This is a genomic window from Paenibacillus sp. FSL R7-0313, from assembly GCF_037969885.1.
Taxonomy (GTDB): Bacteria; Bacillota; Bacilli; order Paenibacillales; family Paenibacillaceae; genus Paenibacillus.
Genome location: NZ_CP150219.1, coordinates 5,880,525 through 6,111,210, shown reverse-complemented (window position 1 = coordinate 6,111,210; position 230,686 = coordinate 5,880,525). Strand labels below are relative to the sequence as shown.

Below are 230,686 nucleotides of genomic sequence, written 5' to 3'. Positions count from 1 at the left end.
GCGAAGCGGCATGTGGGTGTCGTTACCTTTAATCTGGGGGATGTTCATCCGCATGATGTGGCAACCGTTCTGGATGCGAGTGGCGTAGCCATTCGTGCCGGACACCATTGCTGTCAACCGCTAATGCGCTGGCTTGAAGTTAGCTCAACAGCTCGTGCCAGCTTCTATCTATACAATAACGAACAAGATGTAGATCGGCTTGTCAGCGCCTTAATCCAGACAAAGGAGTATTTTGGCGATGCAACTTGATGATCTGTACAGACGTGTTATAATGGACCACTACAAAAATCCGCGTAACCGCGGAACATTTGATAATGACGCTGTCACGGTGAATTTGAACAATCCAACGTGCGGCGACCGGATTTCACTGCAAATTTTGCTGAAAGACGGAATCGTTCAGGAAGCCAAATATACGGGTGAAGGCTGCTCCATCAGCATGTCCTCTGCATCAATGATGACGGAGGCTGTCAAAGGCAAAACGATGGAACAGGCACTCGATATCGCTAACCGTTTTTCCTCACTGATGAAAGGTGAAGAAGTCGATTTCGACGATTATGAAGATCTCGAAGCCCTATCCGGTGTGAACAAGTTCCCTGCACGCATCAAATGTGCCACTCTGGCCTGGAATGCATTACGCAAAGGGATTGACGAAGAGAACAAAGTACAATAACGATAGGGAGGTAGAGCAAGATGGCTAAAAAAGCACCAGAAATGGAAGAGTACAAATATGGTTTTCGCGACGAGCACAAATCCATCTTTCAAACCGGTAAAGGTCTGACTGCAGAAGTGGTTACCGAGATTTCCAAGATTAAGAATGAACCGGATTGGATGTTGGAATTCCGTTTGAAATCCTTGAAACAATTCGAAAAGATGCCGATGCCGAAATGGGGCGGAGATCTCGACGGATTGGATTTCAATGAAATTCAGTACTACGTTCGTGCTTCTGAAAAACAAGGTAAAACATGGGAGGAAGTTCCTTCCGAAATCAAGGAAACCTTTGATAAATTGGGTATTCCTGAAGCAGAGCAAAAGTTCCTTGCAGGTGTATCGGCTCAGTATGAATCCGAGGTTGTATACCACAACATGCAAAAGGAATTGGAAGACCAAGGTGTAATCTTCATGGATACGGACACGGCTCTCAGAGAGCATCCGGAAATCTTGCGTGAATATTTTGCAACAGTTATTCCACCAGCAGATAACAAATTTGCTGCTTTGAATAGTGCGGTATGGTCCGGAGGAAGCTTCATCTACGTGCCTAAGGGCGTTAAATGTGAAGTGCCTCTGCAAGCCTACTTCCGAATTAACTCCGAGAATATGGGACAATTCGAGCGTACACTCATCATTGCCGACGAAGACAGCTTCGTTCACTATGTAGAGGGATGTACAGCTCCAATCTACAGCACGAACTCACTGCACAGTGCGGTTGTTGAGATCATCTGTAAGAAAAATGCCCGTGTTCGTTACACAACGATTCAAAACTGGGCACCAAACATCTACAACCTCGTTACAAAACGTGCGGTTGCAGAAGAAAATGCAACAATGGAATGGGTCGATGGTAACATCGGTTCCAAACTGACAATGAAATATCCAGCGGTTGTACTGAAAGGCCGTGGAGCTAAAGGTTCCGTACTTTCCATCGCTGTTGCTGGTAAAAACCAGCACCAAGATGCAGGTGCGAAAATGATCCACTTGGCTCCGGATACAACATCTACGATCGTATCCAAGTCCATCAGTAAACATGGTGGTAAAGTAACGTACCGTGGTTTGGCTTCCTTTGGACGTCAAGCTGAGGGCGCGAAATCCAACATCAAGTGTGATACACTCATTCTCGATAATGAGTCCACATCGGATACCATTCCTTACAATGAAATCATGAATGATAACATCATGCTGGAGCATGAAGCTACAGTGTCCAAAGTGTCTGAGGATCAACTCTTCTACCTGATGAGCCGTGGTCTGACTGATGCAGAAGCAACACAGATGATCATCATGGGCTTCATTGAGCCATTCACGAAGGAATTGCCAATGGAATACGCCGTTGAGATGAATAGATTGATCAAGTTCGAAATGGAAGGCTCCATTGGTTAATCCAATGCAGCGCCATTCGAAGCCGTGAAGCTGAAGCTAGCTGCTGATGTTAAGCGGTAGATATAATTTCATGTGATCGAATACCCTCTAGAGCAGACTCTTTAAAAAGTCTTTCTAGGGGGTATTTTTATTCAAAAAATCTCGTGATAACAGCGTTCAGAAGGTTGTTCTGTCATTGGAGTGGCAAGTGAAAATGTTCTTTAGTTCAATTTGTATATTTACAAATGAATAGACCAGCGTTATTCTTCCATTAACGAATATTACATATATTTGAATAGATTCTAATATGAGGAGGTATATAATGCGAAGAAGTATGGTTAAAAAAGGAGCAGCATTGGTATTGTCTGCTGTTGTTGCCTTTACGAGCTGGCTTTTATTTTTATCAACGGCGAGTGCAGCAGAAGGTGGAACGATATCGGGTTCATTCAAGGTACTTAGTTACAATGTAGGTGGTCTTCCGGATCTGGTATCCAGTTCCAACCCCAAGGAGTACACCGTTCAGATTTCCCCCAAATTAAATGACTATGACATTATTAATGTGCAAGAGGATTTTAATTATCATAATGAGCTGATATCTCAGGTCACTCTGCCGTATCTGACGACAACAAGCGGAATTGCGGGTTTTGGTAGTGGGTTGAACAGTCTGTCCAAATATCCATTCCGTGACTTGAAACGTATTACCTGGGATAAGCGATCTGGTCTTTTTGACAATGGAAGTGATGAATTGACTCCAAAAGGATTTACAGCAGCTACATATGAGATCACACCTCAGGTGAAAGTGGACGTCTACAACTTGCATGCGGACGCAGGTAGCGATGATAAATCGCTTGAGGCCAGACGAGATAATATCAGACAACTCTCCAATTACATCAAGGAGCACTCGGACGGGAACGCGGTTATCGTATTTGGGGATACCAATACACGGTACACTCGTGCGGCTGACAATATAGAGCTACTCATGTCTGAGAATGGTTTAAGAGATCCGTGGATCGATTTGATTCGAGGTGGAAGTATTCCCCCTGATGGGGATGCTCTTATGGATGCAACCAATATACATGGCCCGAACTATGAAATTGTCGACAAAATTTTGTATCGCGGAAGTAAAGCGTTGTCCCTTAATGCACAGAGTTATCGTTTGGAAAATCAAACGTTTGTTGATCCGAGTGGGAAGCAACTCTCCGATCATTATCCGATTACAGCGGAATTCGTGTTCAACACATCTTCTCAGTACCAACTAAGTTCAACAATCGGAGGATCCGGAGGAACCGGGTTTAATGATCTGGATCATATTCCGGAGTCCAGACCTAGCTCAGTGGTGCTTAACTCAGGCAATCGTGTAGACGGCATTTCAACGTTGTACAGGGATGGAACGAACCTGGCACATGGTGGTCAATCAAACATTTCCACATTGAACTTGGCAGACGGAGAGTACTTAACCCAGGCAACCATTGGTCAGGGGACACGAAATGGAGATAAACGGATCTTTTACGTGGAGTTGTTGACCAATCTTGGAAATAAGATTGAAGGCGGACAAAAGACATCGGATCAAATTAAACTTGAAGCACCAGCAGGGTGGTATATAGCCGGATTTTATGGAAGAGCAGGACAGGAATTGGATCAGCTAGGGGTCATATACAGACCTCTGAATTAGGAGTGTATAGTGGTTGGAATGAAAACTTAGTATATGTAACTGATAGAGTAATCATAGTAGCATAGCGCCGCTTGGAATATACGTTGGAGAGAGACCATAAGGTTTCCCAAATGTATTCTGAGCGGTATTTTTGTGGAATAAAATAAGACCAATAGCACAAGCCATTTCATAGATTTAAGCATTTAATGATAGAAAAGGATGTGAGTGTATGAGCGTAAACCCTTTCGAGGGCTATCGGATTACAAGTTCATTCGGCTATCGAATTCATCCCATTCATGGTGGACAGACATTTCACCGCGGAATTGATCTCGTGACAGAGCCCTGGAATGGCCCCGTCTACGCCTTTATGGAAGGTAGGGTACGTTTTGCTTCCGAAGGAGTTACAGGCTCCGGATTCGGCGGTTACGGGCTTACCGTTGCTCTTCAAGATCATCGTGGCTACTTGCATTGTTATGCTCACCTTTCGCGAATTGCCGTAACCGTTGGGCAGCGGGTGAAGCGAGGCCAGCTTATCGGTAATCAGGGAAGCACGGGTCAGAGTACTGGCCCGCATGTACATTATGAGATTCGTAAAACAAGTGCACCATCTTACGGGTATACACCCAGCGATGATGGTGTGACGGAACCGGGTGCATATCTACAGGCCGAATACGGAACTGCATCTCAGGAAGAGGAGGCTCCGCCGATGACCACTGAGCAGAAGAAAATATTTGAAGCCATGCAGAAAACGCTGGAGATTCAAGGGGGATGGATTCAGCAACAGGAGCAACTTTCCAATATGGATTGTCCCGCATGGGCGCAGCAAGCATTTGATTATTATCGACCGTTTATTATGAACGACAAAGGCAGTTATGAATTCTGGAGATTACTTGTTATCATGTACCGCAAGGAAAAGGGCATCCAGGTTCATTCGGATTCCGACATATAGATCCCTGCAAAGAACAGGAATAGCAAAAGGATAATCCACTCAGGTAGATGCAGACAGACAACCATTTATCGAATGTTGCCTGTTCGCCCGGTTCATTCCACCGGAAACGTCATATGTTAGGGTATACCTGATGAAGAGGAGGCAATCACATGAGCGAAGTAGGATATGGCTGTGGTGGCAACGTAGGCGGAGTAGGCGGCGTTGGCGGATACAATATGTTCACAAACACTGGTGCAATCTTGGTACTGTTCATTCTGTTGGTTATCATCACAAAAGCATTCTGCGTGTAATCCAACATGATCGAATCGGAATAGACAAAAGGGAAGCCGATTACGGCTTCCCTTTGTCATATGCCAACCTCAGAGTTGGTTATTCAAGCTACTTCCTGTTTGTTGCTTCGTATGCATACTGTGTGCTGTGTAAAATGAACAGATAGGCTTGTTACATAATTACTGTACATAAATTTCAACGATAGCAATATCTCTTTCCTTCGCTAAATCGATAAAGGCCGTAGAGGTCTGAACGAGTGGTCGGAAATAATCCGCAGGATTATTCATGACAATGAGCCCCGTCTGACCCGTGGTGAGCAGAACCCTTTTACCGATAAAATTAGGCAGCATGTGTTTGATCAGTTCTTGCGTTGCTTCAGCATTTAACTGACCGAAGCTGAGGCTGTACAGTTCACACAGAACAGAGATCAGTTCCTGTTTGGTCTGGTACACCCGATTCGTCGTCATGGCGCTGTAAACGTCCGCTACAGCAGTTATACGGGCATATGGGTGGATCTCGTCTCCTCGCAGTCCATGAGGATAACCACTTCCATCCTCGCGCTCATGATGCTGAAGTGCAACCATTGCCAGAATTTCATCCTGCGTGGATTCTTTAATGATATCGTACCCATAGAATGTGTGTTTCTTCATTTCGTCAAATTCTTCCGTGGTCAATTTACCAGGTTTATGTAACATTTCAGAAGGAATCTTGGACTTGCCGATATCATGAAGATATCCTGCTTTGGCTACCGTTAGACATTCCTCGGGGTTGTAACCCATCCAGCCGGCGATATAAAAAGCGAGCATTCCGACTTGCAAGGAATGGTTGTACGTATAATCGCTATCCCCGTCCAGCATAAGCAACAAGGAGACAACATCTTTTTGTTTTTCCAACTGTTCTGTTAGGGTGAACAAAATCTCATCGACCTGTGTCTCATCAATAAAACCCTTCTCCATCGCTTGTTGAAATAGAGATTCAGTACCTTTGATCGTATCGTTAAACAAGTTAGTTAACAGACGGGTTTGATCGGAAGGTAAGGTTTGTGCATCAGAGTGTAGGTCGGATGTTGTGTGTTCTACATCTGCGTACTCGATTCCATGTTGCAACAGTTTGGATAGGTCATCTTCACTGAGGGTGGAACCTTTCATCAGCATGTGGAGACCCGAACTGTTGTATACATCATTTTTTAACAGGTCACCCGGTTTAAGATCAGTAACATGCACTCTCACGTATAAACCACCTTTTCTCGACTAATATCGACACATATGATTATAATAACAAGAAAAAAATGGGTTGACAACGACTTATTTACTATTAACCCACTCTGTCTAAAAGGTGTAAAGGCTCATTATTTAGTTCTTCATGGGGTTCCATGGTCCTAATTGATGTCCTTTCCATTCAGATCCATCTTCCCAAATTTCCTTTTTCCAGATCGGAACGGTCTGTTTGAGTCTCTCTATGGCGTAACGGCTTGCATCATAACAGTCGTTGCGATGAGGCGAGGAAACGGCAATGACTACACTAATCTCTGCCACATCCACTTTGCCGATTCGGTGACTGATTGCACATAACACACCAGGCCAGCGGTCGGAGATTTCCACACCAATGGCCGCCATCTGGGAAAGAGCCATCGGCACATAGGCCTCGTATTCAAGATGCACGGTGCGCTGTTCACCGGTCATTTCACGAGTCGTACCTACAAAAGTAAGAGCTGCCCCGTGATTCGGGGTAATCACTAGCGCCGTTGTTGCTTCCACGGACAAGGTGGACTCTGTAATCAGAAATAAGCCATCTTCAGTCCGATGCTCTAGGGAGGTAGAGGGATGCTTCTCATCGGAAATATCCGTACCATCGCCTCCAGAGACGGGAGGAATCAACGCAAGTTCATCGTCTGAGCTAAGTATAGTATCGGCAGGAGCGTACTGCTGGTTAACTGCCAAAAAGGATGACTTTATCTGAGAAGCTGCTTCGGGGTAGGCCAGACTCAGTTTTTCTTTTACATCGGCAGCGGTTGGAATGTTTCCAATGTACTCAAACTCCAGAAGGGATGTATTTAAACGTTCTGCAATGCCTGCAAATAGTTGAATTGTCAATTTCATAGATATGACTCACCTCTTTTTGATCTCTAAACCCTTTAAATATATCATAACGACGCGGAAAATGTTATGCTTATCCATTAGAAGAATGAACGTTTATTGAAGAGCAGGGGAGGCGGTGTGATGAGCACCAGGGAGAAGCAAACATTAACGATTCTGCACACCAATGACATCCATAGCCACTTCGGCTCCATGAGCACCATCGCCGCTATGATCAATGAGGAACGTGACCAAGGTGGCAACATCCTTGTATTGGATATCGGCGATCATATGGACCGGATGGCCGTTGAAACAGAGGGAACACTGGGTACGGCTAATGTTGATGTTATTAACCTGACGGGCTACGATGCCATTACAATCGGTAACAATGAAGGACTAACCTTTACGCCAGATCAGCTCTCACAGTCCTACGCTGGACTTCTGTGTCCTGTGGTATGCGGCAATGTTGTGGAGCAAGATACTGGCCTTGCGCCAGTGTGGATGAAACCTTCTCTGATTGTGGAGAAAGGTCCATTTCGCGTTGGCCTGCTGGGGGCAACGGCCCCTTTTACCACGTTTTACGAACTGCTCGGGTGGGATGTTCTGGACCCTGTGGAGTCACTAAGAGTTCAAGTGGAAGCATTACGTGATGAAGTGGATGTGGTAGTTATTCTTTCACATCTGGGGCTTTCGACAGATCGGAGACTGGCGGAGCAGATTACTGGGATTGATGTTATTCTCGGTGGACATACCCATCATGTTCTCGAAGAACCATTAGTCATTGGTCAGACCGTGCTGGGCGCAGCTGGCAAATTTGGCCAATGGCTTGGGAAAGTGGTTCTGGAACGAACAAGTGTGGGAGAACCTCTTCAACTGGTAAGTAGCGGTTGTATGGCTGCCAAGAGTATAATGCTGGATGATCAGGTCGCGCTGGCAATCGCTACGAATCGTACGGAAGCCGAAAGGACACTCAATCAGACGGCAGTGATAACCGATCGGGTGCTGCCCATCGCGTATGACCGGGAATCCCCGTTTGCAACATTGCTTGCACAAGCTGTTCGTCATTTCACGGGGGCACAGCTGTCTCTGGTGAATGCAGGTCAGCTTCTCGGAGAGCTTCCACAAGGTAATATTACAAAAGGAATGTTGCATTCCCTATGTCCATCTCCTATAAATGCTTGTACAATATGCTTGAGTGGAAGTCATATTCGTGAAGCACTTGAGCAGTCCTTGTTGGACGATTTTTCAGGTAAGCCCATTGTGGGATTTGGTTTTCGTGGTCATATTCTAGGCACGTTATGTATGGACGGAATGGAAGTTCAATACAATCCAGATGCGCCAGCCTATGAGAAGATCCAGACCATATCCATTAATGGGGAGCCTATGGACGAACAATGTGAGTATATCGTTGGAACACTGGACATGTTTACGTTCAATGTGGGGTATCCTCCTCTGGCTCATGGAACCCGTACGCTCTATCATCTTCCGGAATTCATACGCGATTTGCTGGAAACGGAAATAAAACGACCAGGGGCTCTGGACGACAGCCTGCGAGCCCGCTGGCATCAAAGCTAATTTAAAGTACTTGCCTTCTGCTGAAGCGGCGGCTAGTGGTAATTACATCTACGGAGCGGGAGAGGATAGGCTGTGCGTTTAGTACATATAAACTTATTGCAGCCTGGCATGAAGCTGGGGAAACGTATTTATAGTGAAGAAGGCCTTGTATTACTTAGTGAGGATGTAGAGCTAACCAGTCGATTGATTGGACGCCTTAAGGATCTCGGGGTCGGTTATGTGTATATTAAAGATGCTGCGACAGAGGACATCATCGTTCCTGAAATGTTGCAGGAAGAGACCAGGAGGAAGGCACTGGTCGAGATCAAACAGCAATTTCAAAGTATGTCAGGGATGAAAACCAAAAATCAGATTCCTCATTTCGGTAAAGCGCTTAGTGGTGTGATGAATGCCATTCTGGAAGACATCGGCAGTCAGAAGGAAGCCATGATTATGCTGATGGACATGAACTCCAGTGATTTTGACCTGTATAACCATTCTCTGAATGTATGTGTGTACACGCTGGTTCTTGGTGTCGCTTCGGGTTACACACGCCAGCAATTAATGGAGATTGGTCTGGGCGCTTTGTTACATGATATCGGCAAAACACAGATTGCACCAGAAATCTTGCATAAACCCTCCAGATTGAGTGACGAGGAATTCAAAATCATTCAGCAGCACACTACATATGGACACCGTATTCTCAAAGATGAACCAGGCATACCGCTTCTATCTGCGCATTGTGCACTGCAGCACCATGAACGAATTGATGGCAGTGGATATCCCTTTGGTTTGAAAGACAAGGAAATTCATGAATATGCCAAATGGATTGCGCTTGCTGATTCGTATGATGCCATGACAACGAATCGGGTGTACAAGCAAGCCTTGCTGCCCCATCAGGCAGTAGAGGTGTTGTATACAGGTTCAGGAACCCTCTATGAACAACGGATGCTGGAGAAGTTCAGGGATTGTGTCGCGATATACCCAGTAGGTATTTCAGTCAAGCTCAGTACGGGAGAAGTTGGGGTAGTTGCATCAATTCATTCACGTGTTCCTCAACGTCCGCTTATCCGTGTTCTAAAAGATGCGGACGGCCAGACTTTATCTTCGCCTTATGAAATTAACCTGCTGACTGCTCTGTCTGTGATGATCACAGGTGTAGAGGGTGTGGAGGATACACCTACAGCGGCTCAAAGTGAACAGGTGGAAAGCTGAACTACTTGAAAGATGATTAGCGCTCATGTCGTAATATCCGGGCCGTTTCGTAATGCGGTCCAGAGTTGCCTGAGCGTTTTTTGTCATGTAATGGACAGGGTCTACGTATGCCGGAGCATTCAAAATTGTGCTATGATAAAAGATAACTCCAAAAAGAGAAACACAAGGTATGATGTAAATAAAACTTTTTAGGTTAATAAAAGGAATAAGGTGAAGAACAATGACCATGCTAAACTCAGGATCGGTACAACCGATGCCTTTATCGCCAACGAATGATCCGTGGGATCCGATCGGCTCTCTGCGTACATATGGACGCCATGTGCTGACCAGTGTAGAAATGACCGTGACACATCTGTGCAATATGAGGTGTGAGCATTGTGCCGTGGGAGATATGCTTACGATTCGTGAAGCGCCGGCTCTTCCGCTCCCTCTGATGCTGAAACGATTGGATGAAGTAGAGCATCTGCAGACGATTAGTCTGACGGGTGGCGAGCCAAGCTTTAGCCAGAAAACAGTGGATGAGATGATTATCCCACTGCTCAAATATGCCAAGGAACGTGGAATACGTTCCCAGATCAATTCGAATTTAACGCTGGATATCAGCCGGTATGAGCAACTTTTACCTTATCTGGACGTTATGCATATCTCGTTCAACTATCTGAATGCTGACGATTTCCATCAAGTTGGATTTGCCAATAGTGGCAGACCTGTAAAACGTGAAGTAGCGGTGAAGATGTATGAGAAAATGATTGAAAATTCACGCAAACTGAGTGAAGCAGGCATGTTTATCTCTGCGGAGTCGATGATTAACTTCCGTACGCACGACAAGCTGGATGGTATTCATCAATTGATTCGTGAGATGGGCTGTGTTCGTCATGAAGTGCATCCGATGTATAACTCGAACTTTGCTTCGTCGTTGCCAGTGTTATCACTGGACCATATGAGAGCAGCGATTCATCGTTTGCTTGATGTGCGTGACAAGGATATGTGGATGCTCTTCGGTACCTTGCCATTCTTCGCGTGCAGTGCAGCAGAGCAGGATCGGGAACTGATCAATCGTTTATACAGCGAACCAAATGTGACGGTACGTAACGATCCGGACGGACGCAACCGCGTTAACGTCAACATGTTCACGGGTAATGTGTATGTGACGGATTTTGCGGATATCCCGGCGTTTGGCAACATTCGTGATCGTAAACTGGATGATGTGTTCCATGAATGGTCAGCTGAACATCCGTTGAATCAAACAGTCAATTGCCATTGCGATATTGCATCCTGTTGCGGACCAAACCTGCTAGTGGCAGATATGTATTACAAGGGTGTGGATTTCAAATCAAGAAAGGCAATCACACGTTGATATTCCAGGTGTATTCCTGAAATAGATAGAAAAGGGGAGTTTCAACTTGGATATTCATACCGAATTTCATCTTGGGCAGCTGGTATTTAATCTGGTCTGTGTCTTTTTGCTCGTATTTTTGAATGGCGTATTTGTCGCAGCGGAATTTTCCCTTGTGAAAGTAAGGCAGACACGCTTAACTCAATTGCAGAGTGAAGGAAATCGTATGGCTGGTTACGCTCTGAAGGTGAATAGTAAACTGGATTCCTATCTATCGGCAACTCAGTTCGGGATTACGCTGACATCGCTTGGACTCGGGTGGCTGGGAGAACCGGCCATCTCCGAATTGCTCGTTGAGCCACTCATGTTTAAACTTGGTGTAGGAGATACAGGGCTTATTTCGACCGTGTCGGTCATTATCGGTTTTTGTATCATTACGTTTCTGCATATTGTGCTGGGTGAGCTTGCACCTAAATCGTTAGCTATTCAAAAAACAGACGGAGTGGCATTGTTTTTATCTGCACCTTTGCTGTTGTTCTACAAAATCTTCTTCCCGTTCATCTGGGTACTGAATGTATCGGCCAATGCATTGCTGCGTCTGGCAGGTATCGAACCTGCCAGTGAAGGAGAAGCTCACTCGGAAGATGAACTTCGAATTCTGATGAAGCAGAGTGCCAAAAGTGGTGTCATCGATAAAGATGAGATCAAACTGATGGATAACATCTTTGATTTCTCCGATATGCTGGCACGTGAAGTGATGCTGCCACGTACAGACATGGATTGTCTGTACACGCATATGTCTTTGGAAGAGAACTTGGAGATCATCAACGCAACCAAACATTCCCGGTATCCCGTAGCAGTAGAAGACAAGGATGAGATCATTGGATTTATACACATCACCGATCTGTTGCTGGCTAAACCGGAGCAACAACATGATCTGGCTTCACTCGTCCGTCCAATCTTAAACGTTCCTGAATCCATGGAAATCAGCCATGTGCTGCGTCTAATGCAGAAGAAACATTCACAGATGACGCTGGTTGTGGATGAATATGGCGGCACAGCTGGATTGCTGACTGCGGAAGAAATTCTGGAAGAGATCGTTGGAGACTTGTATGACGAGTTTGAGGATGAGCGTCCGCATATGGAACGCAGTGGAGATTCATTTTCCATTGATGGTCGTTCGCTTATTGAAGAAGTTCATAAGTGGACCGGAGCCATCATTGAGGATGAAGAAGTGGATACCATCGGCGGATGGTTGTTTAAAGAGCTTGGGGGCAATCCAACCAAGGGAAAAACGCAAGAGCTAAATGGTTACGTTTTTGAAGTGGAAGAATCCACTCGCTTGCGAATTACCCGGGTTCGAGTGTACAAGCAATCTGTCCCTCAAGACATGAATTCGGAAGAAAAACCAGTAGAATAGAACTCGTTGCAGGAGCAAGATAAGACGAGCAAAAGTATGAAATGACGTAGATTACAAAAATCTGCCAGGATATAAGACCTTTGGAAGTTACCTGAAAGGGGAACGAACCGAAGGTCTTTTTTTATTTTAAATAAGAATTTGGAGAAATTCTGCACATAGTTGAAACGAATTTCGGATTAACTTGGGGGACAGCGTCATATGGTTATAGAGACGGGAAACTGGAAGGACCTCAGTAATATTAAGTTGCACCAACGATGTATTATAGGAGGCGTTGTTTTGTGAAAGATCCGCAACTTCGTGCTTACGCCCCTTTTGTGGGGCCGTTTGATCCTTGTCCACCAGTAGAGATTCGGACGTATCTGGTACCTCCGCAATTATTTATTCCATTTCAGCCTATGGGTTGGCCACAGTACAGTCCGGCAGAAGCATTAAGAGTGGGGACGTTATGGCCTGCATTATACAGCCCTTATACACCAGCGAGATCGAAGGGAAGGAAGGTGGATGTGGATGGAACCTGAAGGAGCAAAAGCGTGCGATACTCAATACTATGAGCTGCTGGAGGAGCTTCAGGCTCTGGATTTTGTATTAGTGGAGCTGAATCTGTACCTGGACACCCATCCTGGGGATTATCAGAGCATAGAGCAATATAACAAATTCACGCAAGAACGTACGCGGGTGGCGCAGGAGTTTCAACAATTGTATGGACCCCTGATGAACTTTGGTCATGCCTTCTCCAAATATCCGTGGGAATGGTCTCAGACGCCCTGGCCATGGCAAGTGTGACACATCAGCCTCAGGCTTCCTTGCATGACTTTAGGGACAGGAAGCCCGAGGGTTAGAAGAATGGCTGTATTTTGATAACGTAGAGGGAGGCGTCTTACATGTGGGTGTATGAGAAAAAACTGCAATATCCCGTAAGGGTTAGTAAATGTGATCCTCGCATGGCGAAATTGCTGATGGAACAATATGGCGGTGCCGATGGGGAGTTGGCCGCTGCCCTTCGATATCTGAATCAGCGTTATACGATTCCAGACAAGATTATCGGTCTGTTGACGGATATTGCTACAGAGGAATTTTCTCATCTGGAGATGATTGCCACCATGATCTACAAGTTGACCAAGGACGCGTCGGTGGATCAACTGGAAGAAGCGGGACTTGGGCCGAACTATGCTCAACGCGATTCTGCCTTGTTTTATACCAATTCCTCCGGTGTACCCTTTACGGCTGCCTACATTGCTGCAAAGGGTGATCCGATTGCGGATCTGTACGAGGACATTGCAGCAGAAGAGAAAGCTCGGGCTACATATCAATGGTTGATCGACCTGACCGATGACGTGGATCTGCAGGATAGTCTGAAGTTTCTAAGGGAACGCGAGATCGTGCATTCCTTGCGTTTCCGCGAAGCTGTAGAGATCCTGAAAGATGATCGGGAGACAAAGAAGATTTTCTGAACGTTTGGTATAAAAGCAGAAGTCTGGCAGTCCGATAGGGCTGCTTTTTTGCTTTGAAAAGATAGTATTATTAAATAATTAATTTTAAAGTAAATTACACATAATTATATATTTTACAAATATTGTTGTTAAATCCACTTACATATTATACAATGAAATTGTAGTTAAAAACTCTATTTAGGAGATGATCATTTTGAGACTTAGTAAAGTTCTTATTTTGACTGCATGTTCCTTTATTCTGACCACATCCATTTCAAGTGCAGGCGTGTCTGCGGCAAATATTCAACCAAATACTAGTACAAGTGTATCAGACGTAGTAACTCCTATGCTTGAAAGTAAAACTTTTTCTGTAGTGCATTATTACCCTGTAGGTTTTGGAGTACCAAAATATCTTACGGACTATAAAACGCCAGACGGCTATGTAGGAACCTTGGTGTTGGTTAGTTATCATACTGTGGATGGAATTGTTGCTGCAAGATACGAAGGGACCGTTTATAGATAATCAGAAATAGTAGATTAAAACTTTTAGTGTTTAGATTCTCATAACAACGAATTTATGATAAATCTTAAAATAGCAGTTTCAAGATTAAATAATCTTGGAACTGCTACTTTCACTTTTAAATAATATTTTTTTGTAATAACATGTAAGTGGCTATTTTCACAATCGTAGATGTTAATCTTCAATGATAGGGGGAGAAAAAGGAGAAAATAAAACCATCCCCGGTATACTACTGGGGATGGTTTTATTGATTTTGAAGTGTATACCTAATATTCAACCACCATGGCAACATTTTGCCACCCGGCTCCAACGGTCCAGAACAGAACTTTGTCACCACGCTGAATCTGACCGGTTGTAACCGCTCGATGTAATGCGATGAATGGACTGCTGGTTGAGGTGTATCCGAACTCATCTCCGATATAGACGGCAATATCATCACCAATGCCGACGTTCTCGGATACAGCCCGAATGTTACTGATGGATAGCTGGGAGAAGCAGGCGGCTCTGATCTCATCTGGTCCAATCTCGTTACGTGTCAGCAACGTACGAATGGACTCCGAAGCGGCATCCACACAGATCGAATCATCAAATGGGATGAATTTCACATGAAAGGCACCCGCATCTACACCCGTTTTGCCCAGCTTCGCCAAGCCTTCAGCAGGAAAGAGTGAATTACCATACACACAGGTATCGGTCTGATAGATGGAATCAATGAAACCGACAACATGTTCATCCCGCTCTACAATAACCGCCGCTGCTGCATCACCGAAATTGGCGAAGTATACGGGATCATCGGGACTGGCGTGAGGAGCCACGTAATCGGAGCCGATGATTAATGCCCGGCGAATTCGAGGATTGCCCAGCATCTGCCGGCTAACCTGTTCGAATGCAGCGGTCATGCCTGCGCAGTTGGCGTTACTGTCAATACAAATCGTGTGGGAAGCTCCGTTAATCAGGCGATGAATCATCAAGGAATTCGTAGGAAAGATGTATTCTGGCGTTTGGCTTGCATAAGCAATCAGATCAATATCTGCACCGGTGAGTCCGGTTTTCTCCAGTAGGTTACTGGCTGCCTCAAAGGCCATGCTTAGTGAATTTTCGTCATCGTTATCAATTTTATAACGTGTATCACGACCAAGTGCCTTTAACAATCCACGAATATCTACACCTCTTGCATCAAAATGTTCAATATAAAAATCATTGTGCACCTTGGTTGCAGGATGATAGATATCGATATCTACAATACGAATTCCGGCCATCTTCATTCTCCTCTTGAGCGGAAGGGTGAATTCACAGCTTGTCCGCCTGGTTTATTAAGTGGTAACGGTAGATATGATTTCGAGATTGTCCAGGCCAACAGACCGACCAAGTCGGGACAATTGCATTTTTAGAATCGCGTTGTTCTCGAGGGTCAACACGACTTTTTTATATTCATCTTTTTTGAACATTTGAAGGCAGCCTTCCAGAAGAGGAACAATCTCCGGCGCAGTAACATTCAACTTTTTGCAATCGATGTTCAGGTCATACTCCTTGGTGTTAAGAGGAGCGATCGTATCCTGATATGCCGAGATGGAACGCAAACCGTCTTCTTGAGAGAAAGAACCCTCTAGTTCAATGTTTAACACCTTGTTCGGAACGTCAGTCTTCAGAATGAAATTTCCCATGCTTGATCTCTCTCCTTTAAATGAGTTAAGGCTATCCTGCTAATGGATACACAGCCCCATAGGACCTCTGCTGAAAGCTTCTAAGATGAGAGCTGGTTCGAAGGATAATTTAACCATATTATAAAGGTAGGAATGTAAAAAGATCAATAAAAAAGTCGAATCATGTATAAAAATGTAGAAAAGTGAATTACTGTATTTCATCCAAGGTAGCAAGCAAAATATTAAATGCGCTAATAATGCGTGGAGCACCCACACAGGGTGCCAGATGTAGCAATATTCCCTTGAGCTGATCCACCGTTACTCCCACGCTCAGAGCCATTGTGTAATGCACTCCTAGTTGTTCATACTGTCCTTGGGTGATCAACGAAGAGATGATAGCAACTTCCTTCCATTGATCCGTAATCGTGGTGCGCTGAAAAATATCCCCGTATGCCGTCCCCATAATAAATTCCGACAATTCGGGAAAATGTTCTTTGATGGGTGCAAGGGCTCTTGCGCCGTACTCACCAGAAAGTTTTGCGAAACGGTCTAGTCCCTGAGCTACATGTTCACTCATGATCTGCTCCTCCTAATTCAAAGTTACGGTGCGGTGAGCCGTGGGTGGAATTTCATCTCGATCGGTCAGAAGCTCAATAACAGTTACCTGATTCAACGTCTGGGCTGTGTTCAGCGCAGATGAGAATTCAGCAAGGGTTTCTGCTCGAAATGCAACCGCACCGAGAGATTCGGCGAATTTGGCTGCATCCATAGGAACTTCATATAATGTGCCATCAATTCTGCCTGTTGTTTTTTCCATTCCTTTGAGTGCCATGTCCAATTGTTTGTTGTTAACGACAATGAAAATGACATTCAGGTTGTTGCATACCGCAGTATTGATCTCCGTCCCCAGCATCATGAAACATCCATCCCCGGTGATACATACAATGGTCTCTTCAGGTGAAGCGGCCTTTGCACCTATCGCCATACCAATGGCGTTCCCCATGCAGGCAAAGTACGCGTCAAACACAAAGCTGCCTGGTTTCTTGACTTTATATCGCTGAACCGCATGGAATCCATGGCTGCCATCATCAACAAACAGCTTATGATCGTAAGGAAGAAGTTCACTCATCCCGTCCAGCACAGAAGCCAGAGACAGGCGGGGCAGATCTGGTAATGGGACAGTGTAATCCATGGGTGTCGTGGTTCTCACAGGAGTAGGGAGGTCTTCTAATGTGCCCAGCAAATATTGCAGGTTGTCCTTCAAATCACCGGTGATATGTAAGGTTTGAGCGCTCAGAATCTTGCCTACGAATGTAGGATCAGCGTCAAATTGAATGAGGTGTACCGGATGATGTTCAGGCTTCAGATTGCAGAGGGTCATGTCACTCAGACGTGAACCGAGTACGATATAAAGGTCACTTTGGTTCAGCATGTCGTCTGCATGCGGGAAACCTCCAACACCACAAGGTCCATGGTATAGGGGATGGTCCCACGCAATCGCTCCTTTTCCACCAGGAGTAGTAATGACGGGAATGTTGAACGATTCGGCCAAATGAAGCAATTCATCATGGGCTCTGGCGCGACTTACACCTTTACCAGCAATAATTAAAGGGCGGTTGGATTGTTGAATGAGAGGAAGAATGCGATTCAGGTTAGATACGCTAAGCAGAGGTTCCGGTTCGGGAATGACAATCCGGCATTGGGATAACAATTCAGTCTGTACGTCAAAAGGAATACAGAGGTGAACAGGGCCTTTATTAGGGCCGAGTGCAATGGAAAGTGCATGATTCAGCAGTGTACCGAAGTGATCTCCACGCTCAACCAGTTTGCTGAATAGCGTAGCAGGCCTGAACATTTCGGCCAGATCAGCCAGATAGGAAGAAGAATCTTGACACTGGGGGAGTCCCAGTTCCTGAATGGATTGATGACCCGTAATAAACAGTACAGGCAGATTGTTGGCCTTTGCATGGGCTGCTGCAGTAAGAAGATTGGTTCCGCCTGGACCGGATGTGGCAAAGGCAACGCCGAGCTTACCTGTCTGTAATGCATAACCGGATGCGGCAAAACCTGAGCTGGATTCATGACGGCCTGGAATGAACTCTAATCCGTAATCCACCATTTTCAGTACAGCAGGACAGATGGATTTACCAATAATACCAAAGACATGAGTAACGCCTAGATTACGCAGAGTTTCTGCCAAATAGTCCGCAACTGTTCTCATGCGGGACACCTCGCTTCATGAAATAGGTTATTAGAACCATACGCATATTCCATTTGTTGAATGCAAGTTACTGTCTAAGGTTGTAAGAGGAAATATTCATTGTTATTAGGAAGAGTATCTTTTTTTGTGGTTTTTTGTCAACCTGTTTTTGTGAGTCTAAATTCCTGATTCTTAAGTTGGTAACGCTTTAAGTGTTGCTGGATAAAGTAAAAATAATTGGTTATATATACCTGAAACGAATTACCCAATCGCAACGAAGTTACAAATAATGTAAAATAATGACTGTAAATGATGAATTTCAGCCACAAATAGCGACTTGAAAGCTTGAGATTTATCTTTTTTCGTATCAACGCATCATCGCATTCGCATTTCTTTGCTTTCTGCTATACTGGAAAGGAATTGGGAGGGGATGGAATGACAATCATCAAGATGGCTCTGATTGGGCTGGGTAAAATGGGACTACATATGGTTCATCTAATCGAGAATACAAAGATGGATACAAAGATTGAGATTGTAGCGGTGTGTGATGCGAATGAGGACGGTTTGGCGTCTTTTGCAGCTTCTCATCGGGGAGTTAGGACGTATACGGATTACAAGCAATTGATGAATGAACATCAGATTGATCTGTTGTATATTGCAGTTCCGCCGAAATTTCATTATCCGGTTGTCATGGAAGCGCTGGAGCGCAAAATTCATGTGTTCTGCGAGAAACCGCTTGCCAATAGTGTAGAAGAAGCCAAAGAGATGCTGGATGCAGCGGAGCAGGCGTGCGTTGTTCATGCCATCCATTTCTCGATGCCGCATGAACCTTCCGTGCTGAAGTTGCAAGAGATGATTAAGCAGGGGACTGTGGGGGCCGTTCGCAAAATAGATCTGATTCTGCAATTCCCGCAGTGGCCACGATCATGGCAACAGAATGCTTGGATTACGAGCCGGGAACAGGGTGGATTTATTCTTGAAGTAGGTATTCACTGGATTCATATGATTCAAAAGGTGTTTGGTGCCATCCGGGTAGTGAGCACTCAGGTTCAATATCCTGAGAATGGAGACTGTGAACTAGAAGTACAGGCTGCAATGGAACTGGAAGACGGGACTCGAATTCAGCTAAATGGCATCTCTCAATTTGCGGGGGAAGAACGTGTATCCATGGTGGTGTACGGTACAAAAGGCACAATTGCTCTGGAAAATTGGGAGGAATTGAAAACGGGTATGGTGGGACAGCCACTGTCTCGAGTAGAAGTGCTTGAATCCGCCAGTGAATTGCCGGTTCTTAAACATGTCATTGCCCGTATACAAGGCAAACCAGCTAAGATATATGATTTTAACGATGGGCATCAGGCACAATTGATACTTGAAGCGTTGCGGAACACGGAACAATCGAGATAAGAAAAGGAGTGCTTAGGTTTTTTCATATGAGGTGCCCGGTGCACCTTTTCCTGATTCAGCTCTCCTTAACACAAAGAAGCATCGCAGAGGCTCGGGTGAGTCTGTCTGCGATGCTTCTTTCCTTTGATATATGCTCATGATAGAGCTATATAGACATTCTATCGGTATGTTGATTCAGTTCAAGCCAGCTTGAATTGCTTAACCAGCTGATCAAGTGCATCGGACATTTGATTCAACTGCTTGGACGTGTCAGACATTTCCTGCAGAGAAGCAAGTTGTTCCTCCGTCATCGCAGATACTTCTTCCGTGGCTGATGCAGTATCTTCCACAACAGCCGATACTTCATTGATGGACTTCATCACAGCCTCACTACCGGAAGTTAACTCTTCGACAACAGCAGATACCTCCAGAATTTCACCACTGAGGTTATGAATATGCTGAGTAATGGTTGAAAAAGCATTACCTGCATCCTCAATGGTCCGCAATCCTTCATTCACATGTAGAGTGCTCTCATCAACCACCTGCACCGTACTTTGAACACCTGTTACCACGGTTTCCAATATACTTGTAATCTCTTTGGCTGATGTTGCACTTTGGTCTGCAAGATTACGGATTTCCGCGGCAACGACAGCGAAGCCGCGTCCATTTTCCCCAGCGCGGGCAGCTTCAATTCCGGCGTTAAGTGCAAGCAGATTGGTTTGTCTTGCAATACCCGACATTGAATCTGCAATGTTGATCACTTGATCAGACATCTTCGAAATTTCATTAATGGCTCCCTGTACAGAGAGGAAGGATTGCTCAATGGAACTCATTTTACCTACAGCATTATCAATGCGCTGTTGCCCATCCACGGCAATGGATTCGGTACGAACTGCACGGCCTGCCACGTCACTTGCCGAGGAGGCGACACGATTAAGCCCGTTGAGGGATTGTTGCATCGCAGCTACCATGGTTTGCGTAAGAGCAACCTGTTCATCAGCACCTTCAGCCACGCGTTCCATGGCAGTGGCAACTTCTTTTCCTGCAAGATGGCTATCGGCAACCCCTTTATCCAATCGATCCGAAGCTGTGCTCAGAATCATGGCATTACTCTGAACGTCCAGCATCATTTGCTGCAAACCAGTGAGCATTGTATTGGCTGCCTCCGCGAGTTCACGAGTTTCGTCTTTCATTGGCGTAGCGATTCTCAGTGTCAGGTCGCCATTGGAAGAACCGATGTCATTTAATGCCTGCTTCACGGTACGAATGTTTCTAACAATGGCACGTGACAGGACCAATGCAGTGATGAACGAGATGATGGCCACAACGATAAGTGCCCCATACAGTTCCAAGTTCAGTAGTGTGTTTTTTTGCTTCAGCGCTTCTGTACGGTTATCGGTTAACGTATGCTCGTTGGTTCGAAACGTATCGAGAGCAGTGCGAATCTGGTCCATGTCTCTTTTACCTGGATCATCTGCGAAAAAATCTCGAATGGCCTGCGTATTATTTGCTTGGCGAAGGGCGACCACAGGTTCACCAGCGACCTGGACCCAGTTCTCCATAGTAGTATGTATGTCTTCCAAAAGTGCAAGTTGAGCCGGATTATCCGAAATTAAAGCCGCAAGTTCATCTCTGAGTGTAATAAGTTGCTCTTTTCCCTGGGTGTAAGGATCGAGGTAATTGTCCTGACCCGTGATGATGTAACCGCGTTGACCTGTTTCCATATCTACCATGTTTCTTTCGAGTTCATAGGTGAGGGCATGTACCCTCATATCGTGATCGACCAGAAAATCCAGTTCCCGTTGGAGCTGACTTGTGCTGTTCTGAATCAGCAGGATGCAACCAGCCAGTACAGCCAGTACAAGTAAATATCCTAATCCGATCTTATAAAAAATCTTAAAGGTCTTTCGCTTTTTCATGTTTGTTATTCCTCTCTATGGGGTATATGTAGTTGTCGAAAAAACCGGAAATGTGATAATTGTAGGTCTTTAGATTAGGTGTCTAAAGCACTATTTTTTAGTATTATACGTAAAGAAACTTCTTTTGTATATAGTTTGTTGAACTACAATATAACGTTTGGTTGATGTTGTATAAGGTTGGGGTTGATGATCTTTTACATTCGTTGGTTTACACGTTCAAACGTTATGTTTATCATGGGAAGGGAACGATTCCAATTACATATACAATATCCCAATCCGAAAGGAACATTGGACATGAATAAAGAGAAGGTTTTGCTCAAACCGGAAGCGATGATTTTTGACATGGATGGTACGCTGTTCCAGACAGAGACCCTGTTGTTGCCAGCTTACCAGCAACTATTTGATACATTGCGTGCCGAAGGGCACTTTGAAGGAGAAACTCCACCCGAGGAACGGATGCTGGGAAGTTTGGGTATGTTGCTCGAAGATATATGGAAAGTGGTTATGCCTGAGGCATCGGAAGCGGCACATCGCCGGGCAGACGAACTGTTGCTTCAACTGGAGATTGAAGGGCTTGATCAAGGAGGTTCCCAATTGTATCCGGGTGTGAAAGAAACGCTGCAAGCCTTGAAACAACAAGGAGTGCGTCTTTTTGTCGCAAGTAACGGGCTGGAGGACTACGTAAAGGGTGTAGCGTTTGCACACGAAATCATGCCTTTCTTTGAAGGGGTATATAGTGCAGGCCAGTACAAGACTCCTTCCAAAATTAATCTGGTGCAGATCCTGCTTGAGAAACATCGTATTCAGGACGCATGGATGGTAGGGGATCGCTCTTCTGACGTGGAAGCTGGTAAAATGAACGGTCAGGCGGTCATCGGCTGTGCTTATGCCGGGTTCGGTCGTGATGAGGAGCTTGCGGGCTCAGATGTGCTCATCTCTGATTTTACAGAACTACTGCGTCTGTATGATGAAGCAGAGTAGCCTCTACGCTGCATACGTATACTGAGGTTTAAGATTACGAACCACATGATATGAACCTGTAGACTCAACGGAAATTCGTTGAATTCAGGTTTTTTTGTTTGGTCATGCAGTCACATTCTCCCCTGTAGAAAGTTGATTTCCCTATCCCGCTTTCCTCCATATTCCCTCTATACTTCATTCAAAAGCTATAGGGGGTCCGATTCTGGTGAAACCATCCAAAATACATGCCTATATGTTCATCTTTCCAAGTCTTTTTCTAACTCTTGTATTCGGGATCTATCCGCTGTTATGGGCGCTGCGTTACATGTTCTATGATTATCAAGGCATCGGAACGCCTGTCTTCATCGGGCTTGATAATTTTGGACGCATTTTGCGTGACGGGCAATTCTGGGATTCTGTAGGCAACACGGGTGTGTATGCCCTGGGCAAACTCGTCGTTACAATTCCACTGTCGTTAACTCTGGCGATTATTCTGAATCGTAAATGGAGAGGAAAATCCCTGTTTAGGGCGATCTATTATCTTCCCACTATCTTTAGCGCTTCGGTCATGGCGATTGTATTCTTTATTATTTTCAACTCCTATAACGGAATATTGAACCAATTGCTGCTTAAGTATCATGTGATCTCCGAATCCATTAGCTGGCTTGGGGCTGAACATGCCATGTTAACAACCATCATCATCGCCATCTGGGGGGCTGTGGGCAACTATATGTTGTTGTTCATTGCGGGTCTTCAGAGCATTCCTGAAGAGCTTTATGAGGCGGCATCGCTGGATGGAGCGAGTGAGTTTCAGAAACTGCGGAATGTAACGATTCCGTTGCTGGGTCCTGTCTTGCAGATGATCATCATGCTGGCAATTACCACGGCGCTGAAAGGTTACGAGAGTATTATGGTACTTACCGAAGGGGGGCCGTATGGCAAAACAGAGGTGATGTATCTGTATTTGTTCAAACTGTTGTTTCCCGTGTCGGCTGACACCCAATCACTCCAGCAGCTCGGTTATGGCAGTGCAGTCGGTTTCACAACGGCTCTCATCGTAGGGGCTGTGACGCTCATTTACTTCCAAATATCCAAAAAGCTCAACGATGTCTATTAAACTGAAAAACAGACTTTTTGAACACGTATAAATTATCAGGAGGAAACGATGATGACTCAAAACGTGCTTGCGCCCTCAGGGTCTCCCCAACTCATTCGCTGGACCAAACGAACGGTACTTTGGCTGTTTTTGATCGCAATCGCTCTGCTGTCGCTGTTCCCCATCATACTTGTATTGCTCGGTTCCTTCAAAACGAACCAGGAATTGACCGGAGGAGCCACCATCTGGCCGAAGATTTGGCAGTTCTCCAATTATGCTCAGGCTTGGCAAACCGCCAATTTTTCGGGTTTTACGATTAACAGCGTGTTTGTTAGCATCAGTACAACAGTTGGCACGCTGCTGGTAGCTTCGATGTCAGCCTATGCTGTGGATCGAGTGAATTTCAAAGGTAAAAAGGGATACACCCTGCTCATGGCATCTACTCTGTTTATTTCCATAGGCGCGGTTGTACTGCGTCCGCAATTTGACCTCATGGTCAAGCTGGGACTGAATACCACGTTATGGGGCGTTATTATTATACTGATCAGCGCACATGCTGCCACATACTTTATTCTCATTGGTTTCTTCAAGAGCATCCCGCGCGAACTGGATGAAGCGGCGATGATTGATGGCTGTAATTTCTTCACCACATACTGGCGAATTATTCTTCCACTCCTGCGGCCCGGACTCGCCGTTGCAGGTCTGGGTGTATTCCAGAGTTCATGGAATGAATATATTCTTCCTTTTGTGTTCACCATGAGCAATCCGGACTTACAGACTTTGCCCGTTGGGCTGGCTAATCTGCGATATGGCATCGGAGCTGCGGCTGAGGTCCAACTGATGATGGCCGGAGCCTGTCTGTCCATTTTGCCGCTGCTCATCGTTTATATTTTTGCTAACAAATCATTCATGCAGGTGACCTTGGGAGCTGTGAAAGGATAGGCGTGAGCACAATCATGGAAACGGTTTTACGGGTAATTCCACTGTGCTATACTCATTTTAATTCACAGCGGACGGGCCAAACCGTGTTCAAGGAGCGAGCGCCGATGATATTCGACTTTTATAAAATGTCCCTGAAAAAAAGAATACAGCTGCTGTACATTTTTCTCGTTGTCTTGTGCATCAGTGTGACCGGGATATGCTCTTATCTCTTTGCTGCACGAAGCATTGAGCAGAATGCACTTGAACTGAAACAAAGCATTCTGAACAAATCAGTGCAGGTTATGGATGAACATCTGAGGCACATTGTTGTATCCTCTTTTTCTTTTATGCTCAATGAAACGTTCACCCAGGTCATGAAGGACGTGGGGAAAAATAACACATCTCATTATTATCAGAATCTCTCGCTGCTGCAAACATCGTTTGCTCAATTGAAGCTCGTAGAGCCACTGATTGATACCGCATATCTGAAAACACCTATCGGTGATTTTTTCTCGACCAAAGATTTTCCGAATCGCAATCACTCGTTCGACAGGGAATACGGACGCTACGTGAAGCTGCAAGGCTGGAATACGATGTGGTTTGGTTCACATCAGAGTCAGTTATTTCAATCCCGAGGAAATGTGTTATCTCTGTTGCTCAAACCCATTGTGATCGATAATCATACCTATTCGAATGTATATATGGTCGTCAATATGAAGGAAGAGGCGATGCGGGACATTCTGACGCAGGATCTCATGAATAACCAGATTCAACTGTTTTTGCTGCACAAAAACGGAAATGAAGTCATTCGGCCCAGGTCCCGAAATTACGATTTCATTATGGAGCCTGACTTTACACAACAGTTTAGCCGTGACGATGCTGGGGATTTCACCTACAGGAACGATCAGGGGGAGGACATGCTTGTTAACTATTCGGCATTGTCGATGAACGAGGATTGGGTCATGGTAAGTGTACAGTCCAAGGCTGACTTGTTGTCCCCCCTCCAAAAGATACGCTGGCTGATCATCCTGATCATGTTGTTTTGCATTTTGCTTGCACTCGGGTTGTCCAAGCTGCTGGCCTCCGCTCTGCTGAAGCCACTGAACAAACTGCGACGCTTGATGGTTGAGGTGGAGTCTAATGATCTGGATGTACGGTTTCGCAGCAAGTATGACGATGAAGTCAGCGCTGTAGGGCATCGTTTCAATCGGATGTTGGACCAGATTCAGATTCTGTTTGAAGAAGTACGGACAACGGAGCAAGACAAACGGCGGTTTGAAGTCAAGGCGCTTCAGGCGCAGGTTGATCCTCATTTCCTCTACAATACGCTTAATACGATGTTCTGGAAAAGTGAGAGCGGAGAGAAGAAGGATGTAAGTGAGATGATCGTCTCCTTATCCTTATTATTCCGTCTGGGCCTGAATGATGGTAAAGACATCACCAGTGTGGAGCAGGAGATCAAACATGTCGAACAATACATGCAGCTTCAGCAAAAATGTTACGAGGATCTGTTCGTTTATCGGATTGAGGTGGGGGACCCCTCTTGTTACGCTGTTGATATTTTAAAAATATTACTTCAGCCCTTGGTCGAGAATTCCATCCTGCATGGATTCAATGACAAAGAAGATTTGGGCGTTATCCTGATCCGCATTGATCGTCAGGGTGACACACTACGGCTGGAGGTGGCTGACAATGGATGTGGTATGGATGTAGCCAGTATCTATGCTGAGGATGTTCCTGACGGGGGACGCAAGGGTTATGCCCTATCCAATCTCCATGGCAGATTAAGCCTGCACTATGGGGATGTGGCCACGATTGTGTTTCATAGCAGTACAGATGTGGGAACAACGGTTGTTATCACGATTCCGATCACCTGAGGAGGGGCAGTATGGGCCAATTGACGATGTGTGTTATGGATGATATCCAGGCAGTTGTAAAGGGCATATCTTCAACTATTCCGTGGGAAGATCATCAGGTTCGGATTGTAGGCACGGCGAGCAATGGAGAGCGCGGTTGGTCCTTGTTGCTGGAGCAACTACCCGACATCGTGATCAGTGATATCAGGATGCCCAAGCTGAGCGGGCTGGAGCTAATGAAGCGGGCATTGGATGCCGGACTGCGAGCCAAATTTATTTTTATCAGTGGTTATTCGGATTTTCATTATGCACAGGAGGCCATCAAGCTGGGTGCATCCGATTATTTACTCAAACCGTTTACCCCTGAAGAAATACTCGGTGCGGTGTTGAAGGTAAGACAGGTGATTCAGGAAGAACAGGCACAGTGCAAACAGTTGGAACAGCTGGAGCAGAAGGTGGAGAGTAGCAGCCAGTACGAGCGTCACAGCTATCTACTGGGCTTGTTGCGTCATGAAATCGAGGGATTCCTGAATGAAAGTCGCTGGAACGAGCTGCATATTGATCTCGATTCCTCCAATCTTCTCGTCATGGTCATCGAGGTGGATGGTTATACGCGATATGGATACACGATGCATCTGGATGCCGAAATCGTTCCTTTTGCGGTCCAAAATATTGTGGGAGAAACCTTAAACCGCTATACCAAGGGCGTTGTTTTACGGGAAAACCGATACCGGCTTGCAGCCATATTTAACACACCAAGCCAGATCGACGTCTCTGAGCTACTGGAGCAATGCCGCCAAAATGTGGAGCGATTCAGCAAAAAAACAGTCTCAATTGGTGTTGGTACGATTGCCCGCAGACCACAGGAAATCTGGACGTCCTACGCACATGCAGATCAGGCGATATCCTATCGTTTTTACAGTGAAGGAAATTGCATCCTCCAGTATGCTGAACTGGAGAATCAGGCCTGTGTGGCTCCGGTATATCCTTTGGAGAAGGAGAAAGAGCTTTTTTACGCACTGAAATGTGGTAATGAGAGCATCTGTCACCGCATCATTGATGAAATTCTCGAAGAATGGCAGGTTTCCGAAGGTTTTCCCGAGCCGCTCACGATGATTCGTTTGCTGTCAGGACTGACTTTTGCCATCTACCGTGCCTTTTGTGATGAGATTACAGCAGAGGAACGATTGCGTCTTGAGGCCGACTTGACAGTGCTTGAGGCGATGCGTTCCTTGACGTTTGAGGGATGGAGGGGATATATCAAACATTTTAGCAGTATGGGTTGCGAGATTATGGACAAAAAACGACTCACTGATGTCAAACAGGCGATTAGCAAAGCACAGGAATATATCAGTCTGAATCTTGCAGAAAATCTGACGCTGCATGCCTGTGCCCAATCCGTGCATTTAAGTCCGAGTTACTTTGCCAATGCCTTCAAAAAGGAAACGGGCATAACGCCGATTCAATATATTACTAAGATGAGGATGGAAAAGGCAAAAGAGTTGCTGGTTGCAGGTGTACAGGTGCAAGAGATCTGCCAGAGGCTGGGTTATGAGGACAGGCCGTATTTCAGCGGTTTGTTCAAGAAATATTGCGGCATGACACCAACCTGCTTCCGGCAAATGTATGAGAATTGAAACCGATACGGATCGTCATTTTTCCCACCATTCAAAGTCAGAATGTCCCTCACCTCCATGAAAGCGTAGCGATTATCATTACGTTAACGGATAACCAAACGGGTTGTCCAGACAAGCATAAGGGGGCATATCAATGGTTAAAAAGTGGATGGTGACTACGCTGAGTGCATTGCTGGCGCTAAGTTTGGCAGGTTGTTCTGCTGACAGTGGTACTTCGGCAAATAGCGAATCGGGGGCCAGCGGGGAGAATGCCGGAGGGAAAACCAAAATCATATATTGGACACCGGACCGCCATGATGCTGATTTTATGAAATCCAAGATCGATGAGTTCAACCAGACGAACAAGGACAACATTGAAGTGGAGATGACCGTGATGGGGGACAACTATCCACAGGCGGTCGATATTGCTTTTGCCAGCAAGCAGGCACCCGATGTGCTGCAAGTTAACGATTTTCAGACCTATTATCAGAAGGGGTATCTCGCCCCGATCGATGGATACATGAGTGATGAGATGAAGGCCGTGTTTAAAGACAGCTTGATTGAAAATAAAAACACGATTGATGGAAAAATATATTCCCTCCCCAATACAGGGCAGGTCTGGCGGCTTGTGTATAACAAGGATATTTTCAAAAAGGCAGGGATCGAGAGTCCGCCAAAAACGTTGGCTGAGATGGTTGCGGATGCCAAAAAAATTACCGAAGTTGGTAAAAGTGAAGGCATCTATGGTTTTGCCAGCCCGTTCAAGAGCAGCAGCGGTTTCTGGAGAGCAGCCAATACGATTGCAGGTGCAAGCAATAGTGTTGGTATTGATGGTTACAACTACAAGACTGGCCAATTTGATTTTGGGATGTACAAGGATATCGCAATGGCACTTCGTCAGATGAATCAGGATGGCAGCATGCTGCCAGGTGTTGAAAGTCTGGACATCGATCCGCTCAGAGCCCAGTTTGCTCAAGGTAAAATCGGAATGTACATTAACCACTCTGGTGAACCAGGTGTATATAAAGACCAGTTTCCTACCAAAGAAAATTGGGCAGCGGCTCCTGTGCCAACAAATGATGGAACGATCAAGGGCGCTTCGCAAGTCATCGGGGGCTCTTACATCGGCATCAATGCAGATTCTGCCAACAAGGAAGCGGCATGGAAGTTTATGGAGTATGTGTACAGCACAGATCTTCAGAGTGAGTATTATGAAAAGGGATACGGAATCTCACTGATTCCTGCTGTACTAAGCTCTGACAAAAAACCAAGCATTCCGGGCATTGAAGGTTTCCTGCCCAAACGTTATGATGCCATTTTCCCGGCAAATCCGAGTGTGGTGACTGAGAGTTCACTGGAAGGCACCAAATGGAGTGAGGCTTTTTCAATCTTTGTATTCACGGGTGGCGATCTCGATGCTGTGATCAAGGATCTGGATACAAGATACAATGCAGCTTTGGAGAAAACCAAAGCTGCAGGTCTGACCAATATAACTGCTGATCCATCGTTTGATTCTTCCAAACTTCAGGGTAAATTGTCCACAGAAGACTAATAAACGTTCATAGCGGCCGTGGTTTAACCACTTCGGTCGCTTATTCACAAGGAAAGGGGAAAAGCAAAATGATTATTAATCATGCGTCGATCGATGCACATATCGTGAACGAAACGAGTTCCCGGAAGATCTTGGGTATGGGCGGTACATTAATGATGGTGGAGGTTACCTTTGCTAAAGGTGGTATTGGAGAAGTTCACTCCCATGATGCGCACGAGCAGGTCAGCTATATCGTCAAAGGCAGCTTTGAGGTACAGGTCGGTGAAGAAATTCGCATCTTAAAAGCAGGGGACAGCTTTTATGCCGGTTTTAACGTCCCGCATGGGGTCAAGGCACTGGAGGACTCCGTCATTCTGGATGTGTTTACCCCGTTCCGTCAGGATTTTCTTGAGGCGTCCCAATGAGCGATTTTTACCTTTCGGCAACGGATCTGCAACGGGCTGCCCAATATTATGAAAAACATTTTCCGGAAGAAGCCCGAAATTCGCTCACGATTGCCAATCGTGCCATCCTGAATGAATTTATCGTTCCTTATACCAACGATCTGAATCGCTGGATTCCGATGGGGACACCCGTGGACTGGCTTCACAATCCGACCGATGATCTGGAGTTCACATGGGGCATCAATCGACACTGGCATATGCTCGATCTGGGAAAGGCATATCTGATGAAGGGCAATCCGCTATATGTAACAGCATTCATTGACCATTTTCGCAGTTGGAGGCAACAGAACCCTGTACCTGTAAATGTGGTTTACGACGAGGCCGTGTTCTTTCAAAAACCCGGTCCATGGCGCCTGCTGGAGACGGGACTACGCGTGCAGTCCTGGATATCGGCATATAAATATATGGAAGCGAGTCCGCTGCTGGACGAAGGTTTTCAGGCGGAGTTTCGTCAAGGTCTGGACGAGCACGCCGAGTTTTTGACCCGTTATCTCGGCAGCACGGAAATCAATCATGCCATTATGCACATGCAAGGCTTGTTCATGATTGCTACGTTCTACCACCAGCACCCGCGAAGTGCATACTGGCGTCAAGTGGCGATGGAACGTCTTGAGCTTTGTTTGCTGCATCAGTTGGGTGAAGAAGGGATACAGGTTGAACTGACAACACATTATCACAATGCCAGCATCGAAATGTTTGGCACGCCTTATCGGTTGGGCGAGATTTCAGGGCATCCTTTCTCGGCATGGTATGCCCGCTGTCTGCGCCATATGGCTGCATTTACTGAGGCGCTGATTCGACCAGATCATCAGTCTACCGGTATTGGTGATTCGGATTGGGTTGGTGATGGACGACAACGACTGACCTTGCTTGGAGCGATCCTGGACGATGATGATTTGATGGCTCGCGGAACAGATAGCTCAGAGTGTCTCTGGTTGCTGGGTGTGGAGAAATATGAGCGATGCCTCCGACTACAGGCTGCTTCTTCTCCGGCGTTGTCGAGCCGAGCCTTTCCGCAGACAGGATATTATGTCATGAGGGACAAGTATCAATATCTTTTTTTTGATGCAGCTTCCATGGGCGGAGCACACGGACATGCGGATGCGCTGAATGTGGAGTGGATGTGGAAGAACCAGCTTTTCTTCACGGACACCGGACGTTACACGTATGAAGAAGGGGAATGGCGGAGGTATTTCAAAAGTACACGGGCGCACAATACCGTCACGGTGGATGGTCTGGATCAGACACCTTATCTCTCCACACAGCAATGGGGTGAGCCGGAGGCTCAGGCCACAACGCTACGTTGGGAGAGCAATGACAGCTATCACTTCATTGATGCTTCACAGGATGGATATACGCATTTGCCAGATCCAGTTACACATCGTCGGTGGATGCTGGCAGGGGCCGAAATTCCTATATTATTAATTGTAGATTGGCTGGAGGCAGATGCAGAGCATACGCTGGAGCAACGTTTTCACCTTCATCCGCAAGCGGATATTACACTGGGAATGAATAAAGCTGGAGAAATGACGGCGGATATGAGCTATGAGGCATCTTCCATAACGCTTACGATGCAATGGGTTACGGCAGGCATTGGGAAGGGAGCCTTCGAGTTGACGGAGCAGCCCGGCTGGGTATCTGAGGTGTATGGTTCCAAGTCGGAAACATCGGTCATCCAAGGCAAGGCTGATTTCTCAGGTAAAGTGGGAATTCTGACGTTGTGCCTGCCCGCGGATCACACAGACCAGGTTACACGTATTACCACATGCCAACTAGAACCTGACCTGATGAGATTGACATTATCTTATGTGCAAGGTGAGGAAAAAGGGTATATTGTGATTGACAACGACACGCTGCAATGGACGAAAGAACAGAAATAAAAAAACAGTGAAGCAGGAGTCTATGCTCGCACTTGGCGAACATAGACTCCTGCTTTTTCTAATCCATTCACTTGACTTTCCTTTTTCTTTTTACTCTGGCGGATTTTTGCGAAACGGGCTTGGGAATGGCTGACTTTTTGGACATTCCGGGAGGTTTGTTGCGATATACCCATAAGGCGTACTCCAGCGGTTGAGTGATGGCTTTATAATAGATATCCCGCTCCCCGATGCGAGCGAATACTTCACGCGCAGGTTTGGGATTAACTTCAAGCAGGTAGATACGTCCGCTTCTGTCAATCGCCAAATCCAGTGCCAGCTCACACAGGTCACCATACGTATCTTCCAGAAACGAAGCAACATCAATACCAAACGTCTCTGCAGTTGTGTTAATTTCTGCCCGGAGGTCGTCATCTTCGATCCATTGCTTCATGAGTCGGTTCATCGCTATTGCCTGACCGCCGCCATGCAGATTGGAGGTCACGCTTTTTTCTGCACCCATGCGTCCAGCACATCCAGTAAGCTCCCATTGTCCTTCACCGTTTTTCTGAACGAGCATGCGATAATCATGCACACGTCCATTCGGAAGCTGAAGTTGAATGCCCTTTTGTACAAGATACTTGTCTTTCATGTTCCAGTGCTGGAGCAAAGCGCCAAGTCGTGATAAATGAACTTTACGGGGAGTGATGATACGACGCTTCTGATCCCGCCCCTGAACAAGCACCGTATTCGCTTCGCTACTGCTGCGTTCAATGCGCAGTATACCACGTCCGCCTGTTCCATTAATGGGTTTGAGGTAGACCAGAGAAGAAACTTTGAGCATCCGGTTTACATCGGACATATCCTGAAATAGAGCGGTTTCCGGCAGGTGTTCACGAAAATTGGCTTTTTGTAAAAGGGTCTGGTGGATGGTCCATTTATTGCGCAGTGGCCTGTTCAGAAAGAGCAGATGCCCATATTTCTCACGAAAGGCAAGCAATTGCTGGAACCTTCGGTTACGCTGAATCCGGCAACGATCAAAGATCAGGTCCGGGAATGATCGCCACTCCCTGGACCAGCCTTTTCCCTCATGAAAAACCATGGCTTCAATTTGTTTGCCGCCGGGGTGTACGTCGGCTGGTGTGAATACATAGATATCGAGTCCCCGCTTGCGCCCTTCAAGAATCATTCTGCGATAAACGCTTCGTTCTTCAAGAGCGCGATGTTCATTTAAGTACAACGTCATAATGCCCAGAACAGGTGAGGACACAAACAATCACCTTCTTTTTGCAGTATTCCTGTCTATCATCGTTTGGACTGACGGGCAAGATAAGCGCTGTAGTGAAATATACGTTCCAATGACCGCCGTCTGATCTGTGGTTCATCAAACTTCATGGGCTTTGCATTGGCTTCGAAGAACCAGAGTTCCCCCAGGTCATCAATGCCCAGATCCATGGACATTTCTCCGAGCGTGTAACCTGATCCCCGTTCTACCTGTCTTGCGATCATTAATGAAGTGGATTTCACACGTTTCATAAGGGTTGTAGACATTTCTTCGCCAAAAAGATCGGTCAGAAGCTTCTCAGGGTCTTCTACGCTCCCGCCGCGTGGCACATGAGTTGTAATGCTGCGGGAGCCAGCAAGTCTCGCTCCTACACCCGTTACGCTCCATTGGCCCTTGGTGTTCTTTTGTACAAGAACACGCAAATCGAAGGGGCGTTTACGAGAGGATGCCAGTTCAATGCCTTGTTGCATGATATAGGGCGTATGTCCGGTTTCTTTGCGAATTCGTGCCCATAACTTGGCAAGTGTAGCTGCTTTATAGGTCGTGCTTCTACGTGTGGTTTGTATTTTGAGTCGATAAGGAAGCCGTTCTTTTTCCTGGAATTTAAGCATCATGATTCCTTTGCCAGCTTTGCCGCTCTCGGGCTTAAGGTACAGATAGGGATACGCCCGTAGAACGGCACCCAGAGAAGAAGCACTTCGCATCCGCCGAGTGTAAGGGATCAGTTGCTGAGTCGATTTGGACTTCTTAAGCCATTCGAACAGATCCCATTTGTTAAAAAAGAATGGGTTATACAGTTCGATTCCTGATTGCATGCATTCGTCAATTTTGCGCTGAACGGAAGGTTTTCCTTCGTCTTCCCGGTTGGGAATACGATTGTACAGAACATGGGGAAGGGGGAAAGGTTGTGAAACCCACTTTCCACTCCCCTTGTTGTACGTATATCCTTTCACGGTGGGACCACTCACGTTCAGATCCCGTACAGTTACAATGTACACCACGTATCCCATGCTCTCGCCTGTCTGTAAGATATCCTGAAAATTTTGATGATTTCCCCTGAACATGCGCTGTTTATCATGCATGGTCAAAACAGCAATGACAGGTTTAAAATCATCATGGAGGGTCATCAAATCTCTTCCTTCTTCCGGAACTTGCTCAAATACAGGCAGTGTTCCAAGATGTGCTCCACCGACGATTTGCCCTCCACCCGGAGTGAAGGGTGACGGAAAATGGAGCGCCCGGGTTTGGCGTTCGCTTCGAACATCCATACATGTTCCTCCTGATCAATGCCCAGATCAAAGCCAATCTCACCAATCAGATGCTGGTGCTGGGTTTCAATCGCCTGGGCCAGTGTAATAGCGACGGATTTGGCCTGCTGAAGAACTTCTCCCGCACGATCGCCGAAGTTGCGACTGAGCGCCTGCTCAGGAGTCATTAGGGAGCCGCCATTTTTGATGTGTGTTGTGACGCTGCCACGTCCTGCCTTTTTGGCTCCAATCCCGACAACAACCCATTGATTGTTACCGTTTTTGTGCATGTGAAAACGGAAATCAATTGGACATTCATCAATCTCAATTAAACGTATTCCCTGCTGAACTACATATCCTCGTAGCTGTTTGCCATGTCTACCCTGAAGCATGCGCATCAGACTGTTGAAGGAACCAAAACGCAGGAGTGCATTACCGCCTTTTTTGCGATAACGTGCGAAATATCCGCGTTTCGGCGAATAAGTCAGGCGGTAGATCCCGTTCCCCAGACTTCCTGCAGTAGGCTTATAGTAAACGAACTGATGGCGTTCCAACATTTCCTTCATCTGTTCAACGGACGGATTGGTAATGGATTCCGGGATATACCGTCCTGCTGCCGGCTCGTTCTCCAGCAACGTATAGATATCCGATTTGTTGAAGAAGCTCCAGTTGAAGAACGGAATTTTTCTGCGAACAAATCGTTCCCGCAGTTGGTTGATGGCTGGTGAGAAATCTGAACGACGGCTGGGTAACCGGTTGTAGACGACATCGGGCAGAGGTACCGTTCTACGGGTGAAGCTTCCGTTTTCATTCAGAAAAAAACCGGATACCGTCTCATTCTGCCAATTGATATCCCGGGGAGTAAAGGCATAAATATAAGATTTTCGGCTGCCTTCACGGAGTAACTGTTTGATGAAACCAGTACGGGAACCGAATGGATTCGTGCTCGTCGCAGGCCCATCAGAGAGTACGCCGATCAGTGGACCTAACTGGACCTCATCATTTTGCAAATTCCGGAGATAAATACTGCCCCGTTTGGGAACGTTCATCATATTACGGATACCTGAAGCGAGATACAGATGTTTACCTGCTTTTTTGATTGGTTTGATCGTTGCAGGTACCCGGTCACGCCCGAAGCGAAGGTGCACCGTTTTTTTGCCGGACAGGTTGAGGCTCTTCATTAAAGCGTTGGATACATAAACCACTTTATCCGGTTGCTTGGTGAAATGCAGATTGCAAAAGGTCAAACTCATGATTTATCCTCCTATCCTGAAAAGATCCTTGGGCTCCATGGCAAGCGGGCGCTGCGGCCCTCAGCCGCCGTGAATCGGGATGGGTTTCAGGCCAGCTTTGCTGGATGTATTCGGCAATTTCATTGGACGAAAGACGTCCGTGAGAACATGTTGTTGCAACAGATAACGGGCATAGGCAAGCGGCCGGGTATAAGTCAGGGTATGCATGCGTCGGTCGCCCGCTTCTGCGAATGAGGTGCGGCCTGGTTTGGAGTTGACTTCAATTAGCCAGAGTTGGCCCTCTGCATCTGCTCCGAAATCAAGCCCCAATTCGGCTAACCTGCCGAAACGGCTCTCCAGCAGGGTGGGGATAAGAGTAGCAGTCTGCCGGATGCTCTTCAGCAGAGTTTCTGTGCGTGTCGTTCCATATCGCTGGAGCAGATATGCGTGGGCAGGATAAGCTTTACCCCCACCGTGAAGATTGGACGTGAGTGAACCTTCGGGTCCTTCCCGTACCATACATCCGGTAAGCGTCCAGCGACCTTGCCCATTCTTTTGCATTAGAGCCCGTATGTCGAATGCTCTTCCATGATGGCTAAGCTCCAGATATGGCTGCACGATCATCTTACGCTCAGCCTGATGTAATGCTAGCCAGGAAGATACAGCCTGGGTATGGTTGAATGTAAGAAAAAAGGGTTCATTGTCCTCGTTACGCCCCTCCACGATCCATGTTGATGGAGTCGCTCCCCGAGACAGGCGAAAGGTATTTTTGCCATGAGTCCCGGATACCGGTTTGAAGAACAGTCCTTTGGGCCAACGGTCCAGCCATGTTTGCCAAGGAATATGCGATCCTATCCGGGTTGTGGGAGCAAGTTGAGATCTCAATTCAGGATTTCGGGACAACACACGATGTACCTCCCATTTTCCTGGAAGGGAAGCAGACCAATAACGGTGTTGATCTGTGCCGTTGGTTGGTATCCATTCCTTAAGCTGTTGTCTGACGTACCTGGAGATAGGGCGAAGACAACGATCCATAATGAGGTCGACTGCAGGAACAGGTACCGAATTCCATTTCCCTTGATGATAGACATATCCCCGTTGAAGAGGGAGATGGACTGCATCATTCGATATCGGGATCACAATAATCTGAAGGGCGTATCGCATGCTCCCCAAACTGAGACGACGGCAGAAAAGTTCATCTGTAAAGGGAGGTGAGCCTTCGGTTGCACGTACCAGAATGGCCAGTGTCTTGGTCTGAGATGATGGAAACATTACGCTGCACCTCTCCTCTATCAGATTTGTTTCCAATAGGGAATAACTTTTCAAAAACCCGCCAGGTACGTAGAGTATTCAAGCATGGCTTTGACGGAAGGGCGGATCTTGCTCTCACTCAGTGGTGTATTATCATTCTTGGAAGGTTTGGAGTTGACTTCGAGCAGCCATACGCGCCCAGTGGTGTCCAGAGCCAGATCAATACCAAGTTCACCAAAATGAGCAGGGATGGCACTCTCGATCCCTTTTGCGATATCCAGTGCTGCGGTGTGCAATCCTGCATACGCGGAAGCTTTGGCTGATCCAGACAACTGAGTTTTGGCAACAGCATCCTTGACGGTGCTGAGACTTCCACCCCGTGCCAGATTGGATACGTAGTGACTCCCGCCCGCTATCCGGGCGACGATGGAGGTTACACTCCATTTACCTGTACGGTTCTTTTGCACGAGCGCACGGAAATCCACGGGTCTGCCACTGTTGTCAATGAGAGTCAGCCCTTGTTGGATCTGATAACGCGTTGTTTTCATTTTCCCCGACATACTGGCATACAGTTTATCCAGAGAAGTATACGTTTGTTTCCGGGTACCCCCGACACCAGTCGCCAGAGTCAGGAAGCTTCCGTCAGTCTGACGTGAGACCCGGATGATCCCTTTGCCCAAAGAACCGCGTACGGGCTTCAGAAATACAACCGGATGTCGGTTGCACATCGTCTTGAGCATGGCGGACGTCTTGAGCAAATGAGACTCGGGAAGAACTCGTTTAAGCGTTGAAATGGACTTGAGTGCGTCAAACACTTCGTTTTTGTCCAGAAACTTTTCATTGAAGGTTTGCGTGCCGTAGAGCGATTTTACTTCTTTCATAAAATGCTGTACGCTAGGTTTGTTCTCAAGCTTGCGGGACGTTAGCCGGTTATTGACGACGTCTGCTACAGGCAGAACAGTCTTTTTCCAGCCGTCATCATACACCCAGCCTTTCATATAACCCGTTACCGCTCCAATATCCTCCGGTGTGAAAAAGGATACATAGGCGCCTTGCTTACGGCAGGCGTTCACCAGTTCTTGACAGAACATCGTGATGGAGCCAAAGGGCCGATCGGGCTGATCGGGATAATCCTGGCTAACCAGTACACTGATGTAGGGTCCAAGGCGAAGCGTACGGCTGGCTGAACGATAGGATACCCTCAGGACCGAACGTGGAACGAGACCGGTCTTGCTGGCAACTGTCTGATTGATGCGCAGCCCGTCATACCTTGGTACCGGAATAACAGTGACTTCGCGGCGGAAAGAGCCAAATTGCAGCTGAAGCGGCCTTCCTGAAGGGATTTTAAGCGCCTTAAGCACCCCTTCGCCCAGCATGATGACGTCGTCCTGCAGGATGCCCGAGCCGGTAACCTGAATCGTTACTTTTTTAGTGGACATCACGGATCTCCTTCCGGGCGGCAACTTGATGTCTGATCTCGAAGTTGAACGGCATCTGAACATGGCATGTGCTTCATCATATGAGGACATATAACCCTTGGTGATTGACCCATATGGATTAAATGCATTTGATTTCAAGGCAGGTTATTGATGGCCTGTTTCAGATCGCCCTTGTTTGGCAGGAGAGAAAAGCGTGTATTAACACGGATGAACAAACCAATCTGAGGAGGAATAATAGTGAACATTTATGACAAAGCCAATGATTTGGCCAAAGCACTGAGAGAAAGCAGCGAGGTGGAAGAGATTACTTCCGCGATGAAGCTGATTGAAGCTGATCCGGATGCAAAAGCAATGCTGGATAACTTCCGTGATCAACAAATGGAATTGCAACAACGTATGATGAGCGGGGATATGCCAGCTCCGGATGAGATGGAGAAAATGGAGAAACTGTTTGAAGTACTGAGTTTGAATCTGAACATCCGTCGTTTGTTTGATGCGGAGCGTCGCCTCAGTGTTATCATTGAAGACGTGAATAAAATTATTGCTGATAGCCTGGGTCATCTGTACGGTGGCGCTGAAGCGTAAAAAGGTAGTTCAAAAAGTCCACTTTTGATTACGAAGGATGCCTAGCGGCATCATCAGCATCGAATATGAAATTCAGCCGAAATGTCCGTTGCTCACGTAGTTGTCCTACGCTCCGCTACTCCATTTCTAGCTTCATTCCATTTTCTCGGTACTGAAAACTGATCTTTTTGAACACGTACTAAAAGGTTGTCTTGTTTTTTTACCTGAACCTTTCATATTAGCTCCTTATCGTTCATAGACTAGACATATAGAGTCGATCAAGAACGAAGGAGCTGTGAATGGTGAAGAGGTTGAAAAAAGCAAAACATGTGATCTATCTGCTTATTGCGTTGTCGATGCTGGTCATTGCACTGCCGCGGATTTCCTTTGCTGGAGGAATGGACTGGGTTAATATTTTTGGCATCGTATGGGTGCTGTTCTCCTTATTAATCGTTGGTGCACATCTGCATTTTATTCTCGGTGTGGATGAAGAGAAGAAGCGTGCACTGGAAGCCGTTCGCCGGGCGAAGCTGCGGCAGTGGGAGATGAAACTTCTGGACAAGCAGGAGCGGAGCGAATCTGTATAAGGTACAGTATGAGATCCAACATGGAAGACCGGAATCCCTTGACACAAGGGGCCCGGTCTTTTTTGGTTCATACCGAATTAGAGGTTAATCGGATAATTAAATTCAGATGGCGAACTTGCCAATGAGAATGGGGTAGGGGTGGGGTTATTTTCCTAAAGCCGTGTTATAATAGATACAGTATAGTACAGATGCATCTTCGGGGGTGGTACAGTTGGACGGACAGGAAGAGAACGTAACGAAGCATGAACAGTTACTTCAACATATTGAACAACTGAAGGTTGGCAGCAAAATATCAGTACGTGGACTTGCGCGGGAGCTGGGTGTAAGTGAAGGGACAGCGTATCGTGCGGTGAAAGAGGCGGAGAACTTCGGGCTGGTCGTGACCAAGGAACGAATTGGAACGGTGCGGATCGAGAAGAGACCTCGGGGCATGTCGGAACAGTTGACCTTTGCTGATGTTGTGACCATTGTGGAGGGTCATGTGCTGGGGGGTAACGAAGGTCTTGCCAAACCGCTGCATAAGTATGTGATTGGCGCGATGAAAGAACAGGCAATGGCCCGTTATATTGACGCTGGGAGTCTGCTGATTGTGGGTAACCGTGAAGATGCTCACTCGCTTGCCCTCGAACAGGGAGCGGGCGTGTTGATTACGGGTGGTTTTGGGACAAGTCGTGAAGTAAGAATTATGGCTGACGAGCTTGGGCTACCGATTATTTCATCCAGACATGATACATTCACGGTGGCTTCGATGATTAACCGTGCGATCTTCGACCGGCTGATTAAGAAAAAAATTATGCTTGTTGAGGATATCATTGGTCAGAAACCTCGTTTGCAGGTGTTGAAAGTCACCAGTTCAGCTGCAGATTTTCATATGTTGGTATCGGAGACGGGCGAACATCGCTTCCCGGTGGTGGATGAATGGAACCGGGTCATCGGGATTGTGAGTCTGAAGGATGTCAGTGAGCTGAAAGAAGATCAAAGTATTGAGAAATGCGTGATACGCCGCCCGATTACGGCCTCATTGCAGACATCTCTTGCTTCTGCTGCCCAGATTATGACCTGGGAAGGCATCGATTTTCTGCCCATTGTGGATCGGAATCGCAAACTGATTGCGTCCGTCACACGCAAGGAAGTGCTTCAGGCGATGCGGGATGCACAGAAGCAGCCACAACTGGGAGAGACGTTTGATCATCTGATCTGGAACGGGTTTGCCGAGGAGCGTGGTGAACAGAACGAATTGTTATTTCACGGATTCATCATACCCCAGATGGCAACGGATCTGGGTACGATTTCCGAAGGTGTTCTGTTGAATGTGATGACCCAGGCTGGCCGGCGGGCAGCGTGGGATGTTACAGGGAACGACCATGTGCTGGATAATGTAACGACTTATTTTGTTCGACCGGTACAGATTGAGGATCAGATCCTGGTTCGACCGTTAATTCTGGAAACCAGCCGTCGAACGTGCAAAATGGACATTGTGGTTACCCGTGAAGGCAGTGTGGTATGCAAAGCGGTAATGACATTGCAGTCGATTGACCATGCCTAATAGGGTACGTTGCCTCGGGCATATACAAAGAGAGTACTCCCTGATCGAGAAGCTCTGCCGGGTTGCGCTGTCGCGCGGTTCTGGCTTCGCTTAATGAAGGGAAGTACTCTCTTTTTGCAGACACAACAATAACACTTCAACGAATTATGCAGATTGTCCAGAGGTTTTACCTGATCCATTATTGGACCGTTGTTGAAGCCGTGCATAATAACTGCGATTACGTATTCCGGCAAATACATTATACGCACCCATAATTAGAAATAGCGCTTCCACAATTACAGATAAAGTGGAACCCGTGAATACAAACATCAGGATCAGGGCAAGAACAACAAGCATGCCACCCATCCAGATATTTGTCCACGAACGGTACAGACCGGCGCTGGCAGCATCCGAGCTTCTGTGTGAACGAATACTGTTCAACGCTGCAAAAACCATGGCAACAGCAAAGATGGCGATTAGAGCATATTTGAGTACATCAATGAACACAAAGACGCAGCTCCTTTTCTGGAAAGCATTTACTGCCCTTATTGTACCATGCAGAGATGCAGACAAGGGCAGTTTTTTGCTATTATCCTTGTGTTACGCAGGAACGTGCATGCGAATCTGTACCCAAACTTGCAGTACGCCTTCCATAACCAGCATCGTTTTGACCTGAACGGTGTACTCCTTTTCCCTGACCGAGTACACTTTCTGATTCAGCATGATTCGCGTCATTTTGCTATACTCATCGATGTTGAATACATCTCTGCCCCGAAGTACCTCAAGTTCGTCTCCGAGCTTCTGTAACATCACTTTCAGAGAAGCCTCGTCTGGCCCCTTATCCGATTCTTCTGCACGGACCTTGATTTCCTTGATAACGGTTTGGCGTTTACTGTATTTTTTCAGCGTTTTGATATCCTCCTCATTCTGATGCAGCTGAAGCTGCAGCTCCTGATTGTTCAGCCACAACGCATTGTAACTCAGGTGAAATACGCCGTTGTAGACGACACATCCAGCGATCATTCCCAGAACAAACACAGCGGTCATTCGCATCAGCGGGCGGTAACGAGAAAATGGCGGAACTCTCATGAACGCTGTTCCTGTCTCATATTAGCTCCGGCCTCCGCCGCACACCCATTTCACCAGCTCGGTTCCCATATGCGCGCCCATAAAAGCAGAGATCAAATACAGGATTTGTTTGACCGCCGGAGACAAGTTACCATCTAAGAAATTGCTCTCGATGACACGCATGGGGTCTATTGTGCCGCCGACAGCGGCTGCGAGTGCCCATATCTTTATTTTCCCAGAAATATCGAGCATCGTCTGTGTCGGAGGCTGAAGAGAGATCACGGCTCCAATACCTCCGATCATCGCGCCGCCCAGCACGATTCCAAACGCAATAAAGAAATCAAGAATGGCTTTGGACAAAAATGTGCTCACTGGCAACACCCCTTTCAGACCTAGCAGCACACCTCCTGTCTTCGGTCTGTCACAGGGGGAGCGGCTTGTACTTCTATTGTATGGGCGTGCCCCCGAACGTTATGATAAAATAGAATAATAAAGTCTCCTTTTAAGAGGTTGTTACAAATTCTAATATGGGGATTCCATTTTTTATTTATTTAATTCATATATATGAGATAGATAGGGTAGCAGTGGGATCAGAAGATCGATGCTGCGACTATCTGCGGCGAAAGGAAGAAAAAAACATGAGTTCTTTTGTGCATTTGCACGTTCACAGCGAATACAGTTTGCTGGACGGCGCTGCGCGTATTCCGGATCTCGTGAATAAGGCTGCAGATCTCGGAATGACGACACTTGCGCTGACCGACCATGGCGTGATGTATGGTGCAATTCCTTTTTATAAAGCATGTATGGAGCGAGGCATCAAGCCGATTATAGGTTGCGAGGCATACATGACAGCAGGGTCCCGCAAAGAGCGGGGAAGCCGCAAGGATCAACCGATTCATCATTTGATTTTGCTGGCCAAAAACATGACGGGTTACCGTAATCTGATGAAATTGTGCTCGATTGGACATCTCGAGGGCTTTCATTACAAACCCCGTGTAGATATGGAAAGTCTGGCTGCCCATCACGAAGGCATTATCTGTCTAAGTGCGTGTCTGGGTGGTGAAGTACCACAGCATCTGCTGCATGGGAGAGAAGAAGAGGCAAGACGTGCGGCGTTACGCTACAAACACATCTTTGGTGCCGACTTCTATCTGGAACTTCAGGATCATGGGCTTTCCGAGCAAAAAAGGGTGAATCCGCAGTTGATCAAACTGGCGGCTGAGCTTGAGATTCCACTTGTAGCGACCAATGATGCGCATTACCTGTCGGAAGAGGACGCGGAGCTTCAGGACGTATTGATCTGTATTGGAACCGGCAAGACCGTGGATGATGAGAATCGGCTCCGAATTGGAACGAATCAGCTCTATCTGAAAAGTGAAGAAGAGATGGCTCGTTTGTTTCCGCATGTACCGGAAGCTCTGGCGAACACCGTCCGCATTGCGGATTCCTGTGAGTTGAAGCTGGAATTCGGCAAATCGATTTTGCCGGAATACAGACCGCTTCCCGATGGACTCAGTCCTTCGGCGTATCTGCGTCAGCTGTGCGAAGAAGGAATGGAGGAGCGTTACAAGCAGTCCACACGTTGGACAGACGCGGAGCTTCGATCTGAACTCGAACAACGATTGGCGTATGAGCTGGGTATAATCGACAGCATGGGATTCTCGGATTATTTCCTGATTGTTTGGGATTTTATCGCCTATGCGCATAAACAAGGCATTGTTACTGGACCGGGCCGGGGCTCCTCGGCAGGTAGTCTGGTAGCGTACACGTTGCATATTACCGATGTTGACCCGATGAAATATAATCTGCTCTTCGAACGATTCCTGAATCCCGAGCGGATATCCATGCCGGATATAGATATTGACTTCAGCGATGAGCGGCGGGATGAGGTCATTGATTATGTCGCGCATAAATATGGCAAAGCCCATGTTGCCCAGATTATTACGTTTGGAACGATGGCTGCCCGTGCAGCCGTACGTGATGTTGGACGGGCACTGAATGTGCCTTATGGCGAAGTGGACAAGGCTGCAAAGCTGATTCCAGCACAGCTCGGCATTAACATCGAGCGAGCCATGGAAGCTACACCTGAGCTGAAGGCGCTGTATGAAACCAAACCCAAAACGCGTGAACTGCTGGATATGGCAATGAAGGTCGAAGGTATGCCACGTCATGCTTCAACACATGCGGCGGGAGTGGTCATCTCCCGTGACCCGCTGACCGATGCGGTGCCACTTCAGGAGGGCAGTGAAGGAACAGCGTTAACCCAGTATTCCATGGAAAACCTGGAGTCTATTGGGCTGCTTAAGATGGACTTTCTTGGTTTGCGTACCCTCTCAATTATTGAGCGGTGTGTACGCTGGATTGGGGAACATGGAGAAATTCCGGATTTCCGTCTTATTCCCGATGATGATGCGTTAACGTACGAGATGCTTGGGCGAGGGGACACGATGGGCATATTCCAACTGGAATCTGCCGGAGTACGTCGTGTGCTGAAAGAGATGAAGCCAAGTAGTTTTGAAGATGTAATCTCTGTACTTGCTTTGTACCGTCCGGGTCCGATGGAGTTCATATCCAAATACATTCAGGGCAAGCATGGACAGATTGAAGTGGATTACCCTCATGTGGATCTGGAGCCTATCCTGAAAGATACGTACGGGATCATCGTGTATCAGGAACAAATCATGCAGATTGCCTCCCGGATGGCGGGTTTCTCGCTGGGTGAGGCAGATTTGCTCCGCAGAGCGGTCTCCAAGAAGAAACGGGAAGTGCTGGATCTGGAGCGTGGACACTTTGTACAAGGCAGTCTGAAACAAGGGTATAGCGAGGAAGAGGCAGACCTGGTCTACGATATGATCGTCAAGTTTGCCAACTATGGCTTCCCGCGTGCTCATGCCGCGGCATACGGTGTGCTTGCATTCCAGACGGCGTATCTGAAGGCGCATTATCCGGTTCATTTTATGGCATCCATGTTAACAGCCGTTATGGGCAGTCATCGGAAAGTGGCTGAGTACGTGGTGGAATGTCGGCGTATGGATATGGAGGTGCTTCCTCCGGATGTGAATGAGAGCGGTATTCTGTTTACACCTGTATTTGTGCCGTCCGGCCGCGCAGGAACTGGGGATCAGAGCAAGGTATCGCAGCAGAATGCGGGAGCAGATGCAGAGAGTGACGCCGGAAGCCCGGCCGAAGAACATGCCGCGAACGGTAACGGGAGTTCCTTCAGGGAAGATCGCGTTCATGAGCAAGATGGGGATTCGGGACAAGCTGAATATGGTGAAGCACCTCTGCCGGATGATCCTGGTCCTGAACCGGAAGAGGACAATGGCCGATATGAGTGGCAAGCAGCGACATCGATGCCTGAGGCATCCGACAACCGGAAGGAACCGGGATTGGTGACGGCTGCTTCAACGGAAAATGGTAATGACCAGGGGAAAGAAGCGTCTTCTTCGCACACGGAGCAAGGTGAACTGTCCTCTGTGGAGAAAAACGATGCAGTGTCTAATGCAAATGCGGATGAAGATAAGGAAAAATTAACGGGTGCAATACGATTTGGTCTGGCCGCTGTGAAAAATGTCGGTACCCAAGCAATGGAAAGCATTATGATCGTAAGACAGGAGAGACCGTTCGACAGTTTGCTCGATTTTTGTCGTCGTGTGGATCTGCGTGTATGCAACAAACGTGTGATTGAATCGCTGATCCAGGCTGGAGCTTTTGACACATTACCTGGACATCGGGCCCAATTGCTGGCGATGCTGGATGAGACTGTTGAGGCGGCGTTGAAATGGCGCAAGGAACGCGAGGATCTACAGATTCAATTGTTCGACTTTGTTGAGACGCCAAACTGGGAGATTGAATACCCGGAAATTCCTCCTTATTCCTCAGGGCAGCAACTGGAGCTGGAGCGTGAGTTGTTAGGCTTGTATCTCTCCGGGCATCCGCTGGATGACTATGAAGATGTGCTGGAATCGAGTGGGGCTGACCGGATCATGGAGCTGACCGAGGCGGCTGATGACACGATGACCGTCGCCGCGGGTATGGTTGTGTCTGTGAAGTCGATTACGACGAAACAGGGCAAGGCTATGGCGTTCATGGAGCTGGAAGACCAGATTGAACGCTGTGAAGTGGTTCTCTTTCCCGAGGTATGGCGGCGTAGCCAGCAACATGTCGGGAAAGGTGAACTGCTCGTCGTGCGTGCCAAAGTGCAGCAGCAGGACGAAGGGTTTAAGCTGCTGGCTGAGGAAGTGGTGCCGTTGTCACCGGCGGCACTGGAGCAGCAGCTGCGCAGCCGTGACCGGCGCGGCAAGCCCGGCAGCGGCAGCTCTTCGCGCCCGGCGCAGGCGGCTTCGCCGCGGCGGCCAGCGGGCGCAGGAGCTGAAGCGCAGCGCAGCAGCGCAGGCGGGGATGCTTCCGGTGCGCGTAGCAGCGGGAGCCAAGGCTCGGCAGCGACGCGCAGCGATGCGGCGGGTACGGGCGCAGCCACGGCGGCGGCTTCCCGGCCTGGCGGTGCCGCTGAGGCGGCTGGCAGCCCGGCGCAGAGCCGCGAACCGCGGGCCGTGGAGCAGCGGGTGTTCGTGAAGATTGCCCCGCATGCGGAGAAACCTGAGCTTCTGGCACGTTTGAAGCAGCTGCTTCAGGAGCATCCCGGACCTGTGGCGACAGTGCTCTTCTATGAGCAGCAGCAGAAGTTGCTTGCGCTGAGTGATGCCTACCGGATTAAGCCATCACCAACCTTGTTCTCCGATATGGAGAAAATGCTGGGTGAAGGCACGGTCAAAATTAAATAAGAGGCTGTCCCGTAAGTGATAGCACTTATCCATATTATGAAACCTGTTTGGCTAAATGCTGAACAGGTTTTTTTGTGATTATTTTAGCGCGGTTCCCTGACGACAGGGTTTAAACAAACGAATTCAGACTTGTTAGGGCCGGAGCATGAATGTACAATCCAGCAACATGTCCATGGTGTAATTGGTCTCAACCATCCGCACATTTTATGAACATTTTAACAGGTTGCTGCATACACTTGAGAACACCGAAGGACCTAGCGGTCCTCGGGGGATTGATGCGGGAGGTCGAGATATGTCATATGAAATCGTAGAAGCCATGCTGGCCCGGCGGGGTGTACGGATTGATGCAATCGCAGCAATCGTATACCGTCTGCAAAAAGGGTACCACCCCGAACTGACCTTGGACGACTGTGTAACCAGCGTGAAATCCGTTCTACAGAAACGAGAGGTGCAATATACGCTCTATACCGGTATTGCTCTCGACGAACTTGCGGAGAAAAAACTCTTGCCCCAACCGTTACAGGCTATTATGGAAGCGGATGAATCCCTGTATGGAGTGGACGAGACTCTGGCCCTCGGCATTACTCATGTGTATGGTATGATCGGTTTAACCAGCTTTGGTTATCTGGATAAAGAAAAAATAGGTGTAATTCATGATTTGAACGAACACACAACAGCCATTCATGTCTTTTTGGATGATCTGGTCGCAGGGGTGGCGGCTGCCGCATCTGCCCGGATTGCACACAAAAATATTAAAGCCAAAAAATACCCCTCAGACCTGTAACCCCCTGTATTTCCATGCTTATATGCTGTTGTCACTCCAATGGCCCGTATGAAGTCATCAAGGGCGGCCAAGGCTGCCCTGATAGGCTTGATGCTGCTTATCGATGGGTATCAACAAGAAGATTTCGTCAACCATATGAGTTATTCGTGGGGGACAAACGTCCCTCATGATCCCGAATTCTCCCCAAAGGTCCCGAACCCTTTCTTGCAGAAAAAAAGTGAGGTATGTTATCATTAGTCCAATATACGGGCTCTGAACATTAGCTTAGGGGGCGGACAAGGCATGTGGACGGTGATTTACATTGCGCCGACAGCAAAGGTTGCGGACAAGATCAAGACCAAGCTTTCGGAAGAAGGTTTTCTGGTACAGACCCGTCCCATCAGTTTATCCAAGCAGCAATTTGAGATTCGCGTCCCTTCTGGGGAATTGGAAGAGGTTCAGGAAGTGCTGAATTCCATTCTGCATTCCTGATTCGTTCGACATCGACGTGCCTTGGCAGATGAAGAAGTACCATCGGTACATAAGGGACTAATCGCGTAAGCGGAGAGAGGAATCGACTTGCATGTATTGTATGCTGCTGTCCTTCCTTCTTTTTTTGTTAGGACAAGGACCGATCTGGTTGCTCCCGGAGACCCTACCAAGATAGATTCAAACATCGGCGCAACAATCTTTCGGTTTTGCAGGTAACATCAATCGTGCTGACAGAAGCCGCTGATCCTTGCCCTGTACCGGCGGATTTTTTTGTTGTGAATGCTGGACAAGGCCCATGGCAGCGTGTGGGTCGTAAGCGGTTTACCGTAGCACGCGGATGAAGCTGCCACAAGCAGCGCTCTGCAGGTTGCGGCCATCAAATCAACGGCTGGAGAGGTGTAGTTGTGTTCAAAGATATATTCCAGAAGAAACGGAAGTACGCTACCATACCTTCCGAGCGTGCACTTCCCGGCGAAGGCCAGGAAGTCCTAGAACGCCCAAAACGTGAAATACCTGAAGGGCTTATGAACAAGTGCAGCAAATGCGGCACCATTCAATATAGCAAGGAATTGGAGAAAAATCTGAAAGTATGTCCTGCCTGCGGTTACCATATGCGTCTTAACGCTATGGAACGCATTGCTATGGTACTTGATGATCAAGGATTTGTTGAGTTTGACGCTGATATGATATCGGTTGATCCACTTGGCTTTCCTGGATATAGCAACAAATTGGAGCAACAACGTCTGAAATCGGGCCTTAAGGAAGCGGTAATTACAGGGGAAGGAACCATTGAGGGCCTGCCTGTAGTTGTGGCTGTCATGAGCTTTGATTTCTTCACAGGCAGCATGGGTTCTGTTGTAGGGGAGAAAATTACCCGTGCCATTGAGCATGCAACAGAGAAGCGCTTGCCAATGATTATTTTCTCCACATCAGGTGGTGCCCGGATGCAGGAGAGTATTCTCAGCCTCATGCAAATGGCCAAAACAAGCGCAGCTTTATCCCGTTTGGATGAACAGGGCGGGCTGTACATTTCGGTCATTACGGACCCAACGACAGGTGGAGTCTCGGCAAGTTTTGCGAGTCTGGGCGATATTAATATTGCCGAACCTGGCGCTGTATTTGGTTTTGCCGGCAGAATCGTTATCGAACAGACGATCCGTCAGAAGTTACCTGATGATTTCCAGACGGCTGAATTTAATATGCAGCATGGTCAGTTGGACATGGTTGTGCACCGGAAAGAACTTCGGGCCACTCTTGGCAAGCTTTTGGATATGCATAGTGAAAAAGGAGGGGTCTAAATGGCGGGTGAGTTGCCATATGAAGCGCCTCTGGTTGAGATGCGCAAAAAGATTGATGAACTCGTACAGTTTGGACAGGAAAAAGGCATCGACTTCACGGACGAGATTGCCCGCCTGGAAGAACGTTACCATAGACTTGAAGAAGAGATCTACACTGGCATAACAGCAGCTCAGAAGATGCATCTGGCGCGTCATCAGCAGCGCCCAACAGCGCTGGACCTGATCCAGCTGATCTTTACAGACTTCATTGAGCTGCATGGTGACCGCATGTTCGGAGACGATCTTGCGGTTGTTGGGGGACTTGCCAAGTTGAATGGAAAGACAGTAACGGTAATCGGACAACAGCGGGGGAAAGACACGAAGGATAATATCGCCCGCTTTTTCGGCAGCGCTCATCCAGAAGGTTTCCGAAAAGGACTTCGTCTGATGAAACAAGCGAACAAATTTGGCCGTCCTATTATTACGTTTATTGATACTAAAGGGGCGTATCCGGGTAATACTGCAGAAGAGAGAGGTCAATCGGAAGCGATTGCTCGCAACCTGATGGAAATGGCGAAGCTATCGGTTCCTGTTATTGTTGTGGTCATCGGCGAAGGTGGAAGCGGCGGTGCCCTCGCTATGGCTGTGGGTAATCGTGTGTTGATGCTGGAACATGCGATCTATTCGGCAATCTCTCCGAACGGCGCTGCTTCGATTCTCTGGAAGGATGCATCCAAGGCAGATCAGGCGGCTGAAGCGATGAAAATAACAGCCAAAGATCTGCTGGAGATGGAAGTCATTGAAGAGATCGTCCCTGAGCCACGCGGCGGTGCTCATCGGGATTATGAAGCGTCTGCTGCTTTCATCAGTGAAGCTTTGGTCCGTCATCTCGACGAGATGAAGGGTTGGAGCGGGGATCAGCTGAAGCAAGATCGTTATGAGAAATTCCGTAAAATTGGATCGGTCACGTTTGAACCTCAAGCATCCATTGAAGCTCCTCAAGAGCTTGTAGAAGTCGATGTAGCGAGTAATTTGTCGGGAAATGCTGAATAATGTGACGAATTTCCTATACAAATGAGTAAAAGTATAGTAAATTTAATAGTTGGAAAAAGAAAAATAGATAAAGAGTAATACCTTTAAAATCGGAGGAAACCCAAAATGCGCAAAACGAAAATTGTATGTACCATTGGTCCATCCAGTGAATCTCTGGAGAACACCAAAAAATTGATTATGGCCGGTATGAATGTGGCCCGTCTGAACTTCTCCCACGGTGATTTCGATGAGCACGGCGGACGGATCATTGCGATTCGCCAAGCATGCGAAGAGTTGAACAAAACAGTAGCGATCCTGCTGGACACCAAAGGACCGGAAATTCGGACAGGTAAACTCGAAGTTGAACCGATCGAATTGGTTCAAGACGAGTACATCACTTTGACAACAGAAGAAATTCTGGGCACCAAAGAACGTCTTTCCATTACGTATACAGATCTTCCGAATGATGTTGAACCGGGATCTACAATTCTGATCGACGACGGTCTGATCGGACTGACTGTGGTGGAAGTGCAAGGCACCGAGATCAAATGCCGTATCGTTAACGGCGGATCGATCAAAAGCAAAAAAGGTGTTAACGTTCCGGGCGTTGCCATTTCTCTGCCGGGTATCACCGAAAAAGACGCTAACGATATCGTATTTGGTATCGAACAAGGTGTCGATTTCATCGCGGCTTCTTTTGTACGTAAAGCAAGTGACGTACTTGAGATTCGTGAATTGCTTGAAAAACACAATGCTGGACATATTCAAATCATCTCCAAAATCGAAAACCAACAAGGTGTCGATAACCTCGACGAAATCCTTGAAGTGTCTGACGGCCTGATGGTTGCTCGTGGAGACCTGGGTGTTGAGATTCCTGCGGAAGAAGTACCATTGGTACAAAAACGCATGATCCAAAAATGTAACGTTGCAGGTAAACCGGTTATCACAGCTACACAAATGCTGGATTCCATGCAGCGTAACCCGCGTCCAACACGTGCGGAAGCAAGTGACGTGGCGAATGCGATCTTCGACGGTACGGACGCAATCATGTTGTCCGGTGAGACAGCTGCGGGTAAATACCCAGTTGAATCTGTTCTGACCATGTCCCGTATTGCTGAAAAAGCAGAATCTGCTCTGCCTTACCAAGAGTTGTACCTGAAACAACGTGTTGCTCAACAAACAACAGTTACAGAAGCAATCAGCCAATCGGTTGCTCTTCAAGCTCAAGATTTGAACGCAAAAGCGATCATTACTTCGACTGAATCAGGACATACTGCACGCATGATTTCCAAGTATCGTCCAGAATCTCCAATCATCGCTGTGACAACGGAAGACAGAACTTCCCGTCGTTTGGCTCTGGCTTGGGGTGTAACTCCTGTCAAAGGAAGACTGGTTGATTCCACGGATGCTTTGTTCGAAAATGCAATTGAAGGCGGCGTAAAATCCGGACTTGTTAAAGAAGGAGACCTGGTTGTGATCACAGCAGGTGTACCTTTGGGTCGTTCCGGTTCTACCAACCTGATTAAAGTAAGCCAAATTCCAAACAACGCTTAATAGCGTCTTGGATGGAGAAGCAACAGGAAAGAAGCAATGGGCGTTCTTGTCCCGTTGCTTTTTTTCCATCTTAATGACACTTTACAACGATGTAACACGTATGAATGATAGAACGAAGGAGGCCGATAACGTGCGAGAACAGAGCAATGGTAACTGGTATGCGGCACGTCTTCGTGTACGCTATCAAGAAAGTGACCAGATGGGCGTGGTCTACCACGCGAACTATTTGAATTGGTTTGAAATCGGTCGAACTGAGATGATTCGCCAAATGGGGTATACATATCGTAAAATGGAGGAACAGGGGTTACTGCTTCCCGTAACCGGACTGGATGTGAAGTATCACAAGCCTGCCCGATATGATGATGAGATTATCATTTTCACCCGTATTGCTGCATTTAGTGGTCTGCGACTGAACTATGAGTATGACGTAAGACGCATGTCTGAAGAACCTGATGAGCACATGGCGATTGGAGAACGGGTATGGTCCACTGATGAATCACTCCCCGGTGAACGGCTAGTTACAGGTTCTACCCAGCATGTATGGGTGAATGGGGACTGGAAACCAGTTCGGCTGGATAAGGCAGCCTCTGAGTTATACAGCGCGCTTGAAAAGGTGTGGCTTTCGGGAAAGGGGTAATACGTCAATGCGAAAATGGATGTGGGCTTTACTCTTAATCATTCCGGTGATTGAATTATTTGGTTTTATTCTGATGAGTGACTGGATCGGAGCCGGAAAGACATTGCTTCTCATGATTCTCACGTCCTTGATTGGTATAGCAATGTTGCAGTTTGAAGGGCGAAAAGTACTTGTGGATGCCAAATCCGAGATGGAGCGTGGCAAGGTACCTGGAAGAAAAATGGTCGATGGTCTTTTTATTTTTGTCGGTGGTTTCTTGCTTTTGATCCCAGGCTTTGTAACAGATCTGATCGGGTTTACACTGGTATTTCCATTAACACGTCCGGTGTACCGTCTGTTCTTCCTGGGGTGGCTGGAGAAAAAAATGAAAAGTGGCAAAATTACGTTTTATCGTCGTCCGAAATGAAACACCAGTTGTTATGCATAATGGAAAAGGCTCCGCTCAGCAGATGATTTCTGTTGAACGAAGCCTTTTTCTATTTTACCTGTGTGCTCATAAGATGATGCCTCATCGGACACGTCCGTTAATGATATACGTTCTAAGGTCGCGTAATACGTTAGCCCGATTGAACGCATCGAGAATCACGAGACTTACAGGGCCAATAATTAAGCCCAGCACACCGAACAACTTCAATCCCACGAACATGCCAACCAGCGTGGCGAGTGGGTCGAGCCCTACACTGCTTGCGAGCACCTTCGGTTCAATAATCTGACGGGCGATCAGCAAAATAAGATAAATAACACTAATCCCAATTCCCAAATACAGATCCCCATTCATAAAGAGGTATGCTGCCCAAGGCACCATGACCAGACCCACACCCAGATAAGGAAGCAGATCGACCAAACCAATCATCAGAGCGATGGTGAAGGCTGAATTGACTTGCAATATAAGCAGTCCAATCATGACGAATAGTGCTGTAATCGAGATCATGATCAATTGTGCTCTTGCGTATCCAAACAGTGCCTTCTTAAGGTCGGTCCATATGTCGGAGATCGGCTTGCGAATGGAAGAGGGTACCCATCCCGATACGGTGATGTTGTGCCTGGTCCAGCTTTTGCTAATGAAGAATGTAGACAACAGAACAACGATTAATACCGCGCCCATGTTCGGCAGGGAAGTCAGCAGACTCAGAATCATGTTGAAAAATCCGGTGACCAGATCGGTCACGGCTGTACCTACCGTTTCAGTTGTTTTACTAATATTGCTGTTGATGGTTTCCTGGTAGTTGGGATTTTCCTTGTAAAATTCATTGATCTGCGCAGTCAAACTTTGAATGGTGTCATTCTGGGTCCAGCGCACAAAAGTGTCCTTGATCTCATCAACATGAAGATCAAAACTTGTCGTCAGTGAAATGACCTCTTTTACCATGCGGGTAATCGCCGCAGACAACACCACTGCAATGGCTCCAAAATAAAGGATCAATGAAAGAGTCACAGCCAGCCAGCGGGGGAATCGTGCTCGATGCTGAAGCAGTTTCACTAATGGATTCATGGCATAGGCGATAATCCAGGCAATCGCAAAAGGGTACAAAAGCGGGAACAGCAAGTATATGGCAACGGCGATCAGAACGGCCGCAATGATAACCCATAAGCCACGGAGCAGGCGTTTCATTATTATTCTATCCAAGCATCAACTCTCCTTAGTTCAATTAAGCCGACCTATGTATGATCCATGAAGCAGTATTAGAAATAGATGGCTATCTTAATTAATATAGAGCATTTACAAGGTTTTGAAACGCCGGGATGTTACCAGATCTTGTTCAAGAGCGGACTTTTGAACAAGATCTACGGGGATTCTTTCTTTTGCCTAGAGTATGCCTTAGTATTACAGAATATAGCAATAGAAAGTTCTCCATACGACAGGGTTGGTTAAAAAACATTAAATGTCAACCTTGTTTTTGTAAAGGCTTTCAAAAATGCTTTATCGGTCCGATAAAGAAGTTTGATGTGCGAATGAACTCTCATCATGTTCACATAAACGACAAAATCCAGTATGATGTTATAAGTAAATACCGATTGACAGATAGGAAAACCGTAGTTTGAAATATTTGTTAATTTTAAAATGAAAATGTTTACAAAAAGAGAATAGGTGCATTTTGGCACTTATATGACACTCTGGAATGGTTCCTGATTTCGCTTATTAAAGGAGAGATGTAATATGACAGCTACCAAAGGTCTGGAAGGCATCGTTGCGACAACCTCTTCGATCAGTTCTATTGTAGACGGTGTGCTCACATACCGTGGTTACGATATCGACGATTTGGCTGAACATGCCAGCTTTGAAGAAGTTGCCTATTTGTTGTGGTTTGGTAAATTGCCAACAACGGATGAACTGAAATCCCTTCGTAAAAGCCTGAGCGATTACGCGCCGATTCCGAGCGAGTTGATTGCACAAATCCAATTGTATCCGAAAAACGTCAGTACCATGGCAGCACTTCGTTCCGCTGTCTCTGCACTTGCACTGTACGACGAGCAAGCAGATGAGATGACAACGGAAGCGAATGAGAACAAAGCGGTTAAGTTGCAAGCACAGTTGCCAACGATTGTGGCAGCCATCGCCCGTATCCGTCAGGGCAAAGAACCTGTGGCTCCAAAAGAAGGCGCTTCCATCGCAGAGAACTTTTTATATATGATGACTGGTGAAGAACCATCCGAGACCGCAGTGAAAGCATTGGATCAAGCTCTTGTCCTGCATGCGGATCATGAGTTAAACGCGTCGACATTTGCAGCCCGTGTAACGGTTGCTACGCTGTCAGATATCTATTCCGGTGTAACTTCCGCCATTGGCGCACTGAAGGGACCACTGCATGGCGGTGCTAATGAAGCCGTTATGAAAATGTTGAATGAGATCGGTACGCCTGATCGTCTTGAAGCGGCAATTCAGGAAAAACTGAATAATCGTGAAAAGATCATGGGCTTTGGACATCGGGTGTACAAAAACGGTGATCCACGTGCCAAACATCTACAGAAGATGTCCAAGGAACTTGGCGAGATGAACAATGATACGCGTTTGTATGATATGTCTGTGAAGATCGAGGAACTGGTAACAGGACAAAAAGGACTGAAGCCTAACGTAGACTTCTATTCTGCTTCTGTATATACCCAACTGGAGATCGAACAGGAATTGTTCACTCCGATCTTTGCCATCAGCCGGGTGTCTGGATGGACAGCGCATATTTTGGAACAGCTTGCGGACAATCGCATCATTCGTCCACGTGCGGAGTACACTGGCCCTACAGAACAGAAATACGTTTCTATTGAACTTCGCTAATAGCCGCAAAAACAGTATAATAATATGGACGAGGTGAAGGGTTGGAAAGCAGAGGCTTTACTGGCTTAAGCTCTCAGGACCCTTCTCTCAACAAGACTAGTGGTATGATGAATACTGCATATACGAAACCTAGGAGGAATTTTAACTATGAAATTAGAAAAATTTGCTCACCCAACTGAAGGCGAAAAAATCCAAATTGATAACGGTACACTTCAAGTACCTAGTAATCCGATCATTCCATTTATCGAAGGTGACGGTACAGGCCGTGATATCTGGAAAGCTTCCAAACGTGTATTGGATGCAGCTGTTGAAAAAGCTTATGATGGCAACAAAAAAATCGCATGGTATGAAGTGTTTGCTGGACAAAAAGCATTCGATACATACGGTGAGTGGTTGCCGAATGATACACTGGAAGCCATTCGTGAGTATATCGTAGCGATCAAAGGACCATTGACTACGCCAATCGGTGGCGGTATCCGTTCCCTGAACGTTGCCCTGCGTCAAGAGCTTGACCTGTACACTTGCTTGCGTCCTGTTCGTTATTTCGACGGTGTACCTTCTCCGGTTAAACGTCCTGAGTTGGTAGACATGGTCATTTTCCGTGAGAATACGGAAGATATCTATGCAGGAATCGAGTATGCTGAAGGTTCTGAAGAAGTGAAAAAAGTGATCCAGTTCCTGCAACAGGAGATGGGTGCTAACAAAATCCGTTTCCCTGAGACTTCCGGTATTGGTATCAAACCAGTATCTTCTGAAGGTTCGAAACGTTTGGTACGTGCAGCAATTCAATACGCAATTGATCATAACCGTAAGAGTGTTACATTGGTACACAAAGGTAATATCATGAAATTTACCGAAGGTGCCTTCAAAAACTGGGGATACGAAGTGGCTGAAGAAGAGTTCGCTGACAAAGTATTCACTTGGGCACAATATGACATCATCAAAGATAACGAAGGTACAGATGCAGCGAATGCAGCACAAAAAGCCGCTGAAGATGCTGGTAAAATCATCGTAAAAGATGCAATTGCCGATATCGCTCTGCAACAAGTATTGACTCGCCCAGGCGAATTTGATGTTATCGCAACATTGAACCTGAACGGTGACTATCTGTCCGATGCACTTGCAGCGCAAGTGGGCGGAATTGGTATCGCTCCTGGAGCAAACATCAACTATGTAACAGGACATGCCATCTTCGAAGCAACTCACGGTACTGCACCTAAATACGCGGACAAAGATGTCGTGAACCCTGGTTCCGTTATTCTGTCCGGAGTAATGTTGCTTGAGCACTTGGGATGGCAAGAAGCAGCTAACCTGATCTACAAAGGTATGGAAACATCCATTAACAATAAAACAGTAACGTATGACTTTGCACGTCTGATGGACGGCGCTACTGAAGTGAAATGTTCTGAATTCGCGGATCAAATCATTAAAAACCTGTAAGGGGAGATGTGAATCTTGACTATTCAGCGCAAAAAAATCACAGTAGTCGGCGCCGGTTTTACCGGTGCTACGACCGCATTAATGCTTGCCCAAAAAGAACTCGGGGATGTTGTGCTGGTTGATATTCCTCAACTGGAGAACCCTACGAAGGGGAAAGCACTCGATATGATGGAAGCAAGTCCTGTACAAGGATTTGACAGTCATATCGTCGGTACTTCCAACTACGAAGATACTGCAGGTTCTGAGATTGTAATTATCACCGCTGGTATCGCCCGTAAACCGGGTATGAGCCGCGACGATCTGGTCAATACGAATGCGGGTATTGTGAAGTCCGTTTGTGAAAATGTGAAAAAATATTGCCCTGATTCCATCGTCATTATTCTAAGCAACCCGGTGGATGCGATGACTTATGCAGCTTATCAGACCCTTGGTTTTCCTAAAAACCGTGTTATCGGTCAGTCAGGTGTTCTGGATACAGCACGTTATTGTACCTTCATTGCGCAAGAGTTGAACGTATCTGTTGAAGATGTTCGTGGATTCGTTCTTGGTGGTCACGGAGACGATATGGTGCCCCTCGTTCGTTATTCGAGCGTGGGAGGCATTCCGATCGATACGCTGATTCCAGCTGACCGGATCGAATCCATCGTTCAGCGTACACGTGTTGGCGGTGGTGAGATTGTGAATCTGCTTGGTAACGGCAGTGCATATTACGCACCGGCGGCTTCACTTGTTCAGATGACCGAAGCGATTTTGAAGGACAAGAAACGTATCATTCCAGTGATCGCTTATCTTGAAGGTGAATATGGCTATAATGATCTGTTCCTCGGTGTACCAACCATTTTGGGTGGTAACGGCATTGAGAAAATATTCGAACTTGACCTGACTGCGGAAGAAAAAGCAGGATTGGACAAATCTGCTGATTCGGTTCGCAACGTCATTTCGGTAGTAAACCTGTAAGTTTGAAAACTTTTTGAACAGAAGCTAAAAGAAAACCTCCGGTAAACCCGGAGGTTTTCTTTTCTTTGGATAAGTTCCCCAGTATAATGGGATGTGATGTATAGCACACCGAAAATGTTGAGGAGGATGAAAATTTTGACAATGATTATGTATCTGCTCCATATTGTTGGAGCACTGGCGATGGGATTCTATTTGATTCTGCCATTTGTGGTCGGTAAAATCCGTACCTTAAATGCTGCAGCACAAGAGGGTGCATTTGCGTCGCTTCGTTCTTTGAACAAAGTTGCGCAGTATGGACTTGTAATCCAACTTCTTACTGGTGGTTACCTGATGACCAAAGGCGAGTATTCTCATGTCTGGATGGCTGTCGTTGTTGTTCTGCTCTTGGCTATTGCGGCTATTGGAGGAATTATGGGTAAACCGCTGCGACTCGCTGCAGAAGGTGTGAAAAACAAACGTGATGTGGGTCCTGAGCAAAGCAAGATCCGTATGTTCAGTACACTTCTGGCTGTATTCTTGCTAATCATGGTGTACCTGATGGTGAATAATCAGGTGATCTAAGTGCGTTGTGGACGCTTAACCCACCCTACGAAGATGTATTGTTAGTCGTTGGTTAAGCGTTTGCAGACGGAATTGGGACAAGCCGGATGATATGTAAGATGGTGTTTCGTTGAAACAAATGAAAAATAGACAGCCTCATTGGCTGTCTATTTTTGTTATTGCCGAGATGAAATCAACAGTCCTCGGTTTATTTGAGCTGGAACTATAGGAGCACTACCATACATAACAGCATGCATATTCCATCAGACACGGTCTACACTGATTAGGTTGTACTCACAGTATATGCACGCACTGCATTTCGACCATTGCGCTTGGAATCGTACAAGGCAGTATCAGCGTCGCGTAACAAGGACTCCAGTGAATCCGACCCTCCATTGTACTGGGCGATACCAAAGCTCGAGGTCAGCGTAATAGGTACTCCCTTAACATCCAGGGGGTCATTCAACAAGGCAACTCTCAGTTGTTCGGCAAGTTTCTCTGCTTCTTGAAGCGAGGTATTCGGAAGAGCGATGACAAACTCTTCTCCTCCATAACGGGCGAACAACATCTCAGGGCTTAAATATCGATTACAAACAGAGACCACATGAATGATGGCCTGATCGCCAACATCATGCCCGTAGGTATCGTTGATGCGTTTAAAGTGATCAATATCAAATAAAATAAATGATACAGGTTGCATTTTAAGCTGAGCTTCACTCAAAATCTCCCGTCCTCTATGCAAAAATTGAGTGCGATTATAGATTTTGGTCAGACCATCGAAATAAGCCAGTTGTTTCAGCTGTTCTTGCAAGAAGCGTTGTTCCGTTATATCGATTAACATAATTAGACTGCCCACAGTCTGTGCATCCTTGTTATACACGTAAGATGTCCTGACCTGATAACAGACGGTCTCTCCATTTAACTGCCAGTACAGATCGGTTTGCAATCCTTCTCTTCCGTATTCAACGGGAAACGTCTTTCCAGCAAGATTAAGCCAGATATCATCCAAGGATTGGCCAATCATGGTTGTATTAAGCTCTGGCAACATGTCACGCAGAGATCTGTTGTAATCGACCAGTCGATTGAAACTATCCAGTACAATAACACCTTCACGCATGCTCTCGAAAATACTGTCTTTGGCGATGGGTACGATGGTCAGTAGACGTGAGGATAGAATCGCCCAGATATACATGGCAGATGTGATACACATGAGTACGGGTACGGGGTCCATCCCGCCGGGGGTCAAACCAAGCAAATACAGAAAAGCTGCGACCATAGGAATAATCTGTGAAGTAATGAGAGTAAGTAATTGACGACGATACATCTTCTTGGTATGTCTCCATTGTCCGATCAGAATGAGGCAGGCACATAACAGACAGGAAAAGGTGAATGCACCGTGTACAACATACCATTGACCCACTGCGATATCCATCAGAGGAACGGGACTATCTTCTCTCAGCCATACTTTTTTATAAAATAGATGATGAAAGTCATTGGTTGCAACCATGCCTAGTGTAATGGAAGGGATTACAAACAAAGAGGCAGTTACCTTTTTGGATAACGTTTTTCCTGTGTACTTTATCATCAACATGAGGCCAAGAGATGCGGAGAAGGGCATGCCTATATACTCCACGGTGGTCCAAAACTTCATCTGTTCCAGCGTGTTGCTGGCCAGCTCAATCGCATAACCAAAAGTGTATATGGAGAGTGCAGCTGTGTAGAAAATGAATATTTTGGAACTGGGGATCTCGGATCTTCTGAAATAGGTATATAAACACAAAAAGACATTCAGCACGGCTGAAGTAGCTACGAGTGTTATATATGTATTAATATGCGATTCCATTGTCAGGTCTCCATGTTAGGTTAGAATGATTAAACCAATAAAAATGAGAGTTAAAGCACATCAGTATACTGTACATTGTACATCAGCCCAAGCAGCATAGGAATACACTTTGTATCATGAAACAGTCTAATTTCGAATAAATTTCGAATTTTGGCAAACCAGGCATTGAAGCAAATCGATTGTTTGATATCCAAAGAGAGTGGTAAATAACGATTAGAGACAGCGCGCTGAGGCTTAAGTTGCTGTTCATCGCAGAGAATAATCTGAACTGTTCATGCCATCCTACAGAATGAGACTTTTTCAGAGAACGAAAGACAAGGAAGATTGCAGTTAGAGTCCATGTCTTCTGTAATCCAAACATGTTCACATTTTGAGAGGAGAATGTTAGATGTCAACCAATACACAACAAAATCAAAAAACAATGCCAGCACAGCATCAGGATCAACGCCCCGGTATTGAATCGGAGATGCATCCCAGACCGGAATTTGAGAAGCCTGAATACAAGGCAGCAGGTAAACTGACGGGTAAGGTGGCGCTTATTACAGGGGGTGACAGCGGAATTGGACGTGCTGTTGCTGTTACGTATGCCAAGGAAGGCGCGGATGTCGCGATTGTATACCTGAGTGAGCACGAAGATGCCAAGGAAACGAAGCGTCAGGTCGAACAAGAAGGACGCAAGTGCATCTTGATTGCAGGTGACATTGGTGATGATGCCTTTGCGAAGAAATCGGTTCAGCAGACAGTAGATGAACTGGGCAAACTGGACATTGTCGTGAATAACGCAGCAGAACAGCATCCGCAGCAGAATCTGGAGGATATTACGCCAGAACAACTGGAGCGTACATTCCGTACCAATATCTTTGGCATGTTCTATGTGACGCAGGCAGCCCTGCCACATCTGAAGAAGGGCAGTACGATTATTAATACAACCTCCATCACAGCCTATCGCGGAAGCCCAACCCTGCTTGACTATTCATCTACCAAAGGAGCAATCACTTCGTTCACTCGTTCGTTATCGATGAATGTGATTGAGAAGGGAATTCGTGTCAATGCCGTTGCACCAGGGCCGATCTGGACACCACTCATTCCATCCACATTTGATGAGAAAAAAGTAAGTGAGTTCGGCGCAACGCAGCCAATGAAGCGGCCAGGACAACCGGATGAACTGGCTCCCGCCTATGTATATTTAGCTTCCGATGATTCTTCGTATGTAAGTGGACAGGTGATACATGTGAATGGCGGCGAAGTGGTGAACGGATAATACGTTAAGAACGTTTAAACTCAGGATAGAATTGATTATATAGAGAGGCGTATCGCTTTCAGCATAGCTGAGCGGTGCGTCTTTTTTTATCAGATGAATATGTAAGTCAAAGTTGCCGTTTAGCACCTATTTACAAAAGTCGGCATCTCTGTTAATACAACTATGATATTTTATTATTAGCCTTGTCTGACTGGAAACTCTTTAATCTGTGATATGATAGATCGAGCAATTATACTCGGAGGGACAAGTCATATGAAAATGAGCAAACAGAATGCAGCACATTATATATGGGGTGCACAGTGCGATGGTTGGCATCTCGTTCAAAATGAAACACTCAGCATTATTCATGAACGAATGCCCGCAGGAACGGCTGAAATACGACATTATCATTCGGTAAGCCGTCAGTTTTTTTTCATCCTCAGCGGTGAAGCATGTATGGAACTTAATGGAGAGACGTTTGTGCTGGAAACTCATGAAGGAATAGAGATTGCACCCGGAATGCCGCATCAGATGATGAATCGGAGCGACGAAGAAGTGGAGTTTCTCGTAATCTCCAATCCGGGTACCCGTGGGGACCGAATTGAACTGGATTCAAAGTAGAGCAATTCATTAAATATTAATCTGATCATAAAGGAAGAGATAGATGAGACCGTTCCGAATTCGCCTTGCCATCATTATGATGGTGCTGATCGGCGTATCCGTCATTGTGGCTGGATATACGATGGGCAGAGTGTTTAAGACTACGCATATAGCCGCATTGGAGCAAACCATGGTGCGCGAGATTAATTTGCTCAAAGCAACTTTTCCATTCCATGATGCAAGTGATCCAACTTCGGAAGCCACACGAAAGTATTATTCCGATCGGGCGCTCGAACTGGATCGTCTGACGGATTCCCGGGTAACCTTCATCAATAAAGACGGCATGGTCATTGGAGATTCCGAGAGTGATCCGGCATCGATGGATAATCACTTGAACCGTGAGGAGATTAAGGGTGCCGTCGGAGATGGATACGGGCAATCCATACGTTACAGTGAAACATTGGGACAGGACATGCTGTATGTAGCACTACCTGTGAATTCGGATCAAAGTGACATGATTGAGATACCTAGCGGCAAATTTGATGGCTACATCCGCCTTTCCATGAGTCTGCATGCGGTTGATCAGGGTCTTCAGCGTGGTTGGATGATTATGTTTGCTGCACTTGGGCTATTGTTCTTAATTGTCGCATTTGTCAGTTATCGGGTTGCACGCGGATTAACCTCCCCCATTGAGCATATTACAAAAGTGGCCCATCGGATCACCAAGCTGGAATACGATGCGAGAGTTGATGTAACGCGAAGAGATGAGATCGGACAGCTGGGGCTTGCGATAAACGGAATGGCAGACAGCTTGCAGTCCCAACTGAAGACGATTCGTGACAATGAAGCGTTGCTACAGAGTGTCCTCGCGAACATGACCGGAGGAATTGTCATGATCGACGCAGGGCAATCCATTGCACTGGTCAATCGCGAAGCGGAGCGTATGCTTGGTATTCAGGCAGGAAAGGTTACGGGTAAGCCTTATACTGAATTGAAAAGACACTACGAATTAACACGTACCATTGAAGAGAGTGTTGCACTGAAAGAACGGATGCATGAAGAAGTGAGTGTGTTTAACCCGGAGGAAAAACTGATCCGTCTTGATGGAGTACCGATGTCCGAAGATGATGGCGGGTATCGAGGCATGTTGTTCCTGTTGCAGGACGTGACGGCGATTCGCCGATTGGAGTCAATGCGCAGTGAGTTTGTTGCAAATGTCTCTCATGAGCTCAAGACACCAGTTGCTGCGGTCAAAGGGTTTGCCGAAACGTTGCTCAGTGGCGGGGTACAGGATAAGGAGACAGAGCGATCATTCCTGAAAATCATCTATGATGAAGGAGATCGACTGAACCGATTAATTGGGGATATTCTGGAGTTATCCAAAATTGAATCTAAACGCGCGCCGCTGCAATGCTCACCTGTTCATGTACACTCTTTCTTCGAAATGGTGCTGGGCACCTTGTCCAAGGTGGCGGAGAAAAAGCAGATTCGTCTGGAAATGCATGTTCCGGAGGAACTGTACATTGAAGCAGATGAGGACAAGATGAAGCAGATATTCATCAATCTGTTATCCAATGGTATCAACTATACCCCGGATGGTGGACGAGTGAAGTTACAGGTGACGATGGATAACGATGATGAAGTGGTCTTTGCGGTGTCAGATACAGGCATTGGCATACCGAAAAAAGATTTGCCGCGAATCTTCGAACGGTTCTATCGTGTTGATAAAGGCAGATCCCGTAATTCAGGGGGCACAGGCCTTGGACTTTCCATCGTTAAACATCTGGTGGAATTGCATCATGGCAAATTGTCTGTAGAGAGTGAACTGGGCATGGGGACAACGTTCCGTGTGATCCTTCCATTCATTCAGGAAGAAGAGATGTAGGCGTCTGGTTAGGGCATGTCTCAAAATTCGCTGAAGTGCATCTTTTACCGCCTTTTCGCCCCCTGCTGCGTCACTTTCCCTTGACGTGCCCCGGCACGCCTGCGGAAAACTTCCTGGCTTGGAACGAAAATTCGGAGAAATCTGCTTCCTTCAGAATTTTCAGACACGCCCTATCAAAATGTAAAAAGTGTGTATTGTTTTACACCGCGTTAACAAATTAGTGCTATGATAGAAAAAGTGTTGTGGCAACAGACAACCTATGAAGAGAGAAGGGGTATCATGGCACAGCGTTTACTAGTTATTGAAGATGAACCTACATTATCAAGATTACTCACGTATAACCTGACACAGGAAGGTTACGACGTTACGGCAGAGGATCATGGATCTGCAGGATATGATCGGGCCTTGTCCCAGGAATTTGATCTCATTTTGCTGGATTTGATGCTTCCGGGCATGAATGGTCTGGACATTCTGAACAAATTAAGAATACAGGGTGTCAGTACACCTGTTATCATTCTGACGGCCAAGAACGGTGAAGCCGAGGTTGTACAGGGACTGAAATCGGGTGCCGATGATTATATTACCAAACCATTTGGTGTATCTGAGTTATTAGCCCGAGTGGATGCGGTATTAAGACGTTATTCCAATGGCGAAGATTTACCACAGCTTGAGGACAAAGATGGCTCACGAATTATTCTGGGAGAGCTGGAGATCTATCCTTTGAAATATGAAGTGACACTGGGTGGGCAATCCATCAGCCTTCGTCCCAAAGAGTTCGAAGTACTTCTATATTTGGCCAAAAAGCCGGGTGTGGTTCTAACAAGGGATGATCTGATGAACGCTGTGTGGGGCTTCGATTATATCGGAGGTCAACGAACGGTGGATGTTCACGTCAGTTCATTACGTAAAAAGCTGGAATTGGACCCGGAATCGGTTCACATTGATTCCATTCGTGGTGTAGGTTATAAATTGGTTGTCAAAAGAAAAACTCCCCATCATTCAAGTTAGCAATGATCGGGGAGTTTTATTTTACGTTCGTTTAACATAAAGGAGGATTTTACTTTACGTAGAGGGAGTAGCATGGACTTATCTGGGTGATACTTTATACCTACATAATCTATCTCAAGACGGAGCTAATACGTAAAGGAGATTGCGCATTTATGCCCATGTTGCTCGAAGTGAAACCTGACCAGCCTCATGTTGTTTTACATAGTGAAGAATTAATAACATCCGAAATGAAGCATAGTGAAGTAACGGTTGTTGCTGAAGAACCAGTAATCCATTTGCAAGACTATTATCGTCAGGTACCTGTCGCGGGGGTCCATACGACCTGTGGAGAAGCTGCGACGATGATGAATCAAGATCAGGAGCACCCATGTATTGTACTGTGTGATGAGCAGATGAAACCTACTGGATTGTTAATGCGAGAGACGTTATATCGCATGTTAAATGGCCGTTTTGCCGCAGATCTATTCTACCGTAAGCCAGTCATACAAGTAGTGAATACATCTCCCGTTATAGCAGATATTCATATGGAAGCCTCAACGATTATTGATATCGCACTTGGACGGAATGAACAGCATTTTTACGATTGTCTGCTCGTTACCGAACAAGATCGACTACTCGGTGTGCTGACGATGCGTGATGTGATGTCCCTCTCCCGCAGATTGCAACAGGCTTCTTCAGCAGAACGGGTTCGTACGGTATCCGAGAGCAGACAGGAGATATCAAGAATCAATGATGCAGTCACCAAGCTGGTACATGCAGCAAATCAGACCGTTCATGAGGCCCGTGAGATCATGGCATTGTCCAAGCAGGGTGAAGAGAGTTTGAAACACGTTGATGCTTCCTATAACCGGGTACATCTGCATATGGGGAGTCAAGGACAACATGCGGATCACATGCTGAATTCGATCAAAACAGGTTCAGGCATGGCACATTCCATTCGCTCCCTGGCAGATCAAAGTGGTCTCCTCGCCCTGAATGCTTCCATCGAAGCAGCTCATGCCGGTGAATATGGACGAGGTTTTCAGATTGTTGCAGGCGAGATTCGAGCGCTCGCAAAACAGACCCGTGAGGTTGCAGGTAACATGTCTTCATTGCTAGAGAATATTGGTGAATTGACCCTTCAGACTGTTGAACTGGTTAAGGCAAGCGGAGCGGAGATTGACGACAGTTCAATACATGTCACCGCAGGGGGAGCAACGTTCCGACAACTGAACAGTGCGGTGAGAGATTTGTCTCGTATAGCAGAGGAGATCGCCATGGAAGGCGGGAAAGCTGGAGAAGTGGCAGAGCACATTCGTACGAAGCTGGATGAGATGGTTTCGAATAGTGAGTAATATAAAGTAGTCAATAAGGCAGACATCAGGAATCAGATTGATCCATTAAGCAGATCATGAAGGTTAAGGATGTCTTTTTTACATTCCGTTAACATGAAAGTGATACTGTTTTTACAATGAAAGGGTAGGATATTAAAGATGGCCGAGCAGCGATAACAGATTATCAGTATCGGTCTCAACGTAAAGGGAGTTTCCGTGTCCCTGCAGCGAAGGAGAAGTGAACATCCATGAAGGACCTCATTCACATTGAAAATCTTAATTTATACTATGATACGCATCACGCGCTTAAAAATATATCGATGGATCTGCCGGAAAAAACCGTTACTGCGTTCATCGGGCCGTCAGGTTGTGGTAAATCGACATTGCTTCGAACGTTAAACCGGATGAATGACATGATTCCGGGTGTTCGTGTGGAAGGACAGGTTATGCTGAATGGCTCTGACATTTACAGTAATGAGATTGAAGTGGAGACACTGCGCAAACGAGTGGGCATGGTGTTCCAACAACCGAATCCTTTTCCTAAATCCATATACGATAACGTCGCTTATGGACCGCGCTTGCACGGGGTAACCCAAAAGGCTGAACTGGACCAGTTGGTGGAACAAAGTCTTGTCCATGCTGCCCTGTGGGATGAAGTGAAGGATGTATTGAAAAAGTCGGCACTTAGTTTGTCCGGCGGACAACAACAGCGTCTCTGTATTGCACGGGCGCTGGCTGTACAGCCTGACGTTCTGCTGATGGATGAAGCAACATCCGCACTCGACCCGATCTCCACATTGAAGATTGAGGAACTGGTGAAAGAATTGCATCACAAGTACACGATCGTTATGGTTACCCACAATATGCATCAGGCGGCACGGGTATCCGGACGCACGGTATTTTTCCTGAATGGTGAAGTGGTGGAGGCAGCTGATACGGAGACGTTATTCTCCACACCGCAAGATTCCCGAACCGAGGATTATATCTCCGGAAGGTTCGGTTAAGCGAGCTGAATTGGAATGATCCCGGGATAACCGGAGATGATGGATAAGGAGGACATGAAATCTATGATTCGCAGAAAAGAATTTGATCAGGAGCTTGAAGAGCTGCGTACCTTGCTCAAACAAATGGGTGAACATGTAGGAGCAGCACTGGATGGTGCTATTGAAAGTTTACAAACGATGAACGCCGAGAAAGCTCAGGTCATCATCAAGAATGATGCGAATCTGAATGCCCTTGAAGACAAAATTATGGAACTTGGCTCCAAACTGATCATCACACAACAGCCGGTGGCGAAGGATCTCAGACGTATTATCGTGGCATTCAAAATTTCCAGTGATCTGGAGCGTATGGGAGATCTTGCGCTCGACGTGGCGAAGGTGACACTCCGGATGGATGGACAGAAGCTGATTAAACCTCTGGTGGATATCCCGCAAATGGCAGAAATCGTGAAATCCATGATTGATGAATCCATTGAATCTTTCCTGAAAGAAAACACAGATCTCGCCTATAAAATGGCTCAGACGGACGATCAGGTTGATCAACTGTACAGCCACATGATCAGTGATCTCTACACGTTAATGACAGAGCATCCTAATCAGGCTTCACAGGCTATGCTGCTGATGATGGTTGGACGTTACATTGAACGTATTGGCGACCATGCAACCAACATTGGTGAGAGCACGGTGTACCTGGTGACAGGTAAACGCCCGGATCTGAATCAGTAGAAGAGTATTGATTTGGAATTGGGGAATCAGTACTGATTAAGTAATGCAATCATATGAATGGAAAAGGACTTTCTCTCAGGTAGGCTGTGTACAGCTGTCTGCGGAGAAGGTTCTTTTTTGCGATTAAATGTGAAGTGAAAGAGGCTATTCTTTTTGATGTGACAGGTGGGTATGGTATCATGAGAGTAGATGTAATTTGAAGAGGTTGACCATATAATACGCGAGGTGCTGGAATGGACAAGTTTATTCTCATAGATGGAAATAGCATTATTTACAGGGCGTTTTTTGCAATGCCGCCCCTGACCAACTCGAAAGGTCTGCATACCAATGCGGTATATGGCTTCACTACGATGCTGCTGAGACTGCTTGAAGAGCATAAGCCTACACATGTCATGGTTGCATTTGATGCAGGCAAAATCACGTTCCGCCACGAAGGGTACCAGGAATACAAGGGCGGACGGGAGAAAACACCACCAGAGTTGTCAGAGCAATTCCCTTTGCTCAAAGAATTGCTGAAAGGACTTGGCATCGCTCAGTTTGAGCTGGCTGGGTTCGAAGCGGATGACATCATCGGAACATTAACCAAACGTGCAGATGAGGCGGGCAGACAGGTACTCGTTGTATCGGGTGACAAAGATATGCTGCAGCTTGCTTCCGAAAATGTACATATCGGGCTGACGCGTAAAGGTGTAACCGATATTGAGCTGTATGATCCTGCTCAGATTAAAGAGCGTTATGGTTTGACGCCGCTGCAAATCATTGATCTCAAGGGTCTGATGGGCGATGCGTCCGATAACATTCCAGGGATTCCCGGGGTTGGAGAGAAAACAGCGTTGAAGCTGCTGCACCAGTTCGGATCGGTAGAGGATGTGCTGAACGGCACAAGTGAGCTGAAAGGCAAGATGAAGGAAAAGATTGAGGCCCATGCCGAAGATGCCCGGATGAGCAAACAACTCGCGACGATTCACCGGGAAGTTCCGCTGGAGCAGACGTGGGAGGATATGCAATTCGCTGGATTAAAAGAAGAACATGCTGGCCCTGCATTGGCGAAGCTGGAATTCAAATCCTTGCTCGAACGTCTATCGTTCAGTGGCAGCATCGGTTCTGAACAGGAAGCGGTCCCTGCTGCCGAGGTGGAGTCTTCCATTGCAACAGAAGACAACATCAGTGAGCTGTTCAGTTCACTGGATTCCATTGATGTCCTCCACGTGGAGACACATGGGGATAACCCGCACCAAGCGAAATTGATTGGACTAGCTCTAGGTTCCGCTGGAACGTATACGTTCATATCTCCCGAATTGCTTCATTCCGAGGCAGCGGCTCCAGTGCGGACATGGCTTGGTAATTCAGAGCAGCCGAAGCGGGGGTATGATCTTCATCGTGTGGACCTGGCCCTGCATGCGCATGGCATTGAATTTGCTGGTGCGTCATTTGATGTACAGCTGGCGGCGTATTTGCTTGATCCAACGGAATCCAACCAGACGATTAGTGGACTCACGACCAAGTATGGTCTGCCATCGCTTGTTGAGGATGACACGGTTATGGGCAAAGGGGCCAAGTACAAGGTGCCGGAAGTAGAAATCTTGGGCGATTTCCTGTGCCGCAAAGCTGCTGCAGTCGCAGCCATTATTCCACTTCAGGAGCAGGTGCTGGAAACGGATGAGATGAATTCGCTGTTCCATGAACTAGAGATGCCGTTGTCACGCATATTGGCGGACATGGAGAAACAGGGCATTAAGGCCAATACAGCCGATCTACAGGCTTTGGGCAGTGAGTTTGAAGAACAGATCAGCAGATTGATGGCTGAAATCTACAAGCTGTCAGGAACGGAATTTAATCTGAATTCACCGAAGCAATTGGGTGAGATTTTATTTGATAGACTGGGCTTGCCAGTGGTTAAGAAAACAAAAACAGGCTATTCGACAGATGCAGAAGTGTTGGAGAAACTGGCTCCTTATAATGATGTGGTCAAGCATATTCTGCAATATCGTCAACTTGCCAAGCTGCAATCCACTTATGTGGAAGGATTACTCAAAGAGATTTCGGATCGGGATGGCAAGGTGCATACGTATTATCGTCAGACCATTGCTGCAACGGGACGACTTAGCAGTCAATTCCCGAACTTGCAGAACATTCCGATTCGGATGGAAGAAGGTCGCAAAATCCGGAAGGTATTTGTTCCTTCGGAACCCGGATGGTCCATATTGGCAGCAGATTATTCCCAGATTGAACTGCGCGTACTGGCACACATTTCGGATGATGAGCGCTTGAAGGAAGCATTTGTCAATGATATGGATATTCATACAAAGACCGCTTCGGATGTATTTGGCGTGAAGCCTGAGGATGTGGATGGGGATATGCGTCGTTCCGCCAAGGCAGTTAACTTTGGTATCGTGTATGGAATAAGTGATTATGGCTTATCACAGAACCTGCATATTACACGTAAAGAGGCTGCGCAGTTTATAGATCAGTACTTTGAAGTCTTCCAGGGTGTCCGCCGATATATGGATGACATTGTGAAGGAAGCTCGTCAGGATGGTTACGTCAAAACGCTGTTGGAGCGACGTCGCTACCTGCCAGAGATTAATGCCAGTAACTTCAATCTGCGTTCCTTCGCAGAGCGTACGGCGATGAATACACCGATTCAGGGAACTGCGGCAGATATCATCAAGCTGGCCATGGTACAGATGGATGAAGCGTTGCGGGAACGCCAGCTGAAGAGCCGTATGTTGCTTCAGGTGCACGATGAACTTGTATTCGAAGTGCCTGCCGATGAACTGGAACTGATGAAAGAGTTAGTCCCTTCTGTTATGGAAAAAGCATTGGAACTGTCGGTTCCACTGAAAGCCGAAGTCAGCTTTGGTGATAACTGGTACGAAGCGAAATAAATCAAGTGCTGCGCGGTTCTTCCGGTATTTTACAAAAGGCCTTTCCATGTTTGAGATATAAGAAAAGGGTCCCGCTGAGCGCCATCTTCCGTTATAATATAGGGGAGGTGAGAACATCATGCCGGAATTACCGGAAGTCGAAACAGTCAGAAGAACATTGAATCAACTTATTGTGGGCAAAACGATTGATCATGTTACCGTTAGCTTGCCGCGGATTATTCAGCGGCCGGACGACATAGATGCATTTGCAATGGAACTCGCGGGACATACCGTCATTGGGGTGGAGCGTCGAGGCAAGTTTTTGCGTATTTTGCTGGACGGGCTGGTGCTTGTCTCCCATCTGCGGATGGAAGGAAGGTACGGTGTGTACGAGCAGCATGAAGATGTGGAGAAACATACACATGTGATCTTCCATTTTAATGATGGTACGGAATTGCGTTATAAGGATGTGCGTCAGTTCGGTACGATGCATCTGTTCAATGCAGGTGAGGAACTGGTGTCCAAACCTTTGCTGAAGCTGGGACTGGAGCCGCTTGATCCAGCCTTTACGGTAACTGCATTCCGCGAGGCGGTTGGCAAGCGTACAACCAAAATCAAGGCTGTACTTTTAAATCAGGCATATGTGGTTGGTATCGGGAATATTTATGTGGACGAGGCTCTATTTCGCGCAGGTATCCATCCCGAGACCATCGCCAAGACACTGACCGAAGCTCAGTTAACGGTGCTTCATGAAGCGATTGTGGCTACGTTGCAAGATGCAGTGAATGCAGGTGGATCTTCCATCAAGTCCTATGTGAATGGACAGGGTGAGATGGGGATGTTCCAGCATCAACTGAAAATCTATGGACGCAAATCAGAACCTTGTACAACTTGTGGTACGTTAATTGAAAAAACGGTGGTTGGTGGCCGTGGCACGCATTTTTGTCCGAACTGTCAGCTGCTGTAACATGAACTGAATGAACGAAATGATGAAATCATAGCACCCTTGGATTCCTCCCTCCATATACTGATATGGCAGAAATAAGCGGGCGTATACCCATACTGGCATCTTCAGTTGGCACGAGTACCGCACAGAGGAGGAGTCCGGGGTGCTGCATCATTTTATTTCATTGCTGGCGCTTGCTTTGGCGCTTAGTTTAGATGGTTTTGGAGTCGGGATTACATATGGGTTACGGAGGACTAAGATTCCCCTGTTATCTATCGCTGTTATTTCGATCTGTTCAGGATTGGTTATTGCCTTGTCGATGCAAGTAGGTGTGTTGTTGTCCCATGTGGTGTCACCGGATATCGCTTCGATCGTGGGAGCCGTTATATTGATAGGTATTGGTGCATGGTCACTGTTGCAACTAATTCGAAAGCAAGGCAAAGAACAACTGGAAACAGACACTGGAATGGGTGAGGCAGCAGAAGCAACGGTAACTGGAGTGGGAGAAGCACAAGAGAGACTGTCGGATTTAAAGGGCAGAAATCAGGTGCTTGCACTGGATCTGGAACAGTCGGCTTCAAATGGATCACTGGAACGAATGGTATTTACACTGGAGCTGCGCAAGCTGGGCGTTGTCATTCAGATCCTTCGCAGTCCCTCCAAGGCGGATATGGATAACTCGGGGAGTATATCTGCCCAGGAAGCGATGTGGCTGGGTATTGCCCTGTCTCTGGATGCGTTTGGAGCAGGTTTGGGAGCAGCACTTCTGGGATTCCCTACACTATGGACAGCACTCATTATTGCACTGTTTAGTGGGGCTTTTCTGTCACTCGGCATGAAGGTTGGCCTACGATTCTCAGCTCTGCGCTGGATGCGAAGACTGTCTGTATTGCCAGCGCTATTGTTAATGATTATGGGAATAATGAAGTTGTTATGAGGTGAAACGATGAATATAGGCTTAACCGGCGGGATCGCGACAGGCAAAAGCAGTGTTTCCGCCTATCTCGCCAGTAAGGGAGCGTTGCTCATCGATGCAGACGTTATTGCCCGGGAAGTTATGATGCCCGGGCATCCCGTGTTGGCCGCCGCTGTTAAGCGGTTTGGACAAGCCATACTGAACGAAGATGGAACACTGGATCGAAAAAAGCTCGGAAGCATTGTTTTTCAACAACCTGAGGAACGAAAGGCATTGGAGGCTATTACACATCCGGCGATCCGAAGAGAGATGCGCGAACGGGCTGCTGCATACGAATTGCAACATCCGGATAAACTTGTGGTGTCTGACATTCCTTTGCTCTACGAATCAGGTCTGGAGGACGGTTTCGAGGAAGTTATGGTCGTATATGTCCCGAGATCGGTGCAACGAGATCGCTTGATGAGTCGGGATGGAATGACTGCAGCACAGGCTGAGGCTCGAATGGATGTACAGATGGATATTGAGCGCAAAAAACAGCTGGCAGACATTGTCATCAATAACAGCGGCTTATGGTCTGCGACGGAGCAGCAAATTGACTCATATCTACAGCGTAAGGGTTTGTTATGAGAATATTGCGCAAGAAACGTGTACTGCTGTTGATGTTTGTGTCCTTTGTACTGGTGTTATTTCTGAATACAAACTGGATGGCATGGTTCTATCCCATTCATTATAAGGAAGAGATTCGTGCCCAATCTCAGAGTTATGAGGTTGATCCGTTTCTGATTGCTTCCATTATCAAGGTGGAGACCAATTTCAAGACAAGCAAGGAATCCAAACGAGGTGCCATTGGGCTCATGCAACTGATGCCGGATACGGCCAACTGGATACTGGAACAAGCCAAAATTCCCGACACTTCGCTGGAGGAATTGAAGCACGAGCCTGAACGAAATATTCAATTAGGCACATGGTATCTGCGGAATCTGTCCGATCAATTCGATGGCAATGAAGCGGTTATGATCGCTGCCTATAATGCGGGACCAGGCAAAGTAAACAGTTGGCTTAGAGATGGTGTATGGGATGGCTCGTTCGATACAGTGAAAGATATTCCGTTTGGTGAGACGCGTCACTATGTACAAAGAGTCATTTACTATTATAATCAGTATGTAAAGATCTATAATACGTTCTAAGTATATAAGTAGAAGCACAGAGCAGGCCGGTTGTTCACCGGCCGCTCCATGCTCCTCTGTGTAGCGTATTACGATGCAGATATTATTGGTATTGACCTGCCAATTGCTGTTCTGCAATTGTTACCAGACGCTTCGTGATGTATCCACCGATCGAACCGTTCTCGTAAGAAGTCATGTTACCTTGGTATCCGTCTTGTGGGATGCTGATTCCGAGTTCTTGAGCAACTTCATATTTCATTTGCTCGAGTGCTGCGGAAGCTTTAGTTACCACCAAGTTGTTGGAGTTACCATTGCTTTGTGCCATTGCTGTTCACCTCCTCGCGGGTTGGTAAAAGTATTATGTGTCGGCAATGCGTTTTTCATTACAAAATCAGTACAGGCAATATGTGGTAAAAAGTAAAACGTGGGAAGTGATCTGATTTGAAGTGTCCTTATTGCGGTTATATGGGTACCAAAGTGCTTGATTCGCGTCCGGCCAACGAAGCAAAATCCATTCGTCGTCGCCGTGAGTGTGAGCAGTGTGCCCGAAGATTTACAACGTTTGAGATGATTGAAGAGACTCCATTGATTGTTATTAAGAAAGATGGCAGTCGTGAAGAGTTCAGCCGGGACAAAATTCTCCGCGGGCTTATTCGTGCCTGTGAGAAACGCCCAGTCTCCGTAGAGACCCTGGAGATGATGGTATCTGAAGTAGAGAAATCTCTGCGTAATACAGCTGATGCTGAAGTGGAGAGTCGCCAGATTGGTGAGTTATTGATGGAACAGTTGTTTCCAGTTGATGAAGTGGCGTATGTCCGTTTTGCGTCGGTATACCGCCAGTTCAAAGATATCAATATGTTCATGAAAGAACTGAAATCCCTGTTGTCCAAAGACAATCTGGAGGATTAGTGAAGTGGGGAAAGGGAGAAGAGCAGTCTGGAGTTCCAGTCCGTGTGTACCAGAGAAATCGGTTGTTCTTCTCCAATCACTTTGGATCTTAAAAAGTGATTGACAGCGAAAGCTGGATTTTATATGATATAGGAGTCGCCTGTGGAACGTAGCAGCGCTGGACAACTTATCTATTTCATATCCTGGGGCCTTAGCTCAGCTGGGAGAGCGCATCGCTGGCAGCGATGAGGTCAGGGGTTCGATCCCCCTAGGCTCCATAATCAAGAACGCCATCACATTATTGTGATGGCGTTTTTTCGTATTATCAGGTTAGCCAGTAATTATTGGTTGGCCTTTTTTTGTGATCGTTTTACGATGGGGGAAGCCGGGAGAACGTGGCGGTTTTTGGGGCTAGGACCTCGTAACAAAAACAGTTCTCCCACGACCTCCAAAAGACCATGTTTGGGCTGGTAGGGGCAGTTGACCCCGTATAACAAGCGAAGCTATGGGTTTGGAACCATCGTGGAAAGGACCGGCGAAACAAAAGATAAGTAGTGAGAATATGGAAACTGTTGTTGGTGTAGATGTCGCTAAAGGTTCAAGTGTGATACATGCGTTTCAAAAATGAAATGAGCCCGTTGGCAAAGCTATCTCATTGAGCACGTTGCGAGTGAATTCGAACAATTCACGGAGATGTTAGGCGCCCTTCAAGCCGAAACGGGTGTTGCTCCAGTGGTTGTTTTGGAGGCGACTGGGTATTACCATCGTGCCTTGGTGTCCTGTCTGAATCGGAGTGACTACACCTACTACATTGTGAATCCCTTGCAATCCAAGGGAACGCAGTTACGCAAAGGAAAACAGATGCTGCAGATGCTTGGCATCTGGCAGAGATGTACAATCGCGGCGACGTGAAGCCGCATCGAAATTGGGATGAGACGTTTACGGAGCTACAGCATTTGACTCGGCAGCATGAGTTTGTTATGGGTATCTTTGTGCAGGCCAAGCTGAACAGCAGAGCCTTGCTGGAGCAAGTGTTTCCGGCGTATGAGCAGATATTTTACAATGTGTTTTCAACAACATCATTTACGGTGCTGTCTTATTGTTTGGAAGGAATTTTGACGAATTGGAATGAAGTCATTCGGGGTAATTCGGGACGATCCCATTCCAAGCGATGGGCCAATGAAAAAGCGAGAAAACTGGAGGAACTCGAAAAACAAATGGAGGAACTCACAGAAAATCTGCCTGAAGTGGAGCTGGTAAGAAGTATCCCGGGAATTGGAACGAAACTGGCCGCAGCCATTGTAGCTGAACTAGGTAATGTGAAACAGTAGTGCAATTTTGAAACCAACGAGACCCTTCCGGCTGGATATAGTCCAACCGGAAGGGTCTCCTGTTTTCTGTATACGCTTTCAGCTAGCCAGATATTCGACGAGCCTTACAAAGATCGTGGCTACTTCGGCGCGGGTGGCGGTGGCTTTGGGAGCAAAAAAGTTGTCCGGCTTGCCTAATACAATGCCGGTGCCCCGCAGCGCCTGAATGGCCTCCAACGCCCAGGAGCTGATCTCACTCTCATCCGTGAAGGACTTAGAGTGGCTTTCAGGTAACTCATAGCCTTTGTACTTCATGTAGTTGTAAAGTATCACCAGCATCTGCTCGCGCGTCATCGGTGAATTGGGGTCAAACAGGTCTGCGTTTGTACCGTTGACTATGCCTTTTTCGGCTGCCCACTCGGCTGCCGCCGTGTACCACTGTCCGTCCGTCACGTCGCTAAAGCGGGAACTCGTGTAGCTGGAGAGGTTTACGTTCTCAAGATTGGCCAGTACCTGCACGAACATTGCACGCGTCATTGCGTTGCCCGGTGAGAACGTTGTGGACGTCGTGCCGTTGAAAAGATCGTATGTGTAGGCGAAATTTATATCGTTGTAGAACCAGTCGTCCATATTGGCATCCCTGAAAGGATTGCCCGATATCACAAGGAAGCCCAGTGGGGTGGCGTCATCAAACGCCAGCTCCGTAGCCTCACGGATGTTCAGCGACATGCCGTTGTCTAAGCCAACTCTTGCGCCGCTTGATCCTACCACAACCGTTCCGCCGCTCCGTATCTTCGATCCGCCGTGGATATGCACCTGGTTGCCGTTTGGCAGGTTCACATGCGCGTCTTTGCCGCCTACTGTGATCGTACCGTCGCTCGCGATGGTCGAGCCGCCCGGAATGGTCACTGTGCTGTTGCTGCTAGGGAGGCTCACTTCGGCGCTCTTATCTGCCGGAATGGTTACCTTACCGTTTGAGTCTATCGTTGTGCCTTCGGGCACCTTAATCTTTGTCCCGCCTTTGGTCGTAATCTCACCGCCACTGGGGAGGGTGGTGTTGCCGTTTTTGTCTGTGACCGCGGGCTTATCCTTCGGTGTATTCACTGTGTAGGTCGACTTTGGCGTTCCAGCGTCTGTCCCGGTGTTCGTATTGTTGGTGTTGTGTGTATTACCACTGTTGCTTGTATTACCGTTGTTGCCCGTAGTACCACCAGAACCAGGTACGGTAGGAGTCGTCGTCTTCGTCGGCATCGCCGGTGCACTGATCTCCGCGCCGTCTCCCTTCGCGTTCACCGCAACGATTTTGAAGCTGTAATTTTGGCCGTTTGTCAGGTTCTTGAAGGTATACTTGGTCTCCGACGCATCGATTACGACCGGCGTTACGTTGCCATACCATACCTTGTAGCCCAATATCGGACTGCCACCGTCGTCAGCAGGAGCAGTCCAGCTCAATGTGACCTGTCCGTCACCCGCTGTCGCCTTGAAGTTGCTCGGCGTATCAGGTACGACCGGTTTTCTCTGCGCGAACATCCAATCGAATACATCTGTGTAGTCATTGTTCCAAGCTGGCAAGTTAGAGGATTGCGCCGTAGGTGCTATACTCCAAGTTCCCATAGTGATCTGGTTATAAAGAACCGCCGCTTCAACTTCATGCGCTATATAATCAGCCAGAACAGGTGTATTTGCAGGATTAGGCCTCAGATTCGGCTGATCAAATTGATTGTAGGGCCACGTAAGAGCCTCATTACTCTCAAAGCGTGAAGCCCTTGCGTTGATCATTTTCGGCATATTGTTATTAATGAAGTTATTGAGGTTAGTCTGGTAGCCTCCAACATTATGAGCATTTAAAAACATCCAATAGGCCAGGTTGTTGTGAGCGTCATTGTCCTTTGCGTTCGGTGAACCGCTTACTGGGGCCATAGGTGCGGCGGCAGCGAAGAAGCCAGGATGGCTGTTAACTAAGTTGTTTGTATACTGGCCGCCCCAGGAGAAGCCCGCCGCGTAAACACGGTTAGGGTCTACTTCACCGCTGGCAATCAGGGCGTCTATGACCTTCTTAACATTTTCTGTTGAGGGAACAGATACGCCATTATAAGAAATATTCAGTACATGGCTGGCGTACTTATCGGGATTTTGCTCCATCTTTTTAATTAGAGCGACTGAGCCGTTGGCTGATTTCATGGCCGCTTTTTGGTCTGTCGCAGCGTTTGTGCCGCCGCGTGACATGCCGTGAGTATAAACATAGAGCGGCAATCCTTTCATCACGTTACCGTCTTCACCCTTGTGAAGGTAGAGCGAGCGATTGACCGAATTGTCCGTGAAAGTTGTGAACTTATCGAGGATTGGATTAACAACCTTTTCCTGTTCAAAAACCACGTTGTGAAGCGGATTTCCTTCTGTCAGTATGATTTCGCCTTTTTGGACAATGGTGTAAACCTGCTTTGTCGAGTTACTGCTGCCATCCAGCGTTGTGTTGCCGCCGCTCTCTGAATAAAACTCGGACTCAACAACGATGTAACGACCGCTCGCCAGTCCGTCCTGATAATCTGGTGAATTGCTAACCTGCCCCACATAGCCGCGTACCTTTGGCTCGTCATTAGCGTATACCCTTGTGATTTTGCGTGCTCCTTCAAAGGTCACTGCTTCGCCGTTCAGGGTCGTGTTCCTAGCCGATAAGGCAAACAAGTCCGGATTAAGCGCGGAGCCTAACGCCGACTTCCCCTCGCCTAAATCAATGATAACAGCCGTTGTGTACTCGCCACTGGCGAAGTTGTCATTCCACACGATAAAGGGAAGTATCCCCGCGTCCGGATCATTTTTGAATGTCACATGAATGGTATGGTTAGCCTCAATATTCGAAAAGGTATACGTGCCAGCAGATAGAGTCACGGTCTCGCCGTCTACCGTTACAGTATCTACAATTTTTCCGTAATCAGGGGTAAACGTAATGTCTTTGTTAGAGCCCCGATCAACTCTGAGAACATCGCCGGGTGGGTTGGACATGATAGAGCCGCCCGGTCCCGCAGTGGCGGTGATTGAAAATCTGGTGTCGACTTCATTGGCTGAAATGAGCTGCAGGCTGTCTGTAAATGAATCAGAGCTGGTATAAGCCGCGTCCGGAACTCCAAAACTGGAAACGACTTCATAGCGGTCAGCACCGTTTTCTGTCGAGTTATTGATATAGACCTCAAAGTTAAGCTTGCCCTCCTCCAAGGTCAAGGTTCTTTTGGGTATTCTCATCTCCACAATATATCCGGTTTCCGTGATCTGGGTCCACGCAGCTCTACCTGGAGCGGCCTGCCCTGAAAACACACCCGTCGAGCTGACGCGCCATTGATTCGAGCCGCCGGTTCCGGTGCCAACATAAAACTCCAGACTGTCATACCGGTGATCTGCGCCAGCTCCCTGATATAGATTACTGTCATTCACAACTACGCGGGCATACAGGTAGTCATGATCCCAAAGGATTCTGGCTGTGCCCGTGGCATGGGGTCTGGGGTCGCTGGGTACCGTGCTTTTGTTGATGTGATGCTCCATGGTTTGGTCCCAGAGGGGATCGTTTGACCCGAGTTCGGGAGTTCCAAAAATGGCGGTCGATGTTTCATTCGCTTCTGCTGAGCTCTCGATGTTGTCATTGTCGGCAGCGTAGCTCGTAGGCATTAGTGAGGCCACCATGACCAAGCAGCAAAGGAACGCGAGCATTTTTATAAATCGTTTTGGCATAGATTGCAATCCTCCTTATTTTTTGATCCGGTGCGCTCATGGCTTCACCTGCACCATATTTGGAAGCGTTTTACAAGCGCCCAACTATATATATTATGTTTATCAGGGCTTCAATCCTTTAATTTAAACCTAGCGTATATTTACAAAGTTACTTCGAAGTATGGAGATAGTGTTGCAGTCTGCATCAATTTCAAATTGCAATAAAAAAATCCACATTATTAACAAGATAGTACATTGAATTGAAAGTCTTGAATACGTAATATGAGAAGAAATGTAAGCGCATTCTTTTTAAGGCGCTTCTCTATTTCCTTGAGCGAGGTGGTCTAGTTTTAAAGGTGAGAAGGGGTTGTATGCTTCTGAATATTAACCGAAGGGGAGAATGCAATGCGGAAGCGAATTTCAATCATAATGTTAGCTTTTCTTTTGACCTTTAGTAGCTGTTTTAGTCTTGTCCTGCCATTTAGCAATCAAGCTTCAGCGGACACAATAACACCAACGATGTTGGCACATTATCCATTGCTTGAGGATGTACAGGATATATCAGGTAATGAAGAGCATGGAACGGCCGTAGGAAACATTACGTACACCGAAGGTCTCACTCTACCCGGGGGAACAGATAGTAATACGAACTACGTTCAGCTTCCTACTGGTTTGTTTGATAATCAAGAAAATACAACGATTTCTGTATGGATCAAGAGCAACACGGGGAGTGGGAACTACTCAGCATTATTCTATGGTACGCCAGCAGCTGGCAATAACTTGCCAAAAAATTACTGGATGTTTAATCCATCGAATCCAAGTGGTGATTTTAAGTCCGTATTTACGAATAACAATAATGTTGACCAGCCTTGGACGACTGAGGTAGGGGTATCAGGCACTTCTACGTCACAGTACAAAGGTCAATGGGTTCACTATACAACGGTTATTACAGAAAGCTCTATTACAGGTTACATTAACGGTGTAAGTATAGGCACGACCGCCAAAGAGAAAACAACAGCAAGCTTTGGTACGGATTTGCATGCTTACATCGGACGCTCCAATTATTTGGGGGATGCTACTTTTGCGGGTAGCTTTCAAGATTTAAGAATTTACGGAGAGGCACTAAATAATGAAGATATCGCTGTAGTATATGAACAATCGTTTAATGAAAAGCAAGTACAACAAGGCAAAATAGAGCTAACGTTAGGTGATATATCGGCAGTTACTGAATCTCTTGTACTGCCTACTCAAGATAAGAATGGTGCAATGATATCATGGACTTCTAGTGATGAGAGTGCGGTTAGTCCAACTGGTGAAGTGTTCTTACGAGAAATGGAGCAACAAGTGACGTTAACTGCAACCATTTCATTAGGTGGAAGCCAGGCAACGAAGGAGTTCATTGTTACCTTACTACCTAAGGATGACTCTGTTGAGCAGATTACCGTTCAAGAAAAGATGCTAAAAGATGATCTTATTCTTCATTACAACATGAAAACGACCGAAGAAGTAGACGGTCAACTCGTACTGAAGGATGTTGCCAATAAGGCAGTTACATTTGACGGAATATTTAGAAATCCAAACAATGGACAATTCATTTCAAACAGTGAGGTTGGTTTTGTTTCCTTCAATGGTGGAAGCTCTACATCGAATAGTGGACATATTGAGATTCCTAAGGGCTCCAATGGACTAGATCTACTACACGGTCTGAATGAGATTACAGTATCTTCAATCGTGAACTGGACGAATGATGGTACGAATCGTTGGATCTTCGGTTTGGGTACGGTATTAACACCGGAAACGAACAAATATTTCTTCGTAACACCACGGCACGGTAGCGGATCAGGTAATATGATTGCGACAGGTATCTCCAAAAATGGCTGGCCAAACGAAGCATTAGTTACAGGTAGCGCAAACTCAAACCTGATCGGTGGGCAGTGGAAGCATGTAACGGTGTCCTTGTCCGAAGCTAGCAATAGGATAACGTTATTCGTAGATGGAGTTAAGGTTGCTTCAGGTAATGCGAAGGGACTAAAGCTGTCAGAAATTATTAATTCGGATGCTCCATTCTCTGGTTTTATCGGTAAGTCAATCTTCTCAAACGATCCGTATCTTCAAGGTAGCGTAGCTGATTTTCGAGTATATGATCGCGCGTTGACGGAGCAAGAAGTAGGCGAGTTATATCAACAAGAGGGAGCAACTCACATCTCAAAAATACGTCAGCTCACTGTTGATGATGCCGCGAATCAACTTGACATCAGTCGTTACTTAGGCGAAGGCGATAAGAGCACCGATAAGATAACGAGAAACGTTACATTACCGACAAGTGGTAAAAACGGCGTGAGCATTACTTGGAGTTCTAGTCATCCTGATGTCATTTCTAACAGTGGCACTGTACAACGTCCAGCTGTTCAGGAAGGTAATGTTCAAGCAAAGCTTACGGCCACTTTAACGTATCAAGGAGTATCAACTACAGCTGTATTCCCTGTCACGATCTTGAAGCAATTCGATGATCAGCAGAAGGTTGATTTAGATGCTGAACAGATAGAGATCTACAATGCTGACAACGTTAAAGGCAACTTACGTCTTGTCACTACAGGTGAACAAGGCTCCACAATTACATGGGTATCTAGCAGACCGGCAGTTGTTAAAGGAACGGCTGAAGCGGCTGGTAACGCTACACAGCTAGGCTGGGTAAGCCGTCAAGCTACGGATACGCCCGTTACGCTAATAGCTACAATTACGAATGGTGCAGCTTCTAAAGAGCTTACGTTTAACGTTACGATTAAACAAGCAATTGCGCCAGTTCAGCCTGATGCTTACTTCTTTGCATACTTTACAGGTGAATATGAGGGTGGTGAAGAGATATCCTTCGCTACAGCTGAAGATCCATTGTTCTGGAAAGCGCTGAATAATGGTAAGTCGATCCTTCAATCCGATATGGGTGAAAAAGGACTTCGTGATCCATTCGTTATTCGGTCACCAGAAGGTGATAAATTCTATATGCTGGCAACAGATTTGAAAATGGGCGAAAGTACAAATTTTGACCAAGCTCAAATTACGGGTAGTCATTACATGATGATTTGGGAGTCGGAGGATCTCGTTCATTGGAGCGAGCAGCGTATGATCGAGGTTGCGCCCAAGACTGGAGGAAATACGTGGGCACCAGAAGCTATCTATGATCCAGTAACTGGAGAGTATATCGTATTTTGGGCATCATCGATGAAAAACACAGAGACATACGGTGATTATAACGGAAAACCGGAAGGTCAGTACAATGTGATGTACTACGCAACAACACGAGACTTTTACAACTTCTCAGAGCCAAAGGTCATGATTGATGAGTCACTTCCAACCATTGATACAACGTTTATTGAGCATAATCAGATGTTGTATCGATTCACCAAGTCAGAAGTGAATACTAAAGTGTATGTGGAGAAAGCACCAACGTTCTACGATGACAAGGACGGTATTGCAGAAAACGGCCTTCAATACGACGCTGTTCCTGGTACACGTGACAATAAACTTGGCTTGATCGGAAATAATGGAAACAACGAAGGGCAAACGATTTTTAAGGATAATAATAAAGACAAATGGTATCTGTTCCTTGATTCATGGCCATATCATGTCCGATATACAACAGATCTGGATAGCAGCACGCAATATATTAATAATGTATTAAGTAGTGATCAATATGCACTTCCGCCAGGACCACGACACGGAACGGTAATTCCAATCTCACGTGCAGAGTATGATGCTTTGCAAGAGAAGTATGCATGGAAAGGTCCAGCACCAGCAACAGACCCGGTTGTACATTACTCATTCGATGCAAATACAGTGAAGGGTACAACGTTGAATGACATTTCTGGTAATGGTCATCACGCAACACTAGTAGGTGGAGCAACGATTAATGAAGAGGATCGTATCGGTAAAACGGGTGGTGCACTAGAACTTAATGGATCAACAGGATATGTGAAGCTACCAGATAACTTGATTCAATCCTTGAATCTTGAGAAGGCTACGTTCTCTACATGGGTTCAAATGGACAGAAATCAAGCAAATCAAAGAATATTTGATTTTGCTTCCGAAACAGGCAGACAGATTAACCGCAACACCATGTACTTGAGCACACAAGGTGATACAGGTAGTCTGGAGTTTGCTGTCGTAACACCTTTTACAGAGAAATTTAGTAGTGACAGCACGAAACTCGGATCAGATTATAAATATGCGGTTAGAAATGCTGGACTATTACCAACGAAGACTTGGCAGCATGTTGCCATTACAATGGATGAATTTGATGCAGTATTGTATGTGAATGGTCAAGAGGTTAAACGTAGCTCGACATTTAACGTTGAGCCGAGAATGTTACTGGAAACAACGATGAATTATATTGGTAAATCGAGAAACAGCTCTCATAGTTTATTTGATGGTAAATTGGATGATTTCCGTATTTATAATCGTGCATTATCCATTGAAGAGATTGCAACATTGGCTGCTGAAGACGTTACTCCTCCAGTAGAGCAGCCATCCGGGGCAGAGCTCATTCTTCACTACGATATGAATGATATCGATGGTGCGACGGTTATTGACCAAACAGGAAACTTCAACGGAAAATGGATGAACCCGTCTAAGGCAGAATGGATTCGTACACAAGATGCTGGTGTACTAAGCTTTACTGGTGGCACAACTAACTCTTATGTAGAACTGCCACAAGGAGTTCTCGATGGATTAACGAATATGACCGTTTCATCCATTGTGAACTGGAGCGGTAAAAACGCTGCCGAGTGGTTATATGCATTAGGAAGACCAAACAATAATACACACTATACGTACTTCACACCACGTTATAACGCTAACGGTCTAGCTCGTTTAGGTATCGCGACGAATGCTTGGAATAATGAGTCTTCAACTTCCACCACGGGCTTAAAGAATAATGAATGGAAAGTAGTTACGACTGTTGTTTCAGGCACGGAGGGTACACTTACGCTTTATATTGATGGTGTTGCAGTTGCATCAGGCTCAACGAATGGAATGACACTAGAACAAATAAAAAATACTTCAGGCAGTAGTGGATACATCGGTAAGTCATTTTATCCAGCTGATCCATACTTCGGTGGTATGATTGCAGACTTCCAAATCTATGATGGTGCTATGACTGCGGCAGATATTACATCACTTAAGGCCCATTCAGATCAGAAGATTGCTTTAATGGAGGGTATGCTTGTATCGGCTGCGACGGAGAAATTAACGATTCATGATCTTCTTGCTGCTAATGCATCAAAAGATACGATTATAAGCAATGTCACATTGCCAACATCAGGCGCTTATAGCACAACAATAAGCTGGACTTCAGATAAGGAGAATGTCATCTCAACTACAGGTGCCGTAACTAGACCAGCTAATGCAAAAGGTGATCAAGTTGTAACGTTAACAGCAGTATTTACAGATGGTACAGAGACAGTTAACAAAACTTTTCAGTTGACGGTTAAGGCATTGCCAAACGATGTCACTTCTGTAGATGAAGCAAAAGCAGCACTAGTCGTTCATAACATTAATGATGTAAGAGGTCATATAACAATACCAGCATCTGGACTATACGGAACAACAATTACTTGGGCTTCTGCACAACCGAACGTCGTTTCAGTTACTGGAGAAGTAAAACGTCCGGCACACGGTAGTGGAAATGTAGACGTGAAGCTTACAGCTACGATTACATTAAATTCAGCATCCACTACGAAGGAATTCATTGCAAAGGTGAAGGAACTGCCTGCTGATGAAAAATATGCGGGATACTTTTTCACATATTTCACTGGAGAAGGTACTTCAACAGGCGAGCAAGTTTACTTTGCACTAAGTAACGGCAATGATCCGTTGAACTGGCGAGAATTGAATGATGGTAAACCCGTATTGACCTCTACCTTAGGGGAGAAAGGGGTACGTGATCCGTTCATTATTCGTTCGCCTGAAGGTGACAAGTTCTACATGATCGCTACCGATCTGAAAATTAACGGCAATGGTAACTGGGGCAGAGCACAGACATGGGGCAGTCGTTCCATTATGGTTTGGGAATCGAATGATCTAGTCAACTGGACAGATCAACGCATGGTAGAGGTTGCACCGGAAGAAGCGGGTAATACATGGGCACCAGAAATTATGTACGACAAGACAACGGGTGAATATATCGTATTTTGGGCATCAAGAATGTTTGATGATGCATCCCATACAGGCAGTGCATATCAAAAAATGATGTATAGCAAGACAAGAGATTTCTATACGTTTACGGAACCGCAAGTATATTTGGATTATGGATATTCCATCATTGATACAACGATGATTGAGCATGATGGAAAAGTGTATCGTTTTACAAAGGATGAGCAAGACAACGGAGTTTCTGCTCCATTTGGCAAGATGATCTTCCAAGAGGTGGGTGACTCGATCTTAGATCCAACCTTCAAGATGATTAATCAAGGCGTTGGTAACATCAAATGGGTTGAGGGTCCAACGATCTTCAAATCGAATACAGATGAAAAATGGTATTTGTTCGTAGATGAGTTTGGTGGAAGAGGTTATGTTCCATTCGAGACAACCAATCTTGCATCAGGTGTCTGGACATTAGCTTCTAACTACAACTTACCAGCGAGTCCGCGTCACGGAACGATAATTCCAATTACACAAAGTGAGTATGATGCACTCAATGGGAAGAACGTACCGGTTAGCGGAATTAGCTTGGACAAAACGACGTTGTCCATCGTAGAAGGTCAATCAGGGCAATTGACAGCTACGGTTGCACCAGCTAATGCAACGAAAAAAGCAGTAACATGGAGCTCAAGCAATACAGCTGTAGCGACTGTAAGTGCGACAGGTCAAGTAACAGCGGTGGCACCAGGAACAGCAAGGATTACAGTAACTACAGTGGATGGTGGTTTATCATCCAGCGCTACGGTAACGGTAACACCATTGGTTGATGGAACACCACAAGCACCAGGCAGTGGTAATGGAAATGGTGGCGGTGACGGTAACATCCCTGCACCTACAGTACCAACAGCTTCAGGTGGAAGTGAGCCAGTGGTCATGGACAACGGCCAAATAAACATTAAACCAGTTGTAAATGAGAGCGGTACTTCTGAAGTGAAGTTAAGTGCGGATACAGTGAAACGTGCGCTTGATCAAACGACAGGCGGTAAGCTACACATGCGAGTTGAAGCTGATGCAAGCTTGAACGGGCTAACGATTGAGCTAGCCGTAGATCCGCGCTTAACAAGTGGATCTTCTACGGTAGATCGCATCGAGATCAACACAGGCTCTGCAGTTGTAACCGTGGCAACCGAACTGCTTGGAACAGGAACAAGTGCGGGGAAAACGTTAGGATTGTCGATTAAGAAAATCGCAGCTAATCAACTGCCAGCTGGCGCACAAGCTCAGCTGAACGGTGAAGTCGTATACGATTTCGAGCTAACGATGGATGGTAAGAAACTTACAGAGTTTGATGGCATAGATGATCTCGTGATTGAATTGCCATACACACTAAGGGCTGGCGAAAATCCAAACAACGTCGTTGTATACGATGTGAAGGACAACGGAGCGCTAAGAGTGGTGACAAATGGTAAATACAATGCAGCGACAGGAAAAGTAGAGTTCAAGCCAACGTATCTGAGCAAGTATACGGTAGCGTATGTTGCAACGAGCTTTAAGGATGTGACCCAAGACTGGGCGAAGGATGCAATCTCAGCATTGGGAGCAAGAGGCATTGTGAAGGGTGTAGGCGACGGCGAGTTTAATCCGAATGGTCAAGTGACAAGAGCAGAATTCATCACCATGCTGATGAATATGTTTGAGCTATCGGGTGAGAGCGCAACGACAAGTTTTAATGATGTGAAGCAAGGAGAATGGTACCATGGACATATCGCAACCGCGCAGAAGCTGGGGATTGTGAACGGGAAACCAGATGGACGATTCGGAGTTCATGAGAACATTACGCGAGAAGATATGGCGGTTATGGTATACAAGGCGATCCAAATGAAGCAACTGGCGTTAGCAAGTGGTGAAGCTACAGCCTTCAAGGATGAAGCAAACATCGCAAGTTATGCAAAGCAAGCGGTAGAGGCAATACAGGGAGCAGGCATCATAAACGGTGTAGGTAACGATGAGTTTGCACCGAAGAAGAATGCCAGCCGTGCAGAAGCAGCAGTGATGATCTTTAATTTGTTGGGCTTGATGTAGACACGTTAAGTATGAGGCAGTTGCTATTGATTCACTCTGATAATAAAGTAGGGCGGAAGAACTTTTTCCGTCCACTTTATTGTCTGTTTAATCAGCGAGTAGGAAAAGCCGTTAGATCCTGGCTTAATGAAGTAGTTGTTAACTTTTCCTTAATACGGGCTCAATTCTTCCCCTAAGATTATCGCTATAGGCCAGATTTCCATCCGTAGTAATTACGGCAGCTTCGATATCCTTCATATTATTTACTTTATGAATAATGGAGACAGCGTCGCACCCAAACAATTCTGTCGTATATATATCACAGTCGAGCGATCGCTCCGCAATAATCGTTAACGAAGCGATATTACTTTCGATTGGATAGCCTGTTCTGCTGTTAAATATATGATGGTAATGACTCCCTTCCTTTTCTAAAACTCTCTCGTATATTCCTGATGTAACAACGGATTGCTCCCGTATACTAACGAGTGCTGCTGCATTTCCTCTAGGTAAAAAGGGATTTTGAATTCCAACCTTCCAGTGACTGGACCCGGTGGGAGAATCGCCATGAACCAATACATTGCCGCCCATATCGACCATAGCTGATGCAGCTCCGTTTTTTTTGAAAAATGACATAACTTGATCGGCAAAATAACCTTTAGCAATCGCTCCAAGGTCGATTTCCATGCCCTTTTTGAATAAATGAACCGTTTGCTGCTCATCGTCAAGCTGTATATGCTCCGGATTCAAGAGCTCCAGCGCCGCTTTAATCTCTGTATCCTCCGGCACATGTGCCTCGCGGAAACCAATTCTCCACAATTTGATCAAAGGCCCTATCGCAATATTTAAAAACGAATCTTTATTCAGGCTGTGTTCTTTGCCTATCTTTATAAGATCATACAATTCCTTGTCTACTCTAAGCGGATGTGATGCGGCTTCTTTTTTTAACATGGCAAGCTGCGAGTACTCACTGTTGGCACTAAATACTTGTTCATAACGGATGAGCATATTCACTGCTTCCTCGGCAAGCTCTTCAGCATCTGTCCCCTCGATATAGAGAGATATGTTCGTTCCCATGAGCGGTATCGTTCTCGTAAAAGTTTTCATGATAGCCTCCTATATTGCACATTGTTGTCCGTGATTGAGAAAAGTATGGATGAGGTCATGATCCACGCTATTCAGCTTTTTTTCTCCATGATGGGCTATAAAATAATCCAGACTCATCTTCTCTACAGGGATTGGATAGATGTTGTATTCCGAAGGGCACTCCTTGATATGGATACTTTCAGGCACAAAGGTCAGACCTAAATTATGCTTTGCCAGCTTTAGTACCGTGTAAATTTCTTTGCTCTCCATCACGATATTAGGCTGTATCTTGTAGACACTGAGCAATTGATCAATCTGTTTTCGGATTGCCGAACCCTTGGACGTTAGAATAAGCTGTTGATTCAAAATGGTGCTAATCTCAAACGTGCCCTCCGGGATAATTGCAACATTCTCTTGATATAATTCACAGCAACGCGGAATGATGGCCTGGTAACTGTGCCTGCCCCAGTTAAACGAGTTCAAGTTAGGGGAGATACTGCTTGAATTTTGCCCAATCCAGAAGTCCAACTCATTATTTTGGAGACGTTTCTCATTTTTTTCAGGTAAATCCTCGACAAGATTAATTTTATAAGCAGGATGAAGCTCCAGAAAAGCTGGTAAAAAAAGAGGCGTTAAGTACGCACCGAGGCTCGGAAGAATGCCGATCCGTAACACTTTATTGTCGAGATCCGATACATATGAGATTTCCCTCATAAGCTTGGCGTAGCTATGTTCGAGTGACGTTAGGTATTGATAATATATTTTCCCCTGCTCGGTTAATCGGTACGGAAGTTTGTTGCGAGTGATTAGCTCACAGCCCAACTCACTTTCGATTTTCTTGATAACCTTAGTGAGGTAGGGCTGAGATATGTAAAGGGATTGGGCAGCTCTGCTATAGTTACTGTATTTCAATAGGCTGTCAATGTAACACAAGATATCTTGAGATTCTAACTTAGACATGTTTCTCACCCCTTGTGAAAAAAGTAACAAACTTTGAATTTGAGGTGATTATAACAAATTAGTTATCAAACTGCAATGAATAACTATTAGATCATTTGAGCTTTGAATGTTAGAGTTATGCCGAAAGAACGAGTCTGACATTTACGAACATCATCTCGAATGACAGAGAGGGGATTATGATGAACTATTTAGCTATCGTAGGCACAAATTCGGATGTGTCAACCAACCGGACGTTACTTCAATTTATGCAAAAGCATTTTGCTAGTGAAGCCCAGATTGACTTGTTTGAAATTAAGGATTTGCCTGCTTTTATTGAAAAAGATGAATTAGAAGATGCTGAAGTTGATATTCCTGTGAAGGTACAAGACTTATTAGATCAAATCTCTAAAGCGGAAGGTGTCATTATCGCTACTCCTGAGTATGACCATGCGATTCCTGCCGTTCTGAAAAGTGCGCTGGAATGGATCAGTTATACCACTCAAACCTTGAAAGACAAGCCGGTTCTGATTGTGGGTGCTTCACATGGTGCACTCGGTTCTTCCAGGGCACAAGCACATCTTAGACAAATCCTGGATTCGCCTGAGCTTGGTGCGAGATTGATGCCTAGCAGCGAGTTTCTTTTGGGAAAATCACAGAGTGCATTTGATAACAGTGGCAATCTTATTGACGCTGACAAAGTAGCGGAGCTTGACGAAATCTTCAATGAGTTTGTTTTGTTTACGGAGATCACTGCGGAACTGCTGTCAAAACGAACGTTGAAGAAAAAAACGAAAAAATTTTCCTGGCAAGAGTAGGGGGCTAATCACAATGAAAATCATAGCGATCGTTGGCACAAATGCAAAGAAATCGTATAATCGCAAGCTGCTTCAATTCATACAAAAGCATTTTGAGTCCAGAGCAGCCATTGAAATCCTCGATATTACAGATGTTCCGATGTTTAATCAGTCCGATAACCAAACAAACAGTGCAATTATACAATCGTTTAATGAAAAAATTATGGCAAGTGATGGTGTCATTATTGCGACTCCAGAATATAACCATTCCATCCCTTCATCCCTTAAAAGCCTGCTGGAATGGTTGAGCTTTGAAATCCATCCGCTAGCTGGAAAACCCGTGATGATCATTGGTGCGTCACAGGGAACACAAGGTTCCTCGCGTGCACAGTTGCATCTTCGTCAAATCCTGGATGCACCGGGTGTCGAAGCTAATGTGATGCCAGGATATGAGTTTTTGCTTGGAACTGCACATAAAGCATTTGACGAATCAGGTAACCTGAACAATGAAGGAACGATCGATTTCCTGGAAACATGTTTCCTGCGGTTCCTTCGGTTTGCCAAAATTTCAAATCAGTTGAACGAAGAAGAAGAATTCACTTATCATCCCGGTGTGTATGAGGTCAATGCCATAGGTCATAGTGGCAATCTGCCGATGAAGGTATCCTTTAGTGAAAATCGGATCGAAAGCATCGATATTGATTCCACGGGAGAAACCGAAGGTATCGCGGATGTTGTTTTTGTAAGAATCCCGAATAAAATTATCGAGGGACAGACGCTGAATGTAGATGCCCTCTCCGGTGCTTCTGAAACCAGTAATGCTGTCATCAATGGTGTAGCCAAAGCGGTTAAGCTTGCCGGAGTGAATCCTGACATTCTGAAAAGACGTCCAAAACCTGCTAGCAGCCAGATGAAAGATGACGAAGAATACACTTGCGATGTGGTCGTTGTAGGTGGAGGTGGCGCAGGACTCAGTGCTGCTGCTACAGCTTTACAACAAGGAGCAAGTGCGATTGTACTTGAGAAATATCCTGCTGTTGGGGGAAACACGATCCGCTCAGGTGGTCCTGTTAATGCTGCAGATCCTGTATGGCAACAACAGTTCACTGAGAATCCAGGGGAAAGACAGACGATTGAGAATTTATTAAGTACCGATGAGAGCTTGATCCATCCGGAATATATCGATGATTTTCATGCACTCAAAGAAGAGTTTACTGCGTATCAGGAACAGTTCGGTACAGAAAAGGCTTATTTATTTGATTCCCCGCTGCTTCACAGAATGCAAACGTATTTCGGGGGCAAACGAACGGACCTGAATGGAAACACGATCTATGGACAGTACGATCTGGTTAAAGTACTTACAGACCATGCCTTGGAAAGTGTGCAATGGCTTGAGGATATCGGTGTTGAATACGATAAGAGCATCGTGTTTGCTCCAGTGGGTGCCCTTTGGCGCCGTGGTCATAAACCTGTCAAAAGTTATGGCTCTGCCTTTATCATTGCACTTAGCAAATATGTAGAAGAGCATTCAGGAAAAATTATTACAGATAGCCCGGTCAAACAACTGATCATCGAAGATGGAAAAATAACAGGTGTCATCGCAACCGGAGTTAACGGACAGAAAATTACCATTCATGCAAAAGCGGTTGTTCTTGCTAGTGGTGGTTTTGGTGCAAATACACAGATGCTCAAGGAATATAACACGTACTGGAGCCATATTGACGATGATATCAAAACAACAAATTCCTATGCGATGACTGGTGATGGAATATCGCTTGGTAAGAGTGCAGGAGCAGCACTGACAGGCATGGGCTTCACTCAAATGATGCCGGTAGCCGATCCGGAAACGGGCGAACTCTTCAGTGGACTGCAAGTACCGCCTGAAAACTTTGTCATTGTGAACAAAAAGGGAGAACGATTTGTTAATGAATTCTCTGGACGAGATGTCTTAACAAAAGCGGCTATCGAGCAGGGAAGTTTATTTTACCTGATTGCGGATGACGAGATTAAGAAAACCGCAGCGAATACAAGCCAGGAAAAGATAGACCGTCAGGTCGAAGCAGGTACCTTGTTCAGAGCCGATACCATAGAAGAACTGGCAGTGAAAATCAATATGGAACCTGAAGTTCTTAGAAATACGATTGATAAGTATAACTCATATGTGGATGCGGGCTTTGATCCGGAGTTCCATAAGGATACGTTTAGCTTAAAAGTCGAGAAGTCTCCATTCTATGCTACGCCTAGAAAACCGGCGGTTCATCATACAATGGGTGGTATCCGGATCGACACCCAAACTCGCGTATTGGATGAAAACGGTCAGCCGATTGCACATCTGTATGCCGCTGGGGAAGTTGCAGGAGGTATACATGCAGGCAACCGTTTAGGCGGTAATGCCTTGACGGATATCTTTACTTTTGGGCGAATCGCTGGTAAGACTGCTGTTGATGAGATGAACTAAATGCCTCCCACTAAACACAAGGATTCTCGAGTGTTTAGTGGTTTTTTTATGATTCATAGCAGTGATACTTATTTATTTGAAAACGCTTTAAATTTACTGTGGACAACAGCCATTTCGGATGATATATTGTTTCTGTAAGAAACAATATTATTTTTGATTGAAATAATAATAAGCGTGTCCATGGTAGGGCGGAGGATATGATCTCTCGGTGCTTAAGCTTGGACATCACAAAAAGGACGGGGAAACGATGACTAAAATTGAGAAAAGCATTCAATCCTTTGACGGTACACAGCTTTATTTCAGCAAGGATACAGTAGAAAATGCAAAAGCCGCTGTTGTTATTGTACACGGACTAGCTGAGCATGCAGGGCGCTACGATTATGTGACAGAGAAGCTGAGCCAGCGCGGGTTTAACGTATATCGCTTTGACCATCGCGGTCATGCCAGATCGGAAGGACAGCGAACGTTCTATAAAGAATTTGATCATCTTATTGAAGATGTTCATGTCATTGTTGAGGCGGCATTGCAAGAGAGCGGTGATCTTCCACTGTTTGTGATCGGGCATAGTATGGGTGGTTTTGCAACCTCATCCTTTGGAACGAAATATCCTGGCAAGGTTAAAGGCATCGTGCTATCCGGAGCGCTCACTCGTTACAATACAAAAGTTGCCGGAGAACTGCCGATGGATCTTCCTACAGGCACGTATTTCCCGAATGAACTGGGCAGCGGTGTATGCAGCGATCCTGAAGTTGTATCCGCTTACGCAAATGACCCACTGGTGGAAAAGCAGATCTCTGTAGATTTATTTAACAGTCTGGGAAATGGCATAACATGGCTCAAGGAGAACGCCAGACAGTTTACAGATCCCGTGCTTGTACTGCATGGAGCCAATGATGGACTGGTCAGCGAAAAGGATTCTCGTGACTTTTACGGGGATATCGCTTCAACGGATAAAACACTCAAAATATATGCTCATCTGATGCATGAGATATTTAATGAACCGACTCGTGATGATGTGATTGAAGAAGCCATTACATGGATTGAAAAACGGATCTGATTTCAGTAGAGTAAGAGAGAGAATCTGAATATGAAAGGGATTACGCATGAAATTAGATTGGATGGGCGACCATCGGGCACTGATTGAGAAAATTATCAAATACGGTAATGCGTACTCAAACACCTATAAGCTGCAGCGAAGTTATGGTACAGATATGATGTTCTCGGCTTCACAGATTCAGACCCTGGAATACATTCTGGAAGCCGAGGACAAGGAAGAGAAGATGTCGGAAATGGCCGCACGCCTGGGCGTAAGCCGGAGTACATTTTCCAAAAATGTGAAGAATCTAACGGAAAAAGGTCTGCTCGAAAAATTTCATTTAAGCGGCAACCGCAAAGACATATACGTCAAACCTTCGGCAAAAGGTCGAGAGGTATATGCGAAGTACACCGAATTTGTAAGGGAGCTTTGCTTTGATGAGATTTTCAAGTATGCAGATCAGATTTCGGATGTGGACAAGCAGAATTTTATTCGCATCATGGATTTGTTTGCCGATGTGCTCGTCTGGTATGGTGAAAAAGAACAGGAAGCGCGCAAGTTAATCAGAATTGATTCCTCTGAAACATGAACCTTGAAATTAAGGCACCAGCCCATTCCCTCCGCGAATGTCCGTCATACAGTATAAAGTGCTTGATGCAGCAGAGGCTGTAGGACAATTATTCAGCAGGGAGTGGGATGTGTGAAATCATCAACCAAGCTTACCGGACGGGTTATTTACAAAGGTGATCCAGGATATGAAGCGGCGCGGAAGAACTGGGACCCCCATACGGACAGATTTCCCAAAGTTTTTGTTTTTGCCCAACGGACGAAGGATGTATCCAACGCGATCCGATGGGCTCGTGAGAATAATGTTCCGATTCGTCCGCGGAGTGGCAGACACGCGCTGGAAGTGAATCTTTCCCAAGTGAATGGCGGTATCGTGATTGATGTGAGTGATCTGAATTCCATCAAACTTGATAAAAAAAATGGAACGGTTGTTGTTGGAACAGGAAACCGAGTGGGAAGAATTGCAAACACCCTTGCGAAACAAGGATTCATAGCTCCTTTTGGTGACAGCCCTACTGTCGGGATCGGTGGAATTACATTAGGTGGGGGAATTGGGCCTCTCCAGCGTACCATCGGTCTTATCAGTGATAACCTGCTTGAGGTAGAGATGGTGGACGCCAAAGGAAAAGTGATTCGGGCCAATAAAAATCGTAATTCAGATCTCTTTTGGGCCTCGCGGGGAGGAGGCGGTGGTAACTTCGGAGTATACACTCGTTACAAATTCAAAGTGCGCCGTGCTCCAGCGAAGGCTACTGTATTTAAAATCACCTGGCCATGGTCTCAATTCGAAGAGGTACTTAAAGTATGGCAGAGGTGGGCTCCCTCAGTTGATACGAGACTGGGCAGCGAGTTGTCCATCGGACCGAAAAAGGGTGGCAACGTCCTTATGGAAGGGCTGTTCTTAGGCTCTAAAACAGAGGCTCTCCGTTTATTACAGCCAATTACGAGTGTTGGCAAACCGACGAGCTCCGTTGTTCGTTTGTTACCTTACACGGAAGTTGTGAAGTTCTTATTACAACCTGATCCGACCGAGACTCAACGGTATAGCAACCAGTTCTCGTCCGGTTTTGGACAGAAACCATTCCCTGACAAAGCCATCAAATCGATGCGCGCATTTTTGGAGAACTTGGAAGAGGGGCCAGGCGGCTTCTATTTCCTCAACTGGGGCGGAGCAGTAAGTCGCAAATCACCTAGATCAACCGCCTTCTTCTGGCGTAAAGAGAAGTTCTATGTGGAATGGACCAGTACGTGGCTCAAACCATCCCATGCCGCCAAAAATATCGCACTCGCTCGTAATACTCGCAAGAAATTGCAACCATACATTGTGGGTTCCTATATCAACGTTCCAGACCAAGGGATCAAGAATTCCGGTCCAGTGTACTATGGAGCCAACTATGCCAGACTGCGGAGAGTCAAAGCCAAGTATGATCCAAAAAATGTGTTTAACAATCCGCAAAGCATCACGCCGGCTCGGATCGTGTAGTCCAACACTAAGTAATTAAGGATCTGAAGTGAACTTATTTTCAAAAGAAAACTAAAAAGCCGCCCTCGGTCATAGGACCAAGAGCGGCTTCTTCACATGTTAAATACGCATGGAAGTTAATGAACTATTAAGCTTTAACTTGTTCTCCAGCAAATACTTCAACGTTCATAGGAGCGGCCATGAATGCTGCTGCTTGTTGTACAAAAGCTTGGAAATGCGCGCTTGTGTTATGGGATGCTGTAGCAGCTTCATCTTTCCACAGCTCGATCATCGTGTATTGTTGTTCGCGTTCTGTGCTTTTTGCCAAATCGTAGCTGATGTTACCTTCTTCTTGACGTGTAGCAGCAATCAGTTCTTTCGCAGCTGCGATGAATGCTTGCTCTTGATCCGGTTTAACTTGCAAATGAGCGTGAATGATAATCATAATGTAAAACCTCCATATTGTGTTTGTTTGGAATGTGTTAAGAATGTATGCTTATTGACCAGTATAATCGTGACTTACAGGGAAACCGTCCCTGATATTATGCCCAAGTTGTGATTGTTTCTACAGGCAGACGGTAAGAAGGGTGACCTTCTTTGGCGGATTTACCGATCGAGATCAACATAACTGGTTGATAACGCTCTTTGTCCATGCCAAATGCCTCTGCGATTTGATCTTTTTCATAACCACCAATCGGGTTGGTGTCATAACCATGAGCACGTGCAGCAAGCATCAATTGCATGGAAGCAAGGCCAGCATCGATCAGGTTAACGTCGCGAAGATCAGAAGTAGCCATTTTTTCGTAATAAGGCATTACGGTTTTTAGTTGCATATCCTTAATGTCTTGTGGCATGTAACCAAGTTCTACAGCTTTACCAAAAATCTCGTCCATGTATTCAACGTTGTTCATGTCAATGAATACGCCAATGACTGCGGAGGAAGTCAACACTTGGTTTTGATTAAATCTTGCAAGTGGAGCAAGCTTTTCTTTACCTTCAGCCGTATCAACAACCAGAAAACGCCAAGGCTGCAAATTGATCGAAGATGGTGCACGGGAAGCTTCTGACAGAATTTCAGTCATTTCTTCACGGCTGATTTTCACTTCAGGATCGTAAAGTTTAACAGAACGGCGACCGTAGGTAATTTCGTTAAAATCATTGGTTTTTTGGAATTTGCTTTGAATTGTACTCATGCATGGATCTCTCCTCTATATATGGGTTTAGAAATTGTTCTGCATACGTTCCAGAAAATCGGCGAGTGACTGAACTTCGTCTTCACTGAAATCCTGTAAAATCTGGTTGATAAAATTGGTCTTCTCAGCTTTGTAGCCTTCAATCTGCTTCCGACCGTGGTCCGTCAAACGAACAAAAGTTACCCGATTATCATCGGGGTTCTTACGTCTTGTAACCATCAGGTCCGCCTCAAGCTGTTTCAAGTGGCGTGTAATCGCAGCACTATCAATGTTAATGATTTTCTGCAGCATGGATTGGTTAATCTCATCTACCTGATCCAGCTCATGCAGAATTTCAAAGCGAGAGGAACTGATACCTGTACAGCGTTCGAACTTGGGACTGATTTTGTTACCCAACACGTTCAACAGATTGATGATTTGTTCTTCTTTGGAAACAATACGTGTCATGACTAGACCTCCCGGGTGAATCTGAATCATGAACAACGGCGTATGTTAACCAATGATTAATGTTGCAGTATACAATGCCATTGCCTAATGATTATTTGGATGCTCTCGATCATTGATGTATCAATATTTGATGCGTCAATCATTGATGGCTCAATTAATATATCATGCCTTTTATGATTTTGCAACAAGTTAGAAAATGTTGCTGATGCTGGCGTTATTATCCCGCTACGTATACATTGCAGTCCGTATATGTTGTCCAAATGAATAAGTTAATATTGATTGTGCATGTTATTGAGAATTGTTATCAATTAATTTATAATGAAATGAAACATACATAATGAGCGAAAATTACAGGCAGTTCATAAGAGCAGCAAGAAGGTATGTCGATGTAATATGGCGGGAGGGAAAGTACAGCGGATATGAATTTGAATGATCACATCAGATTGTGGAATCATGTTTTTGTCAAAATACTGGATGTACGCCAAAACGCTTTGCATCCTGGGGAGAAGTTGAAGAATTATCAACTACCAGCAAGTACCTATCTATATATCACCGACGGAAGTGCACGGATACGAATGGATCAACACAGATACATCGTGGAGGGATTCCACATCATTCATGGAGGCAAGCAGGCGTATTTAAACATGGAGACGGATTCGGGCGTGGCGTATTATATGATTTTGTACAAAGCCATTCTAGCCTTGCCCTGTGGGATGGAAATTCAGTATCTGATGGACCATGAACGTCCGTTTCAGGACCAATATGCACTTGTACCAACCCGTCCGCTACACATGTATCAGTGTATGGAGGAATTGAAGCAGGAGTGGGAGCAGTCTACTAAGCTTGCAAAGTTACATGCCAAAACCTTATTTCATCAATGGGTTTATCTTTTATTGACAGACTTACACGAACAATCCATTCAGCCACATAAACCGGATACGGTCACACAGGCTATTGAATATATGAATGCTCATCTCCATGAGCCCATAGCTCTTGATGTAATGGCAGAAGTAATGGAATGCAGTGTGGGGCACTTGTCGAGGCTGTTCAAACAAAAGTTAAACATCAGTCCCATCCAGTATCTTGGACAGATTCGAATGGAGAGGGCCGCACATCTTCTGGTGCATACCAGTGCTACGCTGCAACAGATTGCAGAACAGATCGGCTATCCGGATGCACATTCACTGAGCCGCAGTTTCAAAAAAATAAAAGGTCTTTCTCCAATTCGCTACAAAAAAGGAGTAAGCCAACGGTTAAACAACTCGAAACAGCCATTGGTATTGAACAACAAGCAAGATTTGCCCAGTGTAATGCAAGAAAATGCCCTTCAATCGCTACATTCCCATCTATATAATGATATTGATTATCAATATCAAAAGAATGTTGGAGGGGAATTAATAATGCAAGGAAAATTCAAAATGACAGCACTAAGCATGATGTTGTGTCTCACGCTATTCCTCACGGCCTGTTCCAGTCCAGCACCGTCTGCAAGTGGTACGCAAACAGAGACCAATGCAGCTACTACACAATCGGGTAACCAGGCAACGGAGGCAGGGAAATCGACTGCACAGCCGGAGACGCGGACCGTCTCTACAATGAGGGGAGATGTGGTAATCCCGGCCAATCCGCAGCGTGTTGCTTCAGATCAATATATGGGGTACCTGCTGAAACTGGGCATTGTACCGGTTGGTGTAAGAACATTTATGCTGAACGAAGGATGGATTGAAAAGTCTGGCATTGCTGCTGATGTTATAGCTGGTATTGAGGATTTGGGAGGAGAGTTCCCAATGAATCTGGAGAAGTTAGTGTCACTTGAGCCGGATCTCATCATCGGTTCCATTGATAAAAATATTGAGGATTACGAAAAAATTGCAACGACCGTCTTTTTACCTTATTGGGAAGGCGATAAAACTTCCGGCCCACTGGAAAAGCTGCGCCGGATTGCTGGTGTTTTTGGAAAAGAGAAGGAAGCAGAGCAATGGATCACGACATATGAAGAGAATATCGAAGAGACTAAGAAGCAGATTGATGGTGTAATTAAAGAAGGCGAGACCGTATCCATCATACAAATAGGGTACAAAGCGTTGTATGTACTTGGTGCAGAAGGCGGGAACTATGGTAGTTCCACGATCTATGAGATGCTGAAACTGCCTCCAACGCAGCAAGCACTCGAAATGAAGGATGGATTCGAGACGATCTCCCTTGAAGTACTGCCTGAGTATATGGGAGATCATATCTTCTTATATGGTTCGGGTAGTGAGGACGCCAAAGAGATCCTGAACAGCGAGGTTTGGAAACGTCTGCCTGCTGTGCAGAAAGGACAAGTCTACGCCTACGGTTCCTTGGATGGTACAGAGGATGAGTTCGTTATGGAAGATCCCTATTCACTGGAGTTGCAGTTGGATAGTATAAAGAATTTACTATTGGGAGCTGAAAAATAGAGTGTAATCAGTTCACATGGAAACGGATCAGAACAGGGAGGGAACGTGAGCATGGAGGAAAATGATTGGATCAAACAACTGGAGCGACTACATCTCTCTTCTGTCCACGTCTGCCATTACTCTAGCAATCCGGGGGCTGTACAGCGTCGGATCTGGAAAAGGTTCGCCATTTGCAGGGTCATCGCGGGCAAGGGATCTTTGTCTATGGATAACATTGTACATACGGTATCTCAAGACGAGTGGTTTTTATTGAAGCCAGGAATGCATGTGGAGTTTCAGACGGATATGGAAGCACCTGTCCGATATCAGATCATTTTATTTTCCTGTGTTACACTTACCCGGCGTAAGTATGCTTGGCATACCGAGGCATTTGATCTCCCTGTGACGGGCAAACTTAATGTTCCTTCCAATACACGTGATATTCAGGAGATGATGGATACCCTGATGAGTGGAAAACACTCGATTACGAGTCTGAAAAAGACGCGCAGGAAACATCTTTTGCATCAGTTGTTGATTCAGTTAATGATGCACGTGAAAGAAGCAACACCCCCTGTAGCGGGGATGGATTTGGCACTTGATTATATGACGCATCAGTATATGGAAGACATTCGAATTGATCAGATGGCCCGCATGGCAGGGCTTAGTGTGAATCATTTTATAAGAACATTCAAACGGCAATTCAATATGACTCCGATCGAATATATCCTGAAACAACGTATGGGAAAAGCCAAGCAGCTCTTATTTTCTGCAGACAAAATCAAGGATATTGCGGAGCAAGTGGGTTATAAGGACGAGCACTATTTCAGCAGAGTTTTCAAGAAAAACGAAGGAATCGCTCCAACATTGTATATGAAAAATAAAGTGAATCGCATTGCCACCTTGTATTACGGGTTGGACGATTATGTGATAACGCTCGGTTTGAGGCCAGTATCCGCTTTATCCTATGGTCAGAGGGTGGCTCGTCATGTTGCCATACCTGCGCTTCAAGCACACAGTCATCAGGGACTTATCCTGGATAGCTTCAATCAGAACTATGATGATTTGAGGCGAGTCCAACCGGACCTGATTATTACAAGTGATCGTTTGGAGACAAATGATTCCCTGCATCGTATAGCGCCAACCGCCATGCTGGAGCATACTAACCATTTTGGCGAGAGGCTTCTGTACATGGCGGACATTATGGGTCGTAAGGAAAAGGCGGTACAGTGGATAGAACAGCATGCTGAACTGAGCCGGGTTCTTCGAGGGCGCATTCAATCGAGGTGGGGGAAGCAGAGTGCCATGTTTATCCGGGTGACCTCTCATTTCTACCGAATGTATGGATTGAATAACCAGACAGGAGCCCTATTGTATGATGATCTGGGATTTTATTTGCCTCGTGATTTTCCGGAACAACAGTGGGCTTTAGAGAGTAAAGTTGGCGATTTACAGTTATACGACGCGGATCATGTGTTTGTAATGGTCGATCCCACAGAAGAGGCACGTGCTCAACTGAGGCAATTACAGCAATCCAGTGCATGGTTGGCATTAAAGGCTGTTCAAGAAGGCCATGTCTATAATGCAGGAGATATTTTTTTCAAAACGCTGGGTCCCACCGGACGCATGTGGGCCATGCGATATGTGGCAGAGCAACTTGGAGTTACCTTACGGTGATATTGTGCAAGAGAAGAGAGTGGAATAATCCATGGTAAGCCTGTATGCTTTTCCCTACTATAGTGATAATGATTATTATTATTAAATAGTAGAGGGGATTCACTACAAATGGTAAGACAGAGAGCATCAAATATGATACTGTTGGCCCTGCTTGTGCTCGTACTGGCGGCATGTGGCAAGACAGCGGAAGTAAATGAAGCAGCACCTCAGCAACAGGATACAACTGTGGAAGAGAGTGGTACACAAACGATCAAACATCTTAAAGGAACAGCGGTTGTACCGCAAAAGATAGAGCGTATGGTGGTATTATCTGCTGCTTACATCGATCACATGTTGACGATTGGTGAGAAACCAGCAGGCGTTAATGTAGAAGTTCGTTACGGAGGAGATTATTTGCCTTACTTTGCAGATCAGCTTTTCGGCATTCCAACGGTAGGGTCTGCAGACAGTCCTAACCTGGAGGCTATCCTTCAGATTGATCCGGATGTCATCGTTATTGAGAGTCGAACTGCGGAGAGTACGTATGATCAGTTGGAGAAAATCGCTCCGACGATTGTACTGGGTACTGAATGGCTGGATTTTGTTGATGATTCAACATATTGGACACAGGATCTGTTGACTATTGCCGGGATGTACAACAAAGTGGATCTGGCAAAAGAAAAGATAGCCGAGGTAGAACAGCAGGCGAAGCAACTAAAAGCGAAGATCGAACAACTGGATCAAAAAAAGTTGGCTTATCTGCGTGTAAGAGAGAAGACCTTGCAAATATACGCGGCAAAAGGACATCCAACCAACACACTTTTGTATCATGATCTTGGATTTGTGCCAACGACTGTGACACCTGCCGAACAACGTGAGGACCTGTCCATGGAGAAAATTGCAGATGTTGATGCTGATTTTGTAGTTCTGGAGATTGACCCAAATGCCGATGAGTATTTAAACAATATCAATGCAAGCTCACTCTGGAAGGGAGTACCGGCTGTTGGTGCAGATCAGGTCTATACGACAGACTCGTTCTGGTTGTTTAAGGGCTGGGGAGCAATTGGGCGCAGCGAGATTATCAACGAAGTTGAAGATATGATTCAATAGATGGGACGTTATCCAAGACAGGATTATTCAGAAATGTCGGAAGCATTACAGCATTTTTTTGTGACGACGATCCGGGTGGACTGCGATGATTCCAAGTATCCTTTCCGCGTGAAGGATCTGCTGAATGATGAGAAACGAAACTCGATATTGCATGAACAGGCTGTGCAGCAAGGGCTTCAACTGGGTGGCAAAGGAAGTGTGGCCGTTGGTACACTTTTTGCTAAGCGTTATTCAGTGTTCGTTATGTCCGTAATCTCAGCATTCAGTCTATATGATACTATACTTAGCATTGCAGACGATGATGTGCGGTTTGAATTGAATGGAGCAGGTGGCATGCGGTATGAGACTCTGCTGGAGAGAACCTTTCTGGAGGGTGGAGATCCTGTTCAGCGCAGATCAGAGAGCGGCTTGCTCAAAAAGAGAGTGTTGCTACATCTGGAACCTGTCCTGCGAGCGGTAGCCGTTGCTACAGGCGCGAGCGATAAGGTCATGTGGTCTCTGGTTGCCCATAATGTGCAACAATTGTATGCACGTATGATCAATGATCAGAGCATATGGAAGACAGATGAACGGCTTGCAAAGATTCAAGCAGATCAAAGCCTCTGGCTGGATCGACAAAACGATAATGCATGTACATTTGCCAATGAGTTGCAGCGCTTCGAACATTCCGGGTGGCAGGGATCGCCGTTCCTGATACGCCGATATTGTTGTTTGGCATATCAGGTTGGGAGCGGCAGTCACGCACATGAATATTGTAATAGTTGTCCGAAGCTGGATTCGGAATCCCGATTGCGCAAACTTCTCCAGCAGTGAACAGACACTTTTTTACCGCACGGTATGAATCTGTTTCAGACAATCCATGTTCTCTTCGGTTTCCAGTGGATAGAATCTATGATTGACAAGTTACACAACCTGCAGCGGCTTGAGTCAGCGTCTGCGGGTTTGTTGGCTTTGCACAGGGTCACAATACCTTTGCATTGAGGTATCGTATTCGTTATACTTCAAGCTATTGATCAATTAATCACTAACTATTGGAGGACGGATTATCATGGCTAAGGAAACAGCAGCGTCAGTTAACCGGCGAAATGATATTATCTCTGCAGCAATTGACGTATTCGCGGAAATTGGCTATTATCGTGCGACTACAGCCCAGGTGGCTGAACGGGCACAGATCTCACAGCCGTATATATTTCGTTTTTTCAAAACAAAGGAAGCTTTATTATTAACTGCAATTGAGGTCTCCTGGACACGGGTGATTGATTCGTTTCGAATTGTGGTGGAGACGGCGACGCCAGATCAGTTGGAGAATGATCTAATTGAAGCCTATGATACGATTCTGGAATCGCACAAGAGCGAAATATTGCTTCAGATGCAGGCGCAAACGATCCGGGAAGAAGTCATTCGTCAGGCGATGCAAAAAGGCATTAGTGATGTACGAAGTATGGTACTGGAAGCATTCACCGTTGCAGGAATTGCTGAACCGCTGAAAAGAACCATGATTTTTCTGGCAATCGGGATGTTGTGTAATGTATCTAATGCATTGGATATGCCGGAGCTGAAGGAACGATAGAGAGGGAGGTAAAGTCCCTTCTTGAATTTTAGTTATTGATCAATCACTAATTGTAATTTATATTGTTTTCAGGTAAGTAATTGATCAATAACTAAATGGGTGAAAGAGGTCGGTATATGATGATAAGAGTGGTGGTAATAGATGGAATCTACCCCTATGGCAGAAGACAAATGAACGAGGTAACAGAAGAACATCCAAAGCAGCCGCATACCCGCAAAGGCAAGACACGACTTGCATATGAACAAATGTTATTCAGCACAAGATGGAGCAGAGCTCAGGTGATGATCGTTCGCTTGCCAGATTATTATGGCCCAACGGCTAATCAGGCCTCTTATCTGGGTTCGACCCTTGAAGCGATAGCGAAAGGTAAGATGGCTTTTTTTATCGGAAATATGAAGGTGCCGAGAGAGTACATCTATTTACCGGATGCTGCAGTCATGGTAGTGGAGCTGGCAAGCAGAGAGACGACGTATGGACAGAACTGGAACATTCCTGGATCGGGGATCATCTCGGGTCATGACATCGTGCGATTGGCACAGAAGGCTGCGGGAAGAAGCAAACCTGTGCTGGCGATAGGAAAAGTAGGATTGTCGGTGATTGGACTAGGTGTACCCGTTATGAAAGAAATTGTAGAAATGTTATATCTGACCGAGGAACCCCTGATCTTGAGTAGACAGAAGTATGAGGAACGGATTGGCCCGGTTGTGGCAACATCTTTTGAAGAAGGAATTGCTTTGACGATTAAGGAGTTGAGTTGCAGGGGGGGGATAGGGAATATATTTTTTAGATAATAGTAATTGATTGATCACTAACTACCCATGAAGGTTTCATAGGTGTATTGAATAGGGGGCGCACAAAGCTAGTCCCGGGCATAGAGTGTACTATTGTAAAATGCGGAGATTGACGTGGTGTACAAGGAGGGGGGATTTTCTTGTGAGCGGTATGTCCAAAAGGAAACGCAAAATTTCCTCAAACAGTACAGGTAAAAGGAAAGCCAAAAAATTAAAAAAGCACTCTATCCCAAAGAAGAAGAGTAAGTCTTGTAAGAAAAGCAGACGTAAATGCAAAAAAAAGAAAAGCCACAGGATTCCTTTCCTTCGCGGCCCACGTGGTTATCGGGGAATGAGAGGATTCACTGGAGCAACAGGTGCGACTGGGTTAACCGGAGACCCTGGGTATCCCGGCATATGGGGAGCAACCTATTTAACAGGACGGACCGGAGTAACTGGAACCACGGGAAGTACCGGAGTTACTGGAGTCACAGGTGCAACAGGAGCTACCGGACTGATGGGCACCACAGGTGTAACTGGAAATACAGGATTTACAGGTCCGACCGGTCCAACGGGTGAGGCGGGAGCAACTGGATCTACAGGAAGCACAGGAGCTACAGGAACAACTGGCGCAACTGGAATTACCGGATTTGGTGTTACAGGCGTGACCGGTGCTACAGGAAATACCGGTATAACCGGCTTTACAGGTCCAACTGGAGTTGCAGGATTAGCTGGGGCTACCGGATTCACTGGAGCAACTGGTTCAACTGGAATTGGTGTGATGGGACTAACAGGATCTACTGGTGAAACAGGATTTACTGGAGCAACGGGCTCAACAGGACCGACTGGTGTAACGGGACCGACAGGGACTACAGGAGAAACTGGGATTACAGGTACGACCGGCTCAACCGGTGAGACAGGTTTGACTGGAACTACTGGTGAGACAGGTATCACCGGAGAGACAGGTTTGACTGGAACTACTGGTGAGACAGGTATCACCGGAGTTACAGGCGCTACAGGATTTACTGGGGAAATAGGAGCAACGGGAAGTACGGGTCCAACTGGAAATACTGGCATAACCGGCACGACAGGGATAACAGGTGCGATCGGCGCAACTGGTGCCACTGGGGAAACGGGACTTACTGGTACGACAGGCCCCACTGGGGGGATCGGGTCTACGGGAGTTACTGGCGTTACGGGTACAGCAGGTACGACTGGACTAACTGGCGCAACTGGTACTAGTGGAGAAACAGGCAACACAGGAACGACAGGAAGTACTGGTACGACCGGAGCGACTGGCGTCACTGGAGAGATGGGTCTAACAGGTATTACGGGTGAGACTGGAGTTACAGGAAGCACTGGTACTTCTGGAACAACAGGAACTACGGGGGCAACTGGATTAACTGGTGTGACGGGGGCAACCGGCACGACTGGTTTGACAGGATTCACCGGAGCGACAGGAAGTACTGGTGAGGCGGGGCTAACAGGAGTTACAGGCACGACTGGTCTAACGGGGCCCACCGGAGTCACTGGCGAAACAGGAATAACCGGAACTACAGGAAGTACTGGAATAACAGGTAATACTGGTGAAACAGGAGTTACAGGTACGACCGGATTACCTGGCGTTACGGGTACCACAGGTGTAACCGGTTCTAGTGGAATTACAGGCCTCACGGGAATTACTGGTGCTACTGGCACTACCGGTATCACAGGTACGACTGGTGTGACAGGACTCACTGGGGCCACTGGTATAAGTGGTGTCACTGGTGAAACAGGACCAACAGGTACAACCGGATTAACTGGCGTTACTGGAATTGCGGGCACAACAGGAACGACTGGAGTAACCGGTGCAACAGGTATTACTGGATTTACAGGCATTACAGGTGCGATCGGAGCAACTGGAGTCACAGGTACGACTGGTGTGTCAGGACCCACCGGGGATACAGGAGTAACGGGAACTACCGGTACCACAGGAGTAACTGGTGTTACCGGAGCAACTGGTGCCACTGGAGAGACGGGTCTAACTGGGAACACCGGCACGACAGGTGTGACAGGACCGACCGGGGCTACTGGAGAAACGGGTACCACCGGAGTTACAGGTGCTACAGGATCTACTGGGGCGATAGGGGCAACGGGAAGTACAGGTACAACCGGCGTTACTGGCATAACAGGTACGACCGGTACTACGGGAGTTACAGGCATAACCGGCAATACTGGTGTAACAGGAGCCACAGGAATTACTGGAGATACAGGTCAAACAGGGGTCACAGGAACGACAGGTGTGACGGGATCAACTGGCGCAACTGGAGAAACGGGGATTTCAGGTGCAACCGGAGTTAGTGGCACAACAGGAATTACCGGAGCTACCGGAATTACGGGTGCTACAGGAAACACGGGGACGACAGGTGTAACTGGAGAAACAGGGTTAACCGGAATCACCGGTGAGACCGGAGCTACCGGACTGACTGGTGTCACTGGGGAAACGGGACTAACAGGATTCACAGGCACGACAGGAGCGACGGGACCGACTGGGGCGAATGGAGCAACCGGAATTACAGGTATCTCGGGAGTGACTGGCGTAACTGGAACGACGGGAATTACGGGAGCCAATGGTGCGACTGGGATCACAGGAACCACGGGTACAGCTGGTGTAACTGGCCCAACAGGTGCGACTGGAGAAACAGGAAGTACAGGTTCCACTGGAGTAACCGGCGCAACCGGAACAACTGGTGCAACTGGAGAGACGGGGCTAACAGGAGTCACAGGTGTCACCGGGGAAACGGGTCTAACTGGAGCTACTGGAAGTACGGGTGCGACGGGAACAACTGGTGTTACAGGTGCAACCGGCACGACTGGCTTAACTGGCGTTACGGGTACAATTGGTGCAACCGGAGCAACAGGCGTCACTGGAGAGACGGGTCTAACTGGGAGCACAGGTACGACTGGAATAACCGGTCCGACAGGCACTACTGGTGTAACAGGAATTACTGGATTTACCGGCACTACGGGTGCCACTGGAGATACAGGTCCAACAGGGGTAACAGGTACGACTGGTGTGACGGGACCCACCGGGGCTACTGGAGCAACAGGAACGACGGGAGTTACTGGTGTAACCGGCGCGACTGGTGCCACTGGCATAACTGGCACAACTGGTGTTACGGGTACAACAGGACCAACCGGAGCCACTGGTGCGACTGGCATAACCGGAGCCACTGGTGCGACTGGCATAACCGGAGTTACAGGTACGACTGGTGCTACTGGAATTACTGGGGCAACCGGTCCAACGGGTATTACTGGTGAAACAGGAATAACCGGCACGACCGGGGTAACTGGCATTACGGGTGTGACTGGAATTACAGGAGCCACCGGCACAACTGGCCAAACTGGAGAGACGGGTGTAACAGGGGTCACAGGTACGACAGGTGTGACGGGACCCACCGGGGCTACTGGAGCAACGGGAACGACGGGAGTTACTGGCGTAACCGGCGCGACTGGTGCCACTGGCATAACCGGCACAACTGGCGTTACGGGTACAACCGGTACGACTGGAGCAACAGGAACCACGGGTATTACTGGCGCGACCGGAGCAGCTGGGGCTACAGGGCTCACAGGTGTAACAGGAGCCACCGGAAGTACTGGTTCAGCAGGAGTTACAGGTATAACTGGCGCGACTGGAGCAACTGGAGAAACAGGAATAACGGGAGCTACAGGACTAACTGGTGTAACTGGGACAACAGGAACTACAGGTGCAACTGGGGTCACTGGGGTTACCGGAGCTACTGGAACTACTGGGGCAACCGGTGTAACGAGTGCAACCGGAGCTACGGGAGCCACTGGAGCAACAGGAATCACAGGAACAACAGGTGCAACCGGGGCCACGGGCTTGACCGGAGCCACTGGACCAACCGGCCCCAATTTTGCAACACAAGGGTTCTCGGCATTCCTGGCTACACTTTCGACAGCAACCAGCACACAGCTAACCAACTGGACGACCACGGCTCCTTATTACGGTAATGCCAACTTCAATGCAACCACAGGAAACTATACCGTCCCGGTAACTGGAAGATATTCGATTGTGGCCACAATCAATTATGCAACGACCGCAGCGATCGCCCTATCACTGGGTGCTGGAGTGAACCCTGCTTTTCTTGTCCAGAGGACATCACCTACGGTTACAACACTGGTTAGTGGTTTATTGCCCGTACTGAATATAGCCGTTACACTACTAACACTACGGGCAGTGCTGGGAAGCGGTGCAGTAACTTTGGCGGTAGAAGTGGCATTGAATGCGGGAGATGTAATTGGACTGTTTTATGCCGCAAACGGGCTGACGATTACGTTGAATCTGGGCAGTGGTGCTACGAATGGCATCGTGTGGTCTGTGCACGAGATCACCTAAAAACTTCTTAACGGATTGCGCGCCTATGGACAAATTCGTGAAGTTGTAATAAGTTAGTTTGAAGATATTCGAAATATCTTTTGGAAAGTGGACTAACAAGTGAGGTGGATTTCATGATTCCTATTTTGGGACGCATTAACGAATTAAGTCGAAAGCAACGCAGCAGCGTTGGTTTGACAAAAGCAGAAAAAAGCGAGCAGCAGGAGCTTAGAAAACAATATTTGCAGGCTATTCGAGGTCAGGTGCTGACTACCATGCTGGCAGTATCCGTTGTAGACCCACTGGGTCATGATGTGACCCCTGAGAAATTAACTAATGAAAAATTGCAGCGCCGTGAACAAACCGGCCAATAGCATTCCCTTTTTGAAGACAGACCAAGGTTACATCTTGGTCTGTCTTTTTTTATTTTCTGCAAATCATCCGTTCAGCAGGAACTGCATCAATAATCCAGTTAGGATTTCGTACGAATTAACAAGCATGTCAGATATTTTTAGTGTTGATGACAATAAAGCTACCGCGAACTTCAAAACATCCCCAATAACTCATATAATAACGCTAATATATTTCAGAAACACAAAGAAAAAGTAAATTATTCTCAATATAACTGACAAAAAACTCACATCAAATAATCAAAGAAAGACTAGTTCATATATGTATCTCGAAAGGGTTGATGAATCATGAGCCTGGAAGCTTTGAATGAACGTGTGAAAAATGATCTGGATTATTTGTCATTTGGAGGCACCAATTGGGTACGTCCAAGAGAACATGCAGATGGTCATGTCTATGATGTAGTCATTGTGGGCGGGGGACAAAGTGGATTAGGGGCAGCATTTGGACTTCTTCGTGAACGGATCTCCAATATTGTTGTCATTGACGAGAATACATCAGGGCTGGAAGGACCTTGGGAGACTTATGCGCGTATGGTTACTCTGCGTACACCCAAGCATCTGACTTCCATCGATCTGGGTATCCCCTCGTTAACCTTTCGCTCATGGTGGGAAGCACAGGTTGGGCCCGAAGGTTGGGAAGAGGTAGATAAAATCCCGCGTGGGGATTGGATGAATTATTTACGCTGGTATCGGGAAGTGCTGAATCTGCCTGTGCTTAATGAGGTGAAATTGACACTGGTTGAGCCAATAGAGGACGGTATACATCGACTTCATGTGAATAAGGCAGGAGCTCAGATGAATGTGATACTTGCTCGCAAAGTAGTGTTTGCTACGGGAATTCAAGGGGGCGGACAGTGGCATGTACCTTCCATGATTGCCGATAGATTACCTCGGGAGCTGTATGCCCATACGTCTGAAGCGATTGATTTTGATCAATTAAAAGGTAAACGGGTTGCAGTGCTTGGCGGCGGCGCTTCGGCTTTTGATAATGCCAGTTATGCGCTTGCCACTGGTGTGGCGGAAGCTCATGTATTTGTACGGCGGGAACAGCTGCCTAGTGTTAATCCTATTCGTCAGATGGAACAATCCGGTATGATCGAGCGATACCACGCTCTTCCGGTTGCTGATAAATATGAAGTGATCTCTCATTTCTTCAAATTCAATCAACCACCAACCAACGATACGTTTAATCGTGCGGCAGCCTGGCCTGGATTCGAACTGCATTTGAACTCGCCTTGGCTGAGTGTAGAAGCGACGGACCAAGGCGCGATTGTGCACACGGCAAAGGGAGCATTTACGTTTGATTTTCTAATTATTAGCACAGGTCTGCTTAGTGATCCGGCACTCCGTCCTGAACTGAAGCTTGTAGAGCCATACATCGCGCGCTGGGAGGACTGTTATCAGGCACCGCCAGAGCATCGCAATGCATTGCTGGATGCACATCCGTATCTGAGTTCGGGGTTTGCAATGACCAGCAGAAGTGAACAGGGTGAGAAACCGTTGCACGGACTGTTTGTATTTAACTACTCTGCACTTGCCAGCTGCGGTCTGTCGGCATCGGCCATATCTGGGACCAAGAGTGCGGTGCCCAAACTGGTCACTGCCATAGCGGATGAATTGTTCCTCGATGATCGGGAGGTTATTTTGCAACAATTCTATGCGTATGAAGAACAGGAATTTACGGCTTCGTGGGTGAAAAGTGGTGCGCTCGCTGAGTAACCGCACTCTATAATATTGTGAACGTGTGGCATCTGATGCTGCACGTTTTTTTGTTTTTCACATGATGAAGGTTACACTTGCCTTTAATTTGTTGTAAAATGTCGGTTGGAACATGTTAAAGGCAGGGATAATAGATGAATGAAATGAACTATGAACAATTTAGAGCCCATTTGAAGAAAGCGTCGCGTAAACGAAATGTACCTTTGATTAAGATCGTTGCATTTCAAGAGAAATACATGAAGATTGAAGAAGTTCAATTTTACGATGTGGAACAAAATCATATGAGTGTTCAGGCTTGCAATACGTTGTGGATGCATCTGGAGAATAAATCTTTCCGTAATATGGTGTCCCAACATTTGCAGTTTTATAGAGACATGGAGAACCTGGGTCGTCATTCCTTTGAGAATCTGATCAAAGAACTATATGATACGTCTGTTCCTGTGCTGCTCGATTACAATCCCGCTCATTATTACACCTCTGGGCAGCTCGCTGAGATTCTGGTCATGGACGAGGAGAGGCTGATTGAACAATTGGAGATGGGCCGCTTCAAGGGGGCATTTATTAATGAGGATGGCAAATGGCTTAAACCTAAACCGGATGTAATGCTTGTAGAGTCATAAACGTCATGAGATTCCCATGAAAAGCAAAATCCTGCAACGCCGCGCATCAAGCGCTGGAGGCTGCAAGATTTTTAATGGAGATTCGAAAGGTTGCGCGTTCAGGAGTCAGAGAAAGGGACGATTGGACAAGGAAATAAGTCGAAAGATGCGGGTTTTTGAATGTTTTTAAATTATTTTGAATGAAAGTGGTTGTTTTTTGAGGAGTTTATGATACTATAGAAGCAGTTGGAGGAATGAAGATGCTGACTGAAGAACGATATGCTGCAATTATAGAGCGCTTACATTTACAGGGAATTGTGAAATTGCAAGAGCTTGTTGATGTGTTAGGTGCTTCTGAATCAACGATTAGACGTGACTTGATCGATCTGGAGAGTCGTCAGATGCTCAAACGCATCCATGGCGGTGCCGCCCTGGTGAATGAAAAAACGCTGGAACCGGGTATGGAAGAAAAAACGTTCAAAAACATTCAACAGAAAACAACGATTGCCCGTTTGGCTGCACAGGAGATCGAAAATGGCGAATGCATATATCTGGATGCAGGAACGACAACGTTAGCCATGATTCCTTTCATTGAAGCTAAGGACGTAACGGTGGTTACCAACGGACTTTCACATGTTGAGGCATTGGTAAGCAAACGTATTCGCAGTTACTTGCTCGGAGGTATGATGAAAATTCATACGAAAGCAGTCATTGGCAGTATCGCATTACAGAACATGGATAACTTCCGTTTTGATAAATGTTTTCTTGGAAGCAACGGAGTTGACCCCGAAATGGGGTATACAACACCTGATCCGGAGGAAGCCTTGATTAAAAGGCGTGCACATCAATTGTCGGGAAAATCTTATGTGCTGGCTGATTCCAGCAAAATAGGGGAAATTACTTTTGCCAAATTGTTTGATTTGGAGGAGGCCGATTTGATTACCGAGCAGATGCCAGAACATTGGCGGCCTGGAATCGCCCAGAAAACTAAAATAATTGAGGGATAACGATGATATATACGATAACACTTAACCCGTCCATTGATTACATCGTGGAAGTGGATGAGCTGAAGCTTGGCGGATTGAATCGAATGAATCGGGATTTGAAGCTCCCTGGAGGCAAGGGCATTAATGTCTCTCGCATACTGAATCAACTTGGAGCAGATAACACGGCCATTGGTTTCCTTGGTGGATTCACAGGACGTTTCATTAATGACAAGTTGCAAGAAGATAACATCCGGACAGACTTTGTCACAATTGCAGACGATACTCGCATTAACATCAAGCTGAAGCATGGAGAAGAGACAGAGATTAATGGTCTTGGACCTGCAATAAGTGCAGAAGAGGCAGAACAGCTGCTTCACAAATTGTCTTCATTGCACAAAGGAGATATTGTCATTCTCTCCGGAAGCGTACCGCCTTCACTTGGAACGGATTTTTATGATCGTCTCATTAAAGTCTGCAAGCATACGGGTGCCGAATTTGTAATTGATACAACGGGCCCTGCGTTAATGGAAGCTCTTGAACATGCACCATTGCTGGTGAAGCCAAATCATCATGAACTGGCTGAACTGTTCGGTGTAACGATTGATACTCGCGAGGAACTGGTGTTATACGGGCGTAAGTTGCTGGAAGCCGGTGCTAAACATGTGTTAATCTCCATGGCAGGAGAGGGTGCACTATTCATTACCAAAGCGGAAGTTCATCATGCAAATGTGCCAAAAGGCACTGTGAAAAACTCGGTTGGTGCCGGTGACTCCATGATTGGCGGATTCGTAGGTACCTATGTACAGAGCGGAGATTTGCTGGAAGCTTTCCGCACAGGGGTTGCATCTGGAAGCGCGACTGCGTTCTCGGATGACCTGGCAACACGTGAACTGATTGACGAATTGCGCAATCAAGTAACCATTACGACGATCTAGTCTAACGGTCATATAAAAGGTTTTCATTGTAATTGTATTGTAGTGAGGCCTGCCTATGCAGGCCGACTGAACTTAAGGGAGTGTACCAAGATGAGAATAACAGACTTGATGATCCAGGAAACGATGATCATGGACCTGCAAGCCACAACCAAAGATGAGGCTATTGATGAACTAATTGCAAGCCTGAACCGAAGCGGACGAATTAATGATCCGGTCCTGTTCAAGGAAATGATCTATAAAAGAGAAGCTGAATCCAGCACGGGGATTGGTGGCGGAATTGCGATGCCACATGCCAAGACAACAGCAGTGAACGAACCAACGGTTGTATTTGCCAAGAGTAGAAAAGGGCTTGATTTTGAAGCGTTGGATGATCAGCCAGCTCATGTGTTCTTCATGATTGCGGCTCCAGAAGGCGCAGGTAATACCCATCTGCGTACGCTTGCAGCTCTTTCCAGGTTGTTGATTGATAGCGATTTCATCTCACAATTGATGAGTACAGATACACCTGCGGAAGTTAGTGCATTGTTTGATGCCAAACAGGCTGAAGCAGCTGAGAAGGAAGCAGCGAAAGAAAAAGCAAAAGCTGAAAAAGCAGCAAATGCCGCATCCACTTCTACTAGTGGTCAGCAACAAAACACTTCTGGTGTGATTGTAGGTAATGCCAATTCGGAAGATTTTGTTGTTGCGGTTACAGCCTGTCCAACAGGGATAGCGCATACGTTTATGGCTGAAGATGCACTTAAAAAGAAAGCTCAGGAAATGGGCATCAATATTCGCGTAGAGACGAACGGTTCCGAAGGAGCACAGAATGTCCTTACGGCTGATGAGATCGCTCGTGCTAAAGGGGTTATCGTTGCCGCAGACAAAAATGTAGAGATGGCACGTTTCGATGGCAAACCGGTATTGCAAAGACCGGTGAGTGATGGAATCCGTAAACCCGAAGAGCTGATTCGCAAAGCTGTTAACGGCGATGCACCGATCTATCGCAGCCAAGGCGGAAATGCCAAGGAAGAGGGAGCAAGCGCTGGTAAGATCAGTGTAGGTAGCAAAATCTATAAAGATCTGATGAATGGTATCTCGCATATGCTGCCATTTGTTGTAGGTGGCGGTATCCTGCTTGCAATCTCCTTCTTGTTTGAACAGATTGCTAGTCCTGAAAATCCGATTGTGCAGCTGCTTCAAACGATTGGTGGCGGAACAGGTGCATTCCACTTCCTGATTCCCGTACTTGCCGGATTTATCGCGATGAGTATTGGTGATCGCCCAGCCCTGATGCCTGGTATGGTCGGTGGATTGATGGCGGTTAACTCAAACGCCGGTTTCCTTGGTGGTTTGGCTGCCGGTTTCCTTGCGGGTTATGTAGTTATTGGTCTTCGTAAGTTGTTCAAAGGGTTGCCAAAAGCGATTGATGGTTTGAAACCAATCTTGCTGTATCCGGTATTTGGTTTGCTGATCGTGGGTGCCATCAGTTTCTATGTCTTTGATCCAATCTTTGGTTCCCTGAACACATGGCTTGTAGATGCGCTTGGTAATCTGGGAACAGGTAATGCGGTATTGCTGGGCTTGCTGCTTGGCGGTATGATGTCCATCGATATGGGTGGACCGTTCAACAAAGCGGCTTACACGTTCGCTATCGGCGTATTCACATCCAGTGGTAACACAGACGGTGCATGGATGGCAGCGGTTATGGCAGGCGGTATGGTGCCTCCTCTGGCGATTGCACTTGCAACAACGTTCTTCAAATCCAAATTTACAGAGCAAGAACGCAAATCAGGCCTGACTAACTATGTACTTGGATTCTCGTTCATTACAGAAGGTGCAATTCCATTTGCTGCGGCTGATCCATTGCGTGTATTAACTTCTTGTATTCTGGGTTCCGCTGTTGCTGGCGGATTGACACAACTGTGGCACATTAATGTACCAGCTCCGCATGGCGGGATCTTTGTTGCAGCACTGGCGAACCACGCAGTATTGTTCCTGCTCGCTGTTGCGATTGGTTCTGTGATCTCCGGTCTGATTCTGGGACTGTGGAAGAAGTCACCAACGCTCGTGAAGTAACAAATATAAGTAACATCTCCTGGGTGAAATTCACTTGGGGGATGTTTTTTTATTTGAGTTTTTTCGTCGCGTAGTGGAAAGTTGCTTCTGAATTTGTGTAAAATGCTTATTTAGCTTTTACATTCATATGTGGTAAAATAAATATAATTATATTTTGAAACTATGTTTCGTCTAATGAAACTTGTGCAGGAGGAATTGGAATGTCTGATGTAATCAAAAGTCAGGTGCAGAAGCAGTTTGCGGAAAATGCAGGAAAATACGTGACGAGTGCGGGGCATGCCAAAGGTGAGGATCTCGCGTTGCTCGTGGCTTCATCTCAAGCCACTCCGGATATGAACGTGCTGGATATCGCCACTGGGGGAGGGCATGTTGCGAATGCTTTGGCTCCACTTGTTCAGCGGGTGACAGCTCTCGATCTAACGGAGGAAATGCTTCAGGCAGCTGAAGCATTTATCCAGGGGAATGGTTACGGTAATGTAGATTTTGTAGCCGGAGATGCAAGAAGCTGCCATTCGATGATGATGTCTTTGACCTGGTGACCTGCCGAATCGCTGCTCACCATTTTCCGGACGTTTCTTCGTTTGTTCATGAGGCATTACGAGTAATGAAGCCCGGTGGAAGGTTGTTATTTATTGACAACGTGGCACCTGAACGTGATGAGAATGACCAGTTTTACAATGAAGTGGAGAAGTGCCGGGATGCAAGCCATGTTCGAGCATGGCGCAAGACGGAATGGATTCATATGCTGGAGTATGCGGGCTTCCGAATGGAAATGATGGTTTCCTTCCAGAAGCGTTTTAAATTTGAAGAATGGTGTAATCGTGCAGCACTGCCGGAACGGGAGAGAGGGGAACTTGAAGCAAGCATGTTGAGTGCACCGTCCATCATCCGGAAATTTTTTAATTTTGAAGTGACAACGAACGGGAAGCTCGACAGCTTCGAAGGAGAAAGTGTGTATATCCAAGCGATTAAACCCACTTATGCCTGATTAGGTGTCGATAAAATAAAACACGCAGAGTACCTTGAACAGGTAGATCTGCTTGTTTTATTTTGCATATTTATATTCAGAGCGACAGTTCAGGGTTTTAGTATAACTTTGGTACATTCGTCTTCATGATCATTGAAAATGCGATACGCATCGCTTGCATTCTCCAGTGAAATCCGATGGGAGATGATCTCCGTTGGATCAAATTCACCAGCAGTGATTTTGCGGAATAATTCAGGCATGTAATGTATAACAGGAGCTTGTCCCATTTTAAGATTGATATTGCGTTCAAACAGATTACCTAACGGGAACATGTTGTAGGAAGAGCCATATACACCCGTAAGTTGAAGAGTACCGAATTTGCGAATGGCCTTCATGCCGATTTCGATCGCGCTCAGTGAACCGCCATGAAGTTTCAGTTTCTGTCCGATTTCTTCCAGCATGTTCTTTTTACCATCCATACCTACACAGTCGATAACAACGTCGGTCCCGCCTTGTGTAATCTCACGAATGTGCTCACCCATATCATCGTAATCTTCGAAATTAAAGATCTCTGCATCATTCAAACGTTTGGCTTTTTCCAGTCGATAGGGCAGGCGATCCACAGCAATAACACGTTTGGCACCTTTCATCCAAGCGAACTTCTGCGTCATCAGCCCAATGGGTCCACTACCGAGTACAGTGACCGTATCTCCCGGTTTAACTCCGGCATTCTCCACGCTCCAATATGCGGTTGGAAGAACATCGGACAGGAACAACAAGGCTTCATCTTCCAGTTCACAGGATTCCGGAATCACAAACGGAGTAAAGTTCCCGTAGGGAACACGCAATAATTCTGCCTGACCTCCGGGGTGATTTCCGTAGCGTTCGGTGAACCCAAAATAACCACCTGTATGAATATCTGGATTGCCATTGGAATTATCGCACTGGCTCTCCATGTCATGATTGCAATAGAAGCATTCACCACAAGCGATGTTAAAAGGCAGGACCACGCGGTCCCCCTTCTTCACACGTGTCACTTCCGGACCTACTTCTTCTACAATGCCCATCGGTTCATGACCGATAACGTAATCTTTGGCAGCTGGCAGAGCTCCCTGATAAATATGCAAATCTGATCCACATATAGCCGTGGAAGTAATACGAACGATAATGTCATCCTTCTGTTGCAGTTTGGGGTCTTCAACCTCTTTGACTTGAATATCCTTGATTCCCTGAAACGTAACAGCTCTCATCTTCATATTCCTCCTTATATAGTGGGATTCTCTGACAATTACCCCATTTCAGCACAAATGATAGAGGTGCATACTAAATTAAACAACAGGCCATTTCACTTTACGCAAGGCATCGAGCAACTCAGGCGGTGCATTTAGATTGTCACGGACCAAATCCCGAGGGGTTAATGCCATCCACTGATTCAGCGAGACATCCTCAAAGCGATCGCTTCGGAATATCTCCAAAAACCATAAAGTGTCTGTACCGGTATTCTGTATATAGTGTCCCATTGCGACAGGAACATATCCGACATCTCCAGCCCGATAATCAAATGTGCGAGCAATGCCATTGCCTCCAAAGACGGTCATTCTTCCTTGTCCTGTCAGATAGTATTGCCATTCATCTGCATTAGGATGCCAGTGCAGTTCACGCATGGCGCCAGGTTGGATCTCAACGAGGGCGGCTGCAACGGTAGTTGAGATGGGGAAGTTGGTGGAGTCGACAATCCGTACACTTCCGCCAGGTGTAATGAGCGGTTCTTGGGCCAGCAATCGGTGTTTGAATGTGGGAGGAACGGTACCGTATGGGGATTGAACTTCCTGGCTCTCGATGGAACTCGGGACAGTATCTTGGAAAATGTACACCTGTTCTTTCGGCATTGACTGAAAAGCGGATTCGGGTACGCCGAAATTTACAGACAATACCTCTGGTGGCGTATGAGCAAACCAATCGGATATGGATAACGTATTCAGATCGGAGAAGGACCCGTCATCAAACACAAGCAGAAATTCACAACCATCCTCCAGCCCCTGAATGGAATGGGGTAGACCTTTGGGGAAAAACCAGAGATCGCCAGGCCCGACATCCGCAATAAAATTACGTCCTTTCTGATCTACCGAAGTGATTCTTGCCGTTCCCCAGATCATATAGGCCCACTCGGATTGTTGATGCCAGTGTAATTCCCGTACACCTCCGGGTGTCAGGCTCATGTTCACACCAGCCAGTGTAGTGGCAATAGGGAGATCCCGTACGGTGATTTCACGTGACCAACCGCCATGGTTCAATTGCATATGTGTATCGGAAAAAGACATTCTCAGATTGGGCAATAACCCATTATCGGTTGCTGGAGGTACCAGCATATCGGGGTTTTGTCTATCTCTCATGACGTCTCTGGGTCCCAGGTCAGGTCCTCCAGCGCCATCACTACGAATGGGTTGCGGGATAAGCATTGGTTTCTCGTTTGGTTGTTGTCCTTTGGTCATTGAGTGATCCCTCCAGATTCAATAACATGTCACACGCGACATTGTATCGTTATGTTTACACCTATGAATCAGGGCCTGGATAATATGAGGGACAAACGACAAAAAAGACGTGACCGCATGCGGTCACGTCTTTATACGTATGTGAGAAAGTCGAACAATCCATGAATCCGGTTATCGAATCAAATGAAGGCAGAATTCCAGATCGGATTGCAGGTGTTCTTTCATCAGCCGTTCGGCAGTCTGCCCGTCATGTGCTTTGATCGCTTCGCAAATCTGATGATGCTCTTCAATGAGGAAGGGGCGCTGATAATATACAACCGTCTGCCGGAATAGATAAATGACGGATTGCATTTTATCGAACAGATCAATCATCAATGCATTATTACTCGCGCGCATGATGATTTCGTGAAACTCTTTATTGGCTTCCATAATCTCTTCTTTGCTTCCGGTATGTCCCACGTGCACGCAATGCTCAAGAGCCGTCACTTCCTGTGCAGATAAGAAGGCAGCAGCGCATTGTGCCGCATGTCCCTCCAGTAACTTTCGTAATTCAAACGTATTTCTCAGATCGGTCTCGGTTAGCTTGACGACCCGTTTGTTCACGACTAATCCTTCCTGTTCCAGGCGGCGGATGGATTCTCGGATCGGAGTCCGGCTGACATTAAGATCGGTCGCCAGCTTCTCTTCCACAAGTTTGGTTCCCGGAGAAAGGGTACCTTGCAAAATCATGTCCCGCAGCACTTCATAGGCCTGCTGATAGGCTGGGCGGGACTTGTCCGTACTTGGTTGCATTGTATTTCACCTCTACCTTTACTTTAGCGAAAATGAAGGCAATAAACAACAAGATAAAAAACCGAATTTTAAATTTCGGATACATAAATAATAAAATTGTATACAAAAATTAAAATGTTGTGTACAATAACGAATGTGAACAGCAATGATAGCGATTACAAGAGTGAAAAGCGAAGAATTTAGGCTGGAGGGATTGCAAGATGAAGAAACGAATTGGATTTATTGGACTTGGTATTATGGGACGTCCTATGTCATTGAACCTGATCCGGGCGGGCTATGATGTAAGCGTATACGATATTAATCAGACGGCTGTGATGTCATTGGCTGATGCGGGAGCGCGAGGCGCAGCATCTCCAAAAGAGGTAGCTGAACATAGTGATGTCATCTTCACAATGCTGCCCAATTCAGAGCATGTTCGCAGCGTAATCACAAGTGAACAAGGTGTGCTTGCAGGAGCCAATAAGGGAAGCATCATTATCGATATGAGCTCCATCTCACCGGTCGTTTCCAAAGAGCTGGCTCAGCTTGTATCCCAATCGGGATTATATATGTTGGATGCACCTGTAAGTGGTGGGGAACCCAAAGCTATAGATGGCACACTCGCCATCATGGTGGGTGGCAATGAAATGATTTTTGAATCTGTGAAAGAAGTTCTGCAAGTGGTCGGACAGGATGTAACACGAGTGGGGGATAATGGCTCCGGTGCAACCGCCAAGCTGGCGAATCAGATTATCGTGAACCTGAATATTGCCGCCATGTCCGAAGCGCTTGTATTTGCAGCGAAGGCTGGTATCGATGTGGAGAAGATGTATCAGGCGATCCGCAGCGGGCTTGCTGGAAGTGCGGTACTGGATGCAAAAGTACCACTCATTCTGGATCGTAACTTTGTCGCTGGAGGACGGATTGATATTAACCTCAAAGACATGACCAATGTGATGGAAACGGCACATGATATCGGGGTTCCTTTACCACTCAGCAGTCAGTTGCTGGAGATCTTCCATGCACTGAAGATTGATGGTAAAGCCGCGGATGACCATGGCGGAATCGTTCAATATTTTGAGAAACTCGCAGGTGTAGAAGTGAGTCGCACCCAATAAAAAATTTAAAAAAGAAAAATAATTTTAATAGATATAGATATGAGGTGGAGAGACATGACCTATCAAACGTTATCGGATATCCCCGCAGCTCTTCGGACGGACAACTCTTCTGAAGGATTGCGAGGACAGATTAAACAATTGCAGGATGCGAGGGCACGCAAAATTATCGTGCTGGATGATGACCCAACTGGTGTACAGACGGTTCATGATATTGATGTGTTGACGCAGTGGGACAAGCCACTGTTGCAGGAGGCATTTCGATCCTCTGAATCGTTATTCTATATTTTGACCAATACACGAGGGCTGGATGCAGATTCAGCGGAACGTATTAATCGGGAGATTGCCCGCAATGTGCAAGAGGTTGCAGCAGAGGAAGGAACGAGCTTCACCTTTGTCAGTCGTAGTGACTCCATGCTGCGTGGGTATTATCCGCTGGAGACGGATGTACTGGCCGAAGAAGTGGCGCGTGTCAGCGGACGTGCATATGACGGACAACTGATTATTCCAGCATTCTTTGAGGCAGGACGGGTTACGATAGGCAACACGCATTATATGGTCGAAGGTGAACAGTTGATTCCAGTTCATGAGACGGAATTTGCCAAGGATAAAGTATTCGGGTATGAGCATGGAGATCTGCCATCATGGGTCGAGGAGAAGACTTCAGGCCGTATTCAGGCTAGTCGCTGCCTTACCATTTCACTGGAGGAGATTCGTCAAGGTGTCGATATGGTCAAAGCAATTTTGCTGAAAGCCGAGGGCAATGTACCGATCATTGTGAATGCGCTCTCTTATGCAGACATGGATGTACTTTCTCTGGCTTTGCTGCAAGCGGAGGATGAGGGTAAAGCTTTTATTTTCCGGACGGCGGCTTCCTTTGTCAAATCGTATGCAGGCATCTCGGATCAGGCATTTCTGCCAAAAGAACAGCTGATCGCAAGCGGACAGGAACAGCATGGAGGTATTGTTGTTGTTGGTTCCTATGTACAGAAGACGACACGTCAACTGGAACAACTGCTTACGTTTCCAGGCATCATAAGTCTGGAGATCGATGTGGAGCGTGTATTAACGCCGGATGGATATACCGAGGAGATTGGACGAGTTATTGGGGAAGCGAACAGGCAGCTTGCGGAGGGGAACAATGTTGTTGTATACAGCAGCCGTAAGCTCATCACCGTCGAAGGACATGAGGGTAATTTCAAGATCAGTCAGACGGTATCGTCAGCTTTGGTCGAGATTGTGCAATCCCTTGAAGTCGTGCCAAAGTTCATTATTGCCAAAGGTGGCATTACATCCAGTGATGTGGCAACAAAAGGTCTGGCCATACGTAAAGCAAGGGTACTTGGTCAGGTGGCTGCGGGTATTCCGGTATGGTTGACAGGGGAAGAAGCCAAATTCAATGGTATCCCATATATCGTGTTTCCGGGAAATGTTGGCGGGGAAAAAGCCCTTCTGGAAACGGTTGAGAAGATCGAAGCTTAAGCTTATTACGAAGGCGCGCAGTGTAAAGGTCTTTTGACCAGTGTAATACCGCGTGCTGACACAACATAACAACTTGGGGGAGGCTATTCGGATGTATTCCGTATTCGGTCTTAGTCATGATGCAAGTCTGCTGCTCTACGCACTGATATCCATTCTTGGTTTGATCTTGTTGATTGCCAAATTTAAAATGAATCCGTTTGTTGCCCTGATTGTGGGCGCTGTCTTTATGGGATTGATCTCGGGTATGCCGTTCACGGATATCGTGAAGTCTTATCAGGAAGGTGTTGCAAGCGTTCTCGGATTTATCGCAATAGTTCTGGGACTTGGAACGATGCTCGGTAAACTTATGGCCGAGTCGGGTGGTGCCGAACGAATAGCCCAGACACTCGTACGTGTCTTCGGGGAGAAGAATGTACACTGGGCGATGATGGTTGTTGCGCTGATCTGTGGTATTCCGGTATTTATCCAGGTCGGGATCGTGTTACTCTTCCCGCTGGTATTTGTTATTGCGAAGCATACAGGAACATCACTTATCAAAATCGGACTTTCACTTGTCGCGGGTCTTGCCGTAGTACACAGTCTGATTCCGCCTCATCCGGCGGCGATGCTTGCTGTAGGAATCTTCAATGCGGATGTTGGTAAAACGATATTCCTGGCTCTGATTGTATCCCTTCCAGCCGCAGCGATTGCAGGTCCACTCTATGGAACATGGATTTCCAAGCGGATCAAAGTTGAGACCTCAAGTGAGCTGATGGAACAGTTCACCGAGACCAAAGATCGGGAACTGCCTGGTTTCGGTATCACCCTCTTTACGATTTTGCTTCCGGTTATCCTGATGTTGCTCGCTACGATTGTGGATCTGATTTTGCCAGAGACGAACGCGTTCCGTCAGGTCGTTGATTTCATCGGTAGTCCAATTATTGCACTGCTGCTGGCTTTGCTCTTTGCCTTCTATTCCTTTGGATATGCACGTGGTTTCAGCAAACAGCAGATATTGAAATATACAAATGATTGCCTCGGTCCAGTGGCTTCGATCATCTTGCTGATTGGTGCAGGGGGCGGATTCAACCGCATCCTGACAGCCAGTGGTGTAGGTGATGCGATAGCGGGATTTGCCCAAAGTGCGCATCTGTCGCCACTCGTACTGGCCTTTGTCATTGCCGGATTGATTCGTGCAGCGGTAGGCTCAGCTACGGTGGCGATGACAACAGCAGCGGGTATTGTGGCTCCAATCGCCATGACGATGCCGGGGGTAAGCCCTGAATTGCTGGTACTCGCAACGGGTGCGGGTTCGATTATTTTGTCCCATGTCAATGATTCGGGCTTCTGGATTGTCAAAGAGTATCTGAACCTGTCTGTGCCTCAGACGCTCAAGACATGGACGGTTATGGAGACCATTCTCGGATTTGCCGCCTTTGGCATGGTGTTATTATTGAGTGTATTTATCTAACTGGAAAAAACGTCATGTGGGCTTTACGAAAATGAAGTAAAGCCCACATGACCTATAAAGTCCACAATACCGATAAAGCCCATAAACCTAAAAACACGCCGCTTTGGCGTGTTTTTGTTATCTTTACTACTCACGATCCGTCATGATTAAGATAGGTTGGTTGCAGGCTTCCCGACTGCGTTGTACGAAAACGCTTCTCATAAATCTCGTTTACCCGCTTTAAAACGGCAGGGCCTTGCTCTGTAAAACGAAGTACTGCCGCTTTATTTTTCACCAGAAATGTACCGGATTCATGTCTGGTGGGTGATAAAGCCGCACTGTAGAGCAATGAAGCACCGTGACTTGGATGAGGGAAGAACCATTTCATAATGGGTTTGATATAGAAGGGCAGGCCGGATGTTTTGTTGCCCCTTAGCGTATTATTTCCACCGGGATCTACGCTTAGCAGTTGTATGCCATCCGCACTGGCAGATTTGGCAACCTCGCGTGTCCATAGAGATAAGCCGAGCTTCGAGGTGGCATAAGGACCAAACAGTTTTTTGAATTCGGCTGGACGTTCCAGGATGTTCATATCAAATTGTCTGACCATATTGAACGAGGTGGTGGAAGTATTAATAACTGTTTTCATCTGTCCTTTGAGTAATAGCTCAACTAATTCCATGTAGATGATGTAAGGGACTACCGTCTGAAGTTCAAAGTGTAGTTCATGCCCCTGATCAGAGAAATGAAGTTCGGCAGCGCTGCCTCCGGCATTGTTAAACAAGACATCGATCGAATCGGTATCGGATTTAATCTGATCTAGTGCAGTTCTCAGACTGTCGTAGTTGGTCAGGTTAGCTTGAACCCAACGGAGTTGACCCGAACGTAATGCGTTCTGAATATCGGTATCCTCGGATGGGAAAGAAGAGCGGTTGAGACCGATTACCTGCCATCCTTCAGCCAGTAACTTGCGTGTTAGTTCAAGACCAATGCCTGACGTTGAACCTGTGATGAGAGCGGTGCGAAGCTGATTTTGTATATTCATATATACCTCCAGATAGAGTGGGATTACAGAACGAATCTGTATGCTGCGCTCATTCTATAACTTGGAGTCGACTCCAAGTCAAGAGGTGTTGGGATGGAATGGATCATGCTTGACTTGGAGTCAGCTCCAAGTTGTAATATGTAGAGAAATGAATGTGGAGGAGGCCCATATGATGAGCGAGAAAGAAGTATTCTCCATTAAAGAAACGTCAGAACAGGCCGGATTATCAGAAGATACAATTCGTTATTATGAGAAGATTGGGCTGCTTCCTCGAGCGGAACGCAAAGCCAATCGCCATCGGGTATATCGCTCGGAGGATATCCATACGATGAAGTTGATCACTTGCCTGAAAAAAACAGGAATGTCTCTGGAGGAAATGAAGCCTTATTTACAAATGTCCATGGATTCCGATCTCGCAGATTTCCCGGATGAACGGGAGATGCTGGTGAATCACCGAAAGAAAGTTGAAGCACAGATTGCTTCGCTACAGCAAGTCGTTGATTTTATCGATGAGAAGTTGGAGAAACGAAGTATGTATCCTGATGAATGTCCTATTACCGGGGAGAACCAGTTGTCTGTTTTTGAAAAACAGAACATATTCTCTTGATGGCGCTGCTGCCTATTTAAATCTGAAAACCCACGTCATGATGACGCGGGTCTTTTTGTTGTTTCTAGTTTTTAATATCGAGTGTATGACGAAGTCGTTTGATATCGCTTTTGGGAGGTAGACCATACATGCGGGCATACTCCCGGCTGAATTGAGACGGACTTTCATAGCCAACCTGGAACGCAGCGTCGGCGGCATCGGTTGAACCTGCAAGCAGCATTCGCCGGGCTTCATGCAATCGAATTTGTTTCTGGAATTGCAAAGGGCTCATGGCGGTAATGGCTTTGAAATGATGATGTAATGAGGAAGAACTCATGTTAATCATGGCAGCAAGTTGCTCAATCCGAAGTGGCTTGGCGTAATCGGATTGGATGACTTCGATCACCTCGGCGATGTGCTGTGCATGACTGTCCTGAATCGCAAACTGCTTGATGGAATGTCCATGTTCATCCTGAATAATACGATATAGAATCTCGCGGATAAACATAGGGGCAAGGACGGGAATGTCTTCAGGTGTATCCAGCAGCCGAACCAATCGGATCACAGCTTCAAGAAGGGAAGGTTTGGTTGAGCTAACAAACAGCCCTCTTCGTGTTGAATGGTCAGGTTTGGGTTGTGCAGAAGGCGTATCCTGAATCAGATCGAATATCTGTCCTGAATCAAAATCCAGTCGAACACATAGATAGGGATGTTTGGTTGTAGCCTTTACAACCTGCCCTGAAATAGGCAAGTTTACGGAAGCTACCAAGTACTGTGACAAGTCGTAGGTGTAGCTCTCGCGGCCGAGTATAACTAATTTGGAACCTTGGGCGACAATGCAGAGGGCAGGCTGATGAACGGAATATATGGGGTGTGAGATTTCGGAGGCACGGATTAAGGCAAGGGATGGAATTTCTGTTGTATGTATCCCATCATTTGGGGTGAAATGCTCAATGAGTTGAGCCAATTGTTGCTGCTGCTCCGTGATGCTCGTATCCGTTTCATTTGTTTTGATAAGCATGAATGGTAGCCCCCCTTGTAAACCACTATTACTATTATTTTAAAATGCTCTGGAGGAATAGGCAAGAATACTGTGGGATTTTTCTATCGTACAACGACTGATCCTCTACATAATGGAGATAAGCAACGGAATCTTTTGAAGCAGAGAGGAGTGAGAAACGATGGGACGCAATTCAATGGGTGACCAACAAGAACCAAAACACCCGTATGTGGGGATGTGGGTCACGAAGGATGGATATATCAGACACGAACTTCTTCCTTGCGGTAGATATGATGAAGCGAGAGGGGATCGGCAAAGTGCATATCAGGGTCACTATGTTGTTCATGGGAAACATATAGAATACGTGGATGATACGGGATTTACAGCGGATGGAGACTTCAGGGGCGGCGTTTTGTATCATGCAGGCATGGTTTTGTATAGAGAAAACGTACAATAACAACCAAATAAGGAGCGATTTAATATGTCCAATGTAAAAGGGAAAGTTGTTGTCATTACCGGTGCGAGTAGTGGAATTGGTGAGTCAACAGCTCGATTGCTTGCACAGCATGGAGCACATGTAGTTATTGGAGCTAGACGTATCGAACGTTTGGAGGCATTGGCCTCCTCGATTCGTATGGAAGGCGGATCGGTGGAGTATCATTCGCTGGATGTTACCAGATTGGAAGAGATGCAAACGATCGTTGACCTCGCTCAAACTCGCTATGGACGTATCGATGTTATTTTAAATAACGCTGGAGTCATGCCGCTATCTCCCCTTGATTCGTTAAGAGTAGATGAGTGGAATCGCATGATCGATGTTAACATTCGTGGTGTTCTGCATGGCATTGCGGCTGGACTGCCCGTCATGAAAAAGCAGGGTTTCGGCCAGTTTATTAATATCGCCTCTATTGGAGCCTATGCCGTGTCACCAACGGCAGCGGTGTATTGTGCAACCAAATACGCGGTCCGCGCCATCTCGGAGGGGTTGCGACAGGAAGTAGGCGGAGATATCCGTGTAACTCTTGTATCACCGGGCGTGACGGAATCAGAACTCGCGGATACGATCTCTGATGAAGAAGCACGTGATCTCATGAAAGAGTATCGACGCATATCCATTCCCGCCTCGGCGATTGCGCAAAGTATCTTGTTCGCCATTAGCCAGCCGGCTGAGGTGGACGTAAATGAGATTGTAGTGAGACCGACAGCAAGCATGGCTTAAGTTCGGATCCTCTTTTGGTATATAATAGGTTCAATTGATACGAAAAGAGGAATAGTGCAGTGACATTACAACAACTAAAATATGTGATCGAAGTTGCCACGCGCGGTTCCATGAATGAAGCAGCCAAAAGGTTGTTTATCTCGCAACCCAGCCTTTCGAATGCCATTCGGGATCTGGAGCAGGAGTTGCGAATTACCATTTTTGAACGTACCAATAAGGGAATATCGCTGTCTAAAGAAGGCGTTGAGTTTCTGAGTTATGCACGTCAGGTGGTGGAGCAAGCTGAACTGCTGGAGAATCGTTATCTGAACGCGAAGCCATCCCCGCAGCACTTCTCCGTATCGACGCAGCATTATGCGTTTGCGGTGAATGCTTTTGTTCGTCTGGTACAGCAGTATGGTCAGGATGAATACGAGTTGGCGCTTCGGGAGACAAAGACCTACGAGATTATTCAGGACGTGAAAAGCCTGCGCAGTGAAATTGGCATCCTGTATCTGAATGAGTTCAATGCCAAGGTAATTAACAAATTGTTAAAAGATGCAGGTTTGGTTTTCACGAGTTTGTTCATAGCCAAGCCCCATATCTTTATCAGTGTGAAGAACCCGCTGGCGAAGCAGGAGTCGGTTGCAATCGAGCAACTGCAGGATTATCCGTACTTGTCATTTGACCAGGGAGAGTACAATTCCTTTCATTTTTCCGAAGAGATCCTGAGTACGTTATCTCACCCCAAAAGCATACAGGTCAATGACCGTGCAACATTGTTTAACCTGTTGATTGGTCTGAATGGTTATACGATCTCTACGGGCGTACTTAGCGCTGATCTGAACGGAAACGAGATTATTCCTGTACCGCTGGAATGTGAGGAAACCATTAATGTGGGCTGGATAAGCCACAAGAGTACATCTCTCTCCAATCTGGGCGTAGCATATGTCCAGGCTCTGCATGAGGCCATAGGGTCTTAGTGGTGTTGTATGGTTCATCAAAAGGCCGTTTCCGAATGTGAAGTGCCCCCCTTAGAATAGACATTGGAAAAACCCCTGGGTTTAGCCGATGAAATTCTAGGGGGTGTATTTTTTATGGCGATTAAGGGACAAAAGTTTAAAACGTATTCGGAGAAGATAAAAAATGAGGCTATTCGTCTGCATACGGTTGAGGGGTGGACTTATCGAAAGATTAATGAGCATCTGGGGATTCATGATCCAGGACGAATGAAGCGCTGGATGCGAAAATATCGGGAACAAGGTGAGTTTGGACTGATGGATCAGCGAGGTCGACGTAAAGAATACTTGGATCAAGACCGCTATGTACAAAAACTGAAACGGGAGAATGAGTTGCTAAAAAAGTGCTTGGTAATCTGGAAGGAGGAAGCAAACAAGAAAGATTTCAGATCATAGAAAAAGTAGCGGCATACGGTGATATCCAGAAACTTTGTGATGTGTTTGGCGTGTCACGGAGTGGATTTTATGCCTATGTAAAACGTAAACGATTCGATCGCGATGCAAAGGCAAAGAACCAGGTGCTTCAAACATATCAACGATATGAAGGCAAATATGGTTATCGACAACTCCAGTTGTTCCTTTGGCAAGATCAAGGGATTTGGATGAACCACAAAAAGGTGCTCCGCCTGATGCAAATGCTTGGTATCCAATCTCGAATCCGTCGTAAGCGACGCTCCAGCAGCTCGTATGCACCTGCGCAACGAGTAGCAGAAAACCGCTTGAAGCGAGACTTCAGTGCAGAAAAACCGAATCAGAAGTGGGTAACGGACATTACCCAGTATCGTGTGGGAGAGCGCTGGATATATCTTTCGGCCATAAAGGATCTGTTTAATAACGAGATTGTGGCTCACGAAATGGGCGAACGCAACGACAATGAACTCGTGCTCCGCACATTCAGCAAAGCGTTTGCGAAGCAAAAAGACGTAACCGGACTAGTCGTTCACAGCGACCAGGGATTCCAGTACACGTCTCATGCTTACCACGACATGCTGCCAAAGGTTGGCGCCCAAATCAGCATGTCTCGCCGAGGGAATTGTTATGACAATGCCTCGATGGAGAGTTTCTTCTCGCATCTCAAAACGGAAGGGCTCTATCCTTATCATATCCGAACGATTACCGAAGCACAAAGTAAAATCGAAAAATATATCCGTTTTTACAACCGAAAACGGCCACAACGGAAACTGAAAAAACTGACGCCGGTAGAGTACCGACGCCAGTTTGCAGCCTAGGGTCTTTTTATAATGTCTACTAAATGGGGTCTTGACCAAATGATCGGAACGGTTTTTTTGTTGTACTGCGATCTTTCAAGTATAGGGTGGTATGTTGTCATCCCGTGTAATAGAATGAAGGTATATGTCGAATAGGTGTGAAAGCACGAAGGGAGAACGGTTAGTGAGAGTTCTGTATCGAAATAAAAGTGAACAGCATGAGCTGACGGTATATGATACCAAAAAGCTTTATGGAGAGAAGGGGCGATTTCGTGTATTAGAGTTCTCCAACGCAGCTGTGCAGGGCGCAATGGATCTGGATGAGCCTGCCCGGATGGTGTTGGAGTATCCAAGAGCGATGGTACATCTAATGGAACAGAATGATCCTGCATTTGATAAGGTATTTGTGGTAGGACATGGTATTGGCACATTGCCCACCTACTTGTCTGATCGCCAGGTAAAGGTGGCTGAGCTTGACGCAGAGGTCGTGGACTTGAGCCAAACCTTTTTTGGATATGAGGGAAGTCCTGTACTCATTGGGGATGGTCGTGAATTATTAGGGCAGGAACCTGCAGGGAGATATGATTATATTATTATTGATGCCTTTACGGCAACGGGTACACCCGAGCAGTTTATATCCAGTGATTTTTTTGCCATGGTCAAGGACAAGCTGGACTCGGATGGAGCTGTGCTCCTTAATGTGTTCGGGAGTGCTGGCAACGACCGGCTTGTAAGTGCCATTTACACAACACTTCAGACACAGTTTGCTTATACACGAGCATTCGCATTACCTACAGAAACAGCGGATGAAGTTCAAAATCGCATTTTAATGGGCAGTCATCACCCAATCCAATTTCAGGTTCGTCAGATGGCAGGGTTTGTTGAACAAGAGCCAGAAGAAGGATATATCATTGTCGATTAGGGCGATCCTGAACAGTGATTCTTCCAGGAAAGTAAAATGTCATTAAATCGTCAATCTTACGATGTAATTGTTAAGATTTCTCAAACTCTTTATTTGATCTTAACAACTTTCGTATAAGATAGAAGGAATATGCCTTTTCATGAAAATCCGGGGGAAGTAAACGATGATTGCACAGATCAAGAGATCTAGATTACGAAGAAAAATAAAAAACATCAAGAAGATCAGCCTCACGGCTTTACTCGGCGGGTTGGTCACTATTTCAGTTATAATGACATTGACCCTCATGGTCATCTCATCTTATACATCTCAGAAACAGTCACTCATTGATAACACCCTTTCGCTAAACTATGCAAGCGCTGTGCAAATGAGCCAAACGCTGGATTCGCTTTTTTATTCCATGCAGGAGAGCTTGAAATATGCAGCCAAATATTTCCCTGATATGGATCACTCCAATACAAAAGAGTTGAATTCCACATTGGATTTGGTTCGCAATAGCAGTAATTTTTTTAATTCCGTTTCTTTGGTAGATAAAGCGGGAGTAATCAGGTCTACCTCACCTTACTCACAGGCTAGTGTAGGTCACCATGTTAGTTCCAATGCAGCAAAAGAAGCGGTTAAATTGAGGACTTCGTATATCTCCGAAGCGTACCAGACACCCAGAACCAAACGCAGAATTGTATTTGTCAGTGAACCGATCTTTGATTCGGCAGGGGAGTACCAAGGAACAATCGGTGGAAATATCTTTTTGCAGGAAAATAATATATTGAGTCTGTCTTTTGGCAGTCAGCTCAAGACAAGTAATGGTTCCTACTTTTTTATTGTGGATAAGAAGGGCACTTTGTTATTTCACCCAAACACCAACCGAATTGGTGAAAATGTCAGTAAAAATGAAGTGGTGCAAAAGCTGCTAATAAACGAGAACGGTAAAGAACAATACAAAAACCTGGCAGGTGTGGATTCACTTGCAGGTTATTACAAAGTTCCATCAACAGATTGGGGCATCGTAATCGTGTCTCCAACCCAAACGGTGTACGATCAGTTGAATCATCATATCCGTATGTTGTTGCTGTACACCTCAGTGCCTTTCCTGATCCTGACCCTTATTGTAGTTCGGGTTGCACGCAAGCTGGCCAGTCCTTTTGCTATGTTGGCTGATTTGGTGAATCAGGTCGATAAGGGTCAAGTGGATCTGCCGGTGATGAAGCCTCACTGGAATAGAGAGGCAGACCTTCTCACAAGAGCGGTTGTTGGCGCATTGGCGAACTTTAGGAAACAGACAAACCAGCTTGTCTATGATGCCAGAACAGATGTTTTAACAGGCATGAACAATCGCAGAACCTTCGAAGAAGTCATCCAGGAATGGATTCAGGATGAGGTGCCATTCTCCATTATTGTTCTGGATATTGACCGCTTCAAATCCATTAATGATACATTCGGGCATCATGCTGGGGATGAAGTACTGAAACACATTGCCAATATCATTCAATTGTCTGTTCGACCAGAAGATGTCTGTGCCCGGTTTGGTGGAGAGGAATTTGTAGTCTTGTTAAGAAATTCCGAGTCTAACGTAGCTTTTGAGATTGCTGAACGTATCCGAATAACGGTCGAAGAAAGTATATTGCCTATAGAACGTTCCGTCACCATCTCGGCTGGAATTGCTGAATATCCGAAGCACTCCACATCATCCACAGAACTGTTTCACTTGGCGGATAATGCATTGTATCAAGCGAAAGAAGAGGGGCGTAACCGTACGGTTACGATCCAGACGGTTATTAAATAAGCAGCAAAGAAGCTGTTCCCTAAAAACAGGGGACAGCTTCTTTTGTGTTTTATACCTCTTGTGAGGATCTGGCCAGAACCTCATTTGTATACGTTTCTCCCCAATCTCGCATGCTGAAGATGATCGGCCGTAATGTTTCACCAAAAGGTGTGAGGGAATACTCCACTTTAGGTGGGATCTGGGGGTATATTTCACGATGAACAATTCCACTGCCTTCCAACTCTCGAAGTTGCAGTGTGAGCATACGCTGGGTGATGTCAGGAAACAATTTTCGGAGCTCGTTAAATCTCAAAGGACCAGAGAATAAATGATACAAAATGGCACCTTTCCATTTGCCTCCGATTACACTAAGGGTAACTTCCACGGAACAGCCGTATGGCGTGGGACATGGCTTGGTTGCGTCCTTTTTCATTATAAGTGCACCTCCACTTTACGGTGATTTCTATAGTATCCATTTGGGTGGTTACATTACATAAAGTACGTATAGTTCATGAAAGAGCATATCACTTATTATGCAGATTATAAACCCTAATTCTAGGCTCAGGCAGATGCGATGATGTCTATAAGAAAAAAAAGAGCCCCGGTTTCGTCTTGCGAAACATTGAGGCTCCATGTGATGAATTTTGTACATTATATCAGGGCTTCGAGGGAATATGCACCAGCTCCAGCGAGAGCAACACCAAGTAATGATCCGATCATCACAAGGTTATATTCGAATCCTCCGTTCAGATTCCATAGACCTTTATCGGCATGCACCTTGGCTATGGCTACAATCATCGGAAGAATGAGCAGAACGGCACCAACGATAATCCATAGACCGACTCCAAACAGGAACCCACCGATCAGTTCAGCAAGTCCGGCACACATTGCCAAGGCTCTAGCCGGTTTCAGGCCAATCGCTCCGAAGAATTCAGCCGTCCCTGATATACCCTCGCCTCCAAACCAGCCAAACAGTTTCTTACATGCATGTCCAATCATAATGAAACCAATCACGAGACGAATGATAAGTAGACCTGTGTCCAACATGAGTTTAGTTCCTCTTCTCTGGATGTATAAAATATGATGATGAACGTATATACGCTACTTCAATGACGATAGAATGGAGTCACATAGAGCCATCGTTGCAATATTATCCTTGGCGCTGGAATATGGGACGGTCTGATTCTGGCAACACTTGATGAAGTGCAACATTTCACCAACAAACCCGCGTAGATAAAGGTCGCGATAAGCTCCTGACATGGGAGACCCGGAAGGTGTATATACGGTATCTTGTTCCTCGAGAGATTTCCAGGGAAGGCTGGTCGAGCTTCGGGATTGATGAACAGTAAGTGTGTTGATCTCTTCAGCTGACGCAAATCCGTTGTCAAAGGTGACGAGTACACTTTCACTCTCCCGTGACCAAGCACTCATGCCGGTAAAATAAGCACTACCTACTACGTTATTCTCAAATACAAGGGAAATGCTTTGATTAATGTGTTCCCCATCTTTCACGGCTGTGCCTGTAACTCGTATTGCTTCTCCGAATAAGTAACGCATCAGATCGACCATATGAATGGCAGCGAGCTTCATGAATTGTTCCTCATCCTTGCAAAATGGGGTACTGTCTACAGCGAATTTCATCTGGAATGAACGTACTTTACCTAGCGAACCACTATTAATGAGCTCCTTGAGCTTCATATATACCGGAGCATAACGTTTCATAAAACCGACCATGACAACGACGCCAGCCTGCTCGGCAGCTTCTGCTACAGTGGCGGCTTCGGCTGCGTTCCATCCGAGCGGCTTATCCACGTATACATTCTTGCCAGCCCGAATACATTCGAGAACAAGAGCGGTCTGATCTATAGGCTGGGCGACCACAACGACTCCGTCACAAGTTTCCTGCTGTAACATAAGTCCAGCGTTATCATACGCTTGTCCGTTGCTGCCAAATCGCAGCAGAGCTGCTTCAGAGCGTTTCAGACTGCGAGTAGCAATGGCCTGGATCTGCGCTCCGGCTTCAATAACAGAAGGGTAAATATTCGTGGATGCATGAAACCCGGCACCGATAAAGCACAGATTGGTTGTTTTCAAAGTGGATCTCTCCTTCATTTTTGCATTCGTTTCGATGGTACATTTGTTTAATACTACGATAGGGTGTTTGAAGTTGAGAAAAAAGGACATATGTCCTATTCTTAAATGAATAAAAAGAAGTTGCATTTTTATTTTGGAGCATGTATACTCTGAATTACGGTAAAACAAGGAATTGCTTCACCGGAGCGCTTTTCATCGATGGATGAGGAGATACATATTATGCGGTCGTGGCGGAATTGGCAGACGCGCACGGTTCAGGTCCGTGTGGGCTAACCCCCCGTGGAGGTTCGAGTCCTCTCGACCGCATCTAACAAAAAAGGTTCGTGAGTTGCTCTAGGGCAATTCACGAACCTTTTTTTATTTTGTGGATCATTTTTGTGGAGCCTACATTTTGCTATCGGCATGCTTGCTAATGCTAATGTTGCCGCTGGCGCAGAATGACTGCCGTGATGATCCCGGCAATGGCTCCTGCAATACCGAATAGCGTAACACTGGCAACCACTTCAACCGACTGGAGACGAAACAAAAAAGCGATACCACTGCCGAAAGTGGTTCCAGCGAGAAATCCGAGCGAAATTCCTAATTCTTTCGTTAATTTCATTGTTTCACCTACTTGGAAATGTGAGATATGGATTTGCAAATATTGGGTACAGGCAGTAAAGTGTGATCAGGAAAATCATCACATTTTATTTCCTTTTTTATCTTGTGGTTTTAACCCGTTAATTATGCATGATATCTCATATGGGAGGGTAAGAGCGAATGAATATGAACGAACGAATTGCAGCATGGAATGAGGAAGCACAGCAGTGTGCTTGCGGTCATCAACACCGGGTGGTGGATATGCTGATTCATCTGGAAGCTGGGGCCATTCAGAGGTTACCGGGTTACTTGTCTGAGCAAGGATATCGTCAGGTGACGGTTGTTTATGATCGACATACGTTTCAGGCGGCCGGATCTGATGTGCTGAGTAGTATTCGCGAAGCGGGAAAGCATGCGGATGAGATCGCTCTACCGGAGAATCTGACGGGTGATATCATTGCGGACGAAGCAGCTATTGTACAGGTTATGTTGGGTGTGAGACTCGAAAGTCAGGCTGTAATTGCGGTGGGTTCAGGTACCATTCATGATCTGGTGAGATTTGTTTGTTCCAAAATGAACAAGCCCTTTTTGTCGATACCTACAGCGGCTTCAGTGGATGGGTTTACCTCTGCGGGTGCGCCCTTAATTGTAAGCGGCGTCAAACAAACATTTCAGGCTGTTCCGCCGGAGGCTATCTTTGCCGATCTGGATATTCTGGAGCAAGCCCCACAAGTGATGACGGCTGCCGGATTCGGAGATATGCTTGGTAAATATACTTCGCTTGCAGACTGGATTGTTTCCCGTGAACTGGGCGGAGAACCGTTCTGTCCAGTTGCTTATCGGATGACAGAAGAAGCGCTGAATACCTGCATAGATCATGTACAAGCGATTGCGGAGGGGCGAGCAGAGGGAGTAGCTGTATTAATGGACGCATTAATTGTTTCCGGTATCTCTATGCTGATCATTGACCATTCCCGTCCGGCATCCGGAGGTGAGCATCATCTGTCCCACATCCTGGAGATGGATCTGATGCAAGCGGGAGAAAGACCGGTTCTGCATGGTGCCAAAGTTGGCGTAGCTTGTGCATTGCTTACGGTGAAATATAAAGAACTTGCACAGAGATCGGGTGAACCGGTGTTTGGGATATATGACCAATTGCCAGAGGCTTCTCAGCTCATCGTATGGTTGGAACAAGTAGGTGGACCTGTGACTACTGAGCAACTCGGTGTAACCCCGGAGATGATGGAACATGCATTCAACACAGCGCATACACTTCGTCCTCGATATACGGGGTTGAGATACATCAATGAAGTGTTAAACACAAGGTTAGGATGACCTTTTAGAGAGAATGGTCTCGATGAAATGCATAAACTTAGCTTGTAGCGGGCTGTGATGGCTCTCCTTGGGAACAAAAGGCGAAAAAGGGTAGGTTATCTGACATTTCTGATGGAATAGCCAGAACAGTGCTTCAAGTCCGAGAGAGAAGGCATGCATTTTATTTTAAAAAAGGCTCTGGCCTCCCTATGGGGAGATCAGAGCCTTTTGGCTGTTCGCTTATTTAGTTGTTGCGACGATCTTTCAAGATGACATCTGCGAACAAAATAGTTTTCGGGATACGGAAAAATTGCTCCGCTTGTTCCTGAAACGCAGCAGAAGGCAGTGTTCCCTGATGCAGCCATTTGCGGAAAGTGCCGGGATGAACCCCGATCCAGTGGCTGACATCTGTCACCGACAAATCATGGACCATACACAAGCCTGTCAAAATACGGTTACTCACCGGAGAACGGGTCACCGTACGCTTCATGAAGCGAGATGACTCGGGTTGACATATGACAGGGCTATTACGCACAACTTCTTCATTGAAGAGAATATGACGCGGGTAGCCGAGTAATTGGCAAGTCTTGTCCAAATTGGTACTGCCGGGTATCCGTCCTTCATATACCCACGCACTGACACTGCGTGAAGAGATGGAGAGGTCTTCAGCAAGCTGGGACAATTTGATATCATTGGCCATCAGCACGGCAAGAAGAACCCGATTGCGGATTTGACAGCGTGTCGGTTTTCGGAATCGTTTAACACGGACGCCTTTTCCCAAGTATTTACGGTTGATCAGAGACCACGCCTGGATGGAATGTTGTTCTGGTTGATTAGGCATATTTCCTCCGATTTTTTTTAACCAAATACTACAATAAACAACGGGGTACTTTCAAGTGCCGGGTTTACCGGTTACAAATGCGTCAATGCGTCAATTCACGATAAAGAGGGAACTACGAACTAGACCATGCGCAATTCACATCCTAGTATATTCCTAGATTACAATGTTTCACTAAAAATGAGGGGAGAAATTGAACAGGAATATAAATAATATAGTTCTAATTACTTATTATTAGGTCTAAAGAACTTTTATCTGTTTTTTGTTGATATGATGCGGTTTATTTCCCTGAATTCCCCAAAAGTATGTGATTTTCGTTCTCCTGTTGCGAAGAGGATGTGCACAAATCTGAAATGATAAATCCGCATGTTCAGCATGACATGTGACCTGTCAAATCTCTTACTTTTACATATATTGTATGATACTCAAGTGTAAGGGAGAGGTGAGGGACGTGAATCTATCTGTGAATACCTTTGCTGCCATCTCGGGAGCATTTGTTACGTTTGCTTTTGGCGGATGGGATCAGTTACTTAGCCTGCTCGCGGTCGCGATGGCTGTGGATTATATAACAGGTTTGGCAGCGGCGGTAAGAACAGGTACCGGGTTGAATAGCAACATTGGATTTTGGGGGATTGCTCGCAAAGGGCTCATGCTGACCGTTGTTTTGCTTGCTCATCGAATTGATCTGATCATGGGAACCGATTTTATCAAAGGCGGAGCTATTTATTTCTATCTGGTGAATGAACTCATTTCGATAACCGAGAATTATGCCAAAATCGGTCTTCCATTGCCTGCAAAGCTCAGACAGGCCATTGCAGTGTTGAAGAAACAGGAAGATCAGGAGTATCTGATGAATCGTGAATGGGCCAAACCGCAGCAAACTCCAGACAACATTAAGCAGCAGGCTGAAACAGGACAAACTTTGCAGGATGACTCAGCAAAACAGACGGAGGATGGATCTCAAAAGAAATCCGAATCGAAAGGAAACGGTTCGGATTAGTTTTTCTTATCAAGAGAACGTTTCCAAGTATCCTTTCGTAATAGAGAACGTTATGATATATTTTGGATACATGAAAATTCATTCATTTCTACTATTATATTAAATGAGGTGCTTGCCCAGATGATAAAACATATTGTCCTGTTCAAAATGAAAGATCGCTCAGCAGAAAGTATTGAAGCTGCAGCCCAGGTGCTTCGCAATCTGGAAGGTAAAATTGATGTCCTAGTTTCACTTGAAATCGGGATTGATGTGCTTCGCTCGGAGAGATCGTTCGACATTTCACTCACGGCGGAGTTTGCGTCACTGGAGGATCTCCAGGCGTATCAGGTACACCCGCTTCATCAGGAAGTTATCAAGTACATGAACGAAGTCAGAGAACAGTCAATTGCAGTGGACTACGAAATCTGATCTGTCATTCAAACTACGTTGAGATAAAGGGGACTATGCATGAGCGATTTAAGAGACGTTATGGAATTTCTATATATTTTTGTTGTGTTTCTAATCGCTTGTCCTGTGATGATATTCTGGCTTAAGCGAAGAGGGAAACGGAACCGATAACTCACTGAACGGGAAGTGAACGAATGTATTATGTGAACAGAGAACAGATTGCCCGCCGGCTTGCTGCTGTACCGGAAGTAGCTGAAGGGCTTCGCGGGGCAGCAGAGGCTTGGGATGGCAGTCTCATGCTGGGGATGGTACAGGAACGTTGTCTTCACCTGGCGATCGAGATTGTTACCGATGTGGGAAGTTATCTGATAGACGGCTTCATCATGAGAGATGCGAGCAGTTATGATGATATTATTCAGATTAATTATGAAGAAAAGGTTTTTGATCATTCGACCTATGAGATATTGCGTCAGCTTGTCACGTTACGCAAGCCACTGGTGCAGGATTATTACAGTTGGGAGCGGTCTGAGCTTCATCCGCTTAGCGTAGAGTTGCCGACTATACTTGAACATTTTACTACTCAGGTTAGCGCCTACGTGGAAACAGAACTTGGTCCTTTCAATGCGGCACAGACTGAGGGACAGCGTAAGGAATGAGGGAAATCGCATGAAAAATGAATCAAAAGAATTCAATGAAGTAAATACTGAAAGTAACGAAACGAATGAAACACCTTCCGGATTCCATCCGGTGTATATGGTTGAACTCTTGTTCCGGGAACGTCCAGAGGTAGATCGCCTGCGTTTGCAGGAAGCGATGATTCGTCATACAGGACAAGTCCGACTGGATGTGAAACAAGAGAGCGGAGGGCAAAAGCATGAGATGCTCGTCTTCTATCATCTGGACCGTAAGGTATCCTTTCAGGAAGGGGATATCCCTGCTCAGACCTGCATGCTTCCTGTGAATGAAATCGCAGATCGTGCACGTTTTGGCGGGGCTCTGCAACAAGCATGGCATTGGCCGGAAGTGGGACAAGTTGTAGAAGCTTCGCGGTACTCCATCCGGATACATGATATGTTCACGGCTGCCATGCCTCGTAAACAGCGCCTGGAGCTGTTTCAGAAGACTGTACTGGCAATCATGGAGAGTCTGACCTGTGATGCGCTGTATTGGTATGGCAGTGATAAGCTGGTTGAACCGGAAGCATATACGCAAGCTCAGGAACGTGAGGAACATCTGTATGCAGCCATGAACGTTCGAATGTATCAAGCCGGAGGTACAGAGGAACAGCGCGGGTTGGTCATGGATACCGTGGGATTGTCTGCACTGGGTGTACCTGATGTCCAGTGTCACTTCGTCGGTCTTGATCCAGATACGGTGGCTCAGACCTTACTGGGTGCAGCGTATTACATATTTGATCAGGGGGATGTTCTGCAAGATGGACAGACGCTGGGTTCTTCAGGTGGACGTCGCTGGCGTTGTGAACATCAGGCGGCATTGATTGCACCTGGACGATATGTTATTGATTTGGACCCGGGGGATGAGCATGCCGTGGCTGATCTCGAGCCGGCTCGTCAGAACTGAGTTTAAGCCAAGTCATTTGCATCCATTCAAAAAGAGCGTTCAGATTATTTTTAACATCTGGAGTGTCAAGTCAAGCCTGTGCTGCTTATAATGCATCAACAGAGTAGGCATTCGCCCGGATGGCTGAGCGACAGACCGTTGCTTCTGATCCGGTACTTAAACAATAGTAAAGGGAGAGATGTGACGTGAAGGATTCTAACAAAAGTTTGTTGTGGGGAGCTCTTATTGGCTCCGTGGTTGGTTCAGTAACGGCATTATTGCTGGCGCCGAAATCGGGACGTGAACTTCGTCAGGATATTACAGAAGGTGCTCGTCAGGTATCGGAGAAAGGTCAGGAACTGGCTGGTATCGTGGGAGAACAAAGTTCGCAGATCGTATCCAAAGTTAAAGAGACCGCAGATGTTGTGATTCAGGATATTCAATCCTGGCGCAATTGCGCTGAAGGGAAAGAAATTCGCATATCGGCAGCTATTGTTGATAACGATATCAATAAAGCAGTGGATGAACCCGGAATTGACATCGTTGCGAAGCTTCCTGCGGATGAGTCCAAGGACGACAACTAAGTAAAAGCTTGATAAGCAGGCTTTCCTCTAATTAGAGGAGAGCCTGCTTTGTTGCGTGTCCACACATAGATGACGTAGCGCGTGGATTTAATTTGAACCCTGCGATGAAATCGGGTAAGATGTAGGTACCTTTTTGCCGGAATGTTCATACGGTAGGAAGAAAGCTCTGAGAAACAATCGTTATGAGAACCAATTCAATGAAGAAGGAAGCGGTGTGTTCGTGCAGCAAGCAATCGCTATATTAGACTCCGGTGTGGGGGGATTGACCGTCGCCAAGGAAGTGATGCGTCAGCTCCCGCGGGAAAAGATCATTTATTTTGGGGATACTGCCCGGACACCGTACGGACCCCGTTCGTCCGAACAAGTTAAACAATTTACGGAACAAATCGTTGATTTCTTGATCCAATTCGATCCGAAGGTTATCGTTATCGCCTGTAACACAGCAACAGCAGCCGCGTTGGAGTATATCCGTGCCAAGGTGAATATGCCTGTCATTGGTGTTATACATCCGGGTGCGCGGGCCGCAATCACAGCGACACGTACAGGACGTATTGGTGTGATTGGTACCACGGGTACAATAGGTAGTGGGGCGTATACATCGGCACTCAAGCAGTTGTCCCCCTATATTGATGTGGTTAGTCAGGCTTGTCCGGCGCTGGTGCCGTTGGTGGAACAAGGTGAATTTCGTTCCGAGCACACGACACATACGGTGGAACAATCATTGGGCGAGATCAAACAACAGCCAATCGATTGTCTTATTCTGGGTTGTACGCATTATCCCTTTCTCATGGACACGATTCAGGAAGTTATGGGACAGGAAGTGAAGTTAATCAGTTCAGCAGATGAAACGGCACGTGAAATCAGTACGATTTTATATGATAAACGAAAGCTGGCCAGTGGGGATGAGACTCCGGTACATCAATTTTTCTGTACGGGGGACCCGCGAATGTTCCAGAATATCACCCGTCGATGGTTGGGGGAGCAGATCTCCAAGACCCCTGTTGTCTGGCAGGTTACGCAATTATCATAGTTATACTCAAAAATTTGCATGGATAAGACTTTTAATTAATGTATTTTGGTTGTGGACTATCCCGGAACTGTGAAGTTTCGGGATTTTTTGTCGTCATTGTGCATTAACAGGAGATAAACATGATTCATGTCACATGACGGACAACCCGACCTGCATACATATGTTACAGACACGAGATTGGTCAGAACTGGACAGGAGACCTGTCTTTTCCTGTGGAAAGGAGAACAACATGGATCTGCAGTGGATTATCGTTCAGCGGGGAGATACGTTGCCGCGAATTGCGTCAGCACACCATATGACCAAAGAGTTCCTTGCTGCACTGAACCCGGAAGTGGCTTCCCAGCCATACTTGCTGGCAGGTCAGATGCTGCGTATTGTCCCCGGGACAGGTCGCAGATACGCTGTACCGCCTGGAGAAAGTGTAGGGGAGATTGCAGGGAGATTTGGTCTGGATGAAGAGGTGTTGCGCCAGGCCAATCCCGAAATTACCAACATAGCCGACTGGGTTGGTCGCTGTATTCATATTCCGGCTTCGAATGGAAAAACTATTGTGAAGATTCAGGGAGAGTATGGTTATCGAGAATTAATCAGGGATATAGACAAGCTGGAGAATCGATACCCGTTTATTGAGACGGGGTCCATTGGAACAAGTGTCATGGGGAAGTCGCTACCTTATTTGCGTATTGGGCAAGGGTCGAGACATATCCATGTTAATGCTTCCGTTCATGCGAATGAGTGGTTGACAACAGCAGTTCTGATGAAGTTTATCGAAGAGTATGCCGAGGCGTATAGTACACATGGGGCATGGCATCAATACCAGACAGAACGCTGGATGCAAGAGACGACACTCTGGGCAGTTCCGATGGTTAATCCGGACGGGGTCGAACTGGTTCAGGAAGGTGTGGTCAATCAGCACCCCCATGCACAGCAGTTGTTAGCCTGGAATGCCGACAGATCACATTTCACCCATTGGAAGGCCAACATCAGAGGGGTGGATCTGAATGATCAATTTCCAGCCCATTGGGATGAAGAGGCAGCGAGAAGAGGTATGACCTCACCTGGCCCCAGGGATTATGCAGGGACAGCGGCATTGACAGAACCGGAGGCACAGGCCCTTGCGCAGTGGACGCAGCAACATACATTTGATGCGGTTGTATCCCTGCATAGTCAGGGCCAGGAGATTTATTGGAACTACCGTGATCTGGAACCCAGGGAGAGTGGACCGCTGTCGCGTAGACTCGCCAAAGCTTCCGGGTACAAGGCGGTGAAGCTCGGTGGGAGTGATGCCGGATACAAGGACTGGTTTATTCAAGATTTCGGTAGACCGGGCTTCACGGTAGAAGTTGGATTGGGTGTTAATCCGCTTCCTGTAGAACAGTTTGATGATATCTGTATAGAAGTGGGAATGTTGCTGGCTGAACTGTTATCCAATGGACAATGAGGCAAGACCCTGAATTATGAAGGTGTGAAACTTAACAGCAGATCATTCGTATAACAGGAACGGACGCTATGAGCGACGTTCCGTTTTTATTATTTTTTATAATGGCATGTTACGTCATTCGTTCTGGATGGTTTTCGAACGGGTAATGATGGATATGCCGTTTCGGCGACATATATAATGTTACGGAGGGATTCGAAATGAAGTGGAGAAGACTGCTATCGTTCAAACGATGGACACAAGTTTTCAAAAGGCTCCCCCGGCTGCTCCGGGCTCCGCAGATTCCTTTGGGAGAAAAGCTGTTGTTTATTATTCCGGCGCTGTTGTACTGGGTACTTCCTGACGTAATGCCGTTTATGCCCATTGATGATATCGGGGTCACTTTGATTCTAATGAATTGGTTTGTGAGCCGGGCAGAACGTAAATATCCTGTGCTTCAGGAGGGGACACCTTCTTAATTTGCAGCCCGATGGATCATTTTAACATTGAATTCGCATCAATGTTATTGCGAAGAGCGGTAACTTTCTTTACAATAGATGCTGTAGTTTAAGAATGCTGAAATTGTTGAATCCAGCAATTACAATATAGGAGATGAAGAGAATGAACTGCAAAATTACGCGTAATGCTGCTAAAGTATTGAAGCTTGAATTGGACAAGCCGGAGAACGAAGGAAAAAAACTGCGCGTTGTCATCACACATGCACATGGTGACCATGCTCACTACGGGCTTGATCTCGACACACCAAAAGAAAATGATACGGTTGTATCTACGGATAAAGAGATTGATGTCATTCTTGCGAATGATCAGCCTTTGTTGAACGGTGTTAAAATTGACTACCTCTACTTCCCGGAAGAGGGATTTGTTATTACGAATCCGTCCCAAGGTAATCACGGCGACCACTAAGGGCGCGAAGAAGGGGAACTCATGGCTAACGATATCCGTGTATGCGAAAAGTGTAATCATGTCCGACTGAAATCGATTGTGCCCAAGTTGCAAAAAATGGCTCCAGACACGGAGATCAAGATTGGGTGCAAATCCTATTGCGGTCCTTGCGCGAAACGTGCGTTTGTCTTTATCAACGGTCGGTATATCAGTGCACCGACAGAAGAAGAAGTGCTCGCCAAAGTCGCAAAGTTCGTGAAGTAACAGGATATAACAAGGTGAGTGAACGAAAAGTTCAAACATCCGCAAAGGAGGGGCGATGTGCCTCTCCTTTTTTGAGTTTGGATAATAGTGAGTGGCTGCTTCAAAATGCGGCATTCTCTATCATTTCAGTAATTTGGAAGGTATCTTCTCGAATTTCAATAGCAATGACTGTATTATCCTTTTTCAGAAAATGTACATGCCCCAGTCGTTCTTCCTCCAATTCGACCCAACCTGTATCCGCTAACTTCTGAAAATAATCCATTGGTGGGTAGAGTCCTTGTTCACCCCCAATATGTTTCAGTTCATACTTAGCCCCTTTTTTAAGATTGGGATCATCGGAATAAGCTATGTTTTCAATGAGCTTTGCATTGGTTGGAACCGGGATGTCTGGGTTCATGGATGACGCTGTATATCCTTCTATCTCGTATGTTGCAGGAGCGCAGCCTTGTACCCAAATGAGGAAGGGCAACATGCAGAGTGTTAATATTAGTTTCTTCAAATGAATTCCTCCTGATTCGGCATGATTATCTAATAAACGTAGCCAAATCAACTAAAGTTACGATAAAAACACAAAAGAAGAATAAGGAAGGCTTGTGTTATCCATCCTAAAGGGGTAACAGGAACATGATAATCCCAAGGAGGAATACTCATGCCGAAGCGTTATGATTCCAGTTTGCAAGCCGATACCACTGTATCTCAGGCGCAAAATGCGGTGAACAAGCTTCATTATGCTGTATCTCAGGCCATGTCTCATCCGACGGCACAGACCATTGTACAGGCGGAACGACGTCTGGCACACACGGAGCAGGCGATGCGACAAGCAGAGCTTTCACTCGGAGGGCAAGGTGTTGAGTTGGCAGAGGAAATGTTCATCGAGGAGAAGAGAAGATTGAATTCAATCCAGAGTCAGCACGGTCAAGGGGATTTATAACGTTCCTGTCACATCAGAACCCGCAGGGCAGCAATGCTTTGCGGGTTTTTCATATCTTTTGCAAAGACTCTGGGTCCATGGGTTAACTCCGACAGTATGTCGAAGGTCGCTTAAAATTCTGTGAGAAGGTTAATAGAACAAGAGCAGGCAAAATTCCATACGGGAGGTACAGAATGACAAAACATATTACAGATTGTACGATTCTGAACAACGGAGTAACGATGCCATGGCTAGGATTTGGAACATATAAAGCAAAAGGTAAGGAAGTACAACAGGCGGTTGAGACCGCTTTGGAGGTTGGATATCGCAGTATTGATACCGCGTCCATCTATGGCAATGAGGAAGAAGTGGGACAAGCTATTGCAAGCAGTGGTGTTGCCCGTAACGAACTGTTTGTGACGACCAAGCTCTGGAACGAGGATCAGGGATTTGATTCAACGTTGAGAGCATTTGAAGCTAGTCAGAAGGCACTTGGACTGAATGTAATTGATCTTTACTTAATTCACTGGCCTGGCAGAGACCAGTATAAGGAGACGTGGAGAGCATTCGAACGTCTATATAGCGAAGGAAGCATCCGTGCGATTGGTGTGAGTAACTTTCAAGTACATCATTTGCAAGATATCATAGATGAGGGCGGAACGGTGCCTGCGGTAAATCAGGTAGAGCTGCATCCGGGTCTGATCCAGCAGGAACTTCAGGATTTCTGCGGGGCGCAGGGAATTCAACTGGAGGCTTGGAGCCCGATCATGAAAGGCAAGCTGAACCAAGAGTCCACCCTCAAAGCGCTGGCCCAGAAATATGGGAAAACGCCGGCACAGATTATTCTGCGCTGGGACATTCAGAATCAGATTGTAACGATTCCGAAGTCGGTTACCCCGGATCGTATTCGTGAGAATGCGGACATCTTTGACTTTGAATTGACACCGGATGAGTTGAGACAGATTGATGCGCTGGATTCAGATAAGCGGACGGGTCCACATCCAGATCAACTGTTCTGGGATTAAGTGGGTGGCGCTAATTGAATATAAGTGTTTGATGAACTACTTGTGTTTGTTCCGGTTACGGAATCGTTCTTTTGATCGCTGTTGTCTCCAAATTTTTTTGAATCCTCTTTTCAGAGGATAAAATTTGGAGACAAAGGCGCACGCTTCGCTTCTTCAGAATCGATTCCGTCCCCTCCACAGTAACTGTTCATCAAACACAAATATATACAATGAGCTAGAGTCGTGTGTAGTATATAAAAAGCAGCAGGATCGGGGAATATCCCCTGATCCTGCTGCTTTTTATGTGTGAAGTGGCTTAATTTTTTTTCGGGACTTCGCATCCGTCATCTGTGCAGACTCCGCTGCCGTCTGTTTCTGTTGTGTTGGATTCAACCATGGTGAATGGGGAACGCTCGTCCCATGCTTTTTGAATGGCATCCAGGAATACCTCGTCAGGTTGAGCACCTGATACGGCGAACTTGCGGTCGAATACGAAGAACGGTACACCGCGGATGCCGAGTTGCTCGCCTTCTGCTTGGTCAGCGCGGACATTGTCGGTGAATTGGTCACTGGACAGCACTGCCGTAGCTGCCTCTCGATCCAGGCCGACTTCCTCTGCTAACTGAGCCAACACTTCAGGGTCTCCCGAATGTTTACCTTCGATAAAGACAGCTTGGAATATCCGTTCACTCAGTTCGAGCGCTTTGCCTTGTGTATCTGCCCAGTGTGTCAAGCGGTGAGCTGAGAAGGAGTTCGTAGGGATCATGGCATCAATATTGTATTCCAGTCCTGCCGTACGAGCATTGGCATTCATCTGGGCATTCATACCTTTGGCCTGTTCCACGCTCATATTATATTTGGCAGCCAGATATTCCGAATTGGTTTTGCCTGGGTTCAATGCAGCGTTTGGATCAAGCTCGAAGCTTTTGAATTGCAGTTTCACTTCATCACGGTGTGGAAACTGTTGTAGTACATTCTCAAGGCGGCGTTTGCCGATATAACAGAATGGGCACAGAAAATCAGACCATATCTCAATATTCATTATGTGAAAACCTCCATCATCCATATAGTTGAAACTGATATAGTTACAATTATAAAGCCACTTTCTATAATTCGCAAGGAGATTGCTATTTACCCCGATATGCTTTGGACCAATGGTAAGGTTGAATCTCATCCAGTCTCTTGAAGACCAGTTGACCAGAAGGATCGTATACGGCAGCTTTGACGTCTTCGCCCCAGTAAAATAATCGTTCCTGGCATACGCCGCAAGGTGTAAGGACCTTGAATTCTGAATGCTCATCATCACGAGCGATACAGAGGGAGTGGGTGACGCGTTCGTTCAATTTGTGGGCTTCCAGATAAGCTCCTGTTTCCATACATAGATGCGTGGCATCGTTGATGACCTCTGGAGCTACACTAATCAGCAGGGAACCAGCTTCGGTATAGACGGCACCCGCACCGCCCCATCCCTGAGGATAACGTTGCTTCACAAATTCTGCGGCTGCATCGAACAATTTCTGTTCCATATTAAGTGGTTCAGTGTGTAATGTCATGTAATACAAGTTCCCCTTTTTAAATGCAAATACAAATTCAATTCATTTCGTGTATTGTTTAGTTTGTCATTACGATATTAATCATTGAGATGTTGCTGCTCCACTGTCTTCCTCTCGAAAGCGCTGAATCAAATCATAGGTTATCACGGTGTCCGAGATATGCAATCGCTTGGCTGCTTCATCATGACCGGGACGGCAGGCGTTAATATCTGTTTTGTCACGTGTGGACAGGTCATAACAAGCGCCGCTCTCATAGATATAATCATCCGATGGAATATAGAATACAGAACCATCCGAGAATGCGCCATTACGCAGCACAACCGTTATTGAAGACCCGTCATATACATCGTTACCCATATGATAATAGGATTGGTCGGACACGCCGAGCAGATGTAATACGGATGGTGTGATGTCCAGTTGTCCCGAAGGTTCGTCGATGGTTCCGGCAGCAGCTCCGTCCGGTAAATGCACGAGCAGGGGAACCTCATTCATGATCTGTGCCATATCCAGTTCGTTCAGCGAACGTCCCAAGAACTGCTCGTATTGCGATTGTTCCTTGATCGAGTTGTCGTGGTCCCCGTAGAACATAAAAATGGTATTTTCCCATAATCCCCGATTTTTCAGATCCTCCACCATCTTGCCGAGCGCCGAATCTACGTAGTGAACGGATTGCAGATAATCACCGAACATTGTTCCCTGGAACTCACCTACATCCAGCTGCTGTTTCTCTTTAGGCAGGGCATATGGATGGTGACTGCTGAGTGTAATGAGGAAGGAATAGAACGGTTCGGTCACATCACTACTCATTTTCTCAACGGATTGGCGGAAAAAGGATTCATCAGACAGGGACCAGCCAAGGGGGTCATCCTGTGCAAAATCATTTTTACTATAAAACTTGTCATAATTCATGTTCTGATACATCGTATACCGATTCCAGAAGCCACTCTCATAAGCGTGAAATACGTTGGTACTATACCCGTTATCCTTCAGGATGGAAGGAAGGGAATCGTACGTATGGTCTGCATATCGTACAAAGGCTGATCCAACCGGAAGTGGATGTAGGGAAATGTTTGCGCCAAAATCGGCATCTGACGTTCTGCCCTGACCGGTCTGGTGGTAAAAGTGACTGTAATACTGACTTTCCTTCATCAGTTCATTAAAATGCGGTGTGATCTCCTGACCGCCAATGCTCTGACCAATCATGAAGTTCATAAAAGCCTCACCCTGGACAATGATCAAATTGCTGTCTTTATATTTGCCAAACAAGGCATCATTCTGCGGGGCAGTTCCTTGCCTTTCAGCGAAGAATGCCTTTGCTTGTTCAACATCAGCGGGTTCAGCCTGCGGCCCGGAGCCAATATTGTCTTTGGCATAGTTGTACAGATCATAACCGTGAAAAGCGAGCAGTCCGGTCACATTGTACATGGATACATTCCACCAGTTGTTATCGAACAGGCCTTTGGCCCATGTTTTGCTGTAAAAATAAATCGGCCCGACGGCGAGTCCCATTCCCAGTACAAAAGCGATGCTGCCAGCCGTGAGACGACGGCGTAACCGTGCCTTGCGATCGTTATACGAATAACCCCCGTAACCAGTAACAGATGTAATGGAGTACTTCGAACGGTAACTTCTGCTGAGCAGTACGATAGCTGCGAACGGAATGACGACAAGCCAGTCGGCAAAGAACCAGAGATCACTGGTGTAGATCAATGTGGCGATGCTGTCACCCAATGCGTCAACTTGTCTCGCCTGCAACAAAACCGGAATGGTCAAGAAATCCTGGAAATAGCGATAATACACCATATCAGCGTAGATTAGTGCGGTAAGCAGCAGGTTAAGCGCGGCGAGAGACACGATCATGCCTCTACGTGGCAGCAACCAGGTCCAGAAGGACAAGAGTAGTAAAGATCCAATGGCAATGACTTTATCCAGCAGTCCCATCGTAATGTTATAAGCGTGAAGATTGTGATGGAGCCACATGAGTTTGAGCAGCATGAGCACAAGAAAAATAAGATATAACGTTAGTGGATGGTTTAGAAGCCCGCGTGGCATAGAGCTGCGCGAAGGCCGAGTGACAACCATATGTATGTCCTCCTTGCTTTTGTTGTTTTGTTATCGGAATGTAAAATAGGGCTCCATCCATTATAGCGTGGCCTCATGTGTTTTCAACTATGCCTCAGAAGAATTGATTTCTGCGGAATCGAAGAGCGAAGTCGGTGAATTCATATGACCGGATTAGCGCACAAAAAAGTGCCCGAGCCATGGATGGCAGGAGCACTTTGTATTTGCATTGATTATGAAGATTGTGGTGCTTTATTTCGTGGAGGCAATGGGCCCAAATACTGATAGTACTGGGTTTCAATTCGTCCGTTGAACAACTTGCGACGTTTGTCTGCCTTATGACCGAAATACTCCTCGAAAGCTTTGGTCGACGTGATTGCGAAAAAGGACCATGTTGGCATGTCGAGGTAACTGCGCCCTAATGAGCGGAGCAACTTCTGAACTTCTTTTTCTTCACTCAAACGTTCACCATATGGGGGATTGGTAATGATGACACCATATTCACCCTGTGGTCTTGCGCGATGAGCGGGCAGGACGCTGACTTCAATATCTTTGGCGAAACCAGCACTCTTGATTGCTGCCATAGCAACTTCAATTGCTTCCGGATCAATATCGCTACCTGAAATCTGTAACGGGACATCGTCTCGCACAGCATCGAATGCTTCTTCGCGCGCCTGTTCCCACAATTCTTCAGGAATGACAGCCCAGTCCTCAGAGTTGAAGGTACGACGAAGTCCTGGTGCAATGTTCCAGCCGATCATAGCGGCTTCGATCAGCATGGTGCCTGATCCACAGCATGGGTCATAGAATGGACGAGATACATTCCAGCGACTGAGCTGAATAAGAGCGGCAGCGAGTGTTTCTTTGAGTGGCGCTTCGGTGACGAGTTTACGATAACCCCGTTTATGCAGACCTGGTCCCGTCGTATCCAAAGTAAGCAGGGCGCGATCGTTCAGCAGAATGACCTCAATCACATAGCGAGACCCATCCTCTGGGAACCACTCCGTGTCATAAGTCAGCTTCAGTTTCTCTACGATTGCTTTTTTCACGATCCCTTGTGATGCAGGTACACTGCTTAACTGGGATTTTTGGGAGCGACCCTCTACAGGGAATTCGCCGTCGGCTGGAATCCACTCTTCCCAAGGCAGTGCTTTGGTGCCTTCAAACAATTCGTCGAATGTTGTAGCAGGGAATTCACCCATTTTCACCAATACGCGATCCGAACTTCTCAGCCACAGATTACAACGGCAAATATCAATATAATCTCCTGTGAAGAAAACCCGTCCGTTGTCGATCGTAACATCTTCATACCCCAGTTGTTTCAGTTCCCGGGCAACAACAGCCTCGAGTCCCATCGCCGAGGTTGCAATCAATTGCAATTGAGCCATGTGATTCATTTCAACTCCATTTCAAGCTGGAGAAGGGATATCCTTCTCTCTGCTGTATAGTGACGGTGCGGCCTTGCCGCTTTCCGTGAAAAAACTTACAATGAGAAATGCGGTGAACGTATGCACTCCTCTTTCGAGGTGATGCATTAGTCAACCGCCTGTGTTGATAACAAACATTTATTATAGAACATTGGCATCCATATGGAAAGCAGTCCAAGTGTCCAAGGAGGATTTTAGTGGTGAATCTGACCCCTGATGAATATGTAAATCAATTATTTCAAGAGGATGAGCTTTTGCTGAAAGTGAAAGAGGCCATCCGTTCAAACGGTATGCCTGAAGTTTCCGTTGCTGCGGCGTATGGACGTCTGCTCACGTTTCTAGCCAAGACATCCAAAGCAGAAGCTGCGCTCGAAATCGGTGTGCTGGGCGGTTACAGCGGGATCTGCATTGCGCGAGGTTTGCGTGAGAATGGAACCCTGACTTCGCTGGAACTGAAAGAGGAATATGCCGCAATGGCGCGTGGTCATCTGGAAGAAGGCGGTTTTGGCGAAAAGGTCGAGTATCGGATTGGCCCGGCGGCAGATAGCCTGGAGCAATTGGAGCAGGAAGGTCGCACATTCGATTTTTTCTTTATTGACGCAGATAAGGAGAATTATCCGTTATATCTTGACTATGCCATTAAGCTTGCTCGGCCAGGTGCTGTCATTGTAGGTGATAATTGTTTCCTGCGTGGTCGTACGCTGAATCCGGACAAGCAGGGCCCGGCCGTGCTTGCTGTTCGTCGCTTCAATGAACAGATGGCAAGCGACCCGCGTCTGGTGACGACGATGTTGCCGGATTACGATGGGCTGGTACTTGCCTGGGTGAAGTGAAAGTGAAAATTTCCTAAAGATAAAACTCCGATGAAACACGAGCTCACGCTCTTATGTTTGTGATGGTGATCGTGATTTTGTACGGAGTTTTCTAAAAACACACAAAGAAAGAGATGACAACATTTTGAATGATCAAAAATGTGTCGTCTCTTTCTTTGTATTTACAGATATCGTTGTAGTCGTTCTATTTATACTTCAGGTGTTCCGTACGTTTCAAACCATTTTTTGATGGTGTCAAAATCATCACTGAAGGACAGACCCAGCATCAATAATACACGAGCTTGTTGTGGACTCAGGTTGTCGCCTGCAATGATACCTTTGCCGCCGCCGTACACACTTCCTGAACCCGTCCGAGTGGTGGTCACAAAGATAACGCCTTCTTCAATGGCTTTGGTACGGGCTTGTCCCATAGCTCTGGAGATGCCGCCAGCTCCGGTGCCGGAAGTCACGATTCCTTTGGCACCACTGCTCACAAATCCTTCAATGGCTCCACCGCCAGCTTCCTGATACGAGATCGCAATTTCTACTTTGGCCAGATCTGCCTTTGTGATTTTACTTAGATCAAATACGGGCTTTGCTGTACCCTCAGGTTTCAAGGCACGTGCAGGAGCACGGTAGATTCGGATATTTTCTTCATCAATATATCCTACAGCGCCAAGCATCGGCGTTTCAAACGTATCTGTCCGATAATCATTTGTCTTGGTTACACCGCGAGCAAGCTGGATTGTGTCATTCAACATGAGTACTGTGCCGAATGAAGTGGTACGACCACTACCTGCAAGTTTGATTGCGTTGTACAGATTGGCTTGAGCGTCAGAACCAATGACAGTCCATGGGCGCATGGAGCCTGTGATCACGACAGGTTTGTCACTCTGAACAGTCATATCGAGGAAATACGCGATTTCTTCCATTGTATCTGTACCCGTGGTAACGACAACACTGTCATACATTGCCAGAGCTTTGTCTACCGTCTGCGACAGGTCATAGAGGTCGGTCATGCTATAGGAACCTGAACCTGAGTTTCCGAATTGGAGTGTGCTAACATCAGCAATCTTCTGTTTATCCGGTAAGGCGTCTACCATCTCTCCAATGGGAAGTGTACCTGCCTTGTAATTCTGGAAGCTGGTGGCATCCTCGGATTGACCGGCAATCGTTCCGCCAGTTCCGATCACCAATACATTAGGGAGTGCAGATTGCTTGGAAGAGTCTGGTATTGCAGGGATGGAAGTATTGCGAGCTGGAGTAGTGGTTGCTGTCTGAACAGCGCCTGTTGTGCCTTTCACCTCTACCGTAGCCGCGTGCGCAGCGTAGGTTCCAATGGGGGACAATGAGATGGTCAGTGCTGTTAAAGCTGCGGTACTCCATACGGCCCAGGGACGAAGATTGGATGTTTTTCTCATGAATAGCACTCTCCTTCAAGTAAGTGTGATGTTAAGTTTGTTAAGAAGAATATGTATACCATTTCAAATTGATTGTATTTCATGTTAATTAATATGACAAACAAAGATAATGATAGAGTAATCGGTTACATTCGCAGATAATGAGAGTAAAATGATTGTTTATAAGGAATTATGAAAGATTATACATTCATATAGAGATAGAAAGGAACTGATTTTAGTAGTTTTGAAGGAAAATAAGCCCTTTTAATGTTAGTTAATATTACATAATGAGTCTTTTGTCCTGATAAAACGATGTATTTTAATAAAAGAATGTCGAATTGGGACTCATATCAGAAGTAGGTAACAGAATGAGAGGATGATAGTAACGCATATTAGGTAATGGGGCTCAATTACGGTCTAAAGAGTGGTTTCGTTATAGAGTTATGTTTATAATAGTGGTGATCAACATATGTAAATAAATATATAATAATGATTGGAGGACAAACGATGAAACAGGCACCGAGAAAGTATGCAAATTACATTCCGATTCGGGAACTGAAGACTTTGGAAGAGAGGTTATCTCCCTTCAAGGTGTATGCAGAACTTCGTGATAACACTCCAGTCCGATATGATGAACATCGAGAATGTTGGGATGTTTTCGGTTATGAAGATGTGAAGTACGTATTGAAAAATCCGAAACTGTTCTCTTCTGCACGTGATCGTGCCAATACGAGCATGTTGACGACAGATCCTCCCAAACACAAACAGCTACGTGATCTGGTGAACCAGGCGTTTACACCCAAGGCAATCGAAGCGTTGGCTCCACGTATTCAGGAAATCACAGATGAGTTAATTGCTCCACACCTGTCAAAAGGACATATGGAACTTATTGATGACCTTGCAACACCATTGCCCGTCATTGTGATTGCGGAATTGATCGGAGTCCCTGCGACGGATCGTCAAAAGTTCAAAGACTGGTCTGATGTATTGGTGAAAGGCGCACGTGATGATAGTGAGCAGGCTTTCCAGGAGTTATTGGAGGAGAAAAAAAGAAATATGCAGGAATTGCATATCTATTTCACTGGCATTATGGAAGAACGTCGGTTGCAGCCAAAGGATGATCTGATCTCGTTACTGCTTGCTGCGGAGATTGATGATCAGAAGTTGACCGCAGATGAAGTCGTGGGCTTCTGTATTCTCTTACTTGCTGCCGGTAATGAAACAACAACCAACCTGATTACCAATGCGGTTCGTATTCTGTCTGAACAACCCGAGCTACAACAGGAGTTGCGCGAACATCCTGAACGGATTACTTCTGCGATTGAAGAGACGCTGAGATATTATCCGCCAATTGTCGCGATTGGGCGAGTCGCCAAGGAAACTGTAGAGTTGAATGGTCATATGATTCAAGCTGGAGAGCAGGTGATTTCCTGGGTTGGAGCAGCCAATCGGGACAGTGCTCAATTCGAAAACCCGGAAGATTTCATCTCTGATCGCAAGCCGAACAGGCATATGGGCTTTGGTTTTGGCATTCATTTTTGTCTGGGTGCACCACTCGCTCGATTGGAGGCAAGGGTAGTTCTTCATACATTGCTTCAGCACATGGGAAACATTCAACTTGTGCCGGGAACGGCTCTGCAACCGATACAAAGTGCTTTTGTATTTGGTGTGAAACATTATCCGATACAATTCAATCTAATAAATAAATGATGAATGGCGCATGAATGACAAAAGCCGCTCTCAGGCCAATTAGGCGCTGGAAGCGGCTTTTTCAAATGAAAAAGTTAAGATTACTAATTAAGAAATGGATAGGGAATCAGGATTCCCGAATAGAAGCAGGTTTGTTATACAATTTGAATCGGACCCAAACCATATTAAGCAGCAGCAGTCCGCCAGATACGATAAACAGACCTTCGATTCCGATGAATCCTGCCATAAATCCTCCAATGATCGCTCCAAGCATGTTGCCCAGCGCCAGAGTACTCGTATTAAAGCTGAATGCACGGCTGATCATGCTATCGGATGTATAGGAACGGATCAGGGCATTAACGCTCGGAAGCAGTCCACCCATGAACACACCCATCATGAAACGAACAAGAATGAGTTGCCATACGGTCTGAACAAATGCCTGCGGAATTAGCATGAGTCCTGTACCTATGAGGGAGAACGTCAGCACCTTGTGAGGACCAATCCGGTCACTCAGCTTCCCGAGAATCGGAGACATCGCCATATTGGATAGTCCCGTAACTGCACCGACAAGTCCTGCCCAGAAGGCCACATTTACATCCGAACCATGCAATTTTTGCACATACAACGGCAAGAGTGACATGGGGCTAATCATCGCAAACTGCAACAGAAACGTCACAGCAAACAGTGCGGGCAGTTGAGGTGACTTATTCAATTCCTTCAGACCGGACAATACGGATTGTGCCGGCAGTTTGGCTGCTTCTTGACGGTCGAACTTCTCCCTCACCAGGAACATGGCGAGCATGGAAGCGACAAAGATCAGTCCACCTGTAATATAGAAAATGGGGCGGAAGCCTACCGCATCCGCTAACAAACCACCAATGAGTGGACCCAGGATTGTGCCGGCAACCTGCCCGGACTGACTGATTCCCATGGCAAAACCCATGCGGTCTTTCGGTGTGGTACCCGATATCAGCGCAACAGCTGCAGGATTGAAACCGGAGATAGTACCGTTAAGCAAACGCAATAAGAGAAGCTGCCAAGGATTCTGTGCCAGACCCATAAGGGCAATTACGATGGCCATCCCGAATCCCGAACGCAGCAGCATTACTTTTCGGCCATACTTGTCCGATAACTTGCCCCAGAGCGGTTGGAACAAAAATGAGGTGAGGAAATTGGCTGCAAAAATAAATCCCGCCCATATGCCAATTTCATGTTCGCCAACAACGCCCAGATCTCTTGCGAGATAAAGAGACAAAAATGGGGTAATCATGGTCATGCCCGAATTGACCAAAAATTGTCCGAACCAAAGCACAATGAGGTTTACTTTCCACGTTTTCAAAGTGCTTTCACTTCCTTTCAAAGATATTTCTGTAATTCTCAAAAAAACACCATTCTTTCATTATAACATAATTGTCATATGAGGGATGGGTGTAAGGAATGTCATAGTATTGTCACGTAGAACGCATCTGCATGTGGTTGTTACGGCTGTTTAAAAAGGGCATAATGGTAATTATGAGTCCAAAAACTATTGGAGGCTTCTTACATGAGCTATAATGATCGACTGATTCGGGCAAGTTTCAAACAACAGGTAGACCGTGTCCCGGTGTGGTACATGCGTCAAGCTGGACGTTACGATCCTGAATATCGCAAAATTAAAGAAAAGTACTCCTTGCTAGAAATCTGCAAACAACCCGAGCTGGCGGCTGAAGTTACACTCATGCCGGTACGCAAACTTGGTGTAGATGCGGCTATTTTGTATTCCGATATTATGAATCCGGTTGCCTCATTGGGCATTGATTTTGACATTGTAAAAAATATTGGTCCAGTTATCGATAATCCTATTCGGTCTGCTGCAGATGTGGATCGGCTCCGTCCCATCGACGTAGAAGGAGATCTGTCACATATTCTGGAAACCATTCGAATTCTGGATAAGGAGCTTGATGTGCCTCTTATTACGTTTGCGGGCGCACCATTCACGATTGCGAGTTATCTGATTGAAGGCCGACCTTCGAAAGGTTATATCCGCACCAAAACGATGATGTACAGCGAGCCTGAGGTGTGGCATAAGCTGATGCAGAAGCTTGGTGATATGGTTATTACATATGTCCGTGCGCATATTGCGAATGGCGGTAAGGCATTCCAGTTGTTTGACAGCTGGGTTGGAGCACTTTCTCCCAAAGACTTCAGAACATATGTGTTGCCTACGATTACCCGTATCTTTACCGAATTATCGGATTTGAATGTACCGAAGATTTATTTCCCTGGTGTTGCATCCGGTGAGTTGTTGCCAGCACTGCATAATCTGCAAGCCGATGTGATTGGACTCGACTGGAGAGTATCCATTTCGGAAGGGCGTAAACGTCTTGGTGGCAAATTTGCAGTACAGGGTAACCTGGACCCATATTTGCTGACTGCCCCGATGGAACTGATTAAGGAGCAAGCCAAAGTGATTATTGACGAAGGAATCAAGGAGCCGGGTTATATTTTCAACCTCGGACACGGATTATTTCCTGAAGCATCGCTAGAGAAGCTCAGAGAACTAACGGCGTATATTCATGAATATTCTGCCGAAGCAATGAAGACTGGGGTGACGGTAACCAATGACTAATACTGTAGGTGTACTGGTGATGTCGTATGGCACACCAGAAAATATGGAGAGTGTTGAAGCGTATTACACACATATCCGCAGAGGACGTCCGCCTGAACCGGAACAATTGAAGGAACTGAAGGATCGTTATGAAGCCATTGTTGGCGGTGTTTTCCCACTTCGGGAGAATACAGACAATCAGGTCAAGGCCCTTCAGGAGACGTTGAACCGCGATGAGCGTGGCACTGATGTGGAATTCCGTTGTTATCAAGGACTGAAGCATGCCTATCCGTTTATTGAGGACGGCGTGGAACAGATGGCGAAGGATGGAATTCAGACAGCGATTGGTATTGTACTGGCTCCTCATTTCTCCACGATGAGTGTAGGCAGTTATATCAAACGTGCACGTGAAAAAGCAGAAGAGCTGGGCGTTCATATGTCCTTTATTGAGAGTTATCATCTGCATCCGAAGTTAATTCAGGCGTTGTCCACACGTGTCAGTGCCAAGTTGGATGCGTTCGAAGAAGCTGGAGCAAAACGCGGAGATGTGAAGGTGTTGTTTAGTGCGCACAGTCTGCCGGCGCGTATTGTGGAGATGGGTGATCCATACCCGCAACAATTGCTGGAGACTTCGGAAGTGATTGCATCACGTGTAGGCATAACCAATTGGCAATTTACGTGGCAGAGTGCCGGACGAACAGCTGAGCCTTGGCTTGGACCGGATATTCTGGATACGTTACAGGAGCTTTCGCGTGAACAGGTAGAGGATGTGCTTGTGGCACCAATCGGGTTTGTCTCGGATCATCTCGAAGTGCTCTATGATCTTGATATTGAGGCCAAATCGATTGCCAAAGAGATCGACATGCGCCTGATGCGTATTGATTCTCTCAATAGCGATCCTCTATACATGGAGACGTTAAGCGACGTTATTATAAGCCAATGGCAGCAAGGGTCGGATGAGTAATGGGTGATAAGAAACGCCGTGTTGTTGTTGTCGGCGGTGGCCTTACCGGCCTCAGCGCGGCATTTTATATCCGCAAGCATTACCGGGAAGCAGGAGTTGAACCTGTGATTACTTTGGTCGAGAAAAGCTCGTCCATGGGAGGCATGATTGAGACACTGCACCGGGATGGATTTGTGATTGAAAAAGGGCCGGATTCTTTCCTGGCTCGCAAAACAGCAATGATTGACCTGGCTAAAGAATTGGAGATTGATCATGAATTGGTCAGTCAGAATCCGGAGTCGAAGAAAACGTATATCATGCAGCGTGGCAAACTTCATCCAATGCCAGCAGGACTTGTTCTCGGTATTCCGACAGAACTAAGACCGTTCCTGAGAAGTGGTCTCGTCTCTCCGGCAGGCAAACTGCGGGCGTTGATGGATTTTGTCATCCCGCCGCGTCGTACAACAGAGGATGAATCGCTCGGTTATATGATTGAACGTCGTCTTGGAGCAGAAGTGCTGGAGAACTTGACGGAACCACTGCTCGCAGGAATCTATGCAGGTGATATGCGGCGATTGAGCCTCCAGGCTACCTTCCCGCAGTTCGGAGAAGTAGAACGTGATTACGGTAGCTTGATCCGAGGCATGATGACAGGTCGTAAACCGGCTGAGACGCATACCGGTACAAAACGGAGCGCTTTTCTGAACTTTCGCCAGGGATTGCAGAGCCTTGTTCATGCACTCGTCCATGAGTTGCAGGATGTGGATCAACGTCTGAACACCGCGGTGAAGTCACTGCAACGTCTTGATGGAGCGCAGACCAGATACCATGTTGAACTGGGTAATGGCGAAATGCTTGAAGCTGATGATGTAGTGGTTACTGTGCCGACGTATGTCGCGTCGGAGCTGTTGAAACCTCACGTGGACACAGCGGCACTGGATGCGATTAACTATGTATCTGTAGCCAATGTAGTGCTCGCTTTTGAGAAAAAAGAGGTGGAGCATGTATTCGACGGATCGGGTTTCCTTGTTCCGCGAAAAGAGGGTCGAAATATTACCGCTTGCACGTGGACATCGACGAAATGGCTGCATACGAGTCCGGATGATAAAGTACTGCTTCGCTGTTATGTTGGTCGCTCTGGTGACGAACAGAACGTAGAGCTTCCGGATGAAGCGCTGACGGACCTGGTTCTCAAGGATCTAAGAGAGACGATGGGTATTGAAGCAGTGCCGATCTTCTCCGAGATTACAAGGCTTCGTAAATCCATGCCACAGTATCCGGTGGGACACCTCCAACATATTGCCGCCCTTCGTGAGGAGCTTGGCAGCAAGTTACCGGGTGTGTACATTGCAGGTGCAGGTTATGAGGGTGTAGGCTTGCCTGATTGCATCAGACAAGCAAAAGAGATGTCTGTCCAGGCTACACAAGAGCTTGCAGCAGATTAAGTACAGCAAGAGAGCTGTCTCAAACGTAGAATTATCTACTGGAGAGATGGCTTTTTTTATATGAAAATAAGGAAGCTAACCGAGTTCGTATCCTTTCAATCGATACAGTTCCAAGGAATGATGGAAATCCAGAATATGCCTGATATAATGGTATGTATGGCTGTGAAGAAGAAGAGGAGTTGCTTATGTATCCCCCAAGATCAGAGCGAAGTGTAAAGAAGAAAATTAGTAAACGCACCCGCAATACAATCACAATCATCTGGACCGTTAATATTGTGTTGATCATGGCAATTGGTCTGGTGGGCATTTTTTATGTCATGAATAACCGTCAGCAACAGGCAGACCAGCCGGTGAAGCAAGAAATTGTTGATCAGGATCAGCCTTCCATTGGAGACGATGCCAAAGGTGGGGATCAAGTAAGTGCTCCTGACTCGGAGTCCGATGAGATTCCGGAAGAAGAACCCGAAGTTACGGATGAAGAGACAACAGCGGATGCGGATAAGACATCCGGAGTAGCGACACCTGATACTTCAGGCAATACCAACAGTGGGAAAGCCGAATCTGGAACGAAAAAACCAGCGGCGGATTCGACACCGTCCGGCACCAAGGGAAATGCAGGTGTAGATACCGAATCAGGGACGTCTAAACCTTCCAATTCAGCGAAGGATGTCACGATTAACTTTGTTGGCGATATCCAGTTTTCAGGCAAAGTTGCGGAACTGCTGGATAAGAACGGTTATGACTATCCCTTTGCCAAACTAGGCAGATTATTCAAGGATGATGATCTTACCATCGGCAACCTGGAGACACCGATAACCCTGGGTGGTACTGGTGCGGCTAACAAAACATATGTATACAAATCTTCGCCCAAAGCATTGGCGGCAATGGCCTCTGCGGGTTTTGATGCTGTCAATTTGGCAAACAATCATATTCTGGATCAGGGCGTAGAAGGTCTGGTAGATACGTTAACCTATCTCAAGGAATATGGTATAGCTCATACCGGGGCAGGTATGAACAGGGATGAAGCCTATGCACCAGCATATCTGGAACGCAAAGGTATGAAGATTGCATTGCTTGGGTTCTCCCGCGTTGTACCGGAAACGAGTTGGAAGGCGGAAGGTAATCGTGCTGGCGTGGCTGAAGCCTATGATTCCACAGGGGCAGTGCAAGCGATCCAGGATGCCCGTAAGAAGGCTGATCTGGTGATCGTGGTTGCACACTGGGGAGAGGAACGTGTAAGTACTCCAAACAGTGACCAGACCCGATTGGCTCATGAGTTTGTAGATGCTGGCGCAGATCTGGTCATAGGTGGTCATCCTCATGTGTTGCAAGGGTTGGAGTACTATAAGGGAAAGTGGATTGCATACAGTACGGGAAATTTCATTTTCTCCAGATCAACCACCGAAGAGACTTGGAAAACGGCGGTATTTCAGGCTCGCTGTAGTCAAGATGCAGCTTGCAGCATGAAAGTTATCCCTTATGAGGCCGGGCTAGGTCAGGCCATTCCAATGATTGATGAGGCGAACAAACTGCTGTTGGCACAGATGGCAAAGCTCTCTCCTGGTATTCGATATGATGGGAATGGAGTCGCTTCGCCTAATTAAAAACCTTTTTGAGGAGGGAATCGAATGAACAACCTTTGTGTAGCGCACCGTGGATTTTCTTCTATTGCACCAGAGAATACGATGGCTGCATTCCTGATGGCCATGGAGCGGCCTGAAGTTCAGTGGATGGAGCTGGATGTGCAGTTGTCGCGTGATGGTGTACCCGTGGTCATTCATGATTTTACAGTGGATCGCACGACAAATGGCAAGGGCCTGGTTCGGGAAACCGATTGGGCTGATCTGCAACGTCTGGATGCCGGATCGTGGAAAAATAAGTCTTACAAAGGCGAACGGATTCCGGCGCTAAGTGAATTGTTAGATCGCTCTTGCGGCAGAGTACGTTTGAATATTGAACTGAAAACGCAGGGAGACATGTACCCGGGTCTGCCTGCAGCTGTTATATATGAAGTGAGAAAAAGACATATGCAAAATGATGTTGTGATTACCTCATTTGAACCAGCCGCTCTGATCGAAGTGAAGAAACTTGCACCGGAGATCCAGACGGGGCTGATTATCGATGCACGACCAGGTGATTTGTTAACCGCGCTGCGGCAGATGAATTGTACATTCCTCTCGATTGGATACACCAATGTAGACAAATCATTAATGAACGAGATGCGGAGTTCAGGTATTCGGGTGATGGCTTGGACAGTGGATGACAAGACCATTATGAAGAAACTGGCGGCAGTTGATCCAGAACTCATGTTATGTACGAACCGTCCTGACGTATGGGAGCTGGCATTTCAGGAGACGAGCAGCCGATTCTTCAGACCCTAACTTTCCTATATGCACTATTCAATCCGATAAAGGTGGTAATATACCCATGTTAACTAACATTCGCAATGTATACTGTGTAGGACGCAATTATAAACTTCATGCGGAAGAATTGGGTAACGCGGTTCCGGATGAACCAATGATCTTTATGAAACCTTCTCATGCAGTCGTGCCCCTAAATGGTGAAACGCTTGAATTGCCTGCTACCAAGGGTGAAGTTCACTATGAAGCTGAATTGGTCGTGCAAATCGGCCGGAGTTATGAGCCAGGTATGGCGGTAGATGAGCTGGTGGATGCTTATGCATTTGGTATTGATTTTACGTTACGTGACGTACAGACCGTGATTAAGAAAAAGGGCCACCCGTGGACAGCGGCCAAAGGGTTCAGAAATTCCGCTCCGGTTACTGCATTTCAGGCATTCCCGGGTGCGGCAGCATTACTGGAGAAAGACTTTACATTGACCAAAAATGGTGAGGTAGTCCAGCGTGGTAACATTAGTAACATGATCTTCAGTTTACAGGATATTGTGGATTATGTAGGTCACCATTACGGCCTAGGGCCGGGCGATGTCATTTTTACAGGAACACCGGAAGGTGTTGGACCAACACAAGCAGGAGATGTGCTCGAACTGGCATGGGACGGCGAATCCTTGGATGCCTGCACGATTGGGTCAGCGCAATAAGGATTACACATCACACCTGCTTGAGATGAATAGAGTACAAGAAAGGGGCGTGCATACGCTCCTTTTTGCTGTGTTATCGTGGATATATATTTATATCTTCATCGAACGGATACGCTACTAATTTACGCCAAACTGTATGCTGTATTTGCGCTCTGTGTGACCAACTCTTCCAGTTCAGCTTGTTGTGCAGCATGTTGCTCTAAACTGATACTTCCACTTGCGAGCCGTTCATCCAACTGCTCTCTGAGCTGTCTTACTTGTATAGCAATCACTTCATCCAAATTCCCGTTGTTTTCTTCCGTAATCCTCCTCAGTGATTTCCCGTTGTACAGTTCCTGATACAGATCCGCTTCTGAAGGCTGATTGAGAGCGCTGAGCAGCTCGTCATTGCTTCCCTCACGAGTATCCAAGTCAACGATGGACCACTTAGCACTAGGTATGGGGGAGATGGCGGATTGGCCCCATGCTGTTCCGGCGAAGGACATGGTGACAATCATTGTGCCTATAATAATGACTCTTTTCATATTCATATGGATAATCCTCATTTCTGTAGTTGAGTACGAACTGAATCGTAACTTGTCGTTGATGTATTTGTAGATGTTTCGATCTGAGAATAGTGTAAACGGGAAACCTGAAGTGAAACTTAAAACAGGATAAGTAATTTCAACCCGGCAGAGAATGACTGTAAAAAGAAAAGACTACTAACACAATTCACACTTGACAGGTTGGGTTAGTTGGTTATATGATGATCTCAATTATTTTAATACTCATTAAATGAACAGTGAACTAATTTGAACTGAAAACTAAGTCGAGCTGATTGGACCACCAAAGGCTCCCGGGACTACTCCACTATGGAATGTCCACGGGGGCCTTTTTTCGTATCTTTATTGAAGCTTCAAACGATCAAGGAGGTTATGAAATGAGCGATAGAGACTGGGAAGCGTTGGAGCGGACGGATTGGTTATTTCGCAAAATGGTCAGACGATTTGTCAAAGAGCGGGATCGCATCTCTGTAGAAGGTATCAGCCTGCCAGGCATGCTTATCCTGCACAAGATCATTCGTGAGGGAGAACAGCGACTTGGGGATTTGGCAGAACAATTGGACTTTACATCGGGTGCCATTACAGCTCTGACCGATAAGTTGGAGAAAAAGGGACTCACCATCCGCAGACGAAAGGAAGACGATCGCCGGACGGTTTTACTGGACATCACATCCAGCGGGCGGGAGATGTATGCGAGAAACAGCAATATCGGTGCCCGATGTATCACGCTTCTGTTTGAGGGTTTTACGACGGAGGAACTGGAGCAGCAAAGTCAATTCTACGAGCGGGTAGTAGCGAATCTGGAGGGATTCTCGGACACGGTGCTGGAATTGGCGGAGAACAACGGGATACAAGAACAGGATCGGTCCTCCACAAGTGACCTTGAGCAGAAGCACCGGGACAATACCGGGAAGAAGAGTAACTATCTCAGTTATTGAGGTTGAGTCAAGGTAACAACATTTGATATACCACAAACATTCTAGGGGAGAGATGATCAATGGGACACTCAACAATATATCCAACTGGAGCCACGCTATTCAATCCGGATAAGGCTTGGGGCGGTTATACCGTCTATCAGGCAGGTGAAGAAGGCGTAGTATTGATCGATATGAATGGCAAGGAGGTTCACCTGTGGAAAGGATTGTTAGGGTTTCCGGCCAAAATATTACCTGGCGGCTACGTGCTGGGCAGCACGGGTCGCAGAGATCCGAAGTTCGGTATTCAGGATAATGTCGATCTGGTTCAGGTGGATTGGAACGGCAACATTGTATGGAAATACAATAGCTACGAACACATCGAAGATCCGGGGTATGAGCCATTATGGTATGCCCGCCAGCATCATGATTATCAGCGTGAGGGAAATCCGGTAGGTTATTATGCCCCTGGCCTTGCGCCAAAGACGAAGAGTGGCAAAACACTTATTCTGGCACACAAAAATGTGAGTAACCCGCAAATTTCAGATAAGCCATTGCTTGATGATGCCATTATCGAAGTGGATTGGGAGGGGAAGGTACTCTGGGAGTGGCTGCCTAACGAACACTTTGAAGAATTAGGTTTTGATGAAGCTGCTCGAAATGTTCTGTTCCGTGACCCGAATACACGCTCTTTCGGTCATCTGGGTGGTGGTGTTGGTGACTGGTTACATATTAATTCTGCTTCTTATGTTGGACCCAACCGTTTCTATGAAGAAGGAGACGAACGGTTCCACCCCGACAATATTATCTGGGATGCCAGAGAGGCCAATATTATTGCCATTACAGACAGACAGAGTGGAAAGATCGTGTGGAGATTAGGACCAGACTATACTTCAACTGAAGCGAAACACATTGGCACAATTATCGGACAGCATCATGCACATATCATTCCCCAAGGTCTACCGGGTGAAGGGAATTTGCTCGTATTTGACAATGGCGGCTGGGCAGGTTACGGCCTTCCAAATCCGGCTTCTCCATTTGGATTGAAACATGCGATTCGGGATCACTCCCGTGTACTGGAGATTAACCCGGTCACTTTGGAGATTGTCTGGCAGTATACATCGGCAGAAGCAGGTTTCTCGGTTCCGACGGATTCTTATAAATTTTATAGCCCATACATCAGTTCCGCCCAGCGTTTACCTAACGGTAACACCCTAATAACCGAGGGTTCCAATGGCAGATTGTTTGAAGTCACAGCGGAGCATGAGCTGGTCTGGGAGTATGTCTCCCCGTACACAGATGGGCGGAATACCAATATGGTCTATCGCTCATATCGAGTTCCTTATCAGTGGGTTCCACAGTTGGAGAAACCGCAGGAAGTTGCGATCGAAGCCATTGATGTCTCCAACTACAGGGTCCCGGGAGCAGCACCCAAAGGTTCTGCATCCATCGTGAGCGTAGAGACAACTCTTCCATTTGTGGAGGGTGCAGCCTGTGTGGCAACGTCGGATGAAGGCAAGTCAGGCGGTTAAGCGTCAAGAATCATGACTAGATCGAATGGGGTGTATATTGTGAGAAAACCATCCATAGTAACCGGCATATTGATATTATTTCTGGCTACGACACTCATATTATCCGGATGCAGTTCAAACGCAGCAGGATCTGGAGCAAAAGACGCTACCGGCAAGAATACCGATAATGTAAAAATTCGAATCGCAGATACAAGTACCAACCCAACGTTCAGGGTAGCTATTGCCAAAGGTTTTTTTGAAAACAGGGGCATTGATGCAGAGAGTATTACGTTTGGCTCACCGGCTGAAGGTGTAAATGCACTATTTATCAAACAGGTTGATATTGCTTACGGTGCGGACTTCCCTGTATTAAATGCTTTGTCTAAAGGGGAATATTCAGTCATCGCTTCTGCAGGTCAGACTACGGATGAAGCGGCAGCCGCCTGGAAGCTGTATGCAAGGGAGAATATTCAGAGTGGAGCGGATTTGAAGGGCAAGAAAGTGAGTTTCATTCGAGGCACATTTATTCCGTATCTATGGGATGAATATTTGAAAGATCAGGGGGTGGCGCTGAGTGATGTGACGCAAATTGGTCAGGGGGCTTTTGATGAAGCCTACATCGCATTGAAACAGGGAGACCTTGATGCCGCTTGGGTTATAGGTTCCGCGTTAACCGATAAATTCGATGCACTCGAAGGAGTACATCAGCTGACGGATATGTCTCAGACCCCTATACGTCTTGGTATGGGACTGGTATCAAGTAATGAATTCATCCAGGCAAATCCTGAAACGGTAAGTGATTTTCTTGGGGCGCTGGATGAAGCATCCACGTATGCCCAAGCGCATCCTGAAGAAGTTGCCGAACTGATGTATCAAGAGACCAAACAGCCTAAAGATGCCACGTTGAAAGACCTTCCGATCAATCCATGGGAAGTTGGATTTACGCAGGCTGCTTATGATAGTTTGGCAGGTCAGAAGCAATATATGGTGGACACCGGAATCATTGAACAGGATTTTGATCTCGACACCAAACTCAATCTGACTTCTCTCCAGCAGGCGTTGCCGGAAAAAGTGACATACAGTAAATAATTCTTATTGAAATGGGAGGTGTCCGTTATGTCCTTACCTGCAACTCAGCATACCATTCATATTGAACAGCTGCGGAAAACGTATCATGCCCCGACCAATGGGGATGTGCATTATATCATTAAGGATGTCGATCTGGTTATCAAGGGAGGAGAGTTCTTTGTCCTGCTTGGTCCCAGTGGGTGTGGGAAGTCAACGCTGCTGAACATGATCGCGGGGTTTATCTCCAAGTCGGGTGGACAGCTCAAGGTGGATAACAAGGAGATTGACAGACCAGGCAGGGATCGGGCAATGGTATTCCAGCAGGCGGATTCTTCTCTCTTTCCATGGCTAACCGTGAGGGAGAATGTTGAATTCGGACTTCGAATGTCCAAGGTGCCTAAGACGCAACGGCGTGAGATCTCCGATCGTTACATCCAGCTTGTGGGACTGAGTGCTCATGAGGGCAAATTTCCAAAAGAGCTATCAGGTGGCATGAAGCAGCGTGTTCAATTGGCCCGGGTACTTGCGAATGACTCGGCGATCTTGCTGATGGATGAGCCATTCGGTGCGCTGGACGCGATGACGAGACGGACCATGCAGAAGGAACTGGTGAATATTTGGAAAGAAACACATAAAACCGTTATCTTTGTCACACACGATATTCAGGAGGCGTTATTGCTTGGTGAGCGCATAGGCATTATGTCTGTAGGTCCGTCTTCGAATATCACGGATATTTACCACAACACTTTACCTTACCCGAGGAACATCGCCTCGTCTGAGTTCAACACCCTGTATGACCGAATTCAAGGCCACTTTGAAGAATAACTGAGGTGATATACAAGATGAAATGGTTGGAGAAAAAATGGGTGTCTATCCCGCTTCTATGGGTAACAGTCATCTTAATCTGGCAGCTTGGTGCCCTTATCTATGGGCCTGACGTAATCCCTGGTCCGTGGCACACGATCCTGGGAGCACGCGAATTGATTGCTGACGGTACACTGATGGAGTATATCGGAATCAGCTTCACTCGTGTACTGGCGGGATGGGTACTCGGAAGCATCATTGCTATTCCGGTAGGGTTGATTATTGGCAAAGTTCATCTCATCCGGCTGTTCGCCGAACCGTTCCTTAACTTTATACGTTTTATCCCGCCGATCGCCTTTATTACCTTATTCCTGGTGTGGTTCGGAATTGGTGAGCAATCCAAGATCGCGCTCATTATGTACGCAACCTTCTTCATTGTTGTATTGAATACACTGACAGGTGTACTCTCCGTTGAAGAAGACAAAATCCGGTCGGCCCGCAGTATGGGAGCCAATGAACGGCAGATTCTGCTGCATGTGATTGTTCCGGCGACAACCCCGTATATCTTCACGGGTGTGCGACTGGCGATGGGAACCTCGTATATGGCCATAATTGGTGCTGAGATGATTGCCTCGAATGAGGGAGTCGGTTACTTGATCTGGAATTCCAGACTCTTTTTCCGAACAGATTGGATCTTTGTCGGGCTGATTTCCCTGGGTTTTATGGGATTCCTGACGGATCGATTGTTCAACTGGTTTGGTCGCAGAGTACTCTACCGATATGGGGTCATTGGCGGAGCGAAGCGGGGCTAAATTAGGACATAGGAACATTGAATTCCAGACGTTACTTGAAAAGGGAAGTTATCTTGTTTTGACGTTTGATCGATAACCTGTTTTGGCACTTCTACACGAGGCCAATACAGGTTTTTTGTGTGCTGGCGTAAGGAGTTTCGGCATTGAGATCAAACCGTGGTATAATTGAATTTCAAAAATACAATAAACGTCATGCGGGCTGTACATACGCTGCATGCAGGAGACATTATGGATTGGATTATTGGCGCCGTATGCGCTTCTATGGTGGCAGGTGCTGCCTATGCGAAAAAGTCGCTAACCCTGTCTGGCTGCCTGGCAGCAATCATGATGGGAACGATATATTACGGAGCGGGGAACCTGTTCTGGTTTGGCACGTTATTGTTGTTTTTCATTACTTCAACGTTGCTCTCCAGGTTTCGTAAAGATCGGAAGCAGGAGCTGGAGAAATCCTATGCCAAGTCAGGAAATCGGGATGCGGGACAAGTGATGGCTAATGGTGGAATGGGCATGTTCCTATGCCTGGGATACTGGATATTTCCACATCCGGCATGGGTGTATGCTTTCATTGGTGTGATGGCTACCGTTACATCGGATACATGGGCAACCGAAATTGGGAGTCTCAGTCGAAAGCCGCCGCGCTCTGTTCTCACGTGGAAGGTACTTACTCCTGGTGCTTCAGGAGGGGTCTCACTTCTTGGCACCGTGGCTGCAGCCGTAGGCGGGGCTCTGATTGGTGCGGGAGCATTCTTGTTTTCCTGGATCGCCGGGATAGAAGGACTTAGTCTGTTTAGTTGGACTTTTGTCGGTCTTGTAGGCGGGTTGGCAGGGGCTTTTGCCGATTCCTATCTGGGCGCAACGGTGCAGATGATGTATCGTTGTACTGTGTGTGGCCGTGAAGTTGAGGTACATGAACATTGCGGGCATCCAACGGTTCGGGCTCGTGGCTGGGCATGGATGAGTAATGACCTGGTGAACGTGCTTAGCTCGGTAATCGGCGGATGTGTGGCGATTGGTTTAGGTAACATTTTGGCGTTGTAGGGGGGAGTACATTTTGAGCACGGTACAGGGAGACAAATCGGAGGCTATTTTGGATGCGGCCTATGGTATTTTTGGCTCGAAAGGTTTTTATGAGACCAAAATGTCTGATATTGCAGACGAAGCCGGCATCGCAAAAGGCACCATTTATTTATATTTCAAAAGCAAGGAACAATTATTTATCGCAGTATCCAAGCGGGACTGTAACAGCTTTATTAGCCGTCTTGAATATGCTTTGAACTCGCATGAGAACACAGGTGATAAACTTGGAGCAATAGCCAAGACCCACCTTACGTATTATTATGAGCGTCGCAATCATACCAAGCTCTTCTTTATGGCACCCAATAATGATCCGGATCTGATGAAATTCATGAAGGCATTCATGAATCAATACATGAGTATGGTGTGTGAGGTACTGGAGAGTGCAAGTGTACCTGAGCCTGTATTGCTCGCTGAAGCCTATATCGGAATTCTGGACCGGCTGAAGATGGATATCATGTTGAATCCGGAGTTCAATGAGGAACATCTGAACAAACGAATTGCTTTTGCAGCAGCGTTGTTTCTGGATGGATGCCGTTCTTTTTTACAAGTGTAAAGTGAGTGCACGGATGTACGTGATAATTGAATTTTAATTTACAGAGAAGTGGGTACGAGCAATGAACATAATGACGGTAGAGCAAATTGCAAAAAGTTATGGCGAAAAAATATTGTTCAAGGATGCTTCATTTGGTATGGCTGATCAGGACAAGATTGGTGTCGTTGGTGTAAATGGCACCGGGAAATCCACGTTTCTGCGTGTGATATCCGGTATGGAACCTGCAGACGCGGGACAGATCTCGATCGGTAATGACGTACGTATTCAGTTCCTGGCGCAAAATCCGGACTTCAATCCGGATAATACGGTACTGCAACAAGTATTCGAAGGTGACAGCATGGAAATGAAAACCGTGCGTGAATATACGGAAACGATGGAATTATTGGAACTGAATTCGTCCGATCCAGCATTGCAAGAGCGGTTATTACGTTTGAATCAGCAAATGGAGCAGCTTCAACTCTGGCAGATGGAGAGCGAAGCGAAGAGCATTTTGTCCAAACTGGGTATTCGTCAATTCGATGCACTGATGGGCACATTGTCTGGTGGACAACGCAAAAGGGTAGCACTCGCTGCTGCGCTGATTCACCCTTGCGAACTGCTCATTCTGGATGAGCCAACGAACCATATTGATAATGATTCGGTCGTATGGCTCGAGCAGTACTTGCAGAAGCGCCGCGGCGCACTGCTTATGATTACGCATGATCGGTATTTCTTGGATCGTGTAGCGAATGTCATGCTGGAATTGGATCATGGTCGTTTGTTCCGATATGAAGCCAACTATACACGTTTTCTTGAACTGAAGGCAGAACGTGAAGAACGGGAAGCCTCTTCCGAACAGAAACGTAAGAACCTGCTTCGGACAGAGCTTGCGTGGATTCGTCGCGGTGCCAAGGCACGGACGACAAAACAAAAAGCGAGAATTGATCGATTCGAACAACTCAAAGACCAACAAGGAGTCCAGCGCTCGGGTTCATTGGAAGTATCGGTTGGCTCCACGCGTCTGGGTAAAAAGATACTGGAGATTGAGCATCTTTCCAAATCCGTCGGTGGTCGCAAACTGATCGAAGATCTGAGTTATATTGCTGTACCTGGAGATCGGGTAGGGATTGTCGGACCGAATGGTAGTGGTAAGTCCACGTTGTTACAGATGATATCTGGCAAGCTGGAACCCGATGCAGGCGTGGTTGACGTCGGTCCTACGGTCAATTTGGGCTATTTCACACAGGAACATCAGGAGATGGATGAATCTCTTCGTGTGATTGAGTACATCAAGGAAGTGGCCGAGAATGTGAAAACAGCCGATGGCTCTCTGATTACAGCATCCCAAATGCTGGAGCGGTTCCTGTTTACTCCGGCATCCCAGTGGACGCCAATCTCGCGTCTGTCTGGTGGAGAGAAGCGTCGCCTGTATCTGCTGCGTGTGCTGATGGCTGCGCCGAATGTATTGCTGCTGGATGAGCCGACGAATGATCTGGACATCCAGACACTCGCTGTACTGGAAGACTACCTGGATGATTTCCCCGGTGTTGTCTTTGTCGTATCCCATGATCGCTATTTCCTTGATCGTACTGTGGATAAAGTGCTGTCTTTTGAGGGCAACGGTGCTGTACGTGTACACGTCGGCGACTACAGTGAGTATGCGGAATGGATGCTGAAAAATGCACCTGGAGCTAATCAAGAGAGTGATACAGGAGCAGCGAAGGTGAAGCAGTCATCTGAGAAAACGACGCCTGCAGTGTCAGCGGTCAAACCGAAGTTGAAATTCAGCTTTAAGGAGCAACGTGAATACGACCAGATCGATGAAAATATTGAGAAGGCTGAAGCCAATCTTGTCCGGATTAACAAAGAGATGGAAGAGTCATTTAGTGATTCTGCCCGTCTGCAGGAGTTGATGGCGGAGCAGGTTGAGGCTGAGCGTCATCTGGATGAATTGATGGAACGCTGGACCGTTCTGAATGAACTTGCAGAGCAGATTGAACAGAGCAAGTCTTGATTTATAACTAAACATCGCCCTTTTTTCCATAGTGACTTTATGTCGCATTGGAGGAAAGGGCGATTTTTTGTCTGCGAATTTGCGCTTTTATGTGAAACGTTCTGTATGTTCATTACGTTGTATAAGTAAAGAATTCCATAGAAGGGAGAGAACACCACACTTATGTATAAGGAAATTAATCAACAGTTGGCAGTGCTCAAGGAAAAGGGGAGAATTTACGAGAAATGGACCAAGCGTCTGGAGAAGCTTCAAACGGAGGAAAGTGAATGGGAAGCAAAGGTAAAGCGTCGTCTGGAGCATCTCCAGAAGGAACAGAAGGATGTTGATCGACTGAACAGTATGACATTGTCAGCATTTTTTTATCAACTGATTGGCAAGAAGACAGAACGGCTGGAGAAGGAAGAGCTGGAGCTCTTGGAGAGCAAGGCTGCATACGACACCGCTTGTCGCATGTTACAAGACGTACAGGAGCAACGAATTCATGTGGAGCAGGAGTTGGAGGGCGGGCGGCAGTATCAGTACTGGCAGAGCGACTACAACGCTCTGTGGGGGAAGAAGGAAGGTCGTCTGCTGGACCAGGATGGGGAATTGCAACACATGGCTGAGAATCGGGAACATCTGGCGAGTGAGCTTCAGGAACTGGATGAAGCTTTTCGGGAGGGGGAATATCTGCTATATGCCCTTGAACGTGCGGAGAAGGCTTTGTCTTCGGCAGGTAATTGGGGTGTGTATGACATGATGGGTGGTGGAGTCATCTCCACACATATCAAGCGGGGACGAATGGATGACGCTCAGGTCGCTATTATGGATGCAGGTAAGCGTCTACGACGTTTTCAGAAGGAATTGGAGGATGTAGAGATGGCCGTACACGCCGATCTGCATCTTGGAGGTCTGCTTTCATTCGCAGACTATTTCTTTGATAACCTTTTTGTGGACTGGATGGTTCAGGACAAAATTCGCAAAGCCGAACGTCAGGTGAAGGATGGACTGAGCGCGGTTCGGAAGACCATGCATGTGTTAAGAAATGAAATCCGTGACCATAAGGCAGAGTTAGAGATATTGGATCGTAAATATCATGCATATGTGGAACAGGCAGATTAAGAGATATGACAAAAAAGGACACTTCCGATAGCGCACCGATTTGCTGTGCTTGGAAGTGTCCTTTTTGATTAGACAAGACTTATGGATGTCACCATGATGATTTCGTAGAAAAATGATGCTTTTTTACTTGGTTGTAATGTAGGCAGCTAGCAATCGTGCCGTATTCAGGACAGCATCCTTATGCGTACGCTCCATGGAATGAGATGCGTGAACTCCTGGACCGATCAGCGCTGCTCGGATATTGTTTCCTCCGCGTAATGCTGCACTGCCATCTGAGCCATAGTGAGGATAAATGTCGACGACGTAATCCATGCCATCTTGTTTGGCCAGCTCAATGAGACGGCTAGTCATATCATAGTCATACGGGCCAGAAGAGTCCTTGGCACATATGGAAACGTCGGTTTCTTTACAACTGAGATCGTCACCCATCGCACCCATGTCTACAGCGATCATTTCACTGATTTCCGCAGGGATATACGATGCGCCATGTCCGACTTCTTCATAGTTGGAGATGAGCAGAGAGACGTTATGTAATGGTTTCCAGCCCTCGCGATGTGCAGACTCAAGGATGCCGAATAGCGCAGCCACGCTGGCTTTGTCGTCCAGATGACGTGATTTGATATAACCACTCGGAGTGATGACGGCGCGAGCATCGAAGGAGATAAAATCGCCCACAGAGATTCCGAGTTTCAACACATCCTCCTTGGAAGAGACGACTTCATCGATTCGAACTTCCATATGGCTCTCGGTCCGTTCAAAGGTGCGTGCATCTGGATAGACGTGTACAGACGGGTGAAGGGAGAGGATGGTGCCTGTGTATGTTTTTCCATCCCGAGTATGGATGGTACAATATTCGTTTTCGATACTTTGCATGGAAAATCCACCAACAGAGGTCAGTTTCAATGTGCCGTAAGATGTAATGGAGCGCACCATGGCCCCTAGCGTATCCACGTGGGCGCTCAAAGCAATTGTCTTGGACGAATCCTGCCCTGGCAATGTGAGCACTGCACCGCCCTTATTATTCAGCTCACAGGCGATGCCCAGTGATTCTGCTTCCTTGCGGATCATCTCGATAATATGATGGGTGTAACCACTTGGGCTTGGTGTATCCAGCAATTTTTTCAGAAAAGACAGAACGTATGATTCATCAATTGTAAAACTCATTGTGTAATTTCCTCCTCGGATCATGGGTATGGTGTGAAACAAAATACAGCCTGTCTGGGGGAGAGAATGTGATACTACCATTCCTGACTCGCCAGCAGGCTGTCTCTGATTGGTTACAGTGTTCCCGTAGGGTTTCCTTTGCGCTGACTCTGGATCGAATCATTCTCCAATAGGCTGTCGGATTCATTGGAGTCAAGCGAATCCATCGATTTAAAAGAATCCAACGTAGATTTGCTTGTCGCGGAACTTTCCAATTCAGATACACGCAATTTCAATTGTTTGTTCTCGCGTTGCAGTCTGTATTGGCGATAGATGCCATATGACCCTACAATAATTCCACCGATCAGGGTACAGCCTAGAATCAGCAAGATCAGCGGGATTTGTACCGTGTTAAATAACAGGTTGACTTGTACGGAATCCACATTAATGACCGCAAAGATTCCCGTGAGCAGTGCAAAAACAAGACCTGCTATGAGTGCCCATTGCATTTTCATGGTGTTGCCTCCTTGTTGAACAATTGAGAACTAGATATGCATTACCCATATTCGGGTATGTTGCATCTAGCAATGATGATAAAATCCCCTGCCCAACGGGCAAGGGATGCAGGTCACATGGAAAGACAACCTTATTTGGTTAATTGCTCCATCTGTTCAATCAATTCCTTGAACACACTCATGGCTTCACGAATTGGCTGTGGTGTAGACATATCCACACCTGCTTTTTTCAGAATGTTGATGGAGTAATCACTGCCACCGCTCTTCAGGAAGCCAAGATATCGGTCAACAGCCGGTTGGCCTTCTTCCAGAATTTGCTTGGAAAAGCTTGTTGCTGCGGAGAAGCCTGTAGCATATTTGTAAACGTAGAAGCTGTTATAGAAGTGTGGAATGCGAGCCCATTCCATTTCAATTTCTTTGTCGACAGCCATGCCTTCTCCGTGATATTTAACGTTCAGATCATAATAGATCTCGGATAACAATTGTGGTGTTAATGCGTCACCTTGTTCCGCACGTTCATGAATGATTTTCTCGAATTCAGCAAACATGGTCTGACGGAATACCGTTGTACGGAATTGGTCTGCATAATAGGTCAACAGATACAATTTTTCCTTTGGATCTGTTGATTTGTTAAGCAGATAATCCATAAGCAACGCTTCGTTGGTTGTGGATGCAACCTCAGCCAGGAAGATGGTGTACTGTGCATCACGATACGGAAGTGTTGTATCCGAGTAATGTGAATGCAGAGCGTGACCCATTTCATGTGCGAGTGTGAACATGCTGTTCAGGTTATCTTTGTGATTCAACAAGACATAAGGGTGAGTGCCGTAAGCGCCCCAGGCATATGCGCCTGAACGTTTATTTTCATTCTCATATATATCGATCCAGCGGTTATCATATCCAGTCTGCAATGCGTCAGCATAGTCCTTGCCGAGTGGTTTCAGACCATCTTTGACCGTTTGTTTCGCTTCCTCGTAGGTAATATCCATTTTGTATTCGTCTACGAGTGGAGCGAACAGATCGTACATGTGCAATTGATCCACACCCAGCAACTTTTTGCGCAGGTCCATATAACGATGCAATAACGGAAGGCTCTCGTGAATGGTGTCTACCAGATTGGTATACACATCCGTTGGGATGTTATCTCCATATAGGGACATTTCCATCACGGAAGGATACTTCCGAACATTAGCATAGAACATATTTTTGGTTACATTTGCATTCAGGGCAGCCGCAATTGTGTTCTTCTGTTTGGCATAGGTTTCGTATACCGCTTTGAAGGCACGTTCGCGAACTTCACGATTAGGATTCTCCAGGAACTGAATGTAGCTGCCGTGTGTCAGCTCGACTTCGTTACCATGTTCATCCTTGATCCTTGGAAACTTGAGGTCAGCGTTATTCAGCATGCTGAAGATTGTCTGTGGTGCTTGTGAAAGGTTGCCTACCTGTGCAAGCAAAGCCTCTTCAGCTTGGCTAAGAACGTGGGCTTTTTCGCGTTTCATCTCTTCCAATGTAAACGTGTAAGCAGAGAGTTTTTCGTTCGCAATAAATGCGTCCAACTGATCATCCGGCAGGGAAAGAATCTCCGGTGTGACAAAAGAAAGTGCTTCACCAACCCGTACGCCTAATTTCTGGGCTTTTTGGGACAGGTTTTGATATGTAGGATTCGCTGTGTCTTCATCTTGATGCATACGTGCGTACACAAAGAGGCGTTCTATTTTGAGGCTGATCTCATCTTCGAATTCGAAGCAAGATTTGAGTACATCAGGTTGATTCAGTTTGCCTTGGAATTCGGAGGCCTTCTTGGTCAAAGACGATACTTCTTCATATTCCTGATCCCAGGCTTTCTGATCGGCAAATAAATCTTCCAGTTTCCAGCTATGCTCAGCCGGCACCTCGGAACGTTTCAATAATTGACTCATGGAAATCCTCCTTTGATGATCTGATAAATGTATGGACGAAGCTGCCTTCGTCTCGCTTGCCTGTGCGGAGAGAGACGAAGGAATCAGACTAAGTACCAGGATAACAGATAGCGATTTCTGGTATTTCAACGGCCTTCCTCCTTACAATACGAATAATCTCGTATAGTATGACCTTAGGCACGATGAAATATTTGAGCATCTGGGTCCCCGTGATTAGATTCCCATGTTATACAGAAAATAAACGATCAGGAAAAAGGCGAAACAAATGAGCAGGGTAGCAATAAGCGCCATTCCCCGTCTCAATCGATCCGGGATGGAATTGCGTCCCAAAATAAGCACAATACCAAGAGAGAAGGCAAGGATAATAAAAATGACGACATTGCTTGAGTCAAGCTGCATGGGTTAGACCCCTTTGAAGGCAGCCATCAATTGACGCCATTCATCCTCACGGTTCTCAAAATCTGCTTTTGGAAAACGGCGTTCAGCCCAGTGCATTAATGCAGGACGGCTAAGGAACGTATGGCATTCTTCGCCCCACTCTTCCGAAATTTCTCGCAGTACGAGATATTTGCCTTGAACTTCTACGGTCATCATATTCCACTTGTCTGTTTTGTATATTTCATGTTTTTTTATCATAGGTAGTCTCCAAACTAACGGTTTTGGTAAAATGATACCGTACCCTACGATTCAAAGCAAATTTTTTCGACATTTATGGAAAGATAAATTGCAAAATGGAAGCCCATACAGTATAATAAGGGTATTCGCCATAGATGGCGATATTTTTAGGAGGTTTTTCATTTGAAAGGTACAGTTAAATGGTTTAACGCAGAAAAAGGCTATGGCTTTATTTCAGTTGAAGGCGGCGAGGACGTATTCGTACATTTCTCCGCAATCCAAGGAGATGGCTTCAAAACATTGGAAGAAGGTCAAGCGGTAGAATTCGAAATCACTGATGGAAACCGTGGTCCTCAAGCAGCTAACGTAAACAAACTGTAAGAATTTTTCCGGTCAACGGACTTCTTATATATGATAAATTTATAGCTGAATATTAAGAACCTAAGCACAGTCCCCCATGGGAGGCTGTGCTTTTTTTGATTCTGAGATTTCTCAGTGTAAATAACGGTTGAATACGATGTATGTTCCCTGTGTGTTCAGGAGACACGATTGGACATGCTGGACCATAACTTCAATCCGAAACCGATCAGTGCAGTCAGGGAGAAAGCCATAGCGGTGAGATAGAAGGTTTGTCTGCCTGCATGTTCCAGCAGCAGCCCGCCCAACGTTCCACTAAGCAGTCCCGAAGCACTGGACCAGACAATGGTGAACAAAGCCATACCCGTAGCTCTGTAACCGTCTGGAACCAGGCGAATGATATAGCGGACCGCCGTAACGTAGAAAATACCAAAGGTAACACTGTGCATCGTCTGAATCGCAACGACAGCTGCAGGTGTATCGGAGATGGACATGAGAAGCAAACGAACCGTATACATCAGTGCAGCAAAAGCAATGAGCGGCAGCTCTTTATAACGGTTTCCATACTTGCTGAGCAGTAGAAATATGGGGATTTCACTTACGGAAGAGATCAGCAAAGACCAGCCGATCAGCCCCTCGCTGGCACCCAGATCTTTTAGCGTGATGGTAAGAAATGCTTCGTTCATGCGATGTCCCATGGCAAGCAAAAACACACAGCCAAAAAAGGTGAGCACATCTCTGCGTTTCAAAATAGCCCATAACCCCGATAGATCCATTTTGCTACTGCTTCCCGAAGGTTGATCCTTCAATTGAAAACTGATCAATAGTGTAGTGGCAGCAAGACCAACACAGACCCAAATCGTCCATGCTGGACCAAAAGATCCAAGGAAATACCCGATACTTAATGCAAAGAAGGCATAACCGATCGATCCGAAGACTCGAATGGAAGTGAAATTTCGGCCGTACTTGCTGGCGGTTGTAATAGCCATCGTATCGGAGAGTGGATAGACCGGATAATAGAAAAAGTAAAACAGGGTTACGAGTACAAATACCTGACCGAAAGTTGTCGCATTGGCGAGCATGACTCCTGTGATCAATTGGCCTCCAAGCAGAATGATCATCACTTTGCGTACCGTTTGGTAGCGGTCGCTGGCCATACTCCAGAACATATTGGAGAACACGGAGATGAGTGGGCCGATCCCGTAGAGATAACCAATCTCAGCCCGACTGAAGCCCAGATGACTGAAGTAAAGCTGGAAGTAGGATACCACCAGAACGGTGGAACCAAAGATGGTGAACATGAGAGCCCGCAGCCAGTTCTGATCCGGGCGGGCGTTGTGACTTAATTTCATGATGGGAGACTCCAATCCTGATAACAATTCAATGATTTTATTACCCCTTCAGGGATGTTGATTTACGGGCTTTCGGCACGGACATCGTAGGTTCTTTCTGTGTGCGCCGGATGACAAGCCAGACAATGATAAGTTCGGCGAGCAGGCCAAGGGATTGGGCTACAGCGCCAATCATACCGTTCCACGCAGGGAAAATACTAACCAGTATAAGCAGCACAATTACCGTGCAGATGGCATTCGCCGTTTGCGAACGAAACATCGTTTTTGTCTGGCCGCGAAGCAGAATGAGGCCATTGCTGAAATCCAGAAAAGGGAAGATCAGCGGAAATAAGACAAACGCACGCAGTGTCCACAGACTTTGTTTCAACAGTTCACCCTGAACGCTCATGACATTTTCGAGTACCCAAGGTCCCAAGGGGGTATAGGCAATCGACACCATCATCGCAAACGGAATAAATCCGGTCACAAGTGCGAATTTTCGTACCAGTTTGGCGTCCACAAGGTAGAAATTCAGCACGATCTGATGGATGTATGTAAAGAAGCTTAGCATCAACTGCATCAGACTGCTTGCTATGGCAAAGGACGAAATGGCCAGTGCGATCCCTGTCGTTTTGCCCAGTACAATGTTAATAACCGGTCCTATGAACAGCGCTACAAAGCTGGATAACAGCAGCGGCTTATAAAAGCGAAATACGTCTCCCTTGCTCTCGACGGGATGATCCTCAAGCTTGGCTGGCATCTTGCGTTTGATGCTGTTTCCCTCCAGAAAGCTGACCAGCGCTTCAATCATCATGCCAGCAGCAAAAATGATAGCGCCTACACGTCCACTGTCAATGCTGTCTGTATATATGAAATAGAGGGATAGGCCGTACATGCCGGCTAAACGGAATACCATCCCGATGGTTAACCACTTGGTGCGGTTATTCGTAATGATGATCCCCTGATAAATGTTGCGGATCACTGAAAAGATACTCACATACATGAGAATTTCATATACGTCGATGACCTTGTTCAGCAGATCCGGACTTACACCAAACAAGTATTTGAACACCCCTGTACCAACGGGAGAGTATACGATGAGAAACCCAATGAGAAGCACACAGGCAAGAAATATTTTGGTCACAAACGTGAGGGCCTGAAAGGAAAGGCGATCGCGAACCAGTGCGGAACAGGTTTGCCGCAGCAGGGTGGAGGGACGTTCCGTGAGGGTTAACAAGCTACCGGCGATGGCATAGCTGGCAATAACCGTCTCGGGATGAGCAGAACGTGCTAATGTGCTGTTTATGATGACGTGAGAAATGGTGACGAGAGAGGCGGAAATGCCAAGTGGCACAAAAAAAGAAAATAACCGTCTCCACGAAAGTGATTCACTTGACGACATGTCAACGACTCCTTTAATGGATGAAATATGCCTAGTATATCACAAAGCTTTGGGCGCGGATGCGATTTTTTATGCGGAATATGCGGCAGATCATTTGTACAATTAAGGGGATCATATTATAATAGGAATGGTTAAAAATCGCTCTAATACGTATTCAACCAAGTGGAGGCACATTTATTTTGAGCCAATCAAATCGAAAACGTCATCAATATCCGCGTGGACCGCTGGCATTGATGAGAGGGGTGTACAAATACACCATTCCGGAAACACGGAAGGCACTGAATGGATGGCGAGTCCAAGCTGAGGCGATTCCGAATGAAGAATTGCGTACGCAAGCACTTGCCAGTCTGAAGGATAAACAGTTTCACTGTGAAGGCGGAACCGTCTACGCACTAGCTGATTTGCCCAACAGACACATTCTGATTCCGCTGATCGTTTCATATCAAACTATTAGTGATTATTTGGACAATCTGTGCGACCGCAGCACGTCGATGGACCCGGATGACTTTCGTCTTCTCCATCAATCTATGCTTGATGCGGTAGATCCCGAAGCAATTCCCGTCAATTATTATGCCCTCCGTGAGGAGCAGGATGACGGCGGATATCTGCGGAATCTGGTGACCACATGTCAGGAACTGACCCGTCAGTTACCAGGCTATACGTCCGCCAAGCCCCAAATTCAGGATCTGGCAGGCCTATACACGGACCTGCAGGTATATAAGCATATCAAGCCGGAACTGAGAGAAACGGCACTGCTCGAATGGTGGTCGGAGCATCGTCATCGTACACCTCAGTTTCGTTGGAACGAATTTGCTGCTGCAACTGGCTCTACACTGGGCGTTTTCATGCTGTTTCTGGCTGCGAGTGACGATCAGTTGACTGAAGAGCAAGCGGCCTCGATCCACACGGCCTATTTCCCACATGTATGCGCATTGCACATTATGCTCGATTATTTAATTGATCAGGATGAGGACCGCATCGGGGGAGATCTCAACTTCTGCAACTATTATGAGAATGTAGAGACAATGCTGGACCGAATTGCTTTTATTGTGGAGATGGCACGCAGCGATGTGCAGAAGATTCCGGGAAGCTCCTTTCACCGGATGATCATCGAAGGACTGATTGCCATTTACCTGTCTGATCCCAAAGTCAGCGAACAACAGGAAGTTCGCGTCGTATCCAAACGTCTGCTGAAAAATAGCCCGATCACAAGAATATTTTTCTTCATTTTCAGTCGCTGGATACGGAGAAATATGTAAGTCAGGTGTGATATTGCGGAGCCTGAAGTGAAACTAGAGGAGGAAGAAACATCATGACAGCAGTAAAGAAAATCGCAGTATTAACGAGCGGTGGTGATTCACAGGGGATGAACGCGGCTGTTCGTGCGGTTGTTCGCAGCGGACTGTTTCACGGTCTCGAAGTATATGGAGTTCAACGTGGATACCAGGGTCTTTTGAATAATGACATTTTCCCAATGGATTTGCGGAGTGTAGGGGATATCATCCAACGTGGGGGAACGGTTCTTCAATCGGCACGTTGCAAGGAGTTCTATACCGCTGAAGGTCAGCAAAAAGGTGCGGACATTCTGCGTGCGCGTGGCATTGACGGTCTGGTTGTTATCGGTGGGGATGGTTCTTACAACGGAGCAAACAAACTGAGCAAGCTGGGCATTAACACCATGGGTCTGCCGGGAACGATTGATAACGATATTTCATTCACCGACTATACCATCGGATTTGATACAGCTGTAAGCATAGTGGTTGACGCAGTAAACAAATTGCGTGATACGATGTCTTCACACGAACGTTCTTCCATCGTGGAAGTTATGGGTCGTCACTGTGGGGATATCGCTCTGCATGCCGGACTTGCTTCGGGTGCTGAAACGATTCTTGTCCCAGAAGTTCCATTTGACATGGACGAAGTAGCAGATCGGATGAAAGCTAACTTTGCACATGGTAAACGTCATAGTATTATCATTGTTGCAGAAGGCGTAGGCAAGGGTGAGGATGTAGCAAAAGAACTGATGGAACGTTGCCCAACGTATGAGCCACGTGTAACCGTTCTGGGTCACATCCAGCGTGGGGGTACGCCAACACCTTTCGACCGTAACCTGGCAAGCCGTCTTGGCGACTTCGCTGTTCGCAGTCTGATTGCAGGCGAGACAGACAAAGGTTGTGGCATTATCAAGGGTGAACTTACCCTGACGGATATTGATAAAGTGGTTAACACAAAAAAAGATTTCGATATGGAGACTTACGAGCTTGCACAACGTTTGTCCCAATAATTCGATTCATAAGCAAAGAGCACAATCCCGCTTTAACGTGGATTGTGCTCTTTTTGTTGTTTCACGGAGTGAGTATATCGATGTTACGCCTTGCGGAGTGCGGCTTGTTTTTGTACCAGGAAGAGTCGCCAGAGAAGCGCTGTTGCTCCTACAGCAAGGCCGGCAATGAGGCCGATCCAGTATCCGAAGGCACCGAGTGAAGTATACGTAGCAGTTAGATAACCTACAGGCAAGCCAATGATCCAATATGCTACGAACGTGATGATCAGTGCCGGATTAACATCTTTGTAGCCACGTAATGCTCCTTGAGTCGGTGTAGCAATCGCATCCGAGATCTGAAAGAAAATGGCGTAGATGAGGAAATGCTGCGTAAGTGCAATGACCTCTCGATCGTTTGAATACACACCTGCAATCTGTTCGCCGAACACAATCAATACGATCGCTGTCAGCAGTGAGAGGCCGATGGCTCCACCAATGCCAAGCAGACTGTATTGTTTGGCATCTCTCAGACGTCCCGCACCTGCCTCATAGCCCACAAGGATCGTAAGAGCCATACATATGCTCACAGGCAGCATGTAGAGCGTAGAAGCGAAATTCAGCGCCGCCTGGTGGGCAGCAATTGTTGTGGTATCGAAACGGCTCATCATTAAAGTCACAGCAGCGAAGATGGACGTTTCGAAAAAAGTCGCAAATCCGATGGGCACTCCAATCTTAAGTAACTCTTTCCATTTGGACAAGGATACACGGGTCCATTGACGGAAAATGCCATACTGGGCGAAAGGTTCGACCCGATGGACAAAAAAGAGACTAATAAGAAAGATCAGCCAGTATGTACATGCTGTAGCAACACCAGCACCAACACCGCCCAATTGTGGAAAGCCCCAGCGGCCGAATATCAGCAGATAATTTAGAAAAATGTTAACGGGCAGGGAAATCAACGTAATGAACATCGTAGTCCGTGTCTGGCCAAGTGCATCCATGAAGCTGCGCAGCACCGTATATCCGAAGAGCGGGATAATGCCAAAAGCAAGTGCGCACAAAAAATAGAAGGCAACTTGGGCAACTCGGGGTTCCAGAGGCATTCCGTTCAGTATAGGGCCAAGTAACAACGCCCCGGCTCCGATCACGACGAGACTGACAGCAATCCCGAGATACAACGCCTGTATGACGTTATACCCGATCTGATCATTACGTTTGGAACCCAGCAGATGGGAAACAACAGGCGTTATGCCAATTAGAATCCCGCTTAGTCCAGTTTGAACTGGCATCCATAGACTTGTACCAATCGCGACGCCTGCAAGGTCGGCCGGAGAAAACTTGCCTGACATATTCGTGTCGAAGAACGACATGGCAGAGAGGGCGATTTGAGTGGTGAAGATGGGCAAAAATATAATCAGGAATTGCTTCACTTTTTGGGAAAAACTTGTTGTGTTCATGTTCACTGGCAGTGCCTCGCTATTCTTAATAGATGTCATCCAAGTGTCATATATGGACAGCTACTTATTGTAGAGGATTTTGTTCAATTTGAATAGGGACAGAAGCAGAGGAGGGGTGTGCAGAGAAAAATGAACACCAAAAAACCTCGCTCCGCCTGAAGCAGAACGAGGTTGGATGAAATGAGAAGTATGAAAGAGTGCGGATTACTTATATTGTACACCTGATGTATAACGGTTGGACGCATTCCAGAGCAGATATTCATGCACATCCATGTCCTTCATCGCTCTAATCTGGTCTTCCACTTGTTTCTTGCCATACTTGACATAATGCCCACTGCCCAGCCAGCTTGCTGTGAAGTCCTGAATCCATGGACGAATGACGGGTTTGAGTTCTTTGGTAGGGTCCAATTTCTTGTGTGTATCTTCCATTGAACCCTTGATGGTTGTGTAAGGATCTTTGTCAGGGTCCTTGACCCCATACCAGCCAGTAGAATAGTGACTAGGGTATACCATCGGTGAGATCACGTCTACATTTTCGGATATCTTAACAAAATCCTGTCCAATGCCTTCAGCCGCAGGTACAGAAGCGGCATAACCGAAAATATCAACCGACACACGAACACCTAGCGGTGCCAGCTCCTTGCGTGCATATTGCACGAATTCAGCCACAACATCGACGCGTGACTTGTCGGATTTGGTATATTTCAGTACATCGGCTCGAGTTTCGAAACCTTCCGGGAAACGAACGTAGTCAAATTGAATCTCTTTGAATCCAAGCTTGGCTGCTTCCTTGGCAATCTCAATGTTATAGTCCCATACTTCCTTACTGTATGGATTCACAAAGCTGTCGCCTTTGCCATTCGCCCATACAGATCCATCCTTGTTTCGGAAGGAGAGCTCCGGATTTTTCTTGGCAAGAATCGTATCTTTGAATACAACGACACGTGCAATCGGGTAGACCTCATGTTTTTGCAATTTTTTCATCAAGGCATCGATATCCCGAATAAAAGGTTGGGATTTGCCAATTTTCTGAAGCGCTTTGTTTTCTGTGGGATAAGTTATGTATCCGAGATCGTCTTTGATATCAATGACCATGGCATTCAGTTCTGTGCTGTCTGTCAGGTCCAACAATTCTTTCATACGTGCGCCGCCTGCGCTGTAGGCCGTTACATAAATACCTTTGACCACAGGTGCATCAGGTTGAGGATCCATTTTGGCAGGTGGGTTATCGGCGTCAATAACAACCTGGTCTTTTTGAGATTGGATAATTGCGGTATTAAAACTGTTGGTTAACGATTGGAATTGAGGGTTTCCCTGGTCCGCCACTGCGGGGGCACCACCAAAGCTTCCAAAGGCCATAGCCAGTAAAGCCCAAAACATGTTCATTCATTTCCACTCCCTTATGTGTGCATTCCATGTATGAATTATACATTAAAGCCTCTGGGCTTTTAACCATATTAATCAAGTAATGAAACACATGGAAAAAATGAAAACCGCTTCCTGCTGAGGAAATCCCCTGCAAGAAGCGGCGTGATCAATCTGAAAAAAATTATTGAATGTAAATCTCATTTTGATGCTCACAAATACTGTACTGAATGATTTCCATTGCGTCTCCCTGTTCCAGGATGCCCAGCCCATCCCGGAGGACAATCAGTGAGTCGAGTTCATTCGGTTTCAAGAAAGGGAGCATTTCCGGGCACCATCTGTTGACAATCTCAAACAGTTTTACCGTTTCCATATCCACAATAATCACCCTTTCCTACTCGAATTCCAAAATGGTAAGTCATTCGGCGCGATTCGGGAAAGCACATGGCCTGTGAAATTGAAGGGTTGAACCTGCTATACAACATATTTAGGAGCCGTACACCGTTATTATACCACAATGTTGTGAATTGTTAACCGTACAGGTGTCTCAACTTCTGCGAAATGAACCCATAACACCAACCGTTTCCACAATGTTAACAAAAGCGTTTGGATCTGTATCCTTGATAATACGTTTAATTTCAACCAACTCGTAGCGGGTGGTAACGGTCATGAGCATGTCCTTCTCAATATCCGTGTATGCTCCCTGAGTCTTAATTTTGGTAACTCCACGAGGCCGAACAAGTAATTTTTTTAACATGGCTTCGGTTTCGTTGGTAATAATGTACAGTGTTACTTTGACGTGACTGATATGGATCAGGTCAAGCACTTTGCCTGTAATGTAGATGGATACCATGGAGGCCAAGGCTGTATTCCAATTGTCACTCAGGTATCCTGCAAGCATAATGATCGAACCGTTCATGCCGGCCATCACTGTACCAATCGGAAAGTCTCGTTTACGCGTGAAAATGGACCCAACAATGTCGAGTCCTCCTGTGGAGCCGCCAACTCGGAAGGAAACACCAGTACCCATTCCAATAAGCACACCGCCAAATACAGAACTAAGTAAAGGGTCTGTAGCCACAGCAAAAACAGGCAGAAGCGCAATGAACCAAGAAGTGGCTGCTACCGAAAGAATACTTAATGTAATGAAGCGTCGTCCAAGAATAAACCAACCTGCAATGAGCAGGGGAATGTTAAGAACAAAATACATTATACTAAGATTCAACGTTGTAAAATAACCCAGAAGCATTGAAATACCGGACACCCCGCCGCTTAAAAGCTGATGGGGGACCAAAAACCAGTTGAAGCCGCAGGCAATAGCTGCAGCACCCAAAATGATCACTAAAGAGTGCCAAATTATTTTGGGCAATTTAATCACCTCATTTATATTTAAAACCAGATTGCTGGTAATCTTGAATTGTTTTGTGATATAATAATTTGTGGATATTCTTGAGTAGGAAACTTTTCCTAAATGGAGCAATAAAATTTTGAAATGTTTCAAACATATGTATGTAGTTTTAGTCTTATGTTGGGGACCCATTCATGGAATTATATTCGTTAGTGAAAATAATCCGTCCCGTTGGGATACCCTATAAATATTAACGCTACTTAAGAATACAGACAACAAAGTGGATTGTCCACCATGTCCACCATATAAAAGGAGCATGAATAATTTTGACAAATTTAAACTTTACAGATTTCAATCTTGAACCACTGGTGCTGCAAGCCATCACTGAGCTCGGGTTTGAAGAAGCAACACCGATCCAATCCAAAGCGATTCCTTTGGCACTCGAAGGCAGAGATTTGATTGGTCAAGCTCAAACAGGTACGGGTAAAACAGCTGCATTCGGTATTCCGTTGATCAGCAAAATCACAAAAAGTGATGAGAAAATCCGCGCCCTTATTATGGCACCTACACGTGAACTTGCAATTCAAGTTGCTGAAGAGATCGAAAAACTCACTCGCTTCAAAGGTCTGCGCTCCCTGCCAATCTACGGCGGACAAGATATCGTGCGTCAAATCCGTGCACTGAAAAGAAAACCACAGATCATCATTGGTACACCTGGACGTCTCCTTGACCACATCAACCGCAAAACAATCAAACTAGATGATGTACAAACTGTTGTACTGGATGAAGCAGATGAAATGCTCGACATGGGTTTCATGGAGGATATCCAATCCATCCTTAAACAAGTTCCAGACGAGCGCCAAACCATGCTGTTCTCAGCAACAATGCCTCCTAACATTCAAAAATTGGCACAACAATTCTTGAACAATCCTGAACACATTTCTGTGATTCCGAAACATGTTAGTGCACCATTGATTGACCAATCCTATATCGAAGTACCTGAGCGTCAAAAATTCGAAGCATTGAGCCGTTTGTTGGATATGGAATCTCCTGAACTGGCGATCGTATTCGGACGTACAAAACGTCGTGTTGACGAATTGGCTGAAGCTTTGCAAAAACGTGGATATTCTGCAGACGGTCTTCATGGTGACCTGTCCCAGAATCAACGTGATGCGGTAATGCGTAAGTTCCGTGACGGCAGCATTGACGTTCTCGTTGCAACAGACGTGGCTGCACGTGGTCTCGACGTATCTGGCGTAACTCACGTTGTTAACTTTGACCTTCCGCAAGATCCGGAGAGCTATGTTCACCGTATCGGTCGTACAGGTCGTGCGGGTAAAGAGGGTGCTGCTTGGTCCTTCGTTACACCACGTGAGATTGATCACTTGCACTTCATCGAGCGTGTAACACGTCACCGTATTCCACGTAAACCACTGCCAACAATGGCAGAAGCGGTTGAAGGTAAACAACGTTTGACAGCAGAGCGCTTGCTGGAAATCGTACAATCAGGCGAACTGAACGAATACAAAGGTATTGCGATTCAAATGCTTGAGCAATATGATTCTGTTCAACTGTTGTCGGCTGCACTGAAGCTCCTGACAGGTGATAAGAAAGATGCTCAAGTTGATCTGACTCCTGAAGATCCAATTCGTGCAAAACGTCGTAAACCGGATGTTCGCTCTGGCGGACGTAAACCATCAGGTTACAGCGGTAACCGCACAAGTGGTAGCGGCGGCAGTGGTGGTGGTTACAACCGCGATCGCAACAGCAGTGGCGGCGGACGTGGCGGTTACAACCGTGATCGTAACAGCGGCAGCAGCACTGGCGGTGGAAGCAGAGAAGGTGGTTACAACCGTGACCGCAAACCGCGTCCAAGCAGTAACGAAGGACGTCGTCCAGCGAAAGATTCTTCTTTCGAGTAATATAAACGTATGATCTGAAAAATGGAGCGGGCAACTGCTCCATTTTTTTATTTTCAAAATTACTGCATCATTTTTTTCACTGCCAGAAGCGTTAGCTAAGGACAATGACGATCTCTTTTCGGGAAGTACTGGCTTTTCCTATCTATAATAAGGTATATTAATATTAGACTTCAGGTAATACGCAAGGCTGCAGAGGAGGAGAAATGTTTGGAATTTAAAGGAGCTATGGGTGGGATCTACCGGCTTACAGAGTGGATTACGAGACTGGCCGCAACCAATCTGTTGTGGGCTATTTGTTCGTCTCCGTTCTTGTTTTTCTTGATTATGAAACTGCTCGTGATGCAGCAGAACCTCGCAAACGAATCATTGCAAATGAACTGGGCTATAGCTATTGTGGCACCGCTTACACTGTTCCCGGCGACTTCGGCGCTGTTTACGGTTGTTCGTAAATGGAATATGGGCGATACGGATGTACCGATCTTCCGTACTTTCTTTGTAGGTTACAAGGAAAACTACAAGCAAAGTTTAATTGGGGGCATTTTTTACACACTGCTGTTCGCGATTATGTATCTGGATTATACAGTTTACATGACGCAGTTCCGCAACATGCAGCTCGTGGGAATCATTATGCTAGTACTGCTTCTGTTGTTATTTGTATCACTCTTTAACTTTTTCTCGATGGTTGTACACTATCATATGTCCATCGGACTCATTATCAAAAACGCGGTATTGCTTACGCTGATCAGACCATTCCGTGTATTTTCCACATTGCTGGGAAGTGGATTGTTGTTCTACATCGGTTTCCGTTATCCGGTCTTGTTCGTTTTCTTCATTATCAGCATCATTGCTTGGTTCGCATTCTTTAACTTCTACGCAACCTTCAACAAGATGCAGGAGCAGATGGAGAAGATGCAGCTGAAGAAGGAAGAAGAGGAAGCTGCCGCGCTGGCTGAACAATCAGCAGAGAATGGTGAAACACCTGAGCCATCAGACGACAAAAACATTACATTGCAAAAATAAAACATGATGGATCGCCATTTACTTTTTACACAGTTAGGGATATAATAATTGTACATCCTGCGATGTACGTTTCGGTTATTCGTTGTTTTGAACCAATGATGATGTCTTCGGGAGATCAACACAGAATGTTGCTGAAAAGCCCTGTCTATACGACATGGGGACTTCAAAAAGCATTTTTGCGGTCACCCACCTGCCAAGCAGGTTCATAAGACAATGTAGCCGGACGGCATAGGCGGGTTCCTAAATCTTCATGTACAGCACCCTGACTTTTCCTCTACAAAAGGAATTTCAGGGTGTTTTTAAGTTGTGATGAATGTTTTTGATTGGTTTTACGATAAATATGATGCTTGCCCTTTTGTTACTACTTGAACAATGTTACACTAAGATACATAAATGGAACGGTTACATTCAAAGGAGGAAGGGTCTTGACCTTAAAGAGAACGCTCGTCGGTATCATCCGCAGCATGGAGGGGACCAGCGATCGAGCCAAGGATCCCAAATTAAAAACACGGTATTATAACTTATCCAAAGACAGAGCTTGGGAAGAGGTCTCTTCGACACTCAAAAAGATTCCGGGTTATAAAGTGCTGCATGAAGTGCCTTCTGTTGGAGAAGTTATTCTGGAGAAGCGGACTACCTTTGGACGGACGATGGATATTACAGTTTCCATTATCTCGGTAAGTCCTGTTCGCAGTGCGGTGGATATGTATTCAGCTTCACGTGGTTCACTTGGAGACTTGGGTTCCAACTATCGCACGATTATGAACTTATTCTCTGTTCTGGATAAGAAGCTAAGCAAGTATAAAGCAAATGATTGAAATAGATGATAAATAACAAAAAGCGAGTGAAGGTTAACCTTCCTCGCTTTTGTTCTGAACGTAAGGTAACCTCTACAGCAAAGCTTTTACAGCAGCGATCGCTTGTTCGAAGTTAGGGGAGTCTGTCATTTCAGGCAAATACTCCACATATGTAATCCGGTCTTCGGCATCCAAAACAAAAATGGAGCGCATGTCGAGTTGGAATTCCTTGATCAGAACGCCGTAGTCTTCACCGAAAGAACGTGTTTTGTAGTCTGACAATGTAACTACGCGGTCAACACCAGCTGCTCCACACCAACGTGCTTGAGCGAACGGAAGGTCAACGCTTACTGTCAAGACAACAACATTGTCTCCGAGTTCTCCAGCTTCCACGTTGAAACGACGAGTTTGCGCATCGCATACGCCAGTATCCAGGGAAGGAACAACGCTGATTAATTTGATTTTGCCTGCAAAGTCTTTCAGGGAAGCATCCTCAACCAGGTTCTTGCTCAGTGTAAAATCAGGTGCTTGATCGCCCACTTTCAGTTCGGGTCCGATCAATGTAATAGGGTTGCCTTTAAATGTGGCTGCGCCTGTACGTTCTTGTGTCATAATAATGTTCCTCCTTATAAATTGGTGATCCGTGCCAAAATCCATTATAATCTTTTATGAAAGGCATTGTCCAATTCGGACATGTACCATTACGATGGATCAGAGATGTAAGTCCGATCTGAACAGGGTGGAGTGAAAGAAGAAATTTATGATATTTATTCGCTATGAGAACTGGAAAGGTTATTTGAAGTATTTCCCTTTGACGTCGCTTTTTTTAATTGCCAATGTAGTCATGTTTATTGTGTTAACGGTGAACGGTGGATCAACGAACAATATGGTGCTGTTGAAATTCGGGGCACTTACGAATCATGAACTGTTCGCACATGAATGGTGGCGTTACATTACATCCATGTTCCTGCATGCGGGCTTCAGTCATTTATTGTTTAACAGCTTTGCGTTAATTGTATTTGCACCACCGATGGAGCGGTTGCTCGGGTCGGTGAGGTATGGTGTATTGTACCTGGGTGGCGGTGTATTGGGTAATATTCTTGCTGTTGCGTGGTACAACTCGGTTGGGAGTATTACCATCTCGGTAGGGGCTTCAGGAGCGATCTATGCCGTCTATGGTGCATTCCTGTATGTAGCACTGTTCCAGCGAACGATGATGGACGAGGCTTCGCGCAAAACGATGTACACATTGCTTTTGTTCGGAATCATATTCTCCTTTGCCATGTCAGGCATCAACTGGATGGCTCACCTTGGCGGATTGTTGGGTGGATTCTTTATTTACGGACTGTTGATCAGATTGTGGAAACCCCGCAGCTTAAAGCGGTAGTCAGAACGTTCTCCAGATGGAATGCAATCAAGGATAAGTAGGGTATAACAGATTGGAGCGATCAGGCGAGTGGAATTAAGACAGTTGCATTACTTTTTGAAAGTAGCACAGAAGGAACATGTAACACAGGCTGCTGAAGAGTTGCATGTGGCACAGTCGGCGGTGAGTCGTCAGATTCATCAGCTGGAAGAAGAACTGGGCGTGGATCTTTTTATGCAAAAGGGTCGAAATCTGCAGTTGACTGCAGTGGGGCAGCTTTTTTGCAAACGAATTGAAGGCATATTAAAAGATTTGGACAAGGCAGTTGGGGAGGTTCATGAGTTTCTGGACCCGGAGCATGGAGAGATTCGAATTGGATTTCCACATAGCCTGGGGATTCATCTCATTCCTTCCGTGGTGGCTGCTTTCCGTCAGCGCTACCCCAACGTGAAATTCAGATTCAAGCAGGGGATGTTCCCTACACTGATTCGTGATGTGTTATCCGGAGAGGTAGACTTGGCATTTATTTCTCCTTTTCCAGAGAAGCATGATCAAGTAGATGGTGATATTGTACTCACGGAAGAATTACATGCCATCCTTCCTCCTAATCACCCGTTAGCTGGTGAAGAGACAATTGCACTTGAACAGCTCAAGGATGATAAATTTGTATTATTCAGCAAAGGTTATTCTCTTCGTCCTATTGTGTGGCATGCCTGTCTGGAAGCTGGTTTTACACCCAAGATCGCTTTTGAAGGGGAAGAGACCGACACCATCCGCGGATTGGTCGCTGCGGGCATGGGGGTCAGTCTGCTGCCTGAGATGGCGTTATTCCAGACGAATCCGTTGCAACCGGCACATGTGGCTATCTCCCATCCAAAAGTAACGCGAACTATCGGGTTAATTCATCGTGCGCATGATAAACTGCCGCTGGTTGCTCAGTCCTTTCGTTCATTCTTGCTTGATTATTTCGGTTTACAACAAAACAATACCCCATCCGATTAACGGTGGGGTATTGTTTTTTGTTTTTGTTGTATTAGGTATCCAATTAATCGCGGCTGTTGAAGATTCCGATGTAACGAATCAACTCAAGCAGTGAGATCAACGCTGCAGCAACGTAAGTCAAGGCTGCGGCATTCAGGACTTTTGCAACACCTTTTTCTTCTTCATTACGGATGTACCCTTCGGATACCATAATCTCTCTGGCGCGATTACTTGCATTGAACTCAACCGGTAAAGTGATGAGTTGGAATGCTACAGTTACGGAGAAGAAGATGATACCGATACCTACAAGGTTCATGGCATTGAAGATGAATCCTGCAATCAACAGGAATGGAGCTAATCCGGATGCAAAGTTCACAATTGGGAAGATCCGGTGACGCAGTGCCAGCATCGGGTAACTTTCTTTATGCTGAATGGCGTGGCCAACTTCGTGACACGCTACCGAAACAGCTGAGATTGAGTTTTCGTAATATACTGGTTCTGATAAACGTACAACCCGATTGATCGGATCATAGTGATCAGAGAGCGTGCCGCGTACAGGTTCAATTGGAACATCATGCAGGCCGTTAGCATCAAGCATCTGGCGAGCGGCATCGTAACCAGTCATTCCGTTCTGGTTCGGTACCTCCGACCAACGTCTAAACGTACCTTTAACGCGAAATTGCGCCCATAGAGAGAGCAAAAAGGCGATAATGATCAATACGAACATACCGTTATTAAAACTCATATTCATTCCTCCGCTTTCTAAAAATAAGCTACATCATGGTGTTCTCAAGCAAGATTTTTAGTGCCTCCATTGTACCGGCACTTTTGGTGAGGAGTCCTGCCATCATTTTACGTGCTTGTACAGGTTTCATCTCTCCAAGTAGCGGTTTGAGTTCGTTAACCTCTCGCTCAAGTTGTTGTACATGAAGCTCCAATGTTGTCAATTTGCTGGCAACTTGTTCTTCTGTACTAACCAGACGCCACTTCTCAAGAGATTGCTTAATCTCGTCGAGACTATACTTCTCTTGTTTCATCTGTACAATACGTTCAAGCCTCGTTAAAGTTTCATTACTATAGAGACGATAATTTTTTTGTGTACGTTCTTCGGGAGCGATTAGTCCAAGCTTTGTGTAATAATCAATCGTCCGTTCACTAACACCAGCGGTCTTGGCGAGTTCGCCAATCCGAAAAAGTTTCATATCCCCAATGATATTCACCTCGCTTGCAAGTTCAAATGTAGGGAATTGTAGTTTCCACTTGTGAATTTCTAGACTACGCCCAATTTTTCTTACTAATAAGTATGATACATGATCTTTAACCGTACAGTCAAACGTTATGCTTTGGTAATCAGCATACTGCATTTCTATATCTATGTACTCATAGAATGTGATTATGTACTTAAGTGCAAGAAAAAGACGTATGACTTTATTCCCAGAAATAATTTTCAGTTTTGACGAAATTACTCTTGTCAACTTTCCTCTCTTCTGCTTATAATGACATTAAGAGTTTCACGTTATGTGAAGAAACTTAACATAAGAGGGAGTGGGGTATATGAGAAAGAAATGGTTGGTTTCCATGTTAGTAATGCTTACTTTGTTCGCTTTTCCGGTCAGCGCATTTGCGGCTGCGGAGGGTCCGACTAACATTGAACTTCAAAGTGGTTTGAACTCAGCCTTTACGTTTTTGGCTGTTGTACTCGTGTTCTTGATGCAAGGGGGATTTGCTTTACTTGAAGCGGGTTCAACACGAATGAAGAATGCAGGACACATTGCGGGTAAGACCATCCTGACATTGGGGATTTCAGTAATTGCCTTCTGGGCTTTGGGTTTCGGTCTTGGTTTCGGTAATGGTAACAGCTTCTTTGGAACAACAGGATTCTTCCTGAGTGGTGACAAGATGGCTGCTTCCTTCGAATCACTGGCTTTCTCCGATGTTCCACTGACTATTAAATTCGTATTCCACCTCGCCTTTGCGGCGGTATCTCTGGCCATTGCCTGCGGTGGTATGGCTGAACGTGCAAAGATGAGCGTATATATTGTTTTCGGTACTCTTTATACCATTATCATGTATCCGGTTGTTGCTCACTGGGTATGGGGCGGCGGCTGGTTGGCTGAGCTGGGTATGCAAGACTTTGCAGGATCGACGGTTGTTCACTTGACTGGTGCGACTGCAGCATTGGTAGCGACCATCTTGTTGAAACCACGTATTGGTAAATATAACAAAGACGGCAAACCTAACATCATTCCAGGTCACAACCAAGTGTATTCCGTACTCGGGGTTATTATCCTCTGGATCGGTTGGTTCGGATTCAACCCAGGTAGTACATTATCTGCCATGGGGGATGGATTCTTCGGTTATGTTGCATTAACTACTAACGTAGCTGCTGCAGCTGGTGGTGTTGCTGCGCTGTTGATCTCATGGGCAGTACTTGGTAAGTCAGATATTCCTAGCATGTTAAACGGTGTGCTTGCGGCACTCGTTGCAATTACAGGAGCATGTGCATTCGTTGAACCTTGGGCAGCGCTGGTTATCGGTGCTCTGGCGGGTATCATCACATTCTTCACAGCACAGTACTTCGATCGTAAAGGAATTGACGATCCAATCTACGCTTTCTCCGTGCATGGTATTGCTGGTATGTGGGGTGCGATCTCCACGGGCTTGTTCGCTACTCCTGAACTTGCCGAGAATGCTGGTGTAGGTCAAGCGGGTCTGTTTTATGGCGGTGGATTCCACCAATTGGGCGTACAGCTTCTCGGTCTGGCAGGTGCTTTTGCCTTCGTACTGGTAATGTCCTTCATTATTCTGGGCGGAATGAAAGCAATCATGGGCATCCGTGTTACTGAAGAAGAAGAAACAATGGGTCTGGATATCAGTGAGCACGGTACTTACGGATACCCTGAACAAATGAAAAATGTAGATTCTAAATCCAATGGTGGTACGTTCAGCTCCTGAGGTGAATGATGCTGAATCATGCTTCAAGGAGGCTGGACATGATGGAACCCATCTCGTATACAAACTATTCCTGGTCTTATCAGGGAATCGATGGTGCGGTGTCTTCTCAAGAACTGCGCCAGGCACGTGTGATATTACAGAACGAGCTCCAGGAATTGTTGTCCGCTTCCTTGTCGCCGATCGAGTGGTACCAAACGGTAAATGAACTGCATGACCGGATTGCACGGAAAGCAGTAGAGTTATGCATTCAGGGGATGGTTGAGGAAGGCTTCGGCCAACCTCCCGTCCCCTATGCCTTTATCGTATTTGGCAGTTCCGGCAGGGAAGAAGCAACGTTATGGAGTGATCAGGATAATGGCATGATCATTAGCGATACTCCGCATGAAGGTAAAGAGGAATATTTTGCTCAGCTCGGACAGCGAATGACGGATATGTTGGAAGAGCTTGGTTACGCCAAATGCGAAGGCAAAGTCATGTGCTCTGAGCCACTCTGGAGAAAAACGCTGGCGTCATGGAAGCAACAATTAGCAGATTGGAGCTCGGATCTGAATTGGGAGCCCGTTCGTAATCTGATTATCGCTTCAGACATGCGTTTTGTTGCAGGTGAGCAAAGTCTGGCGGAGGAATGGATCACGAGTTTTTATGAACAGTTCAGACTGGTTCCTGAACTTTCGGATGCAGTTCTTCGCAATACGGTTAAACATAAAGCTACATTAAATGTACTTGGACGTGTGGTCACAGAACGATTTGGTGAACATGCAGGCGGATTTGATGTCAAGTATGGTTTGTACATTCCGCTGGTGAACAGTGCCCGTTATTTGGCTTTGCAACATGGGATCAAGGAGTCATCCACGTTAAAAAGAATGGAGAGACTGACAACACTTGAAGCTGTTCCGTTTACATTACTGGATGCATGCCAGCGGGCGTTCATAGCCGCTCTAAAGTTTCGGAGAAGTACACCGGTTGTCATCCAAGGGGATTTGCAACATAGCAGTGGATTCCTGGATGAGAAACAGATGAAACAAAAGCAGATTCATTATGAGCTCAGGGATACGCTCGGGTTGGTACGACGAGTGCATCGTGCTTTGCAAAGACAGTTGCGTTTTGCAGAAAGGAGACGTCCATGAGAGAGCCGGCAAGGGGCAATACAGGATTCTGGAATTCGCTGCGTCAGGGAGGGGTTCCTTCCGCCATCGCTTCCATTATGGGAGCCCCTACGGCGCAACACATGGCGTTTATCCGCTCTATGATGAGAGAACAGCGTAGACCTGAGGTTCTGCATACGCCTCTAAATGAGCTGGACGCAGTTGTATTTGATCTGGAAACGACGGGTTTTTCGCCCCAGCATGGGGATGAGATTATCTCATTTGGTGCGGTCCGTATACATGGTGGTGCGGTACTGGAAGGGGAGCAGTTCTATACGGTGGTGCAGTCCAAGACTGCGGTTCCGGAACATATTACTGAACTTACAGGTATTACGCAGGAGATGACGCTGGACGCACCGACTTTGCTGGAAGGGCTGCATGATTTCATGTCTTTTGTAGGTGGAAATGTTCTGATTGCACACGCAAGTGCGCATGACCGAGCTTTTCTGAATGCAGCTCTGTGGCGGACTTCAAAGGTAAGGCTGACACATCGTTTAATCGATACGATGATGTTGGCCCGCTGGCTTGAACCGAGCAGGCCGGGGTATGGTCTGGATGAATTGCTGGAATCCAGAGGGATTCCGATCCATGGACGTCATCATGCACTGGAAGATTCAAAAATGACTGCACAGTTATGGTCCTGTTATCTGGAGGACATGATGCGTAAAAATGTGGAGACCTTGGGTGATTTGTATACCCAGCTAAGTCACGCATAACGGAACGGGAAGCAGATTGTATGAAGGCACAACGCGGTGTGCCGGATCTTGCGGTTTCTTCGAGGGTTCAATCAGATAACCGTTCAGATGCATATGAGATCGCGACCCACTTGTTAGGTCGGGTGAGCCGATGAGGTACATCTGAAGCAAACCGGCAAAGGCCGGAAGAGCTTGCAAGTCCTCTAAGGAAGGAAAAGGCCTGGTCTGCGGATGAGAATGGAAGATACCAATGAGCTTAGGCTCGGAGAATACGCACCGAATCCATTCGGCATCATCCAGAGTAAAATGGTGCAGCGGGTCAGGTGCTACGTTACGAATGGGCTGAAACCGACTGATTCGTATACCGCCCGCTGCGGTTTCACCCAGCATAACCCCGCAGGCTTCTTGCGGCAGCGAAATGAACATGTGCTTTGACATCTCTTGCTCTACGGAAGAAGGGATGTAGAAGACGTTTTGCTGCCCGTGAAGTGCTGCCATTTGTATTCACCCCTCTCTCTTTGGCTCCTGCTTAGGCAGGAGTCCTTTTTCATTTTATTTTCTGTAATGCGGATTGTAAAATTTTAAAGGAAAAGGGTACAATAATAAAGAGAACATTTGGCAATCATGTTCTGGTCAACTGTGATAGAGCGTGATAAACATTTAGCATGTGCAGAAATTACGGTTTCAGTTTCAATATGCTAATTATATAAAAGGGTGGCGGGTTATGAAACGAAACATATACATACTCCTTGGTGTTGTCTTGCTGGTTGGTATTGCACTGGCCCAGAATGCGGGTGACGGCATTGCAGCCGTCTTTAAGCAGGAAGAACCGATGCCTACAGAGACGGGACCACGTGCGGGTCTTCTGGCGCCTGCTTTTTCTCTGACAGCAATGGATGGGAAAACGTACAGTGTGGGCGGTGCCAAAGATAAGGCTACGTTCGTCAGTTTCTGGGCATCCTGGTGTGAGCCGTGTAAGCAGGAAGCTCCAGAGCTGAACAGAATGGCTGCGAAATACAAGGATAAGCTTGACATGTATGGGGTTAATGTAACGTCATACGATAAACTCAAAGATGCCAAAGCTTTTGTGGATGAGTACCAACTGACATTCCCTATTCCCTTGGATGAGAAGGGGACAGTGTACGCTCAATACAATGGGGTGGCTTTTCCAACGAATGTTCTGATTGACTCCAGAGGAGTTATACAGGAGATTGTTCTGGGCATATTACCCGAGAAAGAGTTGGAACGTAAGATTAAAGAGCTAGTTGCAAATTAATTTTCTGCAAAGAAAGAAGCCCTTGCATCCATGAATCATGGGTGCAGGGCTTCTTTATATTTTCCGGGAAATAAGCGTTATTAGTGGTTGCTTATCCCATGAGCAGGAATAGGGAGTGTGCCCGGCTCATCCTGCAATTTTTCTTGAAGCAAAGCATAGCGGAAACTGTGTACAAGAGCTTCCCAACTTGCTTCAATTACGTTCTCGGATACACCGACAGTGTTCCATGTGTTCTCCGTATTTTTGGATTCGATCAATACACGAACTTTGGCGGCTGTGGCATCTTTCTCATCCAGTACACGTACTTTGTAGTCTGACAGATGCATATTGGCAAGTGAAGGGAAGTATTGCACCAATGCTTTCCGCAGAGCGTTATCGAGTGCGTTCACCGGACCGTTACCTTCAGCAGCGGTATACACACTTGTTCCAGCTACATTAAGTTTGACAAAAGCTTCAGAAACAACGGATTTGCCCGCCGTTTTCTCCACAAGCATTTTGAATGATTCAAACTTGAACAATTCTTTCATGTCACCGTTCGCTTCACGAATTAACAATTCAAGCGAAGCATCAGCACCTTCGAACTGGTAACCCTGATGCTCCAGGTCTTTGATCTTCTCAATAATCTGACGTGAATTGGCACTGCTTGGATCGAACTCAAGCCCCAGTTCCTGAGCTTTGGATACAATGTTACTTTGTCCGGCAAGTTCCGAGACCAGTACACGTTGCTTGTTACCAACCAGTTCAGGCACGATGTGTTCATAGGTACGTGAATCCCGCAGGATGGCAGAGACGTGAATTCCACCTTTGTGAGCAAAAGCAGCATTGCCGACATAAGGCTGATTAATCGGCATATTCACATTGGCAATCTCGCTAACATAACGAGCCACGTTTGTAAGTTGTCTCATGGAATCCTCAGTAACACATTCATAGCCAAGCTTCAGTTGCAGGTTCGGGATAATGGATGCGAGATTGGCGTTACCGCAACGCTCCCCATAACCGTTCATCGTTCCTTGAACCTGACGGGCTCCGGCTTGTACAGCGCTGAGTGTGTTGGCCACGGCCAGTTCACAATCATTATGTGTATGGATGCCGAGATGTGCATGAGGCAGGCTTCTATGCAGTGTGGATACGATCTCGTGCACCTCGTTTGGCATCGTCCCGCCGTTGGTATCACACATGACGAGCCAGTCCGCTCCAGCTTCGTGAGCCTTGGTCAAGACCGCTTGAGCATACTCCGGGTTATGTTTGAATCCGTCAAAGAAGTGTTCTGCATCAAAGATCACTTCCATGCCATTCTGTTTCAGATAGGCGATGGAATCATAGATCATGGACAAGTTTTCTTCCAATGTAGTCTGCAAAGCGGTATGCACATGGAAGTCCCATGATTTACCGACCAAAGTTGCAGCCTGAGCACCAGATTCGATCATGCGCTTCAGGTTGGCGTCTTCACTAGCAATGCTGCCTTTACGGCGGGTACTGCCAAAAGCAACAACCTTTGCGTTCAGGTTTAATTCCTTGACTCTTTTGAAAAACTCAATGTCCTTGGTATTGCTGCCGGGAATTCCGCCTTCAATATAATGGACACCCAGGTCATCAAGCTTCTTGGCAATTTTGAGTTTGTCGTCTGCCGATAAGCTGATACCCTCCCCTTGTGTGCCGTCACGTAAAGTCGTATCGAAGATGGAAATGGCCTTTGACATGAAGATCCTCCTTTGAGATAAAGCGCTCTTTTAAAAGTTTGGATTGTAAGTTGGGAAAAGCTGTTAAGTACGTTAGTGGACGAATCCTTCGATTCGGCAACGCTACACTGTGTTAAACTCAATGCGCTGATTTGTCCTAAAGTCGTCAATTTGTATAATTAATTATTATAGCACCATTATAGCCAAATGCTACATAGAAATCGCAGTTTCATGTAACAATTAACGGATTTTAGAGCAAAAAGAAGGATGTTAATCATAATCCGGATGTATGTTATAATTTATTATTGAGTTTTAATTGGAATATATGGAAGAAAAGGAGGGTTGATTTTGAGTTTTGTATGGGAAAATACGGTTATTGCCCTGATCACATTGATCCTTTTTGTGAGTGTAGGCTGGTTAATTATTCGGTCTCTGATCAGTTCTCGCAGAAAATAAATGTTCGTGACTGAATTAACATAATGGGTTTGATATACTATAGAAGAAAGAAATTCGTTTCATTAATTAGTGTGCAAGAAAGGGCGGGGGTTCATGATGTCTTCAGACGGCAATCCTCCAGCGAATGTGGATCAATACTACCCTACAGCCGGACGGGTGATTCTGCATGTCGATATGAATGCTTTCTACTGCTCTGTACATGAAGCCGAGGAACCAGATTTATATAGAGGAAAAGCAACGGCCGTTGCGGGCAGCAGTGAACTGCGAAAGGGTGTAATTGTAACCTGCTCATATGCCGCTCGTAATCGAGGCATCTCAACAGGTATGGTTGTCCACCAAGCCATGAAAAAGTGCCCTGATCTCATTGTGATTCGTCCTGATTTTCATTTATATCGTCAATATTCAAGAGCGTTCATGCAGATTGCGTATAGTTATACGCCTCAACTTGAGGCTACATCCATTGATGAATGTTATCTTGATATTACAGGTTCAAGGCAATTCGGGAATCCAATGGAGATTGCGGAGAGCATTCAGCGTAGAATTAAGGATGAATTGGGGCTGCCATGTTCCATTGGCATTGCACCCAACAAATTATTGGCGAAAATGGCTTCGGATCTGAAAAAACCGAATGGTATCTCCATTTTACGCATGAGAGACGTACCACGGATTCTTTGGCACAGACCATGTAACGAGATGTTTGGCATTGGCAAAAAAACGGCTGAAAAGCTGAAAAAATTGGGCATTGAAACGATTGGTCAATTGGCCAAGTCGGATGAGAACATGTTGACCGAACTATTCGGAGTTAATGGAACATGGCTCAAAAATTCTGCGAATGGCATTAACCATTCCGCAGTTCACGCGGAACGGGAAGCTAATAAATCCATTGGGCATACAACCACTCTACCGGCGGATGTATCGGATATGAATGAGATTCATCGGGTATTCCTCAATATAAGTGACCAGGTGGCCAGAAGATTGCGCAAGCACGAAATGTTCAGCCAGGGTATTCAGATTACGATCCGCACACCGGATATGAAGACAATCACCCGATCACGTCTAATGGAAGTTCCTACGGAGGATGCAACGGTCATTTACCGTGAAGCCTGTAAACTATTTGAGAAGCATTGGGGTAGTGGCAAGCCTGTCCGTATGCTGGGTGTGACACTTCAAAACCTGATTCCAAGAGAAGAATCCGCTGTGCAGATGGACTTGTTCGAATATGAGCAGAAGCCCAAGAAGGACAATCTGATTCGGATTATGGATCAGTTACGTGATAAATTTGGTGAGAATGCTGTTGTGACCGCTGGCATGCTTGGAGATGATCCTTCCGTGCTGCTTCGCAATCATAAAGTGCGCGGTACTTCCCTGCAAAAAGATAACTTGCAAAGTCTTGATTAAATAAGGGATAATAGAGACTTGTGGTTGCAAAATGATTTGTAATTATCCTTACTTTGTATTAATATGTTTCTAGATAAAAACACTGTACGTTTCGAATTTTAGGAGGAGAGAATGTAAATGAGTAAATATACTTGGGTTGAAAAAGACACATGCATCGCATGTGGCGCTTGTGGAGCAACAGCTCCTGACATCTACGATTACGATGATGAAGGTTTGGCAGAAGTTATCTTTGACGGCGATGCTAACCATGGTATCAAAGCTATTCCAGACGACTTGTTTGACGATATGCAGGATGCATGCGATGGCTGCCCTACAGATTCAATTAAAGTAGCGGATGAGCCTTTTAATAAAGAGGGTTAAGTATTTCTTGCATGAACACAGAGCACTTTCTTTTGTCTTTACGACAAGGGAAGGTGCTTTTTTTGTTTTCATTTAACTGTGATCTTATGACCTGTGGATCAAGGACGATTATTGTCGAAAACCCTTTTTTCCACCGGGTACTCAAGTCCTATGGATTCAACGCCATGTTATGCCGATATATATGGATATACGGAAAAAGGCGAAATAGTGGAGGATCGGATGCAAAATACTCATCTAAGAACATATGTCAAGAAACATCCCGACAATAAAATGGCTTGGTACTTGCTTGGAAAGGAGTATTTGGGCGAAGGACAGGAGGCCAAAGCCAATTATTGTTTTCAGCAAGCGGGCGAGGTTTACGAAGCATTTGAACGCAGTAAAGCTCCTGCTGACATCTGGGTAGACTATCAGGAGAAACTGGTGGAGATGTCTGAGCAAAAAGAGAAAAAACAACGTAGACGCAAAATGTGGCTTACGTTGTTCATGCTGCTTGTGCTGGCAGGTCTGCCACCTGCAGACGCTCCGGGGTTCAGTCGTGAAGCGGCCGACGCACTGTCAGCAGCACTGGAATCCACAGATGACATCGAAGCGCCTATAGAAGCGGATAAACAGGCTGTGACTGCATCCGCGCCACCAAGTAATGTGTTTACTGCTGCGGCATTTGGTGGAGGCAACCATGGCGAGACTGCGCTCGCAGCTGCCTGGTCCGGGTCTGGCCCAAAAGTAGAGACCTCTGCTGTACTGGGTATGCAAACCTCGGATGACTGGTCTTTATGGAAGCGAAATATGCCTGTGAAATACATAGTACAAACCAATACAAAAGGTAAATTAACTGCACAGAGTTATGATGCCAAGCAATGTAACTGTGAACCTCCTGAAGTCACGCCGAAAATCAAAAAGATGGCTATGGCGTGGACCGCCAAGCAGGAAGCGGCTGCATCATTATCAAGTGCAATCGTTGCCTATCGCAAAAAAAATGACGCTTGGCCCAAGAGTGTAACGCAAATGGCCCAGCCATTTCCGAATAATATTCTGGGCGAGACTGCGCCAGGGATGACCGAGATGTTTCCGAAGCTGTTAGCTTTGCATCAAGGAAAGGCACAGGAAGGAAAGAACGATTCAAGTGGTAAAGAGAATGGTTCAACGACTTCGAATTCGTCTCAAGGCAAAAATGCCGCTTTTGCAGATACCCTGGGAGGTCAGCCTTTTTTGCAGGAACCGCTGGAGATTGTCATTGATAAGGATAAACATAAACTTGCATTAATTAGTGGGGATACCATTGTTCGTATGTATGATGTGGGACTTGGCGGTGATCGAACCCCGGAGGGTTCATTTATCATCACAGATAAAGTGGTCAATCCGAATGGGCGCTCGAACGGTGAGTTTGGAAGCAGAGGTATGCAACTCTCGAGTACAAATTATGCCATCCACGGGACCAACGAGCCAGACAGTATCGGACTGGATGAGTCCCTTGGATGTGTGAGAATGCGTACAGGAGATGTAGAAGAGTTATTCGCTCTTGCTCCGCAAGGCACTCCGGTACGCATTGGAGAAGATGTACTGCCAGATCTGACGCTTGTTCCAGAAGCAAAGCAGCGTTATCAGCATACACTTGTTCCAAAGCAGAATAATCCGAACAAAACGTATCACTGGCTGAATTGATCTGTTGGATATGTAGAATCAGATGGATTCAGCCTGAATCATCTACATGTTGGCAATAATGATAAGAGCACCAATGATGATGATCAAGCCGCCTACACTGGCTGCTGTCCATGCAATGGCTTTGCGATTCACTTCTTCTTTCTTTTGCTGTAATGCAGGTGGTTTACGTTTGGGAGCCATGAGTTATTCCTCCTTATTGGAATAGAACTGGTGTAGAGTAACCATGCTCTCATTGTAAAGAATTCAACTCGTCATTTCCAGTGGGCGGGTGGATTTCTTGTGAGCATTTTGTATTATTCGATTTGTGCTGTCTATGCGCAAACTACTTTCCTTTTTAATAAGAAACAGATAGACTTGTGTGTAGAGTGTTTTTTACATATGAAAAGACGGACAACGGCTTTTTGGCGTACCGGACCAGAACGGAGTGAGTGATTTGTTATACAGAAGTCTTGCTAAACCTTTGTTGTTCAAAATGGACCCTGAACAGGCCCATCATCTGATTATTGGCGGCCTTAGTGGCGTGGGCAGCATCCGTCCGGTTCCTTCCGGACTACGTGTGATGTACGGCGTTCGTGAAACGTCTGATCTGGCTGTTGACATGTTTGGGTGTCATTTCCCTACACCTGTTGGTCTGGCTGCGGGTCTGGACAAAAACGGGCAGGCCGTAACGGGCTTTTCTTCCATCGGATTTGGATTCATGGAAGTGGGAACCGTGACACCACTTGCACAACCAGGTAACGATCAACCACGACTGTTCCGTTTGCCTCCAGATGAGGCTTTGGTGAACCGAATGGGCTTCAACAATCTTGGTGCGGAAGCCATGGCAGGAGAACTTTCACGTCTACAGGATCGGCGTATTCCAGTGGCTGTTAACATCGGCAAGAATAAGGCAACGTCTAATGAGGAAGCTCACTTGGACTATTCGAAGTGCATTCAGGCACTATACGATTATGCTGATCTGTTCGTGGTTAATATCAGTTCACCAAATACACCGGATTTGCGTAATCTGCAACATGGGAATGAATTGAAGGAACTGCTCGCTGCGGTTATGAACGAGATGAACGTGCAGCATGCACGAGCGGGCGGAGCGGCCAAATCCGTTCTGGTGAAGATTGCACCGGATGTGAATGATCAGGAACTTGAATATATGGTTCGCACAATTGCAGACAGCGGTGTTGCTGGCATTATTGCAACGAACACAACCATCAGTCGTACAGGACTTTCCCACCAACATGCAAAAGAGACTGGCGGTCTGAGCGGTAAACCTCTACGTGAGCGTTCTACGGAGATTATTCGCCAGATCTATCGTCAGACCGAAGGCAAACTTCCGATCATCGGTTCAGGTGGCATTTTCACAAGTGAAGATGCATACGAGAAAATTAAAGCCGGAGCAAGTCTGGTCGAAATATATACAGCATTAATCTACGAAGGACCTGAGGTGAATCGGCGTATTCATGCCGGACTGCGTGAGTTACTGCGCAAGGACGGTTATCGTCATATCTCTGAAGCGGTTGGTGCGGAGCATCGTTAAGAAGGAATGTGGATCCCCGGATTGAAAATATAGAAGCATGGAAGAGCGTAAAATGGTTCGGGACTCTTCCCCCCACCAAACATCATGTATAATGGAATAGAACAGGGGACGCTATAGAGACAGGAGGCATAAGCATGGACGGTAGAGACTGGGGTACATTTTTACTTCCTTATGAACAAGCGGTAGAGGAATTAAAAGTCAAGTTTAAGACAATGCGGGCGGAGCTGAAAAAACGGGAAGAGTATGCCCCGATTGAATTCGTTACCGGTCGTGTCAAAAAAATATCCAGTATTCTGGAGAAATCCAGACGACTGAATGTGTCGCTTGATGACGTGGAGACAGGCATTGAGGATATTGCAGGTATCCGTATCATGTGCCAATTCGTAGATGATATCCGTCGGGTTGCCGAATACATTCGAGGCCGCAAGGATCTCACGGTACTCATTGAGAAAGATTATATTACGAATTTCAAAGAGAGCGGTTATCGCAGCTTCCATATGATTATTGAGTATCCCGTTCAGACGGCTCTGGGACAAAAGATCGTATTGGCCGAGATTCAGATCCGGACACTTGCCATGAATTTCTGGGCTACCATTGAACATTCTCTGAGTTACAAATTCCGGGAGAGCTTACCGGATGACATGCGAGCCAGGCTGAAAAAAACAGCTGAGGCTGCTTTTGTACTGGATAATGAGATGTCTGCAATTCGTCTACAGATTTTGGAGGCGCAGAAGGCATTTGAGGATGATTCCAATATCGTGTCAAGAACATTGAATATCATTCATCAATTGTACTTCTACCACCTTGTCAGCGAAGCGATTGAAGCACAGAAGCGATTTAACGATTACTGGGAACGGCATGATATGGAAGGGCTCAAAGACTTGCTCGATGACGTGAAGAAACTTCTGAACAACGCCAGAAAGGGCGAAAACCCGGATGAGCATCTATGAGCCACTGTACATTGACTACTTAATCTACTTCAATCGGGATCAGGATTATTTCGAGTGCCATGAGGTGCTGGAAGAATTGTGGCTTGAACGTAACCGGAATTCTCTCTATAAAGGGTTGTTGCAAATTGCGGTTGGTTTATACCACTTCAGGAATGGCAATCTCCGCGGAGGAACGATGATGTTACAGAGCTCGCTTGATCTTCTGGAACCTTATCCTGCTACAATTCTGGGCATTGACCTTGGGACTTTGGTACGGGATGTACAGGAAATCGTGAAGGAACTGTCCCTATCAGATGTTCAGTCTGTGACTTACAGGGATTTGTCCATACGAATTGTTGATGAGGTCTTAGAACAAGAGATATCTAGAAGATCGCTTGAGCTAAAACCTAATATTCCGCAACGGCGCAGTCCTACCAGAGGGCGAATATACGAAGAGAAGATGAAGGCGATGGATCAGGGTAAAAGTTAAGCCGTAATCAGCGTTAACATCCAAATGAGTATCCCATGGATATGAAGTTCCATGTATATGAAACACCCCGACGATTCCTGTAAAGGGAAAGATCGGGGTGTTTTTGAATGTTGCGTCTTATTCAGATGATTGCAGGTGGCACAGCCTGTCCTTCAACAGAACTGTGTCTGGTGATACAAGTGCCTTATTGTAGATACTTATGGAAACGGATCTAGCAGTTAGCTTGCGGAAGGAGCGGCACTGCCTTTATATTTTTGGAAAAATTGTTTGTAATCATCCAGTGTGTAGCCTTGGTCACTGCCATTCTCTTTCAGTCCGCCAACCATACGGTCTTTCTCGACACCAGCCTCATAATAGACGAGTGTAGGCGTGAACTCGATATTGTAATCGGTCCATCCTGCTTCGAATTCACGCAGATTGAACTGCGGAAGCTCAATACCTTCACTGTCAACCAGCGGCATCAACTGAGGTGTTGTTGCACGGCAGTGCGAGCAATCGGAAGCAAAGAAATAAACAAAAAAGCTGTCTTTGTTATCGATTTTGGCTTTGAGATCAGTGGGTACAATAATTTGTTGATAGTTGGGATCACTAAGTAGCTCCCGTGTAGCTGGATTAAGCTTGGAAGCAGCGATGCCATAAGCATTTTCCACTGAATCCATCTGTTTCTTGGATTGCTGGTCTACGACAACCAGTGCTGCAATCATAATGATTAAAATACCCAGGAATATAAGGATCGCAGCACTTTTCTTTTTCTTCTTGGATTTCATTGGACATCCCCCATCGATCATATCGAAATATAGTTTGGGCAAAAATAAAGGTTGGGATTATATGCATAAACACCCGAATTTTTGCTCAGGAATCAATCTACTTGCCATTATACTACATTACACGCTGTAGTGGAATAGATACGATATGATAGGAAAGCAAAGCTTGGATATGATAAAATAAAACGATATTGCAATCTTACCAAGACAGGATGAGTGGGAATATGGGTGTAAAGTTACCTTTGATATTTGCTGAGCGAATGAAAAGTTTGCTGGGTGATGAGTTTGAACAATTTATGAAATCGTATGAACAGTCTCCCCATGCGGGACTGAGAGTGAATACGTTAAAAATATCGATGGAACAATTCGATGAGATTGCTCCGTTTGATCTAAGACCTATTCCGTGGTGTGAGACAGGATTCTATGTACCTCATGGTGTTAAACCGGGGCTGCACCCTTATTATCATGCAGGCCTGTATTATATACAGGAACCAAGTGCAATGGCTCCAGTTGAATTATTGCAGGTGGAGCCTGGAGATCGCGTGCTTGATCTGTGTGCTGCTCCGGGAGGGAAAACAACACAGATTGCTGCAAAGCTGCAAGGCAAGGGTGTACTAGTGACGAACGATATCCATGCTGAACGCACAAAAGCACTGGCCAAGAACGTGGAATTGTACGGGGTGCGGAACGCCGTTGTTTTGAATGAGTCGCCAGAGCGGATCGCAAATGCATTTCCGCATTATTTTGACAAAGTATTAATCGATGCGCCTTGTTCAGGTGAAGGTATGTTCCGCAAGGATGAAGACATGGTGAAATCGTGGGAACATCATTCGGTGGAAAAATGTGTACTCATGCAGCGCGATATTCTTGAAACTGCGGCACGATTGCTGGCTCCGGGAGGTACGATTGTATACTCGACCTGTACCTTTGCACCGGAGGAAAATGAAGCGATGATTGCGGAGTTCCTGAATGTAAACCATGATTTCGTAGTAATGGACATTCCTGATGAGACAGGGTTCGCTCCAGGACGTCCGGAATGGGTACGTCAGATGATGCCTGAGAAGGCCGATGAGACGGAAGCTGTGCTGGATCAAACGCGTGGTACCGCAAGATTGTGGCCTCACCTTTTGGAAGGGGAAGGACATTATGTCGCTGTATTACAGCATCGTGCAGGGCAAGAAGTAGAAACAGATCAACCTGGAGTAGTTAAAGAAGGAGCAATGGAGTATGGACAGGTCGTGGATGTGTCCAGGATTGAAGTAGAGGGGAACAAGGATCACTCTATTGCTGCTTCTTCAATTGCTATGACCAAGGCTGATCGCAAAAAGGAACGTTTATTGCGAATTGAATCCCGAGAGTCCCATGACAGACAGGCTGGTGGCGGCAAGAATTCGGGTAGACAGAGCAAAAAAGGTAAAGATCACGGCGGACGTAAATCGGAACGGGGTCAGGGACGTGGAGCTGATCCGGCAAGTATTGATCCGGTTGCGATCTACACTCAGTTTATGAAAGAACAATTGGAGATTGAGTTAACTGGAGAAACGGTATGTTACGGAGATCGTGTGTATCAATCCTCGGTTGGTGCAGCTCGGTTGGAGGGACTGAAAGTCATTCGACCAGGCTGGTTTATGGGAACGATCAAGAATGGAAGATTTGTCCCGTCCCACCCGCTTGCTTGTGCTCTGAATGCATCTGAAGCACGGCGAAGCGTGAATCTGTCATCTGCTGATGGCGAGGCTGTGAGGTACCTCAAGGGTGAAACGTTAAATATTGAAGAAGAACGAGTGGTGCTCAAGGCGGATACGTTTGCCAAAGGGTACGTTCTTGTATGTGTAGATGGTTATGCTGCTGGCTGGGGAAAATGGCTGGATGGTGTACTGAAGAATGAATATCCGGCAGGCTGGAGGTGGACATCGGTATGAGTGGAAAAGGCAAACAAACGTTGCGTCTGGACAAAATATTAAGCCATATGGGTGTAGGAACACGAAGTGAACTTAAAAAGATGGTGAAACAAGGCAGAATCCATGTGGACGGCAAAGCGGTGAAAGACAGTGGTGTACAGGTGAATCCCGAGGTCAACGTCATTGAAGCCGATGGCGAGCGGATTGTGTATCGGGAGATGATCTATCTGATGCTGCATAAACCTCCGGGTGTTGTGTCTGCTACCGAGGATAACAGAGATAAGACGGTACTGGATCTGCTACGCAAAGAGGATCGGGTCTTCAATCCGTTTCCTGTGGGACGACTGGATAAGGATACGGAGGGACTGCTCATTCTTACGAATGACGGTCCACTTGCCCATGATCTGTTATCTCCACGCAAGCATGTGCCCAAAACCTATGAAGCCCGTGTTCTGGGAAACGTGGATGAAGTGGATGTGCAACGTTTCAAGGCGGGCATTCAATTGGATGACGGATACGAAACGCTGCCGGCCCAACTGACTATACTTGGTCAGGAAGAAACGGAAGAAGGCATGATCTCGTCGATCTCGCTTATTATTCACGAAGGGAAGTTTCACCAGGTAAAACGTATGTTTCAGGCGGTAGGTAAGCGAGTGATTTATCTGAAACGCGTAGCCATGGGTGAGCTTGAACTAGCTTCCGATCTTGCTATCGGAAGCTATCGTGAACTAACCGCAGACGAGCTGAACCTTCTGCGGAAGTAAAAGCTCCCGTCCTTCGCAAAGCGGAGCAGGGAGTTGTGGAGGGAAGCGAAGCCCCGATACTAAACGCCGAAGGCGAAAAAGCTCCCGACCTTCACGAAGTGGAGCAGGGAGTTGTGGAGGGAAGCGAAGCCCCGATACTAAACGCCGAAGGCGAAAAAGCTCCCGACCTTCACGAAGTGGAGCAGGGAGTTGTGGAGGGAAGCGAAGCCCTGATACTAAACGCCGAAGGCGAAAAAGCTCCCGACCTTCACGAAGTGGAGCAGGGAGTTGTGGAGGGAAGCGAAGCCCCGATACTAAACGCCGAAGGCGAAAAAGCTCCCGACCTTCACGAAGTGGAGCAGGGAGTTGTGGAGGGAAGCGAAGCCCTGATACTAAACGCCGAAGGCGAGAAAGCTCCCGACCTTCACGAAGTGAAGCAGGGAGCCGGGCAGAGAGCGAAGCCCTGCCCGTAATGGTCCCGGTTAAGCTTGGGCGGGAGCGCCGCTAACCAGCGGTGTGCCCGGCAACAAGCGTTCCTACGACAACCGTGACATAGCAAGACCCGACCTAACACCGTTGCGCAAGCCGGGAGTCCAGAGGGCAGAGCCCTTTGGGGCCCTCCCTCGGAAGGGAGGGTTTGGGTGGGTGCGACTACTAACAGATGAGGATGAAGCCAGAATGACCTATAAATTAATTGCACTTGATGTAGATGGAACACTGCTGAATGATCATCATGAACTAACCGAATGGACTCAGGAGACCTTGATCCAAGCTTCCCGTCAGGGAGCAGAGATCGTTCTGTGTTCAGGTAGAGGTCCTGCCAACACGATTCCTTTTATGGAGCAGATGGGACTGGATGGATATGTGATTACACATAATGGTGCCGTAACGGCGCAAGTGGATACCCGTGAGGTGGTTCATCATTTTGCATTAGATGGACAAGGACTAGAGCCGATCATATCGTACTGTCGAGCCAATGGAGTACATTTTGACATCAATACGGCATTTGGTCTATATGTGGATCAACCGGAAGGTTTGGGTTTGCAGGTGCGTGAGATGTATTACAACTTTATGGCCGAGCCACTGAAGTTACCCAAGTGGGTTGATATGACAGAACCGCTGGCGAAATTCACTGCATTTGGACCGATCGAACAGATGGATGCAGTACTTCAGGAATGGTCTACCTGGAATCTGCCTTATTATATGACACGGAGTGGTGACTTTTTTATTGATCTGATGCATCCCGAAGCGTCCAAAGGCGCTGCGCTTAAAAGGCTTGCCGAATCGAAGGGAATCTTGCCTTCGGAGATCATGGCGATTGGTAACTACTTCAATGATATTACGATGCTGACCTTTGCGGGCAAAGGCATTGCCATGGATAACTCACCGGACGAGGTGAAAGCTGCTGCGGACGAGGTTACACTCTCGAATAACGAGCAGGGTGTGGCACACGCGATCCAAGAATATGTGTTATCCGTCTAACCTTACATCTAATATTTGAAATGCACGCTTCCCTCATAATCTACCGTCCTCAGGGGCATCCTAAGAGAATAACGTTAGGAATGGAGGAGGACGCGTGATGAAATATGATGTGGAATTGGTTGCAGACCTGCGGACATCAGGTGGAGAAGTACAGGACGTGATGGTCAATGGTCAATATGCAGGCTCACTTTTCCTTGTGTACAGAGAAGGAGATCGTTTATCAGGTAGTCTTCAGATCGAGCAGGAGTCTCTGCCAGATGATACAGAGCAACGTATCGTGGAAAAAGTGCATGCCTATGTTCGATCTCTTGCAGATGCGTTGGAAGCTGCGTATTATGAAGTGCTGGTTAGTTGTGGCTCATTACATACGGTTCTGCATATGCCTGAGTCAGAGACAGTGTGGCCGTCTGAAGAGAGGAATCATGACGAAGGCAGCTATGACGATATAGGTAGCAGTGGAAGTAAGGTAATCCCTGTTTCACAAGCCGAATCGTTTACATATGAAGATCGGGATCAGGTTCTGGAGATGGAAATGGTAAGCGCAGGACGCAGCATATCGACGTATATTTTCAATGATGTCGAAGGGCAGGAACTAGCAGAAGCTTCCTTAAAACAATATGGCGCTGATGTACAAGGTGAAATACATTGGTATGACGAGCCGGAAGAGAATCAATTGGAAGCTGCGGCAGAGTTGCTGGTCAGAGAGCTGGATGAAGATATCATCGATACGATTACGATTCGCATGTGGCATCAGGGCAACGAACTTGAAACGCTAGAGTGGGTACATCGCGATTTCTCCGAGGATTTTGAGGATACCGATGAATTGGATCTGGACGAGCTGGAGGCTGCTGAAGAAACATGTTATGTCATGTTGAAGCGTAAGGATCGGGAGTTCCGGGTATATGAGCTGTTTCTTCAGGAACGAGGTGGATTGCCTGTGGGAATAGCAACAATAGACACTTCTCATTCCGATCTGACGGGATACATTGATTACGAGGTTCCTGGTACCAGTATTCAGCGAAAGAGCCTGGTCGAAGTGTTGATGCAGGAGTTGGACAAGGAAATGGAGTTTGATACCCTGCACCTTACGATGTTGTATCGAAATCAGATTATTGATGAAGCCAGAATAGATGGGTAAAAGGCAGCTGCCTTTTACCTTTTTTTGTTCTTATTTTGACGAAAAATCCATTTCCCGGTATAGTACCATTAGTTTAAAAGAGATCAGGAAGCGGAGGAGAACAATGATGCACTCATTCAAGATTAGTAGCGAATATATTAACGATGGTTTTCAAGCGGTTCAGGCGAAGCCGGAAGACACGGAGGATGTGATGTCCCTGCTGGTGGAGACAGCCGAATGGTTACAAAGCCAAGGTTCTTCCCAATGGAATGCTTTGCTTAAAGGTGAAGATTCACATGATACGGCAGGGGCGATTCGGCGTGGGGATGTGTTTGTATTTAAAAAAGGAGCGGACGTAGCGGGGATGGTCATCCTTTTGGTTCAGCCAAGCCCTTGGGATATTCATCTTTGGGGTTCAAAAGCTCATGCCGAGGATGGTGCGATTTATCTGCATCGGCTAGCGATTCGAAGAAAATATGCTCAGAGCGGTCTGGGACGGTCCATTTTGCAATGGTCCAGCAGTGGCATACATTTTGAAGGCAAACATACTTTTCGGTTAGATTGCGGAGCGAGCAATGCTACGTTGAACGCCTTTTACGCGCGGAATGGGTATACTTTTTTGGGAGAGACCGATGGTTACAGTACATATGAGAAGCCCGTGGAGCTACTGAGCTGAGAATTCTGACTACCCAATGAATATGTTGACAACAAACGCGAGCGGTTAACTGCTGAATTAAAGCTTTTGCTTCTGAGAGGCACGTTTCATGAATATGTTGTATATACGAGTTGGTGAACAAAAGCTTGGTCAGTTTAGCTTTGATTGAGCGGTTTAAATAGCCAAAAGTTTGCACTATCTTACGTAATATAGATGTTCCGGCTTCCCTATGTCATAATGGATAGTAGATCAGTACGTAAGTGGAAAGGGGGAAACTAACAGTGAAATTGCTGCAGGCGCTTTTCTTTCCTCCGGAGCAGCCCGGAGGTGTATCCTCTATGATTCCGTATATGCAAGAGAGATTTACAACCCCGAGGTGGGAAATGGATCTGTTCTCGTTGCCAAAACGAATTCGCAACAAGGGCAGAGAGGAAGTTCAGTTCGAAACGTTTGACTGGACGGAATATCAGGATAGTCCTGTTGTCCAAAAATATATTCAAACTTATCGTGATTATCTATGGTGGACCAAACTGCGTATTCAGAAGCCCTATGATCTGATCCATGCCCACCACCCAATTGCAGGACTTGCGATGAAAACGGTTTTCCCGGATACACCCCTCATTCAGACGATTCACTCCAGTTATGAACGAGAATTAATCCTTAATGGACGCATTGAAACGGATGGACCCGAGCATCGATTCCTGCTTGCGATATATGGTGAGCTGGAACACCAGGCAGAGCGTCTCTTAACGGTGTCGGATTCGTTCCGTCGTTATCTGGCTCCCTACGTAAAGGAACCTGATGTCATCGGTGTGATTCCCAATGGATTTGATGAGAAGCGGTTTAAGCCGATTCCTCATGATAATGCGATACCACAACTGGTCACGGTATGTCGGCTTGTTCCGGCGAAAGGGTTGGATATTCTTTTCAAAGCTTGTGCGGAACTGAAGGGCCGAGGTCATGATTATGTGTTACATATTATTGGAGATGGACCGATTCGTCCTGATCTGGAAGAATTGGCGCAGCGATTGGGGATCTATAATGAGACCATCTTCTATGGTTACACGCTGCACCCTGAGGAATTCATGCCATTCTTTGATGTTTTTGTACTTCCTTCACGGGCAGAAGCATTTGGTTCCGTCTTCGCTGAAGCGGCGCTGAGTTGTCTTGCCCTTGTGGGTACGGATGTAGGTGGTATACCGGAACAGATCGAGAACGGTAGCAATGGGTTGCTTGTACCGGCAGAAGATCCTTCTGCACTGGCTGAAGCACTTGAAAAGGTGATGCTGGACCCGGCTTATCGTTATGAACTTGCCCGTTCAGCGTGTGAAAAAGCCAAGACACATTACTCGCTCGGCAGATCGGTCAATGAGTTGAAAAAGATGTATCTACAGTTTCCTAGCCAAGCCTAAAACGTAGAGCAAAAAGTGCGAGCCGCTGTGATAAACAGCGGCTTTTTGTCATGTTTAACGAAAGAGTACCCGCGGTGACTTGTGGTTATAAGGCAAACGAATGCTCATATTCATGAAGTACATGGACCGTGAGATTTCATATATTGTTGCGTTTACGAAAGGTGCCCCAGCGGTTCAGTACCAATTTGGCAGCCCAGATTAATGCCATACTTCCAAAGATGGGGTAAAGGATGGACAGCAGGGAACTGAATCCAAACTGACTGAGTGAGTAACACAACAGCATAATGGTTAATGTAATGAAACGGGGGTGGACGCGTATATGTTGTCTGAGTTGCAAGGTCATTCCATAGATATCGGCTACAAAGGTACTGAATATTTCCATGAAAATAAGGGATACATATACAGATTGCACTGCCCATCCAAGTTGAAAGGCAATGCTACCCATCGGGATTTCGAATTGAATGATGCCGGGCATCTGAGCCGACATGGCAAAATGAGCTGCCATCAGCATGAAACCAACACCAATTCCACCCAATACTCCACCCCATTTCAGCACACTCCGACTACGAATCTGGTTACCTACAGGCACAAGAACAGCTTGAGCCAACACCAGATTGAATGAAGTATACAACAGTGGAGACAGCCACACTTGAACAGGGTTTGAGTCTGTCGTCAGTGTGATGAATCGGGAAGCGCCTGGATGATGGATGGTACTGGTGATCATGAGCAGAGATAACAGGAGCATCATGGGCACGACGATGCTATTCATTTGTAGGATGGCCTGAATGCCTCGACCGAGAAGCAGATATGTCCCTACAAGTGTGACGATCAGACCTGTCTGATAATGCAAACCCAGATGTTCGACAAAAACGGAACCTGCTCCGGCAAGCATGACACTGTTCACGCCAATGAGAATGAGAAGGGTCACCCAGGTGATCCATTTTCCCGCCTTGTGGCCGAATAAATGTTTGTTCAGATCCTCATAAGAGCGGGACCCGGTATCGTGAGCGATCAGCATCATTTTGGTACCTAACCAGACAAAGAGCATGGTAGATAAGCCTATGGTGATGGTGGCCCATTTGCCATACTGGGTAAAAAACTGCAAAATTTCCTGCCCTGTAGCGAAGCCGGCTCCGACAACCGTTCCGATGTATGTAAATGCGATCTGCAGCACCCGAAATGCCTGTTTCATGTGTTTCCCCTCTCAGGCCCCTGTATAGTTTGGACATGCGGGTACCATGGTACAAGGTATGCTTGACCCACGAAAGTCATGACAATCGATAATGAGCTTTGGCTTGAATTGCGTCTCAAGGACAGCGCCCAGGCAATTTCGCTTGAACTTATAGATAGATATATGATACTTTTACCTCATAGGATAGGCTTGGGAGGTCAAATCATGGAATTATTGAAACAACGAATTTTACAAGAAGGTGTGGTTATCTCGGATCAAGTATTAAAGCTGGATGGTCTGTTGAACCACCAGATTGATCCTGCATTAACGATGGAGATGGGACGTGAGTTCGCTGCCCGTTTTCGTGAAAGTGGAGTGACTCGGGTAATTACGGTAGAATCCTCAGGGATTCCGGTTGCTTTTGCCGCAGCCTATGAACTTGGGGTGCCCCTTGTATTCGCCCGTCGCAAAAAAACACTTCTGGCTGATCCTGATGCTTACTGTGAACGCGTACCGTCCTTTACCAAAGGAATTGTAACTGACATTATGGTATCCCGCGAGTTCATCCATGAGAATGACCGTATTTTGTTCATTGATGATATCATTGCCAATGGAGATGCCGCTCGTGGCGTCATCAAAATTATCGAGCGTTCCGGTGCGGAACTCGTCGGATTCGGCGTTGTGGTCGAGAAAAGTTTCCAGGCAGGGGCACGCACGATTCGTGAACAGGGTATTCCGGTGGAAGCCTTGGTACGCATTCGTTCCCTGAACGATGGTACGGTACAATTTGACGATAACGAAATGTGACATTTTAAAGGAATAGGGCCTATTTTTTGAACTATGCCTTTGCATGACCGCGGATTTCATTTATAATGGGGTTATGTTAGGGAGAGGAGGCAACACCATGGGGAACCAACCGGCAACAGAACAATTTTTTAATGATAAGCTGGCGGAATCGAAAGTTCATTTTGAACGTGCCCTGGATTGTAAACATACGGAATTCGATGACCTTTATCCCTATATGATTGAACATCCTCAATTTTTCTGGTACAAACGCTATGTTGCCTGGTCAGAATTACTGACGATTGTAGGCTTGTGCGAAGAGTTGTCCTTCTCTTGGAAAGAACAATTTACACCGCATCAAGTGGAGTACCTTGAAGAACGTGTGATGTCCGCCAAAGTGCTTGATTTTTGGTTCGAGAAGAACGACAGCAAAGAGCACGCGCAGCGGTAACTTTCAGTCGGGACATAATTTCGAATGACATGACAGTCCAATACAGTCACGTGAGACCTAAATGACATTTCATTTAGGTCTCTTTTTGTAAATAAATTTGGAATATAGGAGCCATGAAGATGATCAGTGATACAGAACTGGACGCCCTGCGTCTGTCAGGTGAGAAAGTAAGAGTAGTACGGGACGAGCTGGAATCTAACGATGTAACCGGGATTGTTGTTGCCTGGGATGGCGAGCAGGTACTTATCCGTCGTCAGAATCGACGTGTCGTCAAGCTGGATCGCGGTTACCGATATCAGCTGTTCAGCGAGCCGCGCCAGAGTCCACTTAGTGAGTAACAGTTTATAATTATGGCAGAGCCATGAGCGTTAAATGTTTGGAATTACCATGATTTGTTGGCATAATTGACTCACTCGGGAGAGAAGATAGGTACAGTGAGGAAGATCTGTAACTATAGCCGAGAGGGTGTGCTACAAGCGATGACATTGATGAATGATAAAGTTCATGCCTACAAGGATCAGATTGGAGCATTAAGCGATGTACTGCCAGGTGTGGTGAAGTCATATCATGAGTTTACGGGAGAATGTTTCCAACCTGGCGTGATTGATGCCAAGACAAAACAGCTCATTGCGCTCGGCATTGGATTGTTTGCCAACAATGAGGTATGTACTTTCTACCATGTAGAAGAAGCCCGTGCCAAGGGCGCTACAGATCAGGAGATCATGGAGACCGTAGCCGTGGCCGGAGCTGTAGGAGGCGGACATGCTCTGTCTCAGGGCGCGATGCGAGTGCAGAAGGCGCTACATTAATATAAAAAAACATTGTGAAAAAGTAACAGGGTTATACTTCCCTTCAATATGGGAGTATAACCCTGTTTTTTAAAGATCGTTTTTACTTTCTTTACTGTTTGCTTTTTTATTATACTTGTCCACATCAGCAAATTTCTCCATAACGGAGTAGTTTGCTGTATAGTTTATTGTGGAGTACCGTTCAGGAAGAAATTCAATCTTAGAGCGATCAGTATCCCAGAGATATATAATGGAATTATCGAAGGTCTTGCTTCCAGGCTGACCATATTTATTCGTTAGCTCTTCCAGAATTTCATCAGAATCCTGACTATTTAACATGCCAAAATAATATGTGGCCTCGTGGAGCAAGAAGTCATCTAATGGATATTCATCTGCTGCATTTTCCATTTCTTCAAGGCGCTGGTCCATTATTTTGTATATCTCTTCTTTCCTTGTTTCTGTTGTATTGGGGTTATTTAATTCCTCTGATAATTCCTTTCCTTCTTCCATCATTTCCAGAATGCTATCATTGTCTAATAAATCAGTGAAAACGTATTTAGCATCTGCTTTCTTACCCAGAACTACAAGATTAGAATATTCGATACTTTTCTCATGTTCATTATGTACGTCCTCTTCATAACCTGAGTTACCGTTCTTTTCTTCAGTTGAAATGACTTTGTCGATCTTGGTACCCCATGAAACATCTCTAAAATCTTTTTCGTTCTCGCTACTGCATCCTAAACTACCTATTACTAAAATAGCAAAACTTAAAACAAACATTAACTTTTTCAATTGTTCTCCTCATCTCCTTTTATTTCCTAAAACATTTTACATTGTTTAAGAAAGCAGTTGAAGACAAAAAATGGTTAAACAAAAAAGGCATCCGGTTAATAACCGATGCCTTTTTGTATGTGAATTACATTTTACCCAACATTTTATCATACATAAACTGTCCAGTTACCCGACGTGCTGTTACATAGCGGTCATTGAAGTATGGATTCGATAACTTTGTGATGCTTACACCTTTACTGCTGGAGGCATGAGCGAATTGTCCGCCGCCGATATATACACCTGTATGTGAAATGCCTTTGCCTGTTGTATTAAAGAACACCAGATCACCTGTCCGAACATTACTTTTGGCTACCGGAGTACCTGCTTTGGCTTGCTGCTGAGAAGTACGTGGCAATTCAATGCTGTATTTGTTGAAAAGATATCTCATAAAACCAGAACAGTCAAAGCCGGCTACAGTCGTGCCACCCCATTTGTAAGGAATACCTGTCATGTTGTTCACTACGGAGTTGATACTGCTTGCCTCTGTGCTTGTTGCCCCGGATGTAAATAATACAGCTGCTCCAAAAATGGAGATAATCAGTTTTTTCAAAATCAATGTTCTCCCTTCGATGCCTACGGAGTTAGCTAAGGGTTCGGTAGAAGGTTCCCTATATTTCCTATGTATAAGAATAATTCACCCAAATTGGTTCCCCCGTTTTCAAACATGAAACTCGGCAATGAATAATTAAGTTTTTGTAACTATTTGAAACTATATTGCATAAATGCGTAATTGTCAAACCCATTTAAAACCCTTCGTAATACCTCAATGTTAGCGGAATTAAGGTTTTTATATGAAAGAAGGGATTAAGTTTGGGTATCATTCATGACAAAAACGTCATTATTGATTCGTTTAAGACGAATTTGGATAAATAAATAGGTTTGTCATGAGTTAAAAGAACTATCCCGTTATGTAGAATTAGAGAGATTATATTCATTAAGTTGCATATATTGACAAAAATCGATTTTTTGCATATTATCTGATTATCCAATCCACATATTGGATTAAAATTGATTTTATTATGCGATAAATACAAATAAAGGAGGTTTGGGGACGCTTATCATAGGTAAAGTAGAAGTGGCAGATTTATAAAAACGAACATAGGAGAGTGTTACATTTGAAAGCGAAGAAAATAATTACTTTTGTCCTGGCATGTACGATGGTGTTCTCAGCAGTTGGAATGGCAGTTCTCCCTGTAGGGACGGTATCTGCTGCGGATGCATCGGGTACTACAGCGAGTATTTCAGATGTTTTGAAGAACCAGCTGCCGGATGGAGGTTGGAGAAAAGATTATAAACAGACAAGTGGAGAGTGGGCGAAGTCCACGATAGACAACAAGGCTACATACTCAGAAATTAGAAGATTGGCGAAGGAATTTAAAAAGACGAATGATCCGCGATACTCCACAGCTGCAATCAAAGGAATTAACTTTTTGATCAACATGCAGTATTCAAACGGCGGATGGCCACAAGTTTACCAAAGCTCTGGATATCACAAGCATATCACTTACAATGATGATGCCATGATTAATGTAATGATCATGTTGGATGAAGTAGCGGCACGCAAAGGTGATTTCTCATTTATCGACAGCACACTTGCTAATCGCAGTAAAAATTCAGTTGCCAAAGGTGTGGAGGCGATTCTGAATACACAAGTCGTTTCAGGTGGTAAGCTGACAGCATGGGGACAACAACATGATTCCAGTTCCCTTAAACCAGCGAGCGCAAGAATCTACGAAGTGCCATCGCTGACAGCTGGAGAGAGTGTAACGATTGTTAAATTTCTGAAAACCAGACCTGCTAACGCTAAAATTACCGCATCCATTAAAGGAGCGGAGGCTTGGTTTAACAAGGTGAAAATTACGGGTTACAAGTATGAAAGAGCTAATGGAGATAGTAAAATTATCGCTGATTCCAAAGCTGCACCGATTTGGGCACGCTTCTATGAGATCGGAACAGATAAACCAATCTTTATTGGTCGTGACGGGGTAGTTAAATACAAATTAAGTGATATTGATAAAGAAAGAAGAGGCGGTTATGCATGGTATGGCAACTGGCCTTCCAAGCTTTAATTTGTAGTTAAAGGTAAAGCCCGAATCGACGTCTGGTTCGGGTTTTATTGTTATTATTTTCAGTGTTGACATGATAGATTCCGCATGATATATTATTTATTGTCGCCGATATTGATGGTGGAGATACAATATGCGGTCGTGGCGGAATTGGCAGACGCGCACGGTTCAGGTCCGTGTGGGCTAACCCCCCGTGGAGGTTCGAGTCCTCTCGACCGCATCTAAAAAAAAGACTCCTTAAGCTAACGCTTAAGGAGTCTTTTTTGCATTTTTTGATATAACACTAACTTTAGACTTGAGTATCCAAGAGGTTAGTGCTTAGCTGCATGTACAGCAAATGTCTTCCATCAGCCCTAAGGAACGTTTATTGCGCTGCGGTAACATTAATGCTGTCAATATTCGGTCCTTCCGATCCGGTGGTAACCACTTTCAATGTATTGGTCCCCGTGTTCATGGGGACCTGTATTGTTTTTTCAACCCAAGTGGACCAGCTTCCCGTAGCCGGAAAGGGCTCGTTGCTGATAACTTTGGTTCCGTTAACAAAAATGTCGAGGTTCCGTGTTCCACTTTCCAGCGCATAACGAAACTTTACGTTTTTGGTACCTGTTGTAGCATTATTAATGCCGTTCCATTGAATGGCTGAACCAGTCATCGCATTGAAGTTAACATACCCGGAGCCAGTGTAACCGGGGTAGATTGTTTCAATGGCAGCTTCCGTAAGTGATGTTCCGGTCTCAGCTTCATACGTAGTGCCACTGCCTGTATTCCCGCCGCTATTTCCGCCAGTAATGTTGGCAACAAATGTTGTTACGCTCTGAGGCGGGAGCTGTGCCGTGAAGGCTCCATTGGATACGGTAAGCGGGGTTCCGCTTGCCAGGTTCCGACTGCTGTCCGTAATCCATGAGGACACAGTGGAGGCATTACCATTCTGCAGAACGAATTTTTGGCTTGTGGCTGAAGTTCCACGGTTAATCGCCACGACGACGACTTTGTTATCACCTTTGTAGGCTGAGACAAAGGTGTTCGTATCCGGATTTTTCGTTGCGTCGACTCGCAGGTAGCCTGGACGCACGAATTTGGAGAAATGAGCCATATTATATCCGCGTTTGCTTATGGTACCGTCCTCTTTCATCGGACCATACTGTCTGCGGATGTACCACCACACATAGGCCTGGAAATCACCTTCTACCATGGCATTGTGCATGTGATAGGAAACGTCCAGTGCTTCAGGCCAGCGGTCTGCTGAGTTGTTGTCACTATTCGGAACGTACACCTCAGTCATCCACAGTTCTTTACCGGCTCCTTTTTGCTTAAAGAGAGGGTAGGCAAAGTTCGAAATTTGGGTTCCGTACGTATGTGCTCCCAGAATGTCCATGTTGGCAAGTGCCTGCGGATCATTCAGGATTGGGTCGGATATGTTCTTTAAGTACTGGAACGATTCAGGCGCCATGACTTTGGTACCTTGAATGGACCCGGCATTTTCTTTCATGAATCGAAGGATCTCTTGTGGAGTCCACCAGGTCCAGTCATGAGCATAATCCGGTTCATTTTGCACAGAAATGGCATACAGATCTACGCCGTTATTTTTCATGTAGGTTACAAAGTCGTTCAGATGTTGCGCATATGCGGCATATTTGTCGTATTTCAAACGTTTGGCATTGGTGTCCCCATTGCGGTTGAATGTTTCAACCATGCTGCTTGGAGGATTCCATGGGGATGCAAATACGATAGCCCCTTTTTCAATAGCCCGTTTGGCTGTGGCAACTTCACGATACCAGTTATTAGAATCTGGATCGACGTAGATCCTGAGAATTGAAAAGCCTAACTGATTCTGGTCATTACCAAATGCAGTTTCACGTTGAGCGGGAGTCAGATCACCAATCCAGGCAGGAAGGTTAATGCCCCCAAAGCCCTTGATCAGTTGTTTTTCTGAGGACAAATTAATGTTGGCATCACTTGCCGCCGAAACTTGTGTAGGACTTAACATGAGGGGCAGAGCTGTTAAGCAGGCCAATAAAACATTGATCGTCTTTTTGAATTTGAATTTCACTACTTTCATCCTCCTCGATAATGGTAAATGGTTACATAGAGAAACCGCGACCAGGAAAACAAACAAGAATAGCGGATTGACTGGCATTTATTTTATGTAAACCCTTTCAAAACCTCCTTCCATAAATCATAGGATAGAAATGAAGCATAGAACCTCTTTCATTTGTTGATTCTACTAAATAATTCCTAAACTGAAAACCTGACAAATTACAGTATTTTTTCTAATTAATCTCTATTTTCTAACTATTCAATGACAGTTCTTGTCTGATTGCAAAAGGAAAACTGGAATGATGGCGGTGTTTGCTTGAAATACAGGTCTCCAATGGCGGGGATATTGTTATTAAGGAAGGCTTTGGCTTACATATTCCTCCCTTCATTATCAAACAATGAGATCACAGAAGTTACGGGGAGGGAATCATGATGAAGGGACAGAGAAAGATTTATCGATTCATTGCAGGTATCATGGCATTTTTGATTGTGTTTTGCGCAGGCATATCGGCAGGAGGGCCTACAGCGGCAGCTTCAGAGTCTACATCGAATCACAAACGGTTAGCGATTATCATCGATGATGTTGGTAATGACATGAAGGGTACGGCAGAGATCTTGGCGATGCCAGTTAAACTAACGGTAGCGGTCATGCCTTTTTTGCCAACAACGAAGAAAGATGCGATGGCTGCACATGAAAAGGGGATGGATGTGATTGTGCACATGCCCATGGAACCCAAGAAAGGACGAGCTGAATGGCTGGGCCCGGGTGCAATCACATCCAATCTAACAGATGAAGAAGTCCGCTCACGAGTGGAGAAAGCGATTGATGATGTGCCCCACGCAATTGGCATGAACAATCATATGGGTTCCAAAATTACTTCGGACAAACGCATCATGTCAATTGTGCTCGATGTATGCAAGGAGAGGGGCCTCTTTTTTGTAGACAGCCGTACGAACTTTCGCTCCGTGGTGGGTGAACTGGCCGTATCCAAAAATATGCCACCTGTAGGTAATGACATTTTCCTGGATGATCAAAACTCCAAACAACACATTCGCAAGCAAATGGATTTGGCTGCTCAGCGTGCGATCGACAAGGATATCTGTGTTGTTATTGGTCATGTCGGTCATTCGGGGATGAACACATCCGCAGTGATTCGTGAGTCCGTCGCCCGTCTGCAAAATCAGGTTCAATTTGTAGGAATCGGTGATCTGGTTCGAGATGTGTGGCAATGGCATTCTGCTCCTACACTACCGACAGATAATAAATAATGCCATTGGCAATAGATTGGGCGATTCGTTTTTGCTCAGCGGGGTCACTCATTCTGGCTCGATCTGCCGCATTGCTCAAAAATCCAGTTTCGACGATGACGGCAGGTTGCTTCACGTAATTCAATAAATAAAAGGGCTTGCCCCATACGACCCCGTGCTCCGTTCCGTACAACTTGTTCATAGCGTCCTGAATGGATTGGGCCAGCAAATAACTCCTGCCTTCTTTCTGGTGCAATACCACCGGGCCGTGTGCGGCCGATCGGGGACTCCAGTTGGCATGGATGCTGACCACAATATCTGTACTTACTTCTTCGCTAAGGCTTTTACGTTGGGCAAGATCCCTGGTATGACGGGAGCGGCTGTTCAGCCAGCGGTTCTCATCACTAAGTGCATAATCACCAAGTCGATTGATGATAACGGCATAACCTTTGCTGCGAAGCAGGAGATAGACCTTTTCGCTAATGGCCAGGTTGATATCTTTTTCCAGCACACCTTGGGCTGATGTACCACCGTCAATACCGCCATGGCCTACATCGAGCAGGATAACGGGTGCTGCAAAGGCATGATGACTTGAGCGATAAGCATCTCCATCGGTCACCGGCAGCATGGATGGACTGTTCTGGGACGGGGCTGCTTTTCCATAAGCGACATGGGGCAGCATGGGTAGGCAATGGATGCTGAGTAGCAAGGCTACCGAAGCGGTCAGCAGCTTATACATGGGAATACACACTCCTTCATGAAATAGGTATCGAATGCAGATTAATGACTCTATGGATACCTTTGGCATTAGACTGTGCATTCTGAGGTTTTTCATACTCCTTTCAATAAAAAAATGTTTAACCATAACACATCTTGCACACAATAGAACTATCGTAAGCTCCGCTAATGTGCAGGAGCGAAGGAGGCAGATGTTATGGCCAAAAGTGATGAATTGGTAAAATACATTACGCAGCGTGTTGTTCATTATATCGATACACCGAAGGACGAGCGGAAAGGTCGCGCCAAAAGGAAAGAACCATGGGCGATGAAGTGGTTTGGCATGATTCCGTTTGCTGTATCTCTGTGGGTGGGGAAAAAGGAAAAAGAATTGGACACCCAGTCTCATAAACGAAGTTCTTCGGGCAAAGGGTAACGATCGCTCACCTACTTCACTCAGCGAGTTTTAAGACACGCCCTAATGTAAAACCAAAAGACGCAATCCCTTTATTTCATGGGAAGGCGTCTTATTTGTTGTGGAGAGTTATAGTTTTAACGTGAGTTGACTGAATCTTAAGATTTTGCTGATAATCAAGGATTTACGATGTAAAAATGGCCATCTTGCTGCAATGTGCTCATAGGGACAAAGCGTTGAATGGATGATTTTCCGCCTAACGCTACATATAGAATGGACTCTGCTTCCTGATCTGTGTGCCACAGCTGATAACCGCTAACGGGTAGAGGACCGCCGTATACGACGTTCCGATCATCCGCTGAGAAAACAATCTCTTGATTCTCCCCGTGTTGTATCACATCTTGTGCCCGGTCGGCAGCAACAGGCTTGGAGGTAATCCACAACAGATTGTCAGCCGGATTGAAGACGGGTCGGAGATGAAGTGGATCGACTGATAAAGATGGCGTTGTGGATAAATCAGTTATGCTGGCAGAGTTCTTTTTGGAATCAGCCTCCAGCAGGTTTAGGAACTCTGACGGCAGTACATCTCCGTTCGTAGCATCAATATAAAGTGCAGGATGATTAGGTTGCTCCACTTTCCAATAAGCCAGCAGGGGAAGAGCATAACCAAGATGAAGCTCTCCTCCGCCAGCAAGTAATGCCTCAAGGTTCACATGTTGCCGATCCAAGGCTTGTCCAAGAAGTTCATTGTTGTATGGTGACTGTTCTCCATGACCATATTCACTAAGCACAATCTGACCCTGCTCTGTGACTGTAATAATCATATATCCGATAGGTTTGCCTTCAAACTCAGCTTGTACGAACCAGCTATGTGTACCTGGACCCAGAGGGTAGAAATCCAGATCGGCGTTCTTCCAATGCGCTTCGCCGTTCACTGTACCAAGTGTAACAGCTTGTTGCTCTGCAAACCGTTGCACAGCAGCGGGAGCTAGCTTTTCATTCTGAATGCCATGATGTTCGGGGCTATACTCTGTTGATGATGCGGGGGATAGCGAAGACGTTTTTTGTTCCTCTGCATTGGCTATCGACCAAAAAGAGAACAGGGCAAGACAACTGAGCAAGCCCAAGGTTATACAGGTTGTTTTCCGAGCGTTGTTCCAACATGTATGAAAGAATCGTTTCAAATTTACACCTACTTTTCATTTATCCGTTACCTGAGCGGGTTCTAGTTTCATTCTAGGGGACAGGCTATGCAAAGGTTGCCGCAACCTGTCGGGCAGCTGATCATGAATAAACACTACTTTTGCCAGCATTTGCAGGAAAAGTAGTGTCTTCGTCTATCTTAAGTGAAACATGCCGCTGCTAATGGCAGTCACTTTCACTTTGGGTTCATATTGCCAGATCATCTCAGTCCGGCGTGTCTCATACTGCAGTTTCATAGCTTCACGATCTATTACCGCCTGTTTTGCTTTCTCTTCTTCGGCATCTGTCTCGGAGTCGATCGGTACTGCGGCTTCTGCCGCTAGTTCTACATCTGCTCCAATGGGTTTAGCGTTCTTTATATCCACAACTTTTTTCAGTTGTGCAGGTGGCGTGCGGTCAGAATGGACATTCTCCGTGTCTGAGGTTACGTTACCTGGTGATTCTACCTCAGGTGTATCTTCTCGGAGTACCGCTTCATAATAGGTGTCCAAGACGTCCAGCTCCAGATCAAGCCGCTCTTGGGCTTTCTCTGCCCAGCTATAATCGAGTTCCAGCAAGCGGTTTGTCAAATGAGATTCCAAAGCAGCTCCGGCATCAAATAACGAAACTTTAGCTGTCTGTACATGCATGTTCTCCGCCAGCCTCGGACTAAGATCACGTCGGTTCAGCTTGGTGCCGAATTTCTCTATAATTTCACCCGAGCGAAGGGAGATGCCGAGAAAATGCAATTCCTCCCGTTTCAAATCACAGGCGAATTCCACCTTGAAACAGACACCAAGCCAAGGCTCATATACGGCTGGCGCTGTAGCCCGCAATTGCCGTTTGGCAGCCTGTTCGAACAGGTTCACGAAGGCACCGCCTTCACGGGCAGCGCCGAAAATCTGCTGCAGTCTGCGACTGCCATACACCACTTCTTCACGCAATATTCGTCCTGGCCCCAGCTGTGGCAGCGATGGCGTAATACCGAAGTAACGGCCTAGAATGGTTTCTTTTGGTGGCTCGCCTTGAGGACTGCCATTGGTTACGCCATTTGTTCCAGCAGGGTTAGGGACAACAGGAGGTGATGCTTCCGCAGCTTTGGCTTCTGCTGCTTCAATGGCCTGCTGATAACTTTCAGGATCAAATATAAATGTAAAGGACATCGTCTCAGCGGGTGCTCCGGTTCGTTCCACGAACCCCCAATAATAGGGGCGATTGGTCAACGCTTTGTCCGCCTCAG

At 46.2% G+C, this 230,686-nt stretch carries 209 protein-coding genes, 3 tRNA genes, 1 other RNA gene, 4 pseudogenes and 1 riboswitch (2 of these 218 only partly in view); of the genes and pseudogenes, 150 read left to right on the top strand and 67 right to left on the bottom strand.

Annotated elements, in window-relative coordinates; all coding sequences use genetic code 11:
- From NSQ38_RS26560 to NSQ38_RS26535, 6 genes are all read left to right on the top strand, one after another.
- Nucleotides 1–249: the 3' end of a cysteine desulfurase gene (locus tag NSQ38_RS26560; RefSeq protein ID WP_076318350.1), read on the top strand. The gene continues 972 nt to the left of window position 1, outside the view; 249 of the gene's 1,221 nt are visible here — the last part of the coding sequence; its start codon lies off the left edge, out of view; its stop codon occupies nt 247–249.
- A complete protein-coding gene (gene sufU / locus NSQ38_RS26555; protein ID WP_017689537.1) occupies nt 239–670 on the top strand; it encodes a Fe-S cluster assembly sulfur transfer protein SufU in 432 nt (143 codons plus the stop codon). The genes NSQ38_RS26560 and sufU overlap by 11 nt, the downstream gene beginning before the upstream one ends.
- Before the next feature lie 20 nt (nt 671–690).
- Nucleotides 691–2,088, top strand: coding sequence for a Fe-S cluster assembly protein SufB (gene sufB / locus NSQ38_RS26550; RefSeq protein ID WP_076209130.1), 1,398 nt, complete (start codon nt 691–693; stop codon nt 2,086–2,088).
- Between the two features lie 301 nt (nt 2,089–2,389).
- Nucleotides 2,390–3,739, top strand: coding sequence for a jacalin-like lectin (locus tag NSQ38_RS26545; protein ID WP_339784886.1), 1,350 nt, complete (start codon nt 2,390–2,392; stop codon nt 3,737–3,739).
- Between the two features lie 208 nt (nt 3,740–3,947).
- Nucleotides 3,948–4,667 carry a M23 family metallopeptidase gene (locus NSQ38_RS26540; protein WP_074094354.1) on the top strand — a complete coding sequence of 240 codons (720 nt, stop codon included), beginning with the start codon at nt 3,948–3,950 and terminating at the stop codon, nt 4,665–4,667.
- A 149-nt stretch (nt 4,668–4,816) separates the two neighbouring features.
- A complete protein-coding gene (locus NSQ38_RS26535; RefSeq protein WP_017689533.1) occupies nt 4,817–4,957 on the top strand; it encodes a hypothetical protein in 141 nt (46 codons plus the stop codon).
- A gap of 159 nt (nt 4,958–5,116) precedes the next feature.
- Here the strand turns inward: NSQ38_RS26535 and NSQ38_RS26530 are convergent, their stop codons facing one another.
- Both NSQ38_RS26530 and NSQ38_RS26525 read right to left on the bottom strand, forming a co-directional pair.
- A complete protein-coding gene (locus NSQ38_RS26530) occupies nt 5,117–6,166 on the bottom strand; it encodes an HD-GYP domain-containing protein (RefSeq protein WP_338593265.1) in 1,050 nt (349 codons plus the stop codon).
- Nucleotides 6,167–6,289: 123 nt separating this feature from the next.
- Nucleotides 6,290–7,036, bottom strand: a complete 747-nt coding sequence (locus NSQ38_RS26525; protein ID WP_339784884.1) for a molybdenum cofactor biosynthesis protein MoaE — start codon at nt 7,034–7,036, stop codon at nt 6,290–6,292.
- A 120-nt stretch (nt 7,037–7,156) separates the two neighbouring features.
- Here NSQ38_RS26525 and NSQ38_RS26520 point away from each other — a divergent pair, with 120 nt between their 5' ends.
- From NSQ38_RS26520 to NSQ38_RS26485, 8 genes are all read left to right on the top strand, one after another.
- Nucleotides 7,157–8,587 carry a 5'-nucleotidase C-terminal domain-containing protein gene (locus NSQ38_RS26520; protein WP_339784882.1) on the top strand — a complete coding sequence of 477 codons (1,431 nt, stop codon included), beginning with the start codon at nt 7,157–7,159 and terminating at the stop codon, nt 8,585–8,587.
- A gap of 72 nt (nt 8,588–8,659) precedes the next feature.
- Nucleotides 8,660–9,781, top strand: a complete 1,122-nt coding sequence (locus NSQ38_RS26515; protein WP_339784880.1) for an HD-GYP domain-containing protein — start codon at nt 8,660–8,662, stop codon at nt 9,779–9,781.
- 220 nt (nt 9,782–10,001) lie between these two features.
- Nucleotides 10,002–11,138 carry a radical SAM/CxCxxxxC motif protein YfkAB gene (gene yfkAB / locus NSQ38_RS26510; RefSeq protein WP_339784878.1) on the top strand — a complete coding sequence of 379 codons (1,137 nt, stop codon included), beginning with the start codon at nt 10,002–10,004 and terminating at the stop codon, nt 11,136–11,138.
- Nucleotides 11,139–11,184: 46 nt separating this feature from the next.
- Nucleotides 11,185–12,537: a hemolysin family protein gene (locus tag NSQ38_RS26505; protein WP_339784876.1), complete on the top strand. Its 1,353-nt coding sequence runs from the start codon at nt 11,185–11,187 to the stop codon at nt 12,535–12,537.
- A 278-nt stretch (nt 12,538–12,815) separates the two neighbouring features.
- Nucleotides 12,816–13,055: a spore coat associated protein CotJA gene (locus NSQ38_RS26500; protein WP_017689526.1), complete on the top strand. Its 240-nt coding sequence runs from the start codon at nt 12,816–12,818 to the stop codon at nt 13,053–13,055.
- Complete coding sequence (locus NSQ38_RS26495; RefSeq protein ID WP_036669913.1) at nt 13,045–13,320, top strand: spore coat protein CotJB; 276 nt, start codon at nt 13,045–13,047, stop codon at nt 13,318–13,320. The genes NSQ38_RS26500 and NSQ38_RS26495 overlap by 11 nt, the downstream gene beginning before the upstream one ends.
- A 98-nt stretch (nt 13,321–13,418) precedes the next feature.
- Nucleotides 13,419–13,988, top strand: a complete 570-nt coding sequence (locus NSQ38_RS26490; RefSeq protein WP_036669914.1) for a manganese catalase family protein — start codon at nt 13,419–13,421, stop codon at nt 13,986–13,988.
- A gap of 193 nt (nt 13,989–14,181) precedes the next feature.
- Complete coding sequence (locus NSQ38_RS26485) at nt 14,182–14,490, top strand: hypothetical protein (protein ID WP_338593285.1); 309 nt, start codon at nt 14,182–14,184, stop codon at nt 14,488–14,490.
- Between the two features lie 263 nt (nt 14,491–14,753).
- Here NSQ38_RS26485 and NSQ38_RS26480 read toward each other — a convergent pair whose 3' ends face one another.
- From NSQ38_RS26480 to NSQ38_RS26465, 4 genes are all read right to left on the bottom strand, one after another.
- Nucleotides 14,754–15,746, bottom strand: a complete 993-nt coding sequence (locus tag NSQ38_RS26480; RefSeq protein WP_339784874.1) for a 3-oxoacyl-[acyl-carrier-protein] synthase III C-terminal domain-containing protein — start codon at nt 15,744–15,746, stop codon at nt 14,754–14,756.
- A 54-nt stretch (nt 15,747–15,800) separates the two neighbouring features.
- Nucleotides 15,801–16,151, bottom strand: a complete 351-nt coding sequence (locus NSQ38_RS26475; protein ID WP_091032592.1) for a hypothetical protein — start codon at nt 16,149–16,151, stop codon at nt 15,801–15,803.
- Between the two features lie 187 nt (nt 16,152–16,338).
- Nucleotides 16,339–16,707, bottom strand: a complete 369-nt coding sequence (locus NSQ38_RS26470) for a carboxymuconolactone decarboxylase family protein (protein WP_017689521.1) — start codon at nt 16,705–16,707, stop codon at nt 16,339–16,341.
- Nucleotides 16,708–16,719: 12 nt separating this feature from the next.
- Nucleotides 16,720–18,351: a thiamine pyrophosphate-binding protein gene (locus tag NSQ38_RS26465; protein WP_339784872.1), complete on the bottom strand. Its 1,632-nt coding sequence runs from the start codon at nt 18,349–18,351 to the stop codon at nt 16,720–16,722.
- Between the two features lie 414 nt (nt 18,352–18,765).
- Here NSQ38_RS26465 and NSQ38_RS26460 point away from each other — a divergent pair, with 414 nt between their 5' ends.
- Complete coding sequence (locus NSQ38_RS26460; protein WP_339784870.1) at nt 18,766–19,737, top strand: Gfo/Idh/MocA family oxidoreductase; 972 nt, start codon at nt 18,766–18,768, stop codon at nt 19,735–19,737.
- A 179-nt stretch (nt 19,738–19,916) separates the two neighbouring features.
- On the opposite strand, the gene NSQ38_RS26455 is transcribed toward NSQ38_RS26460, so the two are convergent.
- Nucleotides 19,917–21,635: a methyl-accepting chemotaxis protein gene (locus tag NSQ38_RS26455; protein ID WP_339784868.1), complete on the bottom strand. Its 1,719-nt coding sequence runs from the start codon at nt 21,633–21,635 to the stop codon at nt 19,917–19,919.
- Nucleotides 21,636–21,929: 294 nt separating this feature from the next.
- On the opposite strand from NSQ38_RS26455, the gene NSQ38_RS26450 reads away from it, so the two are divergent.
- From NSQ38_RS26450 to NSQ38_RS26415, 8 genes are all read left to right on the top strand, one after another.
- Nucleotides 21,930–22,616, top strand: a complete 687-nt coding sequence (locus NSQ38_RS26450) for an HAD hydrolase-like protein (protein ID WP_036610980.1) — start codon at nt 21,930–21,932, stop codon at nt 22,614–22,616.
- 205 nt (nt 22,617–22,821) lie between these two features.
- Nucleotides 22,822–23,712 (top strand): sugar ABC transporter permease, encoded by an 891-nt coding sequence (locus tag NSQ38_RS26445; RefSeq protein WP_339784867.1) that lies wholly within the window; start codon nt 22,822–22,824, stop codon nt 23,710–23,712.
- A gap of 51 nt (nt 23,713–23,763) precedes the next feature.
- Nucleotides 23,764–24,633, top strand: a complete 870-nt coding sequence (locus tag NSQ38_RS26440) for a carbohydrate ABC transporter permease (protein ID WP_338594890.1) — start codon at nt 23,764–23,766, stop codon at nt 24,631–24,633.
- Nucleotides 24,634–24,737: 104 nt separating this feature from the next.
- Entirely contained in the window at nt 24,738–26,489 is a 1,752-nt protein-coding gene (locus NSQ38_RS26435; RefSeq protein ID WP_339784865.1) for a sensor histidine kinase, read from the top strand.
- 11 nt (nt 26,490–26,500) lie between these two features.
- A complete protein-coding gene (locus NSQ38_RS26430; protein WP_339784863.1) occupies nt 26,501–28,105 on the top strand; it encodes a helix-turn-helix domain-containing protein in 1,605 nt (534 codons plus the stop codon).
- 133 nt (nt 28,106–28,238) lie between these two features.
- On the top strand, nt 28,239–29,636 hold the full coding sequence (locus NSQ38_RS26425; RefSeq protein ID WP_339784861.1) for a sugar ABC transporter substrate-binding protein: 1,398 nt from the start codon (nt 28,239–28,241) through the stop codon (nt 29,634–29,636).
- A 68-nt stretch (nt 29,637–29,704) separates the two neighbouring features.
- A complete protein-coding gene (locus tag NSQ38_RS26420) occupies nt 29,705–30,040 on the top strand; it encodes a cupin domain-containing protein (protein WP_310334030.1) in 336 nt (111 codons plus the stop codon).
- Nucleotides 30,037–31,959, top strand: coding sequence for an alginate lyase family protein (locus tag NSQ38_RS26415; RefSeq protein ID WP_339784860.1), 1,923 nt, complete (start codon nt 30,037–30,039; stop codon nt 31,957–31,959). Before NSQ38_RS26420 ends, NSQ38_RS26415 begins: the two co-directional genes overlap by 4 nt.
- Nucleotides 31,960–32,026: 67 nt before the next feature.
- Here the strand turns inward: NSQ38_RS26415 and NSQ38_RS26410 are convergent, their stop codons facing one another.
- Genes NSQ38_RS26410 through NSQ38_RS26390 form a run of 5 tightly spaced genes read right to left on the bottom strand, consistent with a single transcriptional unit; the run spans nt 32,027 to nt 38,389 of the window.
- The gene (locus NSQ38_RS26410; protein WP_338593321.1) at nt 32,027–33,205 is read right to left on the bottom strand and encodes a YheC/YheD family protein; all 1,179 of its coding nucleotides are present in this window, start codon (nt 33,203–33,205) and stop codon (nt 32,027–32,029) included.
- A 35-nt stretch (nt 33,206–33,240) separates the two neighbouring features.
- Nucleotides 33,241–34,347 carry a YheC/YheD family protein gene (locus tag NSQ38_RS26405; RefSeq protein ID WP_338593324.1) on the bottom strand — a complete coding sequence of 369 codons (1,107 nt, stop codon included), beginning with the start codon at nt 34,345–34,347 and terminating at the stop codon, nt 33,241–33,243.
- Nucleotides 34,347–35,720 (bottom strand): YheC/YheD family protein, encoded by a 1,374-nt coding sequence (locus tag NSQ38_RS26400; protein ID WP_338593327.1) that lies wholly within the window; start codon nt 35,718–35,720, stop codon nt 34,347–34,349. Before NSQ38_RS26400 ends, NSQ38_RS26405 begins: the two co-directional genes overlap by 1 nt.
- Before the next feature lie 60 nt (nt 35,721–35,780).
- The gene (locus NSQ38_RS26395; RefSeq protein ID WP_339784858.1) at nt 35,781–36,971 is read right to left on the bottom strand and encodes a YheC/YheD family protein; all 1,191 of its coding nucleotides are present in this window, start codon (nt 36,969–36,971) and stop codon (nt 35,781–35,783) included.
- 50 nt (nt 36,972–37,021) lie between these two features.
- Entirely contained in the window at nt 37,022–38,389 is a 1,368-nt protein-coding gene (locus tag NSQ38_RS26390; RefSeq protein ID WP_074094376.1) for a YheC/YheD family protein, read from the bottom strand.
- Nucleotides 38,390–38,626: 237 nt separating this feature from the next.
- On the opposite strand from NSQ38_RS26390, the gene NSQ38_RS26385 reads away from it, so the two are divergent.
- From NSQ38_RS26385 to NSQ38_RS26375, 3 genes are all read left to right on the top strand, one after another.
- On the top strand, nt 38,627–38,974 hold the full coding sequence (locus NSQ38_RS26385) for a YlbF family regulator (RefSeq protein ID WP_036609862.1): 348 nt from the start codon (nt 38,627–38,629) through the stop codon (nt 38,972–38,974).
- 281 nt (nt 38,975–39,255) lie between these two features.
- The gene (locus NSQ38_RS26380; RefSeq protein ID WP_085981456.1) at nt 39,256–39,540 is read left to right on the top strand and encodes a hypothetical protein; all 285 of its coding nucleotides are present in this window, start codon (nt 39,256–39,258) and stop codon (nt 39,538–39,540) included.
- A gap of 211 nt (nt 39,541–39,751) precedes the next feature.
- Complete coding sequence (locus NSQ38_RS26375) at nt 39,752–41,086, top strand: DRTGG domain-containing protein (RefSeq protein WP_339784856.1); 1,335 nt, start codon at nt 39,752–39,754, stop codon at nt 41,084–41,086.
- 144 nt (nt 41,087–41,230) lie between these two features.
- Here the strand turns inward: NSQ38_RS26375 and NSQ38_RS26370 are convergent, their stop codons facing one another.
- The 3 genes from NSQ38_RS26370 to NSQ38_RS26360 all read right to left on the bottom strand — a co-directional run bounded on the left by NSQ38_RS26370 (nt 41,231) and on the right by NSQ38_RS26360 (nt 42,505).
- Nucleotides 41,231–41,572, bottom strand: a complete 342-nt coding sequence (locus NSQ38_RS26370; protein ID WP_338593339.1) for a YtpI family protein — start codon at nt 41,570–41,572, stop codon at nt 41,231–41,233.
- Between the two features lie 93 nt (nt 41,573–41,665).
- Nucleotides 41,666–42,154, bottom strand: coding sequence for a hypothetical protein (locus NSQ38_RS26365; RefSeq protein WP_036609856.1), 489 nt, complete (start codon nt 42,152–42,154; stop codon nt 41,666–41,668).
- Nucleotides 42,155–42,175: 21 nt separating this feature from the next.
- Nucleotides 42,176–42,505 (bottom strand): YtrH family sporulation protein, encoded by a 330-nt coding sequence (locus NSQ38_RS26360; RefSeq protein ID WP_026081169.1) that lies wholly within the window; start codon nt 42,503–42,505, stop codon nt 42,176–42,178.
- Nucleotides 42,506–42,771: 266 nt separating this feature from the next.
- Between NSQ38_RS26360 and NSQ38_RS26355 the strand changes: the two genes are divergently transcribed.
- The 9 genes from NSQ38_RS26355 (at nt 42,772) to NSQ38_RS26315 (ending at nt 53,078) form a co-directional block, all read left to right on the top strand.
- A complete protein-coding gene (locus tag NSQ38_RS26355; RefSeq protein ID WP_339784854.1) occupies nt 42,772–46,917 on the top strand; it encodes a DNA polymerase III subunit alpha in 4,146 nt (1,381 codons plus the stop codon).
- A 292-nt stretch (nt 46,918–47,209) separates the two neighbouring features.
- Nucleotides 47,210–47,701 (top strand): phosphatidylglycerophosphatase A, encoded by a 492-nt coding sequence (locus NSQ38_RS26350; protein WP_036609851.1) that lies wholly within the window; start codon nt 47,210–47,212, stop codon nt 47,699–47,701.
- A gap of 282 nt (nt 47,702–47,983) precedes the next feature.
- Entirely contained in the window at nt 47,984–48,172 is a 189-nt protein-coding gene (locus NSQ38_RS26345; RefSeq protein WP_017689496.1) for a hypothetical protein, read from the top strand.
- 206 nt (nt 48,173–48,378) lie between these two features.
- Nucleotides 48,379–48,513, top strand: coding sequence for a hypothetical protein (locus tag NSQ38_RS26340; RefSeq protein WP_268801799.1), 135 nt, complete (start codon nt 48,379–48,381; stop codon nt 48,511–48,513).
- A gap of 63 nt (nt 48,514–48,576) precedes the next feature.
- Nucleotides 48,577–49,470 carry an acetyl-CoA carboxylase, carboxyltransferase subunit beta gene (gene accD / locus NSQ38_RS26335; protein ID WP_339240998.1) on the top strand — a complete coding sequence of 298 codons (894 nt, stop codon included), beginning with the start codon at nt 48,577–48,579 and terminating at the stop codon, nt 49,468–49,470.
- Nucleotides 49,471–50,502: an acetyl-CoA carboxylase carboxyltransferase subunit alpha gene (locus tag NSQ38_RS26330; protein WP_315936561.1), complete on the top strand. Its 1,032-nt coding sequence runs from the start codon at nt 49,471–49,473 to the stop codon at nt 50,500–50,502. It begins immediately after the preceding gene.
- 105 nt (nt 50,503–50,607) lie between these two features.
- A complete protein-coding gene (gene pyk, locus NSQ38_RS26325; protein ID WP_017689492.1) occupies nt 50,608–52,035 on the top strand; it encodes a pyruvate kinase in 1,428 nt (475 codons plus the stop codon).
- A 130-nt stretch (nt 52,036–52,165) separates the two neighbouring features.
- Nucleotides 52,166–52,672, top strand: a complete 507-nt coding sequence (locus NSQ38_RS26320) for a thioesterase family protein (protein WP_339784852.1) — start codon at nt 52,166–52,168, stop codon at nt 52,670–52,672.
- A 7-nt stretch (nt 52,673–52,679) separates the two neighbouring features.
- Nucleotides 52,680–53,078, top strand: coding sequence for an FxsA family protein (locus NSQ38_RS26315; RefSeq protein WP_036609835.1), 399 nt, complete (start codon nt 52,680–52,682; stop codon nt 53,076–53,078).
- 102 nt (nt 53,079–53,180) lie between these two features.
- Here NSQ38_RS26315 and ytvI read toward each other — a convergent pair whose 3' ends face one another.
- Nucleotides 53,181–54,299: a sporulation integral membrane protein YtvI gene (gene ytvI / locus NSQ38_RS26310; RefSeq protein ID WP_339784849.1), complete on the bottom strand. Its 1,119-nt coding sequence runs from the start codon at nt 54,297–54,299 to the stop codon at nt 53,181–53,183.
- A gap of 531 nt (nt 54,300–54,830) precedes the next feature.
- Between ytvI and citZ the strand changes: the two genes are divergently transcribed.
- The 4 genes from citZ to NSQ38_RS26290 all read left to right on the top strand — a co-directional run bounded on the left by citZ (nt 54,831) and on the right by NSQ38_RS26290 (nt 58,901).
- The gene (citZ, locus tag NSQ38_RS26305) at nt 54,831–55,943 is read left to right on the top strand and encodes a citrate synthase (protein WP_017689488.1); all 1,113 of its coding nucleotides are present in this window, start codon (nt 54,831–54,833) and stop codon (nt 55,941–55,943) included.
- 147 nt (nt 55,944–56,090) lie between these two features.
- On the top strand, nt 56,091–57,383 hold the full coding sequence (gene icd, locus NSQ38_RS26300) for an NADP-dependent isocitrate dehydrogenase (protein ID WP_076330335.1): 1,293 nt from the start codon (nt 56,091–56,093) through the stop codon (nt 57,381–57,383).
- 15 nt (nt 57,384–57,398) lie between these two features.
- Nucleotides 57,399–58,340 carry a malate dehydrogenase gene (gene mdh, locus NSQ38_RS26295; protein WP_036609827.1) on the top strand — a complete coding sequence of 314 codons (942 nt, stop codon included), beginning with the start codon at nt 57,399–57,401 and terminating at the stop codon, nt 58,338–58,340.
- A 141-nt stretch (nt 58,341–58,481) separates the two neighbouring features.
- Nucleotides 58,482–58,901 (top strand): hypothetical protein, encoded by a 420-nt coding sequence (locus NSQ38_RS26290; RefSeq protein ID WP_036610969.1) that lies wholly within the window; start codon nt 58,482–58,484, stop codon nt 58,899–58,901.
- Between the two features lie 262 nt (nt 58,902–59,163).
- On the opposite strand, the gene NSQ38_RS26285 is transcribed toward NSQ38_RS26290, so the two are convergent.
- Entirely contained in the window at nt 59,164–60,723 is a 1,560-nt protein-coding gene (locus NSQ38_RS26285) for a histidine kinase N-terminal 7TM domain-containing protein (protein ID WP_339784847.1), read from the bottom strand.
- Between the two features lie 388 nt (nt 60,724–61,111).
- On the opposite strand from NSQ38_RS26285, the gene NSQ38_RS26280 reads away from it, so the two are divergent.
- The 12 genes from NSQ38_RS26280 (at nt 61,112) to NSQ38_RS26225 (ending at nt 74,412) form a co-directional block, all read left to right on the top strand.
- Nucleotides 61,112–61,984, top strand: a complete 873-nt coding sequence (locus NSQ38_RS26280) for an SDR family oxidoreductase (RefSeq protein WP_036669971.1) — start codon at nt 61,112–61,114, stop codon at nt 61,982–61,984.
- Between the two features lie 252 nt (nt 61,985–62,236).
- Nucleotides 62,237–62,584, top strand: a complete 348-nt coding sequence (locus tag NSQ38_RS26275) for a cupin domain-containing protein (protein ID WP_339784845.1) — start codon at nt 62,237–62,239, stop codon at nt 62,582–62,584.
- A gap of 43 nt (nt 62,585–62,627) precedes the next feature.
- Nucleotides 62,628–64,448: an ATP-binding protein gene (locus NSQ38_RS26270; protein ID WP_339784843.1), complete on the top strand. Its 1,821-nt coding sequence runs from the start codon at nt 62,628–62,630 to the stop codon at nt 64,446–64,448.
- Nucleotides 64,449–64,727: 279 nt separating this feature from the next.
- On the top strand, nt 64,728–65,456 hold the full coding sequence (locus tag NSQ38_RS26265) for a response regulator transcription factor (protein WP_091032528.1): 729 nt from the start codon (nt 64,728–64,730) through the stop codon (nt 65,454–65,456).
- A 152-nt stretch (nt 65,457–65,608) separates the two neighbouring features.
- Nucleotides 65,609–66,790, top strand: a complete 1,182-nt coding sequence (locus tag NSQ38_RS26260) for a methyl-accepting chemotaxis protein (protein ID WP_339784841.1) — start codon at nt 65,609–65,611, stop codon at nt 66,788–66,790.
- Between the two features lie 227 nt (nt 66,791–67,017).
- A complete protein-coding gene (gene pstB, locus NSQ38_RS26255; RefSeq protein ID WP_036609821.1) occupies nt 67,018–67,773 on the top strand; it encodes a phosphate ABC transporter ATP-binding protein PstB in 756 nt (251 codons plus the stop codon).
- A gap of 63 nt (nt 67,774–67,836) precedes the next feature.
- Nucleotides 67,837–68,496 (top strand): phosphate signaling complex protein PhoU, encoded by a 660-nt coding sequence (gene phoU / locus NSQ38_RS26250; RefSeq protein ID WP_017689478.1) that lies wholly within the window; start codon nt 67,837–67,839, stop codon nt 68,494–68,496.
- Between the two features lie 233 nt (nt 68,497–68,729).
- On the top strand, nt 68,730–71,384 hold the full coding sequence (polA, locus tag NSQ38_RS26245; RefSeq protein ID WP_339784839.1) for a DNA polymerase I: 2,655 nt from the start codon (nt 68,730–68,732) through the stop codon (nt 71,382–71,384).
- Nucleotides 71,385–71,502: 118 nt separating this feature from the next.
- The gene (mutM, locus tag NSQ38_RS26240) at nt 71,503–72,330 is read left to right on the top strand and encodes a DNA-formamidopyrimidine glycosylase (RefSeq protein ID WP_036669994.1); all 828 of its coding nucleotides are present in this window, start codon (nt 71,503–71,505) and stop codon (nt 72,328–72,330) included.
- A gap of 100 nt (nt 72,331–72,430) precedes the next feature.
- On the top strand, nt 72,431–73,246 hold the full coding sequence (locus NSQ38_RS26235; protein WP_339790714.1) for a manganese efflux pump: 816 nt from the start codon (nt 72,431–72,433) through the stop codon (nt 73,244–73,246).
- A gap of 9 nt (nt 73,247–73,255) precedes the next feature.
- Nucleotides 73,256–73,852 (top strand): dephospho-CoA kinase, encoded by a 597-nt coding sequence (gene coaE, locus NSQ38_RS26230; protein WP_339784837.1) that lies wholly within the window; start codon nt 73,256–73,258, stop codon nt 73,850–73,852.
- Complete coding sequence (locus tag NSQ38_RS26225; protein ID WP_036609809.1) at nt 73,849–74,412, top strand: lytic transglycosylase domain-containing protein; 564 nt, start codon at nt 73,849–73,851, stop codon at nt 74,410–74,412. Before coaE ends, NSQ38_RS26225 begins: the two co-directional genes overlap by 4 nt.
- A gap of 82 nt (nt 74,413–74,494) precedes the next feature.
- On the opposite strand, the gene NSQ38_RS26220 is transcribed toward NSQ38_RS26225, so the two are convergent.
- Entirely contained in the window at nt 74,495–74,716 is a 222-nt protein-coding gene (locus NSQ38_RS26220; protein WP_017689472.1) for an alpha/beta-type small acid-soluble spore protein, read from the bottom strand.
- Nucleotides 74,717–74,832: 116 nt separating this feature from the next.
- On the opposite strand from NSQ38_RS26220, the gene nrdR reads away from it, so the two are divergent.
- The 3 genes and pseudogenes from nrdR (at nt 74,833) to NSQ38_RS26205 (ending at nt 76,610) form a co-directional block, all read left to right on the top strand.
- On the top strand, nt 74,833–75,300 hold the full coding sequence (gene nrdR / locus NSQ38_RS26215) for a transcriptional regulator NrdR (RefSeq protein ID WP_026081166.1): 468 nt from the start codon (nt 74,833–74,835) through the stop codon (nt 75,298–75,300).
- Between the two features lie 184 nt (nt 75,301–75,484).
- Nucleotides 75,485–75,557: transfer RNA gene (locus tag NSQ38_RS26210), tRNA-Ala, on the top strand.
- A gap of 415 nt (nt 75,558–75,972) precedes the next feature.
- Nucleotides 75,973–76,610 (top strand): annotated as a pseudogene (locus NSQ38_RS26205) (transposase).
- Between the two features lie 78 nt (nt 76,611–76,688).
- On the opposite strand, the gene NSQ38_RS26200 reads toward NSQ38_RS26205, so the two are convergent.
- On the bottom strand, nt 76,689–80,312 hold the full coding sequence (locus NSQ38_RS26200; protein WP_339784835.1) for an S-layer homology domain-containing protein: 3,624 nt from the start codon (nt 80,310–80,312) through the stop codon (nt 76,689–76,691).
- 408 nt (nt 80,313–80,720) lie between these two features.
- Between NSQ38_RS26200 and NSQ38_RS26195 the strand changes: the two genes are divergently transcribed.
- Nucleotides 80,721–88,508, top strand: a complete 7,788-nt coding sequence (locus NSQ38_RS26195) for an immunoglobulin-like domain-containing protein (RefSeq protein ID WP_339784833.1) — start codon at nt 80,721–80,723, stop codon at nt 88,506–88,508.
- 138 nt (nt 88,509–88,646) lie between these two features.
- On the opposite strand, the gene NSQ38_RS26190 is transcribed toward NSQ38_RS26195, so the two are convergent.
- On the bottom strand, nt 88,647–89,591 hold the full coding sequence (locus NSQ38_RS26190) for an FAD:protein FMN transferase (RefSeq protein WP_339784831.1): 945 nt from the start codon (nt 89,589–89,591) through the stop codon (nt 88,647–88,649).
- A gap of 9 nt (nt 89,592–89,600) precedes the next feature.
- Nucleotides 89,601–90,530 (bottom strand): LysR family transcriptional regulator, encoded by a 930-nt coding sequence (locus NSQ38_RS26185; protein WP_339784829.1) that lies wholly within the window; start codon nt 90,528–90,530, stop codon nt 89,601–89,603.
- A 176-nt stretch (nt 90,531–90,706) separates the two neighbouring features.
- Here NSQ38_RS26185 and NSQ38_RS26180 point away from each other — a divergent pair, with 176 nt between their 5' ends.
- The 5 genes from NSQ38_RS26180 (at nt 90,707) to NSQ38_RS26160 (ending at nt 96,847) form a co-directional block, all read left to right on the top strand.
- Nucleotides 90,707–91,324 carry an NADPH-dependent FMN reductase gene (locus NSQ38_RS26180; protein WP_339784828.1) on the top strand — a complete coding sequence of 206 codons (618 nt, stop codon included), beginning with the start codon at nt 90,707–90,709 and terminating at the stop codon, nt 91,322–91,324.
- Nucleotides 91,325–91,337: 13 nt separating this feature from the next.
- Complete coding sequence (locus tag NSQ38_RS26175; RefSeq protein ID WP_339784826.1) at nt 91,338–93,761, top strand: flavocytochrome c; 2,424 nt, start codon at nt 91,338–91,340, stop codon at nt 93,759–93,761.
- A gap of 247 nt (nt 93,762–94,008) precedes the next feature.
- Nucleotides 94,009–94,818: a lysophospholipase gene (locus NSQ38_RS26170; protein WP_339784824.1), complete on the top strand. Its 810-nt coding sequence runs from the start codon at nt 94,009–94,011 to the stop codon at nt 94,816–94,818.
- 46 nt (nt 94,819–94,864) lie between these two features.
- The gene (locus NSQ38_RS26165; RefSeq protein ID WP_339784822.1) at nt 94,865–95,386 is read left to right on the top strand and encodes a MarR family winged helix-turn-helix transcriptional regulator; all 522 of its coding nucleotides are present in this window, start codon (nt 94,865–94,867) and stop codon (nt 95,384–95,386) included.
- 111 nt (nt 95,387–95,497) lie between these two features.
- The gene (locus NSQ38_RS26160; protein WP_339784820.1) at nt 95,498–96,847 is read left to right on the top strand and encodes an FAD-binding oxidoreductase; all 1,350 of its coding nucleotides are present in this window, start codon (nt 95,498–95,500) and stop codon (nt 96,845–96,847) included.
- A gap of 127 nt (nt 96,848–96,974) precedes the next feature.
- On the opposite strand, the gene NSQ38_RS26155 is transcribed toward NSQ38_RS26160, so the two are convergent.
- The 3 genes from NSQ38_RS26155 to NSQ38_RS26145 form a co-directional block, all read right to left on the bottom strand.
- Nucleotides 96,975–97,271 (bottom strand): putative quinol monooxygenase, encoded by a 297-nt coding sequence (locus tag NSQ38_RS26155; RefSeq protein WP_338593415.1) that lies wholly within the window; start codon nt 97,269–97,271, stop codon nt 96,975–96,977.
- Nucleotides 97,272–97,368: 97 nt separating this feature from the next.
- A complete protein-coding gene (locus NSQ38_RS26150; protein WP_339784818.1) occupies nt 97,369–98,019 on the bottom strand; it encodes a nitroreductase family protein in 651 nt (216 codons plus the stop codon).
- A 27-nt stretch (nt 98,020–98,046) separates the two neighbouring features.
- Entirely contained in the window at nt 98,047–98,466 is a 420-nt protein-coding gene (locus NSQ38_RS26145; protein ID WP_074094402.1) for a MarR family transcriptional regulator, read from the bottom strand.
- Nucleotides 98,467–98,885: 419 nt separating this feature from the next.
- Here NSQ38_RS26145 and NSQ38_RS26140 point away from each other — a divergent pair, with 419 nt between their 5' ends.
- The 14 genes and pseudogenes from NSQ38_RS26140 (at nt 98,886) to NSQ38_RS26075 (ending at nt 118,062) form a co-directional block, all read left to right on the top strand.
- The gene (locus NSQ38_RS26140) at nt 98,886–100,907 is read left to right on the top strand and encodes an AraC family transcriptional regulator (protein WP_339784816.1); all 2,022 of its coding nucleotides are present in this window, start codon (nt 98,886–98,888) and stop codon (nt 100,905–100,907) included.
- 51 nt (nt 100,908–100,958) lie between these two features.
- Nucleotides 100,959–102,560, top strand: coding sequence for an AraC family transcriptional regulator (locus tag NSQ38_RS26135; protein WP_339784814.1), 1,602 nt, complete (start codon nt 100,959–100,961; stop codon nt 102,558–102,560).
- A gap of 108 nt (nt 102,561–102,668) precedes the next feature.
- The gene (locus tag NSQ38_RS26130) at nt 102,669–103,649 is read left to right on the top strand and encodes an ABC transporter substrate-binding protein (RefSeq protein ID WP_339784813.1); all 981 of its coding nucleotides are present in this window, start codon (nt 102,669–102,671) and stop codon (nt 103,647–103,649) included.
- A 33-nt stretch (nt 103,650–103,682) separates the two neighbouring features.
- Nucleotides 103,683–104,462, top strand: a complete 780-nt coding sequence (locus NSQ38_RS26125; protein WP_339784812.1) for a hypothetical protein — start codon at nt 103,683–103,685, stop codon at nt 104,460–104,462.
- A 235-nt stretch (nt 104,463–104,697) separates the two neighbouring features.
- The gene (locus tag NSQ38_RS26120; protein ID WP_339784810.1) at nt 104,698–105,219 is read left to right on the top strand and encodes a TetR/AcrR family transcriptional regulator; all 522 of its coding nucleotides are present in this window, start codon (nt 104,698–104,700) and stop codon (nt 105,217–105,219) included.
- 122 nt (nt 105,220–105,341) lie between these two features.
- Nucleotides 105,342–106,010: pseudogene (locus NSQ38_RS26115) on the top strand (NAD-dependent epimerase/dehydratase family protein); the annotation flags it as partial.
- Between the two features lie 760 nt (nt 106,011–106,770).
- Nucleotides 106,771–110,388, top strand: coding sequence for a collagen-like protein (locus tag NSQ38_RS26110; protein ID WP_339790713.1), 3,618 nt, complete (start codon nt 106,771–106,773; stop codon nt 110,386–110,388).
- Nucleotides 110,389–110,501: 113 nt separating this feature from the next.
- Nucleotides 110,502–110,741, top strand: coding sequence for a DUF896 domain-containing protein (locus NSQ38_RS26105; protein ID WP_338593434.1), 240 nt, complete (start codon nt 110,502–110,504; stop codon nt 110,739–110,741).
- Between the two features lie 324 nt (nt 110,742–111,065).
- Nucleotides 111,066–112,496, top strand: a complete 1,431-nt coding sequence (locus NSQ38_RS26100) for an NAD(P)-binding domain-containing protein (RefSeq protein ID WP_339784808.1) — start codon at nt 111,066–111,068, stop codon at nt 112,494–112,496.
- 134 nt (nt 112,497–112,630) lie between these two features.
- Entirely contained in the window at nt 112,631–113,116 is a 486-nt protein-coding gene (locus NSQ38_RS26095) for a hypothetical protein (protein ID WP_338593438.1), read from the top strand.
- 239 nt (nt 113,117–113,355) lie between these two features.
- The gene (locus NSQ38_RS26090; protein ID WP_017689448.1) at nt 113,356–114,102 is read left to right on the top strand and encodes a DeoR/GlpR family DNA-binding transcription regulator; all 747 of its coding nucleotides are present in this window, start codon (nt 113,356–113,358) and stop codon (nt 114,100–114,102) included.
- A 2-nt stretch (nt 114,103–114,104) separates the two neighbouring features.
- Nucleotides 114,105–115,016 (top strand): 1-phosphofructokinase, encoded by a 912-nt coding sequence (gene pfkB, locus NSQ38_RS26085; protein ID WP_074094411.1) that lies wholly within the window; start codon nt 114,105–114,107, stop codon nt 115,014–115,016.
- 90 nt (nt 115,017–115,106) lie between these two features.
- On the top strand, nt 115,107–117,074 hold the full coding sequence (locus NSQ38_RS26080; protein WP_339784806.1) for a fructose-specific PTS transporter subunit EIIC: 1,968 nt from the start codon (nt 115,107–115,109) through the stop codon (nt 117,072–117,074).
- Nucleotides 117,075–117,274: 200 nt separating this feature from the next.
- Nucleotides 117,275–118,062 (top strand): annotated as a pseudogene (locus NSQ38_RS26075) (class I SAM-dependent methyltransferase).
- An 89-nt stretch (nt 118,063–118,151) separates the two neighbouring features.
- Here NSQ38_RS26075 and NSQ38_RS26070 read toward each other — a convergent pair.
- The 3 genes from NSQ38_RS26070 to NSQ38_RS26060 form a co-directional block, all read right to left on the bottom strand.
- Nucleotides 118,152–119,291: a zinc-dependent alcohol dehydrogenase gene (locus tag NSQ38_RS26070; RefSeq protein WP_074094414.1), complete on the bottom strand. Its 1,140-nt coding sequence runs from the start codon at nt 119,289–119,291 to the stop codon at nt 118,152–118,154.
- 78 nt (nt 119,292–119,369) lie between these two features.
- Nucleotides 119,370–120,533 carry an oxalate decarboxylase family bicupin gene (locus tag NSQ38_RS26065; RefSeq protein ID WP_339784804.1) on the bottom strand — a complete coding sequence of 388 codons (1,164 nt, stop codon included), beginning with the start codon at nt 120,531–120,533 and terminating at the stop codon, nt 119,370–119,372.
- 171 nt (nt 120,534–120,704) lie between these two features.
- Entirely contained in the window at nt 120,705–121,325 is a 621-nt protein-coding gene (locus NSQ38_RS26060; RefSeq protein WP_338593451.1) for a GntR family transcriptional regulator, read from the bottom strand.
- Between the two features lie 200 nt (nt 121,326–121,525).
- Between NSQ38_RS26060 and garR the strand changes: the two genes are divergently transcribed.
- From garR to NSQ38_RS26045, 3 genes are all read left to right on the top strand, one after another.
- A complete protein-coding gene (gene garR / locus NSQ38_RS26055; RefSeq protein WP_339784802.1) occupies nt 121,526–122,422 on the top strand; it encodes a 2-hydroxy-3-oxopropionate reductase in 897 nt (298 codons plus the stop codon).
- Between the two features lie 54 nt (nt 122,423–122,476).
- Nucleotides 122,477–123,901, top strand: coding sequence for a four-carbon acid sugar kinase family protein (locus tag NSQ38_RS26050; RefSeq protein WP_339784800.1), 1,425 nt, complete (start codon nt 122,477–122,479; stop codon nt 123,899–123,901).
- A 91-nt stretch (nt 123,902–123,992) separates the two neighbouring features.
- Nucleotides 123,993–125,351: a GntP family permease gene (locus NSQ38_RS26045; protein WP_339784798.1), complete on the top strand. Its 1,359-nt coding sequence runs from the start codon at nt 123,993–123,995 to the stop codon at nt 125,349–125,351.
- Nucleotides 125,352–125,481: 130 nt separating this feature from the next.
- On the opposite strand, the gene NSQ38_RS26040 is transcribed toward NSQ38_RS26045, so the two are convergent.
- Nucleotides 125,482–126,375: an SDR family NAD(P)-dependent oxidoreductase gene (locus NSQ38_RS26040; protein ID WP_339784796.1), complete on the bottom strand. Its 894-nt coding sequence runs from the start codon at nt 126,373–126,375 to the stop codon at nt 125,482–125,484.
- Nucleotides 126,376–126,547: 172 nt separating this feature from the next.
- Between NSQ38_RS26040 and NSQ38_RS26035 the strand changes: the two genes are divergently transcribed.
- A complete protein-coding gene (locus tag NSQ38_RS26035) occupies nt 126,548–126,982 on the top strand; it encodes a MerR family transcriptional regulator (protein WP_249911825.1) in 435 nt (144 codons plus the stop codon).
- 64 nt (nt 126,983–127,046) lie between these two features.
- Here NSQ38_RS26035 and NSQ38_RS26030 read toward each other — a convergent pair whose 3' ends face one another.
- A complete protein-coding gene (locus NSQ38_RS26030; RefSeq protein WP_339784794.1) occupies nt 127,047–127,982 on the bottom strand; it encodes an AraC family transcriptional regulator in 936 nt (311 codons plus the stop codon).
- A 160-nt stretch (nt 127,983–128,142) separates the two neighbouring features.
- Between NSQ38_RS26030 and NSQ38_RS26025 the strand changes: the two genes are divergently transcribed.
- From NSQ38_RS26025 to NSQ38_RS25995, 7 genes are all read left to right on the top strand, one after another.
- Nucleotides 128,143–128,418, top strand: a complete 276-nt coding sequence (locus NSQ38_RS26025; RefSeq protein ID WP_339784792.1) for an Atu4866 domain-containing protein — start codon at nt 128,143–128,145, stop codon at nt 128,416–128,418.
- Nucleotides 128,419–128,442: 24 nt separating this feature from the next.
- Nucleotides 128,443–129,180 carry an SDR family oxidoreductase gene (locus tag NSQ38_RS26020; protein WP_339784790.1) on the top strand — a complete coding sequence of 246 codons (738 nt, stop codon included), beginning with the start codon at nt 128,443–128,445 and terminating at the stop codon, nt 129,178–129,180.
- 59 nt (nt 129,181–129,239) lie between these two features.
- Nucleotides 129,240–130,142 carry a LysR family transcriptional regulator gene (locus tag NSQ38_RS26015; protein ID WP_074094418.1) on the top strand — a complete coding sequence of 301 codons (903 nt, stop codon included), beginning with the start codon at nt 129,240–129,242 and terminating at the stop codon, nt 130,140–130,142.
- Nucleotides 130,143–130,256: 114 nt separating this feature from the next.
- The gene (locus NSQ38_RS26010) at nt 130,257–130,574 is read left to right on the top strand and encodes a transposase (RefSeq protein ID WP_339784788.1); all 318 of its coding nucleotides are present in this window, start codon (nt 130,257–130,259) and stop codon (nt 130,572–130,574) included.
- A complete protein-coding gene (locus tag NSQ38_RS26005; RefSeq protein WP_339784786.1) occupies nt 130,523–131,407 on the top strand; it encodes an IS3 family transposase in 885 nt (294 codons plus the stop codon). Before NSQ38_RS26010 ends, NSQ38_RS26005 begins: the two co-directional genes overlap by 52 nt.
- Nucleotides 131,408–131,570: 163 nt before the next feature.
- Nucleotides 131,571–132,308 (top strand): fused MFS/spermidine synthase, encoded by a 738-nt coding sequence (locus NSQ38_RS26000; protein WP_339784784.1) that lies wholly within the window; start codon nt 131,571–131,573, stop codon nt 132,306–132,308.
- Nucleotides 132,309–132,576: 268 nt separating this feature from the next.
- Nucleotides 132,577–134,088 carry a sensor domain-containing diguanylate cyclase gene (locus NSQ38_RS25995; protein WP_339784782.1) on the top strand — a complete coding sequence of 504 codons (1,512 nt, stop codon included), beginning with the start codon at nt 132,577–132,579 and terminating at the stop codon, nt 134,086–134,088.
- A 49-nt stretch (nt 134,089–134,137) separates the two neighbouring features.
- Here the strand turns inward: NSQ38_RS25995 and NSQ38_RS25990 are convergent, their stop codons facing one another.
- From NSQ38_RS25990 to NSQ38_RS25980, 3 genes are all read right to left on the bottom strand, one after another.
- On the bottom strand, nt 134,138–134,500 hold the full coding sequence (locus NSQ38_RS25990; protein ID WP_339784780.1) for a helix-turn-helix domain-containing protein: 363 nt from the start codon (nt 134,498–134,500) through the stop codon (nt 134,138–134,140).
- 218 nt (nt 134,501–134,718) lie between these two features.
- Nucleotides 134,719–135,114 (bottom strand): DoxX family protein, encoded by a 396-nt coding sequence (locus NSQ38_RS25985; protein ID WP_339784778.1) that lies wholly within the window; start codon nt 135,112–135,114, stop codon nt 134,719–134,721.
- Nucleotides 135,115–135,168: 54 nt separating this feature from the next.
- Complete coding sequence (locus NSQ38_RS25980) at nt 135,169–136,161, bottom strand: Gfo/Idh/MocA family oxidoreductase (protein ID WP_339784776.1); 993 nt, start codon at nt 136,159–136,161, stop codon at nt 135,169–135,171.
- A 221-nt stretch (nt 136,162–136,382) separates the two neighbouring features.
- Between NSQ38_RS25980 and NSQ38_RS25975 the strand changes: the two genes are divergently transcribed.
- A tRNA-Leu gene (locus NSQ38_RS25975) sits at nt 136,383–136,467 on the top strand.
- A gap of 109 nt (nt 136,468–136,576) precedes the next feature.
- Here NSQ38_RS25975 and NSQ38_RS25970 read toward each other — a convergent pair.
- The gene (locus NSQ38_RS25970) at nt 136,577–136,762 is read right to left on the bottom strand and encodes a hypothetical protein (protein ID WP_036609735.1); all 186 of its coding nucleotides are present in this window, start codon (nt 136,760–136,762) and stop codon (nt 136,577–136,579) included.
- Nucleotides 136,763–136,920: 158 nt separating this feature from the next.
- On the opposite strand from NSQ38_RS25970, the gene NSQ38_RS25965 reads away from it, so the two are divergent.
- Nucleotides 136,921–138,075: a sn-glycerol-1-phosphate dehydrogenase gene (locus NSQ38_RS25965; protein ID WP_338593493.1), complete on the top strand. Its 1,155-nt coding sequence runs from the start codon at nt 136,921–136,923 to the stop codon at nt 138,073–138,075.
- A gap of 223 nt (nt 138,076–138,298) precedes the next feature.
- On the opposite strand, the gene NSQ38_RS25960 is transcribed toward NSQ38_RS25965, so the two are convergent.
- Nucleotides 138,299–138,895: a helix-turn-helix transcriptional regulator gene (locus NSQ38_RS25960; RefSeq protein ID WP_017689431.1), complete on the bottom strand. Its 597-nt coding sequence runs from the start codon at nt 138,893–138,895 to the stop codon at nt 138,299–138,301.
- 448 nt (nt 138,896–139,343) lie between these two features.
- On the opposite strand from NSQ38_RS25960, the pseudogene NSQ38_RS25955 reads away from it, so the two are divergent.
- The 10 genes and pseudogenes from NSQ38_RS25955 to NSQ38_RS25910 form a co-directional block, all read left to right on the top strand.
- Nucleotides 139,344–139,727 (top strand): annotated as a pseudogene (locus NSQ38_RS25955) (phage holin family protein); the annotation flags it as partial.
- Nucleotides 139,728–140,012: 285 nt separating this feature from the next.
- Nucleotides 140,013–140,300, top strand: a complete 288-nt coding sequence (locus NSQ38_RS25950; protein WP_017689429.1) for a Dabb family protein — start codon at nt 140,013–140,015, stop codon at nt 140,298–140,300.
- 173 nt (nt 140,301–140,473) lie between these two features.
- Nucleotides 140,474–140,935: a HepT-like ribonuclease domain-containing protein gene (locus tag NSQ38_RS25945; protein ID WP_338593497.1), complete on the top strand. Its 462-nt coding sequence runs from the start codon at nt 140,474–140,476 to the stop codon at nt 140,933–140,935.
- Between the two features lie 10 nt (nt 140,936–140,945).
- Entirely contained in the window at nt 140,946–141,860 is a 915-nt protein-coding gene (locus tag NSQ38_RS25940) for a DUF4261 domain-containing protein (protein ID WP_339784774.1), read from the top strand.
- A 185-nt stretch (nt 141,861–142,045) separates the two neighbouring features.
- Complete coding sequence (locus tag NSQ38_RS25935) at nt 142,046–142,423, top strand: YtxH domain-containing protein (RefSeq protein WP_339784773.1); 378 nt, start codon at nt 142,046–142,048, stop codon at nt 142,421–142,423.
- A gap of 220 nt (nt 142,424–142,643) precedes the next feature.
- Complete coding sequence (racE, locus tag NSQ38_RS25930) at nt 142,644–143,453, top strand: glutamate racemase (protein WP_036610949.1); 810 nt, start codon at nt 142,644–142,646, stop codon at nt 143,451–143,453.
- Between the two features lie 235 nt (nt 143,454–143,688).
- Nucleotides 143,689–144,894, top strand: a complete 1,206-nt coding sequence (locus tag NSQ38_RS25925; protein WP_339790710.1) for a M14 family metallopeptidase — start codon at nt 143,689–143,691, stop codon at nt 144,892–144,894.
- A 197-nt stretch (nt 144,895–145,091) separates the two neighbouring features.
- Nucleotides 145,092–145,349: a hypothetical protein gene (locus tag NSQ38_RS25920; RefSeq protein WP_036670081.1), complete on the top strand. Its 258-nt coding sequence runs from the start codon at nt 145,092–145,094 to the stop codon at nt 145,347–145,349.
- A 142-nt stretch (nt 145,350–145,491) separates the two neighbouring features.
- Complete coding sequence (locus NSQ38_RS25915; RefSeq protein WP_036670085.1) at nt 145,492–145,794, top strand: heme biosynthesis protein HemY; 303 nt, start codon at nt 145,492–145,494, stop codon at nt 145,792–145,794.
- Nucleotides 145,795–145,815: 21 nt separating this feature from the next.
- On the top strand, nt 145,816–146,037 hold the full coding sequence (locus NSQ38_RS25910; protein ID WP_017689421.1) for a DUF1450 domain-containing protein: 222 nt from the start codon (nt 145,816–145,818) through the stop codon (nt 146,035–146,037).
- Between the two features lie 100 nt (nt 146,038–146,137).
- Here NSQ38_RS25910 and NSQ38_RS25905 read toward each other — a convergent pair whose 3' ends face one another.
- Complete coding sequence (locus NSQ38_RS25905; RefSeq protein ID WP_339784771.1) at nt 146,138–146,536, bottom strand: hypothetical protein; 399 nt, start codon at nt 146,534–146,536, stop codon at nt 146,138–146,140.
- 150 nt (nt 146,537–146,686) lie between these two features.
- Here NSQ38_RS25905 and NSQ38_RS25900 point away from each other — a divergent pair, with 150 nt between their 5' ends.
- Together NSQ38_RS25900 and NSQ38_RS25895 are read left to right on the top strand one after the other, a co-directional pair.
- A complete protein-coding gene (locus NSQ38_RS25900; protein WP_036609724.1) occupies nt 146,687–146,968 on the top strand; it encodes a hypothetical protein in 282 nt (93 codons plus the stop codon).
- Between the two features lie 173 nt (nt 146,969–147,141).
- Complete coding sequence (locus NSQ38_RS25895) at nt 147,142–147,972, top strand: aldo/keto reductase (protein WP_339784769.1); 831 nt, start codon at nt 147,142–147,144, stop codon at nt 147,970–147,972.
- 295 nt (nt 147,973–148,267) lie between these two features.
- Here NSQ38_RS25895 and NSQ38_RS25890 read toward each other — a convergent pair whose 3' ends face one another.
- The 4 genes from NSQ38_RS25890 to NSQ38_RS25875 all read right to left on the bottom strand — a co-directional run bounded on the left by NSQ38_RS25890 (nt 148,268) and on the right by NSQ38_RS25875 (nt 152,953).
- The gene (locus tag NSQ38_RS25890; RefSeq protein WP_338593513.1) at nt 148,268–148,993 is read right to left on the bottom strand and encodes a DsbA family oxidoreductase; all 726 of its coding nucleotides are present in this window, start codon (nt 148,991–148,993) and stop codon (nt 148,268–148,270) included.
- Between the two features lie 85 nt (nt 148,994–149,078).
- Entirely contained in the window at nt 149,079–149,504 is a 426-nt protein-coding gene (locus tag NSQ38_RS25885) for a cytidine deaminase (protein WP_339784767.1), read from the bottom strand.
- Between the two features lie 81 nt (nt 149,505–149,585).
- Nucleotides 149,586–151,586 carry an LTA synthase family protein gene (locus NSQ38_RS25880; RefSeq protein ID WP_339784765.1) on the bottom strand — a complete coding sequence of 667 codons (2,001 nt, stop codon included), beginning with the start codon at nt 151,584–151,586 and terminating at the stop codon, nt 149,586–149,588.
- 212 nt (nt 151,587–151,798) lie between these two features.
- Entirely contained in the window at nt 151,799–152,953 is a 1,155-nt protein-coding gene (locus NSQ38_RS25875; RefSeq protein ID WP_074094429.1) for a class I SAM-dependent RNA methyltransferase, read from the bottom strand.
- 239 nt (nt 152,954–153,192) lie between these two features.
- Here NSQ38_RS25875 and NSQ38_RS25870 point away from each other — a divergent pair, with 239 nt between their 5' ends.
- Nucleotides 153,193–153,825, top strand: a complete 633-nt coding sequence (locus tag NSQ38_RS25870) for an O-methyltransferase (protein ID WP_339784763.1) — start codon at nt 153,193–153,195, stop codon at nt 153,823–153,825.
- Between the two features lie 188 nt (nt 153,826–154,013).
- Here NSQ38_RS25870 and NSQ38_RS25865 read toward each other — a convergent pair whose 3' ends face one another.
- On the bottom strand, nt 154,014–155,225 hold the full coding sequence (locus NSQ38_RS25865) for an asparaginase (protein WP_338593520.1): 1,212 nt from the start codon (nt 155,223–155,225) through the stop codon (nt 154,014–154,016).
- Nucleotides 155,226–155,711: 486 nt separating this feature from the next.
- Between NSQ38_RS25865 and NSQ38_RS25860 the strand changes: the two genes are divergently transcribed.
- Nucleotides 155,712–156,914, top strand: a complete 1,203-nt coding sequence (locus tag NSQ38_RS25860) for a cytochrome P450 (protein WP_339784761.1) — start codon at nt 155,712–155,714, stop codon at nt 156,912–156,914.
- Nucleotides 156,915–157,020: 106 nt separating this feature from the next.
- On the opposite strand, the gene NSQ38_RS25855 is transcribed toward NSQ38_RS25860, so the two are convergent.
- Nucleotides 157,021–158,232: an MFS transporter gene (locus NSQ38_RS25855; RefSeq protein ID WP_017689411.1), complete on the bottom strand. Its 1,212-nt coding sequence runs from the start codon at nt 158,230–158,232 to the stop codon at nt 157,021–157,023.
- Between the two features lie 204 nt (nt 158,233–158,436).
- On the opposite strand from NSQ38_RS25855, the gene hemE reads away from it, so the two are divergent.
- From hemE to NSQ38_RS25825, 6 genes are all read left to right on the top strand, one after another.
- Entirely contained in the window at nt 158,437–159,501 is a 1,065-nt protein-coding gene (hemE, locus tag NSQ38_RS25850; RefSeq protein ID WP_338593526.1) for a uroporphyrinogen decarboxylase, read from the top strand.
- Nucleotides 159,494–160,444, top strand: a complete 951-nt coding sequence (gene hemH / locus NSQ38_RS25845) for a ferrochelatase (RefSeq protein WP_338593529.1) — start codon at nt 159,494–159,496, stop codon at nt 160,442–160,444. The genes hemE and hemH overlap by 8 nt, the downstream gene beginning before the upstream one ends.
- Nucleotides 160,444–161,868: a protoporphyrinogen oxidase gene (gene hemY, locus NSQ38_RS25840; protein WP_338593531.1), complete on the top strand. Its 1,425-nt coding sequence runs from the start codon at nt 160,444–160,446 to the stop codon at nt 161,866–161,868. The genes hemH and hemY overlap by 1 nt, the downstream gene beginning before the upstream one ends.
- A 185-nt stretch (nt 161,869–162,053) precedes the next feature.
- The gene (locus NSQ38_RS25835) at nt 162,054–163,472 is read left to right on the top strand and encodes a CapA family protein (RefSeq protein ID WP_339784759.1); all 1,419 of its coding nucleotides are present in this window, start codon (nt 162,054–162,056) and stop codon (nt 163,470–163,472) included.
- Between the two features lie 24 nt (nt 163,473–163,496).
- Nucleotides 163,497–164,249 (top strand): glycerophosphodiester phosphodiesterase family protein, encoded by a 753-nt coding sequence (locus NSQ38_RS25830; RefSeq protein WP_338593536.1) that lies wholly within the window; start codon nt 163,497–163,499, stop codon nt 164,247–164,249.
- Between the two features lie 46 nt (nt 164,250–164,295).
- On the top strand, nt 164,296–164,928 hold the full coding sequence (locus tag NSQ38_RS25825; RefSeq protein WP_339784757.1) for a fumarylacetoacetate hydrolase family protein: 633 nt from the start codon (nt 164,296–164,298) through the stop codon (nt 164,926–164,928).
- 122 nt (nt 164,929–165,050) lie between these two features.
- Here NSQ38_RS25825 and NSQ38_RS25820 read toward each other — a convergent pair whose 3' ends face one another.
- Entirely contained in the window at nt 165,051–165,458 is a 408-nt protein-coding gene (locus tag NSQ38_RS25820; protein WP_338593542.1) for a hypothetical protein, read from the bottom strand.
- Nucleotides 165,459–165,847: 389 nt separating this feature from the next.
- Between NSQ38_RS25820 and NSQ38_RS25815 the strand changes: the two genes are divergently transcribed.
- The 9 genes from NSQ38_RS25815 (at nt 165,848) to NSQ38_RS25775 (ending at nt 175,303) form a co-directional block, all read left to right on the top strand.
- On the top strand, nt 165,848–166,408 hold the full coding sequence (locus NSQ38_RS25815; RefSeq protein WP_315936485.1) for a MarR family transcriptional regulator: 561 nt from the start codon (nt 165,848–165,850) through the stop codon (nt 166,406–166,408).
- A 59-nt stretch (nt 166,409–166,467) separates the two neighbouring features.
- Nucleotides 166,468–167,916, top strand: a complete 1,449-nt coding sequence (locus NSQ38_RS25810; protein ID WP_339784755.1) for an aryl-sulfate sulfotransferase — start codon at nt 166,468–166,470, stop codon at nt 167,914–167,916.
- A 39-nt stretch (nt 167,917–167,955) separates the two neighbouring features.
- Nucleotides 167,956–168,984, top strand: coding sequence for an ABC transporter substrate-binding protein (locus NSQ38_RS25805; RefSeq protein WP_339784753.1), 1,029 nt, complete (start codon nt 167,956–167,958; stop codon nt 168,982–168,984).
- A 27-nt stretch (nt 168,985–169,011) separates the two neighbouring features.
- Entirely contained in the window at nt 169,012–169,788 is a 777-nt protein-coding gene (locus NSQ38_RS25800; protein WP_074094443.1) for an ABC transporter ATP-binding protein, read from the top strand.
- A gap of 17 nt (nt 169,789–169,805) precedes the next feature.
- Complete coding sequence (locus NSQ38_RS25795) at nt 169,806–170,579, top strand: ABC transporter permease (RefSeq protein WP_339784752.1); 774 nt, start codon at nt 169,806–169,808, stop codon at nt 170,577–170,579.
- 228 nt (nt 170,580–170,807) lie between these two features.
- On the top strand, nt 170,808–171,617 hold the full coding sequence (locus tag NSQ38_RS25790) for a DUF92 domain-containing protein (protein WP_264929651.1): 810 nt from the start codon (nt 170,808–170,810) through the stop codon (nt 171,615–171,617).
- Between the two features lie 13 nt (nt 171,618–171,630).
- On the top strand, nt 171,631–172,209 hold the full coding sequence (locus tag NSQ38_RS25785) for a TetR/AcrR family transcriptional regulator (RefSeq protein ID WP_017689402.1): 579 nt from the start codon (nt 171,631–171,633) through the stop codon (nt 172,207–172,209).
- Between the two features lie 61 nt (nt 172,210–172,270).
- Nucleotides 172,271–174,202: an ABC-F family ATP-binding cassette domain-containing protein gene (locus NSQ38_RS25780; RefSeq protein ID WP_339309083.1), complete on the top strand. Its 1,932-nt coding sequence runs from the start codon at nt 172,271–172,273 to the stop codon at nt 174,200–174,202.
- A 162-nt stretch (nt 174,203–174,364) separates the two neighbouring features.
- Entirely contained in the window at nt 174,365–175,303 is a 939-nt protein-coding gene (locus NSQ38_RS25775) for a hypothetical protein (RefSeq protein ID WP_339784751.1), read from the top strand.
- A gap of 123 nt (nt 175,304–175,426) precedes the next feature.
- Here the strand turns inward: NSQ38_RS25775 and NSQ38_RS25770 are convergent, their stop codons facing one another.
- The 5 genes from NSQ38_RS25770 to NSQ38_RS25750 all read right to left on the bottom strand — a co-directional run bounded on the left by NSQ38_RS25770 (nt 175,427) and on the right by NSQ38_RS25750 (nt 179,519).
- A complete protein-coding gene (locus NSQ38_RS25770; protein ID WP_338593568.1) occupies nt 175,427–176,467 on the bottom strand; it encodes a M42 family metallopeptidase in 1,041 nt (346 codons plus the stop codon).
- 113 nt (nt 176,468–176,580) lie between these two features.
- Entirely contained in the window at nt 176,581–176,961 is a 381-nt protein-coding gene (locus NSQ38_RS25765; protein WP_047842377.1) for a lipopolysaccharide assembly protein LapA domain-containing protein, read from the bottom strand.
- A gap of 131 nt (nt 176,962–177,092) precedes the next feature.
- Entirely contained in the window at nt 177,093–178,883 is a 1,791-nt protein-coding gene (pepF, locus tag NSQ38_RS25760; protein WP_036609671.1) for an oligoendopeptidase F, read from the bottom strand.
- Nucleotides 178,884–179,096: 213 nt separating this feature from the next.
- Nucleotides 179,097–179,282: a hypothetical protein gene (locus NSQ38_RS25755; protein ID WP_339784749.1), complete on the bottom strand. Its 186-nt coding sequence runs from the start codon at nt 179,280–179,282 to the stop codon at nt 179,097–179,099.
- Between the two features lie 3 nt (nt 179,283–179,285).
- A complete protein-coding gene (locus tag NSQ38_RS25750) occupies nt 179,286–179,519 on the bottom strand; it encodes a hypothetical protein (RefSeq protein WP_017689395.1) in 234 nt (77 codons plus the stop codon).
- Between the two features lie 162 nt (nt 179,520–179,681).
- Here NSQ38_RS25750 and NSQ38_RS25745 point away from each other — a divergent pair, with 162 nt between their 5' ends.
- The gene (locus NSQ38_RS25745) at nt 179,682–179,879 is read left to right on the top strand and encodes a cold shock domain-containing protein (RefSeq protein ID WP_017689394.1); all 198 of its coding nucleotides are present in this window, start codon (nt 179,682–179,684) and stop codon (nt 179,877–179,879) included.
- 155 nt (nt 179,880–180,034) lie between these two features.
- Here NSQ38_RS25745 and NSQ38_RS25740 read toward each other — a convergent pair whose 3' ends face one another.
- A complete protein-coding gene (locus NSQ38_RS25740) occupies nt 180,035–181,207 on the bottom strand; it encodes an MFS transporter (RefSeq protein WP_339784747.1) in 1,173 nt (390 codons plus the stop codon).
- Nucleotides 181,208–181,247: 40 nt separating this feature from the next.
- Complete coding sequence (locus NSQ38_RS25735; protein WP_339784745.1) at nt 181,248–182,588, bottom strand: multi antimicrobial extrusion protein MatE; 1,341 nt, start codon at nt 182,586–182,588, stop codon at nt 181,248–181,250.
- A gap of 179 nt (nt 182,589–182,767) precedes the next feature.
- Between NSQ38_RS25735 and NSQ38_RS25730 the strand changes: the two genes are divergently transcribed.
- Together NSQ38_RS25730 and pfkA are read left to right on the top strand one after the other, a co-directional pair.
- Nucleotides 182,768–183,847, top strand: a complete 1,080-nt coding sequence (locus NSQ38_RS25730; RefSeq protein WP_339784744.1) for a tetraprenyl-beta-curcumene synthase family protein — start codon at nt 182,768–182,770, stop codon at nt 183,845–183,847.
- 53 nt (nt 183,848–183,900) lie between these two features.
- Entirely contained in the window at nt 183,901–184,872 is a 972-nt protein-coding gene (gene pfkA / locus NSQ38_RS25725; RefSeq protein ID WP_253433325.1) for a 6-phosphofructokinase, read from the top strand.
- Between the two features lie 83 nt (nt 184,873–184,955).
- Here the strand turns inward: pfkA and NSQ38_RS25720 are convergent, their stop codons facing one another.
- The 4 genes from NSQ38_RS25720 to NSQ38_RS25705 all read right to left on the bottom strand — a co-directional run bounded on the left by NSQ38_RS25720 (nt 184,956) and on the right by NSQ38_RS25705 (nt 189,042).
- On the bottom strand, nt 184,956–186,308 hold the full coding sequence (locus NSQ38_RS25720) for an MATE family efflux transporter (protein ID WP_338594893.1): 1,353 nt from the start codon (nt 186,306–186,308) through the stop codon (nt 184,956–184,958).
- 204 nt (nt 186,309–186,512) lie between these two features.
- Nucleotides 186,513–187,694: a putative glycoside hydrolase gene (locus NSQ38_RS25715; RefSeq protein WP_339784743.1), complete on the bottom strand. Its 1,182-nt coding sequence runs from the start codon at nt 187,692–187,694 to the stop codon at nt 186,513–186,515.
- Between the two features lie 163 nt (nt 187,695–187,857).
- A complete protein-coding gene (locus NSQ38_RS25710) occupies nt 187,858–188,046 on the bottom strand; it encodes a hypothetical protein (protein ID WP_029880762.1) in 189 nt (62 codons plus the stop codon).
- Nucleotides 188,047–188,220: 174 nt separating this feature from the next.
- Nucleotides 188,221–189,042, bottom strand: coding sequence for a YitT family protein (locus tag NSQ38_RS25705; RefSeq protein ID WP_091017520.1), 822 nt, complete (start codon nt 189,040–189,042; stop codon nt 188,221–188,223).
- A 305-nt stretch (nt 189,043–189,347) separates the two neighbouring features.
- On the opposite strand from NSQ38_RS25705, the gene NSQ38_RS25700 reads away from it, so the two are divergent.
- The 4 genes from NSQ38_RS25700 (at nt 189,348) to NSQ38_RS25685 (ending at nt 192,781) form a co-directional block, all read left to right on the top strand.
- Nucleotides 189,348–190,943 (top strand): DEAD/DEAH box helicase, encoded by a 1,596-nt coding sequence (locus NSQ38_RS25700; protein WP_091017518.1) that lies wholly within the window; start codon nt 189,348–189,350, stop codon nt 190,941–190,943.
- A gap of 207 nt (nt 190,944–191,150) precedes the next feature.
- Nucleotides 191,151–191,963 carry a DUF624 domain-containing protein gene (locus tag NSQ38_RS25695; RefSeq protein WP_036609655.1) on the top strand — a complete coding sequence of 271 codons (813 nt, stop codon included), beginning with the start codon at nt 191,151–191,153 and terminating at the stop codon, nt 191,961–191,963.
- A gap of 51 nt (nt 191,964–192,014) precedes the next feature.
- Nucleotides 192,015–192,206, top strand: a non-coding RNA gene (gene ssrS / locus NSQ38_RS25690) — 6S RNA.
- A gap of 182 nt (nt 192,207–192,388) precedes the next feature.
- Nucleotides 192,389–192,781 (top strand): DUF1499 domain-containing protein, encoded by a 393-nt coding sequence (locus NSQ38_RS25685; RefSeq protein WP_017689382.1) that lies wholly within the window; start codon nt 192,389–192,391, stop codon nt 192,779–192,781.
- A 72-nt stretch (nt 192,782–192,853) separates the two neighbouring features.
- On the opposite strand, the gene tpx is transcribed toward NSQ38_RS25685, so the two are convergent.
- Complete coding sequence (tpx, locus tag NSQ38_RS25680) at nt 192,854–193,372, bottom strand: thiol peroxidase (protein ID WP_036609653.1); 519 nt, start codon at nt 193,370–193,372, stop codon at nt 192,854–192,856.
- A gap of 148 nt (nt 193,373–193,520) precedes the next feature.
- On the opposite strand from tpx, the gene NSQ38_RS25675 reads away from it, so the two are divergent.
- Together NSQ38_RS25675 and NSQ38_RS25670 are read left to right on the top strand one after the other, a co-directional pair.
- Nucleotides 193,521–194,147, top strand: a complete 627-nt coding sequence (locus NSQ38_RS25675; protein WP_036609651.1) for a rhomboid family intramembrane serine protease — start codon at nt 193,521–193,523, stop codon at nt 194,145–194,147.
- Nucleotides 194,148–194,216: 69 nt separating this feature from the next.
- Nucleotides 194,217–195,128 carry a LysR family transcriptional regulator gene (locus NSQ38_RS25670; RefSeq protein WP_036609648.1) on the top strand — a complete coding sequence of 304 codons (912 nt, stop codon included), beginning with the start codon at nt 194,217–194,219 and terminating at the stop codon, nt 195,126–195,128.
- Between the two features lie 43 nt (nt 195,129–195,171).
- Here the strand turns inward: NSQ38_RS25670 and NSQ38_RS25665 are convergent, their stop codons facing one another.
- Nucleotides 195,172–195,852, bottom strand: coding sequence for a zinc metallopeptidase (locus NSQ38_RS25665; RefSeq protein WP_036609646.1), 681 nt, complete (start codon nt 195,850–195,852; stop codon nt 195,172–195,174).
- Nucleotides 195,853–195,880: 28 nt separating this feature from the next.
- A complete protein-coding gene (locus NSQ38_RS25660; RefSeq protein ID WP_017689377.1) occupies nt 195,881–196,309 on the bottom strand; it encodes a MerR family transcriptional regulator in 429 nt (142 codons plus the stop codon).
- Between the two features lie 352 nt (nt 196,310–196,661).
- On the opposite strand from NSQ38_RS25660, the gene NSQ38_RS25655 reads away from it, so the two are divergent.
- From NSQ38_RS25655 to NSQ38_RS25645, 3 genes are read left to right on the top strand one after another with little or no spacing between them, the layout of a single operon-like run.
- A complete protein-coding gene (locus tag NSQ38_RS25655; RefSeq protein ID WP_036609643.1) occupies nt 196,662–198,062 on the top strand; it encodes an ammonium transporter in 1,401 nt (466 codons plus the stop codon).
- A 38-nt stretch (nt 198,063–198,100) separates the two neighbouring features.
- Nucleotides 198,101–199,189: a DUF294 nucleotidyltransferase-like domain-containing protein gene (locus NSQ38_RS25650; RefSeq protein WP_339784741.1), complete on the top strand. Its 1,089-nt coding sequence runs from the start codon at nt 198,101–198,103 to the stop codon at nt 199,187–199,189.
- Nucleotides 199,186–199,923 (top strand): exonuclease domain-containing protein, encoded by a 738-nt coding sequence (locus NSQ38_RS25645; RefSeq protein WP_339784739.1) that lies wholly within the window; start codon nt 199,186–199,188, stop codon nt 199,921–199,923. Before NSQ38_RS25650 ends, NSQ38_RS25645 begins: the two co-directional genes overlap by 4 nt.
- On the opposite strand, the gene NSQ38_RS25640 is transcribed toward NSQ38_RS25645, so the two are convergent.
- A complete protein-coding gene (locus NSQ38_RS25640; protein ID WP_339784738.1) occupies nt 199,909–200,400 on the bottom strand; it encodes a Mov34/MPN/PAD-1 family protein in 492 nt (163 codons plus the stop codon). The genes NSQ38_RS25645 and NSQ38_RS25640 overlap by 15 nt on opposite strands.
- Nucleotides 200,401–200,626: 226 nt before the next feature.
- Here NSQ38_RS25640 and NSQ38_RS25635 point away from each other — a divergent pair, with 226 nt between their 5' ends.
- A complete protein-coding gene (locus tag NSQ38_RS25635; RefSeq protein WP_338593625.1) occupies nt 200,627–201,178 on the top strand; it encodes a TlpA disulfide reductase family protein in 552 nt (183 codons plus the stop codon).
- Between the two features lie 80 nt (nt 201,179–201,258).
- On the opposite strand, the gene cimA is transcribed toward NSQ38_RS25635, so the two are convergent.
- Nucleotides 201,259–202,878, bottom strand: a complete 1,620-nt coding sequence (gene cimA, locus NSQ38_RS25630) for a citramalate synthase (RefSeq protein ID WP_339784736.1) — start codon at nt 202,876–202,878, stop codon at nt 201,259–201,261.
- A gap of 531 nt (nt 202,879–203,409) precedes the next feature.
- On the opposite strand from cimA, the gene NSQ38_RS25625 reads away from it, so the two are divergent.
- The 3 genes from NSQ38_RS25625 (at nt 203,410) to NSQ38_RS25615 (ending at nt 206,733) form a co-directional block, all read left to right on the top strand.
- A complete protein-coding gene (locus tag NSQ38_RS25625; protein WP_339790707.1) occupies nt 203,410–204,711 on the top strand; it encodes a DNA polymerase IV in 1,302 nt (433 codons plus the stop codon).
- Nucleotides 204,712–204,828: 117 nt separating this feature from the next.
- Nucleotides 204,829–205,071 (top strand): ferredoxin, encoded by a 243-nt coding sequence (locus NSQ38_RS25620; protein WP_091032191.1) that lies wholly within the window; start codon nt 204,829–204,831, stop codon nt 205,069–205,071.
- Nucleotides 205,072–205,290: 219 nt separating this feature from the next.
- Nucleotides 205,291–206,733: a L,D-transpeptidase family protein gene (locus tag NSQ38_RS25615; protein WP_338593632.1), complete on the top strand. Its 1,443-nt coding sequence runs from the start codon at nt 205,291–205,293 to the stop codon at nt 206,731–206,733.
- 42 nt (nt 206,734–206,775) lie between these two features.
- Here NSQ38_RS25615 and NSQ38_RS25610 read toward each other — a convergent pair whose 3' ends face one another.
- The gene (locus tag NSQ38_RS25610; protein WP_017689367.1) at nt 206,776–206,913 is read right to left on the bottom strand and encodes a hypothetical protein; all 138 of its coding nucleotides are present in this window, start codon (nt 206,911–206,913) and stop codon (nt 206,776–206,778) included.
- A gap of 253 nt (nt 206,914–207,166) precedes the next feature.
- On the opposite strand from NSQ38_RS25610, the gene NSQ38_RS25605 reads away from it, so the two are divergent.
- From NSQ38_RS25605 to NSQ38_RS25595, 3 genes are all read left to right on the top strand, one after another.
- Nucleotides 207,167–208,264: a quinone-dependent dihydroorotate dehydrogenase gene (locus NSQ38_RS25605; RefSeq protein WP_338593635.1), complete on the top strand. Its 1,098-nt coding sequence runs from the start codon at nt 207,167–207,169 to the stop codon at nt 208,262–208,264.
- A gap of 134 nt (nt 208,265–208,398) precedes the next feature.
- Nucleotides 208,399–209,214 (top strand): GTP pyrophosphokinase family protein, encoded by an 816-nt coding sequence (locus NSQ38_RS25600; protein WP_091032183.1) that lies wholly within the window; start codon nt 208,399–208,401, stop codon nt 209,212–209,214.
- On the top strand, nt 209,201–209,683 hold the full coding sequence (locus tag NSQ38_RS25595) for a DUF309 domain-containing protein (protein ID WP_339784734.1): 483 nt from the start codon (nt 209,201–209,203) through the stop codon (nt 209,681–209,683). The genes NSQ38_RS25600 and NSQ38_RS25595 overlap by 14 nt, the downstream gene beginning before the upstream one ends.
- A gap of 218 nt (nt 209,684–209,901) precedes the next feature.
- Here the strand turns inward: NSQ38_RS25595 and NSQ38_RS25590 are convergent, their stop codons facing one another.
- Nucleotides 209,902–210,450 carry a thioredoxin family protein gene (locus NSQ38_RS25590; protein ID WP_036609632.1) on the bottom strand — a complete coding sequence of 183 codons (549 nt, stop codon included), beginning with the start codon at nt 210,448–210,450 and terminating at the stop codon, nt 209,902–209,904.
- Nucleotides 210,451–210,671: 221 nt separating this feature from the next.
- On the opposite strand from NSQ38_RS25590, the gene NSQ38_RS25585 reads away from it, so the two are divergent.
- The 7 genes from NSQ38_RS25585 (at nt 210,672) to NSQ38_RS25555 (ending at nt 217,757) form a co-directional block, all read left to right on the top strand.
- Complete coding sequence (locus tag NSQ38_RS25585) at nt 210,672–212,369, top strand: RsmB/NOP family class I SAM-dependent RNA methyltransferase (protein WP_339784732.1); 1,698 nt, start codon at nt 210,672–210,674, stop codon at nt 212,367–212,369.
- Entirely contained in the window at nt 212,366–213,112 is a 747-nt protein-coding gene (locus NSQ38_RS25580) for a pseudouridine synthase (RefSeq protein ID WP_339784730.1), read from the top strand. Before NSQ38_RS25585 ends, NSQ38_RS25580 begins: the two co-directional genes overlap by 4 nt.
- Before the next feature lie 35 nt (nt 213,113–213,147).
- On the top strand, nt 213,148–213,564 hold the full coding sequence (locus NSQ38_RS25575) for a hypothetical protein (protein ID WP_339784728.1): 417 nt from the start codon (nt 213,148–213,150) through the stop codon (nt 213,562–213,564).
- Between the two features lie 205 nt (nt 213,565–213,769).
- On the top strand, nt 213,770–214,573 hold the full coding sequence (locus NSQ38_RS25570) for a Cof-type HAD-IIB family hydrolase (RefSeq protein WP_339790704.1): 804 nt from the start codon (nt 213,770–213,772) through the stop codon (nt 214,571–214,573).
- A gap of 97 nt (nt 214,574–214,670) precedes the next feature.
- On the top strand, nt 214,671–215,711 hold the full coding sequence (locus NSQ38_RS25565) for a hypothetical protein (protein WP_339784726.1): 1,041 nt from the start codon (nt 214,671–214,673) through the stop codon (nt 215,709–215,711).
- Nucleotides 215,712–215,817: 106 nt separating this feature from the next.
- Nucleotides 215,818–216,366, top strand: a complete 549-nt coding sequence (locus NSQ38_RS25560) for a GNAT family N-acetyltransferase (RefSeq protein WP_339790701.1) — start codon at nt 215,818–215,820, stop codon at nt 216,364–216,366.
- Between the two features lie 260 nt (nt 216,367–216,626).
- Nucleotides 216,627–217,757 carry a glycosyltransferase family 4 protein gene (locus NSQ38_RS25555; RefSeq protein WP_339784724.1) on the top strand — a complete coding sequence of 377 codons (1,131 nt, stop codon included), beginning with the start codon at nt 216,627–216,629 and terminating at the stop codon, nt 217,755–217,757.
- Nucleotides 217,758–217,893: 136 nt separating this feature from the next.
- On the opposite strand, the gene NSQ38_RS25550 is transcribed toward NSQ38_RS25555, so the two are convergent.
- The gene (locus NSQ38_RS25550; RefSeq protein ID WP_338593654.1) at nt 217,894–218,949 is read right to left on the bottom strand and encodes a hypothetical protein; all 1,056 of its coding nucleotides are present in this window, start codon (nt 218,947–218,949) and stop codon (nt 217,894–217,896) included.
- A gap of 204 nt (nt 218,950–219,153) precedes the next feature.
- Between NSQ38_RS25550 and NSQ38_RS25545 the strand changes: the two genes are divergently transcribed.
- From NSQ38_RS25545 to NSQ38_RS25530, 4 genes are all read left to right on the top strand, one after another.
- A complete protein-coding gene (locus NSQ38_RS25545; protein ID WP_036609617.1) occupies nt 219,154–219,735 on the top strand; it encodes a xanthine phosphoribosyltransferase in 582 nt (193 codons plus the stop codon).
- A 97-nt stretch (nt 219,736–219,832) separates the two neighbouring features.
- Nucleotides 219,833–220,162, top strand: coding sequence for a hypothetical protein (locus NSQ38_RS25540; RefSeq protein ID WP_036609615.1), 330 nt, complete (start codon nt 219,833–219,835; stop codon nt 220,160–220,162).
- 119 nt (nt 220,163–220,281) lie between these two features.
- Nucleotides 220,282–220,500 carry a hypothetical protein gene (locus NSQ38_RS25535; RefSeq protein WP_307413871.1) on the top strand — a complete coding sequence of 73 codons (219 nt, stop codon included), beginning with the start codon at nt 220,282–220,284 and terminating at the stop codon, nt 220,498–220,500.
- A gap of 141 nt (nt 220,501–220,641) precedes the next feature.
- Complete coding sequence (locus NSQ38_RS25530; protein WP_017689352.1) at nt 220,642–220,971, top strand: carboxymuconolactone decarboxylase family protein; 330 nt, start codon at nt 220,642–220,644, stop codon at nt 220,969–220,971.
- Between the two features lie 69 nt (nt 220,972–221,040).
- Here the strand turns inward: NSQ38_RS25530 and NSQ38_RS25525 are convergent, their stop codons facing one another.
- Nucleotides 221,041–221,742 (bottom strand): hypothetical protein, encoded by a 702-nt coding sequence (locus NSQ38_RS25525; RefSeq protein ID WP_339784722.1) that lies wholly within the window; start codon nt 221,740–221,742, stop codon nt 221,041–221,043.
- Nucleotides 221,743–221,866: 124 nt separating this feature from the next.
- Nucleotides 221,867–222,331, bottom strand: a complete 465-nt coding sequence (locus NSQ38_RS25520) for a C40 family peptidase (protein WP_091032168.1) — start codon at nt 222,329–222,331, stop codon at nt 221,867–221,869.
- Between the two features lie 5 nt (nt 222,332–222,336).
- Nucleotides 222,337–222,468: riboswitch (cyclic di-AMP (ydaO/yuaA leader) on the bottom strand.
- A gap of 419 nt (nt 222,469–222,887) precedes the next feature.
- Here NSQ38_RS25520 and pelA point away from each other — a divergent pair.
- Nucleotides 222,888–223,850 carry a pectate lyase gene (gene pelA, locus NSQ38_RS25515; RefSeq protein WP_339784720.1) on the top strand — a complete coding sequence of 321 codons (963 nt, stop codon included), beginning with the start codon at nt 222,888–222,890 and terminating at the stop codon, nt 223,848–223,850.
- Between the two features lie 132 nt (nt 223,851–223,982).
- Nucleotides 223,983–224,067 (top strand) — tRNA-Leu (locus NSQ38_RS25510).
- 144 nt (nt 224,068–224,211) lie between these two features.
- Here NSQ38_RS25510 and NSQ38_RS25505 read toward each other — a convergent pair.
- Nucleotides 224,212–225,897: a carbohydrate-binding protein gene (locus NSQ38_RS25505; protein ID WP_338593667.1), complete on the bottom strand. Its 1,686-nt coding sequence runs from the start codon at nt 225,895–225,897 to the stop codon at nt 224,212–224,214.
- Nucleotides 225,898–226,313: 416 nt separating this feature from the next.
- Here NSQ38_RS25505 and NSQ38_RS25500 point away from each other — a divergent pair, with 416 nt between their 5' ends.
- Nucleotides 226,314–227,153: a divergent polysaccharide deacetylase family protein gene (locus NSQ38_RS25500; RefSeq protein ID WP_339784719.1), complete on the top strand. Its 840-nt coding sequence runs from the start codon at nt 226,314–226,316 to the stop codon at nt 227,151–227,153.
- On the opposite strand, the gene NSQ38_RS25495 is transcribed toward NSQ38_RS25500, so the two are convergent.
- On the bottom strand, nt 227,128–227,871 hold the full coding sequence (locus NSQ38_RS25495) for an N-acetylmuramoyl-L-alanine amidase (RefSeq protein WP_339784718.1): 744 nt from the start codon (nt 227,869–227,871) through the stop codon (nt 227,128–227,130). The genes NSQ38_RS25500 and NSQ38_RS25495 overlap by 26 nt on opposite strands.
- A gap of 195 nt (nt 227,872–228,066) precedes the next feature.
- Between NSQ38_RS25495 and NSQ38_RS25490 the strand changes: the two genes are divergently transcribed.
- Complete coding sequence (locus NSQ38_RS25490; protein WP_339784717.1) at nt 228,067–228,285, top strand: YqzE family protein; 219 nt, start codon at nt 228,067–228,069, stop codon at nt 228,283–228,285.
- A gap of 155 nt (nt 228,286–228,440) precedes the next feature.
- Here the strand turns inward: NSQ38_RS25490 and NSQ38_RS25485 are convergent, their stop codons facing one another.
- Nucleotides 228,441–229,391 (bottom strand): hypothetical protein, encoded by a 951-nt coding sequence (locus tag NSQ38_RS25485; protein ID WP_339784716.1) that lies wholly within the window; start codon nt 229,389–229,391, stop codon nt 228,441–228,443.
- 210 nt (nt 229,392–229,601) lie between these two features.
- Nucleotides 229,602–230,686, bottom strand: partial view of a YqhG family protein gene (locus tag NSQ38_RS25480; protein WP_339784714.1) — the 3' portion only. It continues 109 nt past the right edge of the window; the window shows 1,085 of its 1,194 coding nt (coding positions 110–1,194); the start codon falls outside the window, past its right edge — the gene reads right to left on this strand; the stop codon is at nt 229,602–229,604.

Excerpts from the sequence above, each read along its gene's own strand:
- NSQ38_RS26080 (WP_339784806.1), top strand. The coding sequence starts at position 115,107 with ATGAGAATAACAGACTTGATGATCCAGGAAACGATGATCATGGACCTG.
- NSQ38_RS26190 (WP_339784831.1), bottom strand. The coding sequence starts at position 89,591 with ATGAAAACTTTTACGAGAACGATACCGCTCATGGGAACGAACATATCT.
- NSQ38_RS26105 (WP_338593434.1), top strand. The coding sequence starts at position 110,502 with ATGATTCCTATTTTGGGACGCATTAACGAATTAAGTCGAAAGCAACGC.
- NSQ38_RS26195 (WP_339784833.1), top strand. The coding sequence starts at position 80,721 with ATGTTAGCTTTTCTTTTGACCTTTAGTAGCTGTTTTAGTCTTGTCCTG.
- NSQ38_RS25740 (WP_339784747.1), bottom strand. The coding sequence starts at position 181,207 with ATGAAATTAAGTCACAACGCCCGCCCGGATCAGAACTGGCTGCGGGCT.
- NSQ38_RS26225 (WP_036609809.1), top strand. The coding sequence starts at position 73,849 with ATGAGAATATTGCGCAAGAAACGTGTACTGCTGTTGATGTTTGTGTCC.
- NSQ38_RS26460 (WP_339784870.1), top strand. The coding sequence starts at position 18,766 with ATGACAATCATCAAGATGGCTCTGATTGGGCTGGGTAAAATGGGACTA.
- NSQ38_RS26060 (WP_338593451.1), bottom strand. The coding sequence starts at position 121,325 with ATGCAACCAAGTACGGACAAGTCCCGCCCAGCCTATCAGCAGGCCTAT.
- NSQ38_RS25890 (WP_338593513.1), bottom strand. The coding sequence starts at position 148,993 with ATGAATATTGAGATATGGTCTGATTTTCTGTGCCCATTCTGTTATATC.
- NSQ38_RS26435 (WP_339784865.1), top strand. The coding sequence starts at position 24,738 with ATGATATTCGACTTTTATAAAATGTCCCTGAAAAAAAGAATACAGCTG.
- NSQ38_RS25985 (WP_339784778.1), bottom strand. The coding sequence starts at position 135,114 with ATGTTGGACACAGGTCTACTTATCATTCGTCTCGTGATTGGTTTCATT.
- NSQ38_RS25865 (WP_338593520.1), bottom strand. The coding sequence starts at position 155,225 with ATGAGAAAAACATCCAATCTTCGTCCCTGGGCCGTATGGAGTACCGCA.
- hemH (WP_338593529.1), top strand. The coding sequence starts at position 159,494 with ATGACTAATACTGTAGGTGTACTGGTGATGTCGTATGGCACACCAGAA.
- NSQ38_RS25720 (WP_338594893.1), bottom strand. The coding sequence starts at position 186,308 with ATGAACACAACAAGTTTTTCCCAAAAAGTGAAGCAATTCCTGATTATA.
- NSQ38_RS25530 (WP_017689352.1), top strand. The coding sequence starts at position 220,642 with ATGACATTGATGAATGATAAAGTTCATGCCTACAAGGATCAGATTGGA.
- garR (WP_339784802.1), top strand. The coding sequence starts at position 121,526 with ATGAAGAAACGAATTGGATTTATTGGACTTGGTATTATGGGACGTCCT.
- tpx (WP_036609653.1), bottom strand. The coding sequence starts at position 193,372 with ATGACACAAGAACGTACAGGCGCAGCCACATTTAAAGGCAACCCTATT.
- NSQ38_RS25775 (WP_339784751.1), top strand. The coding sequence starts at position 174,365 with ATGTATAAGGAAATTAATCAACAGTTGGCAGTGCTCAAGGAAAAGGGG.
- phoU (WP_017689478.1), top strand. The coding sequence starts at position 67,837 with ATGATTCGCAGAAAAGAATTTGATCAGGAGCTTGAAGAGCTGCGTACC.
- NSQ38_RS25920 (WP_036670081.1), top strand. The coding sequence starts at position 145,092 with ATGAAGTGGAGAAGACTGCTATCGTTCAAACGATGGACACAAGTTTTC.
- NSQ38_RS25830 (WP_338593536.1), top strand. The coding sequence starts at position 163,497 with ATGAACAACCTTTGTGTAGCGCACCGTGGATTTTCTTCTATTGCACCA.
- NSQ38_RS25600 (WP_091032183.1), top strand. The coding sequence starts at position 208,399 with ATGGACGGTAGAGACTGGGGTACATTTTTACTTCCTTATGAACAAGCG.
- NSQ38_RS26020 (WP_339784790.1), top strand. The coding sequence starts at position 128,443 with ATGTCCAATGTAAAAGGGAAAGTTGTTGTCATTACCGGTGCGAGTAGT.
- NSQ38_RS26110 (WP_339790713.1), top strand. The coding sequence starts at position 106,771 with ATGGGACTAACAGGATCTACTGGTGAAACAGGATTTACTGGAGCAACG.
- NSQ38_RS25815 (WP_315936485.1), top strand. The coding sequence starts at position 165,848 with ATGAGCGATAGAGACTGGGAAGCGTTGGAGCGGACGGATTGGTTATTT.
- coaE (WP_339784837.1), top strand. The coding sequence starts at position 73,256 with ATGAATATAGGCTTAACCGGCGGGATCGCGACAGGCAAAAGCAGTGTT.
- NSQ38_RS26135 (WP_339784814.1), top strand. The coding sequence starts at position 100,959 with ATGGAGGAAAATGATTGGATCAAACAACTGGAGCGACTACATCTCTCT.
- NSQ38_RS26260 (WP_339784841.1), top strand. The coding sequence starts at position 65,609 with ATGCCCATGTTGCTCGAAGTGAAACCTGACCAGCCTCATGTTGTTTTA.
- NSQ38_RS26120 (WP_339784810.1), top strand. The coding sequence starts at position 104,698 with ATGGCTAAGGAAACAGCAGCGTCAGTTAACCGGCGAAATGATATTATC.
- yfkAB (WP_339784878.1), top strand. The coding sequence starts at position 10,002 with ATGACCATGCTAAACTCAGGATCGGTACAACCGATGCCTTTATCGCCA.
- NSQ38_RS26450 (WP_036610980.1), top strand. The coding sequence starts at position 21,930 with ATGAATAAAGAGAAGGTTTTGCTCAAACCGGAAGCGATGATTTTTGAC.
- NSQ38_RS25860 (WP_339784761.1), top strand. The coding sequence starts at position 155,712 with ATGAAACAGGCACCGAGAAAGTATGCAAATTACATTCCGATTCGGGAA.
- NSQ38_RS25765 (WP_047842377.1), bottom strand. The coding sequence starts at position 176,961 with ATGAAAATGCAATGGGCACTCATAGCAGGTCTTGTTTTTGCACTGCTC.
- NSQ38_RS25715 (WP_339784743.1), bottom strand. The coding sequence starts at position 187,694 with ATGAACATGTTTTGGGCTTTACTGGCTATGGCCTTTGGAAGCTTTGGT.
- NSQ38_RS25970 (WP_036609735.1), bottom strand. The coding sequence starts at position 136,762 with ATGAAATTAACGAAAGAATTAGGAATTTCGCTCGGATTTCTCGCTGGA.
- mutM (WP_036669994.1), top strand. The coding sequence starts at position 71,503 with ATGCCGGAATTACCGGAAGTCGAAACAGTCAGAAGAACATTGAATCAA.
- NSQ38_RS25910 (WP_017689421.1), top strand. The coding sequence starts at position 145,816 with ATGGCTAACGATATCCGTGTATGCGAAAAGTGTAATCATGTCCGACTG.
- NSQ38_RS26010 (WP_339784788.1), top strand. The coding sequence starts at position 130,257 with ATGGCGATTAAGGGACAAAAGTTTAAAACGTATTCGGAGAAGATAAAA.
- NSQ38_RS25790 (WP_264929651.1), top strand. The coding sequence starts at position 170,808 with ATGGATTGGATTATTGGCGCCGTATGCGCTTCTATGGTGGCAGGTGCT.
- NSQ38_RS25755 (WP_339784749.1), bottom strand. The coding sequence starts at position 179,282 with ATGCAGCTTGACTCAAGCAATGTCGTCATTTTTATTATCCTTGCCTTC.
- NSQ38_RS26275 (WP_339784845.1), top strand. The coding sequence starts at position 62,237 with ATGAAAATGAGCAAACAGAATGCAGCACATTATATATGGGGTGCACAG.
- NSQ38_RS26070 (WP_074094414.1), bottom strand. The coding sequence starts at position 119,291 with ATGAGAGCTGTTACGTTTCAGGGAATCAAGGATATTCAAGTCAAAGAG.
- icd (WP_076330335.1), top strand. The coding sequence starts at position 56,091 with ATGAAATTAGAAAAATTTGCTCACCCAACTGAAGGCGAAAAAATCCAA.
- NSQ38_RS26420 (WP_310334030.1), top strand. The coding sequence starts at position 29,705 with ATGATTATTAATCATGCGTCGATCGATGCACATATCGTGAACGAAACG.
- NSQ38_RS26220 (WP_017689472.1), bottom strand. The coding sequence starts at position 74,716 with ATGGCACAAAGCAATGGTAACTCCAACAACTTGGTGGTAACTAAAGCT.
- NSQ38_RS26035 (WP_249911825.1), top strand. The coding sequence starts at position 126,548 with ATGAGCGAGAAAGAAGTATTCTCCATTAAAGAAACGTCAGAACAGGCC.
- NSQ38_RS26545 (WP_339784886.1), top strand. The coding sequence starts at position 2,390 with ATGCGAAGAAGTATGGTTAAAAAAGGAGCAGCATTGGTATTGTCTGCT.
- NSQ38_RS25675 (WP_036609651.1), top strand. The coding sequence starts at position 193,521 with ATGATATTTATTCGCTATGAGAACTGGAAAGGTTATTTGAAGTATTTC.
- NSQ38_RS26455 (WP_339784868.1), bottom strand. The coding sequence starts at position 21,635 with ATGAAAAAGCGAAAGACCTTTAAGATTTTTTATAAGATCGGATTAGGA.
- NSQ38_RS26125 (WP_339784812.1), top strand. The coding sequence starts at position 103,683 with ATGTCGGAAGCATTACAGCATTTTTTTGTGACGACGATCCGGGTGGAC.
- NSQ38_RS25800 (WP_074094443.1), top strand. The coding sequence starts at position 169,012 with ATGTCCTTACCTGCAACTCAGCATACCATTCATATTGAACAGCTGCGG.
- NSQ38_RS26415 (WP_339784860.1), top strand. The coding sequence starts at position 30,037 with ATGAGCGATTTTTACCTTTCGGCAACGGATCTGCAACGGGCTGCCCAA.
- NSQ38_RS25645 (WP_339784739.1), top strand. The coding sequence starts at position 199,186 with ATGAGAGAGCCGGCAAGGGGCAATACAGGATTCTGGAATTCGCTGCGT.
- NSQ38_RS26535 (WP_017689533.1), top strand. The coding sequence starts at position 4,817 with ATGAGCGAAGTAGGATATGGCTGTGGTGGCAACGTAGGCGGAGTAGGC.
- NSQ38_RS26140 (WP_339784816.1), top strand. The coding sequence starts at position 98,886 with ATGAATTTGAATGATCACATCAGATTGTGGAATCATGTTTTTGTCAAA.
- NSQ38_RS26025 (WP_339784792.1), top strand. The coding sequence starts at position 128,143 with ATGGGACGCAATTCAATGGGTGACCAACAAGAACCAAAACACCCGTAT.
- NSQ38_RS25780 (WP_339309083.1), top strand. The coding sequence starts at position 172,271 with ATGAACATAATGACGGTAGAGCAAATTGCAAAAAGTTATGGCGAAAAA.
- NSQ38_RS26030 (WP_339784794.1), bottom strand. The coding sequence starts at position 127,982 with ATGCTTATCAAAACAAATGAAACGGATACGAGCATCACGGAGCAGCAG.
- NSQ38_RS25565 (WP_339784726.1), top strand. The coding sequence starts at position 214,671 with ATGAAATATGATGTGGAATTGGTTGCAGACCTGCGGACATCAGGTGGA.
- NSQ38_RS25615 (WP_338593632.1), top strand. The coding sequence starts at position 205,291 with ATGCAAAATACTCATCTAAGAACATATGTCAAGAAACATCCCGACAAT.
- NSQ38_RS25735 (WP_339784745.1), bottom strand. The coding sequence starts at position 182,588 with ATGTCGTCAAGTGAATCACTTTCGTGGAGACGGTTATTTTCTTTTTTT.
- NSQ38_RS26525 (WP_339784884.1), bottom strand. The coding sequence starts at position 7,036 with ATGAAATTGACAATTCAACTATTTGCAGGCATTGCAGAACGTTTAAAT.
- NSQ38_RS26490 (WP_036669914.1), top strand. The coding sequence starts at position 13,419 with ATGTGGGTGTATGAGAAAAAACTGCAATATCCCGTAAGGGTTAGTAAA.
- NSQ38_RS26315 (WP_036609835.1), top strand. The coding sequence starts at position 52,680 with ATGCGAAAATGGATGTGGGCTTTACTCTTAATCATTCCGGTGATTGAA.
- NSQ38_RS25820 (WP_338593542.1), bottom strand. The coding sequence starts at position 165,458 with ATGAATATGAAAAGAGTCATTATTATAGGCACAATGATTGTCACCATG.
- NSQ38_RS25650 (WP_339784741.1), top strand. The coding sequence starts at position 198,101 with ATGATGGAACCCATCTCGTATACAAACTATTCCTGGTCTTATCAGGGA.
- NSQ38_RS25810 (WP_339784755.1), top strand. The coding sequence starts at position 166,468 with ATGGGACACTCAACAATATATCCAACTGGAGCCACGCTATTCAATCCG.
- NSQ38_RS25940 (WP_339784774.1), top strand. The coding sequence starts at position 140,946 with ATGAAAAATGAATCAAAAGAATTCAATGAAGTAAATACTGAAAGTAAC.
- NSQ38_RS26425 (WP_339784861.1), top strand. The coding sequence starts at position 28,239 with ATGGTTAAAAAGTGGATGGTGACTACGCTGAGTGCATTGCTGGCGCTA.
- NSQ38_RS26175 (WP_339784826.1), top strand. The coding sequence starts at position 91,338 with ATGAAAATCATAGCGATCGTTGGCACAAATGCAAAGAAATCGTATAAT.
- NSQ38_RS25620 (WP_091032191.1), top strand. The coding sequence starts at position 204,829 with ATGAGTAAATATACTTGGGTTGAAAAAGACACATGCATCGCATGTGGC.
- NSQ38_RS25570 (WP_339790704.1), top strand. The coding sequence starts at position 213,770 with ATGACCTATAAATTAATTGCACTTGATGTAGATGGAACACTGCTGAAT.
- NSQ38_RS26040 (WP_339784796.1), bottom strand. The coding sequence starts at position 126,375 with ATGAATATACAAAATCAGCTTCGCACCGCTCTCATCACAGGTTCAACG.
- NSQ38_RS26520 (WP_339784882.1), top strand. The coding sequence starts at position 7,157 with ATGAGCACCAGGGAGAAGCAAACATTAACGATTCTGCACACCAATGAC.
- NSQ38_RS26185 (WP_339784829.1), bottom strand. The coding sequence starts at position 90,530 with ATGTCTAAGTTAGAATCTCAAGATATCTTGTGTTACATTGACAGCCTA.
- NSQ38_RS25560 (WP_339790701.1), top strand. The coding sequence starts at position 215,818 with ATGCACTCATTCAAGATTAGTAGCGAATATATTAACGATGGTTTTCAA.
- NSQ38_RS25665 (WP_036609646.1), bottom strand. The coding sequence starts at position 195,852 with ATGAGTTTTAATAACGGTATGTTCGTATTGATCATTATCGCCTTTTTG.
- NSQ38_RS26540 (WP_074094354.1), top strand. The coding sequence starts at position 3,948 with ATGAGCGTAAACCCTTTCGAGGGCTATCGGATTACAAGTTCATTCGGC.
- pyk (WP_017689492.1), top strand. The coding sequence starts at position 50,608 with ATGCGCAAAACGAAAATTGTATGTACCATTGGTCCATCCAGTGAATCT.
- NSQ38_RS26350 (WP_036609851.1), top strand. The coding sequence starts at position 47,210 with ATGTCATATGAAATCGTAGAAGCCATGCTGGCCCGGCGGGGTGTACGG.
- NSQ38_RS25595 (WP_339784734.1), top strand. The coding sequence starts at position 209,201 with ATGAGCATCTATGAGCCACTGTACATTGACTACTTAATCTACTTCAAT.
- NSQ38_RS26100 (WP_339784808.1), top strand. The coding sequence starts at position 111,066 with ATGAGCCTGGAAGCTTTGAATGAACGTGTGAAAAATGATCTGGATTAT.
- NSQ38_RS26155 (WP_338593415.1), bottom strand. The coding sequence starts at position 97,271 with ATGATTATCATTCACGCTCATTTGCAAGTTAAACCGGATCAAGAGCAA.
- NSQ38_RS25640 (WP_339784738.1), bottom strand. The coding sequence starts at position 200,400 with ATGGCAGCACTTCACGGGCAGCAAAACGTCTTCTACATCCCTTCTTCC.
- NSQ38_RS25880 (WP_339784765.1), bottom strand. The coding sequence starts at position 151,586 with ATGGTTGTCACTCGGCCTTCGCGCAGCTCTATGCCACGCGGGCTTCTA.
- hemE (WP_338593526.1), top strand. The coding sequence starts at position 158,437 with ATGAGCTATAATGATCGACTGATTCGGGCAAGTTTCAAACAACAGGTA.
- sufU (WP_017689537.1), top strand. The coding sequence starts at position 239 with ATGCAACTTGATGATCTGTACAGACGTGTTATAATGGACCACTACAAA.
- NSQ38_RS25490 (WP_339784717.1), top strand. The coding sequence starts at position 228,067 with ATGGCCAAAAGTGATGAATTGGTAAAATACATTACGCAGCGTGTTGTT.
- NSQ38_RS26050 (WP_339784800.1), top strand. The coding sequence starts at position 122,477 with ATGACCTATCAAACGTTATCGGATATCCCCGCAGCTCTTCGGACGGAC.
- NSQ38_RS25770 (WP_338593568.1), bottom strand. The coding sequence starts at position 176,467 with ATGAGTTTTACAATTGATGAATCATACGTTCTGTCTTTTCTGAAAAAA.
- NSQ38_RS25835 (WP_339784759.1), top strand. The coding sequence starts at position 162,054 with ATGTATCCCCCAAGATCAGAGCGAAGTGTAAAGAAGAAAATTAGTAAA.
- NSQ38_RS26200 (WP_339784835.1), bottom strand. The coding sequence starts at position 80,312 with ATGCCAAAACGATTTATAAAAATGCTCGCGTTCCTTTGCTGCTTGGTC.
- NSQ38_RS26170 (WP_339784824.1), top strand. The coding sequence starts at position 94,009 with ATGACTAAAATTGAGAAAAGCATTCAATCCTTTGACGGTACACAGCTT.
- NSQ38_RS26470 (WP_017689521.1), bottom strand. The coding sequence starts at position 16,707 with ATGAGTGAACATGTAGCTCAGGGACTAGACCGTTTCGCAAAACTTTCT.
- NSQ38_RS26130 (WP_339784813.1), top strand. The coding sequence starts at position 102,669 with ATGGTAAGACAGAGAGCATCAAATATGATACTGTTGGCCCTGCTTGTG.
- NSQ38_RS25655 (WP_036609643.1), top strand. The coding sequence starts at position 196,662 with ATGAGAAAGAAATGGTTGGTTTCCATGTTAGTAATGCTTACTTTGTTC.
- NSQ38_RS25535 (WP_307413871.1), top strand. The coding sequence starts at position 220,282 with ATGATCAGTGATACAGAACTGGACGCCCTGCGTCTGTCAGGTGAGAAA.
- NSQ38_RS26180 (WP_339784828.1), top strand. The coding sequence starts at position 90,707 with ATGATGAACTATTTAGCTATCGTAGGCACAAATTCGGATGTGTCAACC.
- NSQ38_RS26365 (WP_036609856.1), bottom strand. The coding sequence starts at position 42,154 with ATGAGAGTTCCGCCATTTTCTCGTTACCGCCCGCTGATGCGAATGACC.
- NSQ38_RS25540 (WP_036609615.1), top strand. The coding sequence starts at position 219,833 with ATGGGGAACCAACCGGCAACAGAACAATTTTTTAATGATAAGCTGGCG.
- NSQ38_RS26145 (WP_074094402.1), bottom strand. The coding sequence starts at position 98,466 with ATGACACGTATTGTTTCCAAAGAAGAACAAATCATCAATCTGTTGAAC.
- citZ (WP_017689488.1), top strand. The coding sequence starts at position 54,831 with ATGACAGCTACCAAAGGTCTGGAAGGCATCGTTGCGACAACCTCTTCG.
- NSQ38_RS25795 (WP_339784752.1), top strand. The coding sequence starts at position 169,806 with ATGAAATGGTTGGAGAAAAAATGGGTGTCTATCCCGCTTCTATGGGTA.
- NSQ38_RS25825 (WP_339784757.1), top strand. The coding sequence starts at position 164,296 with ATGTTAACTAACATTCGCAATGTATACTGTGTAGGACGCAATTATAAA.
- NSQ38_RS26390 (WP_074094376.1), bottom strand. The coding sequence starts at position 38,389 with ATGTCCACTAAAAAAGTAACGATTCAGGTTACCGGCTCGGGCATCCTG.
- NSQ38_RS26405 (WP_338593324.1), bottom strand. The coding sequence starts at position 34,347 with ATGACCCTCCATGATGATTTTAAACCTGTCATTGCTGTTTTGACCATG.
- NSQ38_RS26480 (WP_339784874.1), bottom strand. The coding sequence starts at position 15,746 with ATGGCCGGAATTCGTATTGTAGATATCGATATCTATCATCCTGCAACC.
- NSQ38_RS26045 (WP_339784798.1), top strand. The coding sequence starts at position 123,993 with ATGTATTCCGTATTCGGTCTTAGTCATGATGCAAGTCTGCTGCTCTAC.
- NSQ38_RS25900 (WP_036609724.1), top strand. The coding sequence starts at position 146,687 with ATGCCGAAGCGTTATGATTCCAGTTTGCAAGCCGATACCACTGTATCT.
- NSQ38_RS25965 (WP_338593493.1), top strand. The coding sequence starts at position 136,921 with ATGAATATGAACGAACGAATTGCAGCATGGAATGAGGAAGCACAGCAG.
- NSQ38_RS25915 (WP_036670085.1), top strand. The coding sequence starts at position 145,492 with ATGAACTGCAAAATTACGCGTAATGCTGCTAAAGTATTGAAGCTTGAA.
- pstB (WP_036609821.1), top strand. The coding sequence starts at position 67,018 with ATGAAGGACCTCATTCACATTGAAAATCTTAATTTATACTATGATACG.
- NSQ38_RS26400 (WP_338593327.1), bottom strand. The coding sequence starts at position 35,720 with ATGAGTTTGACCTTTTGCAATCTGCATTTCACCAAGCAACCGGATAAA.
- NSQ38_RS25580 (WP_339784730.1), top strand. The coding sequence starts at position 212,366 with ATGAGTGGAAAAGGCAAACAAACGTTGCGTCTGGACAAAATATTAAGC.
- NSQ38_RS25710 (WP_029880762.1), bottom strand. The coding sequence starts at position 188,046 with ATGGAAACGGTAAAACTGTTTGAGATTGTCAACAGATGGTGCCCGGAA.
- NSQ38_RS25995 (WP_339784782.1), top strand. The coding sequence starts at position 132,577 with ATGACATTGACCCTCATGGTCATCTCATCTTATACATCTCAGAAACAG.
- NSQ38_RS26290 (WP_036610969.1), top strand. The coding sequence starts at position 58,482 with ATGATTATGTATCTGCTCCATATTGTTGGAGCACTGGCGATGGGATTC.
- NSQ38_RS26395 (WP_339784858.1), bottom strand. The coding sequence starts at position 36,971 with ATGTTTCCATCATCTCAGACCAAGACACTGGCCATTCTGGTACGTGCA.
- NSQ38_RS26495 (WP_036669913.1), top strand. The coding sequence starts at position 13,045 with ATGGAACCTGAAGGAGCAAAAGCGTGCGATACTCAATACTATGAGCTG.
- NSQ38_RS25960 (WP_017689431.1), bottom strand. The coding sequence starts at position 138,895 with ATGCCTAATCAACCAGAACAACATTCCATCCAGGCGTGGTCTCTGATC.
- NSQ38_RS25625 (WP_339790707.1), top strand. The coding sequence starts at position 203,410 with ATGTCTTCAGACGGCAATCCTCCAGCGAATGTGGATCAATACTACCCT.
- polA (WP_339784839.1), top strand. The coding sequence starts at position 68,730 with ATGGACAAGTTTATTCTCATAGATGGAAATAGCATTATTTACAGGGCG.
- NSQ38_RS25885 (WP_339784767.1), bottom strand. The coding sequence starts at position 149,504 with ATGACATTACACACTGAACCACTTAATATGGAACAGAAATTGTTCGAT.
- pfkA (WP_253433325.1), top strand. The coding sequence starts at position 183,901 with ATGACAGCAGTAAAGAAAATCGCAGTATTAACGAGCGGTGGTGATTCA.
- NSQ38_RS25990 (WP_339784780.1), bottom strand. The coding sequence starts at position 134,500 with ATGAAAAAGGACGCAACCAAGCCATGTCCCACGCCATACGGCTGTTCC.
- NSQ38_RS25945 (WP_338593497.1), top strand. The coding sequence starts at position 140,474 with ATGTATTATGTGAACAGAGAACAGATTGCCCGCCGGCTTGCTGCTGTA.
- NSQ38_RS26475 (WP_091032592.1), bottom strand. The coding sequence starts at position 16,151 with ATGGGAAATTTCATTCTGAAGACTGACGTTCCGAACAAGGTGTTAAAC.
- NSQ38_RS25545 (WP_036609617.1), top strand. The coding sequence starts at position 219,154 with ATGGAATTATTGAAACAACGAATTTTACAAGAAGGTGTGGTTATCTCG.
- NSQ38_RS26465 (WP_339784872.1), bottom strand. The coding sequence starts at position 18,351 with ATGAGAACAGTTGCGGACTATTTGGCAGAAACTCTGCGTAATCTAGGC.
- pfkB (WP_074094411.1), top strand. The coding sequence starts at position 114,105 with ATGATATATACGATAACACTTAACCCGTCCATTGATTACATCGTGGAA.
- NSQ38_RS26430 (WP_339784863.1), top strand. The coding sequence starts at position 26,501 with ATGGGCCAATTGACGATGTGTGTTATGGATGATATCCAGGCAGTTGTA.
- NSQ38_RS26270 (WP_339784843.1), top strand. The coding sequence starts at position 62,628 with ATGAGACCGTTCCGAATTCGCCTTGCCATCATTATGATGGTGCTGATC.
- NSQ38_RS25585 (WP_339784732.1), top strand. The coding sequence starts at position 210,672 with ATGGGTGTAAAGTTACCTTTGATATTTGCTGAGCGAATGAAAAGTTTG.
- NSQ38_RS26095 (WP_338593438.1), top strand. The coding sequence starts at position 112,631 with ATGAATGAAATGAACTATGAACAATTTAGAGCCCATTTGAAGAAAGCG.
- NSQ38_RS25590 (WP_036609632.1), bottom strand. The coding sequence starts at position 210,450 with ATGAAATCCAAGAAGAAAAAGAAAAGTGCTGCGATCCTTATATTCCTG.
- NSQ38_RS26165 (WP_339784822.1), top strand. The coding sequence starts at position 94,865 with ATGAAATTAGATTGGATGGGCGACCATCGGGCACTGATTGAGAAAATT.
- NSQ38_RS25550 (WP_338593654.1), bottom strand. The coding sequence starts at position 218,949 with ATGAAACAGGCATTTCGGGTGCTGCAGATCGCATTTACATACATCGGA.
- sufB (WP_076209130.1), top strand. The coding sequence starts at position 691 with ATGGCTAAAAAAGCACCAGAAATGGAAGAGTACAAATATGGTTTTCGC.
- NSQ38_RS25950 (WP_017689429.1), top strand. The coding sequence starts at position 140,013 with ATGATAAAACATATTGTCCTGTTCAAAATGAAAGATCGCTCAGCAGAA.
- NSQ38_RS26440 (WP_338594890.1), top strand. The coding sequence starts at position 23,764 with ATGACTCAAAACGTGCTTGCGCCCTCAGGGTCTCCCCAACTCATTCGC.
- NSQ38_RS25660 (WP_017689377.1), bottom strand. The coding sequence starts at position 196,309 with ATGAAACTTTTTCGGATTGGCGAACTCGCCAAGACCGCTGGTGTTAGT.
- pepF (WP_036609671.1), bottom strand. The coding sequence starts at position 178,883 with ATGAGTCAATTATTGAAACGTTCCGAGGTGCCGGCTGAGCATAGCTGG.
- NSQ38_RS26285 (WP_339784847.1), bottom strand. The coding sequence starts at position 60,723 with ATGGAATCGCATATTAATACATATATAACACTCGTAGCTACTTCAGCC.
- NSQ38_RS26265 (WP_091032528.1), top strand. The coding sequence starts at position 64,728 with ATGGCACAGCGTTTACTAGTTATTGAAGATGAACCTACATTATCAAGA.
- NSQ38_RS26065 (WP_339784804.1), bottom strand. The coding sequence starts at position 120,533 with ATGACCAAAGGACAACAACCAAACGAGAAACCAATGCTTATCCCGCAA.
- NSQ38_RS25500 (WP_339784719.1), top strand. The coding sequence starts at position 226,314 with ATGATGAAGGGACAGAGAAAGATTTATCGATTCATTGCAGGTATCATG.
- NSQ38_RS25495 (WP_339784718.1), bottom strand. The coding sequence starts at position 227,871 with ATGTATAAGCTGCTGACCGCTTCGGTAGCCTTGCTACTCAGCATCCAT.
- NSQ38_RS26355 (WP_339784854.1), top strand. The coding sequence starts at position 42,772 with ATGAGTTCTTTTGTGCATTTGCACGTTCACAGCGAATACAGTTTGCTG.
- NSQ38_RS25635 (WP_338593625.1), top strand. The coding sequence starts at position 200,627 with ATGAAACGAAACATATACATACTCCTTGGTGTTGTCTTGCTGGTTGGT.
- NSQ38_RS25875 (WP_074094429.1), bottom strand. The coding sequence starts at position 152,953 with ATGGCTCAATTGCAATTGATTGCAACCTCGGCGATGGGACTCGAGGCT.
- NSQ38_RS25610 (WP_017689367.1), bottom strand. The coding sequence starts at position 206,913 with ATGGCTCCCAAACGTAAACCACCTGCATTACAGCAAAAGAAAGAAGAA.
- cimA (WP_339784736.1), bottom strand. The coding sequence starts at position 202,878 with ATGTCAAAGGCCATTTCCATCTTCGATACGACTTTACGTGACGGCACA.
- NSQ38_RS26330 (WP_315936561.1), top strand. The coding sequence starts at position 49,471 with ATGGCGGGTGAGTTGCCATATGAAGCGCCTCTGGTTGAGATGCGCAAA.
- NSQ38_RS26280 (WP_036669971.1), top strand. The coding sequence starts at position 61,112 with ATGTCAACCAATACACAACAAAATCAAAAAACAATGCCAGCACAGCAT.
- NSQ38_RS26090 (WP_017689448.1), top strand. The coding sequence starts at position 113,356 with ATGCTGACTGAAGAACGATATGCTGCAATTATAGAGCGCTTACATTTA.
- NSQ38_RS25750 (WP_017689395.1), bottom strand. The coding sequence starts at position 179,519 with ATGATAAAAAAACATGAAATATACAAAACAGACAAGTGGAATATGATG.
- NSQ38_RS26345 (WP_017689496.1), top strand. The coding sequence starts at position 47,984 with ATGTGGACGGTGATTTACATTGCGCCGACAGCAAAGGTTGCGGACAAG.
- NSQ38_RS25895 (WP_339784769.1), top strand. The coding sequence starts at position 147,142 with ATGACAAAACATATTACAGATTGTACGATTCTGAACAACGGAGTAACG.
- NSQ38_RS26150 (WP_339784818.1), bottom strand. The coding sequence starts at position 98,019 with ATGAGTACAATTCAAAGCAAATTCCAAAAAACCAATGATTTTAACGAA.
- hemY (WP_338593531.1), top strand. The coding sequence starts at position 160,444 with ATGGGTGATAAGAAACGCCGTGTTGTTGTTGTCGGCGGTGGCCTTACC.